Consider the following 230,686-nt stretch of genomic DNA (forward strand, 5'->3'; position numbering starts at 1 on the left):
ATCCTTGCGGATGAACCCACCGCCGGTTTGGATGTCTCGGTTCAAGGTGAGTTGTTGAACCTGATGAATGACCTGCGCGAACGGCTGGGGCTGGCGATGGTGATCATCACCCACAATCTCAACGTCGTGCGCCATGTCGCCGATCGGATGGGCATCATGTATCTGGGCCGTTTGGTGGAAGAAGGCGATACGGAAACGATCTTTGCCGATCCGCGTCACCCCTATACCCATTGCCTACTGTCAGCGAACCCTGAACCGGATCCCGATGCGCGGCTGGAACGCATCGCTCTCAAAGGGGAACCGCCCAGTTTGCTCAAGCGCCCACAGGGGTGTGAGTTCCGCGAGCGCTGCCCCTTTGCAAAACCCATCTGCACCACTGTGCCGCCTTGGGAAGTGGAAAATGGGCACGGCTTGCGTTGCCTATCTCCAATGAAGGCCGGACAGGCCGCTTAACCCCTGCACTCTCAAGCATGAACCATGCTTGAGTGCGCCTTACCCTGAGCAGAAATAAAAGAATGAACTCAACTCTCTATTTTAATGGTCTGATCCTGGCGATGGATGCAAACGACACAAGACCAGAGGCTGTCCTTACCACAGGCCAAACCATTCAGGCGGTTGGATCAGAAGCGCATCTGCGCCAAATCATGCCTCAGGGCACTGAAATGTATGATCTTGACGGGCGCACCATGATCCCCGCCTTTATTGACCCGCATGGCCATTTTCCAGATCCCGGTTTTATCAAACTGTTCCGCGTCAATCTGGCCCACCCGCCACGGGGGGAATGCACAGATATCTCCTCTGCCCTCGCTTTGCTCTCAAAAAAGGCGGCTGAAACGCCTGATGGAGAGTGGATCATGGGTGTCTCGCTGGACAATACTGCAATCGCCGAAGGGAGGCTGCCAACACGTCAGGAACTGGACCAGGTTTCAACAAGTCATCCGATCTGGGTGATCCATGCCTCTGGTCACAATGGTTCTGCGAACTCTCTGGCGCTTCAGATGCAAGGGATTGAGCAACATACGCCAGATCCACTGGGCGGACGGTTCGGTCGCGATCCTGAGACTGGTGAGCTCACGGGATTGATTGAGGGCATCTCAGCGATGGGCGCGATGGGCAACACCGATTTCCTGATCAACAGAGAGAAGTTCTGGCAGGGGTTCAATGCCACCCGGGATGAGTATCTGTCCTATGGGGTGACCTATGCGCAGAATGCCTGGGCGACGCGGGAAATGCTGGAGCATTTCGCCTCACTGCCCGCGGATGAGGATCCTGGATATGATCTGATGCTCCTGCCCATCGGTGAGCTGGAACCAGAACTGACCTCTGGGGCGAAAGCCATTGACTGGCCGCATAATCCACATTTCACGCTTGGGCCAAGAAAGCTCTTTACGGACGGGGCGTTCCAGCTGCAGACTGCCTACCTCAGTGCTCCCTACTTCAAACCAATTGATCCAGATTACCCCTGTGGAATGTCTTACGCCAGCCAGGGGGAGCATCAATTTCAGGTCATGAAACTACATGACCTTGGATATCAGATTCACTGCCATTGCAACGGTGATGCGGGCGCAGACTTGTTCATTAATGCAGTGGAAGAAGCCCTACGGAAAACTCCGCGACAGGATCACCGCCACACGATCATTCACGGACAAGCCCTGCGCGATGACCAGCTGGAACGGATGCTCGCGCTGGGCATCACTGTTAGCTTTTTCTCTGCCCATGTGCATTTCTGGGGTGATCGTCACTATGATACCTTCCTGGGGCCCGAACGAGCCGAGCGGATCTCTCCGGCTGCTTCGGCTGAACGGATCGGGCTGCGCTATACTATACACAATGACGCCTCTGTCACCCCGACACGGCCTATTCATCTCGCCGATTGCGCCGTGAACCGCACAACCTCCGGCGGGCGTGTTCTGGGGGAAGATCAGAAAATCAGCGTTATGTCGGCGCTGCGGGCCCAGACCATTGACGCCGCATGGCAGGTCTTTCAGGAGGACAAACGGGGTTCCATCGAAGTGGGTAAGCTTTGCGATCTTGCAATCCTGTCGCGCAACCCCTTGGAAGCCCCCGATCGGCTGTGTGAAACCCGGGTCCTGGCGACTATCCGACGAGGGGAGGTCGTTTATCAAGCCGAACCTGTCACAAAAGGCTCCGGAGCAAGTCGATGAGAGGCAAGCGGATCGCAATTGCCGGGTTTCAGCACGAAACCAATTGTTTCGGTGTAACCAAAGCAGGCCTTGCGGAGTTCGAAATGGCGGATTCCTGGCCGGAAATGCTGCATGAAGACCGTGTCGTCTCAGAAACGCGGGGCATGAACCTTCCGATTGCCGGTTTTGCTGCGGCAGCCGAAGCAGCCGGGTGTGCTCTGGTTCCGCTCCTCTGGTGCGCGGCGGAACCCTCGGCCCATGTAACGGACCATGCGTTTGAAGAAATCACCGGCATGATCTTACAGGGGCTAAGGGAGGCTGGCCCACTCGATGGTGTTTACCTGGACATGCACGGCGCGATGGTTACCGAAAGCCTTGCTGATGGTGAAGGTGAACTGCTGAGCCGGGTCCGCGAATTCCTTGGACCCGATGTCCCCGTTGTCGCTAGTCTGGATTTGCATGCAAATATCTCTGCCAAGATGATCGAACACTCTGATTTTCTGACCATCTTCAGAACCTACCCGCATTTGGATATGGCCGAAACGGGGGCGCGCTGCCTTCCGGTTCTGAAACGCCTCATGAAGGGAAAGCGGATTCATAAGGCATTTCGTCAGGTCCCCTATCTAATCCCATTACATGCGCAATTCACTGGCATTGCCCCATTTGACGATCTCTATGGTCGACTTCCGGAGCTGAAGGGTAAGGGTGTAGAAGCTGATATCGCGCTTGGCTTCACTGCCGCAGACCTCCCTGATACCGGACCCTCTTGTGTCACCTATGCCGACACGAATGAGGATGCGCAAACAGCTGCTGAAGAGATCATGGATTGGTTCCGACAGATTGAACCCCAGGTTGACCATTCCATGTTATCCCTCCCAGAGGCGGTGCGTGCCACAGATCACACCAGCGACAAACCTCTGATCCTGGCGGATGTCCAGGATAACCCTGGCGCTGGCGGAACCTCTGACACTACCGGTTTGCTGCAGGCGCTTATGGATGGGAAATGCCAAGATGTCCTGATGGGGTTGCTGCATGATCCCGAAACAGCGGCCAAAGCGCATGCAGTGGGTCCAAATGCCAGATTTCGTGCCTCCCTTGGTGGGAAGTCTGGCCTGGAGGATGTGGCCGCCATTGAATGTGAGGTTGAAACGCTCTCCCTGAGTGATGGGATCTGTCCTTATTCGGGGGAGATGTACCAAGGCGGCGTTGCGACACTGGGAAAAAGTGCTGCCCTCAAGCTCATTGGGGTCGAAGCCACCATTGACATCGTAGTGACCAGCCTGCGCAATCAATGTCTCGACCTGGCCCATTTTACCCATTTCGGGCTTGATCCCTGCCGGTACAAAACGATCTGCCTGAAAAGTACTGTCCATTTTCGGGCTGCTTTTGATCCCATCGCGAGCGAAGTAAAGTCAGTCGCTGCACCTGGTGCATTCATCTGCAACCTACGAGATATCTCATATCGCAACTTATCAGAGGGAAAATTGCAGTCTCTCAGAGCGTAACCGACCCTCTTTGCAGCTGTCGGGCCTTCAGGTGCAAAGCTGGAATCTTGTACCACCTCGGACAGATAGGGTTTTCGCCTCAAAGCAATAGCGCTAGAAGACCCTTCATAGCTCTATGGCTCCAGGAGGACCTCCCATGAAAGTCGATGGCCATCATTATAGATCTCTGTGGTGGGATCTGGAAAAAGAGGCGCTGCAGATTATCGATCAGCGCTGGTTGCCCCACGACTTCCGTATTGAGCAACTCGACAGTCTGCAGGACTACTGCGTGGCCATAAAGGACATGCATGTGCGTGGTGCGCCATTGATAGGCGCGACGGCCGCCTATGGGATGGCCTTTGCCATGCGGCAGGATGCAGGTGACGCTAATATGGAGCAGGCCTGGCAGCTTCTCAATGAAACGCGCCCTACGGCTATCAATCTGCGCTGGGCGCTTGATCGCTGCAAGGCGGCATTGGCGCCCCTGCCCCCTGAAAAGCGTGGAGCAGCGGCGCTACGTCTCGCCCATGAAATTGCCGATGAAGATGTTGATATCAATCGGCGCATTGGTGAGCATGGACTTCAGCTCATCCGTGACATTGCCAAGACTAAACCAGATGGCGAACCTGTCCGCCTGTTGACCCATTGCAATGCTGGGTGGATCGCGACCGTCGATTGGGGAACCGCAACCAGTCCGATGTATCAAGCCCATAACGCTGGCATTCCGATTCACGTCTGGGTGGATGAAACACGCCCCAGAAATCAAGGGGCCTTGACCTCTTGGGAATTGGGGAGCCATGGGATCCCTCATTCCTACATCACCGATAATGCTGGCGGGCACCTGATGCAGCATGGCCTTGTCGATCTGGTGATAACTGGCACCGATAGAACCACGCGTCAGGGCGATGTCTGCAACAAAATTGGTACCTACCTCAAAGCATTGGCGGCCAAAGATAACAATGTTCCCTTCTATGTTGCACTGCCGTCTCCGACTATCGACTGGCGGGTTTCGGATGGCGTGAAAGAGATCCCAATCGAGGATCGCGATAGCCGCGAGGTCACCCATGTCACCGGTACCAACAGCGCAGGTGAGATCTCTACTGTTCGTGTTACCCCCGAAGGCACCGGGACCGGCAATCCTGCCTTTGATGTCACGCCAAATCGTCTGGTGACAGGATTGATCACCGAACGTGGGATTTGCGAAGCGAGCGCAACTGGACTTGCCTCTTTGTTTCCTGAAATGGTGTAAAGCCGGAAAGGTCGGTAAGTGAGCGCTTCATATTCAGATACTACAAAGTTGAGACAGGCGATAATTGAGGCCTGTCTGGCGATGAATGCGACAGGGTTGAACCAGGGAACTTCTGGAAACATCTCGGTTCGCTTTGGCGATCAGATGCTGATCACGCCTTCCGGTATTGATTACAATAAGTTGCGCCCGGAAATGATGGTTTTGATGCCTTTGAACGCGGTTGAGCCTGACCCGGATCAGATGAAACCTTCGTCTGAGTGGCAATTCCACCGGGATATCCTGAATGCCAAACCACAGGTAGAGGCCGTTGTTCACGCGCATCCAGTGAATTGCACCGCTTTGGCAATGAACCGGCAAGAAATACCAGCTTGCCACTATATGGTGGCTGCTTTTGGTGGCAGCAATGTGCCCCTGGCTGAATATGCGCTTTTTGGAACCAGAGAGTTGTCTGAAAAGGTGGTCACCGCCCTAAAAGACAGATCGGCCTGCCTGATGGCCAATCACGGTGCGGTTGTGGTTGGCGACACCCTACAAAGTGCCATGTGGCGGATGACGGAGCTGGAGACATTGGCGAAGGGCTATGTCACCAGTTTGTCTATTGGCCAGCCTGTTTTGCTCAGCACCGATGAGATCGAAGAAGTCAAACTGGCCTTTGCCGACTATGGCCTCCGCACTCTTTGAGCTGCCCCACCTCTGAGCCCTTATCAGCCAGACAGGTTTTGCTGCTTCCGCTGAGAAACCGATTTCGACCAGATCGCAGAGAAATGGTTGAGTTTTTTCTGGCAAGCTACTTGCTTCTAAAGAAAAAGCAGAGAGAAGCCTGGGCTCGCTCTCTGCTTTTGCTATGGTACCCAAGGCCGGACTCGAACCGGCACGCCCGCAAAGGCGGGGGATTTTGAATCCCCTGCGTCTACCATTCCGCCACTTGGGCACTGGCCTGTTCCTAAACAAGCATTTCGCCAAGGTCCAGAGGAAAAAACCACTCTGATCAAGGATTTCATGCAAAAAATCGCTAACCCGAAATTGCGGGTGTTGACGCCTAGGCCCTCACATGCGACGCCAGCAAAGATCGGAATTATGGTGGTGGTGCCAGTGCTTCGCAAACTCTACGACTGGACGATGACCCTGGCGGATCACCCAAAGGCGCTTTGGTGTCTCGCCGTGGTTTCTTTTGTGGAAAGTTCCTTTTTCCCTATCCCACCAGATGTCTTAATGATCCCGATGATCCTCGCTCGGCCTTCGCGGGCCTGGCTGATTGCGCTGGTCGCTCTGGTGTCTTCAGTACTGGGGGGGCTGTTTGGCTACGCGATTGGTGCTTTTGCCTATGAAAGCATAGGACAACCAATCCTGGAGGCCATGGGCAAAGGGGCCGCTATGGAGGCGTTCAATGCCAAATTCAACGATTTTGGCTTCTGGGCGGTCTTGGGCGCAGGCGTAACCCCTTTCCCCTACAAGGTGATTACAATCATGTCCGGCTGGACTGGAATGCCAATTGCGACCTTTGTTGCCACCTCAATTTTCGCGCGCGCACTCAGGTTCTTCGCGGTTGCGGCGCTACTCCGTTTTTTTGGCGCCCCTATCCGCGACTTTATTGAGAAGCGACTGGGGGTGGTTTTCACCCTGTTTATCATCTTGCTCTTTGGTGGTTTTCTCGCAGTGAGGTATCTCTGATGAAACGCATTCTTGTCCTTGTCGCCGCTGCAGGTTCTGCCGCTATGATGTTGGGAGCGCTTGGTTTTCAGTATTTTGGAGAGTTGCCACCTTGTAAGATGTGCTATTGGCAGCGCTACCCGCATATCGCTGCGGTGGCGATCGGGGTTCTGACTTACTTCTTTCCCAATACCACTTTGATTTACCTGGGCGCACTTGCCGCCCTCACCACTGCCGGAATCGGCCTCTATCATAGTGGGGTGGAGCGCGGGCTTTGGGAAGGCCCGACCACTTGCACCTCTGGATCGATAGAAAGCCTCAGCGCTGACCAATTGATGGAACAGATCATGTCCGCGCCATTGGTGCGCTGTGATGAGATTCCGTGGGAAATGTTTGGCATCTCCATGGCTGGATGGAATGCCATTCTGTCCCTGGGCCTCGCGCTAATCTGGATTTCTGCCGCTCGCCACGCCCGTTAAATATTATTAAGTTGGGCTCGCAACCTTCAGGCTTAGCTGTCTTTTTTGGTTGCGAGGAGAAGGTTTGTCTCACTACTCACAACACCATCAAAAGTCCGGATTTTGGCGAGTGCGGTGTCGAGGGTTTCCAGGGTCTCTGTGCCAAGTTCTACAATCAAATCCCAGCGGCCATTGGTCGTGTGGATCGCGCGCACCTCAGGTAGGCCTTGAAGCTGCCGCGTAATTCTACTGGTGCCCCTGCCCTCAATTCCAATCATCATGAGACCACGAACAGGGTCGCGCAGCACATCTTCTTTCAGCACGACGGTGAAACCAAGAATATCACCGCGCATCTGCAACCGCTCAATCCGCGCCCTGACCGTTGTGCGCGATAGGTCTAGCTGTAGCGCAAGATCTGACAGGCTGGCCCTGGCATTGTGGCGCAGCGCAGCGACGAGCCGTTCGTCCGTTTTATCCAAAATAACCTCCATAATGGAAACAGACTAAACATACTGGGCAAAATGACTGGTTTCAACCATCACGTTTCGGCGGTTTCTTGAGAGACGAAGAGGAATATGAGGAGGAGCGCAAAGTGACTTCGAAAAACTGCATTCTGATCGGTGCCCCGGTGGACAGCGGCAAACGGCGGGCGGGTTGTCTTATGGGACCGGATGCTTTTCGGACGGCCGGGCTCGCCCCGGCGCTAGAAAGCCTGGGCCATAGCACCGAGGACCTTGGCAATATTTCACCACAGAACTATGAGGCTGAAGACCCCAAGGGCGCGATTTTTGCAAAAAATGAGACCATTGGCTGGACACGCTCCCTCGCCGAGGTAGCGGAACGCGCGATGGAGCGTGGCTTGCCGATTTTCCTGGGCGGCGACCACTCGCTCTCGCTGGGCTCCGTCACCGGAGTCGCCAATTATGCCGCCAAAGCAAGTCGCCCGCTGTTTGTGCTTTGGCTGGATGCCCATACGGATTTCCATACTCCAAAGACAACGGACAGTGGGAATCTGCACGGGACACCTGTTGGATATTTCACTGGCAGGGAGGATTTTGATGGCTTCCCAGAGGTGGCAAACCCGGTGCCGCAAGTGAATGTCTGCATGATTGGTCTGCGCTCGGTCGATACGCCAGAACGCCTTGCACTGGAACACAGCAAGATCCACCGCCACGATATGCGGGATATCGATGAGAATGGTATTGTTGGTCCCCTAAACCGTTTTTTGGAGCGTGTGGCCGCGGCCAATGGTTTGCTGCATGTCTCTTTGGATGTTGATTTCCTCGACCCCTCGGTTGCGCCTGCAGTTGGAACAACTGTGCCCGGTGGAGCAACGGTTCGAGAAGGGCATCTGGTCTGCGAAATGCTGCATGACTCCGGTTTGATGACTTCCTTGGATCTGGTGGAGCTTAACCCCTTCCTTGATGAACGTGGCAAGACGGCCCATCTCATGGTGGATCTCTGCGCCTCTGCACTTGGGCGACGGGTCTTTGACCGACCGACCCGGAGCTACGGCTAACACATGCGCCCAATTTCAAGCCTACAGGCCCCATCTGGGGTGGTCATGATCCGGCCGCATCACTTTTGCTCCAATCCTGACACTCAAGCAGACAATGCCTTTCAAACCGCCAGCGGAGATCCTGAAGCGGTTCGAAAGGCAGCTATCGCGGAGTTTGATACCGCTGTTTCTAATTTGCGGGAAGCAGGTGTGACCGTTCATATTTTTGATGATCTCGGCACCGCAACCCCGGATAGTGTGTTCCCGAACAATTGGTTTTCCACCCATACAGGCGGCCAAATTGCAATCTATCCGATGTTCGCCCCAAACCGGCGCCTAGAGAGACGCTGGGACGTCATCGAGAGTTTGAAGAAAAACTATCGGGTTCAGGATGTTATCGACTATTCTGGACTGGAGCAGGATGACTTGGCCTTGGAGGGAACCGGCGCCATGGTCCTCGATCATATTGGTCGCATCGCCTATACCGTGACCTCTAATCGGGCTGAACCTGTCCTATTGGAGCGATTCTGCACGCATTTCAATTACGAACCCATGGCCTTTGTCGCGCAAGATGCACAGGGGTGCGATGTCTATCACAGCAATGTTCTGATGACCGTCGGCACTGAGTTCGCAATGATTTGCCTTGCCATGATCAGTGATCCTGATCGTCGTCGAGAGATCGCTTCCCGCCTGGAGGAAACAGGTCGTGAGGTTATTGATCTTTCTATGGATCAGATTTCCAACTTTGCCGGAAATGCCTTTGAACTTACAGGGAAAACCAGAATTTTCGCACTGTCAAAACGAGCTTTGGATGTTTTGACATCAAGCCAAATCAAGACAATTGAGAATTCGGCGACCCCCTTGCCGCTTTCCATACCAACCATCGAAACAGCCGGAGGTTCCGTGCGCTGCATGCTTGCAGGCATTCACCTCAGCCCGCGCGAAAGGATCACATCATGACCCTACCTTCTGAAAAAGCACTTGTCCCATTTGTCAGCGTCGACAACATGATGCGGCTGGTTCATAGCATCGGTATCGAGGAGATGCTCAAAGACCTTGCGAGCTACGTCGAGGACGATTTCAAACGCTGGGAGCGTTTTGACAAAACCCCGCGCGTTGCCAGCCACTCGGATGTGGGTGTGATCGAACTGATGCCGACCTCCGATGGGGAGGCTTATGGCTTCAAATATGTGAATGGGCATCCAAAGAACACCAAGGAAGGTCTGCAAACCGTAACGGCATTTGGGTTGCTAGCGGATGTTTACACCGGCTATCCGGTGCTGCTGACCGAGATGACCATGCTGACGGCGCTGCGGACAGCAGCGACATCCGCTATGGCGGCCAAGTATCTGGCACCAAAGGGTTCTGATACAATGGCGATGATCGGTAACGGCGCGCAGTCCGAGTTCCAAACCCTTGCCATGAAAGCTATTTGCGGTTTGAAATCCGTACGTCTCTATGACACAGATGCAGCAGCAACCGAGAAATGCGCGCGTAACCTAGCAGAGCTTGGCCTTGAGGTGGTTCAGTGCCGCTCTCCCGAAGAGGCCATTGAAGGGGCTCAGATCCTCACAACCTGCACTGCGGATAAACAGAATGCAAAGATCCTGACGGACAATATGGTCGGCGCAGGCGTTCACATCAACGCAATTGGCGGTGACTGCCCAGGGAAGACTGAATTGGCCGCGGGTATTCTGGAGCGGTCCGATGTTTTTGTTGAATTCCCACCTCAGACGCGGATCGAGGGCGAAATTCAACAGATGCCAGAGGATTTTGCGGTGACAGAACTTTGGCAAGTGATTACCGGGGAAAAACAAGGCCGTAGGGACAGTAAGCAAATCACACTGTTCGACAGCGTTGGCTTTGCGATTGAGGATTTTAGCGCCCTACGCTACATTCGTGACCGCATCAAAGGCACAGAGTTCTTTATCGATCTCGACATGCTGGCGGATCCAGATGACCCGCGTGATCTCTTTGGAATGCTGCAACGCTCAAAGGTTTGAGGTTTCGCCCACCATTTCGATGGGAGAACATTAAGTTGTCGACATAGGGATCTGTATTCGCGTACCTTTGCCGTTCTTAGGCGTCAAGTTCCGTATCCCAGTATAGAAAATCCATCCAACTTTCGTGCAGATGGTTGGGTGGAAACTTCCGCCCTGCATTGCGTAGCTCACCTGCACCGGGACGTCTGGGCGGTTTGCGTAGTGACATACCTGCACGATGCAGCGGCTTGGACCCTTTCTTAAGATTGCAGGGGCTGCAAGCTGCAACAACGTTTTCCCAGCTGGTTACCCCACCTGCTGCACGGGGTACGACATGATCAAAGGTCAGATCGCCCTTTGAACCGCAGTACTGACAGCAAAACTCATCCCGCAAAAATAAATTAAAGCGCGTGAAGGCCACGCGCTTTTGGGGTTTTACATAGTCTTTTAATACGACAACCGAGGGTATTCGGATCTCCGTGCTCGGACTATGAACGACCTCATCATACTCTGCGAGAATGACCACCCTATCAAGCCAGGCGGCTTTGATAGCATCTTGCCAACTCCAGAGTGAAAGCGGGTAATAGGAAAGAGGCCGATAATCCGCATTCAGGACCAGCGCCGGGTGCTGCTTTAGCGCGCCTGGTTCTCTTACAAAATCACTTCTAAAGTCGCCATCCATTTTACTACGTCTTCCTCGCTCTGACTGCCCAGGCAGCGGCACCAGAGCGGGGAACCCGCCCCAGCATAAGTATAACTATATATCGTGGTTGGAGACTGACAAGTCTCTTCTAAACACTAGATCTCGCCGGTGGAATAGCAGGTTAGCTTGACAATTGGATGACAAGGAGGCGCGATGGGAGCTTGCCAGCGGTCAAAATGCTGCCTATTGGCCCCTATGCCTCGTCTTATCCGTTTCAATAAGCCCTATGATGTGCTGCCGCAGTTTACTGATCGGGGCAGCCAGGAAAGTAGCCGCAAAACGCTGAGTGATTTCATTGACTGCCCCGGAGTTTATCCCGCCGGGCGGCTTGATCGCGATAGTGAGGGGCTGATGCTTTTGACGGATTTTGGCCGTTTGCAGGCCTGGATCAGCGATCCAAGCCACAAGATGGCCAAGACCTATTGGGTCCAGGTAGAGGGCCAACCTGACCGGGCAGGCCTTGAGGCACTCTCAAAGGGGGTTGAGCTGAAAGACGGCCTAACCCTGCCAGCCTCTGCCCACCTGATGGAAGAGCCTGCGATGCTTTGGGCACGAACACCCCCAATACGAGAGCGAAAAAACATCCCCACCAGTTGGATCTCTCTGACCATAAAGGAGGGGAAGAACCGTCAGGTCCGTCGTATGACTGCAGCGATTGGTCATCCAACCCTTCGCCTGATCCGTTATAGCATCGGTACATGGACCTTAGAGGGGCTAAGCCAGGGAAGCTGGGAGGACCTAGAAGTTCCCAGAGTTCCGGGACGTCCTAAACCATCGGGATTGCCCAAATCTCGAACAGAGAAAACTGTTCCGAGTACAAAGCCAAATTCCAAGAAACGCAAATCACCCCCAGAGAAACGCGATTCAGCCAGGCGAAAACGCAAAACCTAGCCAGTGGCTAGGTTTCTTGGTCTCAAACTGCTGAGTGAAAGTTATGAGCGCTATCAAAGCCCAAGCTTGTCACGCATAAAGGCCAGGGCAACGCTCAGACCATCACCCGCAATCCCGTGCCCAGTACCTTTTTGAACATGGGCAAAGACGTCCTGGAATCCCGCATCCTGTAGGGCCTGCGCCGCCTCTGGCAGGGATTCGACCGGCACCACCTCGTCCTGGTCCCCATGCACCAGCAAAACGGGCATCCGGCTGATGACCTCATCCTTGAAGGTATCAGGAGTGAGCAAGCGGCCCGAGAATGCGACGATCCCGGAAATCGCATCTTCCCGACGGGGTGCGACATGCAAGCTCATCATTGTGCCCTGAGAAAAACCAAACAGAACCACCTGTTCCGGCAAGACATCCTCATCAACCATCAGCGCGTCGAGGAAGGCGTTCAAGTCATCAACAGCGGCCGCCATTCCGCGCATGCTCTCTTCTTCGGAAGATCCATCAATCCAGGGAATTGGGAACCACTGATAGCCCATAGGTGAACCAGCACAATTCTCTGGGGCGTCTGGCGCCACAAAAAGCGTATCCGGCAGATGCTCCCCCAGGGGATCAGCCAAGCCCAATAGATCTGCACCATTGGCACCATAGCCGTGCAAGAACACCACGATGGAGCGGGTAACTCCAGAGAGCGGCTCTTTCCGGCCGGCAGTCAAAACACGAGTCATCTGATCCCTTCCCTGTCTTTCACCACATGGTAATAGGCCCAGAGGATGCGGGCTGCAACCGACCGCCAGGGTGACCATTCCTCGGCCAATGATCTCAGCTCTTTCTCACTTGGACGTTTCTCAAGTTCAAAGAGGTGGCGCGCGGCCTCCTGTAGGGCCAGATCACCTGGCGCAAAGACATCCGCACGCCCCAGAGAAAACATCGCATAGATCTCTGCTGTCCAAATACCGATGCCTGAAACCTCTGTCAGTATTGTCACAACATCATGTGTAGGTTTGTCTCGTAGGGCTTTGAAATCTATTCCAGCTTCCGAGAGGGCGCGTGCATAGCGGATCTTTTGCCGACTTAGGCCGGCGGCACGCAGGTCTTCGTCGCTGGCCCATTTGATCTTGCGCGGACCGGTTAGTCTCGCCGCTTGCAGGCGTTTCCAAATTGCATTTGCAGAGGCAACGCTGACCTGCTGACTGACGATCGCACTCAGCAGCTGGGCGAAACCATCCGTTCTTCTACGCAGGGGCAAAGGGCCGCATTGGGCCATTGCGGTTGCAAATCTGGGCTCTGCCTGACACAGCCAAACCGCCCCTTCGGCAACGCAGTCAAGCGAGTGAATGATCCTTCCGGCCTGAGGAGCTGCAGAGACCACGATTGACGTCACGTTACTTTTCCTTAACCGGTTATCTATCAGCAGAACGCGCCGCTTCTGTGCAGATAGCGGCTTGTTCCGGCACATCTTGAGGGTTAGGCATCCCATATGACAATGAGCATGACCAGTCCAAGCGACAGCACCGCAAAGAAAAACGTAGCCATTCTTGTTATGGCTCAGGCCATTCTAGGGGCGCAGATGCCGATGATTTTCATCATTGGCGGGTTGGCGGGGCAATCTCTGGCTTCTAATCCCTGCTTTGCAACCCTGCCGATTTCGCTGATCGTCGCCGGCTCGATGGCTGCGGCAAACCCGATTTCATCGATCATGCAGCGTTGGGGCCGTCGCGCCGGTTTCTTCACTGGAGCCTTCTTTGGAGCCCTTGGCGGTTTGGTCGGTGCTTACGGGCTGTATCTCGGTTCCTTCCCGGTATTCTTGCTCGGAAGCCTCCTGACCGGTGTATATATGAGTGCGCATGGCTTTTACCGCTTTGCAGCCGCCGATACCGCATCGGAGAGCTTCCGCCCCAAAGCGATTTCCTATGTAATGGCCGGCGGGCTCTTGTCCGCGATTATTGGACCCCAGATCGTTAAGGCGACCAGCCAGGTCTTTGTGATCCCCTTCTTGGGAACCTATTTCGCGGTCATTGCGCTGAATGTTCTGGGCTCATTGCTATTTCTATTCCTCGATATTCCAAAACCTGCGCCACCACGCGCTGATCTGCCCAAAGGGCGCAGTCGTTGGGAGCTACTAACCACGCCAGCAATCGCCGTGGCCGTGATCTGTGCCATGGTGTCCTACGCTCTGATGAATTTGGTCATGACCTCGACCCCCCTCGCGGTGGTTGGCTGTGGCTTTAGCGAAAACCTGGCGGCTGACGTTGTCACCTCTCATGTTCTGGCGATGTATGTTCCCAGCTTCTTCACCGGACACTTGATCGCGCGCTTTGGGGTAGAAAAAGTCGTTGCGGCGGGGCTCGTGATCCTGGCGGCTGCCGGCGCGGTTGCCCTTCAGGGTGTGGAGCTTGAGAACTTCTTTGTGGCTTTGATCCTGCTGGGCCTTGGTTGGAACTTTGGCTTTATTGGCGCAACAACCATGCTGGCGGGCTCACACTCCGCCGAAGAGCGGGGCCGTATGCAGGGCATGAACGACTTCCTCGTATTTGGTGGCGTAACCATGGCTTCACTGGCATCCGGCGGGTTGATGAACTGCTCTGGCGGCAACCCTGTCGAGGGCTGGACCGCAGTCAACATGGCCATGGCACCCTTCTTGGTATTGGCTGGCGGTGCACTGCTCTGGCTGGTGCTGCGACCCAAAGAAGCTTGAAGTTGCAGATGTAAACACCTCAAACTATTTGGTTTTCCCGAGCAATTTAAGCGGTGTTGTCTTCTGCGGAACTCTTGTTACCACCGTCCTGTGCTGGATGCCCACAATAATGAGCTTCGACGGCGAAACTCGCTGGTCCCCAGCGCACCCTCTGCCACACGATCAGGGTTTTCTACGACCTGCTTTAGGATTGCCTGCGCCTGCCATCCAGGCAACATTGCTGCACTAGCCGGGCGTGAGACTTTTCCCCTGTGCCGGTGCGCGGCCTTGATCTTTGACAAGCCTTTCTTGGCGAGCGTGCGCACACCTTCGGAAGTCCCATCCAGCAAGGGAACGCGCTTTTGTGCGACCAATTCAGGGATGGCTCTGAACCAGCCAGCAAGACCAGCACCATAGGCAAAGCTTCGGACTGTGCTCTCATCCGCCTCACCCAGCGCTGCGGCTGCCATCCACATAAGGTTCCCGCTGGTGGCATCGATGTAGCGATCCAGATCAGCCGCATCCTCAAACGGGTCGCGATAAATGTCCCAACGGCGCGCCTCTGCCATTGCATCTATGCAGGTCGCAAGGCTCGGATCCAAGCGCCGAGCCAGCGGTGTTGCAATGTGATGGCGTCTGACTGGCCCGCCCTGGGCAATCTCTGCCCCTGTATCGCGCCACCATTGAAGACGCATCTCTGCGATCATGCTCTCCTGGCTGGCCCAAGGCGCCCGTGACATTTCGAGATTGAATGCATAGAGCGCAAAAAGAAGTGGCCTCGCCTCAACCGGTGCTGCCATCGTGGCCAAAAAACGGTCTGGGTCGCCCTGTTGAACCAGTTCGGCACAGGCCGTCAGATCTGCGTCAAACTGCATCCTTGGCCTCAGCGGCGACCTGGTGGATCAGCTTCCAGCGGATGGCATCCAGAAGCGCCTCAAAAGAGGCGTCTATTATATTCGCGCTGACCCCCACTGTGGACCAGCGGCGACCATCGCTATCTTCACTGTCGATTATGACGCGTGTGACAGCCTCTGTGCCGCCTTGTGTGATCCTAACCTTAAAATCGACGAGCCGCATATCAGACAGAGGTTTTGAGAAACGACCAAGATCCTTTATCAGCGCCTTGGCCAAGGCATTCACAGGGCCCCGGTCGCTGCCGGTCTCATCCATGGATTCGCTTACTGACAGGCGCTTTTCCCCGTCCACCTTGACCACAACCACCGCCTCAGAAAGGCTGACCATCTGGTTATACTTGTTCTTGCGGCGCTCAACGGTGACTTTGTAGCGTTTCACTTCAAAGAGGTCAGGGCATTGCCCCAACTCTTCGCGCGCCAAAAGCTCAAATGAAGCCTGTGCCGTATCGTAAGAATAACCTTCGGCTTCACGCTGCTTGATCCTGTCAAGAATGCGGCTCAGCGCTGGATCGCCTTTGTCAACGATCAGACCCGCTTCGGTTAGGCGGCGGCGCAGGTTGGATTGACCCGCCTGATTGGACATCGGGATAATACGAGCATTGCCGACCTCCGCTGGGTCAATATGCTCATAGGTTGAGGGATCCTTGAGGATCGCGCTCGCATGTAGGCCAGCTTTATGGGCAAAAGCAGAGGCGCCGACATAGGCTGCCTGCTTGCTGGGAACCCGGTTCAGGATTTCATCCAGCATCCTGCTGATGCGGGTCAGTCCATTTAGACCCTCGCGTGGAACGCCGGTTTCAAACTGGCTGGCATAGGGTTCTTTCAGCAGTAGCGTTGGGATCAGAGCGGTCAAATTGGCATTGCCACAACGCTCCCCCAGCCCATTCAGAGTTCCCTGGACTTGCCGGGCGCCCGCTTCAATTGCGGCGAGAGAACAGGCCACGGCATTTTCCGTGTCATTATGGGTATGTATGCCCAGTTTCTCACCTGGAATTCCTGCGGCGATAACCTCCGACACAACCTGAAAAACCCGCGAGGGCAAGGCTCCACCATTTGTGTCACACAGAACCACCCAACGCGCGCCAGCCTCAAGCGCTGCACGACAGGCCGCCAGAGCATATTCAGGATTGTCCCGATAACCGTCAAAGAAATGCTCGGCATCAAACAGGGCCTCGCGCCCCTGCGAGACGATATGTGCAACAGAGGCGCCGATATTTTCCAGGTTTTCTTCCAGAGAAATGCCTAGCGCCTGGGTCACGTGGTAATCGTGGCTCTTGCCCACCAGACAGACCGCGGAAGTGCCCGCATTCATGACCGCTGCCAGAACCTCATCATTGGCGGCAGAGCGCCCTGCCCGCTTGGTCATGCCAAAAGCGGTCATAGTTGCGCGTGTCTTTGGCGCCTCTTCAAAGAAGGCGCTATCGGTCGGGTTCGCCCCCGGCCAACCGCCTTCGATGTAGTCCATACCTAGGTCGTCAAGCGCCTGGGCGATCTGCTTTTTTTCTTCGGTCGAGAACTGCACCCCCTGGGTTTGCTGCCCGTCCCGTAGGGTGGTGTCATAGAGGTATAGGCGGGTTTTGCTCATCCTAAAGCCTCCAGCTTGGTTGGGTCGAACCCCTTGCCTGGCACAAGTTCAACACCTGCTTTGCTCATTCGGACTTCAAGACCGGCGTCGATATAGGCCGTTTTTAAACGGTCCACCTCGGAAAAATCCTTACTCTCCATCGCAGTTTCACGCGCTTTGGCGAGCTTGTCCTCATATTCCGAAAGGTCGACCTTAGGCGTTTCTGCCCACTCTCCCCTCTCGTTGGTCAAGAGCCCCATCAACTGGCCGGACGCCAGCAACCCTGCCGCATCCCCAGCCCTAGCCAGTTTGTGCAGTTCAGCCACTGCCCCTGCGGTATTCAGATCATCCGCGATGGCATCCAACACCGAAGAAGCTGGAGCTGCACTAGGCTCAACCCCATCTGTCAGCGCACGCCACTTGCGCAGCGTCGCTTCGGCTTCCTTGGCTTTTTTATCGGTCCAATCCATCGGTTTGCGATAGTGGGTCTGCAGGAACACCAGGCGGATCACCTCACCCGGATAGCCCTGCTCCAGCAGGTCACGCACAGTAAAGAAGTTGCCCAAGCTCTTGGACATCTTCTTGCCTTCGACCTGCAGCATCTCATTGTGCAGCCAGTAACGTGCAAAGCTGTCATCGCCATTGGCGCAGCAGCTTTGCGCAATTTCATTTTCGTGATGCGGGAACATCAGGTCATTGCCGCCGCCGTGGATGTCAAATGTATCACCCAAGAGTTCATATGACATGGCAGAGCATTCGATATGCCAGCCCGGACGGCCCCTGCCCCAAGGGCTATCCCAACCGGGCAGATCATCGCCGGAGGGTTTCCACAGCACAAAATCCATCGGGTTCTTTTTGTAGGGGGCAACCTCAACCCGCGCGCCCGCGATCATATCGTCAACCGAACGGCCAGAGAGGCGACCATAGTATTCTTTCCAGCTGTCAACGGCAAAAAGCACATGGCCCTCTGCCGCATAGGCGTGGCCCTTACTGATCAGATCAGAAATCATGTCCACCATCGGCGCGATGTATTCGGTGGCCCGCGGCATATGATCAGGCTGCATCGCCCCCAATGCGCCCATATCCTTCAGGTACCAATCGATGGTTTCATTGGAACGCGCATGCACCAGCTCTTCTAGGGTGCCCTCTGCTCCCGCCTCCTTGCGCGCGACCGCAGTGGCGTTGATCTTGTCATCGACGTCAGTAAAGTTGCGCACATAGGTAACGTGATCCGCCCCATAGACATGACGCAGCAACCGATACAGGGTGTCAAATACCACTACTGGCCTGGCATTTCCCAGATGGGCGCGGTCATAGACCGTAGGGCCACAGACATACATACGCACATTCTTTGCATCAATCGGTGTAAACTCCGATTTCTTGCGGGTCTTGGTGTTGTGCAGTTTTATCGTTGTCATATCGGCTCCTAAGACAGGCAGGATTGGGCGGGTGTCGACCCAAAAGGCACGCAGAGCGGGCTTAGCAACTTGTCATGAGGATGAAAACGACAGAAACCGGCCCGCTGAATATTTCAGCAGGTAATGCAGCAGATAATCTGGGTGCGGATCTGGTTCATGGGGACTGAGTAACACGGAAATCTTTAGCCGCCAAGCCTTGTTTGAAACCTAGGATTGCAGCACATTCCATCTATGACACGAGAACTCATCAATCAGATTTGTGATGCGCTGCCTGGTAGCGAGCAGTCTGACCCCTGGGGGGGCGGACATGACGCTTGGAAAATCGGCGGCAAGATGTTTGCCTGTATAGGAGCGGTTGCAGATGGAGTTTCCGTAAAAACGCCGGATGTAGAAACGGCGCAAATGTTGATCGATGCGGAAATAGCGGTCAAAGCGCCTTATTTTCATCGGTCCTGGGTGCGTCTTCCTCTCGAGACCGAGGAGGCAGAGCTAAGGCATCGCATCGAAAACTCCTATTGGCAAATCCGCAGAAGCCTTCCCAAAAAGCTGCAGGCAAGCCTGCCAGAAACCTAGTGCTCCGCAACGGGCTATGATGCTGCTGCTAGCCAGTCGAAAACTGCCCCCGCAATGAGATCTCAACCGCTGTCGCTAGATCAGATCAAAATCCAAATGCTGCAAATGTCTGGAAAGATGCGGTGTCCTGCTGCCGCGCAGTCCCAGTTTCGACCGGGTTGCGTCGCAGGTAAGGGTATCCCTGCGCTGTAGGGGTGCCACGGCCTTCCCAAGCAGTGACAGCAAACCCGTCATCAAACCCAGCGCTACTATCGATAAAGTTCTCTACCCCGAATGCGTTCTGGGGATTCGTCTCCAAGTACCCGAAGTAAACGCCTTCTTGGTACTCAAGCTGCAGCAAGCCAGCAGAAACCCTTTTGAATAGCTGAGAAATAGGAGACCCTTTGGAATTATCGGTATCTTCTTGGATGGCAATCGGGTTTTGTTGCAAGAAATGCAATTGAAAACTCCTGGCTTCGGTCGTCCCTTCCTGAATGATCCCTCTATTCAGGTCCGCCTCAGCAATTGGGAGGTCAAAGGTCTGAGAAATCTCTGTCGTCCCTTTCAGGGAAACCAAAGCAGCCACAAAAAGACAAGCCAGCGTCACTGGAGTGGTTCTTGGCACAAATTCAGTAGCTTCGTGAGCAGCTGGCATCGCATTCTTGCCCCGTAAAAGTGCCCATTCCGGGCACGAAATCCCCTGGGTACTATTGCAAGCAGACCTTAATACTTGGTTTTCAACAAGCATACCCAGTCCACCCTTCGGCCGGAAATGACAACAAATTTGCAATTTTCTAAAATTGTTCTCACCCAGGTGAAAATGCGCGTGGTCCCATGCCGATTGCGGTGCCTGACACCGAGCGTAGATGAAAAATATGTCGTGTTTTTCACATGGGTCGCAAACAGACCAGCAGGGGTCGGTCAATCTGTCAGTATCGACTGCTATGAAGAAGCAGATAATGCAAGAAGAGCGAAGTGCGATCGACTTGATCTGGCGTACCATCGGTGCGACCAGAGGCCGTGCCGCACGCGGTCGCCCAGGATTTTGGTTTCTAAACTCCTAAAACCAAACACCTGTTCTCTTTGGAGCCTTCATAAATGACAGATCAATCTCCGAACCGTGCCCGCGCCGCCCGTGGCGGCGGAAGGGCTGCGCGCCGCGCCGCGCGTGCAACCGCTCTCCCTGAACATCTGCGCCCAGTGCGCCCAGGTATGGAAGGTGGTTATTACAAACCACTTACACAGGAAGGTATGGAAAAAATCCACCAGGCCGCCCTGCAAGCGCTTGAAACCATTGGACTTGCTGATGCCCCTCCGAGTGGTGTTGAGTATCTTACCAATGCGGGATGTATTCTGGGTGACAATGGTCGGATCCGGTTCCCGCGCGCCTTGGTGGAGGACATGCTGGCAAAAGCAAACCGCTCCGTCACATTGTTTAGCCGCGACGGCAAAAATGACCTAGAGCTCTCAGGGCACCGCGTTCACTATGGAACTGCGGGAGCCGCGGTCCATATGGTTGATGTCGAGGGTCGTAACTATCGAGATTCCACCGTTCAGGATCTTCATGATGCGGCGCGCATTTGTGACCAGCTCGACAATATCCATTTCGTTCAACGACCTATGGTCTGCCGTGACATTCCGGACAACCTGGAGATGGACCTGAACTCCATCTACGCGACGACCTGCGGAACCACCAAGCACGTTGGCGTTTCCTTTACAGAGCCCGGCTATGTCGCCCCAGCAATGGAAATGCTGCATATGATTGCAGGTGGTGAAGACAAATGGCGTGAACGTCCTTTTGTGTCCAACTCCAACTGCTTTGTTGTGCCGCCAATGAAATTCGCCACCGAAAGCTGCGAAGTTATGGAGGAATGCATCAAACATGGCATGCCAGTATTGCTTCTATCAGCAGGGATGGCCGGTGCAACCGCCCCATCCACCATTGCCGGAGCGATAACCCAGGCTGTGGCGGAATGCCTAGCGGGTCTTGTCTATGTGAATGCGGTGAAACCCGGAGCACCTGCGATCATCGGTACTTGGCCTTTTGGCCTCGACCTTCGGACCGGAGCGATGACTGTTGGTTCAGGCGAACAAGCGCTTCTGACAGCAGGATGTGCCCAGATGCACAAGTTCTACGGCCTCCCCGGAGGCGCAGCCGCTGGGGCCTCCGACTCGAAATTGCCTGACATGCAAGCTGGCTGGGAGCAGATGTGTTCTAACGTCATGGCCGGACTTTCTGGCCTGAACATGGTCTATGAAGCCGCTGGAATGCATAGTTCGCTCCTGGGGTTCTGTCATGAATCCCTGATCCTCAGCGATGATATGATCGGCCAGGCACAACGCTGTGTCCGTGGTATCGAAGTTACCGAGGAAACCCTGGCACTGGATCAAATAGCCGAAGTTTGTTTGGGGGGAACCGGGCATTATCTTGGGACAGATCAAACCCTTAGCCGTATGCAGGTGGATTATGTTTACCCCGCACTCGGTGATCGAACCTCTCCAAAAGAATGGGCAGAACTAGAAAAACCTGACCTGGTTCAAAAGGCAATCAAGCGGAAGGAACAAATCCTGTCTGAGCGGGCAGCAGCACGCTTTGATCCTGAACTTGATCGCAAGATTCGTGAGAGTTTCAACATTCACCTCACGGCCTAAGCTTTAGTAAAAGGGCGGGGAATAGCCCGCCCTTGCAACTTTGAAGAGGATGCTCTTCTATCGCGCTTTGAGTAATTGCCGCCAATACTCCAATCTGGCAGGCAAGGGAAAATTGCCTTTTGCCTTCTCTGCCATGTAGAGTAGCTCTTTGCGACGAAGCTCGGGAGTGACGCTAGCGCTGACCTGTCCGTCATGGATACGGTTCACGACCTGCGTCTCGGGCAGGATTAGGGGGTCGCCATGCCTGTCCCAAAGACGCTGATAAAGGTCGACATCCATCAACCAGATTAGTTCTTCGTCAAATAGCTCAAGCCCAGAGCGGCGCATAGCCAGTACTGAAGGACTTGAAACCGTGTTTCTTCCAAAGCGAAGTTTTTGCGTAAGCCTGGGCACCATGGGGCGCTCTATCGTAATCCCATCACGCGAAACGCCTGATCCACAGAGGAGCCATTCCCCCCCTTTTTCAAAGGCTTCTGATGTCTTTTTCAGCACATCTTCAGAACCTAGATAATCATCTTGGAAGAGGATTTTAATCACCTCTCCCTGTGCGTGGTTTACCGCATTATTCGTATTGGCTGACGCCTGCCTCTTACCCTCGAGATTCCAGACATGTCGTATAGAAAGCCGGGATTCAAATTGATCACAGACGCTCTGTACAGCAGTGTCACTGGATTGGTCTGAAACGATGACCTCAAAGTCATCAAAACTCTGCCGCGTCAGAATCTCAAGAGAGTCAGAGAGATAGGACGCGCCTTTCCCGCCCATTGAATAGGCGGGAATGCAAATACTAATGCTTGCCATAATGTGCCTCAGTTTCTCCTAGGCAAAAAGCTCATGCGCCAGTTCTAGGGCTTCGATGAGCTGATCAACCTCAGCAGTAGTGTTATAGAGGCCGAATGAAGCGCGGCAGGTTGCAGAAACTCCAAGGTGCTCCATCAAAGGACCAGCGCAATGGTGCCCGGCGCGGACAGCAACGCCTTTCTTGTCCAGGATCGTTGAAATGTCATGCGCATGGGCCGCTCCTTCAAGGGTAAAGCTGAATATAGCAGCCTTTCCTTGGGCTCGTCCCTGCAGGTTCAACCAATTCAACCCAGAAAATTTGGCCTGAGCATAGTCGCGAAGACTTGCTTCATGCGCGGCAATATTCTCCATCCCCAGGGACATCATATAGTCCAAGGCGACCCCAAAACCGATGGTTTGAACAATGCCGGGGGTCCCGGCCTCAAACTTCATCGGCGGATCATTGTAGACCACCTGATCCTTAGAAACCTCCTTGATCATATCTCCGCCACCCAGGAACGGGCGCATCTCTTTCATACGATCTGGATGAATGTAAATCGCACCCGAGCCGGATGGCCCGTAGAGTTTGTGCCCGGTAATGGCGTAGAAATCGCAACCGATATCCTGCACATCAACGGGCATATGGACCGCCCCCTGTGAGCCATCAACCAGGACCGGCACACCCTGTTCATGGGCTGCCTTTGTTATTGATTTCACATCCACTACGGTTCCTAAGACATTGGAACACTGCGTGATTGCAACAAGTTTAGTCTTTGGTCCAATAGCGTCGATCACCGCTTGCGGGTCTAGGCTCCCATCAGCTGCGGTATCTACCCATTTCAAAACGACGCCCTGGCGTTCCCGCAGGAAATGCCAGGGAACAATATTGGCATGATGCTCCATGACAGAGAGTAGAATTTCATCACCCGGTTCAAGGCGTGGCATGGCCCAACTATAGGCTACCATATTGATGCCTTCGGTCGTTCCGGAATTCAGAACAATATGGTTTTCATCCGCCGCATTCAGGAACTTGGCGATCACCCCACGCACTGCCTCATACTTTTCCGTGGCAAGATTTGAAAGATAGTGCAAGCCCCTGTGAACATTGGAGTATTCTTGAGAATAGGCTTGATTGATCGCATCAATAACCACCTTGGGTTTTTGTGCAGAAGCGCCATTATCCAGATAGGTCAGCGGCTTGCCGTTCACCTCACGCGCGAGAATAGGAAAGTCAGCGCGGATTTTTTCAACGTCATACATGTCCAGGCAGTCCAATATTTGCGGGGCCGATGAGGCCAGCGAAAAACATCATGGCAAAAAACAGTAGAATTGCAGCCATGACAACCACGGCTGCAGAACGCCAGAGCGAGGCAAAACCGTGTGCTTCATTGATAAAGTGCAAGAGCACAAAAACGAGGAACAGATTGCCCACTAATCCTAGCAAGCTGCCAAGAAGAGGAAGCGCAAACGTGAATACAATCACCAAGACCTGCAGAAAGAGCTGTACGACCTGGATCCAGATCAAAAGCGTCAACACAGGCAGAAACCGACCTTGCCCCCCCAGCCACCTGCCACCTACTGATAGGAGCAGCGCAAACAAAACCGTTAGCGCGGTTGAGATGATTATGTAGCTACCGGTGGAAAGCTTGAGGAAGGAGAGTTCCTCGGACAGTGGGAAAAGCAGGTTCATCACTGTGTAAGACAGCGCATTCAGCACGACAATCAGGCACAGGGCCGTCCAGATTGCCTCCCTTGAAAGCGGGCTGAGCAAGAGACTGCGTGCCGCTGCTCCCGGCTGCCTCAGCGTCAGAATTGCAAGAGGAAGAAGGCTTATCATGCGGATACCGACTCCTTAGCCCAATAGGCCTGGAACAGGCCTGCGCCCAGAAACCAGAGAAAGAACAGGGTCCAAATGGCGCCAACCAGGGTCAAGCCAGGGCTTGGACCAATCATACCTGCAACAAGCCCATTCAACAGCATCAAGGGGCTTGCAGCCAGAAAGGCCCAGAACAAGGCTAAGCGGGCAGCGTAACTTTCACTTTTTCCACCAAGTATCTTGGAAATAAGGTGAATTATCCACGCCAATGAGTAAAGGCCAAGTGGGGCTATGAAGATAATGCCCAGCAAGGCCCCGCCCATAAGCATATTCTGCTCCTGACCGGTCAGATGGGCTTCTCTGGCGATGGAGGGCATACGTGAGACGAACATTAGCGCACAGCCTGCCATCAGGATCGCCAGCAGACGATCCTCTCTCTGACCCATGGATAGAAGCCGTGCCATGACCTGGCGCGGCTTCCGATAGGTTTGCAGAATATCGCGGCTAACAGCCATCAGCGCCGCCGTGCAAGCCAGCCTTCAAGACGGGCAACAATGGCATCTGCGATTTCACCGTCTTCGATCTCCTCAACGGCTTCAGCCAGGAAAGCCAGCGTCAACAGGTCGGTGGCTTCACCTGCAGGAACGCCACGAGACCGCAGATAGAACAATGCTTCCTCGTCGATCGCACCAGAGGTGGATCCATGGGAGCAAGCCACGTCATCCGCATAGATTTCCAGCTCAGGCTTGGCCAGAAACTGACTGTCATCATCCAGCAAGAGGGATTGGCTGATCTGATATCCGTCGGTTTTCTGGGCATCCGGCTTTACTAGAATCTTACCCTGGAACACGCCGGTGGCACCATTGCGCAGAACCTTCTTAAAGACCTGACGGCTTTCGCAGTTCACCGCATCATGGGTGATGAAAACCGTATCATCATGATGGAAATCCCCATCACCAACACAGGCGCCTGCGATATGCGCAATTGCATCATCCCCAAGGAGTTCCAGCACAGCCTCGTTTCGGGTCAGCACACCATTGACGGTCAAAGTGAAGCTCTTGAAAACCGACTCCGTTCCCAGCCGCGCAAAGAGATGGGTGGCTGCCCGGCGTTCATGATCGCGCCCCTGAGCACGCACCAGATGCAGCTTGCCGGTATCGGCAATGTCGATCTCCATGCATTTGTTAAAGCGCGAGGCGGCCGGGCCGTTTTCCAGGATCGTTGCCTCGGCATCTGGCTCCACCCGGATCACGTGATGCAGGATCGCATCAGAGGCTTCGTCTGAATGGATATAGACAAAGTTGATCGGCTTGGACGGCTTTCCGGTGACATGGATCGCGACACCATCCTGCGCAAAGGCTGTGTTCAAAGCGGCCAGGGGGCGCTGTACTGGGGATTGACCGCGCGCTTCAAGAACGCCGTACAAGTCTTTGGCCCAATGAATGTCTTTGCAGCAGATATCGGCGATCCGATCAATCTGCACGCCTTCAAGGCTCAGATCGTCCGATTGCTCAGCGCTATAGACACCATCAACAAAAACGATCTGCAAGCGATCGAATTCATCAAACATTGGAGCTTCGCCAGTCTCAAAGACGGCGGCCTTTTGAACATCGCCAGTGGTCAGCGTATCAGGGCGGGTGTATTTCCAATACTCATCCCGACGGTTCGGCAGACCCATGGTCTGGACACGTGACAGGGCAGCTTGACGCGCAGTGCCAAGGCAGCCCCCTTCGGGCAGAGACATCTCTGCCAGGCGCGCCTCGGTGGCGCTTTGTTTTGCTTCTGCCAATGCCATCTTATGCAACCTCGGCCAGGATACCGGCGTAACCGTTGTTCTCAACTTCCAGCGCTAGCTCAGGACCGCCGGTTTTGACAATGCGGCCATTTGCCAGGATGTGCACAACATCGGGTTTGATGTGGTCCAACAGGCGCTGGTAGTGAGTGATGACGAGGAAACCGCGGCCTTCGTCACGCAGGGCATTGACGCCTTCGGCCACCAGTTTCATCGCATCCACATCAAGGCCAGAGTCGGTCTCATCTAGGATGCACATTTTGGGCTCAAGCATCGCCATCTGCAGGATTTCGTTACGCTTTTTCTCACCGCCGGAGAAACCAACATTGACCGGACGCTTCAGCATATCCGCATCAATCTTCAATTCTTTTGCCTTGGCTCGAATGGTCTTCAGGAAGTCAGCAGCTGAGAGCTCTTCTTCACCACGGGCCTTACGCTGTGCGTTCACGGCTGTGCGCAGGAAGGTCATATTGCCAACACCTGGGATTTCAACCGGATATTGGAATGCGAGGAAAACGCCAAGTGCCGCGCGCTCTTCCGGTTCCAGCTCCAAAAGATCTTCACCGGCCAGGGTTGCGCTGCCATCGGTGACCTCATAGCCATCGCGGCCAGAGAGAACATAGGACAGCGTCGATTTACCCGAGCCGTTCGGCCCCATGATCGCATGTACCTTGCCTGCCTCTACGGTTAGGTCCAGCCCTTTGAGGATCTGCTTGTCCTCGTCTTCAAGTTTGACGTGCAGGTTTTTGATTTCAAGCATCTTTCGCTCCTTATCGCGAAGTATTACAGGCCCTCAGGGTGAGGCTAGGCCGGAGGCCAATCCTCAAAATACCCCAGGGCGTTTATCTCTCCCTGGTGGCAAAAACCAACCAGGACATATTCAGCTGGATCGGGAAACCCCGACCAATCATTTTGCATCACCCAGGCGCTACCGCCCCCGGTCTGGGTCTTGACGGCGACACGATCCGCCCTGCCCTTCAACTCTTCAAAGCTGCGCATCAGGACCTGATCCTTTGGTCCTGCGACCTCCCACGGCAATTCACGCGCCATCAGATCAACGGCTGCCTGAACCAAAGACGGGTCCAGCCGGGCGTTGTCCTGATCTGCGGTGTATCCAAGGGAGGTCATGACGCAGTCGCCTTATCCGATCACCACGGCCGTACCGCTGGCAGAGACCATCAGCATGGATTGGCCAACAACCTCATAGTCGAGGTCAACACCAACCACCGCATTGGCGCCTTTGGACCGGGCGCGGTCTTCCAGCTCTGCCAGCGCGGTTTCCCGCGCATCCTGCAGCTTGCTTTCGTAGGCGCCAGAACGACCACCAACGATATCAGTGATGGAGGCAAAGACATCGCGCACCACATTGGCACCCATGATGGCCTCGCCCACGACGATGCCTTTGTATTCAGCGATCTGATAGCCTTCGACGGAAGGTGTGGTGGTGATGATCATTTTTCCTTTGCCTCTCTGAATTCTCGAAGTTGACGTTCCACCTCAAGTGCCCTCAACTCTCTAATTTCTGCTATGTCCTTTGCCTCTCGCTTGGCAATCTTCATTTGAATTGCATAGCCAAAAGCCCCGCCGGTAAGGCAACTAAGCGTTAGGCCAATGAAAAACCCTGCTGGAGAAGCAATCAAACTGTTTGGGTTAGCAAGGATGGCCACAACGGAGATGGAGCACAGTATTAACGCTAAAATCGCACCACTTCGAAGACCCCAATCTGTCCTAGGATACTTCAGATCGTTTAGCGTTGAATGTGCATCCATCTCATTCCCGGCCATATCTTACCCCACAGACCCTTCCAGCGAAATCGCAACCAGTTGCTGCGCTTCCATGGCGAATTCCATTGGCAGCGCTTGCAGCACGTCCTTGCAGAAACCGTTCACCACCAGGGCAACGGCCTCTTCTTCGTCCATGCCACGTTGACGGCAGTAGAACAGCTGGTCATCGTCCACCTTTGATGTCGTCGCCTCATGCTCCACGCGGGAAGAGTTGTTCTTGACCTCAATGTAGGGCACCGTGTGGGCCCCACATTTGTCGCCGATCAGCAGGCTGTCGCACTGGGTGTAGTTGCGGCTTTCCTTGGCCTTCGGGTGCATCGAGACCAAACCGCGATAGGTGTTCTGGGCCTTGCCGGCAGAGATCCCCTTGGAGACGATGCGCGACTTGGTGTTCTTGCCCAGATGCACCATCTTGGTGCCGGTATCGGCCTGCTGCATGTTGTTGGCAATGGCGATGGAGTAGAACTCGCCCTGACTTTCGTTGCCGCGCAGGATGCAGGAGGGGTATTTCCAAGTGACGGCGGAGCCGGTTTCAACCTGGGTCCACATGATCTTGGCGCGATCACCACGGCAATCGGCGCGTTTGGTGACAAAGTTATAGATGCCGCCCTTACCGTCTTCGTCACCGGGGTACCAGTTCTGCACGGTCGAGTATTTCACTTCGGCATCTTCTTCGATGATGATTTCGACCACGGCAGCGTGCAGCTGCGCGATATCACGCGCTGGGGCAGTACAACCTTCGAGATAGCTCACATAAGATCCCTTGTCGGCGATGATCAGAGTACGCTCAAACTGGCCCGTGTTTTCCGCATTGATGCGGAAATAGGTCGACAGCTCCATTGGGCAGCGCACGCCGGGCGGCACATAGACAAAAGATCCATCTGAGAAGACAGCCGAGTTCAGCGTTGCATAGAAATTGTCAGAGACAGGCACCACGGTTCCCAGGTATTTCTTCACCAGCTCAGGGTGTTCCTTGATCGCTTCCGAGATGGAACAGAAGATCACACCGGCCTTTTTCAACTCCGCCTGGAAGGTGGTGCCGACGGAAACGGAGTCAAACACCGCATCCACTGCTACCTTGCGACCTTCAGCAGGAGCGTCTTCTGCCCCTTCGACGCCGGCTAAAATCATTTGCTCTTTCAACGGGATGCCAAGCTTTTTGTAAGTTTCCAACAGCTTGGGATCAACTTCATCCAGCGATTTTGGCTTCACTTCCATCGACTTGGGACGAGCATAGTAATACTGATCCTGAAAATCGATTTCCGGGTAATCGACCATGGCCCAGGTGGGCTCTTCCTTTTGCAGCCAGCGCTCATAAGCCTCCAACCGCCAATTCAGCATCCACTCGGGCTCTTCGTTCTTTTCCGAGATCAGCTTGACGATATCGGTGGTCAGGCCCTTGGGGGCATATTCCATCTCGATATCGGTTTCCCAGCCGTATTTATAAGTGCCAACCTCGGCTACCGCATCGACGGTTTCCTGGTCTACACCTTCTTTGACTTGGGTCTGGTCCAAAGCGGCCATGATCTTCTCCTAGCGTCACGCCACGCGGGCGCAGTGTTTCTTGTATTTCTGCAGCCATGCCTCAGCAAAGCGCAGTACATCTTCTTCTGTTGTCTCTGGCCCCAGGCTCACCCTTACAGCGCTCTGGGCGGTTTCCTGGTCAAATCCCATCGCGGTCAAAACGGCACTGGCCCGAACTTTCCCGCTGGAGCAAGCGCTTCCGGCGCTGATCGCAAAGCCAGAGAGGTCCATCTGCATGACCTGTGTTTCCCCTTTCCAGCCGGGAACGGCGAAACAACTTGTGTTCGGCAGACGCACAGCATCTTTGCCAGCACAAATAATCTCTGGAGCGCCAGCTGCAAGAGCTTCTTCCATGAGATCGCGCAGCTTTTCAACGCTCTCCCAGGTCCCCGCAGCCAGGTTCTGCGCCGCAGCTTCGGCCGCGGCACCAAAACCAGCGATTCCAATCACATTTTCGGTGCCAGAGCGCCGCCCCATCTCTTGACCGCCGCCTTTGATCTGGGCTGCCAAATCGGTTCCACGCGGCATGACAAGGGCTCCAATGCCTTTGGGTCCGCCCAGCTTATGGGCCGAGATCAGTGCCATTCCAACGCCCAGCCAATTAAAAGCGATTGGCAGTTTGCCAAAAGCCTGTGTGACGTCACTCACAGCGAGTCCCTGCGGCAGTTTTTGAACAACACCGGTTTCAGAGTTGGCCAGCTGCAGGGCGCTGTGTTCTGGCGCCTCGATGCTGACTTCTCCATTGCAGGAAACGGATAGATCCTCTTTGATCCAAGCTCTTATGGCGTCGTGTTCAACTGGAGCCCCATGCAGATCTTTTCCGGCGAGCGCGAGAGAAGCGCCTTCCGTAGACCCAGAGGTAAACACAATATCGGCACCATCTGCCCCAAAGGCAGCGGCCACCTGTGCGCGCGCTCTTTCAACTATAGCTTTTGCAGCCCGCCCTTCCTCATGTACCGAAGAGGGGTTCCCGCAAATATCCATTGCAGCGATCATCGCCTCTCGTGCCTTTTGGCACAGAGGTGTTGTGGCGTTATGATCTAGATAAACACGTTTCATAGAGTCATCTTTTTCGACTGAGGCGGCCAAGATTTTTCGGCCAGAACCTTACTCCGCATCTACAACATCAAAGAGACAAGGAACAGCGGGACACGGGGCCATATCATTGTTGATCACATCTGAAAGACGGGTTTGGTGAAGGAAAACATAGACATGCGCGCTGAGGCTCTGCCAAAGACGGTTGGTCAAGGACTGTGCGCGACTACCGCTCGCCCCACCAGAGGCTCCGGCCCCTTTATGCATCGCGTCTACCGTCTCATCGACCGCAGAAAGAATGTCTACAACCCTTATTTCTGATGCAGGGCGCGCCAACCGATATCCGCCGCCAGGCCCACGCACAGAGGTAACCAATTCAGCCCGGCGCAATTTGACAAAGAGCTGCTCCAGATAGGGCAAAGAAATATCCTGGCGCTTGGAAATATCTCCAAGAACGACCAAAGTCCCTTCTGGCTGCAAAGCTATATCAGACAGCGCCACCATGGCGTAGCGGCCTTTGGTCGAAAGTTTCATCTTTCTGCATCTCCAAACAGATGCCTACGCCGCGAAAACATTGACCTTATGGGCATCAGTGCGTATCTGACCCTAACGGTGCAATGCAATGGCCTGCGCCAGCAATTAGAATTGTTCTAAGATGCCCGATGGAAAACGTCAAGTTTTCCTGAAGGGGATCTGCAGAAAATGAGAATAGGATTCAACTGCCCATGCCTGAGGTCATTTTTCCTGGACCCGAAGGCCGCCTGGAAGGCCGCTATCACCCCCAAAAAGAAAGAGACGCCCCGATTGCCATCGTGCTGCATCCGCACCCGCAATTTGGCGGCACTATGAACAACAAGGTTGTCTATAACCTGCACTACGCCTTCTACAACATGGGCTTTACGGTGCTGCGTTTTAACTTTCGTGGCGTTGGCCGTAGCCAGGGCGAATATGATCAGGGTGTGGGTGAGCTTTCCGATGCGGCCTCAGCACTGGATTACCTGCAATCCATGAACAACAATTCCAAACATTGTTGGGTTGCCGGTTTCTCTTTTGGAGCCTGGATCGGAATGCAGCTGCTTATGCGTCGCCCGGAAATCACCGGATTCATTTCCGTCGCTCCTCCGGCAAATATGTATGATTTCTCATTCCTTGCGCCCTGCCCTTCATCTGGCCTGATCATCAATGGCACATCGGACCGTGTTGCCCCGCCAGCGGATACTTTTGGACTTGTGAACAAGCTTCACGAGCAAAAAGGCATCACCATCACCCACACAGAAGTCGAAGGCGCCGATCACTTCTTCCAGGGGGATCACATGGATAGCCTGATGGATCACACCACCGAATATGTGAAGCGCCGCCTGACAGAGAACACACGCTGATGGGAACCATTGAAAGGCTTGCTGAAAAGCTGGCTGAAGACACGTTGAAAGTTCAGGATGCTCTGGGCGAAGATCGTTTCTATATGGAGGTCGCCCAGGTTTTAGGCGCGGCCTCTCAGTCGTTGGAAGAAGCCTTTCTAACCGAAATCCGAGTGAGCCTCGCGGACCGAAAGGCCCGCGAGTTTATTTCAAAAAAACTTGCACAGGTTCAGCGAGAGCTTGAGGAGAAAGCCAAAGGATGACCAGCCGGATACAAGCGCAGTTCGATTTCTTACTCGAAGCAGACAAATTGCGCAGTGTAGAGAGGCAAAATCTCATCCTGGATTGCTCACGACCTGAGAATTCCGCAGAACACAGCTGGCATTTGGCACTCTACGCGCTTGCTCTGGTCCCGATGGCAGGCGATGAGGTTCAGATTGAGCGTGTGATACAGATGCTATTGTTGCATGACCTCGTCGAAATCGATGCCGGAGATCACCCAATTGATGAAGAGCACGACTGGAATGCGGTAGAAAAAGCGGAACAAAAAGCGGCCGAGCGGCTCTTTGGTCTACTACCGGATGACCAAGCGGCCGAATTTCACGCGCTTTGGTCCGAATTTGAAGCCGCAGAAAGCGCTGATTCCCGGTTCGCAAAGCAGCTGGATCATTGTCAGCCTATCTTTCAGACCCTCTGCGCCGAAGATCCAATTCCCGAACATGTCGAGGTGGTGCGCAACAACCTGTTTGGTGGCCGCGCCGCGCGCCTGGAACATAGCCAACCTCTTCTGTTCAAGCATGCTGTTGCACTGCTTGAAAAGGCCGAAAGGGAATCCGACACAGATCTTGAACAGCGGCTTGCTTTCCTCAACGAGGCGGACGCGTTGAAATTGATCCTCCGGGCGACAAGGCTGGGAGATGGCTCACGTCGGGAGAATTCTGCGGAACACAGTTGGCACATCATGCTATATGCTTGGGTCCTGTCTGAATACGCATCCTCCCCGATTGATCCCTTCCGTGTTCTTCAGATGCTTCTGTTGCATGACATCGTTGAGATCGACGCAGGCGACAGCCCAATCCACGGCGGTCTGAGTGAGCAGGAACTTGCAAATCTAGAAAAGCTCGAACTTGCAGCCGCGGATCGTCTTTTTGGCCTACTGCCAAGTGAACAATCACGAGAATTCAAATCCTTATGGGTGGAATTTGAATCTGCCACCAGCGCGGATGCCGTTTTTGCCAAGTCGATAGACCGTGTTCAACCGCTCTTACTGAACCTGGCAAATGGCGGCGGTAGCTGGCGGGACTATGATGTCAGCATGCCACAGCTGGAGCAAAGGGTTGGAGTAAAAGTTAACCGTGGCGCTCCGGATGTGTGGAGCTTTGTCAAAGCCAAAGTTGAGCCCTGGTTTACTGAGCAAGGGCGCATATAGCGCGCCCTGCTTTCTTTGCGATGATTTTGTCCCCTAAGGGATAGCTAGGCCGCATCTGAACAGCTGTCATCGATACCATAGCGAGTTGGATCAAAAGCCTCGATCCTCACCTCTTCCCCATTGAGTGTCAGGAACTGACCCGGTTTCAATTCCGTCCAACCATCCTGCTCAGCTTCAAGAGGTTCGGAAACAACAGTCCAACCGGAAGAAACTTCGTTCCAGCGATAATAAAGCGATGGGGCGATGTGATCGGATGAGTACCGCGCAGCATAGAGCACCTCTCCATCGGAGAGAGCCGCAGAAAGGCGCATGTGTGGCGCACAACCGCGTTTGCGAGAAAGCTGCTCCAGTTTCGCGACGGCTTTTTCCAGTGATGCCAGAGGGTTGGTTGCTAGACCTTCCTTTAGCGCGATGAGAAAGAGAACCTCGCTGTCGGTCGCTCCCTTGCGATGCTCATAGAGATCATCTGGAATGCACATATCAGCATATCGGCGAAAACCTTCAAAGCCGCCAACCTGTCCATTGTGCATAAAGCTCCACTTACCAGCGCTAAATGGGTGACAGTTGTTGCGGCTAATCGCAGACCCTGTCGACGCCCTAACATGTGACAGGAATAGTCCAGATTTCACCTGATTAGACAACGCCCGCAGGTTTGGGTCTGACCAGGCAGGATAGACATCTCGATAGAGTCCAGGCTCCGGTCGATGATCATACCAGGCCAATCCAAATCCGTCACCATTCGTGCTTGTCTTGCATTCATGTGCTTCCACGCTCTGCGCCACCAGGGAATGCTGGGGTAAGGAAATGACATCTTCCATAAAAATGGGAGTTCCAACATAGGCTGCCCAACGGCACATTTCTCTGATCCTTATGTGAATTGTCCTGACTCTTGCCAATCTGAGCAGGAAGAATAAGGGAATGTTCTTCATATTCAGCTAAAGTCGGAACACTGTTCCGCTGCGCAATAACCTTTGTCGGCTTCATGGTCGACCGCAGGCTTTGCACAGGTACCTGTTCAGCTGTGCTGAAAATCAACTGAAACCTGATTCAATTTCTGGACTGTCTGTACAAGAAGTGATCAGGTACCCGGAACTGACCCACTCCCTTAAAAAAGGATTCTGCCATGCCGGTGCATTACCTGTATTTGATCGTGGCTATCATCACAGAAACCATCGGCACCTCTGCCCTGCAGGCCAGTCAGCAATTTACCAAATTCTGGCCTTCAGTTCTGGTGCTGCTGGCCTATGGATTTTCCTTTTACATGATGGGCCTTACGCTCAAGTTCATGCCCGTTGGTATTGTCTATGCAATCTGGTCGGGGCTTGGGGTGGTCTGCATTGCTCTCATTGGGCTCATTGTATTTGGCCAACGACTGGACTGGCCCGCCATTCTAGGCTTGGCTTTGATCATTTTGGGCGTGCTGGTCATCCACCTATTTTCCAAATCCGTCAGCCACTAGCAGCTTTTTCAAAGCAAAAGCTCATTCGCAATGCAGCTTTGGCTCTGCTTGCTGCTGTTTACCGTCTTTTCCTCTGGCCTTTGGGCTGGGTTCGGGCTATGCGCGGCGCAACTTCCTTACAAAGGCTGACGACGTCATGGATATGCGCAACATTGCGATCATTGCTCACGTGGACCACGGGAAAACCACCCTGGTTGATGAGCTGCTGAAACAATCCGGCGCCTTCCGCGAAAACCAGGCTGTGGCAGAGCGCGCCATGGACAGCAATGACCTGGAGCGCGAGCGGGGCATCACCATTTTCGCCAAGCCGACCTCGGTCGAGTGGAATGGCACCCGGATCAACATCGTTGATACCCCGGGTCACGCCGACTTCGGTGGCGAGGTTGAGCGTATCCTCTCTATGGTTGATGGCGTTGTTTTGCTGGTTGATGCGGCCGAAGGCCCTATGCCGCAGACAAAGTTTGTGACTTCCAAGGCGCTCGCCCTGGGTCTGCGCCCCATCGTGGTGCTGAACAAGGTCGACAAACCAGATGCAGAGCCTGATCGCGCCCTTGATGAGTGCTTTGATCTCTTTGCTTCGCTGGATGCAAATGAAGACCAGTTGGACTTCCCTCATATGTATGCCTCTGGCCGCAATGGCTGGGCTGATGCAGAACTGGACGGTCCACGCAAGGATTTGCACGCGCTTTTCAACCTGATTGTCAACCATGTGCCAGAGCCAAAACAGGTGAAGAAGCAGGATGATGATTTCCGCATGCTGGCGACGACCCTGGGTAGTGACCCCTTTGTCGGACGTCTGCTGACTGGCCGGGTGGAATCTGGCACGCTCAAGGTTGGTGCAACCGTGCAGGCGCTGACCCGCATCGGCCAAAAGATCGAACAGTTCCGAGTCACGCGCATCCAGGCTTTCCGTGGTCTGGCGCAACAGGACATCGAAGAAGCACAAGCCGGCGACATCGTTTCCATCGCAGGTATGGCGAAAGCCACAGTAGCAGATACCATCTGCGCTCTGGCCGTTGATGAGCCGCTTGATGCACAGCCCATCGATCCCCCAACCATCACTGTGACTTTTGGCATCAATGACAGTCCGCTGGCCGGCCGTGACGGTAAGAAAGTGCAATCTCGTGTAATCCGCGATCGCCTGATGAAAGAGGCCGAGAGCAACGTTGCCATCAAGATCGCGGACACCCCCGGCGGTGAGGCTTTTGAAGTCTCTGGCCGTGGCGAATTGCAGATGGGCGTTCTGATCGAAAACATGCGTCGTGAAGGCTTTGAGCTGTCGATCTCCCGCCCTCAGGTGATCATGCGTGAAGAAGACGGCAAACGCATGGAGCCCATTGAGGAAGCAACCATCGATGTGGATGATGAGTATTCTGGCGCCGTCATCGAAAAGCTGACTGGCACCCGCAAAGGTGAACTGGTTGAAATGAGGCCTGCAGGAGCCGGTAAGACGCGCATTATCGCACATGTGCCTTCCCGCGGTCTGATCGGCTATCACGGTGAATTCCTGACCGATACCCGTGGTACTGGCGTTCTGAACCGGGTGTTCCACGGCTGGGCACCGCACAAAGGGGCGATCCCGGGCCGTCGTGCAGGCGTTCTGATCTCAATGGAGAATGGCCAATCCGTCGCTTATGCGCTGTGGAATCTGGAAGATCGCGGCAAGATGATGATCGGCGCTCAGGCTGATGTCTATACCGGCATGATCATCGGCGAACACTCTCGCGACAACGATCTGGAAGTGAACCCTTTGAAAGGCAAAAAGCTCACCAACGTTCGTGCTTCGGGTACTGATGAAGCAGTGCGGCTGACCACCCCGATCACGCTGTCTCTGGAAGAAGCGATTGCTTATATCAACGACGACGAACTGGTCGAGGTCACCCCGAACAGTGTGCGTCTGCGCAAGCGGTACCTGGACCCACATGAGCGCAAGCGCATGTCCAAGGCGAACGCCTGATAGAACAGTAAACGGCGGTAGAGAAATCTACCGCCGTTTTTCAATTGGCTCGACTAGTTATCTGACAAATGCGTGACACTGTCGCCAACAGCTAGTCGCCCCGGTTGCTCCACTTCTGCATACCATCCCCCGTGCCCTCGCATGGCATTGTAGCCACCCTGCCCCAGCACCTCTTCCATACGAGAACAGGGCGGGCATGGCCCAGAAATTTGCAGAACAGCTTCACCAATCTGTAGATGAGCTTTGCGTAAAGCAGCCAGATTGATCCCGGAAACAACCAGGTTTCGGCGTAAGTCTTCCGGTCTCACGCACTCACGCGCAGCTAGGCGCGCAATGACGGGCAGATGTTCTTTTTGGATCAGCGTAATCGCCCTTTTGCCAGCTTTGCTGTGATCTCCGTTCAAGCCATCTAGTGTGATCTCAGCCTCATCAGGCGTTAGCAGATCCTCACGGCGCGCAGGGCGTAGACCAATCCACGCCACCTGTCCATTGGTGGCGTGGCGCTTTAGCATCTCCGCAAATGCGGTGACCATTACTCGGAAGTTTCCACCACCATCAGTTCACGCTCTGATGCACCGCGCGCGTGGTTCAGCGCTTCCTGATACTCTGGGCTGTGGTAGCAGTTTACCGCTGCATCGACATCCGGAAACTTTGCTACAACGTTCCGCGGGCGTTCCTTGCCTTCCAGCTGCACAAACCGTCCCCCACGAGCGATAAAGGTTCCGCCATGTTTGGCGATGGCCGGACCAGCCAGCTCAGCATATTTGCCATAGGCATCAGCATCGGTGACGGTCACATGTGCAATCCAGAGTGCGGGCATTGAAGAGGCCTCCTACAGTTATGATCTTTCCGGCAGCCTAAGCTTTTTGCCGGAAAGACCAAGTATTTTTTGACCGAATGGTCAGCTTGCAAGGAGAGCTTCGGCTGCCCTGATCGCCTCTTCGGCTCCGGCAAAGTCCTTGCCGCCGCCCTGAGCCATATCAGGACGTCCACCGCCCCCTTTCCCGCCAACTGCAGGAACAGCTGCTTTAAGGACATCAACAGCAGAGATGTCGCTGGTCAAATCCTCAGTGACGCCAGCGGCCACTGCGACTTTGCCGTCATCTTCAGCAATAAGCAGGATCACACCGGACCCGATGTTCTGCTTATGCGCATCAATCAAACCGCGCAAATCTTTGCCTGAAACTCCCTGCAAGGCTTGGGCTAGGAATTTCTTGCCACCGATCTCTTTGGCTTCGCTCCCGCCAGCTGCACCACCGCCCATGGCAACCTGCTGTTTGAGGTTCGAAATCTCATTTTGGAGCGCCTTGCGTTCGTCCATCATGGCCTTCAGGCGATCCATCACCTCAGCGGGCTGAGCCTTTAACGCCCCAGCAATCTCGGCCATCCGGCTTGCCTCACGCTCCAGATACGCATAAGCGGCAGCGCCAGTCAGCGCTTCGATGCGGCGCACCCCAGCAGAGGAAGCGCTGTCGCCCAGAATGACAAAGGTGCCGATATCACCGGTTTGTTTTACATGGGTGCCACCGCAGAGTTCGATGGAATAGGTCTGGCCATCATGCCCTTTGCCGGTCTCGGCTTTACCCATGGAAACAACGCGAACCTCTTCGCCATATTTTTCACCAAATAGCGCCTGAGCGCCCAGGTCACGGGCATCATCAGGGGTCATGATGCGGGTGGTCACTTCGGTGTTTTGACGAATGAAATCATTCACTTCCGCACCAACCTTCACCAACTCTCCCGCACTCATCGCCTTATTGTGACTAAAGTCAAAGCGCAGACGATCATCCGCATTCAAAGAGCCTTTTTGTGCAACATGCTCACCCAATGCGTTGCGCAGAGCTTCGTGCAACAAGTGGGTGGCAGAGTGATTGGCCCGGATCTGGCTGCGGCGTTTATGGTCCACTTCCATCGCCGCCCCAAGGCCAACCGCGATTTGCCCTTCTGTCACCTCAGCGATATGCAGGAAAAGGCCTTCGACCTTTTTCGTATCGCTAACCACAGCAGTACCACCTTCGACAGTCAGAACACCGCTGTCACCAACCTGACCACCGCTTTCGCCATAAAACGGGGTTTGGTTCAGGATGATCTGGACGGTCTCACCTCTTCCAGCGCTTTCGACCTTCGCACCATCTTTGACGATTGCAGCAATCTGGCCCTCGGCTTTTTCAGTTTCATAACCGAGGAACTCGGTTGGGCCGGATGCGTCGAGGATGTCAAAATAGACCTTCACATCCGCTGCTTCACCAAGCCCGATGCCGCCCGCACGTGATTTCTCTTTCTGCTCCTTCATGGCGGCATCAAACCCTTGGGTATCGACCTCGATCTCTTTGGCGCGTAGCGCGTCCTGCGTAAGATCGAGAGGGAAACCATAGGTATCGTAAAGCTTGAACGCAGTCTCACCGGAAAGCGTATCGCCCTTATCCATATCAGCAGATGCATCATCCAGAAGTTTAAGACCGCGATCCAAAGTCTTGAGAAAGCGGGTTTCTTCCTGCTCGAAGGTCTCTTCAATCAGGGCTTGACCCTGTCCAAGTTCTGGATAGGCGGCGCCCATCTTTTGCACCAATGCTGGCACAAGTTTGTGCATCACTGGGTCTTTCGCCCCTAGAAGCGAGGCGTGGCGCATGGCGCGACGCATGATGCGACGCAACACATAACCACGACCTTCATTCGAGGGCAGAACCCCCTCGGCAATCAAGAATGAGCAAGAGCGCAGATGATCCGCGATCACCCGATGGTGGACATTCTGATCACCAAAAGGATCCGTGCTCGTCACATCAGCCGAGGCCTCGATCAGTGACTTGAAAAGGTCAGTCTCATAGTTGTCATGGGTACCCTGCAAAAGCGCCGCAATTCGCTCCAAGCCCATACCGGTATCGATGGACTGCATTTCCAGATCAATCATTGATCCATCAGCGAATTTCTCGTTCTGCATAAAAACGAGGTTCCAGATCTCAATGAAGCGATCGCCATCTTCTTCGGGTGAGCCGGGAGGGCCTCCCCAAATGTGATCACCGTGATCATAGAAAATCTCGGTGCAGGGGCCACAGGGGCCCGTATCCCCCATTTGCCAGAAATTATCGGAGGTGGCGATGCGAATGATCCGATCCTCTGGAACCCCGATTTTCCTCCAGATTTCAAAGGCTTCATCGTCGGTGTGGTAGACGGTTGTGTAAAGCCGCTCCTTTGGAACTACGAGTTCCTTTGTGATCAGTTCCCAGGCAAAAGGGATGGCTTCGTTCTTAAAGTAGTCACCGAAGGAGAAGTTCCCGAGCATCTCAAAAAAAGTATGGTGACGTGCAGTATAGCCGACATTGTCAAGGTCGTTGTGCTTGCCCCCTGCCCGGACACATTTTTGCGAGGTTGTCGCGCGTTTGTAATCCCGCGTTTCAACCCCGGTGAAACAGTTCTTAAATTGCACCATACCCGAGTTGGTAAACATCAAGGTTGGGTCGTTGCGCGGCACCAGCGGGCTAGAGGCGACCACCTCATGACCTTGCTTGGCAAAGTAGTTCAAAAAGGTTGAGCGGATATCGTTCAGCGTCGCCATAGATCAGGGTCCATTTCGGGCATTGTCTCAGTTGCACAGAGGTTTATCCCCCCAGCCTTCGCCTGTCCACTGCTGGCGATCAGAGGGAAGATGCAAAAAGGACGCGGCTCATGCCGCGCCCTCCAATTTTAGCTCCGATAGCAGGATGGTTGTGATCAGGCTTCCAGGATGTCATCCTCACCGCCCAGTTCGGGCCGGTCGAAATCCAAACCATGGGCTGCTCTGATTTTATCTTCGATATCAAAAGCCGTCTCAGGATGGTCACGTAGGAATTGCTTGGCGTTCTCACGGCCCTGGCCAATTCGCTCATCCCCGTAAGAGAACCAGGCGCCAGACTTATTGACCACACCCGCTGCGACACCAAGATCCAAGAGCTCTCCCATTTTGGAGATACCTTCACCATACATGATGTCGAATTCGACCTGCTTGAACGGGGGCGCGACCTTGTTTTTGACAACCTTGACCCGTGTCTGGTTGCCGACAACTTCGTCACGATCCTTGATAGCACCAATCCGGCGAATATCCAGTCGTACAGAAGAGTAGAATTTCAAGGCGTTACCGCCTGTAGTTGTTTCAGGCGAACCAAACATAACGCCGATCTTCATCCGGATCTGGTTGATAAAGATCACCATACATTTGGACCGATTGATCGATCCGGTCAGCTTGCGCATTGCCTGGCTCATCAGGCGAGCCTGCACACCAACGTTGGAGTCCCCCATATCACCTTCGAGTTCGGATTTTGGGGTTAGTGCGGCGACAGAATCGACAATGACCATATTCACCGCACCTGATCGCACCAGGGTATCGGTGATTTCCAGAGCCTGCTCACCGGTATCAGGCTGCGAAATTAGCAGCTCATCCAAATCGACACCCAGTTTTGCAGCATATTGCGGGTCCAGCGCGTGTTCCGCATCAACAAAGGCGCAGACGCCGCCCTTTTTTTGCTGTTCCGCAATGCAATGCAGCGTCAGCGTTGTTTTACCCGAGCTTTCGGGCCCGTAGATTTCAACAATACGCCCCATTGGTAGGCCGCCAATACCCAGTGCGATATCCAGCCCCAGAGAGCCTGTCGAGCTGGCCTCAATCTCCTGCATGGCGTTTCCATCGCCAAGCTTCATAATCGAGCCCTTGCCAAACTGTCGCTCAATCTGTGCGAGAGCGCTATCCAGTGCCTTTTGCTTGTCACCGCTTGCTTTGTTTTTCATGGTCAAAAGATCCGCCATTGCCCTTGTCCTCTACTATGTGTCACAGAGCTGCGCCAGCGGCAATCACTGCTTTGTTCCCGTGTTGTTCCTTATGGGACCAAAAGGAGAACAAAGCAATGCAATTCTACTTCTATTCAGCGCAAAAAATGGGTGATATGCTCAGAAAAAATTTCAACTCAATGAAAATACAGATTAGGGATTTTCGTTAGATGCTTGTTTTTTATAGTGAAAGACTAGTCCTTCTTTCGGTACCAAAAACCGGAACCACCGCCTTTCAAGAGGCGCTGCTTGCGCGCGCAGATATGTCTATTTCTGATCCACCGCAACTGAAACATGCTCCACTATATCGCTACAATCGTTGGATTCGCCCTATGTTCGAACGGGTTTGCGACGCTGAGCTGGAGGTTGCTGCGGTTGTGCGCGAACCAATTTCTTGGTTGAGCAGTTGGTACAGGTACCGGAAGCGGCCTTTTCTGGATGGGAAAGAGAATTCAACAAAGGAAATCTCCTTTGACGACTTCGTTCGCGCCTACTGCAAGGGAAAGCCGCCAAGCTACGCCAATGTTGGAAGTCAGGCCAAGTTTCTTGAGGCACAGCCAAACGGTTGTGCAGTCAAACATTTGTTCCGTTACGAAGAACAAGATAAACTGGTCGCGTTCTTGAATGACCGACTAAAATTTGATCTGAACCTGCCGCGCAGGAATGTCAGCCCAAACGTAGCAACGCCTCTCAAACCGGATATCGAAGCACTGCTACGTCGGAAAAGACCTGAAGAGTTCACTCTCTACGAAAGCATCAAGTAAAGAAATATGCTTTTAATTTCAGATTCTTGAGGGGCTTCTGTCACCCCGTTAATGCAACTGCTGATGCACCGTTTCAGTGAGCTGGTTGAGCGAAAATGGCTTGGGAAGAAAAACTGAATTCGGAACATTCGGTTCCGCTTCGCCAAAGGCGCCCTCAGCATAGCCTGAGACAAATACCACCCTCGTATTTGGGCGTTCTTTGAGTGCTTCACGAACCCAAGTTGGCCCATCCATCCCAGGCATGACTACATCGGTGACAAAGACATCCACATTTAGGCTGGGATCTTCCAAGGTGCGCAGAGCATCTTCTGCAGATTCCGCTTCTAGGACGGTATATCCGCGCATCCTGAGGGCGCGTGACGCAAAGGCCCGAACAGGGGCCTCATCTTCAACCAGAAGGACAACACCTTCGCCGTGCTGGGCTGCAGCCACTGGTTTGGGAGGTTCTGCAACTGCCGGGCTTTTTTCTGAATCCTCCTGGAAAACTGGGAAAAAGAGGGTGAACTGTGTCCCCTTGCCAACAACGGAGTCGACAAAAATATAGCCTCCAGTTTGCTTGATAATCCCATAAACAGTTGAGAGCCCAAGGCCGGTGCCCTCACCCGTTCTCTTGGTGGTATAGAAGGGTTCAAAAACATTCTGGAGCTTGTCAGGGGCAATGCCGATCCCCTCATCACTCACCTTGACAGTTACCCAATCCCCTTCTGGGACAGATACACGGTCCCGCTTCAGTGGCTTGTCCAGCACAACCGCCTCGGTCCGGACGCGGATTTCGCCACCGTTTGGCATCGCGTCACGGGCATTCACCACCAGGTTCATCAGAACCTGTTCCAGCTGCCGTTTGTCCGCACGAATAGAACGCATAACCGGATCATGGCTAAGCGTTAGTGTCACCTTCTCCCCAACCAATCTGTTCAAAAGATGCGTGAGATCCGAGAGCGTATCTCGTACATCCAGAACTTCGGGCAGCAGGGTTTGTTTCCGCGAGAAGGCAAGCAACTGACTGACCAAAGCCGCCGCCCTATTGGCGTTCTCATGGATTTGGATCAGGTCTCCGTAGTCCTGATCCCCTTGATCATGACGCAGCAAAAGTAGATCGCAATGCCCTGAAATCGCAGTCAAAAGATTGTTGAAATCATGGGCCACACCACCTGCAAGCTGACCAATCGCCTGCATCTTCTGGCTTTGCACAAACTGGGCCTCGAGGGTCTTCAGTTCCGTTGCATCATTCAAAACTGCAACAAGGACGGTTTTTCCGTCTTCGATCACCCTGCTTAATGTGACCTGAACATAGACTTCCTTGTCCGCGCGGGACAAGCGTAGGAATTCGGATTTATTGGAAGCAAGGCCATCAGCCGTGTCTCGCAGCCAGTCAGACATCGGTCTGCCGAGCCCTTCCATCATCTGTGCCAGTTTCAAGTTCTCCCGGCTCTTCAGCCCCAGCATGGAAACGGCCATGCGGTTTAGCGACAGAACATCACCAGACGGCGTGAGCTTGATCAAGGGAACCGGCATGTGTTCAAAACTTGCCTGTGGCCCCGAGACTTCAGAGCTATTGATCTCTATCATATAGATTTCAGAGCGCCCCTGGGTGCGATTTAGTTGTCTGATAACAACGTCTTTGGGTCCGTTCTTCGTGCTGATCGTATTCACCGCTCCGCTGTTTGCCGGAAGGCTTGGAAACAGGCGGTCAGTAGATTTGATGCGCTCCCCGATAAGGGTACGCGCGGTTTCATTCATGAAGAGAACGGCCCCGGTTCGTCCCACGGTTATCATGGGGATGGGGATGCTCTCTTGGTTGCGATTGCCAGAGGGGCGTTCGGCCACATCCTCAATCCGCCAGAGGAAACTTCCACCGTGCATCTGGTGAACGGCGAGACGAACATGCCCCCTGCGGGTCACAATATCCTCGCGCGCCGCACCTTCGTATTTGGCCCGGCTTTGCAGTCTGAACAAAACGGCCGAAGGGTTTGCAAGAATGGAACGCAATGTCGCCGCAAGGGTGTCTCGCTCTGCATCCTTATAGCGGGTCTGCGCTGCCTGATTGCAGGCGTGGATGCAGCCATCTTCATCGGTGACAAAACTGGGAGTGGCATCTTTTTCGATAAAGCCGGTCAACAGCTCCACGGCCATTGCTCTTGCATTCAGACGAAGCCGAGCCTGAAACACCATTAGCAACGAGACTGCCAGAAGGGTGAAACCAACAGCCAACAATCCACGCAGAATCCAATCGGGCCAGGATAGAAATCCCGGCAGGACGATCAGAGCAACTGCAAAAACCAGAGTTCCGGCAAGCCGAATATGTTCAGGATGAGAGATCCGAAGCATCGGCACAGAGGTAGTTTGGCGTTCTGCCATAGTCACTCCGGTATTTGTTGGCAACTCCGTCATAACTCAGACAAAAGTCTTAAGGCCCTGTTAAGGTCGCGGTAGCTTTTCTTCTGGAATACCTAACAATCTGCCGTGGCTCGCGTCAACACGCTGACAAAGAAGCCATCTGTTCCTTCATGGGTTTTCCAGCTTTTGCGCGCCGTCTCAGACCACCCTGAATGTCTCGCCAGGAATGCTTGGACCTGATCTTCGTTTTCTTCCGCCAGCATAGAACAGGTAGCATAGGCCAAGGTACCCGTTGCGCTGATCAACTGCGTGGCTTGGTCCAAAATACCAGCCTGCAGGGCCTTGATTTCATCAAGACGGTCACGGGAAAGGTTCCATTTCCCTTCCGGAGCCCGACGCCAAGATCCAGACCCCGAACATGGCGCATCGCAAAGAACCAGATCATATGGTCCTGTCCTGGCAAGCTGTTCGGTGGCAAGGAGAGCGATACGGGCACCTGCCCTTTTCGCACGGTCTGGAATATCCTTCATACGCTTTTGCTCGATGTCATGGGCAAAAAGTTTGAGCTTAGCTGCAGCAGCCATGGCCAGGCTTTTCCCGCCACCTCCGGCGCAAAGATCAAGTACGTTCAGCCCATCTTCCAGCGGCAGCACATCAATAACAGCCTGGCTGGCCGCATCCTGCAACTCAACAAGTCCACAGAGATAGGCTTGGCTATTGCGCAAACGACGTGCGTTGGAGGTTACTTCCAGTGCCCAGGGGCTGGCGGGATGCGCCGCGCTGTCTATGCCCTCCTCTGCAAGTGCCTTTTGTGCCGCCTCTACTGTTCCTTTTAGACGGTTGACGCGAAGGTGAACCGGCGCACGCCCTTGCAATGCTGCAGCAGCTAGCGGGGCATCTTGCCCCAGGCTTTGCGAAAAGGAGTTCCAGAGCCACTCAGGGATATCCAGCTCTTCAGCTTCGCTTGAAAACTGCCCCGCCGCCCCCCTCTCAGACAGAGTTAACTCGGAAGGAGCATGCCCCTCGCCGGTAAAGAAGGCGGAAGGATCTTCGCCCTTGTGGCGCAAAAGTCCAAGGATCAGGCCGCGCCCGGTCTTGGCCCCGCCCAAAACCGCATAGGATCGCAAGCAGCGCAGAGACTGGAAAACGTGATCGCGCACCGCTGCGCGATCCTTGGAACCCGCAAAACGACTGCGTCTGCCCCAGGCAGTCAGCTGCTGCTCAGCTGACTTGCCGACAAGGATTTGATCCAGGATTTCGATGGCCGCCTGCAGGCGGGCAGCAGGGGTCACGCCCCTGCCCCTTTTGGCCAGACGGTCATCTCAGCCTCCATGATTTAGCCGATACGATAGTTCGGGCTCTCGCGGGTGATTTGAACGTCATGGACGTGGCTTTCTTTCAGCCCTGCACCGGTGATACGAACAAAGGAACAGTTCTTGCGCATCTGATAGACCGTTGCACTCCCGGTGTAGCCCATGGCGGCGCGCAGCCCACCGACGAGCTGATGAATCACCGCGCCTGCGGCCCCTTTGTAGGGAACCTGTCCTTCGATCCCCTCGGGCACCAGCTTGTCGCTGGCGGCATCCTTCTGGAAGTAACGATCAGCGGACCCACGTGCCATCGCCCCCAGAGATCCCATACCCCGATAGGATTTGAACGACCGGCCCTGATAGAGAATGACTTCGCCGGGGCTTTCATCGGTTCCTGCAATCATCGAGCCCACCATGGCACAAGAGGCACCAGCGGCAATTGCCTTGGCAAAATCGCCCGAGAACTTAATGCCACCATCAGCAATCACTGGAGTTTCACCCGCCGCTGCGGCGCAGTCCATAATTGCGGTCAACTGCGGCACACCCACGCCGGCCACCATGCGAGTGGTACAGATGGAGCCAGGACCGATGCCAACTTTGACAGCATCCGCGCCTGCATCGATCAAAGCTTTGGTTGCCTCTGCAGTGGCCACATTACCTGCGACAACTTGCACATTGGAATTAAACGACTTTATTCGCTTCACGGCGTCGATGACACCGGCGGAATGACCATGAGCCGTATCCACAACAACGATGTCTACGCCCGCATCGATCAAAAGTTCGGAACGCGCGAAGCCGCTATCGCCCACGGAACTCGCCGCCGCGACACGTAAACGACCCAGTTCATCCTTGCAGGCTGTCGGGTTCAGAACCGCCTGTTCGGTATCTTTCAGGGTCAAAAGTCCGGTCAGCTTGCCTTCACCATCGGTTACCAGAAGCTTTTCAATACGGCGCGCGCGCATCATGGATTTGGCTTCATCCAGGTCCGCCGGCTCTTGCAACATGGCCAGATTGTCAGAGGTCATCATCACGGAAACGGGTGTCTGATCGTCGCTGGCGAAACGCATATCCCGGTTGGTGACAATGCCGACCACGCGACCCTCACCGTCTACCACGGGAAAGCCTGTCACCCGATACCGCTCCTGCAGAGCCTTTGCATCCGCAAGCGTTTGATCCGCTGTCAGCGTGATTGGATTGTAAACAATACCGCTCTCAAAGCGTTTTACCCGGCGGACTTGCTTTGCCTGCTCTTCCGCATCCAGGTTCTTGTGAATAACCCCCATGCCGCCGGCCTGCGCCATGGCGATGGCCATCCGCGCCTCGGTGACCGTATCCATGGCAGAGCTCATGAGAGGTATGTTAAGGTCGATTGTTCGAGTGACGCGTGTCCGCGTATCCGCCGTGCTGGGTAGGACGTCAGACGCGCCTGGAACCAGTAGAACATCATCAAAGGTGAGTGCCTCACGAATCTGCATTTGAAACCCCTATGCAAAAGCCCGTTTGACGGTGACCCTATGGCACAGAAGCTTGGGATGCGAAAGGGGCCTGGAGAAGAAAACCCGCTTTGCAGTCGGCTTTGGAAACTATCGTTCCGCCTGGCTGATCTGCATCAAAGCTCGTCACCTTTGGATCGTACAGATCTAGTTCACCCCAAGGGACAACTAAGAGAGCAAAAGGAAGACGGCTTTGGATCCTGAAAGCAATAGGCCCCTGGAGGGGATCGTCATCGCGGACCTGACCCATGTTTTGGCTGGTCCTTTTGCCAGCATGACCTTGGCGGATTTGGGCGCACGCGTTATCAAGATCGAACGCCCAGGTCTTGGGGATGACACACGCGCATTCCCTCCGTTCAAAGCGGGTAAGAGTGCCTATTTCGCGACCATAAATCACAGCAAAGAAAGCATTTCACTTGATCTTAAGTCTGCGCCGGACCGGTCTGTTTTTGAACAGATTATCTCCCGTTCAGATGTCATCCTAGAAAACTATCGCCCAGGTGTCATGGAGCGCTTGGGCTATGGATGGGAAGAGCTACATGAAAGGCATCCGCGTCTTATCTATGGTGCTGTTTCCGGATTTGGGCATAGCGGTCCTGATGCTCTGAAACCTGCCTATGATATGGTTGTGCAAGCCCGCGGTGGGATCATGTCCATCACTGGTGAGCGAAATCGTGAGCCGGTGCGTGTTGGGGCCTCAATAGGTGATCTTGCGGCAGGTATGTTTTTGGCTCAGGGAATTCTTGCGGCCCTCTTGCACCGGGAAAAAACAGGGCGCGGGCAGAAGGTTGACGTTGCAATGCTGGACAGTCAGCTGGCTTTGCTGGAGCATGCGATCTCCCTGACCTCCGTCACAGGAACACCACCGCGCCCCTCCGGAGCGCGCCACCCCTCCATCACGCCATTTGAGACCTTCCACGCAGAAGACACTCTGTTTGTGATAGCTGCGGGAAATGACGCTCTGTTTCAGCGATTGTGCAATGTACTTGACCTTCCCCTGGCGGATGATGCCAGGTTTGCGACAAATCCCGAACGTTGTAAAAATGCCCGTCTTTTGAAACGCTTAATAGAGGCAGTTACCATCGACAAACCCGCATCCTATTGGATAGAAAAACTCACACGTGAGGGCATTCCCACCGGGCCTATCCAGAATGTCAAAGAAGTGCTGGAAGACCCCCAGATCCTGGCGCGAAACATGGTTGTCGACGTATTGGACCGAGATGGCAAAGCGGCCTTTGTCGCGGCAGGCAATCCAATCAAAATGTCAGAATTAGCGGATCCTTCTGACAGGCCTGCCGCCCCCCTTCTCGATGAAGATCGTGCCGCAATTCTTGAGTGGCTAGACCACTAGCACCGCCGGGGACAGGCGTAGTTTGAATTTCTCAGAAACCCCACTCTGCTGCTGGGAATATACAAAAAATGACGCCGACGTTACAGTTTATGGCGTTCCTCGCCTTTTGGTCACCGTTTCATCCGCCTATGGTCTCTTCAGCTAAATATGAATCTAAGGGATGCCTTAATGTCCAGCGATCCTCTCGTCATCTTTACGCCATCTGGCAAACGGGGCAACTTCCCCGTCGGAACTCCAGTACTCACGGCAGCACGCCAACTGGGTGTTGACCTGGATTCTGTTTGCGGAGGACGAGGCATTTGTTCCAAATGCCAGATTACCCCCTCCTATGGAGAATTCTCCAAACACGGAGTAACAGTAGAAGATAACGCGTTGAGCGAATGGAATAAAGTCGAACAACGTTACAAGGATAAACGTGGCTTGATTGATGGGCGCCGTCTGGGATGTCAGGCCACGGTTCAAGGCGATGTTGTTATCGATGTACCGCCAGAGAGCCAGGTTCATCGCCAAGTGGTGCGCAAGCGCGCCGAAGCCCGCGATATCACGATGAATCCCTCGACCCGTCTTTTCTATGTCGAAGTCGAAGAACCCGATATGCACAAGCCCTCTGGTGACATGGAGCGCCTGATTGAGGCTCTGGAAACTCAGTGGGATCTCAAAGGGGTAAAGACCGATCTTCACATCCTGCACGTGCTGCAACCAGTGCTGCGCAAGGGAAACTGGAAGGTCACCGTTGCGGTGCATTTAGGGGATGAAAGCCATCCGCCAAAGATCATGCATATTTGGCCTGGTTACTATGAGGGTACGGTCTACGGTCTTGCGGTTGACCTTGGCTCAACCACGATTGCAGCCCACCTATGTGATCTGAAATCTGGTGAAGTTGTTGCCTCCTCTGGCATCATGAACCCGCAGATCCGCTTTGGTGAGGATCTGATGAGCCGGGTCAGCTATTCCATGATGAACAAGGGCGGGGATCAGGAAATGACCCGTGCTGTTCGTGAGGGGATGAATGCACTGTTCACCCAGATTGCGGCAGAAGCGGAGATCGACAAGGCCTTGATCGTGGACGCGGTCTTTGTCTGCAACCCTGTAATGCACCACCTGTTCCTGGGCATCGACCCCTTCGAATTGGGCCAAGCCCCCTTCGCGCTTGGAACCTCCAACGCATTGGCCCTACGCGCAAGCGAGTTGGATCTGAACATCCATCCCGCGGCCCGTGTCTATCTTCTGCCTTGTATTGCCCGGCCACGTAGGGGCGGACGCCGCAGCAGTTGCCCTCTCTGAAGCACCGGATAAATCCGAAGACCTCGTTCTTGTCGTAGACGTGGGAACAAACGCTGAGATACTTTTGGGAAACAAGGAAAAAGTCCTTGCTTGCTCCTCTCCTACTGGACCGGCATTCGAAGGCGCGCAAATCTCGAGCGGTCAGCGCGCGGCCCCCGGAGCGATTGAGCGTCTGGAAATCAACCCCGAAACCAAAGAGCCCCGCTTCCGAGTGATCGGGTCAGAGATTTGGTCAGACGAAGAGGGCTTTGCAGAGAGTATCGCTACAACTGGTATCACCGGGATTTGCGGCTCCGGGATCATTGAAGCCATCGCTGAGATGCGGCTTGCCGGCATTTTGGACGCTTCAGGCCTTATCGGCTCATCGGAGCAGACCGGAACTGCACGCTGTATCCAGGATGGTCGGACCAATGCCTATTTGATCTGGGATGGATCCGCAGAGGGGGGGCCGACAATCACCGTGACCAACCCCGATATCCGTGCGATTCAGATGGCCAAAGCCGCACTATACTCCGGTGCGCGCCTACTCATGGACAAACTCGAAGTGAGCAAGGTCGATCGCGTCGTGTTGGCCGGTGCCTTTGGAGCGCATATCTCGGCCAAACACGCGATGGTTCTGGGTATGATCCCCGATTGTGAGCTCGACAAGGTGACCAGCGCCGGCAATGCAGCGGGCACGGGCGCACGCATTGCCCTGCTAAACACCGAAGCGCGCTCAGAGATTGAAGAGACAGTCCGCAATATTGAAAAAATCGAGACCGCGGTTGAAAGTCGGTTCCAGGAGCATTTCGTCAATGCATCGGCCATTCCCAATTCAGCAGACCCCTTCCCGATACTTGAGAGCGTTGTGTCTCTGCCTGAGGTCAATTTCAACACGGGTGGGGGCGACGCTGCTACCTCCGGGGCCGGTCGTCGCCGTCGTCGCCGTGGCTAAGTTCTTCTAAACCTAAATATTGGGCCGTCCATATATTGGGCGGCACTTTTGTGTAAGGCCTCTCGGGCCTAATGTACCCCCTGTATATAACAGGGCTTTGTTTCCGTTGACCTTTCCAATATTTGCAAATATGCCTAACGAGCAGAGCGGGTATGGTGAAAAGGTATCACGGCAGCTTCCCAAGCTTTAGTTACGGGTTCGATTCCCGTTACCCGCTCCAGAAATCAACCTTGTCAGTAAAAATATCAATATTTATCAACAGCATCGATATGCTGCCCATCTTTTAAATCTAGAAACACCCCACCAAACACCCCACAACAACCGAAAATGGGGGTCGCGTGAGGACGGTTAGATTGCAAGGTCGGGTGTACCGATTTCGGATACGCGTACCCATCAGATTTGAAACTGTAAAAGCTCGAAAAGAGATAGATGTCTCTCTGAAAACAGGTGACATTCAAAAAGCTGAGGCCAAAGCTGCCAAGCTGGAATCCCGGTAGCTGGCAATGTGGGAAGTGAAGATAGCTGGAGAAAGCGCCGACTATGAGGCAATAGTCAAATACTGCCAAACAATGGGCTTTGCCTATCGCAGCATTCCCAATCAAATCGGCTAAGACTTTCTAAAGAGGATGCATGATGTGTCGCCAGGTAAGCATCACCAAGCGAAGGCGCTGCTCGGAACCATCGAAAACCCTGACGCGTTGGTTTCAAAGATGCCTAAGAGATATGAAACCATCAGCGCCTACCGGCTTCAAAAGAAGAATGCTGAACAGCTCAGGATCTAGTGCATTCCTTTTAAGAGGGCTGCTGTTTCATTCGTCGAAAAATGTGGTGATCTACTCCTAGAAGCCATCACGACCCGCGAAGCTCATATTTTTAGGGACCACCTGCGAGTCTCTGTAGAGACTGGAAAATTGTTGCAAATACCGCAAACCGGATGTTTGGATCTATGCAAACAATGTTCAAAGAAATTACCACGGATCAAAAGCAACCGATCTCCAACCCTTTTGCAAATCTTCGGCTTAAGGAAACCAAAACCAAAGGGCGCCGCAAAGCCATACCGCCTGAGATGATTCAACGAATTTTAACCCCAGGCGCTATGGGCAAGCTCAACGTAGAAGCCCGTGACGTTATGCTCATATGCCTTAACACAGGTTGCAGACCATCTGAGGTTTGCGGCGTACTGCCCGAGCACATTCACCTGAAAGATGACACATCACATTTTGATCTAGTTGAGGAAGGGAGGGAATTGAAATCCGGGGCATCGATCCGAAAGGTTGTTTTGCTAGGTGTGGCGCCAGAGGCCATCATCCCGATCGAAAGCAGGCCAATCATGCACTAACAATCAACTTGGACCAGTCAGATGAGGCTGCTCAATGCGGACATTCTGCTCGGTGAGATGCAGCTGGATTAGACCGTCAACCTGACCATGTCCGATGATGATTGCTTCCTGTTCAGCGAGGGCGACGGGCTGTTTGAGATCATGGCCGATCTGGGCGAAGAGGTGGCCAAGGGGGATCAGGTGGCACGGGTCTGGCCGCTGGACCGCACCGGCCAGCCGCGCTGGCCTGGTGATCAGCCGCCATTTTCCCGGTCTGATCAAATCCGGCGACTGTGTGGCCGTTGTCGGCGTTCCCGGCGCCTGATAAGGCAAAGATATGCAACTGGACCAGCGCGATCTTGAAATCCTGCGCGTGCTCTCGACAGAGGGCCGCATCACCAAGGCCGCGCTGGCCGACCGGATCGGCTTGTCACCGACCCCCTGCTGGGACCGGCTGAAAAAGCTGGAGCAGGCCGGATTGATCGAAGGCTACGGCGCCCGCATCAATCTGAAAAAACTCGCCCCCCATGTGACCGTGTTTGTTGCGGCCGAAATCGCGGATCACACCGCTGCCAGCTTCCGCGCCTTTGAGGCTGCTATGCAGCGGTATGAGGAGGTCATGGCCTGCTGGGCTCTGGGCGGCGGCTTTGACTACCTCTTGCAGATCGTCACTCGCGACATCGACGCCTACCAGCGGCTGATCGACGAGATGCTCGATGCCCGCATCGGCCTATCCCGCTATTTTACCTATGTGGTGACCAAACCCGTCAAAAGTGCCACTGCGCCGCCCCTGGATATTCTTCTATCAAAAGAGCCACAAGACAAGATCTGAGGCGTCAATCTCGAAGCCTAGGGTGCCCGTCCCAACGCCAAAACCGCATTGAGACCACCAAAGGCAAAGGCATTGGAAAGCGCGTAATCAACTTCCACCTCGCGCGCCTCATTAGGCACGACATCTAAGGCGCATTCCGGATCTACCTCTTCATAGCCTATCGTCGGGGCCACAATCCCGTCTTTAAGCGCCATGATACAGGCCAACAGCTCAACCGCACCGGTGCCGCCGATCAGATGCCCATGCATCGATTTGGTTGAGGACATCATCAACTGGTCCGCATGCGGGCCAAATGCATCGGCAACCGCAGCACACTCGGTTTTGTCATTCGCCGCTGTGCCAGTACCATGGGCATTGATATAGGCCACCTGACCCGGATCCAGACCCGCATCCTGCAAAGCGCCGGAAATCGCCCGTGCGGCCCCTTGCTTGCTGGGCATTACGATATCCGCCGCATCCGAAGACATGGCATAGCCCAAAACTTCACAAAGGATCTCTGCGCCCCTGGCGCGCGCATGCTCATATTCTTCAAAGACAAAGATACCAGCGCCTTCGCCCTGCACCATGCCATTGCGATTGGCGCTGAAGGGGCGACAGGCATCCTTTGACATAACCCGCAAGCCTTCCCAGGCCTTCACCCCACCAAAGCAGAGCATGGATTCCGATCCACCTGTGATCATGGCCGGGCTCATTCCGGTGCGGATCATCTGAAAGGCCTGTGCCATCGCATGATTGGAAGAGGCGCAGGCGGTGGAAACCGTGAAACTGGGCCCTTTCAGGTTGAACTCCATCGAGACATGGCTGGCGGCCGCATTGTTCATAAGCTTGGGGACCACAAAGGGGTGCACCCGGTTCTTCCCATCCTCATAGACTGAGCGGTAGTTATCATCCCAGGTTGAAACCCCTCCACCGGCAGTGCCCAGGACAACCCCGGCCTTGGCCGCCAGTTCCCCATGAAATTCTAGCCCGGATTGCGCAATCGCCTCTTTTGCAGCAGTTAGCGTAAACTGGGTGAACCGGTCATAGAGGGTCATCTGCTGACGGTTGAAGCGTCCTTCGGCCTCAAAGCCGCGCACCTGGCCGCCGATTTTGATCGACAAGCGGTCAACGTCGCGAAACTCCAGCGGACCGATTCCGCTGCGCCCCTCACGCATGGCCTCAAAGGTGCTGGTCACGGAATGACCCAAGGCATTAATAGTTCCTGCCCCGGTGATCACAACACGCTTCATCTATCTGGTCCCTGGCCTATTCCTGAGTACTATCATGCCTTTTGTGACAGTAGTTTTTCGATCCCAGAAATTATCGATGAGACATCGGTAATATCAAAATCACTGTCTTCGGGTGTGTTGGCATTGAAAGGAACCGAGATGTCGAACTCCTCTTCAATGGCAAAAATACACTCTACCAGCCCCATGCTATCGATCCCGAGATCTTCGAGGCTGCTGCTGGGTGTTACATCGGATGGAGTCAACAAAGCCTGTTCGGCGATGATGGCGATGACCTTTTCCTGAGTGCTCATACTGGCCCCCTGATCATTGATGTCGTGGCAGATGTAGCCCCTTGGCGGTTATTTGAAAACCGCCTTTTTCAACGCGTCCAGATCCCTCATCAGGCGAGGTAGGCGCCGTTGGGCTTTGTAGATTTCCGTGTGAGTTTCCATCTTCACCGCGGGATAACCCATCACCACGCGCCCTGCCGGCACGTTAGAAAGTATCTTGCTACTGCCTGCGGCAATAACCCCGTCCCCGATAAAGAGGTTATCCGCGACACCGCATTGCCCCCCCAGGACAACATTGTTGCCAACATCAACGGAGCCAGAGAGCCCAGTCTGTCCACAAAGCAGGCAGTCTTCACCGATACGTGTGTTGTGACCAATATGAACCTGATTGTCTAACTTGCTGCCTCTGCCAATGACCGTATCGCGGATGGTCCCATTGTCCAGCGTGCAGTTGGCACCAATTTCCACGTCATCTCCGATAGTTACGGCGCCTAACGAATGTATTCTCATCCAACTTTGTGCTTTGGCATCCCCCTGGTCGCCCAGTGTTTTGCGGACGTTTTCAACACCGGAGACCTCAGGCGTCACATAAGAGAATCCATCACCCCCGACCCGTGCACCTGGTTGGGCCTTGAACCGATCTCCGATTTTTGCACGCGCCCCAATAGAGACCATCTCACGTAGAAAAGCGTCCTCTCCCAGCGTGGCATCAGCGCCGATATAGCAATGCGGGCCAATTACAGAGCCCCGACCGATCCGGGCGCCGGCGGCAATGATGGCAAGTGGACCGATGGAAACGCCTTCGCCGATTTCAGCCGTGGGATCGACAACCGCGGTGGCATGAATGCCAGGCTCAAATCCCTGCCCCTGATCCAGCAAAACCGTCACCTGCCCCATCGCCATACGGGGGCGTGTGGCAAAAATTACAGCTTTCAGGCCAAGGGCCTGCCAGTCTGCACCTTCCCATACCAGGGCACTCTCTGCGCGGCCTTCGCGAAGACCTTCAGCATATTTTTCAGAAGTGGCAATCGCCAGGTCTTGCGGGTCCGCCTCTTTGGGCTCTGCCGCTCGGGTGATCGTGAGATCAAGATCTCCCTGCGCCTCGGCGCCCAAAGCCTCTGCGATCTGGCGAATCGAATACATAACGGGCCCCTCCCAAACTTGCTTTGACGGTGAGGCCCGTGTTTCCAGGATTAGCTTTGCAGCTCTGGCACAGTCACCCCAGCCCGCTCTAGTGCGGCCCAGACCTTTGCATCACGCCCATAAACATCCCGGCGGAACTCGGCCCGACCTTTGTTTGAGACATAGGCGGTTCTGTAGATAATGTGAACAGGCACCTGCTGTTCCAGTTCCACCTTGGTTTCTTTCCCGGAGCTCAAAATCCGATGGAAAAAAGCTTTGGGATCTTCGGTCTGCCGTGCGAGGAGCGCATAGGCGAACTCAAATGGTTGCGCCAGGCGGATGCACCCATGCGAAAACGCACGAACCTCCCGCTGAAACAGGCTCTTCTGCGGAGTATCATGAAGATAGATATTGTATTTGTTCGGGAACATGAACTTAACCAGACCCAACGCATTTCGACTGCTGGGAGGTTGTTTCATTGCATAGGGGAAGTTCCGCGCTGTGAACTGTGAGAAATCAGCGGTGCTGCGATTAACCACCCTGCCCCGACTATCTGTGATCTGAATATGTCCAACCGCATTTGGATTGTTTCTCAGCTTGGGCAGATATTCCTTGGTGATGATTGACCGCGGCACATACCAGCTTGGGTTAATGACCATATGCTCCATGGTGTCAGAAAACTCCGGCGAGCGACGGTCATGCGTGTTTTTACCAATTACGGATCTGGTTTCAAAGGTCACATCACCATTGTCAACAATCCGGGCTGTAAAGTCGGTCTGATTGACCAGAACATGGCGTTCCCCGCGCTCAGGCGCCAGCCAACGTTCACGCTCCATTGCAACGATCACGGATTTCAGGCGGTCCTGAACCGGGCGATTGATCTCCTTTAGGGTTCCGGTTCCAGCAACACCATCCACCTCAAGACCATGTTCCGATTGGAAACGCTCAACAGCGCGCTCCATGTTGCGATCATATGTGGCTGACGCGCTGCGCTGCAAGAACCCCATTTTGATCAAACGGTTCCGGAGCGAAACAACTGCCGCCCCCTGATCTCCAGGTTCGAGCTTACTGGCTGGAACCGAAGTGCCCCAGCCTCCGGCTTCTACCAGTTGCTCAAGGCGCTGCTTCTCGCGCAGAAGCGCACGATACTGCGGCGAAGCCGGAACAAGAGCGCGCAAATAGGCAAAGGGCTGCGCCTGCTGCATGCCGTTCAGCAGTTCAGCACCATCGCTGTCCCGCCGCTTGCGCACCATTCCGTCATCAATAGTAGCAGGCTGCAGCATCCCGGTCTGCAACTGCGCCGCATAGGTCACAAAGGCTTCACTAAGGCTTGCTTCGACCTTCCCAAAATCTCTGGCCGTTCGCGCGTCCCGCATCATCCACACCAGCTCGCGGGCCTTTGCCGCCTGATCTGGCAGACCATGCGCCGAGGCCTCTTCCAATGCTTTCAAGAGTGCGGCACGGCGTAGTCTCGCCCTATCCCCTTCAGCGGTCCACAGGGCTGTATAGCCATTTTCGCGATAAAACTTTGCAACATCTTCGTTAACCGATGCGGTCTCAGCAACCGCTTGCCGGAATGCGGTAACCTGTGCCGTCACTTCCTGAGGGACCCCAAAGCCGCAGATCCCGGCCAAGGCCAGAGCAAAAATCCTATTTTTCCAGCTTTGTGTTAGGAACGAGCTCATCGTGAACCTCATAATGTTACTTCCTCAGCAGCGGTGCGCCACAATTCTGACGCTAGGTACATGAAATTTTGGTGAAGGCCAGACCAGAATGTCCATTCACGTTTTGTAAACCATGTTATGACTAAATCTTAATGGTGCGTAGCAGCCGCATATTCAGGTTTACCACCTTCGCAAGAAGGGGAAAAGTTAACGTCAAATCCCCCTTTGCGCAAAATTTTGCCGAAAATCCGCTTCGTGGTTAATAGGCGAGATTCGAATCTTGGTAGCGGCTAAGCACTGTGGCATACAGCCTGCAGGCTACAAAGCACAGTTGCTCGTAACATCGAGCTCAGGCAGGACATAAACACGTTAGGGATGGCGTAGTAATATGGCAGAAACGAAATCTGCGGGATTCTCCCGCCGAGCACTCCTTGGTGCATTCGCTGCAACAACCGTTGCCGCAGCGCCAACCTTCTCAAAGGCTGCAGGATTCTTGCGGGGAGGTGGTGATATCCGCCGTATCAGGATGTATTCCGGCCGCACTGGTGAGCGCCTCGATATGATCTATTGGATTGATGGTGACTACATCAAAGACGCAGTTCGCGAAGTAAACTACTTCATGCGTGACTGGCGTACCGATCAAATCAAGTCCATCGACCTTAGAACCATCGACATTATGGCCGCCTCCCATAATCTCTTGGATGTGAGCGAACCCTATATGCTGTTGTCAGGCTATCGTAGCCCGCAGACAAACGCGATGCTCAGAAGCCGTTCTCGCGGTGTGGCCAAGAACTCGCTTCATATGAAAGGTCAGGCCGCGGATCTTCGCCTGGCTTCTCGCTCCGTTTCGCAAATGGCCCGCGCCGCCCAGGCCTGTCGTGCCGGTGGCGTCGGGAAATACAGCCGTTCGAACTTTGTGCATATGGATTGCGGCATCGTGCGCAGCTGGGGTGGCTAAGCCCACAGTTATGCCTCCATCCCTCAACTGTTTCAGAAAGCGGCCTTTGGGGTCGCTTTTTTGTTTCGACCAGCAGACAGATTACCCGCAAAACCTATCTAACCAACCCCTTCCCCGATCTGCAAGGATCTATTCCAGCCCAGTTGGAACCAAAGCAACTTCTGGCCAGATCACGCCCTGAAAGAGAAGTGTTTTTTCCATTGCAGAGCATAGTTTGGCCAGCTATACCCCGCACATAGGCACCTGTAGCTCAGCTGGATAGAGCGCTGCCCTCCGAAGGCAGAGGCCAGAGGTTCGAATCCTCTCAGGTGCGCCAACCCCCTTCTTCTGTACCAGGCTCTCGAAAGTCGCCATCGACGAAGAGTTCACTGCTGCAAATGACGTTCCATCAGCTCGCGAAAGCGTCGGTTTTCCATAAGGTTATCGGCGGTTGATTGGGCGCATTCTCGTGCAGATCCGCTTAGTGCCACGTCTCTCAGAACATTCCTGAGATCCTGTGGACGCAGTGCCTTTAGCGAATTAGCGACCGCTGCATCGATACTCTGACTAGCAACATCGATCCCAATCCCACGAATAAAACGACCACTTCTGATCTCTCTCAGAGCGGCGCGCGAAAGCGCATCTTTAAGGGGGCGCAGGAACCGCCCTATGATCTGCCCCAACATGGCATCTGAAACTGAGTTCAATGCGTTCAGCCCAATTTCACGCTGAACATCACTGGTGGTCAATACTTCACCGGCGAGGCTGCGACCAACACGGGTCGCACCATTTTGAATTTCGTTGACCACAAAGCTCGTGGCCGCACTGCGGACAAGGGCGGTTCCTGCGCCTTGTGAGGCCACCACAGCAGCTGAAGCGGCGCCTGAAGCTCCTGCGGTCAGCGCTAAAGCACAGCCCTGCAGCGTCATGAAGGATAGGTTTCGTGTCAGCGTCAGAACTTGAACCGATCTCCCGCCACCAGCGTCGAAATCATTCAAGTAGTTCCGCATAGAGCGTCGAAAACTCGCCGCATCTCTTTGCCAGGCATTAAAGTTATCATAGAAATCAAGGATCCCAGCTGGACTCAGATTTCGTTCCAATCGATCATGTCGGCGTTTCAGTTGATTTGCGCGGGTGGCTGTTGGCAGATCAGCGCCACCTACCGCTTCAATAATCCAGTGAATTGGCTCATTGCGGCGTTGATGATGCCAACGCCAACGCCCATAGGAATGACAAAAAGGTCCGGAGGCCCTATTCCAGACGTGGCGTCGCGTTTCACGGACCAGTCTTCGAACCAAGGCTCGGGTGTCACGCTCTTCCAATGTAATGAGCTGACCATTCAAACAAATCGTATATGACATAATAACCTCAAAACACTTTCACCCCAAAAAACGAAACAGGGTGTGGGCCAAAGCCTAGTCAGCTTTGGGTTCTGAGGCAAATTCCACTGGCGCAATTTAGCCGATGCCCAAGGCTGTGGAACCCGGCAGGCAAAGAAAAAGGCGGAGCAAAACTCCGCCTTTCTGAACTTAGATATTTCTGCGGATCACGCGCGGCGACGACGGCCACCTGCGCGACCACCGCGACCGCCGCGGCCACCTTCGGCACCGGCAGCGTCAGGCGCTTTGTTGAACTTGATCCAATCGCCGCCATGCGGGTCATTGTTGGTCAACAGGTTGGCTGCTCGGATAGCTTCCATCTCCTTGCCGGCTTTCGGCTTGGTGGAGCCCAGACCAAACATCTGCACAAAGGCCTCATCTTCCATGCCCTCTGGCAGGATGATGCCAGCAGCTTCCACTTCGGCTTTCTTTTCTGCGATTTTCTTTTGCGAAATTGGCAGGCCGACAGGGTTCATAATGGCAGAAGTCATGCCAGCCGCCATCGCCATCGGCAGGAAGGCATTGTTGATGCCATGGCGGTTTGGCAAGCCAAACGAGATGTTGGAAGCGCCACAGGTAGTGTTCACGCCCAGCTCATCGCGCAGACGACGGACCAGTGCAAAAACCTGTTGGCCAGCTGTCGACATCGCACCAATTGGCATAACCAGAGGGTCAACCACGATGTCATGGGCTGGAATGCCAAAATCTGCTGCACGTTCAACGATCTTCTTGGCAACTTCGAAACGCACGTCGGGATCTTCAGAGATACCTGTGTCGTCATTGGAAATTGCAACAACGGGGACGTTGTACTTTTTCACTAGCGGCAGAACGAACTCAAGGCGCTCTTCTTCACCGGTGACCGAATTCAGCAGCGGGCGGCCTTCAGCTGCCTGCAAACCCGCTTCCAGAGCTTCGGGAACAGAAGAGTCGATGCAGAGAGGGACATCGGTCAGACCCTGAACCAGCTCGACGATCTTGGTCATCAGCGGAGGCTCAGTCTCGTTCGGGTTCGGGTTGGAATTGTAAACCACGCCTGCGTTGATATCGAGGATATTGGCACCTGCCATCACCTGGGCCAGCGCGTCTTTCTCAACGGTTGAGAAATCGCCAGCTTCCAGCTCAGCCGCCAGTTTCTTACGGCCAGTTGGGTTGATGCGCTCACCGATCACGCAGAAGGGCTCATCGAAGCCCAGGATCGCGGTTTTTGTTTTTGATTCTACGACTGTACGGGTCATTTTTGATCCTTAGGGTCTCAGGAGTTAACCGGCTTGGCAGAGTCGCCGCCATTGTTGATCGCCCAGGTAGCATTGGTCTTGATGCCGCCCAGTGGGAAGAAGTGGACCTTCTCAATCTGGAAGTCCGGATTGGCTGCCTTATGCACCGCCAGATCAGCCAGAATCTCACCTGGTTCGTGTGGCAACAGCAGCTTGGACACGTCTTTGGCACGTTTCTGCAGAACTTTCAACGATGGGCCAACTCCGCAAGCGATGGCGAATTTGATCATGGTTTGAAGTTTGGCGGGACCCGCGATGCCGATATGAACCGGCAGGTTCATGCCGCGCTCTTTCAGCTCATTGACCCAATCGATGACCGGTTGCGCCTCAAAGCAGAACTGGGTTGCCAGCGCCATTTGGGCGTCGGTGCGCTTGGAAAACTCCTGCTTCCAGTCCAGTGCGGAGTAGGTGTTTGCGCGACCGCCTTTGGGGTCGATATCCAGGTTGGGCTCAGGATGGCCCGCAACATGCAGGTTGGTGAAACCTGCTTCGTCAAAAAGACCAGTTTCCAGCAGCTGCATGGAGCTGTCGAAATCACCATGCGGCTTGGCAACACCACCAGCAAGGATCAGGCCTTGCTTGACACCTGCCTCCCCCTGGTAACGGTTGATCCAATCACCCAAGGTTGCTTTGTCTTTGATGATGCGCGCGGGAAAATGCGGCATCACTTCAAAGCCTTCGCCAGCTATTCGCTTGGCGGTGTCGACCATGTCTTCAATCGGAGTGCCTTCGATATGGGCGATATAAACACGTGTACCGGCGGGTAGAAGGTCGCGGAAATCATCGACCTTAGCAGCGGTACGCGGCATCACTTCAATCGAATAGCCTTGCAGGAAGGCTTCCATTTCGGGGCTGACGGGCTGGCCCGCGCCAGTGTCGCGTTTTTTAAAGTTCAGCAAAGCCATCGCGGCCTCCCATAGTGGTGTTAGGCTTGCGCCCATCCGTCATTTGCAATCAGAATCTTCAAGCGGCTTTGGTCGTATTCCGCCTCTAGACGTTTGGCTTCGGATTCAGCGATCTCGCTTGCATCACCCTCTACTGCGTAGGGGTCAGCCTTGCGCCATTCTGCAAGATAGGCATCACTGTCTTTGGCGTTCACTTTCATTGCAGCCCGATCGATTGCCTGTTCAAAGCGTTCTTCCAGCTGGCGTTTTGCGCCTCGGCGCCCTTTGCCCACGATAACCTGTGCAGGAATATCGCGCCAATACACGATGGTGACATCCGCCATTCGTAGTCCTCCTCAGACGTCTGATCTCATGTTTTCTAGTCGCTCCGGCAAAACAGAGTACGCCGGATTTCGACACCGTTTGGGTTTTGAGCGACGTTTTGTGCGCTCAACTGATACCGTCAGATCCCCTGGCATGGCTATGGAAATCGCTGTCAGGATTTCCTCAAAAAACTCAACATGCTTATGAATCGCGCGCAAGAGCGCTGCCGACCTCCAAGCGTTGCATCACCGTTTCGCCAAATGCGGCCCTTGCGCCGCCCTGCCCGGCTCCATATTCTAAAGACAACACGAAAATCGGAGGGCGTGAATCATGGCGCCCAGGCGTTCCAAAGGTGCGGGCGCGTTCCCCAAAGCGGTTGAACCCCAGGCACCCGTCGGCCCAGATCAAGATGCGCTCTATGCGGCGCTGGATCTTGGTACAAACAGTTGTCGCATGCTGATCGCTCAGCCAAAAGGGAGCGGTTTCCATGTGGTAGACAGCTTTTCTAAGTCGGTGCAGCTAGGCACCGGGCTTGAGCGAACGGGACGCTTGTCTCGCTCCTCTATGCTTCGAACCGTTCAGGCTTTGCGCATTTGTCAGCAAAAACTCAAGCGCAACCGGGTCAAACGTATGCGTCTGGTCACGACAGAGGCATGCCGTCGCGCAAAAAATTCTCGTGATTTCATACGGCAGGTGAAACGCGAAACCGGGCTTAAGCTGGAGGTTATCAAGCCTGAGGAAGAAGCGCGCCTGGCCGTCATTTCCTGCGCCCCCCTGGTTTCGACCAAGACAGAGCAATTGCTGGTCGTTGATATTGGCGGCGGTTCAACAGAGTTGGTCTGGATCGATCTCTCATCCGTTCCGCGCCGCGACCGCCCCTCCTCTATTATGCGGTTACATGCGGGTTTCCATTCTACCGATAGTCCTTTTCCGGCGGCCAAGGTCGTCGATTGGATCTCTGTTCCTCTCGGGGTGGCCACTCTACGCGATCAATTCAACGATGTTGAAGATGATGCCGCGCGGTTTGCACTCATGAGTTGGTTCTTTGAGGAGCATCTCGAGAATTTTGCCCCCTATCGCGACGAACAGGCCCGTGAGGGGTTCCAGATCGTTGGCACCTCGGGAACAGTTACCACTGTTGCCGCCTCGCACTTGGGCCTCAAACGCTATGACCGCACCAAGGTCGATGGGCTGCGCATGACAAGCGACCAGATTGATCGAGTGATCCGCGGATATCTGGAACTTGGCCCACAGGGGCGCCGAAGGGATCCTCGCATTGGTGATGACAGACAGGCCTTGATCATGTCTGGCTCTGCAATCTTGCAGGCGCTGCTGCGGTGTTGGCCGACAGATCGTCTATCCGTTGCTGATCGAGGTCTGCGCGAAGGCCTGCTTTACGCCCAGATGAGTGCGGATGGGGTTTTGGAAGACGGCCCCTTCTAACCGGATGCAAATTACTATAATGCACAGGTCCTGAGTTTTCTGGAGCTGGGCAACTGCCTGGAGTGCGGCACATGGCTAAAACACCTACTGGCAAGAACACATCTGGACGAGGTCAGCGTGACCTCAAGGTCAAGGTGAAGACCGCGCGCGGCCGCAAGTTGAGCTCTACACGTTGGTTGCAGCGCCAGCTCAACGATCCCTATGTGAGACGTGCTCAGGCCGAAGGCTACCGCGGTCGTGCCGCCTATAAAATTATGGAACTCGACGACAAGTTCCGCTTCCTCGTGCCTGGAGCCCGTGTGGTTGATCTGGGCTGCGCGCCCGGGGGCTGGTCGCAGGTCGCCGTCAAGCGCATTAACGCTCTGGGTGAGAGATCTGGCAAGGCGATTGGCACCATTCTGGGCGTTGACCTGCAAGAAATTGAACCCTTGGCCGGGGCAGAATTCCATCAACTCGACTTCATGGACGAAGGCGCCGATGAGCAGGTGAAGACCTGGCTGGGTGGCAATGCAGATGTGGTGATGTCGGACATGGCTGCAGCCAGTTCAGGCCACAAGCAAACAGACCACTTGCGCATTATGTCACTCTGCGAAACTGCGGCCTATTTCTCTTTTGATGTATTGGAAGAAGGTGGCACCTTTGTCGCCAAGGTCTTGGCCGGTGGCGCCGAAGGTGAACTGCAAAAGCTGCTGAAGCAAAAGTTCACCAAAGTGGCCAATGTCAAACCTCCGGCATCGCGTTCTGACAGCTCAGAGAAGTTTGTGGTTGCGATGGGGTTCAGAGGCTAATTGCCATCCAAACCCCATCACTTTGCCTGTAGTTTCAACGGTTTTTACCGATTTAAGAATGCGCGGCCTTAAGTGCTGGCATAAGCGACTGGGTCGCTGAGATCCTTAGGCGAACGGTTTCTTCCGTATCACTATCTGCCAGACGCGTCACACGCAGGTTCTTTTTTGCAGCACTCAAAGGCATTGTTCGTTCCTGGATCATTTCCAGGATTTTCCTTTGGGCACTGCTACTCTTTAGAGTTTTCATTTGTTTTGTCCGGTTGTTCCCGCCTCATAGATCCAAGAGTAAGGTGGGATTGGGACCCACTCATGGCTGAATTATGGCAGAACCGCCTTATTGTTGCGTTAACAGAAACAAAATAACGTTTATCGCACTTCAATTGATGCATGGGCAACAGCGCAATGCCTTTAGGCACTGTCAATCAAGGCGCCGTTGAACTCCGCCCCGAGGATCAGGATCGCAGCATTGACATACAAAAAAATGATCGCTGCAATCGCACCTGCCAGGCCAGCATAGGTCGCAGAATACTGCGCGATGCTTGTCACATAAAAGGCAAAGCCGATCCCGGCAATCCACCAGAGAAACGCTGTCACCAGAACCCCGGGCAAGATCTCTCGTATAGGATGGATTCGGCCGGGTAAGAACAAGTGACACAGAAGGACAGCCAAAAACGGCATCCCTAAAATCAGAGCCCTGTTCATGCCTTTTCCCAAGCCGTTGAGCAACTCGACCTGGGGAAATAGCTCTGAGAAATACGCGACATAGAGCGGGATAGCGATCTCAAAAACTGCAGCAATCAGAATGCCGCTGCCCCCGAGAATGACCAGCCCAAGGCAAATCAAGCGCGAGAGCCAGAAAGGACGCTCATCGAGATCATGATAGGCACGCACCATTGCAAAGCGGATGGCATTGACGCCGTTGGATGCAAAGAAAAGCGCAAGTACTCCACCGAAAGTAGCCAAACCAGGGCTGGATGTTTCCAATACCGCATAGAGTTCTCGAAGAATTGGCCCTGAGACCTCTGTCGGCCAGGCGCCAAACACAAGATCAACAAGCTGCTGCAAGCGCAATTCATGTGACACCAGGTTGGCAACCGCCCCGGCGAGGGCCACGGTAAAGAGAACAAAAGGGAAGAGCGCCAACATCATAGACATCGCTATATGGCTGCACAGCACCCATGCGTTTTTTTCATGGAACCGTCTAAGCGCAAGCGCAAATGAGAAAATTGCCCGTTGCATGCGCCTCTGTCTCCCTTTCTTCCATGTTCTCACCAATCGGGGAACCAGCGGCCCCACTTTCAGTCGCTAAAAGGAGCGCCTACATATCTCTTTATGAGGCTTTCCGTCCGTATAGCAACGATCTAGGTGAAGCGGCTGCTTTCTTTACGTAATTGTGCTTTCTCCGCTCTGGACAGCCCGGTGTTGTGGGTATTGACTGGTTTTCAAAACAGCGCCCCACTAGTTTTTGTGGGCCTAAAGGAAATCGTCACAAGAAATGCTACTAAAGGTCAGGAATCTAGGGAAAACCATATCTGGCCCTTCCGGGAGAACGACCATCCTGAACGGCATCAACCTGGATCTAGACGCAGGAGCCAGTCTCGCGCTTACCGGTGAAAGCGGATCCGGGAAGAGCACTTTGTTACATCTGATTGCTGCCTTGGATGGATTTGACGCCGGGGAAATCGAAGTTGCGGGAAATCGCCTCTCTCGAGCCAACGAGGGCAAGCGCGCCCATCTCCGAAGAACGATAGTATCCGTTGTTTTTCAGCAATTTAACATCATCCCCTCACTCAATGTTCAAGACAACATCGCGCTTCATGCCGGATTGGGTAGCAAAAGTGATCCTGCCTGGGAGCACCATCTCATAGACAAGCTGGGCCTGCGGGATCACCTCCATCATTTTCCGGAACAACTTTCGGGTGGACAGCAACAACGTGTGGCAATTGGCCGGGCTATGGCGATGCGACCCAAGCTCCTCTTGGCGGATGAGCCAACGGGAAATCTGGACGAAGCCTCTGCGCAGTCTGTTCTGGATCTCATGCTTGATCTGGTGAAAGAAAGCGAAACCGCCCTGTTTCTTGTGACCCATTCTTTAGAAATCGCCAAACGGCTGGATCATCAGATCCAATTAAAGGGCGGGGTATTGCAGTGACACGCTTTGCGCTGAGAGCAATTCTGTCTCACTGGTCCCTCCATCCCTTTCAGCTCGCCGTCCTGCTTATTGGCTTATCACTTGCCACCGGGCTCTGGACCTCGGTGCAGGTCCTCAACGCGGAGGCACGCGCCAGTTATCAGCGGGCGGAAAATCAAATCAACATGGCGCAGTGGGACATCCTGACCAGCCAAACCGACCTGACCTTAGAGGATTTCGCTGAATTAAGGCGTCGCGGCATCTTGGTGTCACCCGTTCTGGAACATGAGCTACAGGGAGGCTCCAAACCTATTAAGCTCTTAGGCATTGACCCCCTCAGCTTTCCTGGCTTGGAGGTTATCCTTGGCACAGATCATGCGCCATCCACCGACCCCTTGCCTTTCCTTCTCCCGCCCGGACAGGTCGTTCTGCACCCTGAAACCCTTGGTGATTTGAACCTTACGCAGGAGCTTCCGCCCTATATTCTGAACGCATCAATCCCGCCGGGAGTCGTTTTTTCGGATATCAGTTTTGTGGCGAGGTTTTCCCAACAGGAAAACCGGATTAGTTACTTTATAATGCCTTCCTATCAGCCTCTTACTCAGAACATCTCAACCAAACCCCCCTCCCGCTTTAAGCTTCAGAAAGCCGAAAAATCAGCTTTGGGTCTGTCTCGCCTCACTGAGAGTTTTCATCTTAATCTTACAACCTTTGGGTTCCTGTCCTTTGCTGTCGGGCTGTTCATCGTTCAGGGTATCGTCTCATTGACCTTTGAGCAAAGGCGCAGACTGATCAGAACCCTGCGCTGTCTTGGGCTCCCACTATCAAAACTTGTCTTGTTCTTTTTGGCAGAGATCCTGACGCTCGCTCTGATTTCCGGAACGGCAGGCCTGTTGATCGGGTATTTTACCGCGCTTTTGTTGCTGCCCAACGTCAGCGCCACCCTATCAGATCTCTTTGATACAGAGGCGCTCACCTACCTGCACCTTCGGCGTGAATGGGTCCTCTCGGGCTTGTCCATGGCATGTATCGGAGCACTGGCCTCCAGCGCGTATGCCTTTTGGCAGCTCTGGCGCATGCCCATCCTCCTTGGCCCCTCGTTCCTGGCGAGAGGTCAGCAATCGGTAAAAGGATATGGCTTGCTCCTCGTTGCTGGTGGTTTTTGTTGCCTCGGAGGGGTGCTAGTTTTTCAAGTCATTGGCGGGCTCATGGGCGGCTTTGCCCTGCTCACAGGTGTGATGCTCGGCACAGCTCTCTCTCTCCCATACCTCATAGCGAAGATATTGCGATGCGGATCCTTGCTGGCACAGAAACCGATCTTCAAATGGATTTGGGCAGACACGGCTGCACAACTGCCTGGAATGTCCCTCGCCCTGATGGCGCTCCTTTTGGCTATGGCGACCAATATCGGTGTCGGGACAATGGTTTCCAGCTTTCGCCTCACCTTTCTGGGGTGGATGGATCAACGTCTTTCGGCAGAACTATATGTGACCGCCCGTGACGATGCTGAGGGAGACGCGCTTGAGGACTGGCTTCACCAACAGCGTATCACCACGCTTCCCATTCGCTCGACAGAGTTTCGGTTCGAGGGGCAACTGCTCAAAATCTACGGCGTAGTTGATCACACCACCTATCGTTCAAACTGGCCTATGCTTTCCGCGGAGGATGGGGTTTGGGACAAGTTAGCCAGGTCAGAGGGGATCTTGATCAATGAACAGCTTGCCCGCCGGATGGCAGTAGGTTTAGGGGATCAGTTGCTGCTGCCAGAAACCTGGCCGAAGCAGATACTGGGTATCTACTCCGACTATGGAAACCCCGATGCACAAGCCATCGTGTCTATGCCATCGCTCTTAGCACTGGCACCAGGTGCCGAAAACCGTCGCTTTGGCCTCAGGCTTGCGCAGCAAGAGGTTCCTTCTGTTATGAAGAAAATCCAGCAGGCATTTGATTTACCGAATAGAAACGTAGTTGACCAGGCTAGTCTGAAAGCACGATCCCTACATGTGTTCGATCAGACCTTCCTTGTGACCGGCGCGCTGAGCATCCTAACCCTAGGCATCGCTGCCTTTGCCATGCTGACGAGTTTTCTGACTATTTGGAACCAGAGGTTACCTCAGCTGGCGCCGGTTTGGGCAATGGGTATCGAAAGGCGCCAACTCGCCTTTTATGACATCCTGCGCAGTTTGCTCTACGCAGCGCTTACAACTCTTCTGGCCCTTCCCTTGGGCCTTGTTCTGGCCTGGGTGCTTTTGCATGTTGTGAATGCCGAAGCCTTTGGCTGGCAGTTGCCAATGCATCTTTTCCCGCTGGACTGGCTGGGTTTGGGTTTCTTTGCCCTCTTGGCGGCTCTGGTTGCCGCGGCGCTCCCTGCATGGCGGCTCTCTCGTATTGAGCCCTCCACACTGCTGAAGGTCTTTGCCAATGATCGCTAGATCGCTTCTTTTGATCTGTCTTTTGCAGCTCCCAGCTGATGCCCTTGCCCAGGGATTTGCCGGCCTAGGTACCCAGGCCGAAGGGTTTGCAGTTCCATCAAGAGACTATCAGTTCAGCTTTCCAGATGATCATGGCCCACATCCTGATTTTCGCATTGAATGGTGGTATTTGACGGCCAACCTTAAAGATAACAATGGGCGGGATTACGGGGTTCAGTGGACATTGTTCCGATCTGCCCTCAAACCGGGTGAGGCACCTGGGTGGCAAAGCCCGCAAATCTGGATGGGGCACGCGGGGCTGACTACAATGGACCAGCACTTCTCCGCAGAACGCTTGGCGCGTGGGGGTACGGGACAAGCGGGCGTGACCAGTGCGCCATTTGAGGCATGGATTGACGATTGGCACATGGCTGGAAGTCCCGATCTGTCGCACATCGACCTGACAGCTCGGGGCAGCAACTTCTCCTTCCTGCTGCAGGCAGAAAGCAACAAGCCGCTCGTTTTTCACGGCCAAGATGGCTATTCGGTCAAATCCGCGGCTGGCCAAGCCAGTTACTATTATTCGCAACCCGCCTATCGCATCACCGGCCATTTGGACCTGCCAGACGGTACAGTGGAGGTCCAGGGATCTGGTTGGCTGGATCGCGAATGGTCCAGCCAGCCGCTTGCAGAAGATCAAGAGGGCTGGGACTGGTTTTCGCTGAAATTTGATAGCGGTGAAAAGCTTATGGCATTTGTTTTGCGTAGCGTTGATGGGCAAACGACTTTCGCTCTGGCAGCTGGATCACCAAAGAAAGGTGTATTACACCCCCTTCCCCTAGATGCCTTCACAGCGCTCCCTCTAGAAACTTCAGAGGTTACCGGTCGTAGTATTCCAACCAAATGGAAGCTGAATTTGCCGGGGCAAGACCTCGAGATCACCGTCATCGCGCTGAACAATAACAGCTGGATGGAAACGAGCTTTGCCTATTGGGAAGGTCCTGTTCGTATCGAAGGCAGCCATTCTGGAATGGGGTATTTGGAAATGACTGGTTATGAAAAATGAAGGCGCCAAGTGGCGCCTTCTTTCCGGGTTAAATAGGCTCCAAACTAGCGGACTACATAGACAGAGCAGTTGGAATGCCGGATCACGCGGGCAGCATTCGGGCCCAACAAGTAGTCCTTGAGGTCCGGCTTATGGGCACCGATGACAATCAGATCGCTGCCCGCTGCTTCTGCAACTGCCAGGATTTCCTGATAGGCCTTCCCCGTAGCGACCACATGACGGATCTTGGCGTTTTCTGTTTCGCCCAAAACCCTTTCACAGAGCGTACGTAGCCTGTCGGTGGTATCCTCCACGGCCTTCTCGTGGTGATGGGCCTCAAAGAAGCCAGAGACCCAGCTCTCCCCGAAATCGGGAAGAACATTCACCACATCCAGCTGGGCTCCATCAAGTGCTGCCAAGCGCGCGGCCTGCTGCAGTACCTTTTCGTCAATCGACGTCTCACTCAGCTCCAAGGCACATAGGATCGACTTATTCATGCCGGCACTCCTTCCTCAGTCATCCGTGCCCTGCCCCGTTGCATCATGGCAACAAGCGCCAGAAGCAGAAGTGCAGGAATAAAGATCAGCTCTTTTGGCAATTGGTCAGCCGGCGCCAGAATTTCAATGACTTCAACAGGTGCGTCACCATAGAAATCAAAGCTCTCCAGCTTCTTCTCAGCCGGGGTGCCAAACCCGGGAGCATCCAAAACCATACGGGTTTCTTCCGGCAACAGAACTAACCCCGTAGCTTCGGCTATTGCCGCGCCGTCACCGCTTTCAGGGATGGTCACAACCAAGGTCGTTGAAACGATCTCTGAGGTGTCGAAATCCGGGCCTTGGATAGTCAGACGCAATTCCTGCCCAGCTTCAGCACTCTCCAGCGCCTGAACAAGCTCCAGCGGTGCAACTGCACTATGCGGAGGCATGATCCGGTTCATGAAGAAATCTGGACGGAACAGGGCAAAGGCTACAAAGATCAGGAGAAGGCTTTCATAGATCCGGCTGCGGGTCAGAAAATACCCCATGGTACCCGCAGTAAAGACGAGGATCGCAATCGTCGCTGAGATTGCAACAAGTATCCCCTGCGTCCAGGTCACATCTATCAACAAAAGATCAGTGTTGAAGATGAAGACAAACGGCAGGGCAACAGTGCGCAGGCTGTAAAAGAAGGCTACAAATCCTGTACGGATAGCATCCCCCCCAGAAACAGCAGCGGCCGCAAAGCTCGCCAGTCCAACGGGCGGCGTCACATCCGCCATGATCCCAAAGTAGAAAACAAAGAGATGCACCGCGATCAGTGGAACAATCAATCCAGATTGCGCACCAAGCTCAACCACAACCCCCGCCATAAGCGAGCTGACAACAATGTAGTTTGCCGTGGTCGGCAGCCCCATGCCCAGCACCAGTGAGAGCAGGCCAACCATGATCAGCATTAAGATCAGATTGCCGCCAGAAAGAAACTCAACCAGATCTGCCATAACCTGGCCAACACCGGTAAGGGTAACTGTTCCAACGATGACACCCGCTGTGGCCGTAGCCAGCGCAATACCGATCATATTGCGCGCGCCATCAATCAAGCCAGCCCAAAGATCCGCAACCCCATCAACAAAGTTTTGCCCCAAGTTGCTTTGACCTCGGAACAATGCCTTGAGCGGTTTCTGCGTTAGCAGGATGACGAACAGGAGCGCAGTTGCCCAGAATGCGGAGAGCCCAGGCGACTTTTGCTCGATCATCAAGAAGTAGACCAGCACGATGATTGGCAGCAGGTAATGCAAGCCAGCTTTATAGATCTTACCCACCTCTGGCAGTTCTACTTCTTTGGCATTTGGGTCATCGGGGATAAGGTCCTCAACCCCTGCAGCTAGCTTTAGCAAGGCTATGTAAGCAGCTACTACCATTAGGGAAAGCACCAAGCCAGACGCGTTTGGCATCAACGCGATGACCCATTTGACTGGATATTGCACGCCATAACAGAGTGCTGCAAATCCAGCAAAGAACAGAGCCATTCCGCCAATTGTTCGCCCCATCGAAACGACGCGATTGCCCAGAGTTGGCATATTCCGTTTCACTGCTTCCAGATGCACGATATAGACCAGTGCGATGTATGAAATGGCCGCAGGCAGGAAGGCATGTGTGATCACTTCGACATAAGAGATGCCGACGTATTCTACCATCAGGAAGGCTGCCGCACCCATGACCGGAGGCATGATCTGGCCGTTCACCGAAGAGGCAACCTCAACCGAGCCTGCCTGCTCTGAGGAGAAGCCAACCCGTTTCATCAGCGGAATGGTGAAGGTGCCTGTTGTGACCACATTGGCAATGGAGGAACCCGAGATCAGACCAGTGGCAGCAGAGCCAACAACGGCAGCTTTCGCAGGCCCGCCTTTCAGGTGCCCTAGGGCACCAAAGGCCATTTTGATAAAGTAGTTCCCGGCCCCGGCTTTATCAAGAAGTGCTCCGAAGAGTACAAAAAGAAAGACAAATTTTGTCGAAACGCCCAGAGCGATACCAAAGACCCCCTCAGAGGTAATCCACATATGGCTCATGGCTTTTTTCAGGCTGGCACCCTTCCAGCGGATAACCTCTGGAACATATTCTGAGGAGCCAAAAAAGACATAAGCCAGAAAGATCGTAGCGATGATTGCCATTGCTGGGCCAAGCGCACGACGCGCAGCCTCGAACAGGATAAGAAGACCGGCCAGCGCGAAGAACTTATCGATATCATCCGCAAGCCCACCGCTGTCGACGATTTTCTGGTAGTTCAGGTAGCCGTAGATTGCCACATAGACACCAGCCGCCGCCAACACCCAATCTTGCAGGGGAATGAAATTGTCTTCGGGATCAGACCATTGACGCAGATAGCTCAGCAGCATCAGTGCCGCGACTGCCAGGGCTGACAGAATACAGATCCACTGCAATGTGTCGCTCGACCCACCGGTCAGATATTGGCCCATCAAAGAGAACCCGCTGAAGGACAGTAGGGCAATCGCCAGGAACACGCCAATCGCGCTCGTCACCCGCTCCAAGGGGGAGGCATGTCCAGTGGCGTTCAGGAAAGTTGGGAGCACAAGCGCTAAGGCAATAATTGCCCCGGCAGAAATCGCCACGGTGAGAGAAATCCCAGGAACAAGTGCTATGAACACCGCCGTGGAAAATGCGCCAAGCGCGATTGAAGTTCCAAGGTGTCCAAGCGCAAAGGACACCAGGTTGCGGCTCTCACGTCCCATCGCTGGATAGGCCATAAAGCCCAGGCAAAGGGCAAAGGCGAGATGGATGAGACGAGAATTGTTGTTCACAGCGCCTGGCAGCAGGTAATTGGCCAGTGGTGAAGCAAGTACGACTTGGAAAACGGACCAGCTGACAGCGATGATAGCAAGGGAGAGCCCGACCGCCCCAATGGGGTTTCTCGCGCCTGCGTCAGAAGACGCGACCAGTTCTTGCAGTTCTTCTTCGCTTAGCGGTCGATTTCCTTGAGCATCAGATGTCATGGATAATCTCCCAATCAGACCTGCAGCCAAGGGGCGCGGTCTGCGATGTTCTTTGGTCAGGCTCGGACGCCTAGACTGATACGGAAAGGGGCGCGAAAACCGCGCCCCTCCCTATGTCGGCTGATCGCTTACTGGATCCAGCCTTTTTCACGGTAGTACTTGGCCGCGCCATCATGCAGAGGAGCGGACAGACCATCGGCAATCATCTCTTCTGGCTTCAGATGCGCAAAGGCAGGGTGCAGTTTCTTGAAAGCATCAAAGTTCTCAAACACTGACTTCACAACTGCATAAACTGCATCCTCAGATACATCGGTCGAGGTCACAAACGTCGCGCCAACACCAAAGGTCTGGGTGTCGCCATCAGATCCGCGATACATGCCACCAGGAATGGTTGCAGTCCGATAGAAAGCGTTGTCCGCTACCAGTTTACTGACGGCATCGCCATCAACGGTCACCAGAACAGAGTCACAAGCGGTTGTTGCTTCCTGAATGGAACCGGATGGGTGGCCGACGGTGTAGATCATCGCATCGATCTGGTTGTCGCACAGCGCAGCGGACTGTTCAGCGGCTTTCAATTCTGTTGCCAGGGCGAAATCTTCCATGCCCCAGCCCTTGGCGCCCATCAGAACTTCCATAGTGCCGCGTTGACCGGACCCTGGATTGCCGATGTTAACACGCTTGCCCTTCAGGTCATCAAAGCTGGTGATGCCAGAGTCAGCCCGTGCAACAACAGTAAAGGGTTCAGGGTGTACCGAGAAAACAGCGCGCAGGCCTTCAAAAGCACCCTTTTCCTCGAATTTGGAGGAGCCATTGTAAGCATGGTGCTGCCAGTCCGACTGAGCTACGCCAAACTGAAGCTCACCTTCGCGAATTGTGTTGATGTTGTAGACCGAACCACCTGTGGATTCGACGGCACATTTAAAGCCGTGCTCTTTGCGGGTCTTGTTAACCAGTCGACAGATCGCACCACCTGTTGGGTAGTAAACGCCGGTGACGCCTCCGGTTCCGATCGTGATGTATTCCTGTGCTTGCACTGCAGGGGCAACAAAGGTTGCCGCAACCAATGCGCCAATAGCGAACTTGCTGTGTTTCATTGTGATTTTCTCCCACGATTTATCATTCATGAAGCAGCGATGCCCGTACGTTGAGGCAATGCTGTAGTAACAATCCCGTACCGATTCAGTGCGCTAAGCGCGTTGAAACGAAACAGAAGAAGGCTGATCGCGCGATACTGACTAGGCGCTTGCCAAGGCCAACTGTCAACCGCATCAGATAAACCAAATCCATCTTTGACGCCCACTTCATCGCTACTGAGGCTTAATGTCAAAAATTCCCCGGCCTCCCGCTCCTTGAGATTCGCCACACTGTGTCAGAATGTCGCACACATTCGCAAGGGTGATCTTTTGGAAGCCTTTCCCCTACCCGGCACGAAATAGTTACGACAACGTAAAATTTCGAAATCGGAGTGAGTACTAAAAGAAAAAACGGGACTCGAATCTCTGCCTAAAGTAGAAGTGTTTGAATTCAGTTACACCATAGAGATCAGGTAAAGCCTGACGTTTTCCGGGAGGACGGGGCAATGATCCTGTTAAGTAAGCTGGTAGAGGAAAACCCCTCTATCGACAATTTCTGGTCTCTAGAGAGATGCGTTTCAGCCACCGCGCGACAGTTTTCTGAGACGGAGGACGTCGGCATAAAATTTGACATCGAACCAGAATACCGCTCCACCCCAAGAAGATGGCAAATGATCCTTGTAGCGGCCTATGAACGCGGACTGCGCGCTAGGCAAAGCAGTCACAGCTTCTAAGCTCTCACATTCGGACTGCTCACCCGAATTAGGTAAGGCCGTTTCTAAATCGCTACACAGATCTCTTTGCAGATTTCCCCCCATGAAACCAAATCCCCCCAGAAGAACCATACATTTTTGAAAAACGTAGAGGTTTTTGGGAAAATTTCCCCAGACAAGGCAGAAAAACGGTTTAACAGAACGAAAGCTTCTAAAGGCTGCAAAAGTGCAATAGCTGTCAGATTTTGAACTCAAACGCTTTGCATTCGAAGTCGGCCAATCTACGCAAAATGAATTTGCAAATCCGCAAGCCACCTCCAAAATCACTCAATCGATCTCAAATCGCTTTGCAAGCTACCCCCCGCGGCCCCAAATGTGACTTCAGAAAACAGATCAATTCAAAGTGCAAAATGAAGGGCCAATGGGTGGTCACCTTATTGCGTCGCTTCACCTACAGCTCTCTTGTCTTTAACTACCCTAGGTCGCCCAAGCGATACACCCGAAAGCACACATGCGAACATGCGGGCAGATGTCAATTAATTCAATTAGTTACTTAACGCACCCACCCTCACCGCAGGACTAGAACACAGCTCTACAGTTAAATATTTTGGATCCAATCCCTCCCGTATTGAAGCCAAATTCAACAATTAGAGCTTTGCGAAAATCCACGCGCAAACTCAAACTGCAAAAACACATGACAAAAATGCAAAAATGCAAGATGCGCCAAGCAAAGCACCGCTAGACGCTTTGCTTGGCCCTTGAAGAGAGAAACCTAGTTCAGGTCAGGACTTTAGAAAAAGGCCTGCAGGCCGGTCTGCGCACGCCCTAGGATCAAGGCATGCACGTCGTGGGTACCTTCATATGTGTTCACCGTCTCTAGGTTGACCATATGACGAATGACGTTGAACTCCAGGCTGATCCCATTCCCACCGTGCATATCCCGCGCATTGCGTGCGATTTCCAGCGCTTTGCCACAGTTATTCCGCTTCACAATCGAAATCATTTCCGGCGCGGCATTGGCTTCGTCCATCAGGCGGCCAACGCGCAAGGAGGCCTGCAGACCCAGTGTAATCTCGGTTTGCATATTTGCGAGTTTGAGCTGGAACAGCTGGGTGTTGGCGAGCGGGCGGCCAAACTGCTGGCGATCTAGCCCATACTGGCGCGCAGAATGCCAGCACGCCTCAGCAGCACCCATTGCACCCCAGCTAATCCCGTAGCGCGCGCGATTCAGACAGCCAAAGGGCCCCTTAAGACCCTGAACATGTGGCAGCAGAGCGTCCTCTCCAACCTCCACGCCATCCATAACAATCTCACCGGTGATCGATGCACGCAATGACGCCTTGTTTTTGATCTTTGGTGCAGACAGACCCTGCATCCCCTTTTCCAAAACAAAGCCGCGAATTTTGCCGCCATGTTCGTCCGATTTGGCCCAAACAACAAAGACATCCGCGATGGGCGCATTAGAAATCCACATTTTGGAGCCGGTCAGCTTATAGCCATTGGCGGTTTTCTCGGCGCGTGTCTTCATGCTGGCCGGATCAGATCCCGCATCAGGCTCTGTCAGGCCAAAACAACCGATCCACTCGCCAGACGCGAGTTTTGGCAGATACTTCTGACGCTGCTCTTCGCTGCCATAGGCATAGATCGGATACATGACCAACGAGCTCTGTACAGACATCATAGAGCGGTAGCCACTGTCCACACGCTCAACTTCGCGTGCCACCAGACCATAGGAAACATAGCCGCCGCCCAATCCGCCATATTCTTCCGGAATGGTGGTGCCCAGCAGGCCCATCTCACCCATCTCACGGAAGATCGCGGGGTCGGTTTCCTCATTCTCGTAGGCTTCGGTGACGCGTGGCTGTAGCTTTTCCTGCGCATAGGCACGTGCCGAAGCGGAGATCATACGCTCATCTTCAGTCAGCTGATCTTCCAGTCGCAGAGGATCTTCCCAGTTAAATCGACCCAGGTTAGGTGCATCTTTGGCGCGCAGTTTAGGTTTTTCGGTCATAGCAAGGCCTTCCGATCGCAATTAAAAAGTTAAACGAACATTACGACTGCCCTTGGGAAAAAAACAGCGAGACTTTGGAAAGAAAACATGAGATTTTGTAATACATGAGTATTCCACGACGCTTTCTCCCCTCCATCTCCTCCCTCCGCTCCCTGGAAGCATTGGATCGCCTAGGGTCCGCTTCTGCAGCAGCAGAAGAACTCAGCCTTACCCAGGGTGCAGTTAGTCGACAGCTTAAGACTTTAGAAGCACAGATAGGATTGCAACTCATTGAAAGAAAACAAAAGAAATTGAGCCTATCCGAGGAGGCGAAAATCTACGCTGAAGAAATCCGTCAAGCTTTGGAGCAAATTGCGCAGGCCACCCTACGCCTCCAATCGGCTCCCTTGGCGGGAACATTAAATCTGGCGATACTCCCGGCTTTTGGGATGCGTTGGCTCATGCCACGTTTACCGCAGTTCTCCCGTCTTCATCCAGACATCACAATTAACATGTCAACACGCCTGAACCAGTTCAACTTCTCCACAGAGGCATTTGATGCTGCTATACATTTTGGAAAATCAGATTGGCCTGGAACAGAGTCTCTATTGCTTAAGAGCGAGCATCTTATCCCCGTTTGCGCACCCCAGCTTGCCCCGGAGAAGACAGAGTTTACCACCCGGGAAATACTTCAGCTCCCGCTATTACATATTCAAACCCGACCCAACGCCTGGCGTGATTGGGTTCAGGCACAGGGTAAGACGGAAGAAATAGAGAATTTCGGAGGCACGACCTATGATCAGTTTGCAACCATCACTCAAGCGGCTTTGCATGGTTTGGGCGTAGCTCTGCTCCCGGACTATCTGGCGGAACAAGACCTTGCGACTGGGCGACTAAAAGCTTTGTGGCCCAATGCTACTGAGACCAAAGGCGCCTATTACCTCGTTTGGCCCAAAAGCAAATCCCGTTCACCTGCGCTAAAGACTTTCCGCTCCTGGCTTGCGGAGCAGGCGCAGCCGGAAGACCCGCTACCCCGCTAACCTAACCTGTGGATCAGTTAGTAGGATTTATCCCAGAGCATACCCCGCGCCGCGCACCGTGCGCACCGGGTCATCACCACCAAATTGTGTCAGCGCCTTGCGCAGGCGGCCGATATGGACGTCCACAGTCCGGGTATCAACATAGATGTCGCGCCCCCAAACCCGATCCAGAAGCTGCTCGCGGCTCCAGACACGTCCCGGTTTTTCCATAAATGTTGAGAGCAGGCGAAACTCCGTTGGCCCCAGTTTCAACATCTGGTCTGATCGACTGACGCGATGAGTTTCTGCATCTAGCACAATGTCACCGTATTCCAGACGCAGCCCCACCGCAGAGGGCCGTGAGCGCCGCAATTGGGTTCTAACCCGCGCCACAAGCTCGATTACTGAATAGGGCTTCACCACATAGTCATCAGCACCCGTCTCCAACCCTCGCACCTTATCCACTTCTTCGGACCGTGCAGAGAGCATAATGATTGGTATACTTCGCGTCTCTGTTCTGGATTTCAGGCGGCGGCAGACTTCGATACCGCTGAGATTGGGCATCATCCAATCCAAAACAATGACATCCGGCATCTGCTCATCAACGACCAACAACCCTTCTTCGCCGTTTTCCGCTTTGAGCACCCGAAAACCATCCGCTTCCAGATTATAGGCGAGGACCTCTCTCTGCGCGAGTTCATCCTCGACGATCAGAACAGTGGGCTGATCGGTAGACATCGCCTAGATCTCCTGCGCTTTCGTAGATGTGGTATCTGCTTTGGGTCTGTCCTCTTCCGGTCGCGCCCCCGTCACCAAATAGATCAGCTCTTCGGCGATGGATGTCACGTGGTCGCCCATACGTTCGATATTCTTTGCAATGAAGTGCAAATGCATACAGGAAGTAATGTTGCGCGGATCTTCCATCATATGGGTCAGGATTTCGCGGAACAGGGCGTTATACATCTGGTCAACTTCCGCATCCCGTTCGATCACATCCGCCGCCAGTTCCACGTCCCGCTGAATATAGGCGTCCAGGGCATCCTTGAGCATCAGCTCAACCTCGCGCGCCATCCGACGCAAAGCGGCGGCGCTGACAGTAACATCCTGCCCCTGAACCAGAACCCCTGTGCGCTTGGCCATGTTCTTGGCGTAGTCACCGATACGCTCCAGATTGCCTGCTATCTTCATCACCGAGAGAACCAGACGCAGGTCAACCGCCTGAGGCGCGCGAATAGCGATAACCCGTGCCGCATCTTCATTGATCAGCTCTTCCAGCCCATCAATTGCAGCATCTTGCTTGCGAATTTTAAGGGCCAGTTCCTCATCCCGAGAGATTAGAGCCTGAGCGGCGCCGGTGATCGCAGCCTCAACCAATCCGCCCATTTTCATGATCTGCGCCTGTATGGCTTCCAGATCCCGGTCAAAGGCTGATGCGATATGTTGTTCTACCATTGTTTTTCCTCCGCCGGATCAGCCGATACGGCCTGTGATATAGCTTTCAGTGCGCGGGTCCTGCGGATTGGTAAAGATCTGCCCCGTAGCTTCGTATTCCACCAGGTTCCCCAGGTGGAAAAAGGCCGTTTTCTGGCTGACACGGGCCGCCTGCTGCATGGAGTGGGTCACGATAACAACGGTGAAATTCCCCCGCAGTTCATCGATCAACTCCTCGACCTGTGCCGTCGCGATTGGGTCGAGCGCCGAACAGGGCTCATCCATCAAGAGAACCTCAGGTTCTGTTGCAATCGCGCGCGCAATGCAAAGACGCTGCTGTTGACCACCGGAAAGACCAGTACCCGGTGCGTCCAGCCGATCTTTGACCTCCTCCCAGATCGCACCGCGACGCAGGGAGTTTTCGACGATCTCATCTAACTCAGCCTTATTGCGGGCCAGCCCATGAATGCGCGGACCATAAGCAACATTGTCATAAATGGACTTTGGAAACGGGTTGGGTTTTTGGAAAACCATACCAACCTTGGCCCGCAGCTGAACCGGATCCACGCGTCGATCATAGATGTCTTCCTCGTCCAGTAGGATCTCACCGGTCACACGACAGACATCAATGGTGTCATTCATCCGGTTGAGACAACGCAGAAATGTCGATTTCCCGCAGCCAGAAGGGCCAATGAAAGCTGTTACCGCATTGGCTTCGATCCCGACGCTCACATCTTTGATCGCATGGGAGTCAGCATAGTGAACATTTACATTGTTCGCCGCGATTTTGACCGTTTTTGTGACCATGGTTTTATCCATCATATTCATCGTGTTCATGCCTTTCGAGCCCCTACCAGCGACGTTCAAAGCGGCGGCGCAGGATGACCGCAATTGTATTCATGGTGACGAGAAAGACCAAAAGAATGATGATCCCGCCCCAGGCACGCTCATAGAACGCAGGATCCGCACGCTTGGCCCATTCATAAATCTGTGCAGGCATTGCTGAATTCGGCGACAGCAAGCCTTCGGCGATGGTTTCTGGCGCATTGGATGCGATGAACCCCACCATGCCGATCAGCAATAGTGGTGCTGTCTCTCCCAGGGCCTGCGCCAAGCCAATGATGGTGCCGGTCAGAATACCTGGCGCCGCCAGGGGCAAGACATGATGAAACACCGCCTGCATCTTTGAAGCGCCAACGCCAAGGGCCGCATCCCGTATCGAAGGCGGTACAGCCTTGAGCGCGGCGCGGGTTGAAATGATGATCGTTGGCAAGGTCATCAGGGTCAGCACCAAGCCACCCACCAAAGGCGCTGACATGGGCAGGTGCATGTAGTTGATAAAGACCGCAAGCCCCAGGATACCAAAAACAATGGAAGGAACCGCGGCGAGGTTCGCGATATTCACCTCAATGATATCAGTCAGCCAATTGCGCGGTGCGAATTCTTCCAGATAGATCGAAGCAGCAACGCCGATGGGCAGCGCCAGTGCAAGGACCACCATCATCATAAAGAGTGACCCCGCCATCGACACGCCAATTCCCGCCGCCTCTGGCCGCTGATCAGACGCATCAGACCCTAGGATAAAATCCAGGTTAAAAGTCTTTTCAATAGTTCCGACGGCGACCAGGGCATCAACCAGATCCAACTGCTCTGCTGAGATGTTTTTGTCGTTGACAACCGACTCTCTGGTCACCCGCCCCTTCAAGTAGCCATCAACACGGCTCTGGGCGAGAAAGCGAAATTCAACGGTTTTTCCGATTTGGTCGGGGTTCGCAATTACATAGGCCCGCAGTTCCGCAACTGCACTTTTGGACAGAAGGGCCGCCAGATGCTTGGATTTCAGAGAGGTCTCAATGCTCAGATCTGCAACCAGATCCTTCATCGCGGTTTTCAGCAAGGGGGCATAACCAAAGGTAGTGACCTTCTTGATCTCCTCGATGTTCCGGTTGCCTTTTTTGTCGAGTTTGCTTTCCAGCAACTCAACATTCACGGTGATGAAGGTCTGCTGAAAGGCTCCGGTCCCTTTGCTCACAATAGTCGTGACAAGAAGGATCAGCATCAACAGGCCAACCATAATGGCGGCAATGCCAAACGCTCTAAAGCGCCGCTCCGCTGCGTTGCGTTTACGGGTCCGCGCAGTTTCGGTCAGCAGGGAGTTCTGCACTGGTTGCGCCTGAGAGAAACCTAGATCGGTCATTAGTCGTATTGCTCCCGGTATTTACGCACAATGATGAGGGCAAGAACATTCAGTCCAAGAGTGAGCACAAAGAGAGAAAGCCCGAGGGCAAAGGCCACCAGTGTTTCGGGGCTGGCAAAATCGGTATCGCCGGTCAGCTGGCTGACGATCCTTGTGGTAATGGTGGTCATCGACTCAAATGGGTTGCCAGAGAACTTGGCAATTGCTCCTGCCCCCATCACAACGATCATTGTTTCCCCGATCGCGCGCGACGCTGCGAGCAGGATTGCACCAACGATGCCGGGCAGCGCGGCCGGCAATACCACCTGGCGGATGGTTTCGGATTTTGTCGCACCCAGCCCCAGTGAGCCATCTCGCATGGTCTGAGGAACCGCATTGATGATGTCATCGGATAGGGAGGAAACAAAGGGGATCAGCATGATGCCCATGACAAAACCTGCCGTCAGCACCGAGGTAGCACCACTCATCCAATCAAGCCCCAGAAGACCATTCTCCCCCTGCCCAAAAAAGCGCAGCAACATGGGGCCCACGGTCAGCAAGGCAAAGAGGCCGTAAACGATAGTCGGAATGCCCGCCAGGATCTCCAACAAGGGTTTGGCGAGGGTTCGCACGGCTGGGCTTGCGTATTCAGACAGGTAGATCGCAGCAAAGAGACCGACGGGTACCGCCACCAGCAGCGCAATTGCAGAAATATAGAGCGTTCCCCAGAGAAGCGGCAGGATCGACAGCTCACTGTCGCCCCGGAAGTTCGGAGCCCAGGTGGTGCCAAAGAAAAAGTCGCTCCAGGCGTGCAAGCCAAAGAAATTCACGGTTTCAAAGAGCATCGACAGCACGATGCCAACCGTTGTGAGAATGGCGAGAGAGGCTGCTAGTACCAACAGGGCCATTGCGCCGCGTTCAACCAGATTGCGTGCGCGCAGGTCCTTTTGGGTCTGGAGCAAAGCATAGACAAACCCAGCACCCGCAAGACCGAGACAGGCGACGACCATCGCGAGATGGCCTGTCTTGGAAAAACCGCGATAGCTTTGTGCGGCTGAGAGCACCTCGGGCAAAATCTCTGATCCCAAGGCAACGCCGATTGTGCCCAGCTCAACCCGCAGATTGGAGCTTTCCAGATCAAGAGCATTGATCTGATCATTGCTCAGCAAGCCGCGCTCTTCTGCCAGATCCAGTCCCTCTGCCAGCCTGCGGACATCAGACATCAGAAGGTTCAGCGACCCTGTTTCCGCAAACATGCTTTCCGGGATGGATTTTACCACTCGTGTTTCAATGAGCATGGGCTGCAGCAATAGCCAGCTAGCGAGCAGCGCCAAGGAAGGAACGCCCGCCCACATGGCGACATTAACGCCATAGTAAGAGGGCAAAGAGTGCAGCGCACGAATGTCGCCGTCAGCTGTTGCCAGCGCACGGTGGCGCCCCAGCAAAAAGCCAGCAACAGAAAGAGCAAGCAGAATGATGATGAGCCAGAAAGTCGGCATCAGGTGCTCCGAGATTTCATCCACAGTCTGGTCAGTTTCCAACTGCAGGACTTCGAGACAATGTCGGAGCGATAAGAACCGCCCCGACCTTTTCTCTTAGTGGTTAGGGTGAGTTCAGGAGTTGTTGTCCAGAGTTTTCTCGTCGGACACAGCTTCCTGTGTCGCTTCCAGTTCTGGATCTGCAACCAGACCATATTCCGCCAGAGGGCCATCTTCGCCGGCAACCTCTTCTGCAACAAAGAACTCAGCATATTCTTTCAGGCCAGGGATCACGCCGATGTGGGCTTTCTTCACGTAGAAGAAGAGCGGGCGGGACACCGGGTATTCACCAGTTGCGATGCTCTCGGTCGAAGGAACAATACCGGACATGGTCGCAACCTGAAGTTTGTCGGTGTTGTTCTCATAGAAGGCCAGACCAAAGACGCCGATCCCATCTTTGTTGCTTTCAATGCGCGCCAGTGTCTCTGTGTAGTCGCCGTCGATGTCGACCGAACGCCCGTCAGTGCGCAGGGCGATACAGGCTTTCTCTGCGGCTTTCTTCTTTGCCTTGGCGGTTTCGCCTTCGGCATGGGCCAGCAGGTGTTCAAAGGCGCCAGTTGCCTCGCAGCCGGCCAGGATCACTTTGTCTTCAAAGACTTCACGCGTACCGTGCTTGGTGCCAGGAACAAAGGCCTGGATCTCAACAGCTGGGAAGTTGGAGTTTACATCCGCCCAGGTTTTGTTCGGGTTGTCGACCAACTGACCATCAACCATGATCTTGTCAGACAGCGCCAGGAACCAATCAGTTGGGGTGTATTCAAAGCTATTTGCATTGATGTCAGAGGCAAAAACGATGCCATCATAACCGATGCGAACTTCAATAATGTCTGTCACGCCATTCTCGGCGCAGGCCTTGACCTCTTTTGCCTTGATCTTGCGCGATGCATTGGCAACGTCGATGGTATTCTCACCGACGCCTTCGCAAAACCGCTTCAGACCAGCAGAGGAGCCGCCGGATTCAACAACTGGTGTGGGGAAATCAAAGTTTTCGCCAAAGGCTTCGGCAACGATCGAGGCATAGGGCAGAACGGTGGAGGAACCGGCAACCTGAACCTGGTCACGCGCAGCGGCGGAAGAGGCAGAAACGGCGGCAATTGCCAGGGCGGAAGCTGTCAGTTTCACAAAGGACATCTGTGTCTCCATGAGAGTTTGAAGGTGCTGACCACCAGTTTGGTGACCTTGCTGGCCTTCTATGGCTACTGAATGTGACTTTTGTGACGCCAGTGTAACAGCCACATGACAATCCCCGCCAAAAGGCACATTCGATGTCAAATTCGCTTAACTTTTCTTCGCCGCCTGTCCCGCCGACTGAAACCCGCCCTACAACAGTTCCGCAAACTGCTTTGGCCTTCGCCCGGCTTTTATCCAAAACCGCAATGACAGGAATATGGGAGAATCCCCAAACAGCCGCATAACCGTTTCGGGAAGTTTTAGGCGCGAGCTGGACTAAGTCGCATCCTTTTGGAGCAATCCCCAAACCTCAACGTGGGAGCAACACTGTAAACGTGCTGCCCACGGCTCTTTCACTATTGATACGCAATCTGCCGCGATGCCGGCTGATGATGTGTTTCACAATCGCAAGGCCAAGCCCGGTTCCACCAAGCTCACGCGATCTATGGCTATCAGCACGATAGAACCTTTCCGTCAAACGAGGCAAATGGATCGGATCAATTCCCTGACCATTGTCTCTTACCGTGACCTGAACGGCCGGTCCGCGAAGCGAGCGATCCCTCTCCAGGAATTCAAGCGTGACCTCAACATGGTCGCCACCATATTTTATCGCGTTCTCAACCAGATTGATAAAAACCTGCAAAAGCTGATCCGGGTCACCAGCAATCTCGTATGCATCAGGGCTTTCCACCCCTTCGGGAAGCCCAAGATTAAGTGTCACCGAATTGTTTTCCGCCAGGGGCTGCATGGTTTTCAAAACCGATTGGAGATGAAGTGCAAGATCCAGTCGTTCCTTGGGACGCTGGCGCTCTCTGCTTTCGACACGGTTGAGAGTCAAAAGGTCCCCAACCAAACGGTTCATCCGTGCCGCTTCGTCGGACATGATAGAAAGAAAGCGGTCACGCGCATTGCTATCTTCGCGTGCTGGGCCCTGCAGGGTTTCGATAAACCCCACCAGCGCCGTTAGCGGTGTTCGCAATTCGTGACTTACATTCGCGACAAAATCCCGACGCATCTGTCCCGCCTGCTCCCGTTCACTGACATCCGTAAAGGTGACCAATACGGCTCCGGCCTCTACCGCACCGATTGATGGTACATAGCCTAGCGTCACATCATAGGTTGTATCTTGGGCACCATCATTGGACAAATGGCGAGCATTGCGCGGTTTGCGATCTTCCAGACAGCTTTCGATTGCCGCTATCACGCCGGGTTGGCGCAGAATGGTCGCGAAATGTCGACCGACCAGATTTTTCCCCAACAGTCCCTGACTCGCCATATTGGCTGCGATTAGGCGTTCTGATTGATCCACCAGGACCGCTGGTAGCGGGATCGCCTCCAGAAACCCGGTGTTCACATCCTGCTGCATCCTGATCCCCACGCAAATGACCCGTCAGATCTAGCGATAGATTGTAAAGCCTTTGTGGCACTGCAAGGCGACACGAAAAGATCGCAACGCCAAACCCTGACATGAATTAGCCAACGGGCACCAGCTCATCTCGGAATTTGCGCATGTTTTCCTGATAATGTATCGCGCTCAAGGTCAATTTTTGGGCCAGCGCCTCATCGACTTCTCGCACGACCTTGCCCGGAGCACCCATCACTAGAGAGTTGTCCGGGATCTCTTTGTTTTCGGTGATCAGCGCCCCTGCCCCAATCAGGCAGTTTTTGCCAATCTTGGCACCGTTCAAAACCGTGGCCCCCATACCGATCAGGCTGTTTTCACCAATGGTGCAGCCATGCAGCATGACCTTATGGCCGACCGTGCAATTACGACCGATCGTCAAAGGAAAGCCCGCATCGATGTGCATGACGACATTTTCCTGAATATTGCTGCCTTCACCGATGCGAATTTCTTCGTGATCCGCACGGATTGTACAACCAAACCAGACAGAGGCCCCCTGCTCCAGAACAACTTGCCCTATCAGGTTGGCATCTGGCGCAACCCAGCTGTCCTCATGCAGTTCTGGTCGGTGCGCTCCCAAAGCATAAATTGTCATGACATGGCCTCAAACTCTGTCTGCAACACACGTACATGGCTCATTAGTTGCGGCTGTTGTATCCGGCGCAGACGTGTTGCGGTGATGATGGTTTTCAGTGCGCCTTCGGTCGCATCCAGATCTTCATTGATCAAGACATGATCATAGCTGCCCCAATGGCTGATCTCGTCCCAGCTCTTTTCCATACGACGCGAAATGGTTTCAGCATCATCCTGTCCACGGCTTTCTAGACGGCGCCGCAGCTCGGTGATTGATGGCGGCAACAGAAAGATCGACAGCGTATGCTGGCCCAGTTCGGAATTGCGGATTTGCTGCGCACCCTGCCAATCAATGTCAAAGAGCACATCCTGCCCCGCCTCGATTGCGTCACGGACCGGGCCTTTGGGCGAGCCGTAGAAGTTTCCGAACACATGAGCATGTTCCAGCATGTCATTGCTGGCAACAGCCGCTTTAAAATCTTCGACTGGCGTAAAGTGGTAGTCTTCGCCATCGACCTCACCCGTTCTGGGCTGCCGGGTGGTTGCCGAAACCGAAAAACGGATGCTGTCGTCCCAGCTCCGCAACCGCTTTGCAAGCGTGGATTTCCCTGCCCCGGAAGGTGAAGAGAGGATGATCAGAAGGCCGCGCCGGTCTGCCATGTGATGTTCCTTGGAGTTACTCAATGTTTTGTACCTGCTCACGCATTTGATCGATAAGGGTCTTAAGTTCCAGCCCAATTGCGGTGAGCTGACTATTCTGAGCCTTAGAGCACAGCGTATTGGCCTCTCTGTTGAACTCTTGCATCAAGAAATCGAGTTTGCGACCAATTGCGCCGCCCTTGCGCAAGAGTTCCTCAGCAGCCACCACATGCGCTGCCAACCGATCAATCTCCTCTGTGACATCCGCTTTAACCGCCAACATGGCAAGTTCCTGCGCGATGCGTTCAGGAGCGACCCCATCGGCGTTATCCAGAACCCGGCTCAGATTTGATTTCAGGTTTTCCTCAATGAAGGGCTTGCGCGCCTCAGCGCTTTTTGCCGCTTCCTCGGTCAATCTGCGAATTTCCAAGAGTTGCCCGCTTAAGACTTTTGTCAGCGCCTGCCCTTCGGTTTCACGCATTTGAACGAATTCGGTCAAAATGTTTTCGAACTCCTTCTTGAGTTCATTTACAATTGGCTCCGGGTCATCCTGACTTTGGCTTTGCTCCAGCACGCCCCGAATGGACAGCAGATCAGCGGCAGAGGTCACCGAAAGATCGATCCCCTTGGACTGTGCCAGCGCCTCGGTTTCGGCAAGCGCCTCCAGCACTGAAGTCAAAAGTGGTTTGTTCAATACAACGCAGCCTGCGCCGTCATCCTGCCGCGCCAATCGCAGATTCAGACTGACATTACCTCGTGCCAATGATTTGCCCAAACGGCTTCTAAGGTGGGTTTCAAGACCTTCCAGCCAATCTGGCACCCTCAAACGCAGATCAAGACCTTTTGCGTTTACCGACCGCAACTCCCAGCTCCAGCTATGCGTTTCAAACACGCCCTGCCCCGAAGCAAAACCAGTCATGCTGTAAATCGTCATAAACGCAGGCCTTTCCTATATAGTTTGCAGTCGCTCTCGCCTTTCCTCTATACTTCATATGTAGTGTGCAAGCGCAAAAGGATAGGTTCCTAAACCCAGGCGTTAACCAATCAGGTAAGTTTTGGTCCAAATTTGAATTATATTATGTCATGTTAACTGCAAGGTAACCATCTAAACGGTACGACAAGGGCAGTTGCCAAATTGCTCTTGAGTGCCCTAGGGGTCATCCCCTGACAGTTTAAGGAAAAGCACATGTTTTTTGGCGGTAGCAAAAACCCCGGACACGATGAGAACCAAGGCAAGGTTGTCTCCATGAAGCATTTCCGCACCCCAGTGCCCGTTTCCGCGATGCGTCAGGCCGAGGCCTATTGGACTGCTCTGCGCCGTGGCGACGATATCCCCAACCGCTCGCAGATTGACCCACGCGGGTTGGAAAACATCTTGTCACAGACCTTCATCCTGGAACGGGTCGCACCGGGTATCGCACGTTTCCGCCTGGCAGGGCAAAAGGTCAATGAAATGGCTGGTATGGAAGTGCGTGGCATGCCTATCACCGCCTTCTTTACCCCGGATGCGCGCAAACAGATGAGTGCTGCACTGGAGCACATGTTCGAAGCCCCCGCCATCATCGAAGTTGAGATGCAGACTGAAGGCAGCCGTATCCGCACCCCACAAGAAGCCCGCATGCTACTCTTGCCGCTTCGTAGTGATCTGGGCGATGTCAGTCGCGCTCTAGGCATCTTTGTCTCCGAAGGTAACCCGGTTGGAACCTCTCAGCGTTTCTCGATCTCTTCCATCGAAATGCGCGCGGTCAATTCTGTTTCCCAGGAACCAGAATTCAAAGCACAGCCCCGTCTAGCTGAGACCACCGCTTCTGTGCCAGACACCAATGGCGATAACGCTTCTGAGAGTGAAGAGCCCTCTTTCTTGCAGGCCGCGCGTAGTCTCCTGGAAGAAAGTAAGAAGCCATTGGCAGGAACTGCGCGGGCAGATCACAAAAGCAAAAACAAAGCATCCCACCTGCGTCTTGTGGTTAGTCGTGATTAGCGCCTACCCATTGTCGAAAATTTTACCTGAATTCTAGTCTATTTGGTCATAGCTAGATTTGCGCCCCGCGGAAGAATTCCCGGGGCGCTTCCCGTTTTCGCGCTTGTTCTGACAAGACACCAAACTCTCTGACAAAAATGCCACCCAGGATTCTCCCCTGGGTGGCTTTCGTTTGTGCTCCCCCTGAAACCAAGGGGTAAAAGACGTGGTGTGCTCAGCCGACTTCGGCAGAACTCGCAATGCGCTTGCTGCGCAGCTGGGACAGTTCTTCGGCCACCAAAAAGGCGAGTTCCAGGGACTGGCTGGCATTCAGCCGTGGGTCACAGGCTGTATGATAGCGGTCGCTCAGGTTTTCATCTGTGACAGCACGCACACCACCGGTACATTCAGTCACATCTTGCCCGGTCATCTCAAAATGAACCCCACCTGGCAATGTGCCTTCAGCAGCATGTACTGCAAAGAAGTCCTGGACCTCGCGCAGCACGCTGTCAAAAGGCCGGGTCTTGTAGCCGGAGGAAGACTTGATCGTATTGCCATGCATCGGGTCGCAAACCCAGGTGACTTTGGTCCCTTCCTCTTCTACCGCCTTGATCAGACGGGGAAGATGTTCGCCCACTTTGCCCGCACCGAAACGTGCGATCAGGGTCAAGCGACCCTCCTCGTTTTCTGGGTTGAGGCGCTGCATAAGGACCTTCAGGTCTTCAGCAGTTGTTGTTGGGCCGCATTTCAGACCAATCGGGTTAAGAACACCACGGCAGAACTCAACATGCGCGCCGTCAGGCTGACGTGTGCGATCGCCAATCCAAAGCATATGCCCCGAACCGGCCAGCCATTTGCCAGACGTGGAATCAAGTCGCGTCAGAGCTTCTTCATATTCCAGCAACAACCCTTCGTGGCTGGTGTAGAATTCAACAGTCTGCAACGTATGTGCCGCATCATTGTTGACGCCCGCTGCTTTCATGAAGTCCAGCGTATCGGTGATCCGATTGGCCATCTCGCGATAGGATTCGGCTTTTTCTTCCTCGGTAAATCCAAGGGTCCAAGCATGGACCTGATTCACATCTGCATATCCACCGGTGGAGAAAGCCCGCAACAGGTTCAGAGTCGCCGCAGCCTGAGTATAGGCCTGCAACATACGCGAAGGATCGGGAACCCGCGAACCTTTGTTAAAGGCAAGGTCATTGATGATATCACCACGATAGCTGGGCAGTTCCACCCCTTCCAAGGTTTCTGTCGGCGCGCTACGGGGCTTTGCAAACTGCCCCGCCATACGACCTACCTTAACAACTGGAACCTTGGCACCATAGGTCAGAACCATGGCCATCTGCAGCATAACCTTGAAAGTATCGCGAATTGCATCAGCGCTGAACTGCTCAAAGCTCTCAGCGCAGTCTCCGCCCTGCAACAAGAAAGCTTCACCCCGGCCGGCGGCCGCCAAGTGCTGTTTCAACCGTCGTGCTTCACCAGCAAAGACCAAAGGCGGATAGTTGGAAAGCTGGGTTTCTACAGCCTCTAGGGCCGCGGCATCGGTATAGTCGGGCATCTGCACGCGTGGTTTGCTGCGCCAGGCCGATTTTTGCCAATTACTCATAGCTTTTCTCCGCTTAAGAGGTCTAAGTTGTTGAACAGGAGCCACCTATACAAAACCGTGTCGCTGCTGACCAGTTTAGAATTGCCCCCTCTTGACCCGGAGGCAAAGCTGTGAGCACGGTTTTGGGAACTTTCCGCGGGGAGGACCAATTGGGTTCTCGCCCGGTGCATTCAATCTTTGCTAAGGATGTGCCCAATGCAAACGACGAGCAAGCCGACAAGAACCAATGATACTGCCGGCCAGCCCAAGAGATTTGTCTTTGTTTTGCTGAACAAATTCACCATGCTTTCGCTTGCTTCCTCGGTTGAATGCTTGCGTATTGCGAACCGTATGGCCGGGCGTGAAATCTACTCTTGGACTTTGCAGGGAGAGGCCGGTTCAACCGTAACCTGTTCTGCCGGTATTACCTTCGAAGTTGATAGCGACCTCTTGGACCTCCAACGCGACGATACGATTCTCCTGTGCTCAGGCGTTGATGTACAGGCAAGCACCACAAAGAAGGTCCTGGCCTGGCTTCGTCGCGAAGCGCGCAAAGGTCTGGTCATCGGTGGCCTCTGTACCGCCGCCTATACCATGGCCAAGGCCGGGCTCCTTGATGGCAAGCGCGCTACAATCCACTGGGAAAACATCGACAGCTTCATCGAAGAGTTCGAAGACGTGACTCTGACCAAATCGGTTTTTGTTATCGACAATAACAGGCTTTCCACAGCGGGTGGGACCTCTTCCGTTGATTTGATGCTCAAACTGATCGCCAATGATCATGGAGAGGATCTTGCCAATTCGGTTGCGGATCAGCTGATCTACTCTTCGATCCGCACCGATCAGGATACACAGCGCCTGTCTATCCCGACCCGGATCGGGGTTCGTCACCCGAAACTCTCCTTGGTTATTCAGATGATGGAAGCCAACATAGAAGAGCCTATCAGCCCCTCTATCCTGGCACAGGACGTTGGGATGTCGACTCGTCAGTTGGAGCGCTTGTTCCGTCGCTATCTCAACCGCAGCCCCAAACGCTATTATATGGAGCTTCGCCTTCAGAAGGCGCGCAACCTTTTGATGCAAACCGATATGAGTGTAATCAACGTCGCACTCGCCTGTGGCTTTGCCTCCCCTTCGCATTTTTCAAAATGCTACCGATCGCACTACGAAACCACGCCCTATCGGGAACGCGGCAGTAAATCGAGCTCCGCCTAGTCCGGCTTTCTGGTTTCTAGCATTCGGCTTGGCGACATCCATTTTTGGAAGCCGCCAAGCTTAACCTGTTCTAAGGGGTAACAACCTTAGTTTCCCAAAATGCACGATGTTCCCCAAGGTGCACACTTGATTAGAACCTGACATGGGAATCAGTGCAGTATTTGTAGATTTCACCCCCCCTTCGAAACGCCGTTAGGCATCAAAGCTCCACTACAATCATTCCCTTGCTCAACATTTTTCCCAGAATCAGCCCCAGCGACTCTGAACTCAATATGTTTCTGCTCTTATGACTGAGCCGAAGGGAAACTATTTTAAGCCTCAAGCACTTGTGCGAATGCCGCCCGGATAGGACACGGGACTGAATGGTATCAAAATCAGTCAGCTGAGGCTGCAAAACCGTCAAAGACCATTTCGGAAAGGTAAAAAAACTATTGAGTTCTTCCCCTAATAGCGGAAACCATGTAGAGCATCCGCCTCATCAGGTCAGCCAATCAGGCTGGCCCAAAAAATAGAACCGAAACTGAACTAGGAAAAACTGCCCGGTGATGGAGACTTTTCTTTTACGTTCTCCTTGCCTAGGGTCCTAAGTGAACAGTTTTGTTCCAAAAATTGGGAGATATCACATGAAGAATTTGCTTATGGCCACTGCGGCTATTGCGCTTACTGCTGGCACTGCATTTGCCGGTGGCCACGCAAAAGAAGTTAAGCTTGGCGTACTCTTTGGCTTTACTGGTCCTATTGAATCTCTGGCACCTGCCATGGCGCAGGGTGCTGAACTGGCGATGGAAGAAGTCACCAAATCCGGAAAACTGCTGGATAGCGCGACCGTTACCCCAGTGCGCGCCGACACCGGCTGCATCGACAACGGTCTTGCGGTAGCCAATGGCGAAAAACTGATCGCCGAAGGTGTGAACGGCATCATCGGTGGTGACTGTTCCGGCGTGACCGGCGCGATCCTTCAGAACGTTGCCATTCCCAACGGCATGGTTATGATCTCTCCCTCCGCGACTTCTCCCGGTCTGTCCACCATGGAAGACAACGGCCTCTTCTTCCGCACTTCCCCTTCGGATGCGCGTGAAGGCCAGGTCATGGCAGAGATTCTACAAGAGCGTGGTGTGAAATCCATCGCGTTGACCTATACCAACAACGACTATGGCAAAGGCCTGGCCGATGCGATCAAGACCTCCTTTGAAGGTGTTGGCGGTAGCGTAACCATCGTCGCAGCTCACGAAGACGGCAAAGGCGACTATTCCGCAGAAGTTGCTTCCCTGGCCTCCGCTGGTGGCGACCTTTTGGTTGTTGCGGGCTATCTGGACCAAGGTGGTCTCGGCATCATCCAGTCCTCGCTCGACTCCGGTGCATTTGACACCTTTGGCCTGCCCGGTGGCATGATCGGCGACAGCCTTCCTTCCAACGTTGGCTCCGATCTTGATGGTTCCTATGGCCAGATTGCCGGTTCCGACTCCAAAGGCGCAGAAATCTTTGCGGCTCAGGCAAAGGACCTCGGCTTTGATGGCACCTCCGCTTATGCTTCTGAATCCTATGATGCCGCTGCACTGATCATGTTGGCCATGCAGGCCGCCAACTCCAAGAACCCTGCCGACTACGGCGCGAAGATCATGGATGTTGCCAATGCACCTGGTGAGCCAATCAACCCTGGTGAACTGGGCAAGGCACTGGAAATCCTCGCCGCTGGCGGTGAGATTGACTATCAGGGAGCAACCGGCGTTGAGCTGATCGGCCCCGGTGAGAGCGCAGGCTCCTACCGCGAAATCGAAGTTCAGGAAGGCAAGAACGTAACCCTTCGCTTCCGCTGATCCCTCCGGTTTGGATCTAGATATCAACGAGCAGCCCGGCAACGCCCGGGCTGTTCCAAATTTAAAGGCCGCAAAAACACGCGGCAGGGGATGAAATGACATGATCGTCGTCGAGGACTTGCATAAGCACTTCGGCGGGTTCCACGCGGTTGACGGCGCCTCGCTGGAAATCGCCAAGGGGTCCATAACCGGTTTGATTGGCCCGAATGGGGCCGGCAAAACCACATTGTTCAATGTAATTGCGGGTGTTCTGCCGCCGACGTCCGGCCGCGTCACCATGGATGGTGAGGATATCACTGGCCTGCCCCCGCATGAGCTGTTCCACAAGGGGCTGCTGCGCACCTTCCAAATCGCGCATGAATTCTCCTCAATGACCTGCCGCGAGAACCTGATGATGGTTCCGGGAGGCCAATCGGGTGAGACACTGTGGAACACCTGGTTTGGACGCAAACGCATCGCTGATGAAGAACGCGCCCTGCGCGCCAAGGCGGATGAGGTGCTGGAGTTCCTCACGATCAGCCATATCGCCGATCTGCGTGCGGGTGAAATCTCCGGTGGGCAGAAAAAGCTGTTGGAGCTAGGCCGCACCATGATGGTGGATGCCAAAATCGTCTTTCTGGATGAGGTTGGCGCCGGTGTGAACCGCACCCTTCTTTACACCATCGCGGACGCCATCAAACGCCTCAACGAAGAGCGCGGCTATACTTTTGTGGTCATTGAGCACGACATGGAGTTCATCGGCCGTCTTTGTGACCCCGTCATCTGCATGGCCGAAGGCAAGAAACTGGCCGAAGGCACTCTGGGTGAGATCAAAGCCAATGAGCAGGTGATCGAGGCCTATCTGGGAACAGGCCTGAAGAACAAAGATAAGCTGGAGAAAGCCTGATGGGTGTGCCTGCTGAGTTTTGGGGTTCTGCCCCCGCCGCTGCGCGGCTCCCCCGAGGTGTTTTTCGCAAAATGAATAAGGGAGGCGCATATGTCTGAACCCTTTCTGATTGGCGATTGCATGACAGGCGGATACGGCAAGGGGCCGGATATCCTGCACGATTGCACCATTGCCGTGAACCCAGGCGAAATCGCAGTCATCGTTGGTCCCAATGGTGCCGGTAAATCCACCGCCATGAAGGCCACTTTTGGCATGCTTAATGTGAGGTCTGGCTCCGTCCGCTTGGACGGTGAGGATATCACCACCCTTAGCCCCCAGGATCGGGTGATCAAGGGCATGGGCTTTGTGCCCCAGACCAGCAATATCTTCACTTCGATGACGGTGGAGGAAAACCTGGAAATGGGCGCCTTTATCCGCACTGATGACATCAGCGACACCATGGAACAGGTCTATACCCTGTTCCCGATCCTGCGCGACAAGCGCAACCAGCCGGCGGGAGAGCTCTCTGGCGGTCAGCGTCAGCAGGTGGCCGTCGGGCGCGCGCTAATGACCAAACCCAAGGTGCTGATGCTGGACGAACCCACAGCGGGTGTTTCCCCCATCGTGATGGATGAGCTGTTCGACCGTATTATCGAGGTTTCCCGCACCGGGCTGCCGATCCTGATGGTGGAACAGAACGCAAAGCAAGCGCTTGAGATCGCGGACAAAGGCTATGTTCTGGTGCAGGGGCGCAATGCCTATACCGGCACCGGACAAGAGCTGCTGGCCGATCCCGAAGTCCGCAAATCGTTCTTGGGGGGGTGAAGAATGTCCATACCCCGGTTAAGCCACTGCTCCGGATTGCTCGGCGCTTTAAGCACAACCGCAATCTTTGCGGTTTCCAACGAACTCCAAGCTGCTCCACTGCAGCACAGCTGCCTTTTCGACCACGTTGCAAAGGTAACCAAGGAAGGAATGCAGAGGGCTGACGTGGCTTTACAGGTAACTGTTGCACACCGAAAGCGCAGTGGACGCGTGATCGTGGATGGTAGCGGTGACTATGAAGCCCGTGCCAAGTCTTTCGATAGCGGTGCAGTAGAGTACTACTTCAAGACAGACGTCTCGAAAGAAACAATTACTATTGGCCCGCAAGGCGATGCCCTCTGGGACATCCGGTTCAGAAATGAGGATTACATGGTTTATGTCGGAACTTGCGGCGCAGTAGAGGTGGCTTCCTGATGGATCTTCTCAACGCCCTTGTGGCGCTAACTAACTTCGTCATGATCCCAGCCATTGCCTATGGCAGCCAGTTGGCGCTGGGGGCTCTTGGTGTGACGCTGATCTACAGCATCCTGCGGTTCTCCAACTTTGCCCATGGCGACACCATGGCATTCGGAACCATGATGACCATTCTGGTGACTTGGCTGTTTCAATCCTGGGGCATTGGCTTTGGCGTCCTGCCAACCGCGCTTTTGGCGCTGCCTTTTGGTATTCTGGCAACCATGGCCTTGGTTTTGGTCACCGACCGGACAGTTTACCGATTTTATCGGGAGCAAAAAGCAAAGCCGGTCGTCTTTGTGATGGTCTCGCTGGGTGTAATGTTCATGATGAACGGCCTTGTCCGTTTCATCATTGGGCCTGGCGATCAGCGGTTCTCAGATGGTGAGCGCTTCCTGATCAAGGCCCGGGCCTTCAAGAAAATGACTGGCCTCAACGAAGGTTTGGCGATCAAGACCACCCAGGGCATTACTGTTGTGACCGCGATTGTGGTTGTGGCGCTGCTGTTCTGGTTCCTGAACAAGACCCGTACCGGTAAATCCATGCGCGCCTATTCGGATAACGAGGATCTGGCGCTGCTGTCTGGCATCAACCCGGAGCGCGTGGTGATGTACACTTGGCTGATCGTGGCCGCACTCGCGACCATCGCAGGTGTGCTTTACGGGCTTGATAAAAGCTTCAAACCCTTCACCTATTTCCAGCTGCTGCTGCCAATCTTTGCCTCTGCCATCGTAGGCGGCCTTGGCAGCCCGCAGGGTGCAATTGCCGGCGGGTTCATCATCGCTTTTTCTGAGGTGACGATCACCTATGCCTGGAAAAAAGTGCTGAATTACTCACTGCCGGAAAGCCTGGCGCCGGATGGTCTGGTTCAGCTGTTGAGCACCGACTATAAGTTCGCGGTCTCCTTCGCGATCCTGATTGTTGTCCTCCTGTTCAAGCCAACGGGCCTCTTCAAAGGGAAAGCGGTATGACCGACACAATGAAACACAGCCTGCTTTTTGCCGCCGTCGGCCTGCTGATCGTGATGGAGGGCGTGACGGACTGGGGCTTTTTCTCCGGCTCCTGGAACTCCTCCCTGGTGATCCTGAACATGGGGCTGATCTCTGCCATCATGGCCTTGGGGGTGAACCTGCAATGGGGTTTTGCAGGGTTGTTCAACGTCGGCATCATGGGCTTTACGGCGCTGGGCGGATTGGCCGTTGTCCTGACTGCAACCCCACCAACACCAGGCGCCTGGAGCGCAGGCGGCGCAGGCGTTGTGATGGCCATGGTTATGGGGGCCCTGACAGTTGTCTCTGCCGTCACCGTGACGAAGATGATGCCAAAGGGCCGCAGCCGTGCCCTGGTGACAATTGCCATCCTCGTTGTTGGTTTTGTCATCTACCGGGCCCTGTTTGACCCGGCCATCGGCGCCATCGAAGAGATCAACCCTGCGATTGAGGGCAATATCGGCGGCTTGGACTGGCCGGTGATCCTGTCCTGGCCTGTCGGGGGCTTGCTGGCAGCGGGTGCGGCCTGGCTGATTGGTAAGACCGCATTGGGTCTGCGTTCCGATTATCTGGCGATTGCGACCCTGGGTATTGCTGAGATCATCATCGCGGTGCTCAAGAATGAGGACTGGCTGTCACGTGGGGTTAAGAACGTCGTGGGACTACCACGCCCCCTGCCCTTTGAGGTGGATCTGCAGAATGATCCGGCCTTTGTGGACCGTGCTGCCGGGCTGGGTCTGGATCCGGTTCTGGCTTCCACGCTCTATGTCAAACTGGGCTACGCGATCCTATTCGCTGTGGTTCTACTGGCCCTTCTGTGGATGGCGCAGATGGCACTGAAAAGCCCCTGGGGCCGGATGATGCGCGCAATCCGTGACAATGAGGTTGCGGCTGAAGCTATGGGTAAGGACGTGACCCGCCGCCACCTGCAGATCTTTGTGCTGGGCTCCGCGATCTGTGGCATTGCTGGCGCAATGATGACCACCTTGGATGGGCAGCTGACACCGGGGACTTACAACCCACTGCGCTTCACCTTCCTGATCTGGGTCATGGTCATCGTCGGTGGCTCCGGCAACAACTTTGGCTCGGTTTTGGGCGGTTTCCTGATCTGGTTCCTCTGGATTAAGGTAGAGCCGATGAGCCTGGAACTGATCAGCCTACTCACCTCAGGCATGGCCGAAGATAGTTTTCTGCGTGGTCACCTGATGGAGAATGCCGCTCACATGCGTCTCTTCACCATGGGTTTGATCCTGCTGCTGGTCCTACGCTTTAGCCCGCGCGGGTTGATCCCAGAGAAGTAGGGTTCACATCCTTAGAGAAAAGAAACGCCGCCTCACATTTGAGGCGGCGTTTTTTGTTCATCCTTCTTAGCGGCCTTTGAATAATCCACCCAGGATCCCGCGAACGATACGTCGGCCGGTGGTGCCTTTCAGCTCTTTGATCACCGCCTCCGACATCGCTGAAGCAAAGGTGTCTTTGCGTTTGTAGCTGCGCGATGTCGAGCGGCTGACCCGGCTGCCGGAAAAGCGTCGGGCGGCGTTGAACTCCCTTGCCATTGGCTCCGGTGCCTTCTCCGCTGCTATCTCAGCTTTCTCCGCCTCCGCCGCGGCTGCCGCACTGCGTTGCGCCAGGATTTCATAGGCAGAGCGTCGATCAAGCGGTGTGTCATATTTCCCCGCCATATCAGAGGCTTTTAGGAAAGCTGCCCTTTCGGTCTTGGATAGGGGTCCCAACTGACTGCTTGGCGGGCGGATCAGGGTGCGTTCAACGATGCCGGGCACCCCTTTCTTTTGCAGCATGGAGGTTACAGCCTCCCCTACGCCGACTTCGCGAATGGCATCCTCTGTAGAAAACCGCGGGTTCTCCCGGTAGGTCTCTGCCGCAAGTCGCAGGTTTTTCCGGTCTCTTGCGGTAAAGGCACGTAGTGCATGCTGTATGCGGTTGCCAAGCTGTCCCAAGATGTCTTCGGGTACATCCGCTGGGTTCTGAGTGATGAAATAGATCCCAACCCCTTTGGAACGGATCAGCCTTGCCACCTGTTCAACCTTGTCAACCAAGGCTTTGGGGGCATCCTCAAACAGCAAATGCGCCTCATCAAAGAAAAAGACAAGCTTAGGCTTGTCCGGGTCGCCAACTTCGGGAAGTTCCTCGAACAGCTCGCTTAGCAGCCACAACAGGAACGTCGCATAGAGCTTTGGTGAGGCCATGAGTTTATCCGATGCAAGGATGTTTATCATCCCGCGTCCAATAGCGTCCTGACGCATCAGGTCTTTCAGTTCCAAGGCCGGCTCCCCAAAGAGGTCGGCCCCGCCCTGGTTCTCCAATACCAGCAAACGACGTTGGATCGCTCCGATCGAGGCGGGTGAGACATTACCATACCGCAGCGACAGCTCCCCCCGGTTTTCCCCGATCCAGACCAACAAGGACTGAAGATCCTTCAGATCCAGCAGCGCCAATCCCTGCTCATCTGCTAGTCGGAAGGCAATGTTCAAGATCCCTTCCTGTGCCTCGCTCAACTCAAGCAGCTGCGCCAGAAGGAGGGGGCCCATATCGGCGATGGTCGTGCGCACCGGGTGGCCCTGTTCCCCAAACAAATCCCAGAACGTCACAGGGCAATCGTGATAGCTATAGTCTTCAAAGCCGATTTTCTCCGCCCGGCTATGAAAGGCATCATGTAACTTGTGTGCAGCGCTGCCAGGTTTCGCGAGACCAGAGAGGTCTCCTTTGACATCAGCCAGGATCAACGGAACTCCAGCCTGAGAGAAACTCTCTGCCAAGATTTGCAAGGTGACGGTTTTGCCGGTGCCCGTTGCACCAGCTATCAACCCATGGCGATTGGCATATTTGAAGCTGAGCTCCTGTGCCTCGCCATAACTCTCACCTCCCCCTCCGATAAAGATCTTATCTGACATGTGTTTTCCCTGCCCTACTGTCGAACCAAGTGTTTTATCGCACTTTCCCCTGTTTGCAGGGGAAAGTGCAATAATTCGCCGCTTTTAAACATACATTGTTAACCTTTATATGCCATCAAGGTCTTGCCCGCCCTCTCCCTTCGGAGGTGTTGGCGGGCATTTCCTCCCTGTCAGACTGGCCGTGCCGCGTGCACGGCCCTTTTTTTGCAACTATGGTCCTAGTTTCTGGTTAACTTGCGCGTGTTGCGCGCAAGGGTCGGAAAAATCCAAATTCAGCGCGTTTTTTTCTCTTTGCTTATTGACCAATAAGCGAACCCCTCGTAACGTCCTATCCAATAACTAAGTCGGCCAGTCCGACGGGGAGAGACCACACAGAAAAGGGAACCCTTGGGTTTCCTTTTTTGCTTTTCCTGTCGCAGTCCACCCGCGTCACCCATAGGGTATGCATCCCGTGTACATTTCCCCGCTTATCGCCCGATATTGAACTGACACCTTTTGAATTGCGTGATAAATCCACTGCAAACAACCCAGAGACAAATGAGGCATTCATGATTAAGTCCCTGACACCAATGACATTGGCAGCCTTGATTGCTATTGGCTCCGCCGTTTCCGCGCAAGAAAGCACAGCAACCGCAGATGGCGCTGAGGAAACAACACAGGCAGGAGAATCGACTACTGATCAACTGCTGGACCTTGGACAGCCCGTAGACGACGGTACCATTCAACTTGGGCAACGCTACAGCAAAGAAACCCATGGAGATTGGGACCTGGCCTGCGTGAAGGTAGAAGCGGACAATGACCCTTGCTCGCTCTTGCAGATCATGCGTGACCCGCAAGGTAACCCAATGGCAGAGATTTCGCTGTTCCGGATTGATCAACAAGGAGGCCAGGCTGTCGCCGGTGCAACCGTGATCGTTCCTTTGGAAACTCTGATTGCAACAGGCGTAACCATTTCTGTCGATGGTGCCCCAGGCAAACGCTACAACCTTTCCCACTGCAGCCCTCTCGGCTGTTTTGCGCAGATCGGTTTGACGGAGGCTGATGTTAACGCCTTTAAACAAGGCAAAAGCGCTGTACTGTCCCTGCGCCCGGCGCTCGCACCGGACAACGAAGTCGAGTTGAGCTTTTCGCTTTCTGGCTTCACCGCAGGCTACAATGTCGTGGATGTTGTAAAACAATAAGAAATCCTCGCCGCAAAACCCAGCTATTAGGTTTTGCGGCGACGGTTTTTGCGTTGCCGCCTATCGGCAGGCAAAGTTGAAGAACCTATGTTCACCTAGCCTAGGTTTTCTAGCCCTCTTTAGCCCGGACCTACCCCTTGTTTCGTGCTGTCGATGTCGGGGGCTTCCGATCATTGCGCGCTCTGAGCCTCACCGTCTTGGTTTAGCCAATCCCAGCATTCCTGCCAGAGGGCCTGGCGCCCCGGACGAAAGGCGCCTTCATGTCCTATACGCCTAACGCCAAAGGCACTGGGCTCCCGGATAACCAGGGAGCGGTCTGCCTTTGGGTATGCCTGTAACAAATCCCAACCAGATCGTTCGGTTGCGATTGGATCATCAGTAAAGACCCAAGAGCGGATGGGCGCTGTGACATCAGAATAGTACTGTGGGTCCAGAAAACTCCCATAGTCACGCTCAAAGTAAGAGCGTTTACAGCTCCAGCGGCGCCAGGTCCGGAACAATTTTGGTGGCAGAGCCTCCCCTTGCCATCCGCCGCCTGGCCTAAGGTAGCCCCAACGCATCAATGAATACTGCCCAAGCCCCCACCAAAAGTAGAGCTCAAGCGGCCAGTTTCGTAAATGATGGCCACCAAAATACCCCGTTCCTACAGAGAGGAATGCATGCCGTCTGATAAGGTTTTGGTTTTTCATCAGCCCAACAAAATGGCCGCCAACACTATGTGCAATATGGAAAATCGGCAGTGACGTAGCCCTATCATGCAGAAAATCAAGCGCTGCGGGCATGTCGTAGTGTCCCCAGTCGGGATAATCGATGCCTGAGTTCCGCAGATCCGGAACGGCAGATTTTCCAATGCCACGATAGTCGTAGGTTAGGACGAGAGCACCACGCGCTGCCAGAAAATCCGCCAGGGCGTGATAGAAAAACTTAGGAAATCCGGTTCCCGCTGAAATCAGAACCGCAGACGTTGGATCCGCCGCAGCGGTCAGATCTCCGGTAAGGAGCCAGCCATCTTCTGTTTTTATCTCAACAGACTTGCGCTGAAATTGAGTGTCTTGTTCCTGTTGAACATCCTTCATTCTTCCCCCTCCGGAGCAGCGATGATCGCCTCAGCGTTTCTTGTGACATGGTCCAAAAACTGTTGGATAGTCGCCCTCTCCGCCTCATTGAAAGGCGCCAGTAGGGCTTCGTTGAAATGGCGGGTTTCCTGCTTCCCTTTTTGCAGAAGCTCTATGCCCTTTGGCAGAAGCCGCACTCGATTGACGCGTCGATCTTCGGTACTGGCCTCCCTGGTAACGAGATCCAGGGCCACCATTCTGTCCACCAAGCCTGTCAAACCTGATTTCCCCATCGACAGCCGTTTAGCGATTTCTGAAATCGGCATCCCATCATCTTTGTCGAGAACAAAGAGGACCGCAAACTGTGCTGTTGTCAGCCCTGCCATGGATCTCGTCCGGTTGTCAGCCGCCCGAAACAACGCTGCATGGGCGGTTTGCAGTAAGTGAAATACTCGTACTTTCCGTGTCATTCGACCACACCCCCTTTAATACGTATGCGAACCTTTTTCCAACAGAGCAAGAAAAACCGCACCTTGATGACGCCAAGTCATCCCATACCACTGTGCCCCCTCAGCCTTTGCCGTCCTCTTGAATGGTTCACCAGCGGATTGACATTCGATCCTCCAAACGGCAATTTTCAATGAAGTTTTCTTGGCCGCACAACGCGCCCTGAGCACATAGCGGACCCTTTTATGAAGCTTCTCTTCCTGACCAGGTTTTCCTTCTTTGGCGTTTCAGGATGGCGCTCTGAGGCTAGCACCGATTTAGAAAAACTCTTGGACCCAGAGAGACTGGAAAGCCGGTTTAACCTCTTTGAGAAAATCGCAGCACGTTCGTTGGCAATGCAGAGCGATCTCGACTTTGATTGGATCCTTCTTAGTGCGAAAGCCATGCAGAAGGCCGATAAAGATAGGCTGAGAGCGATTGTCAAAAGCACGCCCGGCCCCGGTATTCGCAAGGTTCTGTTCCGCGAGCACATGCCAGCAGGCAAAGCCTTTCTTCAGGCTATTTGGCGCAATTACCAAAAGACAGATCTCATCAGTACGGTGGTCATCGATGATGATGACGCGCTGCACTCAAATTTTGTAGCAGAGTGTAAATCCGCTTGCAGCCAGTCCTGGGCCGAGAAGTCACCGGATGCGGACCACGTTCTAACCAGTTTCCCCAAAGGGATTAGCCTGAACCTCAGAGAAGGTGGGTGCGAGTTCTACGAAAGACATGTGCCCTTTACCAACCTAGGCCTGTCCATGACTGCGCCTGCCAATAGCCGCCACAATCTTTTTGCAATGAGTCACAAACGTGCGGGTAAGCGACGCCCATCCCGGATTGTTGAAACTGAGCACCCCATTTACTTGCGGACCGTCCATCAATCCAATGACTCTCAGGCAATGCTGGGAAAAGATCCCAAACCCGTCGCAGAAAGCTTGGTTCGGCAGCACTTCCCTGGAATTAACTTTAAAAACTTGACCTAAGTGATTGGTTCTTAACAAGACCTATAGAGATCCACTCAGAGGAAAAAGGCTCCTCCTTTTTCCAAAGGAGGAGCCAGTGACACCGATCAGGCTCTTTATTCACTGCCCAAAGACCATCATGCCTGGGCCTTCTCGGCGTTTGGAAAAGGCGCACCTTCTCCAGACCTCGTAAATGATCTTCCCGCCAAAAGGCGGGAAGATCCCCCCCTTAGATCAACTACATCCTGAAGTGCCGCCGCAGGTATTGCATTTCATGCAAGTCCCGTTGCGCACCAGAGTGTAGTTGCCACATTCACCGCAGGCCTCTCCCTCGTAGCCTTGCATTTTTGCTTTTGTTCGCGCATCCATGCCGACCGCTGGAGCTGGATTCGCAGAAACTTCTGGAACCAGAGATTGCAGTTCTGCGACCGCATCGCCACCGCTGCGTACGTCATCAGCCTGCCCGCCCTTGAGCACCACAAAATCCTGAGGCAAGCGTTTGCGCAGATATCCGGTGGAGGAAATCTGGCGCAAGACCTCAAGGGATCGCGTTGCAGCGCTTTCACTAATCTCGGTCAGGTTCGACACACCCTCTTCTTCGCCTCGGCCGATATCATCAAAGGCTGGACCTTCGGGCTTCACATGAGCAAGATCGGTCCGGTCCAGGTAGCTGACGGCCAATTCGCGGAACACATAGTCCAGAATGGATGTCGCGTTCTTAATGGAGTCATTGCCCTGAACCATGCCCGCAGGTTCAAACTTGGTAAAGGTGAAGGCGTCGACAAATTCCTCCAGCGGGACGCCATATTGCAGGCCAACAGAGACGGCGATAGCAAAATTGTTCATCATCGCCCGGAAGCCAGCGCCTTCCTTATGCATATCGATGAAAATCTCGCCCAGATTTCCGTTCTCATATTCGCCGGTGCGAAGATAAACCTTATGCCCGCCAACCACAGCTTTCTGGGTATAGCCCTTACGCCGTTGCGGCATTTTTGTACGGTGAGATTTGTAGACCTCTTTCACCAGGACCTTTTCGATCACCTTCTCCGCCAAAACAGCAGCTTTTTCCTGCGGCGTTCCGGTTTCCAGGGTCTCTGCAGCCTCATCATCATCCTCGACCAGCGCAGCGGCCAAAGGCTGGCTCAGCTTGGAACCGTCCCGATAAAGCGCGTTGGCTTTGACACCCAGCGACCAGCTCAGCTCATAAGCACGTTGGCAATCCTCGATGCTGGCGTCATTGGGCATATTGATGGTCTTGGAGATCGCGCCGGAGATAAAGCTCTGAGCTGCAGCCATCATGCGAATGTGGCTCTCAACGCTAAGATAACGCTTCCCTTTTTTCCCGCAAGGATTAGCGCAGTCAAAGATTGCGTAGTGCTCCTCCTTTAGATGCGGCGCCCCTTCCAGGGTCATCGTCCCACAGACGTGATCATTGGCTGCATCAATATCTGCGCGGTTGAAACCGAGATGGCGGAGCAGATCGAATGTCGGATCATTCAGTTTCTTAGCAGGGATGCCCAGCACGCCAGTGCAGAAATCCTCACCCAAGGTCCATTGATTGAAAACAAAACGGATATCAAAGGCGCTTTCCAGGGCGCGGTCGATTTTGCTCAGCTCATTGGGGCCAAATCCATGTCCGGTGAGAGAAGTATGATTGATCCCCGGCGCATTGCCGATGGTGCCATGCCCAACAGCATAAGAGACGATCTCTTCGATCTCGGCAGAGCTATATCCCAGCCCTTCCAAAGCGGCTGGAACAGAGCGGTTGATGATCTTGAAATAGCCTCCGCCCGCAAGTTTCTTGAATTTCACCAGTGCGAAATCCGGTTCAATCCCTGTGGTGTCGCAATCCATCACCAGGCCAATGGTGCCGGTTGGTGCAATCACTGTTGTCTGGGCGTTGCGATATCCGTGTTTTTCCCCCAGGGCCAGTGCCTCATCCCAGGCGCCAAGCGCGAGGTCGGTCAGACGCGCATCTGGGCAGCCCCGGATGTCCAGCGGTACCGGAGGAACCGAAAGCCCCTCATATCCGGTGGCCTTACCCAGCGCTGCATTGCGGTGGTTACGGATCACCTTCAGCATATGCTCAGAGTTATTCGCATAGCCTGCAAAAGAACCCAGTTCAGATGCCATCTCTGCTGAGGTGGCATAGGCAACGCCTGTCATCAGCGCCGTGAGAGAGCCACATAGTGCGCGCCCCTCCTCGCTGTCATAGCTGAAGCCCATGTTCATCAAGAGGCCGCCGATATTGGCGTAGCCCAGCCCCAATGTCCGATAGTCATGGCTGCGCTGCGCGATGGCTTTTGACGGGAACTGAGCCATGGTGACAGAGATTTCCAGCGTCACTGTCCACAGACGGCAGGCATGCATGAAATCTTCCGCCTGGAAGTTTCCAGCCTTGAGGAAGGTCAGCAAGTTCAGCGAAGCCAGGTTACAGGCGGTGTCATCCAGGAACATATATTCTGAACAAGGGTTTGAACCGCGGATTTCACCATCATTCAGGCAAGTATGCCATTCGTTCACGGTGTCATGAAACTGGATGCCAGGATCGGCGCAGGCCCAAGCAGCATGGCCGACTTTTTCCCAAAGTTCCCGCGCTTTTACTGTCTTGGCCACTTCACCGTTGGTCCGGTTAATCAGCTCCCAATCCGCATCCTTCTCGACCGCATGCAAAAAGGCATTGGTCACACGGATGGAGTTATTGGAGTTCTGCCCCGAAACAGAGCTATAGGCCTCTGAATCCCAATCTGTGTCATAGGTGGGGAACTCAATACTGTCATAACCCTGCTTGGCGTAGTCCAGAACACGTTTGATGTAGGTTTCCGGGATCGACAGCTTCTTTGCTTCGCGAACCGCTTTCTTGAGGGCTGGGTTGCTGTTCGGCTCATAGGCGTCGGTGGCCTCACCATCCCAGCTGCGGATGGCTTCAAAGATGCCATTCAACATCTTCTCATGCATCTTGGAACCGGCCACGATAGAGGCAACTTTTTGCTCCTCGAGAACCTTCCACTGGATAAAGTCCTCAATATCCGGGTGGTCCGCGTCGACAATTACCATTTTAGCTGCGCGTCGGGTGGTGCCGCCTGATTTGATTGCGCCGGCAGCACGATCCCCGATCTTCAAGAAGCCCATCAGCCCAGAGGACTTACCCCCACCAGAAAGTGGTTCCCCTTCGCCCCGAAGGTGGCTGAAATTGGTGCCAGTTCCTGAACCATATTTGAACAGGCGCGCTTCCCGCACCCAGAGATCCATGATGCCGCCATCATTGACCAGATCATCAGAGACAGACTGAATGAAACAGGCGTGCGGCTGCGGATGTTCATAGGAGCTTTTGGATTTTGTCAGCTTGCCGGTTTCAAAATCGACATAATGATGACCCTGAGCAGGTCCATCGATACCATAGGCCCAGTGCAGGCCGGTGTTGAACCATTGGGGGCTATTAGGCGCTGCGCGTTGGCTGGCAAGCATATAGCGCATTTCATCATAGTAGGATCGCGCATCTTCCTCGCTGGAGAAGTAGCCACCCTTCCAGCCCCAATAGGCCCATGCGCCAGCCAAGCGGTCAAATACTTGCTTAGAGGAACTCTCTGATCCCGTCGGCACGTCTTTTCCGGCAGGTACTGAACGCCAAAGGAATTCCGGGACATCTTTTTCGGCCACTTTCTTCAAGCTCTGTGGGACGCCAGCCTTGCGGAAATACTTTTGGGCAATCACATCGCAAGCAACCTGTGTCCAGTTTGCTGGCACTTCGATGTTTTCCAGCCGAAAGACGATGGTTCCGTCCGGATTTCGGATCTCGGACGTCGCAGAGACGAAATCCATGGAAGAATAGGCGTCCTGCCCCGCCTTGGTAAACTTGCGCTCGATCTTCATGTGCTGCCCCTTTGTTGGCCCTGTCCCACCACATTTGTGCGGATGCCGCTGTGCGCCATCCTTTGCCTTCTTCAAAAACACGCAATCGGGCTCACGCCTCGTTTATGGGCGTGCAACAGAGACCTTCGCCGGTCATTTCATCGAATTGTTTGTGCTTTCCTTTAGTCGTGGCGCCGCCAAATCCCACTAGATTTAGTATCACCACTAAAGGCACCCACAATTTGACGTATTCGAGCCTAGGGGGTCAACGGTAAATTTACCAACTGCTAACCATCTTTTCTGTTGACCCTTCAAACTTACATTCGGCAAAAGAGTTGCCCGATGATTCATCCACAAGCGCCAGAAGGCATGCCCGATTTGAGAGACCATTTCGGGATTCACGAAAAACCATGGCAGCCTCAAGGGTTTGTGCAGCGTTCCTAGGTGAACGCTCCTTCTACCCATGTCTTTGTAGGCAGCCTTCCCCAGATCAAAAAGTTCAGCTTCCGCGCCCCTGACTTCTCAAACTTTTCCAAACATCGCTTGTCGATTTTTTTTGCCGGAGTCTCATATGGAGATTTAAAAAAAATTCCCGAGTTAACATTCTGCAACAAAACAGCGTCAGAAGGTTAATTCAGTCTTAACAAAGCTTCGTACACTTCGAATTCCTTACTGTCGCAATAGTTTTTGATTCTTTCTGGTCTGTCTCTGATGAACCTAGAGGCTGCTAAATCCGCAGCTCGGAACAGAGCACCTAGAGGTTGACTAACCCAGCAAAACTCGCTTCTTCAGCGTTTGCATTGAGGCTTGGGTTAAAGGGAGGTCTGAAATGGCTTGATACAGACGCACTCGGCAAACGGGGGAAAGTTGTCTCCAAATCCGTTTTGGGATGTGACAGTGCCCTTCAGCCTTCCAGCGCCATGCATTGTAGTCCGAACTGCGGTTTCCGAGCTTCATGATGTATTCAGGAGGATCAGAAATTCTTCCTTTTGCAGCCTCTAACACCCGTTCAGTCACCGCCTCATAGGAGAAATCATGCAAAATTCTCTGTCGAACCGATTTTAGATCATTCGGATACTCACCGCCGTTCAAAAACTTGGAGATGCTTTCCACCACCTCTTCCATTGTGGCTTGGCGAAGAGCATCCGTCGGGCTGACACCTGGCGCCGCATCCTTGTTAAGGGCAAAGGCAGGCAAACCAGCCATAACGGCTTCTGGAAAGGCTGTGCCTCCATCTAACGGGAAACTATCCACATAACAGGAAGCGTGTTCAAATTGCTCTTTCAGGACCTCAAAGGGTTGCACGCCCATCAGGTGCAACCGGTCAGGGAATTTTTCCTGAACGGGTTTCCACCAATCTTCCTTGGCGCTGGGTCCTATCAGCACAACATCATTGCTGATTTTCGGCAGTAGCTTTTCTAGGAACCTCGGAAAGCTAAGGTCGCCATTGGGCAAAAACTTCCCTCCCCCACCGATGGAGAGGATCGGCCCATCTCGCGAACCCGCCTTTTCAGGAACGGAGTGTTCGCGAGGCACAACGGGAATACCCATGAACTGTTGCGCCTTGGCTTTCCGGCGTTGGGCTGTTGTTTTCCATCCTGTTGCACAGATCTCCAAAACGGCATCGCAGGCACCAGGACCATAGGAAAAGACATGATCCGCGTGATTGACAAAAAGAACCCTCACGCCCTCTTCTTGCAACGCCCGCGCTGCCAAAGCGGCCCCCAAATCATCCGGGTGATTATGGAGCAATACAACTTCGGCTTGACAGCAGCGCGAATAGATTTGCTGAGCCCGCCGAGACGCGGAGCCTGCCAAAACTTCGGTCTGGGTCAATTCCGGCGGCAGTTTTGCCATGGCTTCTTTTGGGGAGCGCTGTGTCAGAAGCGCTGTTTGTGGAATACCGCTCTTGGCCAGCCCTGCTGCAAGCGTTCGAAACAGGCGGGTGTGACCTCCTGCCGGATAAACCCGTGTCAGAACATGAACCCAGCCCCGATGTGGGGAGTTTTTCCTCACCGGCTTCCTGGTCAGTTCATCTTGCCATCTTTTAAAGAGTTCAGCTTCGAGAGAATCATCACTGAAGAATCCCGAAATATTGTCCCAATGCAGCCTTCCATAGAGACGTCCCAAAACCAGGGCTTGCTTTAGGCTGGCAGCGGCAAGGGTTTCGGCGCGCAAAAAATCTGAGAGCGCATTTAGCTCTTTTTCACATTGGCTCAACTCTTCCATCTTCAGCGGATCTCCAGGTGGAATTGCTGGTAAAGCGTCGAACGCGCGCCAAACATTTCTTTTTGCTGGACCAATCCTTCATTGAGACTGCGGCCCTGATCCGTGGTCGAGATCCCAAAATCAAACCACATGCGATCAGAATAGACCGTCTCGACCAGGTGTTTCACGATCGCATCTACGCCGCCCACCGCGCGCCCTTGGTCTGAAGATGCAATGTACTGCACGTGCACACAGGGTCCACAATCAAAAATCACCAGAGCGGAGACCATCTGTGCGCCTTCAAAGGCTCCAAACAGCTTGATGTTTTGTGGAAAAGCCTCTGCAAGGCGCCCGATCTCATCAAGGCTATGCACTGGGGCAACCCCGTGACGGCGATCAAGTACCGCAGTCAAAAGGTTCCAGCATTCCGCCCAATCTTGGCTTTCCAGAATCTGAATGCCAGCTTTCCGGGCTTTGCGCAGCCCATCTTTTTTGCCGCTGCCGAAAGGGAACCTGTCCGGCAGGAATATCGCAGAGGAAAGATCGGTACGCTGACACTGCGCCCCAAAACGGGATAAAGCGTAGAGGTCTTCTTCGGCCAGTTGGCTGTGGTAGATATGTGGAACGGGCTTATAGATCAGCGTGTCAAAGCCCTCGTTTTTGAGATAACCCATCAAGGCCTCAAAGAGCTCAAGCATCCGTGACGCCCCCATGCGGCTACCGGTCACAAAGCCACCGTAGGTCAGCCCGCCGTGGCTATGGAGCTGCCTGTCACGGCGGTTTGCCGGTAAAAGCGCCAGAAGCTTGCCACCGACCCAAACCATAAGGGAATGATCCTCAAAACGGTCTGCATGATAATCCATAAAGGCCCGCTGAAAGAGGAAGGTCCCGTTCTTGGATGTTTTGACGAATTGATCCCAATTCTCGGCCTGTTCGGGAGAATAGCGGAGGATTTCCAGGCTCATGCAGCGGCCTCCAGCACCGCAACTCCAACCCCGGTTTCCCCCATGTTGTTGCCATTGTAGAAGAGATAGCTCTCTCCCTGTTTCGTATCGATACGGGCAGGATAACAGGTCATTTCACCATCCCAATCCCCAACAGCACCACGGGGCAGCTCTTCCTCTTTGGTTCTGAGCCAATCTATCCCGTCAGGTGAAGTTGCACGGTAACAGGCGTATTGCTTTGACAAGGTGTCGGATGTGACGCGCATCTCAAAGGACCCATCACTCAGTTGGTTCGCACGCGGGCGGCCAATTCTGTACTCCTCGCCCTCTACATCCAAGGTTGGAGTTGCGGTTTCCATATCAAAATGCACCCCGTCTTTGCTGAACAATGTCCAACAATTATATTGCGGGAAGGTTTTATCGCCTATGTCTTGCCAACGCTGACCACAGGAAATCCAGGCTCGGTATCCGCCTTCCACCTTTGCAATGCTGTGCAGGGCATTGATAAAGAGCGCCTGAGGTGCGCGGTCCAGGACTGGTGTCACTAGCGCGCGCACAAAGCTGTTGCCACCATCCCGGCTGATTGCAAGGCCGGTAAAGGCAAGGAATTTTGCTTTTTGTACCAGCTGGAAGCCCACATAGTACATGCGGATTTCACCCTCGGAATGCCGAATAACATCCCCCAGGATAACCCCATTGTCATCAAACATGCCTGGTTCGCCCAGATCCAATACCGGTGTTGAGCTGGTGCCAAGCACCTGTAGCGGATCTGACCTGCAAACATCGACCCAGCCAATGCGGCTGATCCCGGAATCATCTCGCATCCCTCCATAGATGCGAATTACGTCATCGCTGATCTGAAAGGGTACAGGGGTCATAAAACTATGTCGCGCCCAAGTCGTTGTACCATCAGGGCAGTAGACCCGTCCTAGTTTTTTCCAAGCCATGGTCTTAGGCCTTTACCTTGAAATAGCGATAGGCTGAGACCTTGGACGGCTCGGCATAGTGGCCAGACAGAATTTGGCCCGGATCTGGGTAGTTCTTATTCACAACCGCCCCCAGGGCCACAAAACTGTCAGCCCCAACAGTTACATTGTCCGCAAAACTGGCATTGACGCCAACAAAGGACCTTCGGCCGATGTCGCAATAGCCGGAAATGACCACGTGACTGGAGATAAAGGCAAAATCACCTATTTTGGTTTGATGACCAACGTGGTTCCCGCTCCAGAGGACCACCCCATCACCGATGCTGACACCATGCTGCACTACGTTGTTTTCAAAAATAAAAACATTCTCTCCCAGCTTGGCCGTGCGCCAGACAAAAGCATGTGGGCTGACAAAATTTGCAAGCCGGAACCCCTTCCCCTTTGCCAGAGCGACCAGCTTTTCACGGACCTGGTTCAGTTTTGTTGATGTCACCGCGACATGGGCTTCAATTTCATCTGGTGCAAAGGTTGCCTCTGCCTCTTCTAGGGAAACAACCGGCAGGCCAAACTTTTCCTCTTCCTGCAGGAATTCTTGCTCAACCGCAAAGCCCACAACTTCATAATCACTGTCATGCGTGAAGTATTCATAAGCGATATCCGCGAATTCCCCAGCGCCGATCAGCAACAGCTTTTTCGTTTTTGTCATGGCGGAAACCCTGCTCTTTCTCGTGTTTCATCCAATTTGGATGAGATGTCTCAGGCAAATCCGGCAGCTGCCCGCCACCCTTAGGACCCATACCCGAATTCGATTGATCGGAACCTACAATATGCTAGACAACTTCGCCAAGGGACAAACCTATGACCCGGCGATAGATCTCTGGTTCTGTCAGGCTTGATCCTGCCACATGAATAACGGAGACCGGCATTGCCCCTTTCAGATTGCCAGTTCATCGACCTGCCCAAAATTGAGGATGCTCGCGGCAACCTCACCTTTATTGAAGGCATGAACCATATCCCTTTTGATATCAAACGGGTCTATTATCTTTATGATGTTCCCGGCGGTTCCGACCGCGGCGCCCATGCGCACAAGGGACTTCATCAGTTTATGATCGCCATGTCAGGCAGCTTTGATGTTGTTCTGGATGATGGTTCTAACAAGAAACGCTTTCATCTCAATCGCTCTTACATGGGCATCTATATCTGCCCGATGATGTGGCGCTATCTGGACAACTTCTCCTCTGGCGCAGTCTGTATGGTCCTTGCCTCTTCTCCTTATGAAGAGAGCGACTACATCCGGGATTATGACGAATTCCTAACCGCTGAAAAGGCGCTGGGCTGATGGTCCCATTTCTGGATCTAAAAGCCGCCTATGATGAACTTGCTGCCCAGGCGGAACCCGCGATGCTGCGGGCGCTGCGATCCGGTTGGTACATCTTGGGCCCAGAGGTTGAAGGATTCGAGCATGCCTTTGCAGAGTTTTGTGGCGCAAATCATGCGATTGGCGTGGCAAATGGCTTAGATGCCTTGCGCCTTTCACTCATGGCTCTCGAGATCGGCCCCGGGGATGAGGTTCTAGTCCCGTCCAACACCTATGTCGCGACCTGGTTGGCTGTAAGTCAATGTGGTGCGACCCCGATCCCAGTAGAACCGGACCCTGCCACCCACAACATCACAGCTGAGGGTATTCGCACGGCAGTGACCCCAAACGCAAAGGCGGTTATTCCCGTCCACCTTTACGGACAACCCGTTCAAATCAAACAGATTGTCGAAACGTCCAAGGAACTTGGACTTTATGTCATTGAAGATGCCGCCCAGGCCCATGGCGCCCGCTTTGAGGAGGAAAAGATTGGCGGTCACGGGGATCTGATTTGCTGGAGCTTTTACCCCGGGAAAAACCTTGGTGCACTTGGGGACGGCGGTGGCATCACCACCAATGACGCAGCCCTCGCAGAGCGGATTGGCATGCTGCGCAACTACGGTTCCCGTGAAAAGTACAAGAATGACTATGCAGGGCTAAACAGTCGCCTGGATCCCGTTCAGGCCGCCTTCCTCGCCGAGAAACTCGCGTTTCTCAACAATTGGAACGCAAGACGGAAGCGCATCGCTGAATACTATCTCGAGTCCTTTCAGGATCTGGACATCACCCTTCCGGAAAACCTGCCTGGCGCAGAATCGTCCTGGCATCTTTTTGTGATCCGTCACAAAGATCGCGACGGGCTTTCAGCCAGGCTGAGCGAGAAAGGAGTACAAACTTTGGTTCACTACCCAATCCCCCCGCACCAGCAGACTGCCTATGCAGGGCTTGGGATTGCTCGCGATAGTCTCCCAATCGCAAACCAGCTCGCTTCGGAGGTTTTAAGCCTGCCAATCGGCCCCCACCTACAAGAGGACCAAGTCGAAAAAGTGATCAAAGCGGTGCAGTCGTCGGTCTAGGTCTATTGGTCAGTGGCAGGTCATCAGATCCTGGCATTTTCCGCTAAGCTGTTCGATACAAACAAAAAAGGGTTTTGCTCAGAAGAGCAAAACCCTTTTTTATGCCTTCCTAAAGGAAGGTAATGGTCGGGGCGGCGAGATTCGAACTCACGACCCCCTGTACCCAAAACAGGTGCGCTACCAGACTGCGCCACGCCCCGGACCGTGCGCCGTTCCTAACCTCACTGAACTGATTTGAAAACCCCTAACAGGGCCAAATTGGCGAATGTTTTGAAAAAATTTCATGGCGGATCTGAGAACCTGGCGAAATGCCATAACGGGCGGCGAGACCACCGTTAATTTCGAGCACTGAGTAGATGGAATCACCACCATGAATCGGTGTAAGATCACCTGGTACAGCATTTTCATGAACGGAAACCACGACCCCTTGTTGGTCCACAAAAATCATGTCCAAAGGAATCAGAGTGTTCTTCATCCAGAAGGTCGCGGACTGGGGTTTGGGAAAAACAAAGAGCATACCACGCCCGCGCGGCAAGTGCTCGCGGTGCATCAGCCCCAGGCTGCGCTCTTTCTCATCATCTGCAATTTCGATGGTAAAGCTGACACGGCCCCAATCGCCGCGCAGGTCAACCCGTTGCGCCTTGCATTCCTCTGCGCTGGCCTCACCTGCGAGAGAAAGAGTGCTACAGATTGTCAATGAAACCAGCGCGGTCAGGGATTTCTTTGACCACGCTGTCCAATTCATTAATCGTCGCCCTCGTAGAGCGCGGCTTCCCAGGCCTGGACCTCAGCGGCCATTTGCCCTCTCTTCCCGTCGATGACCCTCATCGCCAGGGCTTCACCCGGCTGCAGATCCGCCAGACCTGATTGGCGCAAAACTTCAACATGCAGGAAAACATCTGCGTCCCGGCCAAAGACATTGGCAAACCCAAAACCCTTACCCTTGTTGAACCACTTGACCCGCGCAGGTTGCAGGGGGTGAGATTGAATCTCGGCAGGGTCGAGTTCGGCAAAATCGCTCAGTACTGGCGTCTCATCGCGCTCAGGCGGGAGAATCGAGAGAATCTCGACCGCTTGAACACCGCGATCAGTGTTATGGGTCACCACTTCGATACGGGTACCATCCGCAACGGAACTCTGTCCAAAATTCCGCAGGACGTTGACATGCAACAAAATATCGGGCCCTCCGCTATCGGAGACAACAAAACCGTACCCCTTTGCAGGGTCAAACCATTTCACCAGGCCTTGGATTTGTTGCAAGCTGCTCAGGTCTTCTGCCACTTATTTTATCCACCGCGACTTTTCGAATTTTCAATAACGTGATGCGCGATTCTGCACTCCGAGTTCAAGAGAAAAACCGTCCCATTTGTTAGGAATGTGCTATTTTTGACCTTAGGAGTTTAAGGATTTAGTCGCATTACACCCCAAGGTGAATCAAGACCCTCACGTCGCCAGACAAATCGGTCATGAAGTCGAAAGGCTCCATCTGCCCAAAATTCGATCTCACTTGGCAAGATCCTGTACCCCCCCCAGAAAGGTGGCCGTTTAGGGTTTGGCCCTTTGGTTGCAGTGATTTTGGCCACCTCAGCCATAAGGGCAGCGCGACTTTCCAGTGGTTGCGACTGGTTCGATGCCCAGGCCCCCAGCCTGCTTTTCAGAGAGCGCGAGGCATAATACTCATCCGCCTGCTCTCCTTCTTCACGTTCAATGATGCCGCGCACCCGCAATTGGCGACGAAGAGATTTCCAATGCATGACAAATGCAGCCTTGCCGGCGTGGTCCAATTCCTGGGCCTTGGCGCTGCCGTAGTTTGTATAAAATACAAATCCGTGCGCATCGATCTCTTTCAGCAGAACCATCCGCGCATTGGGTAATCCGCTGGCATCTACAGTGGATAGAGCAATGGCGTTGGGATCATTGACCTCATTTGCCTCCGCCTCTTTCAACCAGTCACGCGCTATCATCAGCGGATCTTCGCCTGCAAAAATTCCGGACCGCTCGCTCATATTCATCTCCTGCCAGCACTTGCGCGAACACTATGCAGCGAAAAGAGGAACAGCAAGACCCATCCCTTGCTATCGCTCTCTCCCCTTGAAGACTGCGCCCTGCCAGTTTAAACACCGCATATTTCGAGGATCACAGGCGGAGAACCTGAATGTCAAATCAACTGATGGCCGGCAAACGCGGTCTGATCATGGGCTTGGCCAATGACAAATCGATTGCCTGGGGCATCGCCAAGGCCTGCGCCGACGCGGGCGCCGAGTTGGCCTTCTCATATCAGGGCGAAGCCCTTAAAAAACGCGTGGCCCCTCTTGCTGCGCAGTTGGGCAGTGACATCGTCCTGCCCTGCGACGTCTCCGATGAAAGCTCCATTGACGATGTCTTTGCAGCGCTGGAAGAGAAATGGGGCAAGCTCGACTTTATCGTACATGCGATCGGGTTCTCGGATAAAAACGAGCTGCGCGGTCGCTATGTCGACACCAGCCGTTCCAACTTTCAGATGACCATGGATATTTCGGTCTACTCCTTCACTGCCGTTGCAAAGCGTGCAGAGAAAATGATGGGAGAAGGCGGCTCCATGCTGACCCTCACCTATTACGGTGCCGAACAGGTCATGCCACATTATAATGTGATGGGTGTAGCCAAAGCCGCTCTGGAGGCTTCAGTCAAATATCTGGCGGAAGATCTGGGCAAGGATGGCATCCGGGTGAATGCAATTTCCGCTGGGCCGATCAAAACTCTCGCAGCCAGTGGCATTGGTGATTTCCGCTACATCATGAAGTGGAACGAATACAATTCACCGCTGCGCCGTAATGTGACCACCGAAGATGTCGGTAAATCAGCGCTCTATCTGCTCTCCGACCTTGGGTCTGGCGTAACCGGCGAGAACCTGCATGTGGATGCGGGTTATCACGTGGTTGGCATGAAAGCGGTCGACGCGCCTGATATCACAAAGTAACACCTTCAGTCCGTCTGCCTCATATCTGACTGCGGGCGGACGACCTGGTCCTTTAAACGAAGGACCACATTCGAAAAGAGAGATAGTGACTGCGAGGGTGCGCCCTTTTGTGTCACTTAGCCTGGAGCCAAAAGATGACCGACCGTCTGCCCCATGAAAAAGGTTTCCACATCAGCTGGGACCAAATCCACCGTGACAGCCGCGCTCTTGCCTGGCGCCTGGACGGAAAAGGGCCTGATGATGGCGCCTGGAAAGCGGTAGTGGCAATCACCCGCGGTGGTATGGCCCCGGCGATGATCGTCAGCCGCGAACTCGATATTCGTACTGTCGATACCATCAGTGTAAAATCCTACTATGCCGGCGGCGGCAAACAGGATCAGCAGCGCGAAGCGCAGGTGCTGAAAGGCCCTGACGCCAAACTGATGGGCGACGGTGAAGGCATTCTGATCATTGACGACCTGGTGGACAGCGGCAAAACCCTGGAACTGGTGCGCGAGATGTATCCAAAGGCGCATTTTGCCACAGTCTATGCCAAACCGGCCGGAGAGCCGATGGTCGACACTTTCATCACCGGTGTCAGCCAGGACACCTGGATCTTCTTCCCCTGGGATATGGCTCTTCAATATGTCGAACCCTATCGCGGCACCGACTAAGAAGAGCTCCACTCGTGTACATGAAAATTGGCGTGCCTCCCGAGGCGCGCTTTTTTGTTTGTCCGGCTCCTGTTAAAATAAATGCCCAATTGATTTAGATAGTTAGTGGCCCTACCAATAGTTCGATTCAAATGGCAAGATAGCCCAAACTAAGCAGGATGCGCGATGCCCAGATCTAGAACCACTGCAACGTTCTCTTCTCCTATCGTCGCATCACGCAGCTGGATTGAGGGCCTGACCTTCCCCAAAGACCGCCCGCTTTTGAACCTTAGCCAGGCGGCCCCCGCTGATCCCCCACCACTCCCCCTTCGTCAGGCCATGGCGGATGCGGCACTGAATGAGACCGAGGCCCACCTCTATGGTGCAGTTCTGGGGCGTGATAATCTGCGGCGGGCGATGGCTGAGCAGATGACACAGCATTACAGTGCCCAAATCAGACAAGAACAGATTGGCATCACCTCTGGCTGCAACCAGGCCTTTGCGGCCGCGATTGCTTCCCTTTGCAGCGAAGGGGATGAGGTTATCCTGCCGGTCCCTTGGTATTTTAACCACAAAATGTGGCTTGACCTGTCCGGGGTAAAGACCGTTCCGCTTGAGGTCGATGACCGGATGTACCCCTCCATCGACGCGGCCGCCGCCTTGATCACCGGTCGCACCAAAGCAATTGCGCTCGTCTCTCCAAACAATCCGACAGGTGCGGAGTATCCGGCGGAGCTACTGGAGGGTTTTGCTGAACTGTGCAAAGCGCATGGGCTGACGCTCATTCTGGATGAAACCTATCGGGACTTCGATAGTCGCACGACACCACCCCATAACCTGTTTCAGGATCCTGACTGGGATCAGTGGCTGATCCACCTCTATTCCTTTTCCAAAGCCTACCGCTTAACCGGGCATCGCATAGGAGCTCTCGCCTGCTCAACTTCACGATTGTTCGAAATAGAGAAGTTTTTGGATACAGTTACCATCTGCCCGTCGCAATTGGGTCAGATTGGGGCGCTTTGGGGGATCGAAAATCTTCAGGATTGGCTTGCGGGTGAGCGGACTGAAATCCTTGCACGGAAACAGGCAATCCAAGAAGGCTTCCCCCAGTTGGAGGAATACGGTTGGAAGCTTTTGGAATGTGGCGCCTATTTTGCCTATGTGGAGCATCCATTTGACAGCTCGTCAGACAGCATTGCCAAAGATCTGGTCAGTCAGGCCTCGGTTTTGATGCTTCCAGGAACCATGTTTATGCCTGCAGATCATCCCGATGGGCACCGTCAGTTCAGGATCGCCTTTGCAAATGTAGATCCTGTCGGCATCGCAGAGCTGTTCAACCGGCTCGCTGCCTTTTCCAAATCCTACAAATAGCCTCTCCCTTTCCCCAATCCATCAGGGGCCAGACCTCGTAGAGAAACTGTTCGAAGGCGGTTCTTCACCTAGCACCTCTGTTTTCACAGCCAAAGCAGCTTCGTCATCTGGTTTCGGCTGAGCAATGCCGTATTTGAGGCGGTGAATCCTGACTTCGGCACAAGCAGAAGCTTGCCCCCCTTTCGGCGGCATCGTATTGATGTGGCGAAAATCATTTCCGCCTGAGAGCGTGCAAACTCAACCGGCACGAAACATTCTGGCGACTGACAGTAAAGAGGGCATCATGGCCGCAGGCATGAAACAACTTTCCAAGACCTTTGTTTGGATTCTGATGGGGATGCTGATTGTCGGCCTCGCTGGATTTGGCGCAGTGAACTTTTCCGGCTCTGTCAGCTCTGTTGCTCTAGTTGGCGACGAAGAAGTTTCTGTAGAGGAGTATTTCCGCGAATTGCAGCGTGAACAGCGCAGCCTGCAACAGCAAACTGGTCAAGTGGTAACCCTGGCCCAGATGACTGCCTTTGGCCTGGATCGCGCTGTACTTGGTCGCCTGATTTCCCTTGCAGCACTGGACAATGAGGTAAACTCACTGGGTATCTCGATCGGGGATGAGAACCTCCTGGATGAGCTAACCCAGATCCCAAGCTTCCAGGGCCCAAGCGGCAATTTTGACCGCGAAGCCTATCGCTTTGCTTTGCAAAACGCCAATTTGACAGAGGCCGAGTTCGAAGCAGACCTTCGTAAGGAAGCTGCGCGTACTTTGGTTCAGGGGGCAATCATCTCCAATGCTGAAATGCCCTCCACACTGGCTGACACCCTGACAAAATACATCGGTGCCCGCCGCAGCTTCTCCTATGTACTGCTGGAGCCAGCGCAGTTCTCTCTCATTCAGATCGTTCCAGATGATGCTGAACTCAAATCCTTTTATGAAGCAAACCCAGAGGCCTTTAGACTGCCGGAAACCAAGCAGATCACCTATGCACGTCTGAGCCCGGATATGATTCTGGACGGTATAGAGGTGGACGCTGAAGCCCTGAAAGCTCTCTATGAGGAGCGCAAAGATCAGTATCAAGTTCCTGAACGTCGACTGGTGGAACGGCTTGTTTTCTCTGATCAGGCTGCAGCGGACCGCGCCACTGCGGATCTGCAAGCCGGCACCGTCACCTTTGAAGAACTGGTAGGTAATCGTGGGCTGGACCTTCAGGATATCGATATGGGCGATGTCACCAAGGAAGATCTGGGTGCCGCGGCTGAAGGCGTGTTTGCGGCTGCGGTTGGCTCTGTTTCCAGCCCTTTGCCTTCGGATCTGGGCCCAGCAATTTTCCGCATCAATGGTCAGCTTGATGCCCGGATCACCAGCTTTGAAGCAGCAGAGGCCGAGCTGCGTCAGGAACTGGCTGCAGATCGCGCACGCCGCGTGATCGAACAACAGGCCGAAAGCATCGACGACATTCTGGCCGGTGGCGCCACCCTGGAAGAGTTGAAAGACGAAGCGGATATGGAAGTTGCCACCCTCGGCTGGACTGGCATCCCCGGCGATGGCATCGCTGCATATGAAGGGTTCCGGACCGCAGCTGATGCGGTAACTCTCGAAGATTTCCCAGCCGTAGAATTCCTGGGCGATGGCAGCATTTTTGCTCTGCGCCTTGACGAGGTCCTGCCTGAACGTCCCGAACCCTTTGACGCCGCAAAAGAAAAAGTTCTGGCGGCCTGGGATGCAGATCGCCAGGCCAAGGCAATCACCGCGCGCGCCGGCGAAATCCTGACTGCAACCAAGAACGCTGGGGCATTCCCCGACGATCTGGAGGTTGCAACCGAAGAAGGCCTGACCCGTACCGCCTATCTCGACAGAACACCGGCTGATATGATGAACCAGATCTTCACCATGACACCTGGCGAAGTGAAAATCATCACAGGCGAAGACAGCACTGTTGTAGTTTCGCTTTCAGAGATCCTCCCGGCAGAAGAAGGCGAAGAAATGGCCCTGATGCGAGAGGCCTTCACCGCTCAGCTGGATCAGGCTCTGTCCAATGCTCTGTTCCAGGCCTATGTCTCGGATGCACAGCTTCGTGCTGCGCCGCGTCTCGATCAGCAGGCCCTCAACGCCGTCCAGGCCAACTTCCAGTAAAGTCAGGGAAACTCATGGCTTTGACCCCAGATTTCGACGCATTCGCCAAGGCCTATGAGGCTGGCGAAAATCAGGTTGTCTATACGCGACTTGCGGCGGACCTCGATACCCCTGTGTCCCTGATGCTAAAGCTGACAGGCGCACAAAAAGATGCCTTCATGCTAGAGTCGGTGACCGGCGGCGAGGTCCGTGGTCGCTACTCGATCATCGGCATGAAGCCGGATCTGGTCTGGCGCTGCAGAGGGGAAACCTCTGAGTTGAACCGGGAGGCGCGCTTTGATGCGGATGCCTTTACCCCTCAGGATGGGAACCCGCTGAACAATCTGCGCGCGCTTCTTGCCGAAAGCAAAATCGAACTTCCCGATGACATGCCGCAGGCTGCAGCGGGGCTCTTTGGCTATCTTGGATATGACATGGTGCGCCATGTGGAGCATCTGCCCAATGTAAACCCCGACCCCATGGGGCTGCCTGATGCATTGATGCTGCGGCCTTCGGTGATTGCGGTTCTGGATGGCGTCAAAGGTGAGGTCACGGTTGTGTCCCCAGCCTGGACCAGCGATGGACAGAATGCACGCGCCGCCTATGCACAAGCCGCTGAGCGGGTCATGGATGCCGTACGCGACCTAGAGCGAGCAATGCCATCCGAAAGCCGCGATCTTGGGGACGCACGCGAAATCGCACCACCAGTCTCAAACTTTACCAAAGACGGCTATATGGCCGCGGTGGATAAGGCCAAAGAGTACATCGAGGCAGGCGACATTTTTCAGGTGGTTCCCGCACAGCGTTGGACGCAGGAATTCCCCCTGCCCCCCTTTGCGCTCTATCGTTCACTGCGCCGAACCAACCCGTCTCCCTTTATGTTCTACTTCAACTTTGGGGGCTTTCAGGTCATCGGCGCCAGCCCCGAAATCCTGGTACGTGTCTTTGGCAATGAAGTCACCATTAGGCCCATCGCAGGCACTCGCCCACGGGGCGCAACCCCGGAAGAAGACAAGGCAAACGAAGAAAGCCTGCTTGCGGATAAGAAGGAACTGGCAGAGCATCTGATGCTACTGGACCTGGGGCGCAATGACACTGGTCGCGTTGCCAAAATCGGAACGGTCCACCCCACTGAAAAATTCATCATCGAGCGCTATAGCCATGTGATGCACATTGTCTCCAATGTCGTCGGTGAACTGGACGAGGGCAAAGATGCTCTGGATGCCTTTTTTGCAGGGATGCCTGCAGGTACGGTCTCTGGAGCACCCAAAGTGCGCGCGATGGAGATCATTGATGAGCTAGAGCCAGAAAAACGCGGGATCTATGGCGGCGGTGTCGGCTATTTCTCTGCGGGTGGCGACATGGATATGTGCATCGCGCTACGTACCGCGATTGTCAAAGATCAAACACTCTATGTTCAAGCCGGTGGCGGTGTTGTCTATGACAGCGACCCAGAAGCCGAGTATATGGAAACTGTGCACAAATCCAATGCCATCCGGCGTGCCGCCGCAGACGCTGCGCGCTTTACCGGCAGTGGCAACCGCTAGAAATAACTGTCTGAAAAATCAATAAGAAAGGGGCTTTGACGATAAAGCCCCTTTTTTGTTTATTGGTTTTTACGCGTCACCGCCACGATCTACTGACCCTGTTCGCCGCTCATCTTAGCTTTTAGGCCTGCGGAAACCGGTGCCAAATTCACCTGAGCTGCGCGATCCTGCAATCCCCAGAGCAACAGCGCGGAAACCGTGTCGGGCTGCAAACGACCCAACATGATTACGGCACCTTCTTGGCGAGCGCGAAAGGCGGCCTGATCCAGAAACCGGCGAATGGCACGGGGATTCTGGCCCGCCCCGTCAAAGTCGCGAAACACAACACCGGCGGGCATACCATCACGCAAGGCGAGTTTCTGCACGGTGTTGAGGCCATTGTTCTGGGTGACCATTCCGTAACCGGTGTCCTGCAACAGCAGTGACATTTGATCGGCCAATGCTCGGTTGCCCTGGAATCCGGTTTTCACCCCTTCCAGCACAGCAACGGCTTTGGGTAAGGCATTTTGCCAGACCGCAAATGACGTCTCTGCGTCCTGGGGCGCTGCATCCTGTGGCAAATCAGCCAAGATCAAAACTTCAAAGCCAGCAGCGCGCCAACGCTCCATCTTTTCCTGTGCTGCCGGATCTGCCGGATCGATCGCAAAGGAAAGTGGATAGGGGAACTCTGCCAGGGCTTCAGCGCCAAAACCGTTTTCGTCATCGATCAGGATGATCGACATGACGGGCCGGTCCCCTTCCAGCGAGAACTCCGCTGCGTTTGCCTCAAACGGGGGCAATTCCTCCGCTTGGTCCCCGCCCAGTATAGAGCTTGCTGGCCCTTCATCGTCACGTTCCGTAAGCGGGACTACCTTGGTCCCGATCCGGGAGGTGACGATGGGTTCCTCTGTTGCTGGTTGATCCGCGCTAGGGTCCCCCTCTCCGGCACCTTCGGTTTCACCCGCAACTGCAAGATCCGCGTCACTTGTTTCCTCAGGCCCCGCCGCTGCCTCTTCGCCTTCCAGTGCAACATTTGGCAGCGAAGGTGGCGATGCCTCCCCGATAGAGAGTTGAGGCAGGGCCGTTTCTTCTGGTGCTTGACCAATCGCAGGCCCATCGGTCGTCGTCACGAGTTGCGCACCAGGAACAGCAGCGCTGCCAGCCTCATTGCGGCTCACTCCTTCGGCTTCAGCCTCATCAGTCGTTTGGAGCAGTGCCTGCTCACGCTCTGCGCCCACTTCACCAGCAGACGGCTTCGCCTCCGGCACTGTCTCAACAGGCAGGGCAGCACTCTCGGTGGAAACAACCGGCGTGTTTTCCAGGCTAGGCGTCGATGGGTTCTCAACAGGGGTCTGAACGGCTGAGGGCGCGGCCTGTTCTGAAGCCTGTGCAGCGATTTCGTCAACTGCAGTTGTATCTCCGGTGACGATATCACCGGCTGAGCCCACAATTGGACGGTCAGTAGGATCCGTATCACTTTCCAAGATCTGACTAAGGTTGTCGCCAGTCTCACCTTCGCCACTGCTATCAGGGCTCGTCGGCGGGACATCTGCGAGATCTGGATCGCGACGCTGGCTTTCCACTGCAGGGCTTTCCTGAGTGTCATCTGTCCCTACAGTCGCTTCACCTACGTGCTTTGGCAGGTGACTATCCACCTCCACGCCATTGGGAAGCGGGGCTGACAGCGACCACATCGCCGCAACTGCAACCGATGTTAATGCCCCAATACTGACACCACCGAGAAACCCTCTCATTCCTGTCTTGCCTCTCAATACTTAGTCCGACCCTTATTGCAGGCCGCTTGGTTTTCCAGCTCTTGGCCGAGATGGCCCTTCTTGCTACAGGCCTCGCGGATTATCGTGCTTTTGGCGAACAAAAAGACCGCCGCACTTGACGCTGCCGCACAAGCCTGAGCATGTATGTCGCGACCACTATACTGCGGCGCGGCCCTCGCCCGCCACCCTTAAAAGAGCCTGCCAAGATGCTGCTGCTAATCGACAACTACGACTCCTTTACCTACAATCTCGTGCATTATCTGGGCGAGCTGGGTGCAGAGATGCAAGTGCATCGAAATGACGCCCTGAACGTCCAGGAGGCTATGGCCCTCAAGCCTTCGGGCATCCTGCTCAGCCCGGGCCCCTGTGATCCGGATCAGGCCGGCATTTGCCTGGCTTTGACAGAAGCCGCAGCCGAAACCGCAACGCCCTTGCTGGGGGTTTGCCTGGGGCATCAGACTATCGGCCAGAGTTTTGGCGGCAAGGTCACCCGCTGTCATGAGATTGTTCATGGCAAAATGGGCATGATGCACCATAGCGACAAAGGCTTGTTTGCAGGTCTACCCAGCCCGTTTGAGGCCACGCGGTATCATTCATTGATCGTAGAACGCGAAACCCTGCCTGATTGCCTGGAAATCACCGCAGAGCTGGAAGACGGCACCATCATGGGCCTGCAACATAAGGAACTACCCATCCATGGGGTTCAGTTCCATCCGGAATCGATTGCATCCGAACACGGTCATGCGCTCCTGAAGAATTTCCTCGACATCATGAAGGTGGCCGCATGAGTGACCAGATCAAACCGCTCATAAATGCCGCTGCGGAAGGCCCCCTGACTCGCGGTGAAGCGGAACAGGCCTTTACCCTGCTCTTTGAAGGAGAAGCGACACCTAGTCAGATAGGTGGGTTGTTGATGGCTCTGCGCACCCGTGGTGAGACGGTTGACGAATATGCCGCGGCGGCCTCTGTCATGCGGGCCAAATGCAATCCTGTAAAAGCTCCGGCTGGCGCGATGGATATCGTCGGCACTGGCGGTGACGGCAAGCACACGCTTAACATTTCCACAGCCACCGCCTTTGTCACGGCGGGCGCGGGTGTGGTTGTGGCTAAACATGGCAACCGCAATCTGTCCTCACGTTCCGGCACAGCGGATGTACAGTCCCAGATGGGTATCAACGTCATGGTCACGCCCGACGTGGTAGAACGCGCGATCGCCAGCTGTGGCATTGCCTTTATGATGGCGCCGATGCATCACCCTGCAACCGCCCATGTGATGCCAACGCGACAAGAGTTGGGGACAAGAACGATCTTCAACATCCTGGGACCATTGACCAATCCCGCAGGCGTAAAACGTCAGCTGACCGGCGCCTTCACCAAGGATCTGATCCGCCCAATGGCGGAAACTCTGGGGCAACTTGGCGCTGAGCGCGCCTGGCTGGTGCACGGGTCTGACGGCACCGATGAGATTACCATCACCGGGATAAGCTGGGTATCTTCACTAGAAGAAGATGGCTCCATCCGTGATTTTGAACTCCACCCGGAAGAGGCGGGCCTTCCAACCCACCCCTTTGAAGATATCGTCGGCGGCAGCCCGGAGGACAACGCAAGTGCCTTCCGCGCACTTTTGGCAGGTGAAACATCAGCCTATCGAGACGCGGTCCTGTTGAATGCAGCCTCTGCTCTTCTGGTCGCCGACAAAGCGGCGGATCTGAAACAAGGCGTTGAAATGGCCCGCGAAAGTATTGATAGCGGTAAAGCGCTGGCGAAACTCGAAGCACTGGCAAAGATCACTACGGCAGCAGCCTGATGACCCATAGTGAAATTCCTGCCGCTTGGCAGGACCTTTCCTTCTTCCAACACACCTGGCCGGAGATCGAGGCAATCCTGGCAGCAGAGACCCGTGTCATCCTTCCGCCAACCGATCAGCGCTTCGCGGCGCTGGAAATGACCAAGCCAGAAGACACCCGCGTCGTGATCCTGGGACAGGACCCATACCCAACCCCAGGTCACGCCCATGGTTTGGCTTTTTCAGTTGAGCCCCAGGTCACTCCCCTGCCCCGATCTCTTTCCAATATTTTCAAAGAGATGGAGGCCGATATCGGCCACTACCCGGCGTCGGGTGATCTGCGCAGCTGGGCAAAGCAAGGTGTCCTCTTGCTGAACACATCCCTGTCGGTGCCTGCAGGTGAGGCAAACGCGCATAAAGAGCTAGGCTGGCATTTCCTGGCAGAAGAGATCCTTGCGCGCAGTTCACAGCTTGCCACCGCCTATGTTCTTTGGGGAAAACAGGCGCAAAGGCTTGAAAAAAACATTCATTCAGGCGATCACCTGATCCTGAAAACCGCGCATCCCTCGCCACTGTCTGCAAGGCGTGGCTTCTTCGGGTCGCGCCCCTTTTCACAAATCAACGATTGGCTCACCAGTAGGGGAGAGCCCGCAATCGACTGGACCAAATAGCCGGAGGTTTTGATATGGCTGAAAACGTGCTGGACAAGATCAAGGCCTATAAGCTCGAAGAAGTGGCCGCCGACAAACGGGCCAAACCCCTGTCCGAAATCGAGGCCGAAGCCCGCGAAGCCAGCCCTGTGCGTGGTTTTGCAGAGGCTCTGACCAATGCGGCGCGCGACGGCTATGGGCTGATCGCTGAAATCAAAAAGGCGAGCCCTTCCAAAGGCTTGATCCGTGAAGATTTTCACCCCGGCGCATTGGCCAAGGCCTATGAACAGGGCGGCGCCAGCTGTCTATCGGTTTTGACCGATACGCCAAGCTTTCAAGGCGCCAAGGAATTCTTGGTTGAAGCACGTGAAGCCTGCACCTTGCCAGCATTGCGCAAGGATTTCATGTATGACACTTACCAGGTGGCTGAAGCCCGCGCCCTTGGAGCAGACTGTATTTTGATCATCATGGCCTCCGTCTCTGATGCTCAGGCCGCGGAACTGGAGGCCTCTGCCTTTGAATGGGGCATGGATGTGCTGCTGGAAGTGCATGATGCAGCTGAGTTGGAACGGGCCTGCGCATTGAAATCGCCCCTAATGGGGATCAACAACCGCAACCTCAAGACCTTCGAAACCACTCTGGACACCACCCGGGAACTCTCCCGCTTGGTGCCTGCTGGTCGCATGATTGTCTGTGAAAGCGGATTGTTTAGCCCCGCTGATCTGGCGGATATGGCCCGCTATGGTGCACGGACCTTCCTCATTGGTGAATCCCTCATGCGTCAAGATGATGTTGCAGGCGCCACCCGGCAGCTGCTCGCCAATCCCCTAACCCCAGGAGCGCAATGATGGCTCTCACGCATTTTGACACCAAGGGCGACGCGCATATGGTGGATGTCTCGGACAAGGCTGTGACCTCCCGTATCGCCACTGCAGAGGGCCATATCACGATGGCCCAAGAGACCTATGATATCATCGCTCAAGGTAAAGCGAAGAAGGGCGATGTGCTGAGTGTCGCACGTTTGGCGGGGATCATGGGTGCGAAAAAGACGCCGGATCTTATTCCCCTCTGCCATCCTTTGCCCGTAACCAAAGTCGCCGTTGAGCTGACATTGGACCCGGATCTTCCTGGCGTGCGCATCGAGGGTACAGTCAAAACTACCGGGCAAACCGGTGTCGAAATGGAAGCCCTGACCGCGGTCTCCACTGCGGCACTCACCGTTTATGATATGGCTAAGGCCGTAGACAAGGCTATGCAGATTGGCGGCATCCGCGTCACTCTTAAAGATGGTGGAAAATCAGGTAGGTACGAGGCGTAAATGATCCCAGTCAGTGAAGCACGTGAAACTCTTCTGCGGCTGGTTTCGGTCCTGGAGGTTGAAGAAGTTCCACTGGCTGAGGCCGCCGGGCGATGCCTCGCACTGGACCTGAAAGCCAAACGCGATCAACCACCCTTCTCTGCTTCAGCGATGGACGGCTACGCCGTCAAGGCAGCGGAAGTCGAACGCCACGCCATGTTCCAAGTGATCGGCGAAGCGGCTGCCGGCCATGCCTTTGAAGGCAAGCTCGGTGCGGGGCAAGCTGTCCGGATCTTCACCGGCGCGCCTGTGCCTGAAGGAGCCGATTTTGTCGTCATCCAAGAGGATGTGACCCGCAAGGACAACCTGATCACCATCACAGAAACGCCTGGCACTTCGAGTAATATCCGTCCTCGTGGTGGTGATTTTCTGGACGGTCAAACCGTAACCGCACCACGTGCGCTTTCCTCTTCGGATGTGGCTTTGTTGGCTGCGATGAACATTCCCAAAGTTCCCGTGCGCCGACGGCCAGAGATTGCTCTGATTTCTACCGGAGATGAACTGGTCATGCCGGGCGGCGCCCCCGGCCCGGATCAGATCATTGCTTCCAATACCTTTGGCTTAAAAGCCATGTTCGAAGCGGCAGGTGCCAAGGCGCGTATTCTGCCAATAGCGAAGGACAATGCCCCCGCCCTGCGGACCGCTTTCTCCCTCGCACAAGGTGCTGACCTGGTGGTGACAATTGGTGGCGCCTCGGTTGGTGATCATGACTTGGTGGCACCTGTAGCCTCAGAATTGGGAATGGAACGCGCCTTCTACAAAGTGGCCATGCGTCCCGGCAAACCCCTTATGGCTGGGCGTTTGAACGGTATGGCCATGGTCGGGCTCCCTGGAAATCCTGTCTCTGCCATGGTCTGTGGGCAGATTTTCCTCATACCGATGATCCAATGCATGCTCGGCCTAGAGACCGAGAGTGACGCTTTGGCTTTGGCACCGCTGAGCCAGCCCCTGGCCGAAAATGGACCAAGAGAACACTATATGCGTGCCAAGATTGAGAATGGCGAAATCTTTGCGCACAACAATCAAGACAGCTCTCTCCTGTCGGTTCTTGCCCAATCCAACGCGCTCTTGGTTCGTCCGCCGCATGATTCTGCGCGCGAGGTTGGCGAGATGGTACCCTATGTCCCGATTTAGTATTCCGATCCAGATCCCTTCGCAGGGCAGGACTGTCAGCAGCAACGTACCGTAAACACAGCAAGCCACCGCAAAAGCGAGAACATTCCAGTTGACTCGTTGACACAAAACAGGAACATGAGTAGAACAAAGCGAAAAGCAACAAGGCGGAGGGGCAATTATGCTGACCAAGAAGCAGTTGGATTTGCTGGAGTTCATTCATAGACGCCTCAAGGCGGATGGTGTTCCGCCCAGTTTTGATGAAATGAAAATCGCTCTGGATCTGCGATCAAAATCCGGAATTCACCGCCTGATCACCGCCCTGGAAGAACGTGGGTTCATCCGTCGTTTGGCACATCGGGCTCGTGCCATTGAAATTCTGCGACTGCCCGAAAGCCTGGGGGGATCAGCGGATTCTGCAACGTCCCATGGCTTCAAACCCGAAGTTCTGAATGGCGGTCGCGCTTCAGCGCCTGCCGCCGCGCCCTCAGCCTCCGTGACTACAGCATCAACACCTGCAGTTCTTGAACTACCAGTTATGGGTCGCATTGCTGCTGGTGTTCCCATCGAAGCAATCAACCAGGTCTCTCATCAGATAGCAATTCCACAGGCTATGCTCTCCTCCGCTGGGCACCACTACGCGCTGGAAGTTCGTGGTGATTCAATGATCGACGCTGGCATCAATGACGGTGACATCGTTGTTATTCGGGAAACCGATACCGCGGATGATGGCGACATCGTTGTCGCGCTAGTTCAGAACGAAGAAGCCACCCTCAAACGTATTTTCAGGCGCGATGGCGCCATCGCTCTCGAAGCTGAGAACCCGGCCTATGAAACAAGAACCTACCCCGAGGATCAAGTTCAGATCCAAGGTCGACTGGTTGGCCTGATCCGGAGTTACTAGGCAAGGGCACTCTGCAACTGGGCTCTTTTGGAAACGACCAGGTCCCCAGTTTTCCTGCAGATTGAACGAGGCGGGGATTCCATATCCCCTCTCTATTTCCAGTTGCTCCAGATGCGTTCTCCGGTCACGTCCCGAGCCGTAAGAAACTTCCCATCCACTCCCATCTGGACGCTGCCATGTAGTGACAATTCATCCGGGGTAAAAACACGGCATCCGCCCGAGGCTTTCAACGCTGTATTTGAAACAAAAATGTCGCCTGCGTTGCATGTCTGAACCTCTTTCGTCGCCCTCTTGCCCTGGAAGTGAACAATCTCCCCCTTTTGCAGGTTAAAGCGAACAATCCCAGGCAAAGCTGCTGGCCCCTTCGCCCTTTGGGCCGCTTGAAATTGGGTGGCGTCATCCCCGTCCCTGCGCAACCAGTTGGATGCGGCAAAACTTTGGGTTTCAGATCGCGAGAGAGAGCGCCCTTCTTCTTGAAGCACACCAACTAATCCCCCAGTCGGCGAAATAAGCAGCAATGGGCGTTGATCTATCGCCCAGACCACAAGTGCCACCCCCACCGGGATCCCCCCAAGCCATCGTGCCTTTCCCCGCCAGAGAAAGACAAACAATGCGCCAAAGCTCATGACCGGAAGCACATATGGGTTCGCCGCCTGAACTGAGCTCTGCGAATTTGGAAGCGTGGCAACAAATTCCCCGACTGCAAGGATCCAGGACAATCCCATTTCAACAAACCTCAGCGCGATCCATTCCAGTCCCAAAGGCAGCAGGCACAGGGCCAGAACCGTCGCAGGGATGACCACAATCCCCATAACCGGAACCGCCAGGAGATTTGCAAGCAAACCGTAGTGCGATAGGAGGTTAAAATGCGCAGCCCCAAAGGGCGCTGTCGCAGCCCCAGCAACAAAGGATGATATGAGCAATGCGACCGGCGGTCGAAGAACCGGTGGCATCTCAAAAGCGGGTGCCTCACGAAGCCATGAAAAAGTGACAACCAACGCTGTTGTTGCAGCAAAACTCATCTGAAACCCCGCGCTCAGCAAGCTTTCCGGCCGAATTACCAAGATCAAGATCGCAGCTATCGCAACGGACCGCAGAGAGAGCGCACGGCGGTTCAACAAAATCGCCAAGAAGAACACCGCGACCATAACAAAAGCCCTTTGCGAGGCCACACTCCCGCCGGACAAAAACAGGTAGAAGACTGCCGCACAGAGGCCACAAGCAGCAGCAATCTTCTTTGCCTCATAGCGCAGTGCAAAGGCAGGCCAGAGCGCAAAAACAAAGCGGAAAAGGGAAAAAACGAATCCCGAGAGTAGGCCCATATGTAGCCCCGAAATGGCCAACAAATGCGCCAGGTTGCTTTCACGCAATAGCCTAAGTGTACGCTGCGACACCGCACTGCGATCACCCGTGGTAATAGCTGCTGAGACCGCCCCCGGCTCCCCTGGAAGCCGGTTGCGCAATCCTTCGGACAGGCGCCATCGCAGGCTCTGCATCCAATTTGCCGGTGTCGGCTTCATCACCATGATTGGAGCGGCGCTATAGCCAACCGCTCCCAGCCTGAGGAACCAAGCGTGACGGCGAAAATCAAAGCCAAAAGGTTCAACCGGTCCCTGTGGTGGCATCAGATGCGCTGTCGCGGCTAGACGCACGCCGGGCGCTAGATGCCATCGATCTGCTTGGATAGAGATCCTGACGCGCTCAGGTGTTCTCTCCCGGTCGACACCTGGCAGAAAAACCTCTTCCAGAACCAGACGCAAACGATCGCTGCCAGACCGATCGATGGAGACAAGTCGCCCCTCTACAGGACCATAGTAGCGCCCCTCCAGAACAGGCGCAGCGACCCAATAACTCCGCAAAGCGCTGCAGCAAAACCCGAGGAGAATCAATGCAACTGCAAGCGGAAGAAGCCGCCAAACCGCATCCCCTTTTGCCAGAAAAACAAGGGGCAAGATCAGAAGTCCAAGCCCAATGGCCAGGATTTGTGAAGGATCAGACTTTGACGAGAAGAAGAGGCCAATACCCAACGCCAGACAAATTGGAACCCAGGGCAGCAGATGACCGCGCTGCCTTTGCAATGCCTGGTCGATGATCTGTAGCGCCAGCATGCTTGCTCCAAGCCTCCGGGCTAGGTAGACAGACGGAAAATCTACATCAATCTTGGTTTCCAAAAGGTAAATCACCGCATGTCCAAACCGGTCGTCACCCGCTTCGCACCCTCTCCTACAGGGTTTCTTCACATCGGCGGTGCCCGAACAGCTCTTTTTAACTGGCTTTTTGCACGGGGCCGCGGTGGAAAATTCTTACTGAGGATCGAAGACACTGATCGCGCGCGCTCAACACCAGAGGCGACCGAGGCAATCCTGAAGGGTCTGGCCTGGCTTGGCCTGGATCATGATGGCGAAGTTGTAAGTCAGTTTGAGGGTGCCGCGCGTCATCGAGAAGTCGCAGAGCAGCTTCTGGAAGCTGGCAAGGCGTATAAGTGCTTTGCCACTCAGGACGAAATCGCCGCCTTCCGTGACGCCGCAAAATCTGAAGGAAAATCAACACTTTACCGCTCACCTTGGCGGGATTCCGCCCCCGAAGATCATCCAGATGCACCATACGCCATTCGCATCAAAGCCCCCCAGGAAGGCGAGACTGTCATCCGCGATCAGGTTCAGGGAGACGTCACCATCAAGAATAGCCAGCTGGATGACATGATCCTTCTGCGTTCTGACGGAACCCCTGTCTACATGCTGGCGGTGGTTGTGGATGACCACGACATGGGGGTGACTCATGTGATCCGCGGTGACGATCATCTCAACAATGCCGCCCGGCAAATGATGATCTATGACGCCATGGGGTGGGACGTACCTATTTGGGCACATATCCCGCTGATCCATGGGCCCGACGGCAAGAAATTGTCGAAACGTCACGGAGCCCTAGGTGCGCAAGAGTACCAGGCCATGGGCTACAGTGCCGCAGGCATGCGCAATTACCTGGCGCGGCTCGGTTGGAGCCACGGGGATGATGAGTTCTTTAGTGATGAACAGGCGCAGGAATGGTTTGGTCTCGATGGGATCGGCAAAAGCCCTGCCCGATTTGACACTAAGAAGTTGGAAAACCTCTCTGGTCAGCATATAGCGGTTGGCGACGATGCTGCATTGCGGCACGAAATTCAGGCCTATCTCGAATCCGCAGGTCAAGCCCCATTGGATGACGTTCAGTCAGCAAATCTTGAACGTGCGATGTATTGCCTCAAGGATCGTGCACGAACATTCCCGGACCTGCTTGAAAAAGCACATTTTATCCTAACAAGCCGCCCCATAGAGCCCGATGCGAAAGCTGCTAAGAGCTCTGGCTAATGTATCCGACGGTATACTGAGTGAATTGACGCCGCAGCTGCAAAATGCTAGCTGGTCTCGTGATGATCTTGAAGCGCTTCTCAATGACTTTGCAGAGGCCCAAGACACAAAGTTCGGTAAGTTGGCCGCCCCGTTGCGGGCTTTGCTTGCTGGCCGAGCGGTAACACCATCGGTGTTTGACATGATGCTGATACTGGGCCGTGATGAAACACTGGCCCGGCTTCAGGAGGCGACAGGCTGAACAAGTCCTTAACCGGTCAGTAAGCCTGTTCGGATACTAACGCACCAGCGCGGTACGCGCGCGGGTGCAACCTGCACTTTGGGCCGCGAAATACATGGCCTGAATGTGCCTGTTACAGGAAGGGACATCTATGACCGAGACACAGAAGACAGCCAAGCTCAGCCTGAATGGCCAGGATTACGAGCTTCCCATTTTCTCGCCGACGGCCGGACCTGATGTTCTGGATATCCGCAAACTCTATGCACAGGCCGGTGTCTTTACCTATGACCCTGGTTTCACCTCAACCGCGAGCTGCGACAGCACCATCACCTTTATCGATGGCGGCAAAGGAGAATTGCTGCACCGGGGCTACCCCATCGATCAGCTGGCCAGCAAATCCCACTACCTAGAAGTCTGCTATCTGCTCCTCTACGGTGAGCTTCCCTCAGCTACTCAGCTGGAAGATTTCGAAGCCCGTGTTACGCGCCACACAATGGTGCATGAGCAGATGCACAACTTCTTCCGTGGCTTCCGTCGCGACGCACACCCAATGGCAACACTTGTCGGTGTTGTCGGTGCGATGTCGGCTTTCTATCACGATTCCACCGATATTTCGGACCCTTGGCAGCGTGAGGTCGCCTCGGTCCGTTTGATCGCCAAGCTGCCAACCATTGCGGCGATGGCCTATAAGTACTCTATCGGCCAGCCTTTTGTTTACCCCCGCAATGATCTCGATTATGCGGCGAACTTCCTGCATATGTGTTTCTCTGTGCCCGCGGAGGAATATCACGTAAACCCGATCCTCAGCCGCGCGATGGACCGGATCTTTACGCTGCATGCGGATCATGAACAAAACGCCTCTACTTCGACGGTGCGTCTGGCGTCTTCTTCGGGTGCAAACCCATTTGCCTGCATCGCAGCTGGCATTGCCTGTCTTTGGGGCCCTGCCCATGGTGGCGCCAACCAGGCCTGCCTGGAGATGCTCAAGGAAATCGGCACTGTTGATCGCATTCCGGAGTTCATCGAACGCGCCAAAGATAAGAGCGACCCCTTCCGTTTGATGGGTTTTGGCCATCGGGTCTATAAGAACACCGACCCTAGGGCGACCGTTCTGAAGCAATCCGCGGATGAGGTTCTGGAACTCCTGGGTGTTGAAAACAACCCTCTGCTGCAGGTCGCCAAAGAGCTGGAGCAAACGGCGCTGAACGACCCCTACTTCAAAGAGAAGAAGCTCTTCCCAAATGTGGATTTCTACTCGGGGATCATTCTGGAAGCGATGGGCTTCCCCACGTCGATGTTCACGCCCATCTTCGCGCTATCGCGCACCGTTGGCTGGATTTCGCAGTGGAAAGAAATGATCGCCGATCCGCAAAACAAAATCGGCCGTCCTCGTCAGCTGTACCTTGGGCAGACAGATCGCGACTATGTGGATATCGAGAATCGCTAAGACCTATTAGGTTTTGCGAGATTTATTCAAACCTCAGCGCCCCGGCGCTGAGGTTTTTTCATTCGCTTCAAGCAACCATCTCAGCGCCGGAAGCTCGATTGTTGCTGGAAGGAGAACAGTTAACCTTACACTAAGGTGCATTATGGACCCTTAAAACAATTTTAGATAAAGTTTCCTCAGCAGTCGGCCTATTTTTTCTATGTCCTTTTCCCAGTTTCCACCCGGCTTCCGAAAAACCTATTGATTCAGAAGTGAGGCATTTCTTTGCTTTTTTTAACACTCATGAGTTTGGGCTTGGCGGCAGGCTTCCTTGCCCTTGGGGACAGCGGATCCGACGACGGTAACGATGGACATAGCCAGGAAGGTACCGCCGGAGACGACACGATTGTTGGCGGCAATGGCGATGACCTTCTCGCGGGCGGAAACGGTAACGATCTCCTTGGAGGGCTCGATGGGAGCGACAACCTAACTGGTGGCACCGGCAACGACACCGAATATGGCCACGGCGGTGATGATCTGCTGCAGGGCGAAGATGGATCTGATCTTCTGTATGGTGAAGAGGGTGACGATACCCTTCTTGGCGGAACCGGATTGGATGTTTTGTTGGGTGGCGCGGGGGATGATCAGCTCGCCGGAAATCAGCAACAAGATTACCTCCAGGGCGATTCCGGGCAAGATACTCTGCTTGGCGGATTTGGAGGTGACGCCTTGCATGGTGGCGCCGGTGCTGACAGCGTGGAGGGTGGTTCTGGTGATGACTTGGTCAACGGCGGCGCCATTATCTTCAACAGTCCCGTGACCGGGGAAGATGCCATCGACGATTTCCGCGATGGCCACGATCCACGAAGCATTGGCGACAGATACACCGTTATCTTTGATGACAAGACCGCTGATACTGTAAATGGCGGTGAGGGCAATGATACATTGATTGGTGGTGCTGATGACACCCTGACAGGTGGTGAGGGCCAGGATGAGTTTGTGGCTGGCGACTGGCTGAGCTCAGATGAATTCGCCACCGTTGCCGATTTTGATGTCGACGAAGACATGATCGTCTATCGCTACAACCAGCTTGGAACGCCGCCTGAAATGGCTGCAACGACAACGACAAACTCTGACGGAACAACCGACGTCCGACTATACGCCGATGGCGAAGAAGTCCTGTTTCTCGCAAACGCGGGCGATAACTTCTCTATTGCGACACATGTTCGCGCTGTCGCCTCTCCGATGCGCTAGATTCTTGCCCTAGGTCACAACTGAAGACAGCCCCCAAACCTGCTTGGTTTAGGGGCTGTTTTGTCAAAAAACGGCGTTGATTCGGCGCGTAGGCTCAACGGCCTTCAAACTTGGCGGGGCGTTTTTCCAGAAAGGCCGTCACACCTTCGAGGAAGTCCCGGCTCTTACCGCATTGCCCTTGCAGATGTGCCTCTTCCGAGAGCTGCTCTGGCAGGCTATTGCCGTTGCTATGACGAATGGCGGTTTTGATCGCACCAAAGGCCTTGGTTGGTCCTTCGGCCAGGTATTTTGCGCGCGCGCGCCAATGCGCATCAAACTCTTCGTCTGGAATTGCTTCCCAGATCATTCCCCAGTCACTGGCCTGCTTGGCAGAGATCTTATCCGCAAAAAGTGCGGCCCCCATAGCTTTGGCCAGACCCATCTGACGCGGCAGGAACCAGGTTCCACCCGCATCAGGCATCAGGCCAATCTTGGCGAAGGCCTGCAGAAAATAGGCGCTTTCTTTGGCGATGACCACATCAGCCGCCAGGGCCATATTGGCCCCTGCCCCCGCGACAGGCCCGTTGACAACCGACATTGTGGGCACTGGGCAATTGTAAATGGCCTCCAGCATCGGGCTGTATTCATCGCGCAGCGTACGTTCCAGATCCAGATCACCTGTTCCCGATGCATCGCTCAGATCTTGACCCGAACAAAAAGCATCACCGGAACCTGTCAGAACAACCGCGCGGGCCTCGCTAGCAGCACGGCGCATTGCATGGGTGATCTCTGCCCGCATCTGACTGGTCAGAGCATTCATCTTGGAGGGCCGGTTCAAGGTGACAACTGCCAGGCCGTTTTCCAGCGAATAGAGTATATCTTTGTATTCCATCAATGCCTCATGGATTTGCGGGTTGTGACAAGCACATCCTGTTGTCGCAGATGTTGACGCAAAGAACTGTGATGTAAAACCCAGACCCGGCGTCACCGGTCCAGAATTTCTTTCAATCGCTTCTGCTCATCCTCGCTAAGCTCAGTCTCTGGCGTCTCGCTGGCCCGTTTTCGTCCCCGCAGAAAAACCCCGGCCGTGAGTAAGGACATCAGGAGCATGATCGGGCCGGCGGCCCAAAGCAACCAATTGGCCCCTGTTGTGGTTGGCTTTAACAGAACATATTCGCCATAGCGGTCCACAACAAAGTCGATCACTGCATCATTGCTATCGCCTGCAACTAACCGTTCGCGCACGAGAATACGAAGATCGCGCGCGAGCTCGGCATTGGATTCATCGATGTTCTCATTGCGGCAGACGAGGCAGCGCAGGTCCTGCGACAATAGACGAGCGCGCTCTTCCAGCTGAGGGTCCTCAAGGATTTCATCCGGTTCCACACCGTAGCTAGGTCCAGGTGCCATCAGAGTAGCCGCCAGAAGTGCGACGTACAAAAGGCTGCGGTTTGGTGTTTTGCCAGTGTTCATTCTGCAGCCACCTTTGTACCGGCCAGTTTCTTGCGCGCTCCGGCTGCGACACGGAACCTGCGGTCGCTAAGGCTCAGCAAACCACCTAGGGACATCAAGAGACAGCCGCCCCAAATCCAGTTCGCAAGGGGTTTGACATAGGTCCGAACGGTCCAGCCGCCATCTGCTTGCCGATCCCCAATCACCACATAAAGGTCACGCAGGAAACGATAATCGATTGCGGCCTCAGTAGTGGGCATACGAGCCACTGGGTAGTCGCGCTTTTCAGGATAAAGAACCGTCTCTAGCCTGCCGTCTTTGCGAATGGTGACCGTCGCCACGGTGCTAAAGTAATTGGGCCCTCTTTCGCGCGCAACTTTATCCAGGGTCAGTTCAAAAGCACCAACACTGAAAGGCTCACCAATCGCAGTGACGCGAATATCCTCCTGCTCCCAGGCGGTTAGCCCGGCAATCGCAAAGACAGTGACACCAAATCCGGCATGGGCAACGGCCTTGCCCCAATCCGCCCTAGGCAGACGTGCAAGGCGCGGCAAACTACCGGTCCGGCTCCAAAGGTCAACCAGGGCGCCAAACACCATCCAGGCGCCAAGGAAAAGGCCAATTGGGCCAAGCGCGCTGCGTCCAGTCTGCATGGCCCAGGTCAGAGTCGCGAGTGCGAGGGCAAGCCCGAGCGCAAATCGCAGTTTCCACAGAGTGGCTGAAAGACGCCCCCGTTTCCAAGGCAGCATCGCCCCAACAGGAAGGATGGCCCCCAGGACAACCATGAAGGGGATGAAGGCCGAATTGAAGAAAGGCGGTCCAACAGAGAGTTTCCGCCCAAAGGCCATTTCCGCAACAATCGGCCAAAGGGTGCCGAAGAAGACCACAAAACAGCCAACGGCCAGCAGAATGTTATTGGCGACCAAGGCGCCTTCGCGGCTGACAACGCCAAAGACGCCACGCGCCTGCATCTCCTGGGCGCGCATCGCAAACAGTGTCAGCGCGCCGCCAGTAAAGAAGGCCAGGATCAGGAGGATAAATACCCCACGCTCGGCGTCATTGGCAAAGGCATGCACCGAGGTCAAAAGCCCGGACCGGACAATGAAGGTACCGATGAGAGAGAATCCAAAGGCCAAAATCGCAAGGAGGATCGTCCAGCTTTTCAGGGCCTCACGCTTTTCCACCACGATAGCAGAGTGAAGCAGAGCTGCAGATAGAAGCCAGGGCATAAAAGAGGCATTCTCGACCGGATCCCAGAACCAAAAGCCGCCCCAACCCAACTCATAGTAAGCCCACCATGAGCCAAGCGCGATGCCGATGGTCAAGAAGATCCAGGCCGCCAAGGTCCAAGGGCGCACCCAGCGAGCCCAGGCAGCATCAATTCGGCCTTCGATCAAGGCGGCCACCGCAAAGGAGAAGGCCATCGAGAGTCCGACATAACCGAGATATAGGAAGGGCGGATGAAAGGCCAATCCGGGATCCTGCAACAGCGGGTTCAGGTCCTGGCCGTCAAAAGGGGGTTGAACCAGCCGCAAGAATGGATTGGAAGTGAAGAGAATAAAGGCAAAAAATGCCACTGCAATGGCGGATTGTACGGCCAGAACGCGGGCCTTCAAGGTCTGTGGCAAACCCTCGCCGAAAACAGAGGCCAAGGCGCCGAAGAGGGTAACGATAAGAACCCAGAGCAGCATCGAACCCTCATGGTTCCCCCAGGTCCCTGAGATCTTATAGAGGAGCGGCTTTGCCGAATGACTGTTCAAAGTCACGACGCGCAAGGAGAAATCAGAACTCACAAAGGCCCAGACCAGAGCGCCAAAAGCAAAAGCAGTAAAGAAGAACTGCGCCTGGGCTGCTGGTTCAGCAATGGCCATCCAACCTGGCCATCGCTTATGGGCCCCAACCAGCGGGACAATCATCTGCACAATAGCGACCATAAAGGCCAGAATGAGGGCGAAGTGACCGAGCTCTGTAATCATGCCTTTGTCTATAGGCCTTCGACCTGCGAAGGCCAATGGTAAAGCCTGCGTTTTGGGGCCGCAGTTGCTTCACTTTTCTTCTGGGCTGGCCTGTTTTTGGCGCCAATCCGAGAGGGCGCGGTTCTCTTCCTGGCGTAAAACCGCAAGTGTAAGCTCCGCATCTTGATCCGTGGTTTCTTCGCGTGGATTCTCCTGATCGAACAAGGCTCTACGAGCGTTGCGGTGGGACAACACACCCTGTGCCTGACGAGCAATCTGCCTTTGAAATTCCTGATACTTCACCTGGTGACGGGCGCCAAAATAAAATGAAACAATGCCTCCAAGCAGCCACCAAAGCTGTTCAGGGACCAAAGCTAGCGCCAGCATACGCTCTGCAAACCACTCAGGCTCCATCATGGCAGAGGCAAAAAGGCCGCAGGTCCCAAGCGCAAGCATTGGCCGTGGCAGTCTGTTGATGGCATCCATTGCCCGATCAAAAAAACCACGCCTCTCGGGCCTGAATTCGGCTGCAAACTGTATGAGCGCTGCATTCCGACTTTGATGCGCCCGCTCTGCCCCTGCCTCACTGTTCTCCTTGAAAACCTCTACGGTTTCTTTCAGAAGATTCCTGCGGTCACCAAAGAGGGCCGCAATCAGATCAGAGATCATCCCCATTTCGACACCCGTTGTTGAAATTCTTCAGGGCTCAGCCGGTAACCGGGAGAGATGAACTCCTCTGCGCGTTTTATCCACCCGCCCTTGCCACCATTTCGGCTGCGGGCATATTTTCGGCTGGCAGGCCGTCGATCTGCAAGACGGAAGTAATAGGTCCTACGCGCAATCCCATAGGCATCCCGCAACGCGATCCCGTCCACCCTGGAAGCGGAACGCGCCGCTGCAAAGCTCTGCGGCCCCAGGATGCCATCCACAATGATGTCATATCCCATCTTGCGCAAAAGGGTCTGGAGGATCCGTACCGCATTGCCACCTGCATTCACATACATATCGAAAACCGACGGCTGGATCTCTTTTGGAAGTTGCGCAATCCCCGGTTTGTCAAAATAGTAAATGATAAAGATCTCAACAGCTTGATCGGCAGAGAGATTCATCAGGTCTTGCCGGTTGATTTTGGTATCATTGTTTAAATCTAGGCCAAGACGGCGGAGTGTCTTTAGTGTGACCCCATAATTAGTGACCCCACCTGGATCATCTGGGTCATCCACAAACCCACCTTCTCTACCTACGATTTCCCTGGCAATCTCACCAATACTGCGCATGGTCGAACCTCCTGCAAGCTCCGGAAGAGGATCTGCGGGAAGCAACAAAACTCTGGCAACTCAGCGCGCAGTGCTGGGGCAACACCAAAAAAATCGCAGCTACGCCCGAGGTATCAAAAACAAAACCCTCCTGAAGCGAGGCTCCAGGAGGGCAGTCGAAAACCAACAGGTTTCTTAGTTCAGCTTTCTTCGGGCTCCTGATAGACGCCTTGCTCTTTCAACGCGTCTACAACCTCTTTGGGCATATAGGTCTCATCATGTTTGGCCAGGATCTCACTGGCTTCAAACACTCCATCAACCAAACGACCGGTTCCCACCATGCCTTGGTTCTCCTCAAAGAGATCCGGCAGAACACCGGCGTAGGTGACCGAAACACTGGCACCTCCATCGGTTACGGAAAACCGCACTTTTTCCCCCTGCCCGCGCACCAGACTGCCCTCTTCAACCAGACCACCAATGCGGAAAACTTCGCTTGCGGGTGGTGGGGCTTCGGCAACCTGGCTAGGGGAGCGGAAATAGTTGATCCCATCGCGCATGGCGTAGCCGATCAAGGCGGTGGCCACCACAAGGGCCACAGTCGCCAGAGCAATGACCTGTATACGGCGTTGTTTTTTCAAGTTTTTCATCTCTCAAGCCTCCTTAGGCCTTGGTAGAGATCATCAAAAGATCAAGGGAAGAGCGGCGCCATCATCAGGCCCGCCGTTTCCTCTTCACCTAACATCAGGTTAGCGTTCTGCAAGGCCTGGCCGCTGCTACCTTTTGTCAGGTTATCAAGAGCGGCAATCACGATTGCACGCCCTTCGATCCGATCCTGGGCTACCCCGACATGGCAGAAGTTCGAGCCACGCACGTGGTGGGTGCTTGGTGCCTCGCCAAAGGGAAGTACTTCCAGGAAAGGTTCCGCAGCATAGGCCGTGGCCAGCGCTTGATGGATCGCCTGCGCATCGCCCTTGACATAGACCGTGGCCAGAATCCCGCGATTGGCAGGGACCAGATGTGGGGTGAACTGGACTTTGACCGGGCGTCCCGCGAGCGCTGAGAATTCCTGATCAAACTCACCAAGGTGACGGTGAGTGCCACCAACGGCATAGGCGTTATAGCCTTCGCTCAGCTCCGCATGCAGCAGGTTCTCCTTCAGGGCCCGCCCGGCGCCGGAAACCGCACATTTCAGATCGAGGATGATGTCGTCCAGGTCAATCAACCCGCCAGAGATCAGGGGACGCAGAGCAAACTGGCCGGTGGCAGCGTTGCAGCCGGTTCCCGCAACTAGGTGCGCGGATTTGATTTCTTCGCGGTAGAACTCGCTCAGACCATAAACCGCTTCTTTCTGTATCTCGACCGCCGAATGCGGGTTGCCATACCACTTTTCGTATTCTGCCGGGTCCCGCAGGCGGAAATCGGCAGAAAGATCGACAATTTTCAGATCACTCGGCAGAGCAGAGATAACCTCTTGGCTGGTTTTATGCGGCAGTGCACAGAAGCAGAGGTCAATTTCTGAAAAGTCGATTTCACCAATCTTACAAAGCGTTGGGAGTTTCATGTGACGCAGATGCGGGAACACCTGCGCCATTTCCATCCCCGCCTTACGCTCTGCGGCGAGAGCTTTGATTTCGATATTTGGGTGACCTGCGATCAGCCGGATCAGTTCTGCACCAGTATAGCCACTGGCACCAAGGATAGCCACTTTATGGGTCATCTGAGACCTCGTCGTTCGATGTGAATGTCACGCCGCGCAGGGGTTGCACGGGTTCTAAGGGGAATGAGCAAGGTCGGTCTTTGCGCTAGAACACATAAAGAGCACAAGTCCGCGCCCTGCCCCGATGCCATCTAAAGCTCAGGCGGCCTCAAAATTGATTTCTCGTCGGAGAAACTGTGTCGCACGATTGCTGACCTTGGCTGGATCACCAGTGGTGAAATATCCACCTGTGCCGCTGCCCAGCATCTGTGGATGCCGTTCCAGGTAATCCGCAAGGCTGTCGGCCACCAAAGCACCCTGGCTGAACACTTTGACACCTTCACCCAGAGCGGCCTGAAAGTCCTGCTCCATCAGAGGGTAATGGGTACAGCCAAGAATAGCTGCCTGGGGTTCGGGCATTTTGCGTTTCAGCGCATCGACATGGCTACGGACCAGGGCTTCTGCCAGAATCAGGTCGCCATCTTCGATCGCATCCACTACGCCGCCACAGGCCTGGGCCTCGACATCGACGCCAATGGCCCGAAAAGCGAGTTCACGTTGAAAGGCGCGGCTGGATACCGTCGCTGGTGTGGCAAAAAGTGCCACATGCTTCACTTCAACTTCGCGCGGTGGGCTATTGTCGCCCCATTGCCGTTCAGTGAGGGCTTCGATCAGAGGGACAAAGACCCCAAGCACCCGTTTGCCTTCGGGCAGGCCTTCTTCTTGCATGCGCCGCAACGCCGCCGCAGAGGCGGTATTGCAGGCCAGGATCACCAAATCGCAGCCCTTGGACCACATTTCCGCAACGGCCTTTTTTGTGAGCTGGTAGATATCTTCTGCATCTCGCACCCCATAGGGCGCGCGGGCACTATCCGCGTAATACAGAAAATCCACATCCGGGAGACGGGATTGTGCCGCATTCAGGACGGTCAATCCGCCCAAGCCAGAATCAAAGATACCTACAGCCATGATCTCACTTTCAGGCGCGATGTTTCTCCTCGAACTCAAACCCATAAGCACAGGATTTGAGTGGTACTGGTGACAGCTCATACGTGGCTTTTCGCAGGAAATCCATCACTGCTTTGGTATCTTTCATCAAGGGCGCAAGCATTTCACGGTCAATTGGCTCCCCGATGGCAACTTTCACCTGTGTATCCACCCGTTTCCTGAATTCATTGATCAAAAGCCCCATCCGCAAATTGCTATGCAGATGACTGGCGATTTGAAACATTCGTGACGTATGACCCTCAAAGAAAACCGGCACCACTGTCGCATTGGATTTGGCAATCATTCGGGCGGTAAAGCCGCGCCAGCCCGGGTCCATCGGGTGAGAGAAGGGTCGCAACCCGGTTGAAACGGTTCCGCCTGGGAAGACCCCGACGGCACCACCCTGCCCCAAGTAATTCAGCGCCAGCCGACGGGTGGTTAGATTGGTCTGCTGAGCCTCCCGTGTGGCATCAAATGACACGGGCAAAATCACCTGCTCCAAATCCTTGGCTCGGCGGAAAATCTGATGAGCCAGAATACGGAATTCCCCACGGGTCTGCGCCAGTAATTGCCCCATCATCAGCCCATCCAGAATCCCGTAGGGGTGGTTCGCGATCACAATGACGGGCCCTTTTGGCGGAATGCTTTTCAGGTTGCCCCCAGTCACCTCCAGGGACAGGCCAAAACGCCTGGCCATAACGGTCCAGAAACAAGCACCCTCGGCGACCTCCCTCTCATAGCCCGCCGCACGCTCGATCAGTCCCAATCGCCCGGTGCTATTTTCCAAGAGCCTGATCAGCGCCCTACCAGCTGGATTGGAAGCAGAATGGGCATATGAGATTTCACGCGCGATGTGATTGCCCTTCACCACTATGATTCCCCCGCTTCTTTACGATCCTTTTTCTACCCAATCAGTTAGGCGCCAGTTCAAGTAGACCTGCTAAATTACCAAAGTGACAGCAAAATGACATAGCAACGCCCTATCATTGGCTCCAAGGGAGTTTTGGAACAATGGCCAATAAGCCCGCGCCAAAAAGGCCGAACAATTACCCGGCATAAGAGAAGAAACTGCCCCGTTCAGGGCAGCTCTTCTTTCACGGGACCAGATAGAGGGCAATCAAGGCAGGCTCTATTCCGCAGCGTCCTTGAGCACTTCTGGCTCCTGGCGAAGTGCGAGCAAAAGCTCTTCACGGCGCTTGGCCGCATTTGCTTCACTCGCCAGTTTGACGGGACCAAAGCCACGGATCTGCAAAGGCAGCTCCGCCAAAGCGACCAAAGCGTCAAGATTGGCCTTATTCACCTTTGGCAGCCACTCCTTCATGTCGCGCTCATACTGCTTGATAAGAGCGCGCTCCATCTTGCGCTCTGCTGTATAGCCGAACAGATCAAGAGGTGTGCCACGCAGGGGTTTTAACTTGCTCAACAGACGCAGCCATCGCTCCATCCCTGGGCCAAATTTACGCTTCTGCGGTCGTCCATTGACGCGTTTGCCACCCAAGATCGGTGGCGCCAGATTGAAGGAGATTTTCAGATCCCCCTCAAACTCCGCCTCGGCCTGATCACGACTCTTCAACAAAAGGCGCGCGACCTCATATTCATCCTTATAGGCCAGTAGCTTATGATAACCTTTTGCAACTGCTTCTTTGATCCGCTCGCCTTGTGCCTGATCTAACAAGCGATCATATCGCTTGGCGAGCCTAGGCCCCTGAAACGCCACCAGCTGGGACCGGCGAAAAGCGATTTCTTCTTCCAGTGTCTTTGGAAGCTCTACAACATTCGCAGGTTTGGAAATCTTTGCCGCAGCTTCAGGTTCCACAACGGCCCAGCGGCCGATCTCAAAGGCACGCAGGTTCCGCTCGACTGCCGCACCGTTCAGACTGATCGCCTCACAAATTGCATCATAGCCCACCGGGATCAGACCACGCTGCCAGGCAGCACCAAAGACCATCATGTTGGAGAAAATGGAATCTCCCATGGTCGCACGCGCCAGATCCGAAGCATCGAACAGGTCCAACTGCCCCTGAAGACGTGCTTCAAGTGCAAGTTGCAACCGATCTGAGGGGAGTTGGAAATTGGTGTCACGGGTGAAATCGCCGGTGATAATCTCATGGCTATTGACGACTGCACCCGTTTTCCCACTCTGCATCAGGCCTATGGTTTTGGCCCCCGCACTGACAACCAGATCCCCGCCAATCAGCGCATGGGCCTCCCCAGTGGCAACCCGAATGGCGCTGATATCTTCTGGCTTATTGGCCAAGCGGCAATGGATATGAACCGCACCACCTTTTTGCGCCAGACCTGCCATCTCCATCATGCCAGCGCCCAATCCGTCGATTTGCGCGGCCTGGGCTAAGACCGCACCGATGGTGACGACGCCGGTGCCGCCGACGCCCGTGATCACCACATTATGGGTTCCGTCAATCTTTGGCAGCTGCGGTAACGGCAGATCCGGGAGTTTGAGTTCGGCTGTCGCTTCCTTGCGGATCTTGCCGCCCTCGATTGTCAAGAACGAGGGGCAAAACCCGTTGACACAAGAGAAATCCTTGTTGCAGGAGCTTTGATCAATGGCACGTTTGCGCCCAAGCTCCGTCTCCTTTGGAACAATGGAAACACAGTTGGATTGAACCCCGCAATCGCCACATCCCTCACAGACATCAGAGTTGATAAAGACTCTCATATCCGGGTCTGGGAACTCACCTTTTTTACGGCGACGACGTTTCTCAGCAGCACAGGTTTGAATATAGATGATCGCGGAGACCCCCTCGACCTGTTCCATATTCCGCTGCACGTCCATCAACTCAGCGCGCTCATGCAGGGGAACGCCCGCGGGAAAGTGCTTGGGCTCGACCTCCTCTTTGTCATCATAGACAACAGCCAGGGTTTTCACCCCCATCGCTTTTAGCTCATGGGCAATCTGATACGCGGTCAGCCCCCCCTCAGCTTGCTGCCCCCCGGTCATGGCAACCGCGTCATTGAACAGGATCTTATAGGTGATATTGGTCCCTTCAGCGAGGGCCGCCCGGATCGCCTGAACACCGGAGTGGTTGTAGGTTCCATCTCCAAGATTTTGAAAAACATGGTTTCTTTTGGAAAACGGCGCCTCACCGATCCAGTTCGCTCCCTCACCTCCCATATGGGTGAAACCCAGGGTTTCCCGGTCCATCCATTGAACCATGAAGTGGCAGCCGATCCCTGCATAGGCGCGGCTACCTTCGGGTAGTTTGGTGGAGGAATTATGAGGGCAGCCAGAACAGAAGTAAGGCAGGCGCGAAGCAATTTCTTCGGCATTATCTGCGCGCCTTGCCTCTGCCAAAGCAGAAAGTCCTGCATTGATCGCTTCAGTATCGCGTCCTTCTTCGATCAGGATCTCGCCCAGTTTCTCCGCAATCATGATGGGATCCAGGGCAAACTTTGTTGGAAAAAGCTCCTCACGGTGTACAGTTCCCGCGCCACCCTTGTACCAACCATAGACCCGCCGACCGCGGCGATCATCAAAGATTGCTTCCTTGATTTGAATCTCGATTAGCTTGCGTTTTTCCTCAACGACGACAATCAAATCAAGGCCTTCGGCCCAGTCATTGAAGCCCTTCATATCCATCGGCCAGACCTGTCCCACCTTATAGGTAGTGATTCCCAGCCGCTCAGCCATGGCCTCATCAATGTTCAGCAGGGAAAGCGCATGGGTCAGATCCAGCCAGTTCTTCCCAGCAGCCACAAAACCGATTTTGGCACCCGGTTTTCCCCAAACACGCTTGTCCATTTTGTTGGCATGGCTAAAGGCTTCGGCAGCAAAGCGCTTGTAGTCGATGATACGGTCTTCCTGGCGGAACCTGTCGTCGTTCAGGCGCAGGTTTAGACCGTCGGTTGGCATGTCAAACTCAGGCGTGAACAGTTGAATGCGATCAGGATCCCCATCCACAACAGAGGTGACCTCAATCGTGTCCTTCATGGTTTTCAAACCAACCCAAAGACCAGAAAACCGCGACAAGGCATAACCATAGATGCCGTAGTCCAGAATTTCTTGAACACCGGCCGGGCTGACGATCGGCAAATAACAGTCCAACAAGGACCATTCTGATTGGTGCAAAACAGTTGAACTTTCGCCCGTGTGGTCATCGCCCATGGCAACCAGGACACCACCATGTGTGGAAGAGCCCGCCATATTGGCATGGCGCAGCGCATCACCGGAACGATCAACCCCCGGGCCTTTGCCGTACCACAGGCCAAACACCCCGTCATACTTGCCTTCACCGCGCGCCTCAGCTTGCTGCGCGCCCCAGAGGGCAGTGACAGCCAGATCCTCGTTCAGACCGTACTGAAAGGTGACATCAGCCGCTGAAAGCTGCGCTTGTGCGCGCTGCATTTGCATATCTACAGCACCTAGCGGAGAACCACGATAGCCTGTCACCAACCCCGCAGTATTCAAACCCGCAGCAATATCACGGTGCTTTTGCATCAGCATCAGGCGTACCAAAGCCTGCGTGCCATTCAGCATGATTGGTGACTTCTCGAGGTCGTATTTATCGTTCAGGGAAATCTTCTGCTTGCTCATCCGGTCCTCCCAACCTCAATTAGCTTGCAATGCTTGCTGTAATATTAGGTCATAATTACTGACCTTAACAATCATTTTTTTGAAGTTTTCCCTCGCGCCGTCGCGTAAAACTGATACAAATCCAAGATTTCATATAGGCTGCAACTGACTGATCGAAAGTGACGGAAATGGACTGGGACAAGCTAAGAATATTTCACGCGGTAGCTGATGCGGGCAGTTTGACCCACGCCGGGGATAAGCTGAACTTGTCGCAATCTGCAGTCAGTCGGCAAATCCGCGCACTGGAAGAAAGCCTGAACGCGACCCTATTTCACCGTCACGCCCGTGGGCTGATTCTGACTGAACAAGGGGAGCTGCTTTTTGACGCGACAAAATCCATGTCCGCCCGGCTGGAGGCTGCCTCTGCCCGTATCCGCGACAGCGAAGAAGAGGTCTTTGGCGAGCTTCGCGTTACCACCACGGTTGGCTTTGGAACGCTTTGGTTGGCGCCGCGCCTGACCAAGCTCTACGAGCAATATCCGAATCTCAAAGTGGACCTCATGCTGGAAGAGCGTGTTTTGGACCTTCCGATGCGCGAAGCAGATGTTGCAATCCGGATGAAAGAGCCGAGCCAGGCGGATCTGGTCCGCAAACGCCTGATGACGGTTCAGATGCGCCTCTATGCCTCACGCAAATACCTGGATGAACACGGCACCCCCGCCACTGTGGATGACATCGATAAGCACCGCCTGATTTGTCAAAACCAACGCTCTGCCCAGGTTGGGTCCGCCTCTGTTCTGGTAAAAAGCCTACTGACACGAAACCCAGCCTCTCTACTGACAGTGAACAACTACTTTGGCGTGCTGCAGGGGGTCCTGCATGATTTGGGCATTGGTATTCTACCGGACTATGTAACCGAAGAATTTCCGGAGTTGGTCGAGGTCCTTCACAGCGACGAAAACAGCGGTGTACCGGTTTATCTGGCCTACCCAGAAGAACTTCGCCATTCGCAACGGGTTTCCGCGTTCCGTGACTTTGTCCAAACAGAGATCATGGCCCACCGCAAGCACATGAAAGAGCTAGGAAAACTATAGGATTTCCATAGCTATGCACACAATGCATATCGGGAATGATCTTATCAAAGGGTTAAAACCCTTGAAGGGGCGAATGGCTGACCCTAAATGGAGCTTATGAAGACGGTGGCTAGCGCCACACTTCATACCTCCCTGTTGGACTTCGGCCGAGCTTAGTGCTCGGCCTTTTTTTTGCAGCAGATTACATAGTCTATCTCTATCGCGCAGGGAAGCTCTTCACTCGAGTTATTTGCCTAAGACCTTTTTACCAGATGCCATATTGATTGTCTGGCTCAGCGCAGAACACAAGGATAAGCCACATTCTGGGTTCGTACAGAGGCTTTAAAGCTCCCCCTGCCTAGAGATCAGGCAGTTCTCTACTCCTTTTGCCCCTTCTGAGGTCACTTTCGAAGGACCGACGTTGAGAGTTTTAATCAAGCGCCATTCTGGTCGCGAAGCGGGATACACACAGTTGCGAACCATTCTGGATCGTTTTGGCACCTTAGAATCCCCCTTTCCCAATAGACACGCTTGCTCTAAAAGCCGCGACAGTAGCAGCCATGGGGGGCCAAAACAGCGCCATGCAAGAACCAGCCATCACACCCGAACTGATCGCAAACCACGGTTTGAAGCCCGAGGAATACGAGATGATCCTGGAGATCATCGGACGCGAACCCAGCTTCACCGAACTTGGCATCTTCTCGGCCATGTGGAATGAGCACTGCTCATACAAGTCTTCCAAGAAATGGCTGCGCACTCTTCCAACCGAAGGTCCACAGGTTATCTGCGGCCCCGGTGAAAACGCTGGCATCGTCGACATTGGTGACGGTGATGCCGTGGTTTTCAAAATGGAAAGCCACAACCACCCCTCCTACATCGAACCCTATCAAGGTGCCGCCACCGGTGTTGGCGGCATTTTGCGTGATGTCTTCACCATGGGCGCACGCCCGATTGCCTCGATGAACTCCCTGTCTTTTGGCGAAACCGCCCACCCCAAGACCCGCCAGCTGGTCAATGGTGTGGTTGAAGGTATCGGCGGCTATGGCAACTGTTTTGGTGTGCCCTGCGCCGGCGGTGAGGTTCGCTTCCATCCGGCCTATAATGGCAACTGCCTGGTCAATGCCTTTGCAGCCGGTCTGGCTAAGACCGACGGTATTTTCTATTCCGCCGCTTCTGGCGTTGGCATGCCGGTTGTTTACCTGGGTGCAAAAACCGGTCGTGACGGTGTCGGCGGCGCCACCATGGCTTCCGCAGAATTCGACGACACCATCGAAGAAAAGCGCCCTACCGTTCAGGTTGGCGACCCCTTCACCGAAAAACGCCTGATGGAAGCCACGCTGGAGCTGATGCAGACCGGCGCGGTGATTTCGATCCAGGACATGGGTGCGGCTGGCCTCACCTGCTCAGCGGTGGAAATGGGCGACAAGGGCGGCCTTGGCGTGCGCCTGGATCTGGAGAACGTACCCCAGCGCGAAGAGAATATGACAGCCTATGAAATGATGCTGTCGGAATCTCAGGAACGCATGCTGATGGTGCTAAAGCCAGAGCTTGAGGCCGAAGCCCGCGCAGTATTCGAGAAATGGGACCTCGATTTTGCCATCGTTGGCGAAACCATCGCAGAAGACCGCTTCCTGATCATGCACAACGGTGAAGTGAAGGCTGATCTGGTTTTGTCCAAACTCTCCTCCACCGCCCCGGAATATGACCGCCCTTGGGTGGAAACCCCAGCGGCAGAGGCCCTGACAGATGAAGATGTCCCGACCATCGACCCGATCGATGGCCTGAAGGCGCTGATCTCCTCTCCCAATTACGCGGGCAAGCAATGGGTCTATGAGCAATATGACACCACGGTCATGGGCGACACCCAGCGACGTCCGGGCGTGGGTTCTGGCCTGATCCGCGTGCATGGCACCGATAAGAAACTGGCCTTCACCTCTGACGTGACCCCACGCTACGTTAAGGCGAACCCGGTGGAAGGTGGCAAACAAGCGGTGGCCGAAGCCTATCGCAACCTGTCGGCCGTCGGTGCCAAGCCGCTGGCTTCGACCGACAACCTGAACTTTGGCAACCCCGAAAAGCCCGAAATCATGGGGCAATTTGTTGGTGCCATCAAAGGTATCGGCGAAGCGGTTGCAGCATTGGATATGCCCATCGTTTCCGGCAACGTCTCGCTCTACAATGAAACTGATGGTCAAGGCATCCTGCCCACGCCAACAATTGGCGCCGTAGGTCTGGTTGCGGCCGACGAAGAAGCCATCATCGGCGAAGCCCGCGAAGGCCATGTCGCCCTTTTGGTTGGCGAAACCATCGGTCATCTGGGCCAATCCGCCTTGCTGGCCGAAGTCTTCAATCGTGAAGACGGCGACGCCCCTGCAGTGGATCTGGCAGCTGAAAAACGCAATGGTGAGTTCATCCGCTCCAACCGCGATTTCATCAAAGCCTGCACCGATCTTGGCGATGGCGGCCTGGCACTGGCGGCGTTCGAGATGGCCGAAGCGGCAGGGGTCGGCGTTCAAATCGACGCCGGTGACACCCCCACACTCTTTGGTGAGGATCAGGCGCGTTACCTTGTCGCCTGCAACTTTGACCAGGCAGAGGCTCTGATGCTGGCCGCAGGTCAGGCGGGTGTGCCATTGACCACAGTTGGCAAATTCACCGGTGAAGCCGTGAAAATCGGTGGTAGCGAAGCCTCATTGGAAGAGCTCTCTGAGATCTACCGCAGCAGCTTTGCCGAAGCCGTCGCTTAAGCGCTGCCCAAACCTATGGTTCAAAGGCGTGCCAAATGGCGCGCCTTTTTCACAAATAGCTCTAACCGGGGTTCCGGTCTTGAAGCGGTGAAGGAAGCTTGCACTCCCCCAGGTGCCATCCTAAATTCAAACATAAGACCCAGATCAAGGACATAGCACATGCCGATGCAAGCCCAAGAAATCGAAGACCTTCTGCGCGAGAGTTTCCCCGAGGCGGAAATCCAGGTGGCTGGCCATGATGGGGTGCATATGTCCGCCATGGTCGTGGACGAAAGCTTTCGCGGCAAAAACCGTATTCAGCAACAACGCGCTGTTTATGCGGCACTAAAAGGTAAGATGGATGGCTCCAATGGGGAATTGCATGCCCTCGCCCTGACGACCAAAGCGCCGGAGTGAGCTTATCTGATTGGTTCTTATGGGCAGCGTTGGCCGCTTTGATCCTTGTCCTTGCTTTTCCGGCCCTGTCGAGAAGGAAGCGACACAAGCCCTTGAGCAGATCAAGACCCAACTCGCCCTCCAAATCAGAAAGGAAGGTTGCGCTTGGACAAGAAGCAACTGATTTGGAAAGCGTAGAACGCACTCAAGAAGAAAATCAGCGGAAAGCCGCAGCACACCAACGCTGGGCAAATCGAAACATTAGATGAATGCGCCAAATTGCGCAGCAACCTAAGGGAAATACAATGAGCGACGCAAATAGCCGCATCGATGAAACCGTCAAAGCCAACGATGTTGTGCTCTTTATGAAGGGCACCAAGGAAATGCCGCAGTGCGGTTTTTCGTCCCGCGTTGCGGGCGTGCTGAACTACATTGGCGTGGAATACACCGATGTAAATGTGCTGGCAGACGAAGAGATCCGTCAAGGCATCAAGGATTACTCTGATTGGCCCACCATTCCGCAGCTCTACATCAAAGGTGAGTTTGTCGGTGGCTGCGATATCATCACCGAGATGACCCTCTCCGGTGAACTGGACACCATGTTTGATGACAATGGTGTTGCTTTTAACAAAGAAGCTGCTGACAAGATCCGGGAAGCCAACGGCTAAGCCACAGATCATCTGATCATCAGTGAAGAAAAAACCTGCCCAGGCGAAAGCTTGGGCAGGTTTTTCTTTCAAGTATACCTAAAGCGCTTCTCCGAAGGCGCCTTTCCGATTAAGAGGCAGCCTTTTCCTCTATCTGCTGAGCCAGGGCCTCTGCACGGGCGGCCAGCTCCGCCAGTGTTTCCGGAACCTGTGGGGGTACAACCGGCACTTCGATACGCTCGGGCTCTGGCGGAGGTGCATTTTTCAAAGCTTCCAACTGCGCCTTTAGCGCATCAAGCTCAGCTTCGACCTCATTGTTTCGATCTTCGACCGCTGCGGTTTTATCCGCAAGCATCAGCCCTGCCATCAACAGCATACGCGCCTCTGGCATTCTGCCAATCTGGTCAGAGAGGACCTGCGCCTCATCATCCAGCATCTTGGCTGCGGAGTGCAGATAGCTCTCTTCGCCTTCCTGGCAAGACACCTCAAATCCACGGCCACCGATATGAATTGTAACTTCGGGCATTAGGCTTCCTCCCCTTCCGGCAGGTTCTGGGCATTGGCAAGCAGGGGCTCAAGTTTGGCAAGTACCGCATTGACCTGTGCATCATCGCTGGCCTTTGCTGCACGCAGTCCCTCTACTTCCGCCGTCAGTGCAGAATTGATCAGATCTGCACTTGGCAACCCTTGAGCATTGGCATCGCGCAACGCTGCATTGGAAGAACGCAACTGCTCATTTGCAAGCCGTAGTTTCTGCAGTTCCGCATCCAACCGCAGCAGAGCTTCGTCGTTTGCAGCGGAAGACGCAGATGACGCAGCGCTTTGGGCCGCCTCCAGCTGTGACTTCAGTGTTGCATTCTCTGCTTCCAATGCGGCTTGATCCACGGCTGAACCGATGTCTTCACTGCCGCTGGAAGCCTCTGCCAATTCCGTGACAAGCGTCTGTTTTTCTTCAGTCAACTCGGCGACCTTGGTTTCAAGCGCTTCCTTGTTTGCCGCAGCTTCATTTCCAGAACTTTCCAGCTCGGATTTCAATCGCTGCACCTCAAGTTTCAGTGCTTCCTTTTCGACGTCGTTGCCAACCTCATTTCGTAGCAGCTCCAGTTCGGCCTGCATCGCTGCAACATCTTCCCCGCTCGCGCCCGAGCCCGCGTTGGCTTCTGCTTCTTTCAGCCGCTCGTGTAGGAGCTTTACCCGCTCTTCGAGTTGCGCGTTGGCGGTGCGCTCCTCATCAAGGGCGGTCTCAAGTTCAGTATTGTCAGAGGCGGCGCGTGCTTCTTCTTGGGCGCTGGCACAGGCCTGCTCCAACTTTCCAACGCCAGTGCTGATCCGCTCCATCGCGTTCAGAATACGGCTTTGCAACTCATCAATCTGCGTCATGCCTGTCCCTCATCCATCGCCCATCTGGCCGCGTTTTAACCCGTCTGCTTTGACACTTTGCAGATTACTCACTGGCGAATCGCAAAGGGGCTCGGTTTTCCAAGCCAGCTTACAAAAACTAGTGGTAAAACACCCCCTGTTTGCTTTCAAGCACTTGCGCGGCTGCCTTCGTGTTGCAAGCAAGGAATGGCGCAGAAAGCTTGATCTTTGCTCTGTCACTGCTATTGAGCGCCTAACCAGCTTGGAAACCCAAAGGAACAGTTCTGTGGATCTGACAGCCCTGCGCACAGCCAACCCCGATCATTGGAACAAGGCCGCTGCCATTCGCGCCCTCGCTCTGGACGCCGTCGCCGCCGCCAACTCCGGCCATACCGGTATGCCCATCGGCATGGCCGATGTTGCAACTGTGCTGTTTGAAAAGCACCTGAAGTTTGACGCGGCGAACCCTCAGTGGCCCGATCGCGATCGTTTTATCCTCTCTGCCGGTCACGGCTCGATGCTGATCTATTCTCTTTTGTACCTCTGCGGTGACAAACAGGTGACATTGGAGCAGATCAAGAATTTCCGCCAGACGGGAGCGTTGACCGCCGGTCACCCAGAGAACTTCCTAATTGACGCCGTTGAGACCACCACTGGTCCCCTGGGTCAAGGTATTGCCAATGCCGTTGGTTTTGCCATGGCCGAAGAAATGCAGCGTGCCCAATATGGGCGCAAGATCGTGGATCACCACACCTATGTGATCGCCGGTGACGGCTGCCTAATGGAAGGCATCAGCCAAGAGGCCATCGGCCTCGCCGGGCGTCACTCCCTGGGCAAGCTGATTGTTCTCTGGGACAATAACAACATCACCATCGATGGCACCGTTGAACTGTCTGACCGCACCAACCAGGTGCAGCGCTTCAAGGCCTCGGGCTGGCAGGTGATCGAAATCGACGGCCATGATCCAGTGGCCATTGACGAGGCTCTTACCGCAGCCAAGAAATCGAAGAAACCTTCGATGATTGCTTGCAAAACCCATATCGCATTGGGTCACGCAGCGCAGGACACTTCCAAGGGTCACGGCGCATTGACGGATGCAGATCAGATGGCGGCGGCTAAAGAAGCCTATGGCTGGACAACTGGTCCTTTTGAAGTCCCCGCTGACATCAAATCCCAGTGGGAAGCCATTGGTTCGCGCGGCGCAGCCGAGCGCGTCGCCTGGGAAGCCCGTTTTGCGGAAGTTTCCCAACAAAAGCAGGATCGATTCAACCGGGCCTATGCGCTGGAAGCACCAAAGAAGCTCTCGGCTACAATCAAGGCGCTGAAAAAGCAGGTTTCGGAAGAGCAGCCAAAGGTTGCTACCCGCAAGGCCTCTGAAATGGCACTGGCTGCAATCAATCCGGTGATGCCAGAAACCGTTGGCGGCTCTGCCGATCTCACCGGTTCCAACAATACCAAAACCGGCGACCTGGGTGTCTTTGACACCGACAACCGCAAAGGCCGCTATGTCTATTGGGGCATCCGTGAGCACGGCATGGCTGCCGCGATGAACGGAATGGTGCTCCATGGTGGTATCCGCGCCTATGGCGGAACCTTCTTCTGCTTCACCGATTACGCCCGCCCCTCCATGCGTCTGGCCGCTTTGATGAAGATCCCTTCGGTCTTTGTCATGACCCATGACAGCATCGGTGTTGGCGAAGACGGTCCAACCCACCAGCCTGTTGAGCATCTGGCGATCTGCCGCGCTACCCCGAACACCAATGTGTTCCGTCCGGCGGATGCGGTAGAAGCGGCAGAGGCTTGGGAGATTGCTCTGACCGAGAAATCCACCCCTTCGGTCATGGTGCTGACCCGTCAGAACCTGCCGACCCTGCGCACCGAGCATAAACTCTCGAACCTGACCTCCAAGGGCGCCTATGTCCTGGCTGAAGCCGAAGGCAAGCGCCAGGCGATCCTGATCGCAACCGGATCCGAAGTCTCGCTGGCAATGGATGCAAAGGCCAAGCTAGAGGCCGAAGGTATCGGCACCCGTGTGGTCTCGATGCCCTCGATGGAGCTTTTTGCCCAGCAGGATGAGGCCTATCGTCGTAAGATCCTGCCTCCGGGTCCGGTTCGCGTCGGCATCGAAGCAGCTGTGCGCGCAGGCGGCTGGGACCGTTGGCTCCTGGGTGAGCGCGGCCAGGAAAAGAAAGCCGGGTTCATTGGTATGGACAGCTTCGGCGCTTCGGCCCCTGCTGGCGAGCTGTTTGAGAAATTCGGCATCACCGCAGAAGCCGCTGTTGCCAAGGTGAAAGTGCTGATCGGCTGATCAGATCTTTTCACTAGAGAGACAAAAACAGGGCGCCTCATTTGGGCGCCCTGTTTTCTTTTGAACTCTTACTCCGCCTAACCTTCCTTGGCCTCTTTCAGCACATGGTATTCAGACGATTTTGTGACCAGTTCGTTGCTGCCGATCATATCATAGGGTGCCTCTCCCATATCAGTCCGGGAGGCCGGGTCAGCCCCTGCATCCAACAAGAGCCGGATAGTGTCAGGACGCCCCCATTTCGCGGCCCCATGCAGCGGTGCCCAATTGTTAGCGGTACGCGCATTGGGATCAGCACCGGCCAGCAGTAGCACCTGGACGGCTTCAGGGCCGGCCATTGCTGAAACAAAATGGATGGGTTGACGGTTCAGTGAATCCTCAGCGCTGACCTCTGCGCCTGCATTGATCATTGTCGCGATGGTTTCAGGTGTTGCGCGCGCCACAAAATGTAATGGGGTGCGCCCCATAGAATCCCGCGCGTTCAGGTCTTCGCCCGTCGCAAGCACTTGAAGCAGGGATTGCGGGGAGGCCGTTTCATAAAAATCTGTCTGGCACAGCACACCACAGGATCCCGCTGCACTGACCTGCACTGCAGAGAGCGCAATGGAAGTGCAAATTCCAGCTATTAGGGTTTTCATAACAAACCTTTCACAAGGGGCTCGATGACACACAAAGGTGGGTCTAGGCACATGGGTTTCGCTTAGGGCTGTGCCCCTTCTAGGCGTGAAATTGAAAAGTTCCCCAGCATAGTATTGGTGAATATTACCCTACGTAACGCCTATTATCCCCCAAAAAGCCGGATCGTACCTTATAGAAGGTTAACGCTCCGCGCAAAACGGTTGACACCATAGCGGGTCTCAAAGTTGCGTCGCCCCAAACCTACGGACCTCTATAGGTTCGCCCTTCTGCCCTGATCTCCCTGAAGAGCGACCAGTGCAGCCCGCGCAATATCCGATCGCAGCTCATATTTGTCACCTTTGGAAAGTGGCTGACAGACAAGATCCAATGGATTTTGCCCCAAGCAATCGCATGTCTGCTGCAGTTGCCTCCAGTTCATCGGGATATAGCAGGGGTCCTGACCGAACAGAAAGTTGAGAAAGCGCCCACCAATCCACTGAGACCTTTCCTCAGCTCGACGCGCTGTTGCCAGCACAAAGTGCAGAAAGGCTCGAAGTTCCCCAGTCGACATTGGAAGCTGTTCCAGATAGGCCGCAAAGCGTTTTCCCCGTTTGGTGAAAGGCTTTTCGTTTTCGGCGCGAGAGCGTCTGATCCGAAACCGAGTTTTGGCAACGCGCAACTCGGGTAAACTCTCTATCGGAGGTTCGGCGTTCACTTGCGCGCGCATGTCAGGCTTTGAACCTAGCGATAACAGGCCCGATGACCTTGGTTGCCAGCGGGATCAGCAAGAGCCCAAGTGCAACACCAAAAACCCCATCCATCGTCGCTTTGGCAGTCCATTCGACAAACCCCGTCCAGCCCGCGGGAACCATATGTCCCAGTGCATAGGCCCAGTCATGGATATGATGGCCCAGCCAGCCAAAGCCCAATACCTCTAGCCCATGGATGACGATGGAGCCCCCGACCCATAGCATGGCCGCGGTTCCAACGACTGAAAGGATCCACATCAGGATCGGCATGAATTTCACCAGACCCCGCCCCAGTCCACGGCCTATCGGAGTTGGGGCCTTGTTGCTCAGATAAAGGCCTACATCATCCATTTTCACGATCAATGCGACAGAACCATAGACTGCGACAGTCACGCCAATGGCTACGACTGCCAGGGTTGCGGCCTGCATCCAGACATTTGGTGCTTCGATCGCGGCCAGAGCGATGGTCATGATCTCAGCACTTAGGATGAAATCCGTCTTGATCGCCCCTTTGATCTTTTCTTCTTCCAGGTGGCCTGGATCTTTGACGCTCATATCCTCAGCAATTTCATGGCTTGCATGGGGGAAGAGCACGTGGAAGATCTTCTCGGCCCCTTCGAAACAGAGATAACTGCCGCCCAGCATCAGCAAAGGTGTGATTGCCCAGGGCGCGAAATTTGCCAAAAGCATGGCCACAGGCATCAAGAGAACAAGCTTGTTGAACAGCGAGCCCCGGGTGATCCGCCAGATGATCGGCAACTCCCGCGCTGGTTCGAATCCCTGGACATATTTCGGCGTCACAGCGGCATCATCAATGATCACACCAGCGGTTTTTGCCCCGGCCTTCCCCGCAGCCGCAGCCACGTCATCCACCGATGCTGCCGCAACCTTTGCAATTCCAGCCACATCATCCAAAAGCGCCAGCAAACCGCTCATCTCAACAAACCCTCATCCAAGGTTAATCTTTTTTTGCAACCTACCCCATCTGTGGCGCGACACAAGCGTTAGCGCCACCGAATGTAAAGAGCCCTGAACCCGTTAACGCCACCGGTTAAAATCGTTACCGCCACCAGTCCATTTTTGCGCTAACAGGCTGGGTTTTAGCCGTTTTTGCCCCTTTAGCAGGACCCCAATGAAGTCTATATGCGACGCAAGATTTGCTCGCCTGGAGAAGACGCATGACCATCAAAGTCGGGATTAACGGTTTTGGCCGCATCGGCCGCTGCACCCTGTCACATATCGCAGCCTCGGGCCGCGACGACATCGAAGTGATCAAAGTCAATGCAACGGGCCCACTGGAAACCGCTGCACATCTGATCAAATACGACTCTGTGCATGGCCGTTTCCCTGGTGAAGTTACACTCGGCGAAGGCACCATGAACCTAGGCCGTGGTGATATGCAGATGTTTTCCACCTACGATATGGCAGAGCTGGACTGGTCGGGCTGCGACGTTGTTCTAGAATGCACCGGCAAGTTCAACGACGGTGAGAAAGCCAAGGCGCATCTGGAACGCGGCGCCAAGAAAGTTTTGCTGTCTGCACCGGGCAAGAACGTCGACAAGACCATCGTTTTCGGCGTCAACGACGACCAGCTGGAAGCCGGCGACACCATGATCTCCAACGGCTCCTGCACCACCAACTGCCTGGCGCCGCTGGCCAAAGTGCTGGACGAGGCCTTTGGCATTGAGCACGGCATCATGACCACCATCCACGCTTACACCGGTGACCAGCCGACCCTGGACCGCCGTCACAAGGACCTGTACCGCGCCCGCGCTGCAGCCATGTCGATGATCCCAACCTCGACTGGTGCAGCCAAAGCCCTGGGTGAAGTGCTGCCCAACCTGAAAGGCCGCCTGGACGGCTCCGCCATCCGCGTACCGACCCCGAATGTCTCTGCCGTGGACCTGACCTTCCGCGCCGGTCGCGATGTGACTGCTGATCAGATCAACGCAGCCGTCAAGGAAGCTGCAGAAGGCCCGATGAAGGGCGTGTTGGGCTACGAGCCAGCGCCGTTGGTATCCTGCGACTTCAACCATTCGCCCGAAAGCTCGATCTTTGCACCTGACCAGACCCGAGTTCTGGACGGTCGCATGGTGCGCGTTCTGGCCTGGTATGACAACGAATGGGGTTTCTCTGTCCGTATGGCAGATGTTGCTGTTGCGATGGGCAAACTGGGCTAAACCGCTTAGCTCTATTGAGATTTGGCGCCCGCTCAGGCATATCTGAGCGGGCGTTCTTATTTTCGGCGGTATCTCAATGACTAACAAGATTGCTATCTGGCTCGGCATTCTGCTGATCGGCGCCATTGCCATCGATGTTTTTCTTAGTGGGCCCGTCCACCTGGTCTTTCTCGGCAAGAAGTTCTTTGAACTGCTCGACTGGGTCGCCTTCTGGCGCTGACTCCTTACCCGCGCAGAGGCACCTGTATTGCGCCCGCGAATAGATATGCCCTCCAGTGGAACGAAATCTCAAACCCACCGAGAAGAAAAAAGCCAGGCGAAGACCGCCTGGCTTTGATGCGACAATCAAAGAAACAGAGGGGATAGCTAGGGCGTTTTGCCTAGCCGCTTCGCCAGTTCAGCATTGACCAAAGGTGTTACAAAGCTGGAGACGTCACCGTCTAGACGCGCGATCTCCTTTACCAGTTTGGAGGCAATAGCCTGATGGCGCGCCTCTGCCATCAAAAATACGGTTTCGACCGAACTGTCCAAGACCCTATTCATGCCAACCATTTGATACTCATATTCAAAATCGGCAACAGCCCGCAAGCCGCGAACAATGATCTGTGCGCCAACATCGCGCGCACAATCTATGAGCAAATTCTCAAAGGGATGGGCCACAATTTCGGTCCCGGTTTGCTCACTGAGTTTGGCACATTCAGCCTCAATCATGACCACCCGCTCTTCCAAGGAGAACATAGGCCCCTTGTCGCGATTGATGGCCACCCCGATTACCAGTTTATCAACCAGTGCGCTTGCCCGGCGAATGATATCTATGTGGCCCAAAGTGATGGGATCAAAGGTGCCTGGATACAAGCCGACGCGCATGGGGCTCTCCTAGCTTTGGTGATTGCGTTCATACTTGTGCGCAGCAAACATATTCACTGTGCGCGATGCAAGTGGGGAAAATACTGAGCTCCTCTCCCCCTGCGCGTCATCCCGACGCAGAGATCCGCTTCCTAAACAAATAGACCGTATAGGAAACAAACCACCACATCGGGCCCGGGATCCTAGTGACCCATGATCATGCCTTCGAGGGCATCTTTCTCCATTGCGACCTCTGCTAGCTGTGCTTTGACCACATCCCCAAGAGAGATCAGGCCTTTCAGCTTTCCGTCTTCCAGAACCGGCATGTGGCGGAAGCGACCCGTGGTCATCTGCTTAAGGACCTCTTCGACATTCGATTGGGCAGTGCAGGTCACCAGCTTGCTCGTCATATAGCTGCTTACCGGGTCCGTCAGACAGCCTGGTCCGTTCTGTCCCAACTCGCGGACGATATCCCTTTCTGACAGGATCCCATCAGCAGCCTCTCCATCGGAAGACACCATAACGGTACCAATCTTCTTGTCAGACAAGAGGCGGGCAGCGTCCGAAACCAAAGTATCCGGCGTCACTGTAATGACAGAGGCTTCTTTTTTGGAATTCAGAATTGATTGAACCAGCATATGGGCTCCCTTTTTCAAAAATCGGTTGCTCTACCCCAAGGTTTGCCGCAACGCAGCTTCAAGTCAAGGCTTCCAACCGAGCCACCTCGTCGCGGATCCCCTTGGCGAGGGCCTGTGCAAAACGATTGAGTCGCTCGCTTCGCTGATCACCTTGATGGCGCACCAGATAGAAACTCCGACTGAGAGAAAGCTTATCTGTCAGAATTTTGCGCAGCATCCGGTGCGAGGGCAGCGTGAAATCATGCGCAACGCAGAGGGCCGTGCCCTGAGCCGCCATTTTGATCTGAACAGAAACGGAATTCGAAGCCAGGGCCACGCGTTCAATTCCCAAATCGCTTAGATAATCCAATTCCTTGTCAAAGATCATATCAGGAATATACCCGATCATCTTGTGCCCCTTCAGATCTTCCAGGGTCTCGATTGCGCCCTTGGCCCTCAGGTAGTGACGAGACGCCACCAGATGCAGTTGGTAGTCACAGATTTTCTGCACCAATAGCTGCCCCGCCGAAGGCGCACTCACGGTCACCGCCATATCCGCTTCTCTGCGGCTGAGGTTGATCACACGGGGCAAAGCCACGATCTGAATGTCCAGATCCGGGTTTTGTTCGGAAATCTCGGCGCAGACCTGTGGCAGAATGTAATTTGCACTGCCGTCTGGCGCCCCGATACGGATTTGACCCGAAAGCGTATCACTGGGGCCGGTCAGTGCCTCTGCCCCGGCCCGCATCGCCTGTTCAGCGGCTTCTGCATGAACCAGCAACCGGTCTCCAGCCGCGCTGAGTGCATAGCCTTGGGGTGATTTCACAAAGAGCGGGGTATCCAGAGCCCCCTCAAATCGAGCGATCCGTCGACCAACTGTAGCCGGGTCCATCTTCAGGATCCGTCCTGCACCTGACAGGCTGGCTTCTCTGGCCACAGCCAGAAAGACTTTCATATCATCCCATTGCGGGTCCATCGGCACGGGTCCTCCGTCCTTTAATTAACGCCCTGTTAACCTTTTGCGTTCCTGCAAAGCCTCTTTGAAATCTTTCCTCTTTTCCGACGTTTTTTGCAAGCCTAGGATTTCGGCAAATGTTCAGAGGAGGATCCGATGGAAGAACTCGGCCACTTTATCAACGGCAAACAGACGGCTGGGACCTCCGGCCGCTTTGACGATATCTTCAACCCCGCAACTGGCGAAGTTCAGGCAAAACTGGCCATGGCCAGCGCCGATGAAACCACCGCGATCATCGAAAAGGCCGCCGCCGCACAGCCAGCATGGGCCGCGACAAACCCACAAAAGCGCGCCCGCGTCATGATGAAAATGGTTCAACTGATGAACCGTGACATGGACAAGCTGGCCGAAGCACTCTCCCGTGAGCACGGCAAAACCATTCCGGACGCCAAGGGCGACCTGCAGCGTGGTCTCGAAGTGGTGGAATACTGCATCGGCGCGCCACAGATGCTGAAGGGTGAATACACCGACAGCGCCGGCCCCGGCATCGACATGTATTCCATGCGCCAGGCCCTGGGTGTTGTTGGCTCGATCATGCCCTTCAACTTCCCTGCTATGATGCCTCTCTGGCACGTGGGCCCCGCTCTGGCCTGCGGCAATGCCGTGGTTCTGAAACCATCAGAGCGTGACCCATCCGTGCCTCTGATGCTGGCGGAGCTCTTCGTTGAAGCAGGCCTGCCCGAAGGCGTCTTCCAAGTCGTGAACGGTGACAAAGAAGCTGTCGACACCATTCTGGACAGCGAAATCATCCAGGGGGTCTCTTTTGTGGGCTCGACCCCGATTGCGCAGTACATCTACTCCCGTGCCACTGCCAATGGCAAACGCGCGCAGTGCTTTGGTGGCGCCAAGAACCACCTGATCGTTATGCCTGATGCCGATATCGAACAGGCCGCAGATGCTCTGGTTGGTGCTGGATTTGGCGCGGCTGGCGAACGCTGCATGGCGATCTCGGTTGCCGTTCCCGTTGGCGAAGAAACAGCGGACAAGCTGATCGCAGCCCTGATCCCACGCGTAGAGAAGCTGAAAGTTGGCCCCTATACCGCTGGTGATGATGTGGACCTCGGCCCAGTCGTGACCGCAGCCGCCAAGGACCGGATCCTTGGTCTGGTTCAGTCCGGCGTCGATCAGGGGGCGACCCTGGTTGTTGATAACCGTGATTTCAGCCTGCAGGGCTATGAGGATGGTTTCTTTGTTGGTCCACACCTGTTTGACAATGTCACCACCGACATGGACATCTACAAGCAGGAAATCTTTGGGCCCGTCCTATCCACCGTCCGCGTCGGCTCCTACGAGGAAGCGCTGAAACTGGCGATGGATCATGAATATGGCAACGGCACCGCGATCTTCACCCGCGATGGTGACACTGCGCGTGATTTCGCATCCCGTGTGAATATCGGCATGGTCGGCATCAACGTGCCAATCCCCGTGCCGCTCGCCTATCACACCTTTGGCGGTTGGAAGAAATCCATGTTTGGCGATCTAAACCAACATGGTCCGGACAGCTTCAAGTTCTACACACGCACCAAGACCGTGACCTCCCGCTGGCCCTCAGGCATCAAAGAAGGTGGCGAGTTCAACTTCAAAGCAATGGACTAAGCTCCTACGAACAAACAAAGAAGGCCTCGGAGTTTCCGAGGCCTTTTCTGTTTCCAACTCATCTTAATCGACGGCAACCTGGCCAATCTTCAGCGCTTTTTTCATCATGCCAGCGATTTCATCATGCACATCTGGATCCCGCCAATAGCCATTGTGTGACGCAGGATTCCAGAACTGAAACAATCCTCCGCTGTCCACCCAACGATCCCTGAGACCGCCCTTATCATGCAGCGCCTGGTATCCCGGTGACGTGCCCGCCAGCGGCATCCCCAGCGCATCGTCCTTGTCATTAAGGTTCAACCACCAGGGTTTGAGACGCTTCTTTTTGGCGATGGCCTTGCCCGGATAGGCTATGGGGTGAATATCTTTAGGTTGATAGGAAAACGAAAAGACCGGGATATTGCAGCCAAAGGTCACAAAACCCGCCATTGTATCCAAGCGCTGAAAGGGCGTTGCCCCAGCGATTTCAGGACGCCCTTGCCGCATGTCATAGATATAGTTCGACATAATATGACCGCCAAGCGAATGCGCCAGAACCAACAGAGGCGTTCCAGGACCGGAGATTTCTTCCAGACGCGCAATCGTGTTATGCACCCTTTGATGGATCTGATGGTAAATCTGGTCCCGATCATCCCCCGGATTACGTCTGTAAGAGGCGGCATCTGCAAGATTATGCATGACAAAACGACGGGTCTTCATCCAACGCGCCCCCTTGCGTTTGAGGTTCCTCCTCACAAAATCATCCTGGCGGGATTGCAGAACATCCGCCCAAAACACCTCTCTCCAGCCAATGTTGCGAAACACCTGCGAACCCAGTTTTTTCTTCAGTGCTTTGTAGAGGTCTTTGGAAAAGGAAATTTCATCAATACCTTGCGAGCTATTCCCTTGGCTGCCCATACCATGAATGACTAGAACGGCTATCCGGTTTGGCATCACTGTCGCCCTTTCAAATTTGTTTCAGAAAAAATCAGTAGGAAAAAATCCGCCCTACCACGCGCTTGTGAACGGTAGGCACCTTGGATCTTCAAGGCAGGAGCGGCTATCTGTAAAGTCAAATCTGCAACAAAGGAAATGGGTGCTTCTATGTCCCGGAACAAACTGAGCCGACGTTCGACCCTTTTGGGATTTGGGGCAAGCCTCTTCACTCCGGTGGTTTTATCCGCACAATCCACCGATGCTTTTCCTTCACAAGAGGCACCGATTTCACAGCAACCTCCGGTGAAACGAAACATTTCCTCTTTCCAGCAACAAAGCTGGCAGGATCATTTTGATGAATTGGGTGTGGGTTGCCTTTTGGCGGATGTCGCCTCTCGTGCGGTCCATTATTGGGGCGGCGATGGTGAAACCTTCCGCCTCTACCCCTCCTCGGTGCCAATGTCAGAGGAGCTAACCAAGCGTGGCTATACAAAGGTTGTCCGCAAAGCCAAGAACCCAACCTGGACACCAACGCCGTCGATGCGTGAACGAGACCCGTCACTGCCTGTTCGAATGGCCGGGGGGGTCGGCAATCCCCTTGGATCTCGCGGCATGTACCTGAGCTGGCCAGCCTATCTGGTTCATGGCACACATGACACCCGAAAAATCGGACGCCAGAGCTCATCCGGCTGTATTGGTTTATATAACCAACATGTTGAAGAGCTATATGAGCTGGTGAAGGTCGGTACGCAGGTCCGGATCCTCTAGCTAGTCGATGTCTTTTCACGAACCATCAAATGCTTGGGTTTAGCCCCCTCTTCATAGCGCAGGATCGCCATTTCCATCAGCTTTTCAAAGTTGCGCGCATAGCTTTCGGAATCATAGAGCGGGGTTGTCAGCAGATTGTCCTGCAGTCGCAGCCGAAGTTCGCTGTAAGTATCCGCCTCTGTGGCCAATTTGTAAGCCAGGTCGTAGTACTCATCGATGGTTTCGGTAACCAGATCCGGGCATCCAATAGCTGTTACGACACTCGCGGCCACGCGAGCTGCAAACTGATTTCCAGCCTTGGTTACCAGAGGAACACCCGCCCATACTGCTTCGCTAGCGGTGGTATGCGCATTACAGTTGAAGGCATCCAGAAACAGATCTGCCTGACGCATACGTGCAAGATGATCGTCCATTGAAACACGTTCGGCGAAAATCAGACGCTCCCCACCTACTCCGCGGGCGTTGGCTTCGCGGGTCAGGTTGTTCTTAATCTCCTCATTCGGCGCTAGGATCCACAGAACGCTCTCAGGAACATTGCAGAGCAGTTTCATCCAAACATCAAATTCTGCCGGTGTCACCTTATTGGGGTTATTCAAGCTACAGAAGATAAATTTACCCTCCGGCAACCCCAACTCAGTTCGCGAAGGCACAACATCAGGCTGCTTACGATTGCGATCATTTGGCTGATAGCAATCGGGCATATACATGATTTTTTCACTGAAATGCTGCCGCTGTGACTGCGGTACGGTCACCTCATCGGCCACGAAGTAGTCCACCGGCCCCAAGCCACTTGTTCCAGGATAGCCAAGATATGCAACCTGTACAGGGGCCGCCCGTTCCGCAAAGACAGCCATGCGGCCATTTCGCGTATAGCCTTTCATATCCACCGCAATGTCCAGACAATCCTCACGCGAGAGCTGCACCAGTTCATGTTCCGAGAGCTCTTTAACCCGCCGGTAGATATAGGCCGAATTCTTCACTTTCTGCTGGTGCTCATCATCCGTTATCGGACCAAAATCGTAAATAACAACTTCGAAACGATCCTTATCCAGCAGTTCAAAGAAATCCCCCAAGAGCAGCATGGTCGCATGGCTATAGAAATCGCCCGAAAAGAAACCAATTCGGATTTTTCGCCCCACAACAGAGCTACGCACGAATTTCCTGTTTTCCTTGACTGCATCACTCAGGATCTTGCAGCGCGCTTTAACTCGAAGCTTATGCAGACCTGGGTCATCCGAAATCGCCAACAGTGTGAAGGGCTGAACATTCAATGGGGTATCATCGCCCAAACGCAGAATATCATTGAGCTTTTCGAAGAAGCCCCAATCGCTAAGATGCATACTGGTGTGAACCCAATTATAGGCTGCATAGGCATCTTTGCGATCGGTCTGATGCGCAGCTAAAAAGAAACCATTGGCATCTTTTTGATTTTTCATGATCAGCAATAGGCTGCCGATAGAGTTCAACACCGAAGTATTGAAGGGGTCGATCCCCATAGCGTCCATATAGGCCAAAAGTGCTTGATCAAGATTTTGCTGCTGTAAGTAGACATCCCCCGACAACCGAAGCAAATTAATGTTCTTCGGGCTGTAGGAAAGCGCCTCATCAACGATGCTTCGGGCTTTGTTCAAGTCACCCGCAACGATCATTTTCATGGCTTTTTTGAACAACGCTTCTGTCGAGCGGTTCGCTTTTTTTGTCTTTTTTTTGCCCGCCTTCGCGTAGCCAGTCTCGGACCCCAGGCCGAGGCGAACCCCCGCGGTTCCGGTTTTAAGGTTCTTGTTGAACTGGAAATTCTGAACAGTCATAGGGCACTCTTCCGGAATACTGACAAATTTCTGATGTTTCTGCTTCCGGCTGTATTTACCGGTCTCAGCGATAGACTGTATGATCTGCCTCCTAAGAATTCCTTTCTGCTGAACGCCGGAGTTGCGGATTTTTGCCTTTGACCCCTCCCCCTAGGCTTAGGATCTGTTGATTTCCGATAGTTTGCTTAAATCATCACTCGAAAACGAGGGGTGGCATGGCTTATCTTTTTTTTGCTGAGCGGCCTGTCAGATGTCGAATGGCTACTCTGGGACCACAGCAATGATGACGACAGGTTTGAAAAGGTAATGGGCTAGATCTTCTTCTAGGTGTCCCCTCATCGAACTGGGTATCGACTGCCGGGCAACGATAAAGGCAAATCTCACGCCTTTTGGCCTGCGAAGAAGGTCGTCGCCTTCTTTAACACTTTCCTCTTCTCGTGGTGCAATCGGTTCTCTTTGCGAAGGCGTGCGTTCTCTTTTTTTTCACATCCTCATCTGGGCCGGACATCAGGTCATCATTCTGATCTTGTTGAAGCCATTTGTTCAATGTCGAAACACCACACCCAAAATCGGAAACGATCTCAGGTCGCGCTAGTCCACTACTTGTTGCAATGCGAACCGCATCACGTCTGAACTCGTTGCGGTATCTTGGTGCCAATTGTTGCCTCCTTCATTGCGAATGTCGCTCGAAAGAGATCGGAACTAAATCCGGACGACTCCACCATGGGGGTGATCACGGAGATGTCGGAATGAATACGGGGTGAAACCGCGATTGCAGAGTGAAAGTCAACCCGTCAAGATCCTGGCCAGATACTGCTGGAAGTACCAGACCGTGCGTTCTTTCGGGGACAATCGGCCAGGCGCGGCGGCCAGGGCACCTGCATTTTTGACAATGCCGCCAATGATCGGCTTGTCCTCGTCATTGATCACGTCAAAACCTGCCTTCAATTCAGCCGCATAGGCGGCGCGTTCTTCTGGATCATCAGGCACCGCACCGGGAAAATAATCTGCCCCCCAGAGCACCTTGACCTGGTTGGTGCCATGGGGTTGTAGCGACAGCCAAAAGGTGCGTTCCGCCACCACCGACATCACATGGCAGGGGAAGACGGCGGACAGCACCGCCGTGTTGCGGTCCTCTTCGGTCAGCAGCGGGTTGTCCACCTGCATATCCGAGGCGCGCTCATAGGATTTTCCCGGAATGCGCCCCTGTTTATAGAGGCTGTGCCCCTCGCTGCCATGCATTGCATTGGCCAGTTTGGTCGGCATCGCGGGTTCGATGGTTTTGGCATGGGCCACAAACAGGTGATAGCCCTCGGTGAAGTTCTGCACGAGGATCTTCCAGTTGGTGTCCCAGATCTCCTCGGCTCGGAATAGGGTGCGGTATTTGTCCAACTGGTAGTTCTCCAGATGCTCCGACAGCATAGTCAGGCGGGGCGCCAGCGGTTTTGCCTCGGCGTCCAGCGAGACATAGACCCAGCCCTGCCAGACCTCGACCTGGAACTGCGGCAGGCACACCTCCTTCTTATCAAAGTTCTCCCGCATATGGGCGGCACCAATCAACTGGCCGTCAAGATTGTAGGTCCAGGCATGATAGGGGCAGGTGATGCGCCCCTTCAGATTGCCCGAGCCTTCCAGCAATGTCGCCATGCGGTGACGGCAGATGTTGGACATCGCGCGCAGCTTGCCGTCGCGGTCGCGCAGCACCACCACCGGATCACGGCCTATGGTCATGGTGCGATAGTCGCCCTGGTTCTCGAATTCATCAATCCGGCCAACGCAGAACCATTCGTGATTGAAGATCTCGTCCAGCTCCAACTCCAAAAATTCAGGCGAGGTATAGATCTGCGGCGGCGTTGCCTCTGCCAGCTCATCCGGCAGCTCGGCATTGCGGCGCAGGGCCTCCAACAGTTCCTCAAGGGACATATGCGGTTTCATTGTTTGTCCTCCTGGCCAAATGGCTTGCTAGGGGTCGCTGGTTTTCGACCAAACCATATTGTCGCGCGCTTTCAGAGAGCAGCTCCCACAGGGACTGGGCAGAGCTGCGCGGTATCAGAAGATTGAAGTGATCCGGATCTCGCCACAGTGTGACACCCACATGGTGGAAGGCGGTGCTGGCAACGGCTCCCACCGGAAAGGCAGAGCTGCGTAGGTTCAAAGGCAGGAAGTGATTGAGCAGGGTTTCCGCCCTGTCCCCACTGATGCGCAGCCAGCGGCGTCCATCCTGCATATCCAGAATCACGCCCTCCTGCGGCGCAAGGTCAGTGGGAGGAACAGTGGTCCCCGGGGCCGCAATCAGCCACCATTTCAAGGGCTCGACCCGGAGCAGGCTGACTGTGTCGCCCAGCATGCCCTGCCCCGGCTGCGGAGCCTTTTCGCAGCTCGCCGCAGCGGCGGCTAACCCGCCCACCTGGGGTAGGGTCGCCCCCCAGGCAGCATATTGCAGCAGGGTGAAATCAGAGATCTCTTCCAGGGTGACGCCTGCAGTGCCAGAGCAGCCAGAGCGGCCTGTTTTTCGATTATTTTGCAGGGGTGACAGGGGATTAGCCATGCATCCGCTCTCCCTTTGGGTCAAACATATGCGGCGTGACGATCTCGACCGCGACATCGCCTTTGCGCACAGGGTCGGTTGCTGTCACCGCCCTACCCTGCCAGGCGTCATGACCGCCTGAGATATAGCCAAGACCAATCCAATGCCCCAAAGTCGGCGAATGGGTCACCGCAGTGATCCACCCCTCACCAAAGCCCGAAATCTCATCGGGTTTGCACAGCAAGGCGCCGCCGTTGAAGCTCTCGCTACGGTCTTTGGGGAAGATCCCCACCAGTTGCGGTCGGTCTGCGCGTTCCAATTCAGGGCGTTTCCGCAACACGCTGCCAATAAAGGACTTTTTGGTCGAGGCCATCTTGCCCAGGCCCGCATCATCAATGGTCACCCGGCCATCCAGTTCGGCCCCGGTCACATGCCCTTTCTCGATGCGCAGGGTGCCCAGAGCTTCCAGCCCATAGAGGCATCCCCCCAAAGGCTCGGATGCAGCCCAAAGCAGATCCATCATAGCCTCGCCCTGGTTAGCCGGGACATAGAGCTCATAGGCCAGCTCACCCGAAAAGCTGATGCGGGCGATCAGGCATTTGATGCCGGACTTCAAACGGGTCTCGCGCACCCCCATGAAGGGCAGGCTCTCTGCCGAGATCATCTCGGGGTCTGTCAGGCAGGCCGCGATGGCCGCCCGAGATTTGGGTCCGGCAACCGAGACCCCCGCCCATTGATCCGAGACAGAGGTTACATGCACCTCCAGCTCGGGCCAGCGAAGCTGCAACAGCTCTTCCAGCCAGACCATGACCTTGCCCGCCCCTGTGGTGGTAGTGGTGAGCAGAAAGTCATTTTCCGACAGGCGCCAGGTGGTGCCATCATCCATCACCATGCCATCGTCGCGCAGCATGATACCATAGCGCGCCTTGCCCACCGCCAGTTTGGCAAAGGCGTTGCTGTAGATCCGGTTGAGGAACTCGGAGGCATCCGGCCCCTGCACTGCAATCTTGCCCAACGAGCTCACATCACAGATGCCAAGTGTCTGGCGCACGGTGGTGGCCTCGCGGATATAGGCTTCGGTGATGCTCTCGCCTGTGCGGCCAAAATACCAGGGACGGTGCCACAGGCCCGCGTCGGTCATGGTGGCGCCATGGCGCAGGTTCCAATCATGCAGCGGGGTGCGGCGCAGCACTTTGAAATGACTGCCAGTATTGCGCCCAGCCAGGGCCCCGATGGCCACTGGTGTATAGGGCGGGCGGAAGCGTGTGGTGCCCACGGCGGGAATCTCTTTGCCCAGGGCCTCGGCCATCAGCGCCAGGCCGATGACATTGCCCATCTTGCCCTGATCCGTGGCCATGCCTAGGGTGGTATAGCGCTTCAGATGCTCGACCGAGACAAAGCCTTCCTGATGGGCCAGACGCACATCAGAGGCGGTGACATCATGCTGCGGATCGACAAAGCTCTTGGTCTTTTTACCCGGCAAACGCACCTCATAGAGCGGCTTGATCGGGGTTTCCCATCCTGCGCGCACGGGTTCCTTGACTGGCAATCCAAGTGCTTGATCCGCCGCTGCAATGCCCGAGGCAACGCATTCCTCAGCGCTCCAATGCCCCGCTGCAGAACCCGCTATTGTTACATTCTCCACGCTGGGCGCAGGCAGGAAACAGGCCAAAGACTGATCCCAGAGTGGTTTTGCTCCGCGATGGGACAGCAGATTGACCACAGGGGACCACCCTGCCGAGACCAGCAGTAGATCACAGCGCAGCGTTTCTGCTACTCTCCAAGCTTCCCCATGTGGACGTGCCAGCCGGACAGCCGAAACAGCCTTGTCCCCGATGGCCTTGAGTGGAGCGAGACCAGTTTTGATCTGAACACCCGCGACGCGCATCTGCTTTGCTAGCTCTGGCGAAACTTTTGCCCGCAGCTCAACCAAGGTGACCTTGGCTCCGGCCTGGGCTAGCTCTACCGCAACGCCATAGGCGGAGTCATTATTGGTGCTCAGCACGATATTCTGACCCGGCAGGACGCCATAGCGGTTGAGATAGCTACGCGCAGCGTTCGCGGTCATCACCCCGGGGCGGTCATTGTTTTCAAAAGCAACCGTGCGCTCCAGTGCGCCGGTGGCCAGAATGGTTGCCGCCGACCGGACCGTCCAAAACCGCTGACGCGGGCTGTGCTCTGGCTTTACCGCCAAATGATCGCTCACCCGCTGCAACAGCCCCGCCGTGCCATAGTCATAAAGCCCAAAGGCAGTGGTGCGTGTCATAATCCGCACCCCTGCCGCCTCAAGCGCTGCAATCAGATCGGCGCGGGTTGTCTCGGCGGTTGGGTCGGCCTGGTTCAGCAGATCGCCGCCCAGTTCGTGATCCTGCTCCACCAGGATCACATCCTTGCCCTGCTGCGCCGCCCTCAGCGCGGCATTCAACCCGGCAGGACCAGAGCCAACCACCAGCACATCGCAAAAGCCATGCATGTGGTCATAGCAATCCGGATCCGCCTCGCGCGAGGCCGCGCCCATGCCGGCAGCTTTGCGGATGAGTTTTTCATATTGCATCCAGAGGCCGGTGCCGCGCCCCCACTCAAAAGGCGGCAGACCCATGAAGGTCTTGTAGTAAAAACCCGCCGAGAAGAACCGGCCGAACAGCCCTAGCGCTGCACCGATATCGCTGCGCACATTGGGCCAGGCGTTTTGCCCCGAGGCCACCAGCCCGTCATAAAGCTCAACCATGGTGGCCTTGGTATTGGGTTCCGCCCGATTGCCTGTGCCCAGGGTCACAATGGCGCCGGATTCCTCCACCCCTGCAGACATGATGCCGCGCGGGCGGTGATACTTGAAACTGCGGCCCAGTACCACCTCGCCATTGGCCATCAAAGCCGAGGCCAGGGTGTCACCGGCAAAGCCCTGATAGGCCCTGCCATCCCAGGTAAAGCGAAGCGGGCAGCTGCGGTCGATGCGTCCGCCCTTGCTCATGCGTGTCGCGCTCATGCCGTCACCTCCAGAGCCTGGGCCATGTCGGGATGCGCCGGGCGCACGGAATGGATCTCGTGGGTCATGGTATCGCGCTCCACCAAAAGCCACATGCGGCAGCCATTGACATGATGCCAGGTCTCGACCTGTCGCCCGCAGATGTTTTCGCGTTGAAACACCGCATCGTGCCAGTCCTCCATCGGCGCATCCAAGGCCGGGTATTTTATCGAGCCATCGCCGCCATAGGAAAACTCACTATGATCGCGGGTGCCGCAAAAGGGACAGGGAATTCTGATCATGTGGTATCTCCTTATCCGTGCAACTTGGGGTCGGGGCCAGCGCCGCGCTCATCCAACTGGATGCCACGCTCAAACCGTTTAAGATCATGGTTGGCGACCACCCTATGGGGGCGGTCATTCGCGATGAGATCGGCAAAATAGGTGCCCGAGGCTGGGGTGGCCTTGAAGCCGCCGTAGTTCCAGCCGGCGTTCAGATAGAGATTGTCCAGCGGGGTTTTGGAGATGAAATGCGAGCCATCCATCGACATATCAACTACGCCAGACCAATGGCGCAGCAGCCGCACCCGCCCTAGGCAGGGCAGCACCGACATCGCCGCCTCGGCCACGTCTTGAACGATGGGCAGGTTGCCCTTTTGGGCATAGGATTTGTACCAATCCAGATCGCCACCAAAAACCATGCCACCCTTGTCGGACTGCGAAATGTAGAAATGCGCCCCACCCATTCCAAAGACCACAACCTGATCCAACAGCGGCTTTAGCGGCTCCGAGACAAAGGCCTGCAATTTGTGGGATTCAATGGGCAGGTGGCGCATCCCCGCCAATGACCAGAGCCGCGAGCTGCTGCCTGCCACTGCAAGGCCGAGCTTATAGGTCGAGATCCGGCCACGCGAGGTTTCAACCCCCGTCACCCTGCTGCCATCCCGGGTGATACCGGTGACTTCGCAGTTCTGAATGATGTCGATGCCCAGCTGATCAGCCGCCCGCGCATAGCCCCAGATCACCGCATCATGGCGGGCGGTTCCGGCGCGTTTGTGCACGGCGGCCCCCATAATCGGGAAACGAGCCGTGGCATCATAGTTCAGATGCGGCGCAGCTTCTTTCAGCCGTTCCAGGCTCCAGATTTCCGCATCGTCATTGCCGGTGAGCCGCATGATGTTGTAGTTGCGCGAAGCCGCATCAATCGCACCGGGACTGTGCAGCAGAGTGATATGGGAGCGCTGACTGAACATCACATTGTAGTTCAGCTCGTGGCTCAGCTCTTCCCAGAGCTTCAACGAATGCTCATAGAACTCACGGTTGCCCGGCTGGGTGTAGTTGGAGCGCACAATAGTGGTGTTGCGCCCCGCGTTGCCGCCACCAATCCAGCCCTTTTCCAAGACCGCGATATTGTGAATACCGTGGTTCTTGGCCAGGTAATAAGCGGTGGCGAGCCCATGCAGTCCGCCGCCGATGATCACCACATCGTAATGCGGCTTTGGTTCCGGATCACGCCACTGACGGCTCCAGCCCTTTTGACCGGACATCCCCTGCCAAAAGACATTCCATGCGGAAAATCTAGTCATTTTTTCTTTGCTTTCGAAGACCTTAGGCGGTGCGTTGCAGCAACTTGCCGGGATGTTTGAAGATCTGGCCAAAGCCCTCCAGCTCATCCATGATGCCGGCGCGGCGCAGGCAGGACCAGAATTGCGCCTGGTTCGAGGTAATAACTGGTTTCCCAGTGATCTGCTCGATCTCCTGTACGGCGGGAAGCGAACGCACCCCACCACAGCTGAGGAAGATCGCGTCCGCATCGGGTTGATCGATCTCCAGCGCGAATTCCTTCCAATACTCAGGCGTCACCAGCCCCATGTCCCAGCCGCTGGCGATATTGAGCCCCTGGATATCCAGCACATCAAAACCACGTTCAACCAGGAACTCTGCCTCCGCCGTATTGATGTCATCCAGATAGGGTGTGCCAACCACCAGCTTCTTCGCACCCAGTTCGTCCAGAGCGTCCAGCACCCCTTGCACCAAACACATCGGCTGCGCCCAGGGAGCGCCCTTCTTGATCTCGGCCATGACCCGCTCTTCACCGATCACGATAGAGCCCGAGGTGCAGCTGTAGCTGACCACATCCGGCCGTGCCTCCGGTTGAATACGCGCCGCAGCATCGGCCATGTGCTCGATATGCTTGGCAAGTGTTTCGGTGGTGGTGTGATCATCTGTCTTCAGGCGGGTGACATAGACCGCCACCCCTTCTGGGGCCATGTCCCAGAAATCCCCCTCAGCCGAGGGATCGGTGGACATCAGAATAAAGCCGAGCTTGGCTCGGTGGAATCGTCCGCCATCCATTTCAGGCGTGCGAGGTTTGGACTGAATGGTTTGACCAGGCTGAAACATCACAGGATGACCTCTTCAACGGATTTTGGATGATGGGTGAGCGGCTCCCAGCCATCGTCGGTGATGATGAAACTGTCGCCGACCTGAGCGCGGAAAGTGTCGACGGAAACCGAGCCATCCACGGCCAGCACCATGCCCGGCTGGATGATGGTTGTGTCGCCTGTGACCAGCTGCGGTGCTTCTAGGAAGCTAAAGCCGGTGGCGCGGCCACAGCGGAAGGGATATTCAAAGCCCGCACCCTGGATCACCTCGGCATATTCTGCATGGATGCTTTCGGCGGTCACACCGGGGCGCAGCGCGTCCAAAGCGGCCTTCTGACTGGCGACGGCCACCTCATAAACCTTCACCTGCTCCGGGTCCGGCTCGCCAATCCAGAAGGTGCGGTCAAAGCCCAATTTGAAACGGTGAAAATTGGTCATGCCGCAGAAACACAGGAACACCGGCTCCCCCTGTCGCATGACCCGGGTCGAGGCCCGGTGGTGGGTTTTGATAATGTCTTCACCTGAGGCCATGATCTGCAGGAAATGCGTATTGGGCGACATGTCGGTATCATCGTAATGCGCAGCCAGAAGCTCGGCGGCCTTGCGGGTGCCAGCCTGGCTGGTGGCGATAGCTACCTCAAATTCCGGCACCCCATCGCCGATGGCTGCGCGGCCTGCATTCATCATCGCAGTGGCCACCTCACCGGCGTGGCGCGCCAGCTGCAGCTCTTGCGCCGATTTGATCATCCGCATCTCGTTCAGGATCGGGGTGACAGTTGTGAGTGCGACAGCATCGACCAGATGGTTCACATAGGCGCGCACCGGCGGCGGCATATGGCCGGGTTCGATCGCCACTTTGGTGGCGGATTGCACCGCCCCCGGCAGTTCCTCTCGCCATTCATTACCCATGCCGTCGTTCCACGGCGCAATCCGGCCCACCCGCGCCGCCGCCTGGGCAGAATTGAGATCAATGGTGGGCGTTATCAGCAGCGCCTCACCATCCTTGGGCACCACCAGAATGGTGGGGCGGCCAAACTCCATATGCAGATAGTCGTAATAGCCGGTCAGGTAATAGACATTGTCATCATCGGTGATCAGCGCCACATCGATATCTGCCTCAGCCAGTTTTGTTTGCAGGCGGCTCAAACGATCAGTGAACATAGCGGTTTTCCCTGTGCGAGAGGGCCCAGACCTACTGGACCAAATTGTACATTTTCGACGAGCTTATTGCTGGAAATGCCGTTTTCAAAATGACTTTTCATCCCAAATCATGATAACTCATGGTTATGAAGAACTATCGCCGCACCCTGCCGCCGCTGGACTATCTACTGTTTTTTGAAACCGTTGCCCGGCACAAGAATTTCACCCGCGCCGCCGAAGAGCTGAACGTCAGCCAGGCAGCGGTCAGCAAGCGGATCAAATTTTTGGAAACCTGGCTGGGAGTCGAGTTGATCAGCCGCCACGGACGTGCGGTCGATCTGACCAAGGCGGGGCACAAGCTTGCTGCCAACGCCTCTGAAGCCCTTGAATACCTCGCGCTTGGCATTGGACAATTGCGGCAGGGCAGCCATGAAAAGCTGTCTTTGGCGTCAAATATCGCAGTGTCGCAATTCTGGTTGACGCCGCAGGTGAATGAATACCTTCTTAGCCAGGACGCCGTTCCTGTCTCAGTTACCGCATCCAACAATGAAGCCGATATTTTAAACCAGGATCACGATGCGATCGTCTATTACGGAAGCGACATTCCCCTAGGTTGGGATGGAGAGGTCCTGTTCGAAGAGATCTGGCAGCCTTTGGCCGCGCCCGGGTTGCTGGCTGAAAACCCCAATCTGGAGCAGGTTCCCCTGCTGGACTTCGACAAGCTGGCGCTTAAATGGATCAATTGGCCGGATTTCATGGAGCTCACCGGCGCTGCCAAACTTGCTGGGGGGCCACGCGTAAATCTGGGCTCTTACGGCAGTTCCCTGGATGCGGCAATCCGAGGTAAGGGCATCGCTCTGGGCTGCCCCGATGTTCTGAAATATGAAATCGAGGCCGGACGGCTGACCCCGTTGGAGGGTACGCCCCTCAAAACGGGACGTACCTATTTTCTCATCTGGCAGAGCGGAACCCTATCCCAACGCACCCGCGATCTGTTGCGGGACGTTGGGATCGAGATTTAGGCACAGAACGGATCAAACCGCTTCGCGCACCGCGCTGAGGAACTGCTGGGTGCGTTCACGCTGCGGGTTGCCAAAGAGCTCGGAAGGATGCCCCTGTTCTTCGATCTTACCACCGTAGAAAAAGCAGACCCGGTCCGAGATGTCACGGGCAAAGCCCATCTGGTGTGTCACCATCAGCATGGTCAGATTGTGCTCGGATACCAGTCCACGGATAACATTGGTCACCTCGCCAATCACCTCTGGGTCCAGCGCTGATGTCACCTCGTCAAACAGCATCACCTTTGGCCGCATCGCCAGAGCCCGGGCAATGGCAACGCGCTGCTGCTGACCACCGGACAGACGCGAAGGATGCTGGTCCTTCTTGGCGATCATGCCCACCAGCTCCAGCAACTCCTCAGAACGATCCCGCGCCTCGGCCTTGGACAGGCCCAGCACCTGCACCGGTCCTTCCATGCAGTTCTCCAGCGCGGTCATATGCGGGAACAGGTTAAAATGCTGAAAGCACATGCCGATATCGGCCCTGCGGCTGCGCAGGTGACGCTCATTCGCGGGCACCAGTTTGCCGCCCTTGGGCATATGTGTCAGAGGTTGGCCATCCACATAGATCACCCCGCTGTTGATCTGCTCCAGCGTCATCAGCATGCGCAAGACTGTGGTCTTCCCCGACCCCGACGGGCCAATGATGGAGACCATTTCGCCTGCGTTGATGTCGAGGTCGAGATCATCAAGAACGGTCAGCGCGCCATAGGATTTGCGCACTTTTCGAAAACTCACCATGGGTGTGTTTTCTCCGCTCAGTTCGGTCGGAAAACCTGACATATCCAGCATTACTTAAGCCCCAGTTTACGACGCACCCGCCCTTCGACCAGCCGGATCAGACCCGCAGCAGGAAGAGAGATTGCAAGGAAAATGATGCCAACCATCGTGAAGGGTTCCAGAAAACGGTAGTGCTCTGACCCGATGGCATTGGCAGTGTGAATGAGTTCGGCGACCCCGATGACCGACAACATCGGCGTATCCTTGAAGATACCAACCAGATAGTTGCCCATGCCCGACAGGGCCGAAGGGATCGCCTGCGGAATGATGACACGGCGGTATTTCTGTACCGTCGTCATATTGAGCGCGATCGCCGCCTCCCATTGCCCCTTTGGCACGCTGTCAATGCCGCCGCGATAGACTTCGGACAGGTAGCAGGAGTAATGCAGCCCGATGGCGATCATCCCCGACATCCAGGGGCTGAGGCGAATACCAAACTGCGGCCCAACGTAAAAGATAAAGAATATCTGCAACAAGAGCGGGGTGGAGCGGATGAACTCAACAAATTCACGCACCACAAAGGTCAACCCGCGATAAGGGCTGCGCTGCGCGATGGCGAGGGCAAGCCCCAACACCAAAGCGATGGCATAGCCCGCGCCAGCCGCCAGCAGGGTATTGCCGGTGGCCGTTACCAGGCGGGGCAGGATTTCCCAGGCGAATTCCCATTTCCAGTCAAACATGGATCATGCCCTCCCCATTTTGCGGGCCATGTAGCCCTCGAGCCAGCGCATGAAGGGCGTGACCATGAAACGCGCCAGAATGTAGTAGATGACCAAAGCGGCGCCGAAGGCCTGGGCCGACAGGAAGGTGGAACTGTTGATCTGTTTGGTTTCAAACATCAGGTCAGCCACCGAAATCAGGGAAACCAGCGCTGTGCCCTTGAGCAGTTCAATCATCAGATTGCCCCAGGGCGGCAACATATTGACCAGAGCCTGCGGGAGGATGATCCGCTGCATTCGCTGCGCCGGGGACATATTGATCGCCAGCGCTGCCTCCCATTGCCCCTTGGGGACAGAAAGAATGCCGCCGCGCACCAGCTCAGCCCCATAAGCGCCGATGTTCATGCCCACTGCCACATAGCCGGCGGTGAATTTGTCAATTGTTACGCCGAACAACGGCAAGACAAAGAAGATCCAATAGAGCTGCACCAAAAGCGAGGTGCCGCGAAAGATCTCGATATAGGTGACCGCAGAACCACGGATCAGCTTGTTGGAAGACAGCTTCATCAGCCCCATCATCAGGGCGATAGTTACACCGAGAATGGCCGCGAGGAAGAACTGCGCAACGGTCATACCGCTGCCAGCAAGAAGACGCGGCCAGTACTGGATAACGAAATCAAAGATATTCATGGATCCGCTCTGCCATATAAAAGGACGTGCAAAGTGCAGCGAGGCTTTGGAGCCTCGCTGCGCAGGTGGCTCAGCGGTTGCCGCAGACCCATTCTGCCGTTTTGTCACCGGGCAGATGCGACGGGGTGTAGCCGTATTCAGCAACAGCGTTCAGCATTGCGTCGCTGCCGACATAGCTTGCCAAGGCTGCGTTGAACTTTGCCATGAACTCTGCGTCTTCGTCGCGAAAGCCGATGCCGACCCAGTTTTTAGTCCATTCAGGCAGCGCCGAGGGATCGGTCACTTCGAATTTGCCTTCGGACTGGTCCGCCAGATACAGCGCCTCGAAATAGGTCAGCGCTGCAGCATCCGCACGGCCCGCGTTCATCGCTGCAAGGGTCTCCGTCGGGCCAGGCACCTGCATCATCTGCCCATCGCTCAGGCCTTCCTTGCGCGAGGCTTCGACAGTGTTTGCACCGGAATACATGATCAGGACGGAACCGTCGTTGGATAGAACATCCTTGTAGTTGTTGATGTTTTTCGGGTTACCGGCAGGCACCAGGAAGGCATCGCCCATGGAGCCGATCGGCTCGGAGAAGGCGATGTTCTGGCAGCGGCTGTTCAGGATATAGAGACCACCGGTGATCATATCATAGCGGTTGGCCTTGAGGCCGGGGATCAGCCCGCCCCATTCGGTGACCGTAGTTTCCACTTCGGTGTGACCCATCTCCGCCAGAATGCCGAGAGCAATCTCGTTGACAAAGCCTTTGGCGTTTCCGTCCTCATCAGGAAAACCCCAGATCGGGATATTGGAAAAGCCGATCCGGATCGGCTCGCCCGCTGCAATCCGATCCTCCAGTGGTCCGGCAAACACCGATACGGTGCTCAGAACTGTTGCGGCCACTGCGGTGCCGAGTGCCTTAAATAGTGTGCAAGTCATAGGTTCCTCCCAGAATGAAACTTGGCGCAGATGTGAGGGCGAGGCGTTCCCGTGCAGAAACCCCGCCCCCAGTTGTCACACCCTGCGCCACCGCTGATTTTGAGAGCAAAAACCAGATGCAGCGCGGGGGCAGTGAATTCCTTGATGTTATGAAGTGAATTCAATCACTTCGCGATCTTCCTCCTAGCAACGCCCAAACCATTCGTAAGCTTGCGCGCTGATATTCCTTCAATCAGGCAGATTTTATTGGTCAATCTGCCTTTCTTCACAAAATTTCGAACCAGAGTATTGCTACAAATTCGCATTTCAAAATGACCTTTCATGTGGCCATTTGATAACTTGTGGTTATTGGATTTCCTCTAGTTGTCCGAGAACTCATACCTTCAGTCCTGGCCCGTCAGCATGCGTTTGCTCTGCGGGTCATAGAACGGAGCGAGGCTGACATCGGCCGGTATGCTCTTGCCTTCGACCAGCACGGTAAAGGCGCCCTTCGCCACCCTATCCTTCTCTGTTTGGCCTTGCGGAAGCTGCAACAGGCAGAGCCCAACCGCCGAACCGAGGCTCTGTCCCCAGGCGCCGGCTGTGACGTAGCCCGCGATTTTGCCATCCCGCAGAACTGGCTCGTTGTGATGCAAGAGCGGCTCTGGATCCTGAAGCTTGATGGAACAGAGGAAGGGGCCCTTGTTTTCCGCCCTGCGCGCCAGATAGGCGTCGCGGCCAATAAAGGGGATCTCTTTCTTTGTCTTGCAGACAAACTCCATCCCCAGCTGATGCGGCGCTTCGGTATAGGCCATCTCGTGGCCCCAGTGCACAAAGCCCTTTTCCAGTCGCAGGGCATTCAAAGCCTCGCCGCCGATCAGACACAAGCCATCCTGCGCGCCCGCCTGCATCAACAACTCAAAGACATGTTCGGCAAAATCGGGGGTGATAAAGATCTCCCAGCCCATTTCGCCGGAATAGGACAGACGCTGAGCAAAGACCGGCGCGTGGCCAATGTGGAAATGCTGCAGGCTATTGAAGGGGAAGGCCGCGTTTGAGGCATCAATTCCGCTGACGCGCTGCAACAAATCACGGCTTTTGGGGCCCATGATGCCCAGCACGCCATAGGCAGAGGTCGCATCCCGCAGGCGCAGATCTTCGCCGAGCTGGATCAGATCCCGCAGATGCAGATAGTCGCGGCGGGTGTGAGAGATCGAGCTCATCACCATGAAGCTCTCATCGCCGTGGCGCGCCACGGTGACATCGCTTTCGATACCGCCGCGTTCATTCAGCATCAGCGTGTAGACAACCCGCCCATTTGCCATGGCCATATTGTTGGTGCAGGCCCGCTGCAGGAAGCTCTCGGCGTCTTTGCCTTCGACCATCAGCTTGCCCAGCATGGTGTAGTCGATCAGCGCCACGCCTTCGCGCGCCGCCTTCTGCTCTTCCAGCACATGGGGGAACCAATTCTGGCGGCCAAAACTGTATTCATACTTGGGCTCGACCCCGTTGGGCGCGAACCAACCGGGGCGTTCCCAGCCCTGCGCCTCGGCATAGCAGGCCCCTAGTGCTTTCATCGGGTGATAGAACGGCGTGCGGCGCAGATTGCGCGCGGTTTCCCGCTGCCGGTTGGGCCAATGCATCGCATAGGTCAGCACCAGAGTCTCGGGGCAGCGTTCCTGCAGATAGGGGTCGCGCGCCTGGAATTCCTCGCAGCGCTTTGGGTCCATCTCGCTCAGATCAATAGGCGGGTGCCCGTCAATAATCCACTGCGCCAGTGCCCTGCCCGCGCCAGATCCGGACTGAATACCGGTGGAATTCACCCCGCCCAGCACAAAGTAATTCGAAATGTCAGGCGCCTGCCCCAAGATGAAACGGCCATCGTAAGAATAGCTTTCGGGCCCATTAAAGAAGGTGCGGATTCCGGTTTCCTGCAGCAGCGGCACCCGGTTCATCGCCAGTTCCAGCACCTCCATCACGTCCTCTTCGACAAAGGGCAGGCTGTCGTATTCAAAGCTTTCCGAAATGCCTTTTATGCCCCAGGGCTTGGCCTGAAAATGGGCAAAGCCAAAGAGCAGCTTGCCGGCGTCTTCCTTCCAATAAGTGCCATCGCAGTAAGAGCGCAGAACCGGCAGATCGCTGGGCAGATTGTCGATAGCCTCAGTGACCAGATAGTAATGCTCGCAGGCGTGCAGCGGCACCCCGACACCGTTCTGACGGCCCAGATCCCGCGCCCACATGCCACCGCAATTGACCACATAGTCGGCCCGGATGGTGCCCCGATCGGTGCGCACGCCCACGGCCATGCCGCCTTCGGTCAGCACCTCTTCGACCTTGGTATATTCAAAGATCTTGGCGCCACGCATCCGCGCCCCCTTGGCCAGGGCGGTGGTCAGGTCCACCGGGTTCGCAGAGCCATCGCTGGGCATATAGATGCCGCCCAGCACGCCTTCGGGGTTCATCAGCGGCCAGCGTTCCTGGATTTCGGGGGTTTCAAGATATTGCGCCTCAATGCCAAACAACGCGGCAAAATCCGCCTTACGCTTCAGCTCGGCCATACGCTCGTGATTGGTAGCAACAGAAATGGAGCCCGAGCGGCGATAGCCGGGATTCTGGCCAGTCTCGGCTTCGATCTCTTCCAGCAGTTCGATACCATATTTGGCAAAGGCGGTGGTGGCGTGGCTGCCCTGAAGCTGCCCGACCAGCCCCGCAGCATGCCAGGTGGTGCCCGAGGTCAGCTGTTTGCGCTCCAGCAGGACCACATCGGTCAACCCCTGTTTGGCCAGATGATAGGCCACGGAACAGCCATGGATACCGCCCCCGATGATGACGACCGTTGCCTGTGGTGGAAGATGCTTGCTCATAGTCTCTTGGCCTGTCGAATTAGGTGATGATGGGGAATTCGCGCGCTGCCCGGCGCGTCAGCAGTTCGGCGCCATCCTCACGGATGACGATATTCTCTTCGTGCAGCATCATTTTACCGTCGCCAAAGGCCAGTCCCGGCTCCAGCGTCAACACCATGCCAGCCTCGATCAGGGTCTCATCCCCGGGCATCAAAGAGGGCCATTCGGTCACCTGCATGCCAAGGCCATGGCCCATGCGGCCGATCTGATGGCCACTGCAGCCTCCCTCTTCCAGCATCTGCGCCATGACGCCCCAAAGATCGGTGGTGGTGATTCCTGGGCGGGCGGCTTTCAGACCTGCTTCTGTCGCACACCAGGCCAGGTCATAGGCTGATTTGGCAGCATCCGAGGCATGGCCAAAGGCAAAGTTGCGATCAAAATCGCAGCTGTAACCATCATAAAGCGCGCCCGTATCCAAAAGCAGCATATCACCTTCGGCGATCACTCGATCCGAAGGGCGATTGATCACATCCTCAAATCCGCCGGGGCCCGAACTGCCTACCAGATAGGGCACATCATCGGCGCCTTTTTGCAGCAGGTCGATCTTGAACTTGGCAAAGGCCTGGCGTTCGGTATCGCCCGCCTTGATGTGCTTTGGCAGGTCCTCAAAAGCGGCAGAGGCAATGCTGCACATCCGGGCGATCTTGGCGATCTCCGCCTCGGATTTCACCATGCGCTGGCTGCGCACCACCTCGGTTGCATCCGTTAGCGTGATCCCGTTGAGCCCGGCTTGCAGCCTCTGCAGATCCGCCGCAGGCATACGAACATGGGTTTCATGACCCATCGGCAGGCCCAGAGTACCGCCCTTTGGCATGACTTCGCGCAGGGTCTCGCTGAGCAGAGAAATGCCGTCATCCTCGGGCTGCGGCGCCAGCCAAGTGCGAATGTCGGAGATCCAGGTCAGAGCCATGCTAGGGCCACCAATTTCAGGAATCACCGCAATTGGCGCACCACTGGCGGGGATCACCACAAACCAGGGCCGCGTTGGGCTCAGCCAAAATATGGTATCAAAGCCGGTGAAATAGCGCACTTCCGGTTCTGTCGTCAGCAGCATGGCGTCAAGGTCAAGGCGCGCCATGATCCGTTGCGCCGCCTCCGTGCGCATTTCAAATTCGGCAGTGCTAAAACCGCGTGCGGCGGCGGGATGCAGGTCCGTCATCTTATTGGTCTCGGGATCTCAATTGAGTGTGAAAAAGAACGCCTGCGCCTGTAACGCTTTCGCGTATCCCGGCCAGCCGGGCCAGGTGCCAGGCGGTGACCTGATTGCTCGACAGAACCGGTTTGCCCAGTTGTGCCTCTGCCTCGGCAAGGACCGACAGCACCCGCAGACTGGTGCAGGAGACAAAGACACACTCGCAATCGGTCCGTGCACCGACCTCTTTGATCGCGGTCAGGATACTGCCAGAGGAGATCCGGGCGACCTTGAAATCATCGGACTGATTAAACGTGCCAATAGCATTCACCTCGAACCCCGCTTCCGCCAGGTTACCACGCATTTCTACTGTGACATCAGGTGCATAGGGGGTGATCAATGCGATGCGTTTCAGGCCCAGAGCCCGCAACGCGGCCTTGCATGCCGTTATGGGATTGCTGGTTTTTGCCTGAGGATGGGCACTTCGCAGGATTTGATCCACCCTGCCCTCGCTAATCATGGTGGCGCCAGAGGTGCAGCAATAGCCGATGGCATCAAACTCAAAGGATGTCGGGAGCAGCCCTGCGGCGACGGGCAAATCCGCCTCCATTTGCCGCAGCGTATCGCAGGTCACTTCCATCTCGTTGGGGATCCGCGCGTGATAGAGGGCGACCCCATCCTGACGCAGAAGGCTCGCGACCTCATGCTCAATCGTCTGATCCGATTGCAGCACGATCAACCCGATCCGGGCGCGCGCGCCCAGCCCTGCGTCCTGCGCTGCGTTCAGATTTTGAATGTCGGGCGCGGCGCTCATAGCATGCGCCCGGAAGTCTGGCAGTTCACGGTTCTATTTCCTCCCTGTACCTCACATCTTGAATTTCATGGGCAACCCATGCAGTCAGAAGAGAGTTCCTTGAGAGGTTGGTATATACCACTATATTGGTATATACCAAGAGAAATCTTGTGAAAGTGAAGTTGAATGAACGAAGACAGCAACAACCAAAGAGCTAAAGGGCCTGCCTTTCAAAAGGTTATCGAATTCCTGCGTGCGCAAATTCAATTTGGCAAACTGCAGGAACACGCGGCCCTGCCATCGGAACGCGCCCTTGGCGAACAGTTCAACATCAGCAGAATGACCGCGCGCAGGGCTCTTCTGGCGCTTGAGATGGAAGGTCTGGCCTATAGTTCTGACCGGCGTGGGCGTTTTGTTTCACCGCAGAGACTGACCTACGACATCAGCAAGACAGTCAGTTTTTCGGAACACGCCGAAGAGGGAGCTCTGGGGCTGTCGATCAAACTCGTTTCGCAAGGAATGATAGAGGCCACGCCACAAATTGCCGCCAAGTTATCGATCGAAGAAGGCAGAGAGCTTTATACCTACACCCGGCTGTTCAGCCTCAAGGGGCATCCGGCCTTTATTGAGGAAGAATTTGCAATTGCAGATCTGTTTCCGGACATGTTCAGCCACAGCCTGGAACAATCCACAACGCGGCTCATGGAGCAGGAATACAACATGCCCGCGCATTCCGGCGACATCTCCATTCGAATGCGTGCATTGAACGAGGCAGAATCCAAACTTCTGAACTTGCCAACCTATCATGCCGGCATTGAGTTGGAGCAGGTTATTCTGGACCACAGAGGTCAGCCGTTCTGTTTTGGCCGACAACTCTGGCGAGGAGAGTTGGCGGAGTTCACAGCCCATGCCGTTGTTCGTAATCGATGACACGCAATGTTTCTTCTCCCTCGCGAACGCTTCGCCTCTACAAGACTCGGGTTGCAGCCCGAAAACCAATAAAGTCTTTTGTGCAGGATGCGGTTATTGAGCAGCCTCATCTGACTGGTCCAAGTTGATTGTTAGTGGATGATTGGCCTGCTTTTCATCGGGATGATTGCCTCTGGCGCTGGCGGGCGATAGCCCAATGCACTGTGTGGCCGTTTGGTGTTGTAGTGTTTCCTCCATTCTCCGATCATCCCCTGAACTTAAACCCTGCATTTACGGATTGGATGATGGGATGGCCTGCGGGATGGACAGATCCGCTGCAGCCGGTAACGGGGTGGTCCCAATGGCTGCAGCAAGCGCGTATGCAGAACTGAAAAAGGAATTCCCGGCTTAGGAGGCCGGGGACTTCCCCACAGCACCTTCCTATTTGTCTATCAATAGATGAGTGAAGAAACCTGTTAGCTCTGTGTCACGCGGACATTCTCCTACTTACAGAACAAGCGTATGGTGCGGTAATATCTCGACGCATTGGCAAGGTGGATTTCAAATTGAATGAGTTTCTAAGAGGCTATTTTGCGTTGGGACTGCTCGCCGGGATTGGGGCGGCTGTTCTGTTCTTTGTTTTTGTCGTCGGTGTGGATTACTGCCCACTTCTGCCTTGCTCAAATCTGGGTTCAATTTCCGCCAGTTCGGGAGTTGGTAACATCGGCATGCAAGAGCTTAGGGTTCAAGAGGGTATCGCGCATTCCTCGAAATCTATGGCCTGGGCGGCCTGGGTCACAATTGTCGTGGGAACAATCAGTGCAGGCATTCTGATATTTACACTTTCGGCAACACAGAAGGCCGTAGCCGCCTCGGTCGAAGGAAACCAAATAGCAGTGATCAGCCCCATCGAAGTGGTCCAGTGTGAGTGTTAGTGCATGATCGGCCTGGTTTCCACCGGAACGATGGCTTCCGGAGCCGGTGGGCGATAGCCCAGAGCACTATGCGGCCGTTTTGTGTTGTAGTGATTTCTCCATTGTTCAATCAGGATCTGGGCTTCACGCAGGCTGTAAAATACCTCTCCATTCAGCAGCTCGTCTCTGAAGCGCGCGTTGAAGCTTTCACAGTATCCGTTCTCCCAAGGTGATCCTGGTTCAATGTAGGCCGTTTGGGCACCGACCGCTGCGATCCAATCTCGAACGGCCTGAGCAATGAACTCTGGGCCATTATCTGATCTGATGAAAGCAGGAACGCCACGCAGGATGAAAAGATCTGTCAGCGCGTCAATAACTTCTGCCGAGTTCAAGCGCCTCTTCACCCGGATCGCCAGGCATTCCCGGCTGTGTTCATCCAGAATGTTCAGTGTCCGGAACGCTTTCCCGTCATCCGTTCGATGGTGCACGAAGTCATAGGACCAGACATGGTCACGATATTCGGGCCGGAGTCGAACACACGACCCGTCGTTCAGCCAGAGCCGTCCTTTCTTCGGTTGTTTCATTGGAACTTTCAGCCCCTCACGCCGCCATAGGCGCTCAACACGTTTGTCGTTGATTTGCCAGCCGGCGTCTCTCAGAAGAGCCGCTATCCGACGGTAACCGTATCGACCATATTGGCGTGTCAGTTCGATCATGTCAGACACCAACCGGTCTTCGTCAGCACGTCCAACAGGCACCCGCCTCTGTGTGGAACGGTGCTGTCCCAGAACACGGCAGGCGCGACGCTCTGAGACGTGGAACTGGCGTCGCACATGATCAATGCAGTTACGGCGGCGCGAGGGGCTCAGAAGTTTCCCCGTGCAGCTTCCGACAGAATGAGCTTGTCCAATGTCAGATCAGAAACTGCCCAACGCAGCCGGTCATTCTCCTTCTGAAGTCGCTTTAGTTCCTTCAGTTGGTCGGTTCCCATACCGCCATATTGCTTGCGCCAGCGATAGAAGGTTTGTTCTGTAATCTGCACCTGTCGAATGGCGTCTACGCGCGGCATCCCTTGGCCGCAAAGCACCTCAACCTGCCGTAACTTCGTGACAATCTCTTCGGGCTTGTGTCGCTTGATTCCCATATCTGATCCTCCGTTTCCTAACTATACGGGCGGATCACTTCAGTGGGGGAGGATCAAGAGCCCACATTGTCGAATGCTGAACGACGACCCAAAGCCTCCTATTGGGTTTAAGCCCGTTGTCCACTTTTGCAGCGCAATGGGGCACGGGGCATTTGTCGAGATTACTTAAGCGGCAAAAACAAGCCTGCCACAGCCTCCTGTTCCGACACTTCGGGAAAGAAGGCGATGCGTTGGCAATAAAGCGGGAAATCTCTCGTCTCCTCCCCGCTTTCAGGAAGCCAGTCGCGGTAGAGATAGAGGGAGGCCGTTTCAAGATCGTCGCTATTGCCTACAACCCTCAATACGGCACAGCGTCCGCCCGGAATGACCCCTGAAACCACACCTTGCTCGTCTTCATCAATACCGCGATCTGTCGCCACACAGATGTCCAATCGATATTCCCGGGGATCGGTGCTTTGGGGATCAGAATGGAAGACGTTGAATGTTTCGCTGTTTAACGGCGAAAGACCCTTCGCCTTTCGCCAGAGGATAAACCGCTGGATGGTCGCCCCAATCCCGGCCGGTGGACCGCGGTGCTCTATGATTGCCACTGGAATAGTTTCCGTCTCTCGGATTGTTACGTCGTCTGCCTTGAATGTCTGTTGCATGAGCTTACTCCTCGCGTTGGTGAGAGGCCCGAAGGCCGCAAGCCACTGCTCCCAATCAGGAGCACCCCGGAAGGACGATGGCGACTGCCCGAACCGTTGTCGAAAGGCGCGGGCGAAGGCGTCAGGTGCTTCGTATCCGGCATCCATCGCGATCTGCGTGATGCTTTGATCGTCACGAAAGGCCATCCGGTCGGACAACGGCTCAGAGTTCATTGCGCAAGCTGTGCGAGACTGGATTGAAGCCGTAGGCGCCAAGACCGCCGACATCGAGCCAGGATCACCCAAGGAAAATGGATACTGCGAAAGCTTCAACGCAAGGCTTCAGGATGAACTGCTGAACGGCGAGATCTTCTACTCGCTACGAGAGGCGCAGATCCTGATCGAGCAATGGAGGAAACACTACAACACAAAACGACCACATAGTGCATTGGATTATCGCCCGCCAGCCCCAGAGGTCATCGTTCCGATGGAACCCAGGCCAATCATGCACTAACATTCAAATCGGACCATTCAAGTGGGGCTGATCACTGCGCCACTCAATGCTACCGTTCCAACCCATACTACTTAAGTATAGGGTTATTGAGCATTTTATTCAATTTCATCCAATGCACTAGCTAACTATCCATTATGGATCCGATCTAGTCCATACCCGCATGTTAGCGTTTGACACAACCTACTCTTGTGAGGACCGTCGTGCGCATTTCGCATCAACCAGCAATCTCGGACACCGACCGCAAAGTGAATGCGGTGCTGCACCTTGAGACGCCCACAGGAGAAATGGTGACGATCGCGCAATGGTCCCTATCGGTTTTGATTTGGCCCGAAGAAGGGCCGAAATGCCCTCAAACTGGGACGTTGAGTGTTCCGTTTCAGGGTGTTGATGTCAGGTTTCCGGTCCGGTTGGAGCGGGCACATGAGACCAATGAAGTTCTTTTGAAGGGTCTCAGCGGACGTCAGCGAGAAACTCTGGCTCTCTTCTATCGAGCACTGCTTTCCGGAAAAATGGCTTCCAGTTCCGACGTAATCACCAGCCTAGATACGCCGGTTGACCTGGTACCCATGGAAGAGACTACATCCGAGGCTACCACGACCAAATTGATTGGGAAGTTTCGTGTCTTCCGCGTCGCATTGAACATTGTCACCTATTTGGTCTTGGCAGCTTTTATCATTGGGGTGATTGGCAACAATATTTTGACCAATCTCGACCGGATCGATATTCAGCACGGACGTGTCCTTGCGCCTATTACGGAACTTCCTGTGCCTCGAAATGGGTATGTAGAGAGTGTGCGAGCGAACATAGGTGAAACGGTTCAGGCAGGTACTACGCTTGTCCAAGTGATTGATCCTATCTATGCATCTGAACTAAAAAAGGCCGAGGCTGAGCTACGAGCCGCAGAGGCAACTTTGGAGGTTTTTCTTGGAGCCAAATCACAGTTGTTTGAGCTGGAAACGGAGCCAGCACTACTAGTGAAGCTAGCGGGCGTTGCTCGTATTTTCCAAGACTTTTCCGACTCTAGAGATTTTGATGATATTCGACGCCGCTGGATTAACCTTCGGGATCGTGATCCGGTGGCCGCTGAAGCTTTTGATCCGCTAAAACTCACGCATAAACTCGTTGCTTCTCATATTGACATCGCACGTTTGGAAGTAAGCAAACGTCAAGCAGAATTAGAGGGCCGTCTAGCCTTGGTCAGGTCAACTCAGATCATTGCACAACAGCAGGGCACCATTCGTGAGGTTCTAGTCCAGAAAGGTCAGTTTCTTAGCTCAGGCGACCTAGCCGTGAAAATGGAGCGCCAAGAGGCACGTTTGACCATGGGCTGGGTATCCGAGCGCTTTGCTGAAACGATCTACATCGGAATGCCTGCAACCATTGGCTTCAATGAAGCCGGGGAGTCGAAACGTGTGAAAGGGACGGTTGTAGACGTGATGGCAGGGGATCACCCAGAACGACCAGGAGAATTCGGCATCATCGTCACAATTCAACCATCTGGGTTAGAACTTGCGGAACTCCGAGCTAGCCTGCGCATTGGTGCCCCGGTGAATCTAGAGGCAGAACGGCAGGTATATTCCCGCTTAAAAGCCTGGTTCGCCTCGTGGATGCAAACCGATGTATGAGCCAGAAAGTGAATATGCTTTTGACAAAGATCTGTCGCTACGCTTGAAAAAGTTGAGTGGTCCGGCTCCTTCCTTTTTCATGAAATGGACATTGCCGCAGTTCACACTATTCCTGTTGATCTTTATGGGTTTGTTGTGGCTTCTCGCAAATGTACCCAATCGCTTTTTCAACCCCTCAGTGATGCATGTGACTGTTGCTCTGGGCATGTTAGGTTTGTGGCGGTTCGGCTGGTGGTTCACTCATGCTTTACGTGCACAGATTTTTGCGCGGACCAAATGGCCAGGAATGCGCAAAGACGCTGATGCCCTTTGGAACAGTGGCTGGCGCCCCCGTCACCTCCACATCCAGATGACCACTTATTTTGAGGAACCTTCAATCACCAAACGGGTGATTGGGTCTATTCTTGGCCAGATCCGCCGCGAACAGATCCCAACCACGCTCTATATCGGTACTGGCAGTGCCTACGATGAAATCATCATACGGCAGTTTGTTGAAACCTACGCTCAGGATATCCCGGACGATCTGGCCAGTCTGGTTTTTATCCGGCAAAATCAACCTGGAAAACGCATGGCCATTGGTTTGATCCTTCGGGCAATGTGCCGCGCCTATCACCATCCCGACGATTTGGTGATCTTCATGGATGGGGATGCCCTGTTTGGTGGTGACGTTTTGCGTAAAACGCTGCCAATGTTTGGTGCCGACCCCGAGTTGCAAGCCCTTACAACCGATGAAGAAGTCATCTGTTACGGTCCCAAATGGATCGCCAATTGGTTGGATATGCGGTTTGCTCAGCGGCGGCTTGCAATGCAAAGCCATGCCTTATCCAACCGGGTGCTGACCCTGACAGGCCGGATGAGTGTTTTCCGAACCAAACACATCCTGGACGAGAGCTTTATCCGTACAATCGAGGCAGATCATTTGCATCACTGGCTCTGGGGGCGGTTTCGGTTTTTGTCGGGGGATGACAAATCCAGTTGGTATCGCCTGCTGAGCCTGGGGGCCAAGATGACCTATGTTCCCGATGCAACCGTCTATACCATCGAGGTGATCAAGGAGAACGGATTTGGCCGCATGGTGCAGAACTTCCGCCGTTGGTCAGGGAATATGCTGCGTAACGGAGCCCGCGCCATCTCATTGGGGCCGCGCGGAATGCCCTTTTTCATCTGGTGGTGCCTTGTGGATCAACGCATTGCCATGTGGACTATGATAGTCAGCCCGGTGATGGCCGTTTTGGGTTCACTCATTGCGCCGGGCTATTTCTGGAACTGTATCATTTGGGTATTGTTCTCCCGGATTGTCTTGTGCCTATTTCTGTTTGGATACAGTCGGAAGGCTGACATGAGCTGGCCCTTCATTTTGTATCTAAATCAGGTGATCAATGCTTCGGTGAAGATTTTCATGATCTTCCATCTCTCCAAACAAAAATGGTCGAACCGCGGCAATCAAAGTGCCGGTGGCGGTGATGGGGCTCTAGAGACTGCAAAAAATTTATTTGCAAAATTTCAAATGGTTACCGCCATTGGAATCTTTTTGGTGATCCTTTTGGCTTATGTCGAATTGATCGAGATCCCCTTCTTTTGATCTCTCTATATCCTTTCGACACAGCGCCCTGTTCTTAGGACATCAAGAAACAAAAACACATATGATGCATGCTGATTTTAAATCAAATTAGAGGAGATCATTGTGCTTTATCCAGTCATTCTTGCCGGTGGAAGTGGAACGCGTCTTTGGCCGGTATCCCGCAAGAGTTTTCCAAAACAATTTGCCTCTTTGGCAGGTGAGAAGAGCCTATTTCAACAGACCCTACAACGGTTGTCAGGTCCGGAATTCGCTGCCCCTATGGTGGTAACAGGCGAAGACTACCGATTCATCTCGCAAGAACAGATCACCGCAACAGGTGTTGAAGACAGTACACTTGTTGTCGAACCTCACGCGCGCAACACTGCCCCTGCGGTTTTGACGGCCGCATTGTCGATGCAAGATACGCCCGACGTGGTCATGGTGATCACACCAAGCGACCATTTGATAGCTGATCATGCAGCCTTTGCCTCTGCATTGTACAACGCCAGGGTTGAGGCTGAGAAAGGTGCAATTGTCGTTTTTGGAGTGACCCCGGATCACCCGGCAACCGGATTTGGCTATCTAAAAACGTCGAACGTGCCTGTACACCAGGGATCGGCCTTGACAGTGACCGAATTTGTGGAAAAGCCACATGAAAATAAGGCCATGAAGATGATCGAGAGCGGAAACTTCTTCTGGAACTCTGGGATCTTTGTAGCGCGTGTCAGCACCATTCTGAATGCATTTACTACCCATTCGCCGCATCTGTTAAACCCTTGCAAAGCTGCCTTGGCCCTGGGTCGCGAAGATCTCAACTTCTTGCGTTTGCATGGAGACGCTTTTTCCCAATGTGAAAATGTTTCCTTTGACTGTGCAGTCATGGAACGCATTGGAAAATGCACTGCGATACACTTGGACTGCGGCTGGTCTGATCTCGGCAGCTGGAAAGCAGTCAAGGAGCTGGGAGAAACGGATATCTCTGGCAACACTCTAGCGGGAAATGCGACGGCGATCGAGTGTTCCAACAGCTTTTTGAAGTCGGACAATCCTGACACCGCGCTGGTTGGGCTGGGCCTCAAGGACATTATCGCAGTGGCAACGGACGATGGTGTCCTCGTCACTGACATGGCGCATAGCGACCAGATTGGCCGAACCGTTGAAGTCCTTAAAGCCCAAAAGGCCAAGCAAGCGGAAGAGTTCCGACGTTGTCACCGTCCCTGGGGCTATTATGAGACGCTGTCTCTAGGGCATCGGTTTCAAGTCAAGCGCATCATGGTCAAACCCGGTGGGCAGTTGTCACTTCAGAGCCATGTGCATCGGGCCGAACATTGGGTTGTCGTTGCGGGGTCAGCCAAAGTGACTGTGAAAGATCAGGTAAAGATGATGACAGAAAACGAGTCGACCTATATTCCTCTTGGGGCGGTCCATCGGTTAGAAAACCCCGGGAAACTGCCTCTGCACCTCATTGAGGTCCAATCTGGCAGTTATCTCGGTGAAGACGACATTACTCGATACGAAGACGTGTACAACCGCGGTGAGGAAGTCGCATAGCGATAGCTTCCTACTGAGTTTATCCGCTGGAACGGCCTGCATGAGAGATCTTGCAGGTCTTTTTCTTTCTACTCGAATGCGAGAAGGGGTGCACTTCGGTATAGGTCCATTCCTCAATCGGCATACTCCCCTAACCAAGTGCTCAATTTATTAAATATTTCAGTAATTTATAATGAAGGTGTAGTAAAAATTGAGGGGATTTCAGAATGAACTTGGAGAGAATTGACGTCTCGTTTTCACGCAGTGTTGCCCAACCTCCTAAGAGCGGGAAACGCATCAGTGTTGTCGGTCTTGGATATGTCGGAGCTGTCTCGACTGCCTGCCTGTCGGCACTGGGTCATTCTGTTATTGGCGTTGATATCGACGCCGACAAGGTCGACAAGATCGGCCGAGGACTTAGCCCCATTCATGAAAAAGACCTAGGCAGCTATTTGTTCCAAGGGGTTAGCACCGGACTAGTGCACACCACAACGAACCTGGTCGCAGCGGTACGCGAAACTGATGTGACCTTTATCTCGGTCGGCACCCCGACGGCTGAGGATGGCGGATGTGATGATAGCTTTATCCGTCAGGCCGCACGGCGAATGGCCCGCGGGCTTCGACAAAAAAACAGTTTTCATGTCTTTGCTATGCGCTGCTCGATCCCACCGGGGACTACCCTTGGTGTTCTGGCTCCAATCATTGAGCGCCTTTCGGGCAAAAAGCTGGGACAGGATTTTGGTATCTGCTTCAACCCAGAGTTTCTGCGTGAAGGAGTGGCAATCGAGGACTTTTACAATCCGCCTAAGACTGTAATTGGAGCCACGGATGCCCGAACAGCCAAAGAAATGGCGCAAATATATGCGCCGGTGGATAGCACCCCAATTGTCACCACTATTGAGGCTGCGGAGATGGTCAAATATGTCGATAATGTCTGGCACGCCGCCAAGGTCTGTTTTGCCAATGAAATTGGTCGCTTATGCAAGCCCCTGGGCGTAGACAGCCACGAGGTGATGGAGATTTTCACTCAGGACACCAAATTAAACCTATCATCCTATTACCTAAAACCTGGTTTTGCCTATGGCGGTTCCTGTCTACCCAAAGAGGTGAGAGCAGTCAGCCATATGGCGCAGCAGGCGGGCATTGATGTGCCGATGATTGCCAACCTCGACCGCTCGAATAAGGCGCAGATTCAAGAGGCTGTTCGGATGGTATTAGCATCTGGTGCAAAACAGGTTGGCATATTAGGCGTCGCGTTTAAACCGGGCACTGATGATCTGCGCGAAAGCCCAGCATTGGAGCTTATGGCCGAGCTGCGAGAGGCAGGCCTTGAAGTTCTTGCCCATGACCATGCGATTTCTTCGAAAACTACAATTGCCGGTCAGCTGGCCTATGTACGTCACGCTAGCCCCGGTTTGCAAGCTTTAGCCGGTGTGTTGCCAGAACTACTGCGTGACGACCTTGCAGTGGTAACCCAGCACGCCGAGGTCCTAGTTACTTGCCATTCCGGCACTGAGTACCGTGAAGCCATTCAGAAAAGTCGCAAACCCGTTGTTGATCTGGTCCGGCTCTTCGCAACCGCCCCTGCGGAACTGGTAGTCGACGGCATCGGGTGGTGACTCTTGCAAGCAAGTATGCAGCAAGCCCTTTCCCATAGATATGACAGGAATTAACAATGCCCGATCTTTCTCAGGTGACCCTTCTTGGCACAGCTATCTCTGAAACTTTGACTGGGACCGAAACCCAGGATGTTATTCTGGGCCGTGCAGGCAATGACTACATCTCAGGTGGTGGAAAAGGTGACCAGCTTTATGGTGACTACACGCAAGCCAACCAACTGGATGGCACAGAAGGCGCGACCTCTTTTCAAGACTATGGGGCCTCAGGTCATTGGGTTGTCTCTGCGCTAGATGATGGGCATCAAGAAATGACGCAATCGGTCGCAACAGAAGCAGGTGGCGTCTATACATTGAATTTTGAAATTGCCTCCAATTTTGCGGCTGGGGTGACCTCGGCTGGGATTGAGGTTCTGGTTGAAGGCGCGGTAATTGCAACGGTTTCCTCAAGCAGCGGTGTTTTTGGTGAGCATCAACTTTCTTTTACAGCCACAGACAACCAAACTGAACTGACTATACGCTCCATTGACGGGCCGACATCTGAAGGGCCAGTTATTGATACAAGTGGCGCAATTTTTCACTACGATCAGGATATTGTGATTGATGGTCAGGCTGTCACCGTTGCTGCTTTTGCCGATGGACAGGCCAACCTCTATCAGGTGTTGAATGGCACCTTGCATGTGTTTGATACAACAAATGGCAGCTATGAGGTCGCCGGAGCCAGCGGCACAGTCAATGTAAATTCCATCGGCTTCAACCAGGAAGACAACCTACTTTATGCCATTGCGGTTGGGAATGGTGTCGATAGCTTAGGGAACTCCGTAAGCAGAAGCGATCTGATAATGATGGATGCGATGGGCAATAGTTATCGCATCGGGGAAACACCCTATAGATCCTGGACCGGGGATTTTGATGATCAGGGCAATCTGTGGTCTTTCAACTCCAGCATGGACCATATCGCGGTCATCGACGTCGATGCTTTGGACAGTGATGGGAACCCTGAAACCACCGTCTATAAGCTCCCAAGGGAATTGGTAACGGAACGATTTTATGACATGGCCTTTGATGCCGCATCGCAAAGCTTCTCCGGCATGGCCCGGCCCCCGGCTGAAGGTCAACCTGCAACGCTCCTGACAATCGATATTTCGTCAGGCGAGCCAGTCTTTTCTACGGTTTCGGTCACGGAGACCATGATCGATGGGATCGCTCATCCAGGGGTTCCTTACCTGACTTTTGGCGCGGCGATTTATGACACCGACGGCAATCTTTACGTTGGTGGCAATTCAGGTGATCACGATATGGAAAATAGCACTGCCAACAGCGGTGGGATATATCGGGTCGTATTTGACCCACAAAACGGAGAGGTTTCACTGGAACTGGTGGCAGAGGCCCCTCGCTCATCATCAAATGATGGCGCTGGTGACCCCAGAGCGCTTAGCCCATTTGCAGATGTAGATCTAACTGCTTCCATATTGATCCGAGATATTGCCTTGGTGACAACCAGTGAAGGAGATTTGACATTTGACGATACTCTCGTTGGAGAAGCTGGGGCGGATACGCTCGATGGTGGACTTGGCGCAGATCTGGCTATCGGTGGCAGCTTAGGAGATCATTTGCGAGGAGGTACCGGCGATGATGACCTGCACGGTGGAGCTGCCCCCAGCGATCGCAGCAGCGAAGTTATCTCTTTCTATGATGAAAGTGGTTTGCGCTACGATCAGTTTGGTAATCTGCTGGCCGAGGACGATGATTTTCTTTTTGGAGGGGCTGGCAACGACACCCTCTCGGGTTCAGCAGGGCATGACACACTTGAAGGAGGTACAGGCAATGACGAGCTTTCCGGTGGTTCTGGTCTGGATGTTCTCTCAGGAGGTGTTGGTGATGATACCCTCTCGGGCGGTTCCGAGGGGGACATTCTATACGGAAATGACGGGAATGACCTCCTAAGAGGTGGCTCAGGTCAAGACCAGTTATTAGGTGGTTCGGGAACTGATGAGTTAAACGGTGGTTCTGGTGATGATGCTCTTTCAGGCGACTCAGGTACTGACTTCCTTGAAGGAGGGAGCGGCCATGACACTCTCGATGGTGGAGTTGATGACGATACCGTCATCGGTGGAAGCGGTGATGACAGTTTAACCGGAGGCTATGGTAACGATAGCATTTCAGCGGGATCAGGTAATGATACGGCTTCGGGCGGAGCCGGTGCCGATAAGGTTCTAGGTGGGGCGGGTAATGACCAATTGAGTGGCGGCTTAGGAAATGATCGCCTCAATGGTGGAAGCGGAGCAGATTTATTGGCCGGCGGAGATGGCAACGATCACCTTAATGGAGGCTTGGGGCATGATCTCTTGTTAGGCGGTGCTGGAAATGACCGTATCTATCTTGGAGCCGGAAATGATTCTGCAACAGGCGGTGGCGACGCCGACCGTTTTATCTTCCGCACCGAAGACTTGGATGGGTCAACTGACTTGATCACTGATTTTTCCACATTGGAAGGCGATATACTGGATTTCAGGTCCTTGGATTTGATGGAAGATGGGATGAGCTTTTCAGAATGGTTTAATGGAGCGGCTACATATAACGGTGTAGGAGATGTAACCATATCTTTCGGCGGAAGTTTGGTCATCTTGGAAGGATTGAGCATTTCTGATGATCAAGATCTGTTCTCACTAGGTGAAGCCATTTGGCTCTAAGAACAATAGATGATCAGCCCCATCGAAGTGGTCCAGTGTGAGTGTTAGTGCATGATCGGCCTGGTTTCCACCGGAACGATGGCTTCCGGAGCCGGTGGGCGATAGCCCAGAGCACTATGCGGCCGTTTTGTGTTGTAGTGATTTCTCCATTGTTCAATCAGGATCTGGGCTTCACGCAGGCTGTAAAATACCTCTCCATTCAGCAGCTCGTCTCTGAAGCGCGCGTTGAAGCTTTCACAGCATCCGTTCTCCCAAGGTGATCCTGGTTCAATGTAGGCCGTTTGGGCACCGACCGCTGCGATCCAATCTCGAACGGCCTGAGCAATGAACTCTGGGCCATTATCTGATCTGATGAAAGCAGGAACGCCACGCAGGATGAAAAGATCTGTCAGCGCGTCAATAACTTCTGCCGAGTTCAAGCGCCTCTTCACCCGGATCGCCAGGCATTCCCGGCTGTGTTCATCCAGAATGTTCAGTGTCCGGAACGCTTTCCCGTCATCCGTTCGATGGTGCACGAAGTCATAGGACCAGACATGGTCACGATATTCGGGCCGGAGTCGAACACACGACCCGTCGTTCAGCCAGAGCCGTCCTTTCTTCGGTTGTTTCATTGGAACTTTCAGCCCCTCACGCCGCCATAGGCGCTCAACACGTTTGTCGTTGATTTGCCAGCCGGCGTCTCTCAGAAGAGCCGCTATCCGACGGTAACCGTATCGACCATATTGGCGTGTCAGTTCGATCATGTCAGACACCAACCGGTCTTCGTCAGCACGTCCAACAGGCACCCGCCTCTGTGTGGAACGGTGCTGTCCCAGAACACGGCAGGCGCGACGCTCTGAGACGTGGAACTGGCGTCGCACATGATCAATGCAGTTACGGCGGCGCGAGGGGCTCAGAAGTTTCCCCGTGCAGCTTCCGACAGAATGAGCTTGTCCAATGTCAGATCAGAAACTGCCCGACGCAGCCGGTCATTCTCCTTCTGAAGTCGCTTTAGTTCCTTCAGTTGGTCGGTTCCCATACCGCCATATTGCTTGCGCCAGAGATAGAAGGTTTGTTCTGTAATCTGCACCTGTCGAATGGCGTCTACGCGCGGCATCCCTTGGCCGCAAAGCACCTCAACCTGCCGTAACTTCGTGACAATCTCTTCGGGCTTGTGTCGCTTGATTCCCATATCTGATCCTCCGTTTCCTAACTATACGGGCGGATCACTTCAGTGGGGGAGGATCACCTTCAAGGATGGCGACGAACTGGTCCACGGCCGCACTATGAGCCTGCGCATCAAGCGCCTCGGAATGACCTACAGTGAATATGCCAAATCGCTTGGGTTCGAACAGCTCCCCCGTGTTCATCTCAAACGGCACAAATACCTTATGCCCCTGGACCGGAAGATGCGTAGGCAGATTGAACCTCTGGCAAAGAAATACCCCGCTGCCGCGCCACAAGCTGAAAAAGAGACTCCGGCTTAGGCCGGGGTTTCCACCTCATTGCGACGACCAAACCTCCGGGCCTCTATCCATAACGCGGCGTATACCGGTTCGTGAACCCAAATTATCCAATGCTGCGCACGGAACAAATGTCAGCTATGTCAGAAATGATGATGTCGGCGGGTCTGACGCAAAGGAGAACCTGATGGTTGAGAAGACCGAGTATCTGATTGTCCAGTACGCAAGCGATGGCAAAATAGTGAAACAACTTCGCGCGCCCAAAAGTGCTAATCTTCGCCTGTTGCTAGAAAGGCTTATTTGCCAAGGATTAGACGACGAAGCTGTGATCAACTCATGCCTTCGAAAGAACGCCAAGCGTTTCTATGACCCGTTTCAGATAATCGACATGCGAGAGGACCATCGTAGAAAACAAGCGCGTGAAGCGTTGAACGCTAATCCCGAAACTAGTGATACGATAGGAGTATATAACCGAGCGCGGGAAGCCCAAATTCCACTTGGAAAGACACTAATGGAAGGCGGGGTAAATCATGACTTCTTTGTTAAGGAGGTAAAGGTCCAGTCGGCGGCCAGCGTCCCTTTAAAGCCCAGTTAAAACGAACCCGCCGCCGGTCGGTTTTAAACACTTCGGGCGGCGGAAATCTGGAGTTTGAAACGGGAAGTGTCCCAAAGCGCTGCCGGGTTTGCCGCCGATCTGCCCCGCCGCGCAGTGATCACCGGAGGAATTCCAGAGTGGAAAAGCTACGGATTTTAGGGCAACAACGGCTTAGACTTCAAAAATAAGTTGCTGCAATGGGAAGTGTCCCGCACTGCAACGCGAAGTGTCCCGCTACAGTCCCGCTACAAACGCGAAGTGTCCCGCTACAGTCCCGCTACAACCACCCGTGAAATCCGATTCTGCGTCCAGAATTTGCAACTTTGCAAAGTTTCGCGGATTATCCACAAAATTGGCCGCTGAAATCGGGTTTGCAAAAATTTGCAATACGCGTTCCTGTATTTCTGCAAATTTCTTGCGCCAAGGTGACGCGGCTAAGTTCTGCGCGCTTGCCCAGGACAGAGCCATGCGCATAACTCAGACCATAGGGATGCGAGGAGAATGCCCATGTCGTATAAAGAGGTCTATGCCAAGTGGAAAGACGACCCCGAAGCCTTCTGGATGCAGGCGGCCGCGGAAATTGACTGGGATCAGGCGCCAAGCAAGGCACTGACAGATAAGGGCGATGGTCTTTATGAGTGGTATGCAGATGCCAAGGTAAATACCTGCTACAATGCGGTGGACCGCCACGTCGAAGCTGGTCGCGGTGAGCAAACCGCCATTATCTATGACAGTCCCATCACTCATACCAAGCGTGAGATCTCCTATGTTGAGCTGCGCAATCGTGTTGCGACCCTCGCTGGGGCCCTGCGTGCAAAAGGCGTAGAAAAAGGCGACCGCGTCATTATTTACATGCCAATGATCCCCGAGGCCCTAGAAGCCATGCTGGCCTGCTCCCGCATTGGAGCGGTGCATTCGGTTGTTTTTGGTGGTTTTGCTGCGAACGAGTTGGCGGTGCGCATTGATGACGCCAAACCCAAAGCCATCATCGCCGCCTCCTGCGGGTTGGAGCCTGGTCGCACGGTTCACTACAAACCCCTTCTGGATGGCGCCATTGATCTGGCAGAGCACAAGCCGGAGTTCTGCGTGATTTTCCAGCGCGAGCAGGAAGTGGCAGAGCTAATCCCCGGTCGTGACGTCAATTGGCATGGGTTCCAATATGGGGTTGAGCCTGCCGAATGTGTGCCTGTGGAGGGCAATCACCCCTCCTATATCCTCTATACCTCTGGCACAACGGGACAGCCAAAGGGGGTGATCCGTCACACTGCGGGTCAGCTGGTCGCCCTCAACTGGACTATGAAGAGCATCTATAATGTCGATCCCGGCGATGTCTTCTGGGCTGCTTCGGATGTGGGCTGGGTCGTTGGGCACAGCTATATCTGCTATGCGCCCCTGATTCATGGCAACACCACCATCGTCTTTGAGGGTAAGCCGGTTGGCACGCCTGATGCGGGTACCTTCTGGCGGGTGATCTCGGAACACAAGGTAAAGAGCTTCTTTACCGCCCCGACCGCTTTCCGCGCTGTTAAACGCGAAGATCCTAAGGGCGAGCTTGTGGGCAAATACGATCTCTCTTGCTTGGAACAGGTCTATCTTGCCGGTGAACGCGCCGACCCTGACACCATCACATGGGCCCAGGAGCAGCTGAAAGTGCCTGTGGTCGACCATTGGTGGCAGACCGAAACGGGCTGGTCGATCGCCGCCAACCCGCTGGGTATTGAAGAGCTGCCAACCAAGCTCGGCTCCCCTGCGGTTCCCATGCCCGGCTATGAGATCGACATCCTGGATGACGCAGGACATCCGGTAGCCGCCGGAGAACTGGGCGCCATTGCGGTCAAGCTGCCCCTGCCGCCGGGCACGCTTCCCAACCTTTGGAATGCCGAGGACCGCTTTAAGAAAAGCTACCTCAGCACCTTCCCCGGTTACTATGAGACCGGTGATGCCGGCATGAAGGATGAGGATGGATACCTCTATATCATGGCCCGCACGGACGATGTAATCAACGTGGCCGGCCATCGCCTTTCAACCGGCGCGATGGAAGAGGTTCTGGCCAGCCACCCGGATGTTGCAGAATGTGCGGTGATCGGGGTGGCCGACAGCCTCAAGGGTCAGATGCCACTCGGCTTCCTCTGCCTCAATGCAGGTGTGGAAAGAGATCCTGCCGAAGTCACATCTGAAGTGGTCAAGCTGGTACGCGAGAAAATTGGTCCGGTTGCCGCCTTCAAACTGGCCTGCATCGTCGACCGACTGCCCAAAACCCGTTCTGGTAAAATCCTGCGTGGCACCATGGTGAATATTGCTGATGGCACCCCCTGGAAGATGCCTGCCACTATTGATGACCCCGCGATTCTTGATGAAATCACCGAAGCGCTACGCGGTCTCGGCTACGCCAAAACCTAAGCGCTCTTAGCGCGGCAAAAATACCCTGCTTTCCTATCAAAGCATGGATCCAAAAACCGATCACTGCCCAGCCAGATCCGGGCAGTGGTCTCCTCAACAGGCTCCCCCATTTGAATATACCTCCGAGGGAGGATGGGCATTCTTTTTGAATTCCCTACCGTTTCCCCACAAAATCTGTCGGAAACCTGCATTCTCCCTTGCAAGTGCGTCACCCTGCCCTAGGCTGCGCCAGAGGAGAAAAACCAATGTCCACAGATGCAATCTGGCGTCTCACCGCCACAGAGCTGACTGAATTGACGCGCGCCGGAGATCTAAGCGCGGAAGAGGCCGTTCAAGGCTCCATTGACCGCATGACGGCCGTTAACCCGCAGCTGAACGCGGTTGTCGAAGATCTTAGCTCCCAAGCACTGGAGCGCGCCAGAGCACTGGACAAGGCGCGCACAGCGGGCGCCGCCCCCGGCCCCCTTCATGGGGTGCCTGTCACCATCAAGATCAATGTCGATCAGGAAGGCTATGCCACCTCAAACGGCATTCCAGCCCTGAAGAACCTGATTGCGCCAGCGGATGCACCGGTGGTCGCCAATCTGCAAAAAGCCGGCGCAATTGTCATTGGGCGCACCAATACACCGGAATTCTCCTTTCGGGCGGACACGGACAATCCGCTTTTCGGGCGCACGCATAATCCCTGGGGGCGCCATATCTCACCTGGAGGGTCATCCGGCGGCGCAGGTGCAGCAGTCATGGCAGGCATCGGGCCCCTTGCCCATGGCAATGATATTGGTGGCTCCCTTCGCTTCCCAGCAGCCGCAAACGGCGCCGTCACGGTGAAACCGGGCCTGGGCCGAGTCCCCGCCTGGAATCCCAGCCAATCGGCCGAACGCGGAATGCTTGCGCAAAATATGTCCGTTCAGGGGCTATTAACACGTTCGGCAGAAGACTTGCACTTGGCCATGCCATCCCTGATTGCGGCTGACCCCCGTGACCCTTTTCATGTGCCCCTACCCTGGCGCGGCGAGCGGGCTGATGGCGCGGTCAAGGTTGCCTTTACCCGCAACACCCATGGATATGACCTGCACCCGGAGGTCGAGGCCGCCCTTTTGGCCGCCCGTGATGCACTGATTGATGCAGGCTATCAGGTTGAGGAATGCGAACCGCCCAATGTCTTTGACACCGGGCGCGAGGGCTATCGCGCGCTCATGGGTGAGGTCTATGCCTTGATGAAAAAGGATGTGGACGTCGCAGGTTCTGAAACCGTGCGCCGCATCTTTGAAGTCTATTTTCAAGAGTTCCCACCGTTTGAAGGTGTTGAGCTGCTGCAAATCATGGCCAAGCGTAGTCACTACGCCCGTCAATGGTCGCTGTTCATGGAGAAATATCCGCTGGTCCTTTCTCCTTTCCTTCCCCAACCCTTCTTTGCACCGGATCGTGACACCGAAGGGCCTGAAGGGGTTCATGAAGTTCTCGGATGTGCGGTTTATTCCTATGCGATGAACTTCCTTGGCCTGCCCGCAGGCTGTGTCCCCGCCCGCCTGTCACATCTGGAACAGGGGCCTCAGCCAATCAACGTCCAAATCGCCGCGCGCCGCTGGCGTGAGGACATGGCCGTTGATGCCTGCCTAGCTATCGAACAGCGGATAGGACGCCTCAGCCCATATCTCTGGGACCTGACTGGATAGCCCATCACGCCCCACCACAGCGATCAGCCCTAGCGCGGCGCACATTTGGGTTATTTCAGCTCCGGTGGTCGTCGCACAGCATTTGCGATTTCTACCTCTGCCGCTGCTTTGCACCGGCTAAGTGGACAGTCCAAGTGTGCCGTTCAGGATGGGGCTGTCATTGGAATGATCAGGAAGACTTCCTAAAGTCGCGTCACAAACAGCATTATTGAGCAGAGACTAGGTATGGTAGCAGTGCCACTAAGAAACCGGGACTGGACTAGCCATTCCCGGTTCTTACCCAAACATGGGTCCACCGATACTTCCGCGGCCATTGCAGGGCCTGCGGGCTGAGCTGCAGCGATACCAAAGTGCCGCCTCTCTAGGTCAAGACTGCACCGGTTTCTTTATTTAGACCAGCCGCTTCACGGATTCGTGAATAACAGAATGTTAATTTTGCCAAGGGATTAGCCGCACCCAGCACTTTCCGGCCACGGATCGGCCAAAGCTTTCGCGTGGCTCTTTCGCAGTATTTCGTCAGGTAAACTGTTCGGAAATCAGCCGCTCTTCCAGCCCGTGGCCGGGGTCAAACAGGATCCGATGGCGGATCGAAGGCTTGGTTCCGATTTCCACCCATTCGATATCTGGGAAAGAAATGGAATCCGCATCCGCCATAACCGGGCGTTTGTCCGGATCCAGTACATCAAACCGCACCCGCGCATTGCTGGGCAAAAGCGCACCACGCCAGCGACGCGGCCGAAAGGCTGCAATGGCTGTCAGCGCCAGCACATCCGAGCCAATGGGCAAGATTGGACCATGAGCCGAGTAGTTATAGGCCGTTGATCCAGCGGGGGTGCAGACAAGCGCCCCATCGCAGACCAGCTCCTCGAGCCTTTGTCGGCCATCCACAGAGATCCGCAATCGGGCCGCCTGTGGTCCGGCCCGCAGGAGGGACACCTCATTGATCGCCAAGGCCTTATGCGTCGTCCCCTGACGATCCATCGCGACCATCGACAGCGGATTGATAATCTCCAGCTCAGCTTCCCGCAGCCGTTCGATCAATCCTTCCTCCTGGTATTCATTCATCAGGAAGCCAACGGTCCCCCGGTTCATTCCATAGACCGGCGCATCAAGGTCCATGGTCTCATGCAGAGTGCTGAGCATAAAACCATCCCCCCCGAGGGCAACAATCACTTCTGCCTCTACCGGAGTGGAATTCCCGTGCTTTTCCACCAGGGATTGCAGGGCAAATTGCGCAACAGGCGCATTGCTGGCCAAAAAGGCGATTCTCATCGTCACCGATTCCTGTTTCCAGTCTTAGGCATTCGGTTCCGAAACAAGCACAGCTTCCCGCGAAACACCAGACTTGCCGTTCTGCGGCAGGGAATTGCCGCTTTACAGTCTTTAAGACTTATGAAGTTTCCGATAGGAAATCTCGCAAGAACCTTCTCTCAAACTTACGGAGCCACCATGAGCGCGACCACCCGTGACCCCGGATTTTTCACCCAGCCGCTTTCCGAGCGTGACCCAGAGCTTTTTGGTGCGATCACCAATGAGCTGGGGCGCCAGCGTGATGAGATCGAGCTGATTGCCTCGGAAAACATCGTCTCCGCCGCCGTGATGGAGGCGCAGGGTTCCGTCCTGACCAACAAATATGCCGAAGGCTACCCCGGGCGCCGCTACTATGGCGGCTGCCAGTATGTCGACGTGGCAGAGAACCTGGCCATTGACCGCGCCAAGGAACTCTTTGGTTGTGAGTTTGCCAATGTGCAGCCGAACTCCGGCTCTCAGGCCAACCAGGGTGTGTTCCAAGCGCTGATCCAGCCCGGCGATACCATCCTCGGCATGGACCTCGCCTCCGGCGGCCACCTGACCCATGGCGCGCGCCCAAACCAGTCGGGTAAGTGGTTCAACGCGGTGCATTACGGCGTGCGCGAGGATGACAACCTCATTGACTACGATCAGATCCAGGCCCTGGCCACAGAGCACCAGCCCAAGCTGATCATCGCAGGCGGTTCAGCCATCCCGCGCCAGATCGATTTTGCCAAGTTCCGCGAGATTGCCGACAGCGTTGGCGCCTATTTCATGGTTGATATGGCCCATATCGCCGGTCTCATCGCGGCTGGCGAGCACCCCAGCCCCTTCCCGCATGCCCATGTGGCCACCACCACCACGCATAAGACCCTGCGCGGCCCCCGCGGCGGCATGATCGTCACCAATGACGAGGCGATTGCCAAGAAGGTGAACTCGGCGATCTTCCCCGGCATCCAGGGCGGCCCGCTGATGCATGTGATTGCAGGCAAGGCAGCAGCCTTTGGCGAGGCGCTGAAGCCCGAGTTCAAAGACTACCAGAAGCAGGTGCGCGCCAATGCAGCAGCGCTGGCAGACCAGCTGATCAAGGGCGGCCTCGACATCGTCACCGGCGGTACTGACACCCATGTGATGCTGGTGGACCTGCGCCCCAAGGGCGTCACTGGCAATATCACCGATAAGGCGCTCGGCCGCGCTCATATCACCACCAACAAGAACGGCATCCCGTTTGATCCGGAAAAGCCCACCGTGACCTCGGGCATCCGCCTCGGCACCCCGGCCGGCACCACCCGCGGCTTTGGTGAGGCAGAGTTCCGCCAGATCGCCGATCTGATCGTGGAAGTGGTCGACGGCCTCGCGGCCAATGGCGAAGAGGGCAACGGCGAAGTCGAAGCCGCGGTGCGCGCCAAAGTCGCCAAACTCTGCGCCGAATTCCCCCTCTACCCGAACCTGTAAGACACAGGATCATCAAAACAATACAAACCGCCGCAGTTTCCAAACTGCGGCGGTTTTTCTTGCTTAACAGGTTTCCCTACACCATAACTCACCTTTTGCACGAACATCGAAAGGGGAAAAAAGCCATGGACAATGGATGGGAAGCTTCGGCCCAGGCCTGGATTTCCCTGATGGGAGAAGAGGGAGACTTCAGCCGCAAACAGGTCCTCGACAAACCGATGCTCGAACGGGTGCGGCTACGCCAGGATCAGCGTGTTCTTGATGTTGGCTGTGGAGAGGGGCGGTTTTGCCGGATGGTGGCCCCATACGCGCAAAAGGTAACCGGGGTCGATCCAACCGACAGCCTGTTGCAACGTGCTGCATCGCTTTCTGATCAGACATTCGTTAAGGCCAAAGCAGAGGCCCTGCCCTTTGAAAATGCGAGTTTTGACCTGGTTCTCAGCTACCTGAGCCTCATCGATATTGCGGATGCAAAAGCCGCCATAGAGGAAATGGCGCGCGTCCTTGCACCGGGCGGCCGCATTCTTGTCGCGAACCTGAACAGCTGGAATACCGCCTCGCAGTCCGAGGAACGCGGCTGGAGCCGAAGCGAAGGTGGCGGAACACAGATGACCGTTGATCACTACTTGCAAGAGTATTCTCATTGGGGCGAGTGGAAGGGCATGCGGATCAGAAACTGGCACCGCCCAATGGCCTTTTACATGCATGAATTCCTGCAGGCCGGCCTATCTCTCAGCCATTTCGACGAACCATGGGCGTCAGGGGAAGGACGCGCCGAAAGCTATAACCGTGCGCCCTATCTATACCTGATGGAATGGCAAAAGGCCCGGGACTAACACCCGGGGCCTTTGTGTTTTGAAGATTTTCTGGACCGCCCCCTTGGTTCAGGTTTCGCTCTTTGGTTCCTTCAATGCCTCTTCCAGCAGTTTTTCATTGCGGGCTTCTTCGATCTTGCGGATGCGGTCCTCGCTGGAGCGATTGTCGAAGCGGTATTTCACCACATTGATGAGGCTCAGCGTCAGCAAGAGGATACCCATTCCCCAGTAGCCTTTGGTGGCAAGTGGCACCTCGGTTGAAAGCCAAAGCGAGATGCCAAGCATCAGATAGGCGACACAGACGCCAGCAATATTCAAAAGGGAAATCAATGCGTTATCACTACGGTCAGTCATTTTAAGTCTCCGGAAAAATATGGGGCTGCGCACTTCGGCGCGGAAGTTTGAGTTGTTGGGGTTTAGGCTTGTGTTTTAGCTGACTTGTTTCAGGCGGCTCAGAACATCTGCGGCGGTACTGCGGCTTGGCGCACCAAAACCCGCATCCGCAAGCTCCTGCGCCGTGTTGGAATGGTTCAGGCCGCGATCGATTTCCTGCAGGATCTGACCTTTCTCAAACGGGTCATCCTGGTTTAGAACTCGCGAAATCAACCCTTCGGCCTCCTCCATCGGGCTTTGACCCAGATTCTGGTTTAGGCGGCGCTGCAAGTCCTGTTCCCGGCGGGTAGCACGAGCCATCACCGCCCCTTGCTTGAGGTCGACAATACGGCGGTTTGCGGTCTCGACCGATTGGCGCAGCTGCAGCACCCGCGCCTCCAGACGGTCTACAGTCTGACGCCGCAGGGTGAGTTCATTCTCCATCTCTGCAACCGCTGCTGCCGCAGATTGCGCCAGATCTTCGCGCTCCCCTTCCAGGGCCTCTTTGGCGCGGGACAGGAGGTCAGTGGCCCTGCCCTCCAGAATCTCGACCTGACGGATCTCTGTGCGCTGCCGCTGAATCAGGCTGGCCAGGGTCATCTTGGCTGCGCGCAGGTTCCCCTCTGCCTCACGGATCTTTTGATCAATTAATTCAATCGAATAGGTGTCGCGCAGCTGCTCTTCGGCGCGGGCGTTTGCCCCAGAAAAAAGTGTTTTAAGAGTTGAGAACATGTCTTCCTCCAAATTCCTGAACATCGTTCATGAATTAGATATAGGAAGATCATGAACGATGTTCAAGTATTTTCTTGAACGCCGTTCAAATTTTCAATCAAGCCTTTGTTATTTCGATCAAAACCTGAGAGATCATCTCTTCTATACGGCTACGCGGCACACCGGAGATGCGATTTTCAAGCCCCAGGAGGACGATTCCATGCACCGATGAGAACAAGGCGCGCACCATCAGTTGCAGATCCGCCGGTCCTTTTTTAGGAAAAATCTCAGAGACCGGTTTGGCGATATGGGCAAAGAGCGCATCAAGCTCTTCCATATACCAGTCAGGCACGGGGCCATCCGCAGGCATATTGACATCAAAAAGCGCGCGCCAAAGTTGGGTGTTTTCAGCGGCAAAGGCCAGATAGGCATGGCTCATCAGAACAAGCCGTTCCTGCGGGCTGGCACTTTCAGCACCCACGACCGATTTCGCCACCTGCGCGCCCAAGGCACGAAAGGTCTGACCGTTGACAGCCAGGACAATCGCATTGAGATCCTCAAAAGCATTGTAGATTGCGCCTACCGCACAGCCGGCATCCTTTGCCAGGTCGCGCGCACGCAGGGCACCTGCCCCTTCTTCGCGGATCCGCCGCTCTGCCGCCGCGACCAGAGTTTCGCGCAGTTCCGCCCTGCGTTGTTCCGCTTTGCTTGCCATATGCCTCATCCTTGAACTGCGTTCACAGTTAAACTGATCCATCGCGCAAGAAAAGGCTATGTCAGATGAAACCACGCCAGCGCAGAACAACAATCAACAAAGTGGCGACCGCCAGGATCGAAAAGGCCATGCTGCCCAGGACGGAAAGGATGCGCCCCTTTCGCCGGTCCGCCAGATCAATTTCCTTGAGATGCGCCTTTACCTCTTTTGCGGCTGAGACAAGCCCGGCCTGATCCAGCGTAAAGCGCAGCTTGGGGTGCTCGAGCAATGGCAGAGCCGTAGCAAGGCGCATCCCCTGTCGGTAAATCCGACGCGGCAGACGCCTGCGGGCCTTTTTCAATGCCTCAGTCAGTGAACCCGAGGCTTCTGCATGGGATTTCAACAGCGCCTGAACCTCTTCGATTTCGGCAAAAATGTCCTGCGCCATAACTTATCCCGCGTTTCAGGGGGTGTTCGAAACACCCCAGATCTTGTCACATCTAAAGCAGAGCCCTGCCCTGCTCAATGGCGGGGCGGAAAATCGATTTGGGCTGGCGAAGCCCTGCCTGCGGGTTTATCAGTTTGGCATGCTGAATTTCCTGACCCATGGCTCTGCCACCGACAAAACACCGCTGCTCATCGTTCATGGTCTTTATGGATCAGCCCGCAATTGGGGCGTCATCGCCAAGCGACTGTCCGATGAACGCCAGGTGATCGCGGTAGATATGCGCAATCATGGGCAAAGCCCCAAGACCAGCAGCCACACCTACATAGAATTAGCTGATGATCTGGCAGAGGTCATCGCTGCCCATGGTGGCAAGATGGATGTCATTGGCCACTCCATGGGGGGCAAGGCCGCAATGATGCTGGCGCTGCGTCATCCAGAGGCCATTGGTCGCCTGATCGTCGCCGATATCGCGCCCGTCAGCTATAGCCATAGCCAGATCAAGTTCATCGAGGCCATGCGGTCGGTAGATTTCTCCCACGTAGAGCGTCGCCCCGACGCAGAGGCCCAACTTGCAGAAGCCGGGGTCGAACCCGCCCTCCAGAGCTTCTTCACGCAATCCTTGGACATTCCCAACAAGGGCTGGAAACTCAACCTGGAGACACTGGCAAAGCATATGCCGGACATCATGGCCTTCCCTAAAACCGGGGCCAGCTGGGATGGACCAGTCTTATTCCTCTCTGGGGGCGAGTCTGACTATGTTTTACGCGAACACCGCGAACAGACTCAGGCTCATTTCCCCAAAGCACGGTTTGCCAAGATCCCAGGTGCGGGGCACTGGCTTCATGCGGAAAAACCACGTGAATTCGAAGCCAACGCCCGCGCTTTTTTGAATGCCTGAGCGCAAACCAGAATCGACAGATCCGATTCTCATCCCCGCCGCGTTTCCTTCAGTGCCGCCCCCTCTCTTGCATGAGAATCGGATGAAGGCCGGTGAATTCTAACGGAGCCCAACCAGGGCAGAGCCACTAAGGATCTTGGCCGGATCAAGAGGCCTGCCCGCGATAAAGACGCTGTGCAACCAGATAGGCCACAGGTGCGGCCAGAACAGCCCCAAATGCTGCGGCCATTAGAATGGCTTTGACGGTCACAAATCCGGCCACAAGAACCACTATAACCGCAGCGCCAGCCAGACTGCTGCCGATAAGGGAATACAAAACAGATGCAAGGCGTAGCATAGAAACCTCTCATAAGATCAAAGCCATAACTCTGACTGAAACTTACCTCTCTTATCGGTTTCCAGCATTGATCCGGATCAGATCATACCCCACAGACACTCAAAGCCTTTGGCTATTTTGTCATACCTCTATCCGCAGGTTCTTCGCAGCTGCCACCGGCCTGTTTCCAATCCGCAAATCCGCCAAGGTTGTAGACCTGTGCATAGCCCATGTCCTTTAGCAGTTGTCCAGCAAGAGCGGCCCGCCCACCGCTTCCACAATACAAAACGATTACCCGATCAGACTGAAGCGTCGGATCATAGAAAGGACAGGCCGGATCCGCCCGGAATTCCAACATCCCCCGTGGAATGTGATGGGAACCGGTGGCACGGCCATTCGCCTCTAGTTCCGGCGCGTCGCGCACATCAAGCAAGAGCGCGCCAGCCGCAACCATTTCGATTGCCCTTTCTGCAGGAATTTTTTCAACTGCCGCGTTGGCCTCCGCTATCATGCCCTGGACTGTCTTGGTCATTTCAAACTCCTGGCTCGGCTCACTTTGAGCTCTAAAGATCTAGCGCGTTTCAAGGTTTGGAATATGTAACCGCCAGGACCGGCAAAGTTCAACGCAGAACGATAAGTAAACGCTCCGCTCTTCTCTGAGCGGATCAGAAACCCCATTAAGCCCCCATTTAAATTGACCATCCGATTTCATCAACCTCAGGAAAACGGCCCACTCCCAGGAACCTACCCTATGGTCTTTTACGCTTCGAAACCACGATCTGCAGGTGGCTTACCGTTAAAAACCGCAAAGCTTAACTAAATCCGTCGCACTTTTTTCCCGTTTTTCAGACCTTCGTATCCACTTGTTTACCATTGCCTGCCCATGAATAGGGCTAGCATTGCGGACGCTTGAGGGTTTTCTATGTATCGCGTTATTGGTTGTTTGACCCAAGAACATGACCTGTGGCTGGTGGGCCTTGCCGCCTTAGTCTGTGTCCTTGGTGCGAGCCTCTCTGTTACTCTGTCACAACGTTTGCTTGGCTCTAGCGGGCGCAGAAAGCAAGTACAGCTTGGCCTCGCCAGTATGATCGGTGGCGCGACGATCTGGTCGACACATTTCATAGCGATGCTGGCCTATGACCCTGGCTATGCCCATGGTTACGAACCGCTGGCAACAGCCGGCTCCTTGGCAATTGCGATCATTGGCACCAGCCTTGCGAACTATCTTCTCGCCTACAAGCTGAATGGCAAATACGACATCCGCAGTGGCCTTGTCTTTGGCCTGACCATTTCTGCGATGCACTATCTGGGCATGTCCGCCTATCAACTGCCCGGTGAAATCGTCTGGGAGACTCCATACCTGGTTGCCTCCATCCTTTTTGGTGCTGCTCTTGGCGCTGTCACTTATCAGCGCATTGCGCATGCAGTTTCTCGTTGGGGGCGCCTTGGCAATATCGCGATCATGGTCAGCGCGATCTGCAGCATGCATTTCACCGCGATGGGTGCCATCAACATCAAGCTCAGCCCCTATGTTGAAGTTCCTGACAAGATCATATCAGATCCGGTTCTGGGTGGACTGCTCATGGCGATCATGATGGTCATTCTGATCGTCGGCTTTGCTTCGGTCAGCATTGAAACCAGCCTCGAAATCGAGACCAAAAATCAGCTGGAAAAAGCCGCTCTGCACGATCACTTGACCGGCTTACCAAATCGCATGTGCCTCACCCAAAAGATGAGTGAAGTGGCAAGTCGCCTGACCATTGATGAACGAGAGCGTGTAGCGATCCTGAATATCGATCTGGACTTGTTTAAGGAAGTAAATGACCTCTATGGCCATGCCGCTGGGGACAAGGTTCTTCAGGTCATCACAAAACGCCTTGCAGCCTCTCTGGAAGAAGATGAGTTCCTGGCCCGTTCAGGCGGCGATGAATTTGTAGCAATCAAGCGTAATTTCCGACGCATTGGGCAGGTGATGACTTTTGCCGAAAGACTGCATTGCCTCATCTCGGAACCTGTTGATATCGGAACAGTTTCAACCACGATCGGTGCTTCAATCGGTGTCGCCACCAGTTTTGAAGACGGTCGTGATGTTCGCGAACTTTTGCACAAATCAGAAATAGCCATGTTCCGGGCCAAAGAAGATCCAGCCACCCATGTGGCCCTCTTCAGCCTCGAGATGGACCAGCAGAGCCGCGACAAGATCCGCATGATCGGCGATCTGCGCCTGGCCTGTGCCCGCGACGAGTTTGAACTTGTCTATCAGTTGCAAAATGATCTCTCCTCGCTCGAGCCAACGGGCTTTGAGGTGCTGCTGCGTTGGAACCATCCAGTTCGCGGCGTCATATCCCCGGTTGTTTTCATCCCTCTCGCCGAAGAGACCGGTCTCATTCGTGAAATAGGCCTATGGGTGCTACGAACCGCCTGCAAGGAAGCCGCCTCCTGGTACAAACCCTACAAGATCGCCGTGAACGTTGCCCCACAACAGCTTGCCCAGGCTAGCTTTGTTGAACATGTCTCTGACATCCTGATGGAAACCGGGTTGCAGCCAGAACGCCTGGAACTGGAAATCACAGAAGCCAGCATCATCGATGATCAAGCCCATTGTCTAAAGATCATGCGCCAACTGAAAGAGATGGGGATCCGCATTGCCATGGACGACTTTGGCACCGGCTATTCCTCGCTCTCAACGCTTCAGGTCTTTCCCTTCGACAAAATCAAAATTGACCGAAGCTTCATCAAAGATGTTCACAAGGATCACCAGCGCGCCGCCATTGTGCGTTCAACCCTGCTGCTAGGACAGGCACTGGACATTCCGGTTCTAGCCGAGGGTGTCGAGTACGCGGATGAACTGACATTCCTGCAAAGGGAAAACTGCCAATCGGTTCAGGGTTTCTTCTTTGGCAAACCCATGTCGTTAGAAAAAGCTCGCGAAATCGTCGCAAAACCAGAAAGCAGCACAAAAGCAGGCTAATCCAAGACCACGCCAAATGGCCCGGGCTGCATATCCTGATTGCCTATGTCAGGATGACAACGCTTGATTGAACAAGGATTGATCTGGCAGTGATTGGATGGATGCGGCCCCCCACAAGGATGTGGACCTGTCGCAGGATTGTTCCGTTCCTTTGACCACGTATCGTGTCGCAAAGGAAAACACAGATGGCATCACGATCAACCGAAAAATTTCGTTCAGAATCAATGCTCTTAGCGCTGACGAGCGGATTGCCACGTTTAAAGGTGGCCGCAGATTTCGGCATTGGCTTCCCGACACTGAACCGCTGGATCCATCAGGACAATCTCAATCCGGAGAAACCCACTGTCCAATCCAATCATGATCGTGAGATCGCCGGGTTGCTGAAAAATAACCATATGCTTCGGGCGGAGTGGGAGATGTTAAAACGGCCACCCAGCTCTTTGCGATGAAAGCAAAGATCTGTGGCATGCTGCAAATCGAACGGATGTGCAGGATCATGGGCGTCAGTCAGAGAGGGTATCGGGCTTATCCTGACATGTGCTGTTTCGGGGGGCACGTTGCTAAAAGGTGCCAAGGCTGCACGGACTTATGGCCCTAAAGCAGTATGGGGCATCTAAGTGTTTCGAAATTAGCCCCTGCCTTCGCCTTATAGCAGCGCGACACCTTGTTGCAAAAGAAGCCAGTGGTACCAAAACAACAAAATGACACCTTGTTCTGCGTCCGGATTGCCTACGAAGTTATGGTCTCAATTTAGGCCAATTCGAGACACAGCAACGACCGTTTCGATATTACGCAATTCATCGATACTGCGATTACGCAGCGGCTACGAATAGATGCTGCGTCGGGACCTACTGAAGGTTCTTTGTCTTTTTTGAACGCGTGGCGGCACTCCCTTCAGCTTTGCGCCTACGACTGTGTCCAGCCCGAAGCTGTCGTTCGTTGAGTTAGCGGCGAATAGCCAGTTTGAGCCCATGTTGACTAGTGCTGCGCACTGAACGAATGTCTGCTGACCCAAGGCAGTATAGGAAAGTCTGAATGGTTGTGTGGAGACCAGAGCGGCGCAACAGGAAAATTGGAACTAAAAGCTCTGGCTATTCAAAGTGATCAGCCCCATCGAAGTGGTCCAGTGTGAGTGTTAGTGCATGATCGGCCTGGTTTCCACCGGAACGATGGCTTCCGGAGCCGGTGGGCGATAGCCCAGAGCACTATGCGGCCGTTTTGTGTTGTAGTGATTTCTCCATTGTTCAATCAGGATCTGGGCTTCACGCAGGCTGTAAAATACCTCTCCATTCAGCAGCTCGTCTCTGAAGCGCGCGTTGAAGCTTTCACAGTATCCGTTCTCCCAAGGTGATCCTGGTTCAATGTAGGCCGTTTGGGCACCGACCGCTGCGATCCAATCTCGAACGGCCTGAGCAATGAACTCTGGGCCATTATCTGATCTGATGAAAGCAGGAACGCCACGCAGGATGAAAAGATCTGTCAGCGCGTCAATAACTTCTGCCGAGTTCAAGCGCCTCTTCACCCGGATCGCCAGGCATTCCCGGCTGTGTTCATCCAGAATGTTCAGTGTCCGGAACGCTTTCCCGTCATCCGTTCGATGGTGCACGAAGTCATAGGACCAGACATGGTCACGATATTCGGGCCGGAGTCGAACACACGACCCGTCGTTCAGCCAGAGCCGTCCTTTCTTCGGTTGTTTCATTGGAACTTTCAGCCCCTCACGCCGCCATAGGCGCTCAACACGTTTGTCGTTGATTTGCCAGCCGGCGTCTCTCAGAAGAGCCGCTATCCGACGGTAACCGTATCGACCATATTGGCGTGTCAGTTCGATCATGTCAGACACCAACCGGTCTTCGTCAGCACGTCCAACAGGCACCCGCCTCTGTGTGGAACGGTGCTGTCCCAGAACACGGCAGGCGCGACGCTCTGAGACGTGGAACTGGCGTCGCACATGATCAATGCAGTTACGGCGGCGCGAGGGGCTCAGAAGTTTCCCCGTGCAGCTTCCGACAGAATGAGCTTGTCCAATGTCAGATCAGAAACTGCCCGACGCAGCCGGTCATTCTCCTTCTGAAGTCGCTTTAGTTCCTTCAGTTGGTCGGTTCCCATACCGCCATATTGCTTGCGCCAGCGATAGAAGGTTTGTTCTGTAATCTGCACCTGTCGAATGGCGTCTACGCGCGGCATCCCTTGGCCGCAAAGCACCTCAACCTGCCGTAACTTCGTGACAATCTCTTCGGGCTTGTGTCGCTTGATTCCCATATCTGATCCTCCGTTTCCTAACTATACGGGCGGATCACTTCAGTGGGGGAGGATCAGTCCGTAACTGCGTGTTGGTTTTCGCGCTCTTCCAGCCCAACCTTCCGGAACTGCACAACTTCGGTGCGCTTGCCATGGTGAGTGGTTTGCGAGTCGATGCTTTCCTTGAAATACTTGGATCCCGCACTCAAATTCTTCTCAACCAAAAGGGTTGTTGCTCCGGTCGCACGGATCTCCAACCCTTCCGCCAGTTCAACACCTGACAGACGGGCGTAGGAGGCTGTATCCTGACCGCTGCCCCCGTCAAAACTGGTCTGGGCTTCATAAGCAAACAACGCATCGTCTCCGGCCGCAGCCTGAATTGCGATGCCAATCTCCATTGAATTTCCAAAACGGTCCTGAGCGCTCGAAACCACCTTGCTCATATTGAAGGTTGTTTCATTCACGCCATGGTCCCGGATTTCCCAGCCGGAAAGATCCTTGATCCTCAGCGTTGTCTGATATTCGTTCTTGCCGGTTTCGCGGCGGGAAATATCCTCTGTCCCTGCCGCAAACAGAGGTGTCGTAAAGGTCAGGAAACTTTTGGAGCCATGGGCTTTGTCCAATTGAATGACATTGGTTTCAAACCCGGATGACGGCGACAGCGCATGGCTCCCCGGCTGCCATCCATTGGTGGTGAAGGTTTCAACGTAGTTCCGCGCGGTCTTGTTCAACTCGCCGCTGGTTTTGCTGATGGCTGCCAATTCAATATCGGTTGCATCCAGCCCCTGACCACCAAGCGCAAGAACCCGATCGACATCATTTTCGGCGATGAATTCTTCGAAAAACTCCGTGTAATGTTCTTTGATCCGTTCCTGTTTCTGATCGAAGCTGCCTTTAAAGAAGGCCTCTACCGTCTGCGGGTTTCCCTCTGCATCGGTGCGAATCTTGTCTGCATAGCGGTCGGCTATGGCTTCCAGCGCCACCTGTTCAAAAGCGCCGACAATTGCAGAGATGGCGCCTCCGATCAAACCAACAGCTGCCGATATAGGGGCGCCAACACCTGTGGCGGCAAGAACCCCCGCAGTGACGCCGGTGGTGACATCAAGGGCGGTCGTGGTGCCATAGAATGCGGCCTCAGCCGTTTTGGATTCCTGCAGCAGGTCGCCCAGTAAACCCGAACTATAGGTTCCAGAGTCCCGGATTGCGTCTATACGGTCCTGTTTTTGCTCAAACTCAGCCCATTTGACCGGGTTGATCGCCCCGATGACGGATCCGATTGCACCAATGATTGGCACAGCTTTTCCCAGGACCGTGGCAGCCTTAGACCCTGCTGTAACTGCCAGCTCAGCAATTCCCAGGACATTTTCGACCGCAGCAAAAGCCAGTGCGGTCCCCTGCAGCCCCACTTCCGCTTCGACGACACGCCGCATTTCCGGCGAAAGGTCTGGATCGGCTAGCAGTTTGGCCGTCGGCACAAAACTGCCGGAGGCCCCTGCCACCAGAGCAACCGCAGCAAAACCCCGCGCCCCTTTGGAAACGTTCAGATGCCCTGCGGCTTCCAGAAGGTCGCCCGAAGACGACAGGAGCGCCTCACCCAAGAACCCGGCGTTGGTAACGTGTCCTTCAACTGAATTCTCAGGATTTACCGCAAAAGCAGCAGCCGCTCGGGAGGTGCTCAGCAGGTTTACCCCCGCTTTGAAAGAGGCGGATCGCAGGGTGCTGTCATATTGCTCGATGTCGTCCAAGCCATGTTTTCTGGCGGTCAGATCCAGGCTTTCGCGAGAGAGCTCCTCCAGTTCATACTTGGCAACCTCCGCAAGATCAGCACTGCCAGTGTAATTTTCCGACGCAAAGGTCTCATATTCTGCCTGTTTCTCTTGTTTGGAAAGCTCCAAGGCATCGATCCGCAGTTGCAGATAGTCCCCTTGTTCGGCCGCAAAGGAAGTGATGTCATCGCCAGAATTGTATTGCGACAGCCCGTTTTGCATGTCTTCGGCCGCAGTAATCAGCTCGCGTGTTGTGTTGAGCTTGACGCCAATCGCCTGCGCCCGCTCAGCATCAAAATCCACATGTGTGCTGTCGCTGAGCCTTTGATACTGTTCACTCAGAACCTGTGTCTCAACTTGGAGCCGCGAGAGATCATCAGTCAGGAAACCTTTGAAATTATTGATGATCTGCGTATTGTTCCCTGCTAGGTGCCCAGCTGCGTATTGCTGTTCTACCGCAGCGGCGATCTTGGCGGCGATCTTGAGATCATTGGCGATGAACTGAGCGAGCTCTGCATCTTGGCTGACCTCCTCATTCTCTCCAGTCAGATCGGTGCTGGAGACTTTCGCCTCCAGGCTATGAATCAGGTGGTAATTCCAGTTCGAATAATAGGTCGCCTTGCTGACTGACTGTACTTCTGGAATTGCAACACCCGTCTCCAAATAGGATGCAACTGCTTCCTTAAATGCAGCGCTGGCTTCTGGTCCGAGATCGTCAAACAGAGCGTCATAGGCAAGTACAGCGGTTTCAAGAACCGCAGTTTTTTCAGTATCGAGCATGGCTGTTAGGCCTTCAAATTAGTTGAATTGGGAACAAAGCAGGCCCTTGCGGGTTCTTGCGGATCGCATTGAAACGGCGGGCTTACTGCTTGTGATTGCCGGGGACCGCCGCAGGCGGTGGATCCTCAGGCGCTGGGGGGGGAGCATCAAAACCCCTAGCCATGAAGTCCCGTCTGGCGAAGATACCCAGTCTCTAACGGAGGAGGAGGTCTAGATGGTCTTTCCTGGGGGCCATACTCTGAAGCTTTCAGGTGAAAGAAAGCAGTTGGAGCACGCCCGCCTGGCAGCTGAGTTTCCGGCAGAAACTGGAGAAATCAAGCGGTCTACCGATAGATATCTCATTCGGCTACTCTCCGGTGTTCTTCCTGAACTACGAACCAGGGGCGTGCTACGGGCTAGGTGATAACTGGGCGCGTTTCCTGAACCAGAGATACCCGCTATAAGGGCATTCTTTTTCGAAATCTGAGGCTGATACCATACTGGAAAGCTTCACAAGAGACTTAAAGAACTATCACTAATCCGCTACAGGTAAACGGAAAACACTTCACAACCCTTTCCGTAGTCTTAGTCTTGAGGAAGACGATGACTCCACCTTGAGGTGTGTGTCACCGATCCGTCCTTCTCAGCCTGGAACTGCCTTGCACAGCCAATCCATGGCAAGGTTGACTCTTTCAGACCGGAGGGTTTTTGGGCTGAGCAAGGCAACAATATCAGCTTCCGGCAGAGAATAGTCAGCGAGAACCCGGACAAGGCTTCCTTCCTCCAGCTCTTGCGACACATTCCATTCCGAACGCAGAACAATCCCTTGTCCGGCTAGAGCCCAAGATTTGACAACTTCGCCGTCATTGCTGGCGAAATCGGGGGTAACCCGAACAGAATGGCCTTTGCCATCCGGGCCTGCGAAATGCCACATCGTCACATCCGCCTGATCCTCACGAATGACACCGCAGGAGAATTCCGGCAAATCTTCGGGCAATTCGGGTGCCCCGCACCGGGCCAAGTAGTCAGGCGAAGCAACCAGATAGCGGCGGTTGGAACAAAGCTTTCGCTGTATGGCAGATAGATCTTTCAGCTGTCCAATATGGACGATGATATCCCAACTTTCCTTTGCGCCGGCACCATATGGATCATCACTCAAAATCAGATCGAGGACGATGCCTGGATGTTCTTTCAGCAATGCGTTCATGACTGGAGCCACATGCAGTCGGCCGAAGCCAAATGGGGCTATGACCGTTAGCGGTCCGGCGACATCCCCGCGGCGCGCGGCGAGGTCTTCGTTCAACTCGGCAAGCTGACCGAGTATCCGGGAGGATTTCCGGGCGAGGGCTTCTCCTTCCGTTGTGAGGGTCAGTGACCGCCGCCCCCTCTCGACCAAGCGCAAGCCGATGCGCTCCTCAATCAGCGCGAGCCTTTGGGACACCGCGGGCGGCGTAACATTGAGACTACGCGCTGCTGCAGCCAGCGAAGAGGCCTGCGCAATAGCAAGGAAGAATTTCAGATCAGGTGTCTCCAGCATAAAGGTGAGCTTAATTCAGAAGGTGAAAAATGTTAATAACATCATTCAGCCCGCTGCATTACCTTCTGTGTATCAATCTAAGGAATTCCGTCATGCTGTCTGCCGCTCCTGCCCTCGAACATCTCCCGACACCTTCCCTCGTCGTTGATGAGGCAAAGATGCGGCGAAACATCAAGCGGCAGGAAAAACGGGTTCAGGCGCTGGGTGTAACTCTCCGACCGCATCTCAAAACGGTGAAATCAGTCGATATTGCGCGGCAAATGCTCACAGGAGGCACTGGTCCCGCAACGGTATCCACTTTGGAAGAGGCAGAAATTTTTGCCGCGGCCGGGATCCGCGACATTATTTATGCTGTCGGCATTGTTCCGCAGAAACTCGACCGAGTAGCTGAAATACGGGCAAGAGGCTGCGATCTTGCAGTGCTCCTGGACAGTCCGGAACAGGCTAAGGCGGTGGCTTCGGCCTCGAGGAAGCACGGACAGGCCATTCCGGCCCTGATTGAGGTAGACTGTGACGGTCACCGCAGCGGAACGGCGCCGGGTGCCCCAGAGCTGATCGAGATTGGGCATATCCTGGAGGGAGGCGGTGCATGTCTTCGCGGTGTTCTGACCCATGCCGGAGAAAGCTACGCTGTTTGCGGCCGTGCGGCCCATGCTAAATGTGCCGAGGCTGAACGGCGTGCGGCAGTCCGCGCGGTGGAGGTCCTAAGCCAAGCCGGCCTGCCCTGCCCTGTTGTAAGCATAGGTTCCACACCCACAGCCCATGCCATTGAAAAGGCAGAGGGTATCACCGAAATCCGTGCCGGGGTCTTTGCCTTTTTTGATCTGTTCCAGGCTGGCATCGAAACCTGTAGCACGGATGACATTGCTTTGTCTGTTCTCACCACCGTTCTTGGCCAACAGCGCCGCAAGGGCTGGATCATCACTGATGCGGGCTGGATGGCATTGTCGCAGGATCGCGGCACCGCCTCACAACGGCTGGACCAGGGATATGGTGTTGTTTGCGATGAGGCCGGCAGGGTGATCCCTGACTTGATTGTGAGCCAAGCAAACCAGGAACACGGCATCATTACAGTGCGCCCCGGCAGCAACGCTGTGCTGCCCGATCTACCTTTAGGAAGCCGCCTTCGCATCCTGCCGAACCACGCCTGTGCAGTGGCTGCACAATTTAAAGAATATCAAGTCATTCCGCAGGAGGCTGGAACCACTCTGAAGACCTGGCAGCGGTTTGGCGGCTGGTAAGGAGAGAAAACATGAAATTCATTCCCGAAGAAGTTTCCGCAGGCTTCGCAAGCCATGGGATGGCCTATGATGCCATGTACAAAGCGCTAATTGCGGCCACAGAAACTGGCACAGTGACTTTCCCCGTCATACAAGCCCATGGCAGCAGCCAAGGTGACACCTATGCGATCAAATCTTCTGCTGCAGCTGGGCTCGCCGGACTGAAAGTTGGCTCTTATTGGCCCGGCAATGAAGCACTGGGGCTTCCTAGGCACAACTCGATCATTCTGCTGTTTGATCAAAGCTGCGGACGGATAGGAGCTGCCGTCGAAGCCGGTCGGTTGAATGCCTATCGCACATCAGCAGCAGATGCAGTTGCCGTCGATGCTTTGGCGCGGGAAGACAGCAAGACCTTGGCTTTGTTCGGCGCCGGGCACCAAGCCAGCTATGAGGCCCGTGCAATTGCCCGTTTTCGCCCCATTGAAATGGTGAACGTCGTCTCCATCAATGAGGCTCGTGGCGAAAAGTTTGCCGAGGACCTCCGAAATGACGGTATCGCCGCCCAGGTCAGCCCGGCAGAGGAGGCTTGCCGGACCGCCGACATCATTGTTACAGCCACGCCTGCCACAGCGCCGCTCTTTGAGGCGGACTGGGTGAAACCGGGGACACATGTCGCTGGCATGGGTGCCGACACAGCGGGGAAACAGGAAATGCCGCCCGATCTGTTTGCCAGAGGGCGACTATTCTGCGACCTGCCCAGCCAGTCCCGTGTGATCGGCGAGTTCCAGCATGCACCGAAGAATGCGCGTCTGACCGCGATAGGAGACGTCCTGGCAGGCAGATCCGAAGGGAGGACCAGCGAAGAGGAGATCACGATCTTCGACAGCTCAGGCATTTCGGTTCAGGATCTTTTTATGGCACAAGCCATCTTGGATCTGGTCAGTGCTCATGGTGCCGAGTTCTAAGCTTTCCCGCCAAGTCCTTCTTGGACCAGCAAATCGATCAATGCATTTGCGGAGCCCGGCAAGGCTTCTCGGTCGCGGATCACCACAAACCGGTCCCGGACAGCCCATTCGTCGACTAGCTCGAGCAATTCGATACCCATTGTCTGCGCATGGCGCCTTGCTGCAGATTCCGGCACTACGCCAACCCCGGCACCTGCTTCCACCATGCGGCACATGGCTTCGAAACTGCGAACCTGAACCCGCAAAATCTGGTCAAACCCATTGCGATGCATCTGACGCCGCAAGAAATCCAGCAAGGTGCTGCCTTCATGGAGCGCAATATGCTCAAAACCCAATGTCTCATAGAGCGCGACGCGGTCACGGCGCGTCAGCACGTGGTTTTCAGGCACAGCCAGCATCAACCGGTCTGTTGAAAACTTGATGGCCTCCAGTCCTGCGGGTTCTGCCTCACCGGACATGATCCCCAGATCGGCCGTGCCATCCGCGACCGCACGCAGAATGTCCTTTGTCAGGCGCTCCTGCAGATCAACGGTCACCCCTTTGCGACACGATAGAAACCGAGCAAGCAGTTCAGGCAGGAACTCAGTAACTGCCGTTGTATTGGCAAAAATCCTAATATGGCCCGCCTCGCCGTTCATCATTTCCTGTTTCAGAAAATCCATCTGCCGCAGCACAAGCTGCGCCTGCCGCAAGAGGCGCTCCCCGGAAGAGGTAAGGCTGATGCCCTTGTTTCCGCGAACCAGAAGCTGCTGGCCGGTTTCCTGTTCCAGAGATTTGATCCGCGCACTGGCTGATGGCGGGGAGAGGCAGGACTTCTCCGCCCCCCGAGTGAGGTTGCCGCAGTCGGCAATATTCTTGAACAGCCGGAGATCAACGAGGTCGATATTCATTTGTATTAGTGTACAACGAATACAACGTTCTTGAAATGTGAATTTTTAGAATTCAGAAGCTATGCGATAGATCACCCATCAATCATTTTGGCGGGAGGATCAGATGGATCTGGAGCATTTGGAGAAATGGATCGGGAGATCGGAAACTTATGTGGAGCGCATTGCGTCCTTTCCCTCCAATGCCTTGGCTTTGACGCTAAACCGTGATGACCCCCTCTATACCGATGAAACGGCCTTGCCGCCGCTTTGGCACTGGATGCACTTTCTGCAACTCTTCAAACTCTCTGACGCGGGCTATGATGGCCATGCCGCTCTCGGAGGGTTTTTGCCCCAAGTGCCCCTGCCCCGCCGTATGTGGGCAGGAAGCAGGCTGAATTTCCACGCTCCTATGCTGATCGGCCGTGAGCTGACAAAGGTTTCCACCATCAAATCCGTAAAGGCAAAAACAGGCCGATCTGGCCAACTGGTCTTTGTCACAGTTGGACATCAGTTTTTTGACGGCGAGACCCTGGGCATAGATGAGGAGCACGACATCGTTTACCGCGAAGCGGCAAAACCGGACAGGCCGCTGCCTGCGCCGCCTCCGGTTCCGGACAACTGGGATTTTGCGCGGGAAATTGATCCTGATCCGGTTCTTCTCTTTCGCTATTCCGCGCTGACCTTCAATGGCCACCGCATCCACTACGATCAGCCGTTTTGTGTAAACTCGGAGGGTTATGAGGGGTTGGTGGTGCATGGCCCCTTGCTGGCAACGCTCCTCCTTGATCTGCTCCGCCGGGAAAAACCCGATCGCGCAGTGACAGGTTTCGAATTCCGGGCGGTCTCGACAATCTATGAAACCCAGAGGTTTTCACTTCATGGCGCAGCCAGGGAGGATGGCAGGACCTATCACCTATGGGCACGCCGCCAGGACGGCGCGCTTGCCATGGATGCCAAAGCAACAACCGAGTGAAACCAGCATGACCAGTGATCATATCGAAATCCGCGATGCCGTCCGCGCGCTTTGCGCAAAATTTCCACCCGAGTACCATCGTGAAATTGACGCGCAGCGCGGCTACCCGGAGGCTTTCGTCAAGGCCCTGACCGAGGCCGGCTGGCTCTCGGCGATGATACCCGAGGAATACGGCGGCTCCGGCCTGGGCCTCACTGAGGCAAGCATCATCATGGAGGAAATCAACCGAGCGGGCGGCAACTCCGGCGCCTGCCACGGGCAGATGTACAACATGGGGACGCTGTTGCGCCATGGATCCATAGAACAGAAACAGCGCTTTCTGCCCCGCATCGCCAGCGGCGAGTTGCGATTGCAATCCATGGGGGTCACAGAACCCGCCACCGGCACGGATACGACCAGGATCAAGACAACGGCACGCCGGAACGGAGACCGCTACATTGTCAACGGCCAGAAGGTCTGGATCAGCCGGGTTCAGCATTCCGATCTGATGATCCTTTTGGCGCGTACCACACCCTTTGATCAGGTAAAAAAGAAGTCGCTTGGCATGTCGGTTTTCCTGGTCGATCTGAAAGAAGCCATTGGGAACGGGCTGGACGTGAACCCCATTCCCAACATGGTCAATCATGAGACCAACGAGCTCTTCTTTGACAACTTGGAGATCCCCGCAGAGAATCTGATCGGCAAAGAGGGAATGGGTTTTCGTTACATCCTCGACGGGCTGAATGCGGAACGCACGCTGATTGCGGCCGAATGCATTGGCGACGGCTTCTGGTTCACCGACAAGGTCTGCGCCTATGTGAAAGAGCGAGAGGTCTTTGGCAGGCCAATTGGACAGAACCAAGGCGTCCAGTTCCCCATTGCCGAAGCCAAGATCGAGCTCGAGGCCGCCAACCTGATGAGGTTTCGCGCCTGTCAGCTCTTTGACAGAGGCCAACCCTGCGGCACCGAGGCCAATATGGCCAAATACCTTGCCGCCAAAGCCAGCTGGGAAGCCGCCAATGCCTGCCTGCAGTTTCACGGCGGATTTGGGTTTGCCAATGAATACGATGTTGAGCGCAAATTCCGCGAGACCCGGCTGTATCAGGTCGCGCCGGTCTCCACCAATCTCATCCTCTCTTATGTCGCCGAGCATGTCCTCGGTCTGCCGAGGTCTTTCTGATGCTGCCACTCGAAGGAATTACGGTTCTAAGCCTTGAACACGCGATCGCAGCCCCTTTTGCGACACGCCAGCTTGCTGACCTGGGCGCCCGCGTCATCAAGATCGAACGTCCCGGGACTGGGGATTTCGCCCGCAATTATGATCGACGCGTCAATGGGATGGCTTCGCATTTTGTATGGACGAACCGGTCCAAAGAAAGCCTGACCTTGGATGTCAAACACCCTGACGGGGTCAGCATCCTAAAACAGCTCGTTGCAAAATCGGATGTGGTCATTCAAAATCTCGCACCGGGCGCTGCAGCGCGGCTTGGTCTTGGGTATCAGGCGCTAGCGCCGGACAATCCGGGGATCATTGTTTGCAATATCTCCGGCTATGGCCAGGGCGGGCCGGATCAGAAACGCAAAGCCTATGATCTTCTGATCCAGTCCGAAGCCGGCTTCCTTTCCACCACCGGCACCGCTGCCGATCCCTGCAAAGCAGGAATCTCAATCGCGGACATCGCCGCCGGAATGTATGCCTACAGCAATATCCTGGCGGCCCTCCTCCAGCGCGGCCGGACGGGCAAAGGCTGCGAGATTGACCTCTCAATGCTCGAAGCGATGAGCGAATGGATGAGCTACCCGCTCTATTATGCCTATCAAGGCGCCGGGTCTCCAGACCGCGCCGGTGCAAGCCACGCCACAATTTTCCCCTACGGTCCTTTCCCGGCGGGGGACAGGCGGACGGTCTTTCTCGGGCTTCAGAATGAACGCGAATGGAAAAGCTTCTGCGGCGTTGTGCTTAAAGACCCAGGCCTTTCAAACGATCCCCGTTTTTCATCAAACAGCGCCCGCTCCGAAAACAAGGGCATTCTCCGGCAGATCATTGTCGCTAGATTTGAGGATCTGACAACGGAGGCCGTGATTGAACGTCTGAACCAGGCCGGGATTGCCAATGCACGTATGAATGACATGGCGGATGTCTGGAAGCACACTCAGCTTGAAGCGCGCGGCCGATGGCGCCAGGTGGATACGCCGGTAGGCCGTATTCCCGCCTTGCTGCCTCCAGGCGGGATCGGGCCGGAGCCCCGGATGGGAGCGGTTCCCGGCCTAGGGGAACACACGCAGGCCTTGCTGACCGAACTTGGCCACTCTGAAAGAGACATTGCCGCACTTCGAACGAATAGGGTGATCTGATGCCTGATCTGAAAACTGGCCAGAGCTTTCTTTTTGTGCCGGGGGATCGCCCGGAACGCTTTGCCAAGGCCGTCGCTTCCGGTGCCGATGCCATCATCATAGACTTTGAAGACGCAGTCTCACCTGATGCAAAGGCCACAGCGCGGGTACATGCTCTGAACTATCTGAACAGCGGGCCGTCTGGACATGTCCTGCTCCGGATCAACGACGCGCAGAGCGCCTATTTCGAAGAGGATCTAGAAGCATCGCAGCACCCCGCGCTTGCTGGGGTGGTCCTTCCGAAAGCAAACCTAAAAAACACAAGGGCGCTCGGTGCAAAACTGAAATGCCCGGTTTGGCCATTGATCGAAACGGTTGAGGGTCTCTCCCGAGCCGCAGAAATTGCTTCGCTTGGGAACATTGCACGCCTTATGCTTGGGACCATCGATCTGTCGCTTGAGATGGGATTGGACGCAGCGCACCAGGGCGGGAAAGCAATGCTGGATCAAGCCCGTTTTGCCCTGCTCATGGCCTCTCGCTGCGCAAAATCCCGCCGCCTGTTGACGCGTCTGGCCTCTCTGGAGGATCAGACGGCTTAATCACGACCGCAGTCTATGCCCGTGCCGCAGCATGGTAGGCATGATGTGCATCCACCCCCGGCAGTGAAGCCCTACACGCACTTTGCGCCGATGCAGCAGATCTGGAGTGGGCACGAGCCGTTCTCGCAGCATCGACAAACGAAAGAGCCAGCTTTCGGTTCCGGGGCCAGATGATCGACAAACCGGTTCTGGACCGGGCCCGCAAGACCCTGGAAAGAGCGGCCATGGAGTGAAACACAGCCAATCCAGTACCGCTGGGCCGCTGGGTTTAACTCAAGGTCATGTTGACAAATGGCGCATCCATAGCCTGATAGAAGCGATATCGATGAACCCCAGATAGCTCTCGGCAGTTTTGTTGTATCGGGTCGCGACTCTACGGGCGCTCTTAAGTTTGTCGAGGCAGCGTTCGACTAAGTTTCTCAACCAATACAACGCATGATCCGCACCGACCCGCATCTTACGGGTTTTGCGCATAGGGAATTGGGTCGGGATGTCGCGTTCAGTCATGGTTTTGCGAATGCGATCAGCATCATAGCCCCGATCCGCTAGCGGGCCTTCTGACTCCGGCAGATTCTCAGCCATCATCAAATCAGACCCCAGAAAATCCGATGTCCAGCCCGGCGTGATTTCCCTCCTCAATGGCAATCCCTGTGCGTTGACGCGGAGGTGAATCTTGGTCGTGAAGTGACCTCTTGAGCGGCCAAAACCTTGTCTTGGAGGCCACTTTTTCCAACACAGCCTAAGTTTGCGCGCTGGACCCTATTCGTAGTTGCGGGCGGGATGAACCCGACTTGGTCAACATGTGCCAACCGGTCGACTTTTCTTTGTGATATCCAAATATTGATTTCGCTCAGTATCCGATGATCGCGGCAACCTCTCCGCGTACCCTAAGCCGACAACCAAGGGTATTTTCGATGTCGGACAGCAGCGCAGATTCAACTATTCTAGAAGACCTCGAGAAGAAGGCACTTTGGTTATCGACATGGACGATACATCACGCCAACACCATCCGCCCGAAATCGGATACTCTCAAGGTTGGTGGACATCAGGCGTCATCCGCTTCGCTTTCGACTCTTATGGCTGTGCTCTATGGCGCGGTGTTGCGTCCCGAGGACCGGGTCGCCGTCAAACCGCACGCTTCCCCCATCTTTCATGCCTGGCAGTACCTGCTTGGCCGACAGACCCGCGAGAACCTTGAAAACTTCCGAGGATTTGGTGGTGCCCAGTCTTATCCATCCCGCACGAAGGATGCCGATGACGTAGATTTTTCGACCGGTTCGGTCGGCCTGGGCGGTGCGATGGCAGTGTTTTCCGCGATGGTACAGGACTATGTCGCGGCCAAGGGTTGGAGCAAGCGAGCTCCCGGGCGCATGATCTCCATCCTCGGCGATGCCGAATTGGACGAAGGCAACCTCTACGAGGCGCTGCTTGAGGGCACGAAACACGATCTTCGCAATTGCTGGTGGTTCATCGACTACAATCGGCAAAGCCTTGATGCAGTTACAAAAGATGCGCAAAACGCGTTCTTTCGCGATGTTTTTTCTTCGATGGGCTGGGAGGTGGTCGAGCTCAAGTACGGATCACTTCTGGAGGCAGCGTTCGCCGAACCTGGGGGTGAACAGTTGCGCGACTGGATAGATGGCTGTTCCAATCAGATCTATGCGGCGCTGACGTTTTCCGGCGGGGCCGCCTGGCGCGAACAACTGCTGAACGACCTTGGCGATCAAGGTGATGTCAGCCGCTTGATCGAGAGCCTCACGGATGACGAACTGGCTAGGCTCATGACCAACCTGGGTGGTCACGACCAGCGCAGCTTGATGCTGGCTCTTGCCGCAATAGACCATGACCGGCCCGTTTGCTTCATCCTCTACACGGTCAAGGGCCATGGTCTGCCTCTTGCGGGTCACAAGGATAACCACTCGGGCCAGATCAATAGCGCCCAGTTGGGAATCTTGCGTGATGCGCACCAAATTCGCACCGGCCATGAATGGGACCTTTTCGAGGGTCTACCCCGCCCCGCCGACGAATACGACGCATTCCTGAATCAGGTGCCCTTTATCGCGCAAGGTTGTCGGCGTTACACTGCCGCACGTATCGACGTGCCGGATTTGACGCCGGTATCGGTCAAAGCTGCTCGGTCGACACAGGACGGATTCGGCAAGCTTCTGGACGATCTTGCGCGCGGCGCCTCCCCTCTGTCGGATCGCATCCTGACAATGGCGCCGGATGTGGCAACCTCGACTGGGCTGGCTGGATGGGTGAACCGAAAGGGGGTTTTTGCCAAGACCCCGATTGCGGACGAGTTTCGGGATCGGGGCATTGCATCGATGCAGAAATGGGCTGCATCGCCCGATGGCGCGCATATCGAGCTGGGCATTGCCGAGATGAATCTCTTTACCCTGCTCGGTGCAGCAGGGTTGTCGCACGCGCTGTT

207 protein-coding genes, 4 tRNA genes and 6 pseudogenes (2 of these 217 cut by a window edge) are annotated in these 230,686 nt (G+C 54.8%); 98 read left to right on the forward strand and 119 right to left on the reverse strand.

All coding sequences use genetic code 11. The annotated features are described in order from the left end of the window. The 5 genes from RSK20926_RS04510 to RSK20926_RS04530 all read left to right on the forward strand — a co-directional run. Nucleotides 1-453, forward strand: the 3' portion of a protein-coding gene (locus RSK20926_RS04510; protein WP_008204703.1) for an ABC transporter ATP-binding protein. The gene continues 486 nt to the left of window position 1, outside the view; the window shows 453 of its 939 coding nt (coding positions 487-939); its start codon lies beyond the left edge, outside the window; its stop codon occupies nt 451-453. A 62-nt stretch (nt 454-515) separates the two neighbouring features. After that, nucleotides 516-2,165 (forward strand): amidohydrolase, encoded by a 1,650-nt coding sequence (locus tag RSK20926_RS04515; protein ID WP_008204704.1) that lies wholly within the window; start codon nt 516-518, stop codon nt 2,163-2,165. Then, nucleotides 2,162-3,649 (forward strand): M81 family metallopeptidase, encoded by a 1,488-nt coding sequence (locus RSK20926_RS04520; RefSeq protein WP_008204705.1) that lies wholly within the window; start codon nt 2,162-2,164, stop codon nt 3,647-3,649. Before RSK20926_RS04515 ends, RSK20926_RS04520 begins: the two co-directional genes overlap by 4 nt. A gap of 136 nt (nt 3,650-3,785) precedes the next feature. Further along, nucleotides 3,786-4,877, forward strand: coding sequence for an S-methyl-5-thioribose-1-phosphate isomerase (mtnA, locus tag RSK20926_RS04525; protein ID WP_008204706.1), 1,092 nt, complete (start codon nt 3,786-3,788; stop codon nt 4,875-4,877). 18 nt (nt 4,878-4,895) lie between these two features. Then, the gene (locus RSK20926_RS04530) at nt 4,896-5,558 is read left to right on the forward strand and encodes a class II aldolase/adducin family protein (protein ID WP_037253752.1); all 663 of its coding nucleotides are present in this window, start codon (nt 4,896-4,898) and stop codon (nt 5,556-5,558) included. Between the two features lie 164 nt (nt 5,559-5,722). On the opposite strand, the gene RSK20926_RS04535 is transcribed toward RSK20926_RS04530, so the two are convergent. Further along, nucleotides 5,723-5,808, reverse strand: a tRNA-Leu gene (locus tag RSK20926_RS04535). A 161-nt stretch (nt 5,809-5,969) separates the two neighbouring features. On the opposite strand from RSK20926_RS04535, the gene RSK20926_RS04540 reads away from it, so the two are divergent. Together RSK20926_RS04540 and RSK20926_RS04545 are read left to right on the forward strand one after the other, a co-directional pair. Beyond that, nucleotides 5,970-6,548 carry a YqaA family protein gene (locus tag RSK20926_RS04540; RefSeq protein WP_037253918.1) on the forward strand — a complete coding sequence of 193 codons (579 nt, stop codon included), beginning with the start codon at nt 5,970-5,972 and terminating at the stop codon, nt 6,546-6,548. Beyond that, entirely contained in the window at nt 6,548-7,006 is a 459-nt protein-coding gene (locus RSK20926_RS04545; RefSeq protein ID WP_008204710.1) for a disulfide bond formation protein B, read from the forward strand. Before RSK20926_RS04540 ends, RSK20926_RS04545 begins: the two co-directional genes overlap by 1 nt. Before the next feature lie 32 nt (nt 7,007-7,038). Here the strand turns inward: RSK20926_RS04545 and RSK20926_RS04550 are convergent, their stop codons facing one another. After that, nucleotides 7,039-7,464, reverse strand: coding sequence for an Lrp/AsnC family transcriptional regulator (locus RSK20926_RS04550; protein WP_037253754.1), 426 nt, complete (start codon nt 7,462-7,464; stop codon nt 7,039-7,041). A gap of 113 nt (nt 7,465-7,577) precedes the next feature. Between RSK20926_RS04550 and rocF the strand changes: the two genes are divergently transcribed. Genes rocF through RSK20926_RS04565 form a run of 3 tightly spaced genes read left to right on the forward strand, consistent with a single transcriptional unit; the run spans nt 7,578 to nt 10,486 of the window. Further along, nucleotides 7,578-8,504, forward strand: coding sequence for an arginase (gene rocF / locus RSK20926_RS04555; protein ID WP_037253921.1), 927 nt, complete (start codon nt 7,578-7,580; stop codon nt 8,502-8,504). A 12-nt stretch (nt 8,505-8,516) separates the two neighbouring features. Beyond that, nucleotides 8,517-9,443 (forward strand): citrulline utilization hydrolase CtlX, encoded by a 927-nt coding sequence (gene ctlX / locus RSK20926_RS04560; protein WP_037253924.1) that lies wholly within the window; start codon nt 8,517-8,519, stop codon nt 9,441-9,443. After that, complete coding sequence (locus tag RSK20926_RS04565) at nt 9,440-10,486, forward strand: ornithine cyclodeaminase (RefSeq protein ID WP_008204714.1); 1,047 nt, start codon at nt 9,440-9,442, stop codon at nt 10,484-10,486. Before ctlX ends, RSK20926_RS04565 begins: the two co-directional genes overlap by 4 nt. A 76-nt stretch (nt 10,487-10,562) precedes the next feature. Here RSK20926_RS04565 and RSK20926_RS04570 read toward each other — a convergent pair whose 3' ends face one another. After that, a complete protein-coding gene (locus RSK20926_RS04570; protein ID WP_008204715.1) occupies nt 10,563-11,147 on the reverse strand; it encodes an HNH endonuclease in 585 nt (194 codons plus the stop codon). 216 nt (nt 11,148-11,363) lie between these two features. On the opposite strand from RSK20926_RS04570, the gene RSK20926_RS04575 reads away from it, so the two are divergent. Next, entirely contained in the window at nt 11,364-12,059 is a 696-nt protein-coding gene (locus tag RSK20926_RS04575) for a pseudouridine synthase (protein WP_008204716.1), read from the forward strand. 53 nt (nt 12,060-12,112) lie between these two features. Here the strand turns inward: RSK20926_RS04575 and RSK20926_RS04580 are convergent, their stop codons facing one another. Both RSK20926_RS04580 and RSK20926_RS04585 read right to left on the reverse strand, forming a co-directional pair. After that, the gene (locus RSK20926_RS04580) at nt 12,113-12,778 is read right to left on the reverse strand and encodes an alpha/beta hydrolase (protein WP_008204717.1); all 666 of its coding nucleotides are present in this window, start codon (nt 12,776-12,778) and stop codon (nt 12,113-12,115) included. Then, nucleotides 12,775-13,422 (reverse strand): DNA-3-methyladenine glycosylase family protein, encoded by a 648-nt coding sequence (locus tag RSK20926_RS04585; protein WP_008204718.1) that lies wholly within the window; start codon nt 13,420-13,422, stop codon nt 12,775-12,777. Before RSK20926_RS04585 ends, RSK20926_RS04580 begins: the two co-directional genes overlap by 4 nt. A 108-nt stretch (nt 13,423-13,530) precedes the next feature. Between RSK20926_RS04585 and RSK20926_RS04590 the strand changes: the two genes are divergently transcribed. Next, nucleotides 13,531-14,748 (forward strand): MFS transporter, encoded by a 1,218-nt coding sequence (locus tag RSK20926_RS04590; RefSeq protein WP_008204719.1) that lies wholly within the window; start codon nt 13,531-13,533, stop codon nt 14,746-14,748. A gap of 77 nt (nt 14,749-14,825) precedes the next feature. Here the strand turns inward: RSK20926_RS04590 and RSK20926_RS04595 are convergent, their stop codons facing one another. From RSK20926_RS04595 to cysS, 3 genes are read right to left on the reverse strand one after another with little or no spacing between them, the layout of a single operon-like run. Beyond that, nucleotides 14,826-15,602 (reverse strand): squalene/phytoene synthase family protein, encoded by a 777-nt coding sequence (locus RSK20926_RS04595; protein ID WP_008204720.1) that lies wholly within the window; start codon nt 15,600-15,602, stop codon nt 14,826-14,828. After that, complete coding sequence (cimA, locus tag RSK20926_RS04600) at nt 15,592-17,226, reverse strand: citramalate synthase (protein WP_008204721.1); 1,635 nt, start codon at nt 17,224-17,226, stop codon at nt 15,592-15,594. Before cimA ends, RSK20926_RS04595 begins: the two co-directional genes overlap by 11 nt. Next, nucleotides 17,223-18,623, reverse strand: a complete 1,401-nt coding sequence (cysS, locus tag RSK20926_RS04605; protein ID WP_008204722.1) for a cysteine--tRNA ligase — start codon at nt 18,621-18,623, stop codon at nt 17,223-17,225. The genes cimA and cysS overlap by 4 nt, the downstream gene beginning before the upstream one ends. A 231-nt stretch (nt 18,624-18,854) precedes the next feature. Between cysS and RSK20926_RS04610 the strand changes: the two genes are divergently transcribed. Then, nucleotides 18,855-19,196 (forward strand): MmcQ/YjbR family DNA-binding protein, encoded by a 342-nt coding sequence (locus RSK20926_RS04610; RefSeq protein WP_008204726.1) that lies wholly within the window; start codon nt 18,855-18,857, stop codon nt 19,194-19,196. Between the two features lie 85 nt (nt 19,197-19,281). Here the strand turns inward: RSK20926_RS04610 and RSK20926_RS22765 are convergent, their stop codons facing one another. Continuing rightward, complete coding sequence (locus tag RSK20926_RS22765) at nt 19,282-20,178, reverse strand: hypothetical protein (protein WP_157133038.1); 897 nt, start codon at nt 20,176-20,178, stop codon at nt 19,282-19,284. 95 nt (nt 20,179-20,273) lie between these two features. On the opposite strand from RSK20926_RS22765, the gene RSK20926_RS04620 reads away from it, so the two are divergent. Continuing rightward, nucleotides 20,274-21,827 (forward strand): trimethylamine methyltransferase family protein, encoded by a 1,554-nt coding sequence (locus RSK20926_RS04620; protein WP_008204731.1) that lies wholly within the window; start codon nt 20,274-20,276, stop codon nt 21,825-21,827. A 57-nt stretch (nt 21,828-21,884) separates the two neighbouring features. On the opposite strand, the gene RSK20926_RS04625 is transcribed toward RSK20926_RS04620, so the two are convergent. The 12 genes from RSK20926_RS04625 to RSK20926_RS04680 are packed head-to-tail and all read right to left on the reverse strand — an operon-like array spanning nt 21,885 to nt 31,092. Further along, the gene (locus tag RSK20926_RS04625) at nt 21,885-22,628 is read right to left on the reverse strand and encodes a glycosyltransferase family 2 protein (RefSeq protein ID WP_037253760.1); all 744 of its coding nucleotides are present in this window, start codon (nt 22,626-22,628) and stop codon (nt 21,885-21,887) included. Between the two features lie 18 nt (nt 22,629-22,646). After that, nucleotides 22,647-23,867, reverse strand: coding sequence for a cysteine desulfurase (locus RSK20926_RS04630; RefSeq protein ID WP_008204734.1), 1,221 nt, complete (start codon nt 23,865-23,867; stop codon nt 22,647-22,649). Next, on the reverse strand, nt 23,860-24,444 hold the full coding sequence (locus RSK20926_RS04635; RefSeq protein ID WP_008204736.1) for a YIP1 family protein: 585 nt from the start codon (nt 24,442-24,444) through the stop codon (nt 23,860-23,862). Before RSK20926_RS04635 ends, RSK20926_RS04630 begins: the two co-directional genes overlap by 8 nt. Beyond that, the gene (locus tag RSK20926_RS04640; RefSeq protein WP_008204738.1) at nt 24,441-24,938 is read right to left on the reverse strand and encodes a YIP1 family protein; all 498 of its coding nucleotides are present in this window, start codon (nt 24,936-24,938) and stop codon (nt 24,441-24,443) included. Before RSK20926_RS04640 ends, RSK20926_RS04635 begins: the two co-directional genes overlap by 4 nt. Beyond that, nucleotides 24,938-26,218, reverse strand: coding sequence for a SufB/SufD family protein (locus RSK20926_RS04645; protein WP_008204740.1), 1,281 nt, complete (start codon nt 26,216-26,218; stop codon nt 24,938-24,940). Before RSK20926_RS04645 ends, RSK20926_RS04640 begins: the two co-directional genes overlap by 1 nt. A 1-nt stretch (nt 26,219) precedes the next feature. Then, nucleotides 26,220-26,975 (reverse strand): Fe-S cluster assembly ATPase SufC, encoded by a 756-nt coding sequence (sufC, locus tag RSK20926_RS04650; protein ID WP_008204742.1) that lies wholly within the window; start codon nt 26,973-26,975, stop codon nt 26,220-26,222. A gap of 44 nt (nt 26,976-27,019) precedes the next feature. Next, on the reverse strand, nt 27,020-27,343 hold the full coding sequence (locus tag RSK20926_RS04655; protein ID WP_008204744.1) for a hypothetical protein: 324 nt from the start codon (nt 27,341-27,343) through the stop codon (nt 27,020-27,022). A gap of 12 nt (nt 27,344-27,355) precedes the next feature. After that, nucleotides 27,356-27,670, reverse strand: a complete 315-nt coding sequence (locus RSK20926_RS04660; protein WP_008204745.1) for a heavy metal-binding domain-containing protein — start codon at nt 27,668-27,670, stop codon at nt 27,356-27,358. Next, nucleotides 27,667-27,999, reverse strand: a complete 333-nt coding sequence (locus RSK20926_RS04665) for a hypothetical protein (RefSeq protein ID WP_008204747.1) — start codon at nt 27,997-27,999, stop codon at nt 27,667-27,669. Before RSK20926_RS04665 ends, RSK20926_RS04660 begins: the two co-directional genes overlap by 4 nt. A gap of 3 nt (nt 28,000-28,002) precedes the next feature. Next, nucleotides 28,003-29,523: a Fe-S cluster assembly protein SufB gene (gene sufB / locus RSK20926_RS04670; protein WP_008204748.1), complete on the reverse strand. Its 1,521-nt coding sequence runs from the start codon at nt 29,521-29,523 to the stop codon at nt 28,003-28,005. A gap of 15 nt (nt 29,524-29,538) precedes the next feature. Beyond that, nucleotides 29,539-30,582, reverse strand: a complete 1,044-nt coding sequence (locus tag RSK20926_RS04675; RefSeq protein ID WP_037253927.1) for a cysteine desulfurase family protein — start codon at nt 30,580-30,582, stop codon at nt 29,539-29,541. Between the two features lie 48 nt (nt 30,583-30,630). Continuing rightward, nucleotides 30,631-31,092: an Rrf2 family transcriptional regulator gene (locus RSK20926_RS04680; protein ID WP_008204751.1), complete on the reverse strand. Its 462-nt coding sequence runs from the start codon at nt 31,090-31,092 to the stop codon at nt 30,631-30,633. Nucleotides 31,093-31,283: 191 nt separating this feature from the next. On the opposite strand from RSK20926_RS04680, the gene RSK20926_RS04685 reads away from it, so the two are divergent. The 3 genes from RSK20926_RS04685 to RSK20926_RS04695 are packed head-to-tail and all read left to right on the forward strand — an operon-like array spanning nt 31,284 to nt 33,345. Further along, on the forward strand, nt 31,284-31,937 hold the full coding sequence (locus RSK20926_RS04685; RefSeq protein ID WP_008204752.1) for an alpha/beta hydrolase: 654 nt from the start codon (nt 31,284-31,286) through the stop codon (nt 31,935-31,937). Then, a complete protein-coding gene (locus RSK20926_RS04690; protein ID WP_008204753.1) occupies nt 31,937-32,179 on the forward strand; it encodes a hypothetical protein in 243 nt (80 codons plus the stop codon). Before RSK20926_RS04685 ends, RSK20926_RS04690 begins: the two co-directional genes overlap by 1 nt. Further along, nucleotides 32,176-33,345, forward strand: coding sequence for an HD domain-containing protein (locus RSK20926_RS04695; RefSeq protein ID WP_008204754.1), 1,170 nt, complete (start codon nt 32,176-32,178; stop codon nt 33,343-33,345). The genes RSK20926_RS04690 and RSK20926_RS04695 overlap by 4 nt, the downstream gene beginning before the upstream one ends. Before the next feature lie 44 nt (nt 33,346-33,389). On the opposite strand, the gene RSK20926_RS04700 is transcribed toward RSK20926_RS04695, so the two are convergent. Then, nucleotides 33,390-34,202: a class II glutamine amidotransferase gene (locus tag RSK20926_RS04700; protein ID WP_037253763.1), complete on the reverse strand. Its 813-nt coding sequence runs from the start codon at nt 34,200-34,202 to the stop codon at nt 33,390-33,392. A gap of 266 nt (nt 34,203-34,468) precedes the next feature. Here RSK20926_RS04700 and RSK20926_RS04705 point away from each other — a divergent pair, with 266 nt between their 5' ends. Continuing rightward, entirely contained in the window at nt 34,469-34,804 is a 336-nt protein-coding gene (locus tag RSK20926_RS04705; protein ID WP_008204756.1) for a DMT family transporter, read from the forward strand. Between the two features lie 136 nt (nt 34,805-34,940). Beyond that, complete coding sequence (gene typA / locus RSK20926_RS04710; protein ID WP_008204757.1) at nt 34,941-36,761, forward strand: translational GTPase TypA; 1,821 nt, start codon at nt 34,941-34,943, stop codon at nt 36,759-36,761. Between the two features lie 53 nt (nt 36,762-36,814). Here typA and RSK20926_RS04715 read toward each other — a convergent pair whose 3' ends face one another. From RSK20926_RS04715 to recA, 4 genes are all read right to left on the reverse strand, one after another. Further along, nucleotides 36,815-37,294 (reverse strand): MOSC domain-containing protein, encoded by a 480-nt coding sequence (locus RSK20926_RS04715; protein ID WP_008204758.1) that lies wholly within the window; start codon nt 37,292-37,294, stop codon nt 36,815-36,817. Beyond that, complete coding sequence (locus RSK20926_RS04720; protein ID WP_008204759.1) at nt 37,294-37,581, reverse strand: DUF1330 domain-containing protein; 288 nt, start codon at nt 37,579-37,581, stop codon at nt 37,294-37,296. Before RSK20926_RS04720 ends, RSK20926_RS04715 begins: the two co-directional genes overlap by 1 nt. Before the next feature lie 81 nt (nt 37,582-37,662). Next, the gene (alaS, locus tag RSK20926_RS04725; RefSeq protein WP_008204760.1) at nt 37,663-40,314 is read right to left on the reverse strand and encodes an alanine--tRNA ligase; all 2,652 of its coding nucleotides are present in this window, start codon (nt 40,312-40,314) and stop codon (nt 37,663-37,665) included. 155 nt (nt 40,315-40,469) lie between these two features. Next, nucleotides 40,470-41,537: a recombinase RecA gene (gene recA, locus RSK20926_RS04730; RefSeq protein ID WP_008204761.1), complete on the reverse strand. Its 1,068-nt coding sequence runs from the start codon at nt 41,535-41,537 to the stop codon at nt 40,470-40,472. 191 nt (nt 41,538-41,728) lie between these two features. Between recA and RSK20926_RS04735 the strand changes: the two genes are divergently transcribed. Further along, nucleotides 41,729-42,322 carry a sulfotransferase family 2 domain-containing protein gene (locus tag RSK20926_RS04735; RefSeq protein WP_008204763.1) on the forward strand — a complete coding sequence of 198 codons (594 nt, stop codon included), beginning with the start codon at nt 41,729-41,731 and terminating at the stop codon, nt 42,320-42,322. Between the two features lie 48 nt (nt 42,323-42,370). Here RSK20926_RS04735 and RSK20926_RS04740 read toward each other — a convergent pair whose 3' ends face one another. The 3 genes from RSK20926_RS04740 to guaB form a co-directional block, all read right to left on the reverse strand. Then, nucleotides 42,371-44,680, reverse strand: a complete 2,310-nt coding sequence (locus RSK20926_RS04740; protein WP_008204764.1) for an ATP-binding protein — start codon at nt 44,678-44,680, stop codon at nt 42,371-42,373. Between the two features lie 92 nt (nt 44,681-44,772). Then, nucleotides 44,773-45,951 carry an RsmB/NOP family class I SAM-dependent RNA methyltransferase gene (locus RSK20926_RS04745; protein ID WP_008204765.1) on the reverse strand — a complete coding sequence of 393 codons (1,179 nt, stop codon included), beginning with the start codon at nt 45,949-45,951 and terminating at the stop codon, nt 44,773-44,775. 44 nt (nt 45,952-45,995) lie between these two features. Further along, complete coding sequence (gene guaB, locus RSK20926_RS04750) at nt 45,996-47,444, reverse strand: IMP dehydrogenase (RefSeq protein WP_008204766.1); 1,449 nt, start codon at nt 47,442-47,444, stop codon at nt 45,996-45,998. A 211-nt stretch (nt 47,445-47,655) separates the two neighbouring features. On the opposite strand from guaB, the gene RSK20926_RS04755 reads away from it, so the two are divergent. From RSK20926_RS04755 to RSK20926_RS04780, 8 genes and pseudogenes are all read left to right on the forward strand, one after another. Then, a complete protein-coding gene (locus RSK20926_RS04755; protein WP_008204768.1) occupies nt 47,656-48,813 on the forward strand; it encodes a CaiB/BaiF CoA transferase family protein in 1,158 nt (385 codons plus the stop codon). Between the two features lie 168 nt (nt 48,814-48,981). Next, nucleotides 48,982-51,031, forward strand: a pseudogene (locus RSK20926_RS04760) (ASKHA domain-containing protein). Nucleotides 51,032-51,177: 146 nt separating this feature from the next. Then, nucleotides 51,178-51,251: transfer RNA gene (locus tag RSK20926_RS04765), tRNA-Gly, on the forward strand. A gap of 118 nt (nt 51,252-51,369) precedes the next feature. After that, complete coding sequence (locus RSK20926_RS23475) at nt 51,370-51,528, forward strand: DUF6538 domain-containing protein (protein WP_442852516.1); 159 nt, start codon at nt 51,370-51,372, stop codon at nt 51,526-51,528. Between the two features lie 129 nt (nt 51,529-51,657). Beyond that, nucleotides 51,658-51,813, forward strand: coding sequence for a hypothetical protein (locus RSK20926_RS22985; RefSeq protein ID WP_008204772.1), 156 nt, complete (start codon nt 51,658-51,660; stop codon nt 51,811-51,813). Between the two features lie 173 nt (nt 51,814-51,986). Further along, nucleotides 51,987-52,370 carry a hypothetical protein gene (locus tag RSK20926_RS04770; protein WP_232281847.1) on the forward strand — a complete coding sequence of 128 codons (384 nt, stop codon included), beginning with the start codon at nt 51,987-51,989 and terminating at the stop codon, nt 52,368-52,370. 27 nt (nt 52,371-52,397) lie between these two features. After that, nucleotides 52,398-52,674 (forward strand): annotated as a pseudogene (locus RSK20926_RS22375) (N-alpha-acetyl diaminobutyric acid deacetylase DoeB); the annotation flags it as partial. A gap of 12 nt (nt 52,675-52,686) precedes the next feature. After that, nucleotides 52,687-53,181, forward strand: a complete 495-nt coding sequence (locus RSK20926_RS04780; RefSeq protein ID WP_008204775.1) for an Lrp/AsnC family transcriptional regulator — start codon at nt 52,687-52,689, stop codon at nt 53,179-53,181. Between the two features lie 17 nt (nt 53,182-53,198). On the opposite strand, the gene RSK20926_RS04785 is transcribed toward RSK20926_RS04780, so the two are convergent. From RSK20926_RS04785 to RSK20926_RS04800, 4 genes are read right to left on the reverse strand one after another with little or no spacing between them, the layout of a single operon-like run. Beyond that, on the reverse strand, nt 53,199-54,410 hold the full coding sequence (locus tag RSK20926_RS04785; RefSeq protein WP_008204777.1) for a beta-ketoacyl-[acyl-carrier-protein] synthase family protein: 1,212 nt from the start codon (nt 54,408-54,410) through the stop codon (nt 53,199-53,201). Nucleotides 54,411-54,442: 32 nt separating this feature from the next. After that, nucleotides 54,443-54,700 (reverse strand): acyl carrier protein, encoded by a 258-nt coding sequence (locus RSK20926_RS04790; protein ID WP_008204778.1) that lies wholly within the window; start codon nt 54,698-54,700, stop codon nt 54,443-54,445. A gap of 48 nt (nt 54,701-54,748) precedes the next feature. Next, nucleotides 54,749-55,822, reverse strand: coding sequence for a UDP-3-O-(3-hydroxymyristoyl)glucosamine N-acyltransferase (gene lpxD / locus RSK20926_RS04795; RefSeq protein WP_008204780.1), 1,074 nt, complete (start codon nt 55,820-55,822; stop codon nt 54,749-54,751). Nucleotides 55,823-55,872: 50 nt separating this feature from the next. Then, entirely contained in the window at nt 55,873-57,486 is a 1,614-nt protein-coding gene (locus tag RSK20926_RS04800) for a L,D-transpeptidase family protein (protein WP_008204781.1), read from the reverse strand. 367 nt (nt 57,487-57,853) lie between these two features. Here RSK20926_RS04800 and RSK20926_RS04805 point away from each other — a divergent pair, with 367 nt between their 5' ends. Next, nucleotides 57,854-58,423 (forward strand): YcbK family protein, encoded by a 570-nt coding sequence (locus RSK20926_RS04805; protein ID WP_008204782.1) that lies wholly within the window; start codon nt 57,854-57,856, stop codon nt 58,421-58,423. 239 nt (nt 58,424-58,662) lie between these two features. Continuing rightward, nucleotides 58,663-58,739, forward strand: a tRNA-Arg gene (locus RSK20926_RS04810). Between the two features lie 49 nt (nt 58,740-58,788). On the opposite strand, the gene RSK20926_RS04815 is transcribed toward RSK20926_RS04810, so the two are convergent. From RSK20926_RS04815 to RSK20926_RS04830, 4 genes are all read right to left on the reverse strand, one after another. Continuing rightward, nucleotides 58,789-59,763: a hypothetical protein gene (locus RSK20926_RS04815; protein ID WP_037253769.1), complete on the reverse strand. Its 975-nt coding sequence runs from the start codon at nt 59,761-59,763 to the stop codon at nt 58,789-58,791. 185 nt (nt 59,764-59,948) lie between these two features. Next, a complete protein-coding gene (locus RSK20926_RS04820) occupies nt 59,949-61,016 on the reverse strand; it encodes a methyltetrahydrofolate cobalamin methyltransferase (protein ID WP_008204785.1) in 1,068 nt (355 codons plus the stop codon). A 17-nt stretch (nt 61,017-61,033) separates the two neighbouring features. Then, a complete protein-coding gene (locus RSK20926_RS04825; RefSeq protein WP_037253930.1) occupies nt 61,034-61,960 on the reverse strand; it encodes a methylenetetrahydrofolate reductase in 927 nt (308 codons plus the stop codon). A 20-nt stretch (nt 61,961-61,980) separates the two neighbouring features. Continuing rightward, nucleotides 61,981-62,283, reverse strand: a complete 303-nt coding sequence (locus RSK20926_RS04830; RefSeq protein WP_008204787.1) for a virulence factor — start codon at nt 62,281-62,283, stop codon at nt 61,981-61,983. 310 nt (nt 62,284-62,593) lie between these two features. Between RSK20926_RS04830 and RSK20926_RS04835 the strand changes: the two genes are divergently transcribed. Together RSK20926_RS04835 and RSK20926_RS04840 are read left to right on the forward strand one after the other, a co-directional pair. After that, the gene (locus RSK20926_RS04835) at nt 62,594-63,706 is read left to right on the forward strand and encodes a Ppx/GppA phosphatase family protein (protein ID WP_037253771.1); all 1,113 of its coding nucleotides are present in this window, start codon (nt 62,594-62,596) and stop codon (nt 63,704-63,706) included. Between the two features lie 71 nt (nt 63,707-63,777). After that, complete coding sequence (locus RSK20926_RS04840) at nt 63,778-64,494, forward strand: RlmE family RNA methyltransferase (protein WP_008204791.1); 717 nt, start codon at nt 63,778-63,780, stop codon at nt 64,492-64,494. Between the two features lie 52 nt (nt 64,495-64,546). Here the strand turns inward: RSK20926_RS04840 and RSK20926_RS22770 are convergent, their stop codons facing one another. Continuing rightward, nucleotides 64,547-64,696, reverse strand: a complete 150-nt coding sequence (locus tag RSK20926_RS22770) for a hypothetical protein (RefSeq protein ID WP_157133040.1) — start codon at nt 64,694-64,696, stop codon at nt 64,547-64,549. A 206-nt stretch (nt 64,697-64,902) separates the two neighbouring features. Further along, nucleotides 64,903-65,733: a YihY/virulence factor BrkB family protein gene (locus RSK20926_RS04845; protein ID WP_037253773.1), complete on the reverse strand. Its 831-nt coding sequence runs from the start codon at nt 65,731-65,733 to the stop codon at nt 64,903-64,905. 256 nt (nt 65,734-65,989) lie between these two features. On the opposite strand from RSK20926_RS04845, the gene RSK20926_RS04850 reads away from it, so the two are divergent. The 3 genes from RSK20926_RS04850 to RSK20926_RS04860 are packed head-to-tail and all read left to right on the forward strand — an operon-like array spanning nt 65,990 to nt 70,102. Continuing rightward, the gene (locus RSK20926_RS04850) at nt 65,990-66,646 is read left to right on the forward strand and encodes an ABC transporter ATP-binding protein (protein ID WP_008204794.1); all 657 of its coding nucleotides are present in this window, start codon (nt 65,990-65,992) and stop codon (nt 66,644-66,646) included. After that, a complete protein-coding gene (locus RSK20926_RS04855) occupies nt 66,643-69,057 on the forward strand; it encodes an FtsX-like permease family protein (RefSeq protein ID WP_008204795.1) in 2,415 nt (804 codons plus the stop codon). The genes RSK20926_RS04850 and RSK20926_RS04855 overlap by 4 nt, the downstream gene beginning before the upstream one ends. Continuing rightward, the gene (locus RSK20926_RS04860) at nt 69,047-70,102 is read left to right on the forward strand and encodes a lipocalin-like domain-containing protein (protein ID WP_008204796.1); all 1,056 of its coding nucleotides are present in this window, start codon (nt 69,047-69,049) and stop codon (nt 70,100-70,102) included. The genes RSK20926_RS04855 and RSK20926_RS04860 overlap by 11 nt, the downstream gene beginning before the upstream one ends. Before the next feature lie 44 nt (nt 70,103-70,146). On the opposite strand, the gene RSK20926_RS04865 is transcribed toward RSK20926_RS04860, so the two are convergent. The 4 genes from RSK20926_RS04865 to RSK20926_RS22775 all read right to left on the reverse strand — a co-directional run bounded on the left by RSK20926_RS04865 (nt 70,147) and on the right by RSK20926_RS22775 (nt 74,931). Then, nucleotides 70,147-70,578: a universal stress protein gene (locus RSK20926_RS04865; protein ID WP_008204797.1), complete on the reverse strand. Its 432-nt coding sequence runs from the start codon at nt 70,576-70,578 to the stop codon at nt 70,147-70,149. Beyond that, complete coding sequence (locus tag RSK20926_RS04870) at nt 70,575-73,568, reverse strand: TRAP transporter permease (protein ID WP_008204798.1); 2,994 nt, start codon at nt 73,566-73,568, stop codon at nt 70,575-70,577. The genes RSK20926_RS04865 and RSK20926_RS04870 overlap by 4 nt, the downstream gene beginning before the upstream one ends. A 128-nt stretch (nt 73,569-73,696) precedes the next feature. Further along, entirely contained in the window at nt 73,697-74,662 is a 966-nt protein-coding gene (locus tag RSK20926_RS04875) for a TAXI family TRAP transporter solute-binding subunit (RefSeq protein ID WP_037253775.1), read from the reverse strand. A gap of 26 nt (nt 74,663-74,688) precedes the next feature. Further along, nucleotides 74,689-74,931 carry a hypothetical protein gene (locus RSK20926_RS22775; protein WP_157133041.1) on the reverse strand — a complete coding sequence of 81 codons (243 nt, stop codon included), beginning with the start codon at nt 74,929-74,931 and terminating at the stop codon, nt 74,689-74,691. Nucleotides 74,932-75,147: 216 nt separating this feature from the next. Between RSK20926_RS22775 and RSK20926_RS22990 the strand changes: the two genes are divergently transcribed. Further along, on the forward strand, nt 75,148-75,375 hold the full coding sequence (locus RSK20926_RS22990; RefSeq protein ID WP_008204801.1) for a hypothetical protein: 228 nt from the start codon (nt 75,148-75,150) through the stop codon (nt 75,373-75,375). A 769-nt stretch (nt 75,376-76,144) separates the two neighbouring features. Here the strand turns inward: RSK20926_RS22990 and RSK20926_RS04885 are convergent. Continuing rightward, nucleotides 76,145-77,365, reverse strand: a complete 1,221-nt coding sequence (locus tag RSK20926_RS04885) for an acyl-CoA dehydrogenase (RefSeq protein ID WP_008204802.1) — start codon at nt 77,363-77,365, stop codon at nt 76,145-76,147. A 104-nt stretch (nt 77,366-77,469) separates the two neighbouring features. Between RSK20926_RS04885 and RSK20926_RS04890 the strand changes: the two genes are divergently transcribed. After that, on the forward strand, nt 77,470-78,384 hold the full coding sequence (locus tag RSK20926_RS04890; protein ID WP_008204803.1) for a LysR substrate-binding domain-containing protein: 915 nt from the start codon (nt 77,470-77,472) through the stop codon (nt 78,382-78,384). A gap of 27 nt (nt 78,385-78,411) precedes the next feature. On the opposite strand, the gene phoB is transcribed toward RSK20926_RS04890, so the two are convergent. The 10 genes from phoB to RSK20926_RS04940 form a co-directional block, all read right to left on the reverse strand. Next, a complete protein-coding gene (phoB, locus tag RSK20926_RS04895; RefSeq protein WP_008204804.1) occupies nt 78,412-79,101 on the reverse strand; it encodes a phosphate regulon transcriptional regulator PhoB in 690 nt (229 codons plus the stop codon). Between the two features lie 3 nt (nt 79,102-79,104). Continuing rightward, entirely contained in the window at nt 79,105-79,815 is a 711-nt protein-coding gene (phoU, locus tag RSK20926_RS04900) for a phosphate signaling complex protein PhoU (protein WP_008204805.1), read from the reverse strand. An 18-nt stretch (nt 79,816-79,833) separates the two neighbouring features. Further along, on the reverse strand, nt 79,834-80,631 hold the full coding sequence (gene pstB, locus RSK20926_RS04905) for a phosphate ABC transporter ATP-binding protein PstB (protein ID WP_008204806.1): 798 nt from the start codon (nt 80,629-80,631) through the stop codon (nt 79,834-79,836). A 13-nt stretch (nt 80,632-80,644) separates the two neighbouring features. Beyond that, nucleotides 80,645-81,991: a phosphate ABC transporter permease PstA gene (pstA, locus tag RSK20926_RS04910; protein ID WP_008204807.1), complete on the reverse strand. Its 1,347-nt coding sequence runs from the start codon at nt 81,989-81,991 to the stop codon at nt 80,645-80,647. Then, nucleotides 81,991-83,469, reverse strand: a complete 1,479-nt coding sequence (gene pstC, locus RSK20926_RS04915) for a phosphate ABC transporter permease subunit PstC (protein WP_037253933.1) — start codon at nt 83,467-83,469, stop codon at nt 81,991-81,993. Before pstC ends, pstA begins: the two co-directional genes overlap by 1 nt. 114 nt (nt 83,470-83,583) lie before the next feature. Next, nucleotides 83,584-84,639 carry a substrate-binding domain-containing protein gene (locus tag RSK20926_RS04920; RefSeq protein ID WP_037253936.1) on the reverse strand — a complete coding sequence of 352 codons (1,056 nt, stop codon included), beginning with the start codon at nt 84,637-84,639 and terminating at the stop codon, nt 83,584-83,586. 349 nt (nt 84,640-84,988) lie between these two features. Continuing rightward, the gene (locus RSK20926_RS04925) at nt 84,989-86,044 is read right to left on the reverse strand and encodes a sensor histidine kinase (protein ID WP_008204810.1); all 1,056 of its coding nucleotides are present in this window, start codon (nt 86,042-86,044) and stop codon (nt 84,989-84,991) included. A gap of 106 nt (nt 86,045-86,150) precedes the next feature. Beyond that, nucleotides 86,151-86,675, reverse strand: coding sequence for a gamma carbonic anhydrase family protein (locus tag RSK20926_RS04930; RefSeq protein ID WP_008204812.1), 525 nt, complete (start codon nt 86,673-86,675; stop codon nt 86,151-86,153). Next, nucleotides 86,672-87,313, reverse strand: coding sequence for a guanylate kinase (gene gmk, locus RSK20926_RS04935; RefSeq protein WP_008204813.1), 642 nt, complete (start codon nt 87,311-87,313; stop codon nt 86,672-86,674). The genes RSK20926_RS04930 and gmk overlap by 4 nt, the downstream gene beginning before the upstream one ends. Nucleotides 87,314-87,329: 16 nt before the next feature. Continuing rightward, nucleotides 87,330-88,226, reverse strand: coding sequence for a YicC/YloC family endoribonuclease (locus RSK20926_RS04940; protein WP_037253777.1), 897 nt, complete (start codon nt 88,224-88,226; stop codon nt 87,330-87,332). 252 nt (nt 88,227-88,478) lie between these two features. On the opposite strand from RSK20926_RS04940, the gene RSK20926_RS04945 reads away from it, so the two are divergent. Next, nucleotides 88,479-89,273, forward strand: coding sequence for a PAS domain-containing protein (locus tag RSK20926_RS04945; RefSeq protein ID WP_008204815.1), 795 nt, complete (start codon nt 88,479-88,481; stop codon nt 89,271-89,273). Between the two features lie 214 nt (nt 89,274-89,487). Here the strand turns inward: RSK20926_RS04945 and RSK20926_RS04950 are convergent, their stop codons facing one another. After that, nucleotides 89,488-90,864 (reverse strand): class II 3-deoxy-7-phosphoheptulonate synthase, encoded by a 1,377-nt coding sequence (locus tag RSK20926_RS04950; RefSeq protein WP_008204816.1) that lies wholly within the window; start codon nt 90,862-90,864, stop codon nt 89,488-89,490. Between the two features lie 195 nt (nt 90,865-91,059). Between RSK20926_RS04950 and RSK20926_RS04955 the strand changes: the two genes are divergently transcribed. The 7 genes from RSK20926_RS04955 (at nt 91,060) to RSK20926_RS04985 (ending at nt 98,308) form a co-directional block, all read left to right on the forward strand. Beyond that, the gene (locus RSK20926_RS04955) at nt 91,060-92,058 is read left to right on the forward strand and encodes a GlxA family transcriptional regulator (RefSeq protein ID WP_008204817.1); all 999 of its coding nucleotides are present in this window, start codon (nt 91,060-91,062) and stop codon (nt 92,056-92,058) included. A 623-nt stretch (nt 92,059-92,681) separates the two neighbouring features. Beyond that, nucleotides 92,682-93,875 (forward strand): ABC transporter substrate-binding protein, encoded by a 1,194-nt coding sequence (locus tag RSK20926_RS04960; RefSeq protein WP_008204818.1) that lies wholly within the window; start codon nt 92,682-92,684, stop codon nt 93,873-93,875. 100 nt (nt 93,876-93,975) lie between these two features. After that, nucleotides 93,976-94,761 carry an ABC transporter ATP-binding protein gene (locus tag RSK20926_RS04965; RefSeq protein WP_008204819.1) on the forward strand — a complete coding sequence of 262 codons (786 nt, stop codon included), beginning with the start codon at nt 93,976-93,978 and terminating at the stop codon, nt 94,759-94,761. A gap of 90 nt (nt 94,762-94,851) precedes the next feature. Then, nucleotides 94,852-95,565 (forward strand): ABC transporter ATP-binding protein, encoded by a 714-nt coding sequence (locus RSK20926_RS04970; protein ID WP_008204821.1) that lies wholly within the window; start codon nt 94,852-94,854, stop codon nt 95,563-95,565. A 3-nt stretch (nt 95,566-95,568) separates the two neighbouring features. After that, entirely contained in the window at nt 95,569-95,979 is a 411-nt protein-coding gene (locus tag RSK20926_RS04975; protein ID WP_037253780.1) for a hypothetical protein, read from the forward strand. Beyond that, nucleotides 95,979-96,989 carry a branched-chain amino acid ABC transporter permease gene (locus RSK20926_RS04980; RefSeq protein ID WP_008204823.1) on the forward strand — a complete coding sequence of 337 codons (1,011 nt, stop codon included), beginning with the start codon at nt 95,979-95,981 and terminating at the stop codon, nt 96,987-96,989. The genes RSK20926_RS04975 and RSK20926_RS04980 overlap by 1 nt, the downstream gene beginning before the upstream one ends. Beyond that, nucleotides 96,986-98,308, forward strand: coding sequence for a branched-chain amino acid ABC transporter permease (locus RSK20926_RS04985; RefSeq protein WP_008204824.1), 1,323 nt, complete (start codon nt 96,986-96,988; stop codon nt 98,306-98,308). Before RSK20926_RS04980 ends, RSK20926_RS04985 begins: the two co-directional genes overlap by 4 nt. Before the next feature lie 66 nt (nt 98,309-98,374). Here RSK20926_RS04985 and RSK20926_RS04990 read toward each other — a convergent pair whose 3' ends face one another. After that, entirely contained in the window at nt 98,375-99,919 is a 1,545-nt protein-coding gene (locus RSK20926_RS04990) for a helicase HerA-like domain-containing protein (RefSeq protein ID WP_008204826.1), read from the reverse strand. A 548-nt stretch (nt 99,920-100,467) separates the two neighbouring features. Here RSK20926_RS04990 and RSK20926_RS04995 point away from each other — a divergent pair. Then, entirely contained in the window at nt 100,468-101,100 is a 633-nt protein-coding gene (locus tag RSK20926_RS04995; RefSeq protein ID WP_037253782.1) for an invasion associated locus B family protein, read from the forward strand. Nucleotides 101,101-101,270: 170 nt separating this feature from the next. Here RSK20926_RS04995 and RSK20926_RS05000 read toward each other — a convergent pair whose 3' ends face one another. Beyond that, nucleotides 101,271-102,176: an alpha/beta hydrolase family protein gene (locus RSK20926_RS05000; protein WP_008204828.1), complete on the reverse strand. Its 906-nt coding sequence runs from the start codon at nt 102,174-102,176 to the stop codon at nt 101,271-101,273. Then, a complete protein-coding gene (locus RSK20926_RS05005; RefSeq protein WP_037253784.1) occupies nt 102,173-102,625 on the reverse strand; it encodes a MarR family winged helix-turn-helix transcriptional regulator in 453 nt (150 codons plus the stop codon). Before RSK20926_RS05005 ends, RSK20926_RS05000 begins: the two co-directional genes overlap by 4 nt. Before the next feature lie 222 nt (nt 102,626-102,847). Here RSK20926_RS05005 and RSK20926_RS05010 point away from each other — a divergent pair, with 222 nt between their 5' ends. Then, nucleotides 102,848-103,627, forward strand: a complete 780-nt coding sequence (locus RSK20926_RS05010) for a glycosyltransferase (protein WP_008204830.1) — start codon at nt 102,848-102,850, stop codon at nt 103,625-103,627. Nucleotides 103,628-103,840: 213 nt separating this feature from the next. Here the strand turns inward: RSK20926_RS05010 and RSK20926_RS05015 are convergent, their stop codons facing one another. From RSK20926_RS05015 to RSK20926_RS05035, 5 genes are all read right to left on the reverse strand, one after another. Further along, complete coding sequence (locus tag RSK20926_RS05015; protein ID WP_037253788.1) at nt 103,841-107,479, reverse strand: vitamin B12-dependent ribonucleotide reductase; 3,639 nt, start codon at nt 107,477-107,479, stop codon at nt 103,841-103,843. Between the two features lie 744 nt (nt 107,480-108,223). Continuing rightward, nucleotides 108,224-109,687 (reverse strand): glycosyltransferase family 1 protein, encoded by a 1,464-nt coding sequence (locus RSK20926_RS05020; protein WP_008204833.1) that lies wholly within the window; start codon nt 109,685-109,687, stop codon nt 108,224-108,226. Nucleotides 109,688-109,689: 2 nt separating this feature from the next. After that, nucleotides 109,690-110,631, reverse strand: a complete 942-nt coding sequence (locus RSK20926_RS05025) for a GNAT family N-acetyltransferase (RefSeq protein ID WP_008204834.1) — start codon at nt 110,629-110,631, stop codon at nt 109,690-109,692. Then, nucleotides 110,628-111,488: a hypothetical protein gene (locus tag RSK20926_RS05030; RefSeq protein WP_008204835.1), complete on the reverse strand. Its 861-nt coding sequence runs from the start codon at nt 111,486-111,488 to the stop codon at nt 110,628-110,630. The genes RSK20926_RS05025 and RSK20926_RS05030 overlap by 4 nt, the downstream gene beginning before the upstream one ends. A gap of 73 nt (nt 111,489-111,561) precedes the next feature. Continuing rightward, nucleotides 111,562-112,242 carry an acetyltransferase gene (locus RSK20926_RS05035; protein ID WP_008204836.1) on the reverse strand — a complete coding sequence of 227 codons (681 nt, stop codon included), beginning with the start codon at nt 112,240-112,242 and terminating at the stop codon, nt 111,562-111,564. A gap of 219 nt (nt 112,243-112,461) precedes the next feature. Between RSK20926_RS05035 and RSK20926_RS05045 the strand changes: the two genes are divergently transcribed. Both RSK20926_RS05045 and RSK20926_RS05050 read left to right on the forward strand, forming a co-directional pair. Then, entirely contained in the window at nt 112,462-112,875 is a 414-nt protein-coding gene (locus tag RSK20926_RS05045; protein WP_008204838.1) for a sugar 3,4-ketoisomerase, read from the forward strand. Then, nucleotides 112,872-113,969, forward strand: a complete 1,098-nt coding sequence (locus tag RSK20926_RS05050) for a DegT/DnrJ/EryC1/StrS aminotransferase family protein (RefSeq protein WP_037253794.1) — start codon at nt 112,872-112,874, stop codon at nt 113,967-113,969. The genes RSK20926_RS05045 and RSK20926_RS05050 overlap by 4 nt, the downstream gene beginning before the upstream one ends. Nucleotides 113,970-114,092: 123 nt before the next feature. Here RSK20926_RS05050 and RSK20926_RS05055 read toward each other — a convergent pair. The 4 genes from RSK20926_RS05055 to pdxH all read right to left on the reverse strand — a co-directional run bounded on the left by RSK20926_RS05055 (nt 114,093) and on the right by pdxH (nt 115,975). After that, nucleotides 114,093-114,169, reverse strand: a tRNA-Pro gene (locus RSK20926_RS05055). A 44-nt stretch (nt 114,170-114,213) separates the two neighbouring features. Further along, the gene (locus RSK20926_RS05060) at nt 114,214-114,714 is read right to left on the reverse strand and encodes a DUF192 domain-containing protein (protein WP_008204841.1); all 501 of its coding nucleotides are present in this window, start codon (nt 114,712-114,714) and stop codon (nt 114,214-114,216) included. Beyond that, on the reverse strand, nt 114,714-115,250 hold the full coding sequence (locus RSK20926_RS05065; RefSeq protein ID WP_008204842.1) for a cold-shock protein: 537 nt from the start codon (nt 115,248-115,250) through the stop codon (nt 114,714-114,716). The genes RSK20926_RS05060 and RSK20926_RS05065 overlap by 1 nt, the downstream gene beginning before the upstream one ends. Nucleotides 115,251-115,369: 119 nt before the next feature. Continuing rightward, nucleotides 115,370-115,975, reverse strand: coding sequence for a pyridoxamine 5'-phosphate oxidase (pdxH, locus tag RSK20926_RS05070; protein WP_037253798.1), 606 nt, complete (start codon nt 115,973-115,975; stop codon nt 115,370-115,372). A 149-nt stretch (nt 115,976-116,124) separates the two neighbouring features. On the opposite strand from pdxH, the gene fabI reads away from it, so the two are divergent. From fabI to trpE, 5 genes are all read left to right on the forward strand, one after another. After that, a complete protein-coding gene (gene fabI / locus RSK20926_RS05075; protein WP_008204845.1) occupies nt 116,125-116,928 on the forward strand; it encodes an enoyl-ACP reductase FabI in 804 nt (267 codons plus the stop codon). A gap of 134 nt (nt 116,929-117,062) precedes the next feature. Beyond that, nucleotides 117,063-117,581, forward strand: coding sequence for a xanthine phosphoribosyltransferase (gene gpt / locus RSK20926_RS05080; RefSeq protein WP_008204846.1), 519 nt, complete (start codon nt 117,063-117,065; stop codon nt 117,579-117,581). Nucleotides 117,582-117,746: 165 nt separating this feature from the next. After that, entirely contained in the window at nt 117,747-118,931 is a 1,185-nt protein-coding gene (locus tag RSK20926_RS05085) for an aminotransferase (protein ID WP_050773036.1), read from the forward strand. 283 nt (nt 118,932-119,214) lie between these two features. Continuing rightward, nucleotides 119,215-121,056, forward strand: a complete 1,842-nt coding sequence (locus RSK20926_RS05090) for a peptidyl-prolyl cis-trans isomerase (RefSeq protein ID WP_008204848.1) — start codon at nt 119,215-119,217, stop codon at nt 121,054-121,056. A 14-nt stretch (nt 121,057-121,070) separates the two neighbouring features. Further along, nucleotides 121,071-122,582 carry an anthranilate synthase component I gene (trpE, locus tag RSK20926_RS05095; protein ID WP_008204850.1) on the forward strand — a complete coding sequence of 504 codons (1,512 nt, stop codon included), beginning with the start codon at nt 121,071-121,073 and terminating at the stop codon, nt 122,580-122,582. Between the two features lie 89 nt (nt 122,583-122,671). Here the strand turns inward: trpE and RSK20926_RS05100 are convergent, their stop codons facing one another. Beyond that, nucleotides 122,672-124,315 carry a divergent polysaccharide deacetylase family protein gene (locus RSK20926_RS05100; RefSeq protein WP_037253801.1) on the reverse strand — a complete coding sequence of 548 codons (1,644 nt, stop codon included), beginning with the start codon at nt 124,313-124,315 and terminating at the stop codon, nt 122,672-122,674. A 227-nt stretch (nt 124,316-124,542) separates the two neighbouring features. Here RSK20926_RS05100 and RSK20926_RS05105 point away from each other — a divergent pair, with 227 nt between their 5' ends. The 7 genes from RSK20926_RS05105 to lexA all read left to right on the forward strand — a co-directional run bounded on the left by RSK20926_RS05105 (nt 124,543) and on the right by lexA (nt 130,146). Next, entirely contained in the window at nt 124,543-125,124 is a 582-nt protein-coding gene (locus RSK20926_RS05105) for an anthranilate synthase component II (RefSeq protein WP_037253804.1), read from the forward strand. Further along, a complete protein-coding gene (trpD, locus tag RSK20926_RS05110; RefSeq protein WP_008204856.1) occupies nt 125,121-126,143 on the forward strand; it encodes an anthranilate phosphoribosyltransferase in 1,023 nt (340 codons plus the stop codon). Before RSK20926_RS05105 ends, trpD begins: the two co-directional genes overlap by 4 nt. Beyond that, a complete protein-coding gene (locus RSK20926_RS05115; protein WP_008204857.1) occupies nt 126,143-126,793 on the forward strand; it encodes a uracil-DNA glycosylase in 651 nt (216 codons plus the stop codon). The genes trpD and RSK20926_RS05115 overlap by 1 nt, the downstream gene beginning before the upstream one ends. A 14-nt stretch (nt 126,794-126,807) precedes the next feature. Next, a complete protein-coding gene (trpC, locus tag RSK20926_RS05120) occupies nt 126,808-127,620 on the forward strand; it encodes an indole-3-glycerol phosphate synthase TrpC (RefSeq protein ID WP_008204859.1) in 813 nt (270 codons plus the stop codon). Then, the gene (gene moaC, locus RSK20926_RS05125; RefSeq protein ID WP_037253807.1) at nt 127,620-128,090 is read left to right on the forward strand and encodes a cyclic pyranopterin monophosphate synthase MoaC; all 471 of its coding nucleotides are present in this window, start codon (nt 127,620-127,622) and stop codon (nt 128,088-128,090) included. The genes trpC and moaC overlap by 1 nt, the downstream gene beginning before the upstream one ends. After that, complete coding sequence (locus tag RSK20926_RS05130; protein ID WP_008204862.1) at nt 128,091-129,263, forward strand: molybdopterin molybdotransferase MoeA; 1,173 nt, start codon at nt 128,091-128,093, stop codon at nt 129,261-129,263. It abuts the gene before it with no gap. A gap of 160 nt (nt 129,264-129,423) precedes the next feature. Beyond that, entirely contained in the window at nt 129,424-130,146 is a 723-nt protein-coding gene (gene lexA, locus RSK20926_RS05135) for a transcriptional repressor LexA (protein ID WP_008204864.1), read from the forward strand. Nucleotides 130,147-130,238: 92 nt separating this feature from the next. Here the strand turns inward: lexA and RSK20926_RS05140 are convergent, their stop codons facing one another. Then, nucleotides 130,239-132,254 carry a ComEC/Rec2 family competence protein gene (locus tag RSK20926_RS05140; RefSeq protein WP_008204867.1) on the reverse strand — a complete coding sequence of 672 codons (2,016 nt, stop codon included), beginning with the start codon at nt 132,252-132,254 and terminating at the stop codon, nt 130,239-130,241. Between the two features lie 78 nt (nt 132,255-132,332). On the opposite strand from RSK20926_RS05140, the pseudogene gltX reads away from it, so the two are divergent. From gltX to RSK20926_RS05155, 3 genes and pseudogenes are all read left to right on the forward strand, one after another. Continuing rightward, nucleotides 132,333-133,734 (forward strand): annotated as a pseudogene (gltX, locus tag RSK20926_RS05145) (glutamate--tRNA ligase). 130 nt (nt 133,735-133,864) lie between these two features. Beyond that, on the forward strand, nt 133,865-135,160 hold the full coding sequence (gltA, locus tag RSK20926_RS05150; protein ID WP_008204873.1) for a citrate synthase: 1,296 nt from the start codon (nt 133,865-133,867) through the stop codon (nt 135,158-135,160). A 282-nt stretch (nt 135,161-135,442) separates the two neighbouring features. Next, nucleotides 135,443-136,393, forward strand: coding sequence for a calcium-binding protein (locus RSK20926_RS05155; RefSeq protein WP_008204875.1), 951 nt, complete (start codon nt 135,443-135,445; stop codon nt 136,391-136,393). A 94-nt stretch (nt 136,394-136,487) separates the two neighbouring features. Here RSK20926_RS05155 and RSK20926_RS05160 read toward each other — a convergent pair whose 3' ends face one another. The 10 genes from RSK20926_RS05160 to RSK20926_RS05205 form a co-directional block, all read right to left on the reverse strand. Next, nucleotides 136,488-137,264 (reverse strand): enoyl-CoA hydratase-related protein, encoded by a 777-nt coding sequence (locus RSK20926_RS05160; protein ID WP_008204877.1) that lies wholly within the window; start codon nt 137,262-137,264, stop codon nt 136,488-136,490. A gap of 92 nt (nt 137,265-137,356) precedes the next feature. Beyond that, nucleotides 137,357-137,845: a cytochrome c-type biogenesis protein gene (locus RSK20926_RS05165; RefSeq protein ID WP_008204879.1), complete on the reverse strand. Its 489-nt coding sequence runs from the start codon at nt 137,843-137,845 to the stop codon at nt 137,357-137,359. After that, complete coding sequence (locus RSK20926_RS05170; RefSeq protein WP_008204881.1) at nt 137,842-139,800, reverse strand: heme lyase CcmF/NrfE family subunit; 1,959 nt, start codon at nt 139,798-139,800, stop codon at nt 137,842-137,844. Before RSK20926_RS05170 ends, RSK20926_RS05165 begins: the two co-directional genes overlap by 4 nt. A gap of 69 nt (nt 139,801-139,869) precedes the next feature. Continuing rightward, nucleotides 139,870-140,454, reverse strand: a complete 585-nt coding sequence (locus tag RSK20926_RS05175) for a holin family protein (protein WP_008204883.1) — start codon at nt 140,452-140,454, stop codon at nt 139,870-139,872. Next, nucleotides 140,445-141,056 carry a holin-associated N-acetylmuramidase gene (locus RSK20926_RS05180; protein ID WP_008204884.1) on the reverse strand — a complete coding sequence of 204 codons (612 nt, stop codon included), beginning with the start codon at nt 141,054-141,056 and terminating at the stop codon, nt 140,445-140,447. The genes RSK20926_RS05175 and RSK20926_RS05180 overlap by 10 nt, the downstream gene beginning before the upstream one ends. 179 nt (nt 141,057-141,235) lie before the next feature. Further along, complete coding sequence (gene ccmE, locus RSK20926_RS05185; protein WP_008204886.1) at nt 141,236-141,682, reverse strand: cytochrome c maturation protein CcmE; 447 nt, start codon at nt 141,680-141,682, stop codon at nt 141,236-141,238. Nucleotides 141,683-141,723: 41 nt separating this feature from the next. Next, a complete protein-coding gene (gene argC, locus RSK20926_RS05190) occupies nt 141,724-142,752 on the reverse strand; it encodes an N-acetyl-gamma-glutamyl-phosphate reductase (protein WP_008204888.1) in 1,029 nt (342 codons plus the stop codon). Nucleotides 142,753-142,890: 138 nt separating this feature from the next. Continuing rightward, nucleotides 142,891-143,700, reverse strand: a complete 810-nt coding sequence (gene murI / locus RSK20926_RS05195) for a glutamate racemase (RefSeq protein ID WP_008204890.1) — start codon at nt 143,698-143,700, stop codon at nt 142,891-142,893. A 10-nt stretch (nt 143,701-143,710) separates the two neighbouring features. Further along, entirely contained in the window at nt 143,711-144,589 is an 879-nt protein-coding gene (locus tag RSK20926_RS05200) for a lysophospholipid acyltransferase family protein (RefSeq protein WP_008204892.1), read from the reverse strand. Nucleotides 144,590-144,847: 258 nt separating this feature from the next. After that, nucleotides 144,848-148,270 carry an indolepyruvate ferredoxin oxidoreductase family protein gene (locus tag RSK20926_RS05205; protein ID WP_008204894.1) on the reverse strand — a complete coding sequence of 1,141 codons (3,423 nt, stop codon included), beginning with the start codon at nt 148,268-148,270 and terminating at the stop codon, nt 144,848-144,850. A gap of 167 nt (nt 148,271-148,437) precedes the next feature. Between RSK20926_RS05205 and RSK20926_RS05210 the strand changes: the two genes are divergently transcribed. From RSK20926_RS05210 to grxD, 4 genes are all read left to right on the forward strand, one after another. After that, on the forward strand, nt 148,438-149,343 hold the full coding sequence (locus RSK20926_RS05210) for a LysR family transcriptional regulator (RefSeq protein WP_008204896.1): 906 nt from the start codon (nt 148,438-148,440) through the stop codon (nt 149,341-149,343). A 560-nt stretch (nt 149,344-149,903) separates the two neighbouring features. Further along, on the forward strand, nt 149,904-152,069 hold the full coding sequence (purL, locus tag RSK20926_RS05215) for a phosphoribosylformylglycinamidine synthase subunit PurL (RefSeq protein WP_037253947.1): 2,166 nt from the start codon (nt 149,904-149,906) through the stop codon (nt 152,067-152,069). 159 nt (nt 152,070-152,228) lie between these two features. Then, a complete protein-coding gene (locus tag RSK20926_RS05220) occupies nt 152,229-152,465 on the forward strand; it encodes a BolA/IbaG family iron-sulfur metabolism protein (RefSeq protein WP_008204898.1) in 237 nt (78 codons plus the stop codon). 284 nt (nt 152,466-152,749) lie between these two features. Next, nucleotides 152,750-153,112, forward strand: coding sequence for a Grx4 family monothiol glutaredoxin (gene grxD / locus RSK20926_RS05225; protein ID WP_008204899.1), 363 nt, complete (start codon nt 152,750-152,752; stop codon nt 153,110-153,112). A gap of 109 nt (nt 153,113-153,221) precedes the next feature. Here grxD and RSK20926_RS05230 read toward each other — a convergent pair whose 3' ends face one another. Both RSK20926_RS05230 and RSK20926_RS05235 read right to left on the reverse strand, forming a co-directional pair. Further along, entirely contained in the window at nt 153,222-153,617 is a 396-nt protein-coding gene (locus RSK20926_RS05230) for a cell division protein ZapA (RefSeq protein WP_008204900.1), read from the reverse strand. Then, nucleotides 153,617-154,471, reverse strand: coding sequence for a hypothetical protein (locus RSK20926_RS05235; RefSeq protein ID WP_008204901.1), 855 nt, complete (start codon nt 154,469-154,471; stop codon nt 153,617-153,619). The genes RSK20926_RS05230 and RSK20926_RS05235 overlap by 1 nt, the downstream gene beginning before the upstream one ends. A gap of 265 nt (nt 154,472-154,736) precedes the next feature. Here RSK20926_RS05235 and tkt point away from each other — a divergent pair, with 265 nt between their 5' ends. Then, on the forward strand, nt 154,737-156,758 hold the full coding sequence (gene tkt / locus RSK20926_RS05240) for a transketolase (protein WP_037253950.1): 2,022 nt from the start codon (nt 154,737-154,739) through the stop codon (nt 156,756-156,758). A 77-nt stretch (nt 156,759-156,835) separates the two neighbouring features. Here tkt and RSK20926_RS05245 read toward each other — a convergent pair whose 3' ends face one another. Together RSK20926_RS05245 and RSK20926_RS05255 are read right to left on the reverse strand one after the other, a co-directional pair. After that, complete coding sequence (locus tag RSK20926_RS05245) at nt 156,836-157,393, reverse strand: ankyrin repeat domain-containing protein (protein WP_008204903.1); 558 nt, start codon at nt 157,391-157,393, stop codon at nt 156,836-156,838. Nucleotides 157,394-158,101: 708 nt separating this feature from the next. Further along, complete coding sequence (locus RSK20926_RS05255; protein ID WP_008204905.1) at nt 158,102-159,058, reverse strand: DUF808 domain-containing protein; 957 nt, start codon at nt 159,056-159,058, stop codon at nt 158,102-158,104. Nucleotides 159,059-159,300: 242 nt separating this feature from the next. On the opposite strand from RSK20926_RS05255, the gene gap reads away from it, so the two are divergent. After that, the gene (gene gap, locus RSK20926_RS05260; protein ID WP_008204907.1) at nt 159,301-160,302 is read left to right on the forward strand and encodes a type I glyceraldehyde-3-phosphate dehydrogenase; all 1,002 of its coding nucleotides are present in this window, start codon (nt 159,301-159,303) and stop codon (nt 160,300-160,302) included. 76 nt (nt 160,303-160,378) lie between these two features. After that, on the forward strand, nt 160,379-160,522 hold the full coding sequence (locus RSK20926_RS22995; RefSeq protein ID WP_008204909.1) for a hypothetical protein: 144 nt from the start codon (nt 160,379-160,381) through the stop codon (nt 160,520-160,522). A 146-nt stretch (nt 160,523-160,668) separates the two neighbouring features. Here the strand turns inward: RSK20926_RS22995 and coaD are convergent, their stop codons facing one another. The 3 genes from coaD to RSK20926_RS05280 form a co-directional block, all read right to left on the reverse strand. Further along, a complete protein-coding gene (gene coaD, locus RSK20926_RS05270) occupies nt 160,669-161,169 on the reverse strand; it encodes a pantetheine-phosphate adenylyltransferase (RefSeq protein ID WP_008204910.1) in 501 nt (166 codons plus the stop codon). 182 nt (nt 161,170-161,351) lie between these two features. Continuing rightward, complete coding sequence (locus RSK20926_RS05275; RefSeq protein WP_008204911.1) at nt 161,352-161,786, reverse strand: CBS domain-containing protein; 435 nt, start codon at nt 161,784-161,786, stop codon at nt 161,352-161,354. Nucleotides 161,787-161,844: 58 nt separating this feature from the next. Beyond that, nucleotides 161,845-162,741: a LysR family transcriptional regulator gene (locus tag RSK20926_RS05280; protein WP_008204912.1), complete on the reverse strand. Its 897-nt coding sequence runs from the start codon at nt 162,739-162,741 to the stop codon at nt 161,845-161,847. 135 nt (nt 162,742-162,876) lie between these two features. Here RSK20926_RS05280 and RSK20926_RS05285 point away from each other — a divergent pair, with 135 nt between their 5' ends. Next, on the forward strand, nt 162,877-164,376 hold the full coding sequence (locus tag RSK20926_RS05285; RefSeq protein WP_008204913.1) for a CoA-acylating methylmalonate-semialdehyde dehydrogenase: 1,500 nt from the start codon (nt 162,877-162,879) through the stop codon (nt 164,374-164,376). Between the two features lie 63 nt (nt 164,377-164,439). On the opposite strand, the gene RSK20926_RS05290 is transcribed toward RSK20926_RS05285, so the two are convergent. After that, on the reverse strand, nt 164,440-165,309 hold the full coding sequence (locus RSK20926_RS05290) for a hypothetical protein (protein ID WP_008204914.1): 870 nt from the start codon (nt 165,307-165,309) through the stop codon (nt 164,440-164,442). Nucleotides 165,310-165,459: 150 nt separating this feature from the next. On the opposite strand from RSK20926_RS05290, the gene RSK20926_RS05295 reads away from it, so the two are divergent. Further along, on the forward strand, nt 165,460-166,059 hold the full coding sequence (locus tag RSK20926_RS05295) for a L,D-transpeptidase (protein WP_037253813.1): 600 nt from the start codon (nt 165,460-165,462) through the stop codon (nt 166,057-166,059). Here RSK20926_RS05295 and RSK20926_RS05300 read toward each other — a convergent pair. The 8 genes from RSK20926_RS05300 to RSK20926_RS05335 form a co-directional block, all read right to left on the reverse strand. Next, a complete protein-coding gene (locus RSK20926_RS05300) occupies nt 166,056-167,714 on the reverse strand; it encodes an O-linked N-acetylglucosamine transferase, SPINDLY family protein (protein ID WP_198136556.1) in 1,659 nt (552 codons plus the stop codon). The two genes, RSK20926_RS05295 and RSK20926_RS05300, sit on opposite strands and share 4 nt — an antisense overlap. 939 nt (nt 167,715-168,653) lie before the next feature. Further along, nucleotides 168,654-169,802: an aromatic ring-hydroxylating oxygenase subunit alpha gene (locus RSK20926_RS05305; RefSeq protein ID WP_037253816.1), complete on the reverse strand. Its 1,149-nt coding sequence runs from the start codon at nt 169,800-169,802 to the stop codon at nt 168,654-168,656. Then, a complete protein-coding gene (locus RSK20926_RS05310; RefSeq protein ID WP_008204922.1) occupies nt 169,780-170,415 on the reverse strand; it encodes a sarcosine oxidase subunit gamma in 636 nt (211 codons plus the stop codon). The genes RSK20926_RS05305 and RSK20926_RS05310 overlap by 23 nt, the downstream gene beginning before the upstream one ends. Beyond that, complete coding sequence (locus RSK20926_RS05315) at nt 170,408-173,380, reverse strand: sarcosine oxidase subunit alpha family protein (RefSeq protein ID WP_008204923.1); 2,973 nt, start codon at nt 173,378-173,380, stop codon at nt 170,408-170,410. The genes RSK20926_RS05310 and RSK20926_RS05315 overlap by 8 nt, the downstream gene beginning before the upstream one ends. After that, a complete protein-coding gene (locus tag RSK20926_RS05320; RefSeq protein ID WP_008204924.1) occupies nt 173,377-173,661 on the reverse strand; it encodes a sarcosine oxidase subunit delta in 285 nt (94 codons plus the stop codon). The genes RSK20926_RS05315 and RSK20926_RS05320 overlap by 4 nt, the downstream gene beginning before the upstream one ends. 11 nt (nt 173,662-173,672) lie before the next feature. Further along, entirely contained in the window at nt 173,673-174,944 is a 1,272-nt protein-coding gene (locus tag RSK20926_RS05325; protein ID WP_037253817.1) for an oleate hydratase, read from the reverse strand. Between the two features lie 22 nt (nt 174,945-174,966). Next, the gene (locus RSK20926_RS05330; RefSeq protein WP_008204926.1) at nt 174,967-175,761 is read right to left on the reverse strand and encodes a maleate cis-trans isomerase family protein; all 795 of its coding nucleotides are present in this window, start codon (nt 175,759-175,761) and stop codon (nt 174,967-174,969) included. Next, complete coding sequence (locus tag RSK20926_RS05335) at nt 175,761-176,903, reverse strand: M24 family metallopeptidase (RefSeq protein ID WP_008204927.1); 1,143 nt, start codon at nt 176,901-176,903, stop codon at nt 175,761-175,763. Before RSK20926_RS05335 ends, RSK20926_RS05330 begins: the two co-directional genes overlap by 1 nt. A 119-nt stretch (nt 176,904-177,022) precedes the next feature. Between RSK20926_RS05335 and RSK20926_RS05340 the strand changes: the two genes are divergently transcribed. After that, nucleotides 177,023-177,904, forward strand: a complete 882-nt coding sequence (locus tag RSK20926_RS05340) for a LysR family transcriptional regulator (protein ID WP_008204928.1) — start codon at nt 177,023-177,025, stop codon at nt 177,902-177,904. A 12-nt stretch (nt 177,905-177,916) separates the two neighbouring features. Here RSK20926_RS05340 and ehuA read toward each other — a convergent pair whose 3' ends face one another. The 7 genes from ehuA to RSK20926_RS05375 form a co-directional block, all read right to left on the reverse strand. Next, nucleotides 177,917-178,732: an ectoine/hydroxyectoine ABC transporter ATP-binding protein EhuA gene (ehuA, locus tag RSK20926_RS05345; protein WP_008204930.1), complete on the reverse strand. Its 816-nt coding sequence runs from the start codon at nt 178,730-178,732 to the stop codon at nt 177,917-177,919. Beyond that, nucleotides 178,732-179,400, reverse strand: a complete 669-nt coding sequence (gene ehuD / locus RSK20926_RS05350) for an ectoine/hydroxyectoine ABC transporter permease subunit EhuD (RefSeq protein WP_008204931.1) — start codon at nt 179,398-179,400, stop codon at nt 178,732-178,734. Before ehuD ends, ehuA begins: the two co-directional genes overlap by 1 nt. A 3-nt stretch (nt 179,401-179,403) precedes the next feature. Further along, nucleotides 179,404-180,069: an ectoine/hydroxyectoine ABC transporter permease subunit EhuC gene (gene ehuC / locus RSK20926_RS05355; RefSeq protein WP_008204932.1), complete on the reverse strand. Its 666-nt coding sequence runs from the start codon at nt 180,067-180,069 to the stop codon at nt 179,404-179,406. Between the two features lie 70 nt (nt 180,070-180,139). After that, on the reverse strand, nt 180,140-180,988 hold the full coding sequence (locus RSK20926_RS05360) for a transporter substrate-binding domain-containing protein (protein ID WP_008204933.1): 849 nt from the start codon (nt 180,986-180,988) through the stop codon (nt 180,140-180,142). Between the two features lie 383 nt (nt 180,989-181,371). Further along, entirely contained in the window at nt 181,372-183,831 is a 2,460-nt protein-coding gene (locus tag RSK20926_RS05365; protein WP_008204935.1) for a GcvT family protein, read from the reverse strand. Nucleotides 183,832-183,850: 19 nt separating this feature from the next. Beyond that, nucleotides 183,851-185,029: a M24 family metallopeptidase gene (locus RSK20926_RS05370; protein WP_008204936.1), complete on the reverse strand. Its 1,179-nt coding sequence runs from the start codon at nt 185,027-185,029 to the stop codon at nt 183,851-183,853. 1 nt (nt 185,030) lies between these two features. Next, nucleotides 185,031-185,816, reverse strand: a complete 786-nt coding sequence (locus tag RSK20926_RS05375; protein ID WP_008204938.1) for a maleate cis-trans isomerase family protein — start codon at nt 185,814-185,816, stop codon at nt 185,031-185,033. Between the two features lie 165 nt (nt 185,817-185,981). Between RSK20926_RS05375 and RSK20926_RS05380 the strand changes: the two genes are divergently transcribed. Next, on the forward strand, nt 185,982-186,725 hold the full coding sequence (locus tag RSK20926_RS05380) for a GntR family transcriptional regulator (RefSeq protein WP_008204939.1): 744 nt from the start codon (nt 185,982-185,984) through the stop codon (nt 186,723-186,725). A 131-nt stretch (nt 186,726-186,856) separates the two neighbouring features. Here the strand turns inward: RSK20926_RS05380 and RSK20926_RS22385 are convergent. Beyond that, nucleotides 186,857-186,973: pseudogene (locus RSK20926_RS22385) on the reverse strand (integrase core domain-containing protein); the annotation flags it as partial. A gap of 285 nt (nt 186,974-187,258) precedes the next feature. Here RSK20926_RS22385 and RSK20926_RS05385 point away from each other — a divergent pair. After that, nucleotides 187,259-187,639 carry a hypothetical protein gene (locus RSK20926_RS05385; RefSeq protein ID WP_008204940.1) on the forward strand — a complete coding sequence of 127 codons (381 nt, stop codon included), beginning with the start codon at nt 187,259-187,261 and terminating at the stop codon, nt 187,637-187,639. On the opposite strand, the gene RSK20926_RS05390 is transcribed toward RSK20926_RS05385, so the two are convergent. Together RSK20926_RS05390 and RSK20926_RS05400 are read right to left on the reverse strand one after the other, a co-directional pair. Further along, nucleotides 187,636-188,762, reverse strand: a protein-coding gene (locus tag RSK20926_RS05390; RefSeq protein ID WP_085979697.1) for an IS3-like element ISRosp5 family transposase whose coding sequence is annotated in 2 segments (ribosomal slippage) — nt 187,636-188,498 and nt 188,498-188,762 — 1,128 coding nt in all. Because the reading frame shifts where the segments join, the coding sequence is not laid out codon by codon here. The two genes, RSK20926_RS05385 and RSK20926_RS05390, sit on opposite strands and share 4 nt — an antisense overlap. A 161-nt stretch (nt 188,763-188,923) precedes the next feature. Then, complete coding sequence (locus RSK20926_RS05400; protein ID WP_083805737.1) at nt 188,924-189,676, reverse strand: AraC family transcriptional regulator; 753 nt, start codon at nt 189,674-189,676, stop codon at nt 188,924-188,926. Here RSK20926_RS05400 and RSK20926_RS05405 point away from each other — a divergent pair. The 6 genes and pseudogenes from RSK20926_RS05405 to RSK20926_RS05430 all read left to right on the forward strand — a co-directional run. Then, nucleotides 189,594-189,902, forward strand: a pseudogene (locus RSK20926_RS05405) (integrase core domain-containing protein); the annotation flags it as partial. The gene RSK20926_RS05400 and the pseudogene RSK20926_RS05405 overlap by 83 nt on opposite strands. Nucleotides 189,903-190,102: 200 nt before the next feature. After that, on the forward strand, nt 190,103-191,527 hold the full coding sequence (locus RSK20926_RS05410; RefSeq protein ID WP_008204944.1) for an HlyD family efflux transporter periplasmic adaptor subunit: 1,425 nt from the start codon (nt 190,103-190,105) through the stop codon (nt 191,525-191,527). A 79-nt stretch (nt 191,528-191,606) separates the two neighbouring features. Then, entirely contained in the window at nt 191,607-193,109 is a 1,503-nt protein-coding gene (locus tag RSK20926_RS05415; protein ID WP_232281848.1) for a glycosyltransferase, read from the forward strand. Between the two features lie 102 nt (nt 193,110-193,211). Continuing rightward, a complete protein-coding gene (locus RSK20926_RS05420; protein ID WP_037253823.1) occupies nt 193,212-194,639 on the forward strand; it encodes a mannose-1-phosphate guanylyltransferase/mannose-6-phosphate isomerase in 1,428 nt (475 codons plus the stop codon). Between the two features lie 206 nt (nt 194,640-194,845). Further along, nucleotides 194,846-196,237: a nucleotide sugar dehydrogenase gene (locus RSK20926_RS05425; protein WP_008204949.1), complete on the forward strand. Its 1,392-nt coding sequence runs from the start codon at nt 194,846-194,848 to the stop codon at nt 196,235-196,237. Between the two features lie 56 nt (nt 196,238-196,293). Beyond that, nucleotides 196,294-198,927: a calcium-binding protein gene (locus RSK20926_RS05430; protein ID WP_008204952.1), complete on the forward strand. Its 2,634-nt coding sequence runs from the start codon at nt 196,294-196,296 to the stop codon at nt 198,925-198,927. Between the two features lie 44 nt (nt 198,928-198,971). On the opposite strand, the gene RSK20926_RS05435 is transcribed toward RSK20926_RS05430, so the two are convergent. Further along, a protein-coding gene (locus RSK20926_RS05435; protein ID WP_085979698.1) for an IS3-like element ISRosp5 family transposase occupies nt 198,972-200,098 on the reverse strand; the annotation gives its coding sequence in 2 pieces (ribosomal slippage) (nt 198,972-199,834 and nt 199,834-200,098; 1,128 coding nt in all). A 94-nt stretch (nt 200,099-200,192) separates the two neighbouring features. On the opposite strand from RSK20926_RS05435, the gene RSK20926_RS05445 reads away from it, so the two are divergent. Together RSK20926_RS05445 and RSK20926_RS05450 are read left to right on the forward strand one after the other, a co-directional pair. Further along, the gene (locus RSK20926_RS05445; protein ID WP_008204954.1) at nt 200,193-200,393 is read left to right on the forward strand and encodes a hypothetical protein; all 201 of its coding nucleotides are present in this window, start codon (nt 200,193-200,195) and stop codon (nt 200,391-200,393) included. A gap of 163 nt (nt 200,394-200,556) precedes the next feature. After that, complete coding sequence (locus tag RSK20926_RS05450; RefSeq protein WP_008204955.1) at nt 200,557-200,964, forward strand: hypothetical protein; 408 nt, start codon at nt 200,557-200,559, stop codon at nt 200,962-200,964. A 234-nt stretch (nt 200,965-201,198) separates the two neighbouring features. Here RSK20926_RS05450 and RSK20926_RS23000 read toward each other — a convergent pair whose 3' ends face one another. Beyond that, entirely contained in the window at nt 201,199-201,438 is a 240-nt protein-coding gene (locus tag RSK20926_RS23000; RefSeq protein WP_008204956.1) for a hypothetical protein, read from the reverse strand. Nucleotides 201,439-201,471: 33 nt separating this feature from the next. On the opposite strand from RSK20926_RS23000, the gene prpE reads away from it, so the two are divergent. After that, nucleotides 201,472-203,364 carry a propionate-CoA ligase PrpE gene (gene prpE, locus RSK20926_RS05455; protein WP_008204957.1) on the forward strand — a complete coding sequence of 631 codons (1,893 nt, stop codon included), beginning with the start codon at nt 201,472-201,474 and terminating at the stop codon, nt 203,362-203,364. Between the two features lie 245 nt (nt 203,365-203,609). Beyond that, nucleotides 203,610-205,040: an amidase family protein gene (locus tag RSK20926_RS05460; RefSeq protein WP_008204958.1), complete on the forward strand. Its 1,431-nt coding sequence runs from the start codon at nt 203,610-203,612 to the stop codon at nt 205,038-205,040. A gap of 516 nt (nt 205,041-205,556) precedes the next feature. On the opposite strand, the gene RSK20926_RS05465 is transcribed toward RSK20926_RS05460, so the two are convergent. Next, nucleotides 205,557-206,312, reverse strand: coding sequence for an NAD kinase (locus RSK20926_RS05465; protein ID WP_008204959.1), 756 nt, complete (start codon nt 206,310-206,312; stop codon nt 205,557-205,559). Between the two features lie 177 nt (nt 206,313-206,489). Between RSK20926_RS05465 and glyA the strand changes: the two genes are divergently transcribed. Further along, on the forward strand, nt 206,490-207,785 hold the full coding sequence (gene glyA, locus RSK20926_RS05470; protein WP_037253829.1) for a serine hydroxymethyltransferase: 1,296 nt from the start codon (nt 206,490-206,492) through the stop codon (nt 207,783-207,785). A 125-nt stretch (nt 207,786-207,910) separates the two neighbouring features. Further along, on the forward strand, nt 207,911-208,621 hold the full coding sequence (locus RSK20926_RS05475; RefSeq protein WP_008204961.1) for a class I SAM-dependent methyltransferase: 711 nt from the start codon (nt 207,911-207,913) through the stop codon (nt 208,619-208,621). A gap of 48 nt (nt 208,622-208,669) precedes the next feature. On the opposite strand, the gene RSK20926_RS05480 is transcribed toward RSK20926_RS05475, so the two are convergent. The 4 genes from RSK20926_RS05480 to RSK20926_RS05495 form a co-directional block, all read right to left on the reverse strand. After that, nucleotides 208,670-208,954 (reverse strand): hypothetical protein, encoded by a 285-nt coding sequence (locus RSK20926_RS05480; RefSeq protein ID WP_008204963.1) that lies wholly within the window; start codon nt 208,952-208,954, stop codon nt 208,670-208,672. 75 nt (nt 208,955-209,029) lie between these two features. Then, complete coding sequence (locus tag RSK20926_RS05485) at nt 209,030-209,704, reverse strand: PspA/IM30 family protein (protein ID WP_037253831.1); 675 nt, start codon at nt 209,702-209,704, stop codon at nt 209,030-209,032. 97 nt (nt 209,705-209,801) lie between these two features. Beyond that, nucleotides 209,802-210,398 (reverse strand): TetR/AcrR family transcriptional regulator, encoded by a 597-nt coding sequence (locus RSK20926_RS05490; RefSeq protein WP_008204965.1) that lies wholly within the window; start codon nt 210,396-210,398, stop codon nt 209,802-209,804. 61 nt (nt 210,399-210,459) lie between these two features. Continuing rightward, entirely contained in the window at nt 210,460-210,825 is a 366-nt protein-coding gene (locus tag RSK20926_RS05495; protein WP_008204966.1) for a hypothetical protein, read from the reverse strand. A 139-nt stretch (nt 210,826-210,964) separates the two neighbouring features. Between RSK20926_RS05495 and RSK20926_RS05500 the strand changes: the two genes are divergently transcribed. Next, nucleotides 210,965-211,723: an alpha/beta fold hydrolase gene (locus RSK20926_RS05500; protein WP_037253968.1), complete on the forward strand. Its 759-nt coding sequence runs from the start codon at nt 210,965-210,967 to the stop codon at nt 211,721-211,723. Nucleotides 211,724-211,868: 145 nt separating this feature from the next. Here RSK20926_RS05500 and RSK20926_RS05505 read toward each other — a convergent pair whose 3' ends face one another. Both RSK20926_RS05505 and RSK20926_RS05510 read right to left on the reverse strand, forming a co-directional pair. Then, entirely contained in the window at nt 211,869-212,060 is a 192-nt protein-coding gene (locus tag RSK20926_RS05505; protein ID WP_008204968.1) for a hypothetical protein, read from the reverse strand. A 112-nt stretch (nt 212,061-212,172) separates the two neighbouring features. Continuing rightward, nucleotides 212,173-212,571, reverse strand: a complete 399-nt coding sequence (locus RSK20926_RS05510; RefSeq protein WP_008204969.1) for a rhodanese-like domain-containing protein — start codon at nt 212,569-212,571, stop codon at nt 212,173-212,175. A 390-nt stretch (nt 212,572-212,961) separates the two neighbouring features. Between RSK20926_RS05510 and RSK20926_RS05515 the strand changes: the two genes are divergently transcribed. Together RSK20926_RS05515 and RSK20926_RS05520 are read left to right on the forward strand one after the other, a co-directional pair. Next, nucleotides 212,962-215,010, forward strand: coding sequence for a putative bifunctional diguanylate cyclase/phosphodiesterase (locus RSK20926_RS05515; protein WP_037253833.1), 2,049 nt, complete (start codon nt 212,962-212,964; stop codon nt 215,008-215,010). A gap of 185 nt (nt 215,011-215,195) precedes the next feature. Next, complete coding sequence (locus RSK20926_RS05520; RefSeq protein ID WP_037253835.1) at nt 215,196-215,459, forward strand: hypothetical protein; 264 nt, start codon at nt 215,196-215,198, stop codon at nt 215,457-215,459. A 686-nt stretch (nt 215,460-216,145) separates the two neighbouring features. On the opposite strand, the gene RSK20926_RS05525 is transcribed toward RSK20926_RS05520, so the two are convergent. The 3 genes from RSK20926_RS05525 to RSK20926_RS05550 form a co-directional block, all read right to left on the reverse strand. Then, nucleotides 216,146-217,272 (reverse strand): IS3-like element ISRosp5 family transposase gene (locus RSK20926_RS05525; protein ID WP_085979699.1). Its coding sequence is split into 2 segments (ribosomal slippage): nt 216,146-217,008 and nt 217,008-217,272, totalling 1,128 coding nucleotides; the frame shifts between segments, so codons are not numbered across the junction. A 53-nt stretch (nt 217,273-217,325) separates the two neighbouring features. After that, the gene (locus RSK20926_RS05535; protein ID WP_008204973.1) at nt 217,326-219,797 is read right to left on the reverse strand and encodes a bifunctional hemolysin-adenylate cyclase precursor; all 2,472 of its coding nucleotides are present in this window, start codon (nt 219,795-219,797) and stop codon (nt 217,326-217,328) included. Between the two features lie 622 nt (nt 219,798-220,419). Then, the gene (locus RSK20926_RS05550) at nt 220,420-221,313 is read right to left on the reverse strand and encodes a LysR substrate-binding domain-containing protein (RefSeq protein ID WP_008204975.1); all 894 of its coding nucleotides are present in this window, start codon (nt 221,311-221,313) and stop codon (nt 220,420-220,422) included. 92 nt (nt 221,314-221,405) lie between these two features. Here RSK20926_RS05550 and RSK20926_RS05555 point away from each other — a divergent pair, with 92 nt between their 5' ends. Together RSK20926_RS05555 and RSK20926_RS05560 are read left to right on the forward strand one after the other, a co-directional pair. After that, nucleotides 221,406-222,554, forward strand: coding sequence for a DSD1 family PLP-dependent enzyme (locus tag RSK20926_RS05555; RefSeq protein ID WP_008204976.1), 1,149 nt, complete (start codon nt 221,406-221,408; stop codon nt 222,552-222,554). Between the two features lie 11 nt (nt 222,555-222,565). Then, the gene (locus RSK20926_RS05560) at nt 222,566-223,498 is read left to right on the forward strand and encodes an ornithine cyclodeaminase family protein (protein ID WP_008204977.1); all 933 of its coding nucleotides are present in this window, start codon (nt 222,566-222,568) and stop codon (nt 223,496-223,498) included. Here the strand turns inward: RSK20926_RS05560 and RSK20926_RS05565 are convergent. Then, on the reverse strand, nt 223,495-224,388 hold the full coding sequence (locus RSK20926_RS05565) for a LysR family transcriptional regulator (protein ID WP_008204978.1): 894 nt from the start codon (nt 224,386-224,388) through the stop codon (nt 223,495-223,497). The genes RSK20926_RS05560 and RSK20926_RS05565 overlap by 4 nt on opposite strands. Before the next feature lie 103 nt (nt 224,389-224,491). On the opposite strand from RSK20926_RS05565, the gene RSK20926_RS05570 reads away from it, so the two are divergent. From RSK20926_RS05570 to RSK20926_RS05585, 4 genes are read left to right on the forward strand one after another with little or no spacing between them, the layout of a single operon-like run. After that, on the forward strand, nt 224,492-225,340 hold the full coding sequence (locus RSK20926_RS05570) for an FAS1-like dehydratase domain-containing protein (protein ID WP_008204979.1): 849 nt from the start codon (nt 224,492-224,494) through the stop codon (nt 225,338-225,340). A gap of 7 nt (nt 225,341-225,347) precedes the next feature. After that, entirely contained in the window at nt 225,348-226,499 is a 1,152-nt protein-coding gene (locus RSK20926_RS05575) for an acyl-CoA dehydrogenase family protein (protein ID WP_008204980.1), read from the forward strand. Further along, entirely contained in the window at nt 226,499-227,674 is a 1,176-nt protein-coding gene (locus tag RSK20926_RS05580; protein ID WP_008204982.1) for a CaiB/BaiF CoA transferase family protein, read from the forward strand. The genes RSK20926_RS05575 and RSK20926_RS05580 overlap by 1 nt, the downstream gene beginning before the upstream one ends. Continuing rightward, nucleotides 227,674-228,252 carry an HpcH/HpaI aldolase/citrate lyase family protein gene (locus tag RSK20926_RS05585; RefSeq protein WP_008204984.1) on the forward strand — a complete coding sequence of 193 codons (579 nt, stop codon included), beginning with the start codon at nt 227,674-227,676 and terminating at the stop codon, nt 228,250-228,252. Before RSK20926_RS05580 ends, RSK20926_RS05585 begins: the two co-directional genes overlap by 1 nt. Nucleotides 228,253-228,531: 279 nt before the next feature. Here the strand turns inward: RSK20926_RS05585 and RSK20926_RS05590 are convergent. After that, nucleotides 228,532-228,981, reverse strand: a pseudogene (locus RSK20926_RS05590) (IS5 family transposase); the annotation flags it as partial. Nucleotides 228,982-229,166: 185 nt separating this feature from the next. Here RSK20926_RS05590 and RSK20926_RS05595 point away from each other — a divergent pair. Continuing rightward, nucleotides 229,167-230,686 carry the 5' portion of a transketolase gene (locus RSK20926_RS05595; RefSeq protein ID WP_037253843.1) on the forward strand. 874 nt of this gene lie beyond the right edge of the window, so only the first 1,520 of its 2,394 coding nucleotides appear in the window; its start codon is at nt 229,167-229,169; its stop codon lies off the right edge, out of view.

This window comes from Roseobacter sp. SK209-2-6, from assembly GCF_000169455.1.
Classification (GTDB): Bacteria; Pseudomonadota; Alphaproteobacteria; order Rhodobacterales; family Rhodobacteraceae; genus Pseudophaeobacter.

Coding starts and splice junctions, on each gene's coding strand:
- RSK20926_RS04515 (WP_008204704.1), top strand. CDS start 516: ATGAACTCAACTCTCTATTTTAATGGTCTGATCCTGGCGATGGATGCA.
- RSK20926_RS04520 (WP_008204705.1), top strand. CDS start 2,162: ATGAGAGGCAAGCGGATCGCAATTGCCGGGTTTCAGCACGAAACCAAT.
- mtnA (WP_008204706.1), top strand. CDS start 3,786: ATGAAAGTCGATGGCCATCATTATAGATCTCTGTGGTGGGATCTGGAA.
- RSK20926_RS04545 (WP_008204710.1), top strand. CDS start 6,548: ATGAAACGCATTCTTGTCCTTGTCGCCGCTGCAGGTTCTGCCGCTATG.
- RSK20926_RS04565 (WP_008204714.1), top strand. CDS start 9,440: ATGACCCTACCTTCTGAAAAAGCACTTGTCCCATTTGTCAGCGTCGAC.
- RSK20926_RS04570 (WP_008204715.1), bottom strand. CDS start 11,147: ATGGATGGCGACTTTAGAAGTGATTTTGTAAGAGAACCAGGCGCGCTA.
- RSK20926_RS04575 (WP_008204716.1), top strand. CDS start 11,364: ATGCCTCGTCTTATCCGTTTCAATAAGCCCTATGATGTGCTGCCGCAG.
- RSK20926_RS04580 (WP_008204717.1), bottom strand. CDS start 12,778: ATGACTCGTGTTTTGACTGCCGGCCGGAAAGAGCCGCTCTCTGGAGTT.
- RSK20926_RS04590 (WP_008204719.1), top strand. CDS start 13,531: ATGACAATGAGCATGACCAGTCCAAGCGACAGCACCGCAAAGAAAAAC.
- RSK20926_RS04595 (WP_008204720.1), bottom strand. CDS start 15,602: ATGCAGTTTGACGCAGATCTGACGGCCTGTGCCGAACTGGTTCAACAG.
- cimA (WP_008204721.1), bottom strand. CDS start 17,226: ATGAGCAAAACCCGCCTATACCTCTATGACACCACCCTACGGGACGGG.
- cysS (WP_008204722.1), bottom strand. CDS start 18,623: ATGACAACGATAAAACTGCACAACACCAAGACCCGCAAGAAATCGGAG.
- RSK20926_RS04610 (WP_008204726.1), top strand. CDS start 18,855: ATGACACGAGAACTCATCAATCAGATTTGTGATGCGCTGCCTGGTAGC.
- RSK20926_RS22765 (WP_157133038.1), bottom strand. CDS start 20,178: ATGGTACGCCAGATCAAGTCGATCGCACTTCGCTCTTCTTGCATTATC.
- RSK20926_RS04620 (WP_008204731.1), top strand. CDS start 20,274: ATGACAGATCAATCTCCGAACCGTGCCCGCGCCGCCCGTGGCGGCGGA.
- RSK20926_RS04625 (WP_037253760.1), bottom strand. CDS start 22,628: ATGGCAAGCATTAGTATTTGCATTCCCGCCTATTCAATGGGCGGGAAA.
- RSK20926_RS04630 (WP_008204734.1), bottom strand. CDS start 23,867: ATGTATGACGTTGAAAAAATCCGCGCTGACTTTCCTATTCTCGCGCGT.
- RSK20926_RS04635 (WP_008204736.1), bottom strand. CDS start 24,444: ATGATAAGCCTTCTTCCTCTTGCAATTCTGACGCTGAGGCAGCCGGGA.
- RSK20926_RS04640 (WP_008204738.1), bottom strand. CDS start 24,938: ATGGCTGTTAGCCGCGATATTCTGCAAACCTATCGGAAGCCGCGCCAG.
- RSK20926_RS04645 (WP_008204740.1), bottom strand. CDS start 26,218: ATGGCATTGGCAGAAGCAAAACAAAGCGCCACCGAGGCGCGCCTGGCA.
- sufC (WP_008204742.1), bottom strand. CDS start 26,975: ATGCTTGAAATCAAAAACCTGCACGTCAAACTTGAAGACGAGGACAAG.
- RSK20926_RS04655 (WP_008204744.1), bottom strand. CDS start 27,343: ATGACCTCCCTTGGATACACCGCAGATCAGGACAACGCCCGGCTGGAC.
- RSK20926_RS04660 (WP_008204745.1), bottom strand. CDS start 27,670: ATGATCATCACCACCACACCTTCCGTCGAAGGCTATCAGATCGCTGAA.
- RSK20926_RS04665 (WP_008204747.1), bottom strand. CDS start 27,999: ATGGCCGGGAATGAGATGGATGCACATTCAACGCTAAACGATCTGAAG.
- sufB (WP_008204748.1), bottom strand. CDS start 29,523: ATGGCCGCTTTGGACCAGACCCAAGTCAAAGAAGGTGTAGACCAGGAA.
- RSK20926_RS04675 (WP_037253927.1), bottom strand. CDS start 30,582: ATGAAACGTGTTTATCTAGATCATAACGCCACAACACCTCTGTGCCAA.
- RSK20926_RS04680 (WP_008204751.1), bottom strand. CDS start 31,092: ATGAAACTTTCGACCAAAGGCCGCTACGCCATGGTGGCGCTGTCTGAT.
- RSK20926_RS04685 (WP_008204752.1), top strand. CDS start 31,284: ATGCCTGAGGTCATTTTTCCTGGACCCGAAGGCCGCCTGGAAGGCCGC.
- RSK20926_RS04690 (WP_008204753.1), top strand. CDS start 31,937: ATGGGAACCATTGAAAGGCTTGCTGAAAAGCTGGCTGAAGACACGTTG.
- RSK20926_RS04695 (WP_008204754.1), top strand. CDS start 32,176: ATGACCAGCCGGATACAAGCGCAGTTCGATTTCTTACTCGAAGCAGAC.
- RSK20926_RS04700 (WP_037253763.1), bottom strand. CDS start 34,202: ATGTGCCGTTGGGCAGCCTATGTTGGAACTCCCATTTTTATGGAAGAT.
- RSK20926_RS04705 (WP_008204756.1), top strand. CDS start 34,469: ATGCCGGTGCATTACCTGTATTTGATCGTGGCTATCATCACAGAAACC.
- typA (WP_008204757.1), top strand. CDS start 34,941: ATGGATATGCGCAACATTGCGATCATTGCTCACGTGGACCACGGGAAA.
- RSK20926_RS04715 (WP_008204758.1), bottom strand. CDS start 37,294: ATGGTCACCGCATTTGCGGAGATGCTAAAGCGCCACGCCACCAATGGA.
- RSK20926_RS04720 (WP_008204759.1), bottom strand. CDS start 37,581: ATGCCCGCACTCTGGATTGCACATGTGACCGTCACCGATGCTGATGCC.
- alaS (WP_008204760.1), bottom strand. CDS start 40,314: ATGGCGACGCTGAACGATATCCGCTCAACCTTTTTGAACTACTTTGCC.
- recA (WP_008204761.1), bottom strand. CDS start 41,537: ATGGCGGATCTTTTGACCATGAAAAACAAAGCAAGCGGTGACAAGCAA.
- RSK20926_RS04735 (WP_008204763.1), top strand. CDS start 41,729: ATGCTTGTTTTTTATAGTGAAAGACTAGTCCTTCTTTCGGTACCAAAA.
- RSK20926_RS04740 (WP_008204764.1), bottom strand. CDS start 44,680: ATGGCAGAACGCCAAACTACCTCTGTGCCGATGCTTCGGATCTCTCAT.
- guaB (WP_008204766.1), bottom strand. CDS start 47,444: ATGCAGATTCGTGAGGCACTCACCTTTGATGATGTTCTACTGGTTCCA.
- RSK20926_RS22985 (WP_008204772.1), top strand. CDS start 51,658: ATGCATGATGTGTCGCCAGGTAAGCATCACCAAGCGAAGGCGCTGCTC.
- RSK20926_RS04770 (WP_232281847.1), top strand. CDS start 51,987: ATGTTCAAAGAAATTACCACGGATCAAAAGCAACCGATCTCCAACCCT.
- RSK20926_RS04780 (WP_008204775.1), top strand. CDS start 52,687: ATGCAACTGGACCAGCGCGATCTTGAAATCCTGCGCGTGCTCTCGACA.
- RSK20926_RS04785 (WP_008204777.1), bottom strand. CDS start 54,410: ATGAAGCGTGTTGTGATCACCGGGGCAGGAACTATTAATGCCTTGGGT.
- RSK20926_RS04790 (WP_008204778.1), bottom strand. CDS start 54,700: ATGAGCACTCAGGAAAAGGTCATCGCCATCATCGCCGAACAGGCTTTG.
- lpxD (WP_008204780.1), bottom strand. CDS start 55,822: ATGTATTCGATTCGCCAGATCGCAGAGGCTTTGGGCGCCGAGGCGCAG.
- RSK20926_RS04800 (WP_008204781.1), bottom strand. CDS start 57,486: ATGAGCTCGTTCCTAACACAAAGCTGGAAAAATAGGATTTTTGCTCTG.
- RSK20926_RS04805 (WP_008204782.1), top strand. CDS start 57,854: ATGGCAGAAACGAAATCTGCGGGATTCTCCCGCCGAGCACTCCTTGGT.
- RSK20926_RS04815 (WP_037253769.1), bottom strand. CDS start 59,763: ATGTCATATACGATTTGTTTGAATGGTCAGCTCATTACATTGGAAGAG.
- RSK20926_RS04820 (WP_008204785.1), bottom strand. CDS start 61,016: ATGACCCGTACAGTCGTAGAATCAAAAACAAAAACCGCGATCCTGGGC.
- RSK20926_RS04825 (WP_037253930.1), bottom strand. CDS start 61,960: ATGGCTTTGCTGAACTTTAAAAAACGCGACACTGGCGCGGGCCAGCCC.
- RSK20926_RS04830 (WP_008204787.1), bottom strand. CDS start 62,283: ATGGCGGATGTCACCATCGTGTATTGGCGCGATATTCCTGCACAGGTT.
- RSK20926_RS04835 (WP_037253771.1), top strand. CDS start 62,594: ATGGCGCCCAGGCGTTCCAAAGGTGCGGGCGCGTTCCCCAAAGCGGTT.
- RSK20926_RS04840 (WP_008204791.1), top strand. CDS start 63,778: ATGGCTAAAACACCTACTGGCAAGAACACATCTGGACGAGGTCAGCGT.
- RSK20926_RS22770 (WP_157133040.1), bottom strand. CDS start 64,696: ATGATCCAGGAACGAACAATGCCTTTGAGTGCTGCAAAAAAGAACCTG.
- RSK20926_RS04845 (WP_037253773.1), bottom strand. CDS start 65,733: ATGCAACGGGCAATTTTCTCATTTGCGCTTGCGCTTAGACGGTTCCAT.
- RSK20926_RS04850 (WP_008204794.1), top strand. CDS start 65,990: ATGCTACTAAAGGTCAGGAATCTAGGGAAAACCATATCTGGCCCTTCC.
- RSK20926_RS04860 (WP_008204796.1), top strand. CDS start 69,047: ATGATCGCTAGATCGCTTCTTTTGATCTGTCTTTTGCAGCTCCCAGCT.
- RSK20926_RS04865 (WP_008204797.1), bottom strand. CDS start 70,578: ATGAATAAGTCGATCCTATGTGCCTTGGAGCTGAGTGAGACGTCGATT.
- RSK20926_RS04870 (WP_008204798.1), bottom strand. CDS start 73,568: ATGACATCTGATGCTCAAGGAAATCGACCGCTAAGCGAAGAAGAACTG.
- RSK20926_RS04875 (WP_037253775.1), bottom strand. CDS start 74,662: ATGAAACACAGCAAGTTCGCTATTGGCGCATTGGTTGCGGCAACCTTT.
- RSK20926_RS22990 (WP_008204801.1), top strand. CDS start 75,148: ATGATCCTGTTAAGTAAGCTGGTAGAGGAAAACCCCTCTATCGACAAT.
- RSK20926_RS04885 (WP_008204802.1), bottom strand. CDS start 77,365: ATGACCGAAAAACCTAAACTGCGCGCCAAAGATGCACCTAACCTGGGT.
- RSK20926_RS04890 (WP_008204803.1), top strand. CDS start 77,470: ATGAGTATTCCACGACGCTTTCTCCCCTCCATCTCCTCCCTCCGCTCC.
- phoB (WP_008204804.1), bottom strand. CDS start 79,101: ATGTCTACCGATCAGCCCACTGTTCTGATCGTCGAGGATGAACTCGCG.
- phoU (WP_008204805.1), bottom strand. CDS start 79,815: ATGGTAGAACAACATATCGCATCAGCCTTTGACCGGGATCTGGAAGCC.
- pstB (WP_008204806.1), bottom strand. CDS start 80,631: ATGAACACGATGAATATGATGGATAAAACCATGGTCACAAAAACGGTC.
- pstA (WP_008204807.1), bottom strand. CDS start 81,991: ATGACCGATCTAGGTTTCTCTCAGGCGCAACCAGTGCAGAACTCCCTG.
- pstC (WP_037253933.1), bottom strand. CDS start 83,469: ATGCCGACTTTCTGGCTCATCATCATTCTGCTTGCTCTTTCTGTTGCT.
- RSK20926_RS04920 (WP_037253936.1), bottom strand. CDS start 84,639: ATGTCCTTTGTGAAACTGACAGCTTCCGCCCTGGCAATTGCCGCCGTT.
- RSK20926_RS04925 (WP_008204810.1), bottom strand. CDS start 86,044: ATGCAGCAGGATGTGAACACCGGGTTTCTGGAGGCGATCCCGCTACCA.
- RSK20926_RS04930 (WP_008204812.1), bottom strand. CDS start 86,675: ATGACAATTTATGCTTTGGGAGCGCACCGACCAGAACTGCATGAGGAC.
- gmk (WP_008204813.1), bottom strand. CDS start 87,313: ATGGCAGACCGGCGCGGCCTTCTGATCATCCTCTCTTCACCTTCCGGG.
- RSK20926_RS04940 (WP_037253777.1), bottom strand. CDS start 88,226: ATGACGATTTACAGCATGACTGGTTTTGCTTCGGGGCAGGGCGTGTTT.
- RSK20926_RS04945 (WP_008204815.1), top strand. CDS start 88,479: ATGTTTTTTGGCGGTAGCAAAAACCCCGGACACGATGAGAACCAAGGC.
- RSK20926_RS04950 (WP_008204816.1), bottom strand. CDS start 90,864: ATGAGTAATTGGCAAAAATCGGCCTGGCGCAGCAAACCACGCGTGCAG.
- RSK20926_RS04955 (WP_008204817.1), top strand. CDS start 91,060: ATGCAAACGACGAGCAAGCCGACAAGAACCAATGATACTGCCGGCCAG.
- RSK20926_RS04960 (WP_008204818.1), top strand. CDS start 92,682: ATGAAGAATTTGCTTATGGCCACTGCGGCTATTGCGCTTACTGCTGGC.
- RSK20926_RS04965 (WP_008204819.1), top strand. CDS start 93,976: ATGATCGTCGTCGAGGACTTGCATAAGCACTTCGGCGGGTTCCACGCG.
- RSK20926_RS04970 (WP_008204821.1), top strand. CDS start 94,852: ATGTCTGAACCCTTTCTGATTGGCGATTGCATGACAGGCGGATACGGC.
- RSK20926_RS04975 (WP_037253780.1), top strand. CDS start 95,569: ATGTCCATACCCCGGTTAAGCCACTGCTCCGGATTGCTCGGCGCTTTA.
- RSK20926_RS04980 (WP_008204823.1), top strand. CDS start 95,979: ATGGATCTTCTCAACGCCCTTGTGGCGCTAACTAACTTCGTCATGATC.
- RSK20926_RS04985 (WP_008204824.1), top strand. CDS start 96,986: ATGACCGACACAATGAAACACAGCCTGCTTTTTGCCGCCGTCGGCCTG.
- RSK20926_RS04990 (WP_008204826.1), bottom strand. CDS start 99,919: ATGTCAGATAAGATCTTTATCGGAGGGGGAGGTGAGAGTTATGGCGAG.
- RSK20926_RS04995 (WP_037253782.1), top strand. CDS start 100,468: ATGATTAAGTCCCTGACACCAATGACATTGGCAGCCTTGATTGCTATT.
- RSK20926_RS05000 (WP_008204828.1), bottom strand. CDS start 102,176: ATGAAGGATGTTCAACAGGAACAAGACACTCAATTTCAGCGCAAGTCT.
- RSK20926_RS05005 (WP_037253784.1), bottom strand. CDS start 102,625: ATGACACGGAAAGTACGAGTATTTCACTTACTGCAAACCGCCCATGCA.
- RSK20926_RS05010 (WP_008204830.1), top strand. CDS start 102,848: ATGAAGCTTCTCTTCCTGACCAGGTTTTCCTTCTTTGGCGTTTCAGGA.
- RSK20926_RS05015 (WP_037253788.1), bottom strand. CDS start 107,479: ATGAAGATCGAGCGCAAGTTTACCAAGGCGGGGCAGGACGCCTATTCT.
- RSK20926_RS05020 (WP_008204833.1), bottom strand. CDS start 109,687: ATGGAAGAGTTGAGCCAATGTGAAAAAGAGCTAAATGCGCTCTCAGAT.
- RSK20926_RS05025 (WP_008204834.1), bottom strand. CDS start 110,631: ATGAGCCTGGAAATCCTCCGCTATTCTCCCGAACAGGCCGAGAATTGG.
- RSK20926_RS05030 (WP_008204835.1), bottom strand. CDS start 111,488: ATGACCCCTGTACCCTTTCAGATCAGCGATGACGTAATTCGCATCTAT.
- RSK20926_RS05035 (WP_008204836.1), bottom strand. CDS start 112,242: ATGACAAAAACGAAAAAGCTGTTGCTGATCGGCGCTGGGGAATTCGCG.
- RSK20926_RS05060 (WP_008204841.1), bottom strand. CDS start 114,714: ATGAATTGGACAGCGTGGTCAAAGAAATCCCTGACCGCGCTGGTTTCA.
- pdxH (WP_037253798.1), bottom strand. CDS start 115,975: ATGAGCGAGCGGTCCGGAATTTTTGCAGGCGAAGATCCGCTGATGATA.
- fabI (WP_008204845.1), top strand. CDS start 116,125: ATGTCAAATCAACTGATGGCCGGCAAACGCGGTCTGATCATGGGCTTG.
- gpt (WP_008204846.1), top strand. CDS start 117,063: ATGACCGACCGTCTGCCCCATGAAAAAGGTTTCCACATCAGCTGGGAC.
- RSK20926_RS05085 (WP_050773036.1), top strand. CDS start 117,747: ATGCCCAGATCTAGAACCACTGCAACGTTCTCTTCTCCTATCGTCGCA.
- RSK20926_RS05090 (WP_008204848.1), top strand. CDS start 119,215: ATGGCCGCAGGCATGAAACAACTTTCCAAGACCTTTGTTTGGATTCTG.
- trpE (WP_008204850.1), top strand. CDS start 121,071: ATGGCTTTGACCCCAGATTTCGACGCATTCGCCAAGGCCTATGAGGCT.
- RSK20926_RS05100 (WP_037253801.1), bottom strand. CDS start 124,315: ATGAGAGGGTTTCTCGGTGGTGTCAGTATTGGGGCATTAACATCGGTT.
- RSK20926_RS05105 (WP_037253804.1), top strand. CDS start 124,543: ATGCTGCTGCTAATCGACAACTACGACTCCTTTACCTACAATCTCGTG.
- trpD (WP_008204856.1), top strand. CDS start 125,121: ATGAGTGACCAGATCAAACCGCTCATAAATGCCGCTGCGGAAGGCCCC.
- RSK20926_RS05115 (WP_008204857.1), top strand. CDS start 126,143: ATGACCCATAGTGAAATTCCTGCCGCTTGGCAGGACCTTTCCTTCTTC.
- trpC (WP_008204859.1), top strand. CDS start 126,808: ATGGCTGAAAACGTGCTGGACAAGATCAAGGCCTATAAGCTCGAAGAA.
- moaC (WP_037253807.1), top strand. CDS start 127,620: ATGGCTCTCACGCATTTTGACACCAAGGGCGACGCGCATATGGTGGAT.
- RSK20926_RS05130 (WP_008204862.1), top strand. CDS start 128,091: ATGATCCCAGTCAGTGAAGCACGTGAAACTCTTCTGCGGCTGGTTTCG.
- lexA (WP_008204864.1), top strand. CDS start 129,424: ATGCTGACCAAGAAGCAGTTGGATTTGCTGGAGTTCATTCATAGACGC.
- RSK20926_RS05140 (WP_008204867.1), bottom strand. CDS start 132,254: ATGCTGGCGCTACAGATCATCGACCAGGCATTGCAAAGGCAGCGCGGT.
- gltA (WP_008204873.1), top strand. CDS start 133,865: ATGACCGAGACACAGAAGACAGCCAAGCTCAGCCTGAATGGCCAGGAT.
- RSK20926_RS05155 (WP_008204875.1), top strand. CDS start 135,443: ATGAGTTTGGGCTTGGCGGCAGGCTTCCTTGCCCTTGGGGACAGCGGA.
- RSK20926_RS05160 (WP_008204877.1), bottom strand. CDS start 137,264: ATGGAATACAAAGATATACTCTATTCGCTGGAAAACGGCCTGGCAGTT.
- RSK20926_RS05165 (WP_008204879.1), bottom strand. CDS start 137,845: ATGAACACTGGCAAAACACCAAACCGCAGCCTTTTGTACGTCGCACTT.
- RSK20926_RS05170 (WP_008204881.1), bottom strand. CDS start 139,800: ATGATTACAGAGCTCGGTCACTTCGCCCTCATTCTGGCCTTTATGGTC.
- RSK20926_RS05175 (WP_008204883.1), bottom strand. CDS start 140,454: ATGGGGATGATCTCTGATCTGATTGCGGCCCTCTTTGGTGACCGCAGG.
- RSK20926_RS05180 (WP_008204884.1), bottom strand. CDS start 141,056: ATGCGCAGTATTGGTGAGATTGCCAGGGAAATCGTAGGTAGAGAAGGT.
- ccmE (WP_008204886.1), bottom strand. CDS start 141,682: ATGAAAAACTTGAAAAAACAACGCCGTATACAGGTCATTGCTCTGGCG.
- argC (WP_008204888.1), bottom strand. CDS start 142,752: ATGACCCATAAAGTGGCTATCCTTGGTGCCAGTGGCTATACTGGTGCA.
- murI (WP_008204890.1), bottom strand. CDS start 143,700: ATGGCTGTAGGTATCTTTGATTCTGGCTTGGGCGGATTGACCGTCCTG.
- RSK20926_RS05205 (WP_008204894.1), bottom strand. CDS start 148,270: ATGAGCAAGCAGAAGATTTCCCTGAACGATAAATACGACCTCGAGAAG.
- RSK20926_RS05210 (WP_008204896.1), top strand. CDS start 148,438: ATGGACTGGGACAAGCTAAGAATATTTCACGCGGTAGCTGATGCGGGC.
- purL (WP_037253947.1), top strand. CDS start 149,904: ATGCAAGAACCAGCCATCACACCCGAACTGATCGCAAACCACGGTTTG.
- RSK20926_RS05220 (WP_008204898.1), top strand. CDS start 152,229: ATGCCGATGCAAGCCCAAGAAATCGAAGACCTTCTGCGCGAGAGTTTC.
- grxD (WP_008204899.1), top strand. CDS start 152,750: ATGAGCGACGCAAATAGCCGCATCGATGAAACCGTCAAAGCCAACGAT.
- RSK20926_RS05230 (WP_008204900.1), bottom strand. CDS start 153,617: ATGCCCGAAGTTACAATTCATATCGGTGGCCGTGGATTTGAGGTGTCT.
- RSK20926_RS05235 (WP_008204901.1), bottom strand. CDS start 154,471: ATGACGCAGATTGATGAGTTGCAAAGCCGTATTCTGAACGCGATGGAG.
- RSK20926_RS05245 (WP_008204903.1), bottom strand. CDS start 157,393: ATGAAAACCCTAATAGCTGGAATTTGCACTTCCATTGCGCTCTCTGCA.
- RSK20926_RS05255 (WP_008204905.1), bottom strand. CDS start 159,058: ATGAGCGGTTTGCTGGCGCTTTTGGATGATGTGGCTGGAATTGCAAAG.
- gap (WP_008204907.1), top strand. CDS start 159,301: ATGACCATCAAAGTCGGGATTAACGGTTTTGGCCGCATCGGCCGCTGC.
- RSK20926_RS22995 (WP_008204909.1), top strand. CDS start 160,379: ATGACTAACAAGATTGCTATCTGGCTCGGCATTCTGCTGATCGGCGCC.
- coaD (WP_008204910.1), bottom strand. CDS start 161,169: ATGCGCGTCGGCTTGTATCCAGGCACCTTTGATCCCATCACTTTGGGC.
- RSK20926_RS05275 (WP_008204911.1), bottom strand. CDS start 161,786: ATGCTGGTTCAATCAATTCTGAATTCCAAAAAAGAAGCCTCTGTCATT.
- RSK20926_RS05280 (WP_008204912.1), bottom strand. CDS start 162,741: ATGGACCCGCAATGGGATGATATGAAAGTCTTTCTGGCTGTGGCCAGA.
- RSK20926_RS05285 (WP_008204913.1), top strand. CDS start 162,877: ATGGAAGAACTCGGCCACTTTATCAACGGCAAACAGACGGCTGGGACC.
- RSK20926_RS05290 (WP_008204914.1), bottom strand. CDS start 165,309: ATGCCAAACCGGATAGCCGTTCTAGTCATTCATGGTATGGGCAGCCAA.
- RSK20926_RS05295 (WP_037253813.1), top strand. CDS start 165,460: ATGTCCCGGAACAAACTGAGCCGACGTTCGACCCTTTTGGGATTTGGG.
- RSK20926_RS05300 (WP_198136556.1), bottom strand. CDS start 167,714: ATGAAAATGATCGTTGCGGGTGACTTGAACAAAGCCCGAAGCATCGTT.
- RSK20926_RS05305 (WP_037253816.1), bottom strand. CDS start 169,802: ATGAAACCGCATATGTCCCTTGAGGAACTGTTGGAGGCCCTGCGCCGC.
- RSK20926_RS05310 (WP_008204922.1), bottom strand. CDS start 170,415: ATGGCTAATCCCCTGTCACCCCTGCAAAATAATCGAAAAACAGGCCGC.
- RSK20926_RS05315 (WP_008204923.1), bottom strand. CDS start 173,380: ATGAGCGCGACACGCATGAGCAAGGGCGGACGCATCGACCGCAGCTGC.
- RSK20926_RS05320 (WP_008204924.1), bottom strand. CDS start 173,661: ATGATCAGAATTCCCTGTCCCTTTTGCGGCACCCGCGATCATAGTGAG.
- RSK20926_RS05325 (WP_037253817.1), bottom strand. CDS start 174,944: ATGACTAGATTTTCCGCATGGAATGTCTTTTGGCAGGGGATGTCCGGT.
- RSK20926_RS05330 (WP_008204926.1), bottom strand. CDS start 175,761: ATGTTTCAGCCTGGTCAAACCATTCAGTCCAAACCTCGCACGCCTGAA.
- RSK20926_RS05335 (WP_008204927.1), bottom strand. CDS start 176,903: ATGTTCACTGATCGTTTGAGCCGCCTGCAAACAAAACTGGCTGAGGCA.
- RSK20926_RS05340 (WP_008204928.1), top strand. CDS start 177,023: ATGGTTATGAAGAACTATCGCCGCACCCTGCCGCCGCTGGACTATCTA.
- ehuA (WP_008204930.1), bottom strand. CDS start 178,732: ATGCTGGATATGTCAGGTTTTCCGACCGAACTGAGCGGAGAAAACACA.
- ehuD (WP_008204931.1), bottom strand. CDS start 179,400: ATGTTTGACTGGAAATGGGAATTCGCCTGGGAAATCCTGCCCCGCCTG.
- ehuC (WP_008204932.1), bottom strand. CDS start 180,069: ATGAATATCTTTGATTTCGTTATCCAGTACTGGCCGCGTCTTCTTGCT.
- RSK20926_RS05360 (WP_008204933.1), bottom strand. CDS start 180,988: ATGACTTGCACACTATTTAAGGCACTCGGCACCGCAGTGGCCGCAACA.
- RSK20926_RS05365 (WP_008204935.1), bottom strand. CDS start 183,831: ATGAGCAAGCATCTTCCACCACAGGCAACGGTCGTCATCATCGGGGGC.
- RSK20926_RS05370 (WP_008204936.1), bottom strand. CDS start 185,029: ATGACGGACCTGCATCCCGCCGCCGCACGCGGTTTTAGCACTGCCGAA.
- RSK20926_RS05375 (WP_008204938.1), bottom strand. CDS start 185,816: ATGAGCGCCGCGCCCGACATTCAAAATCTGAACGCAGCGCAGGACGCA.
- RSK20926_RS05380 (WP_008204939.1), top strand. CDS start 185,982: ATGAACGAAGACAGCAACAACCAAAGAGCTAAAGGGCCTGCCTTTCAA.
- RSK20926_RS05400 (WP_083805737.1), bottom strand. CDS start 189,676: ATGTCGGCGGTCTTGGCGCCTACGGCTTCAATCCAGTCTCGCACAGCT.
- RSK20926_RS05415 (WP_232281848.1), top strand. CDS start 191,607: ATGAAATGGACATTGCCGCAGTTCACACTATTCCTGTTGATCTTTATG.
- RSK20926_RS05425 (WP_008204949.1), top strand. CDS start 194,846: ATGAACTTGGAGAGAATTGACGTCTCGTTTTCACGCAGTGTTGCCCAA.
- RSK20926_RS05430 (WP_008204952.1), top strand. CDS start 196,294: ATGCCCGATCTTTCTCAGGTGACCCTTCTTGGCACAGCTATCTCTGAA.
- RSK20926_RS05445 (WP_008204954.1), top strand. CDS start 200,193: ATGAGCCTGCGCATCAAGCGCCTCGGAATGACCTACAGTGAATATGCC.
- RSK20926_RS05450 (WP_008204955.1), top strand. CDS start 200,557: ATGGTTGAGAAGACCGAGTATCTGATTGTCCAGTACGCAAGCGATGGC.
- RSK20926_RS23000 (WP_008204956.1), bottom strand. CDS start 201,438: ATGCGCATGGCTCTGTCCTGGGCAAGCGCGCAGAACTTAGCCGCGTCA.
- prpE (WP_008204957.1), top strand. CDS start 201,472: ATGTCGTATAAAGAGGTCTATGCCAAGTGGAAAGACGACCCCGAAGCC.
- RSK20926_RS05460 (WP_008204958.1), top strand. CDS start 203,610: ATGTCCACAGATGCAATCTGGCGTCTCACCGCCACAGAGCTGACTGAA.
- RSK20926_RS05465 (WP_008204959.1), bottom strand. CDS start 206,312: ATGAGAATCGCCTTTTTGGCCAGCAATGCGCCTGTTGCGCAATTTGCC.
- glyA (WP_037253829.1), top strand. CDS start 206,490: ATGAGCGCGACCACCCGTGACCCCGGATTTTTCACCCAGCCGCTTTCC.
- RSK20926_RS05475 (WP_008204961.1), top strand. CDS start 207,911: ATGGACAATGGATGGGAAGCTTCGGCCCAGGCCTGGATTTCCCTGATG.
- RSK20926_RS05480 (WP_008204963.1), bottom strand. CDS start 208,954: ATGACTGACCGTAGTGATAACGCATTGATTTCCCTTTTGAATATTGCT.
- RSK20926_RS05485 (WP_037253831.1), bottom strand. CDS start 209,704: ATGTTCTCAACTCTTAAAACACTTTTTTCTGGGGCAAACGCCCGCGCC.
- RSK20926_RS05490 (WP_008204965.1), bottom strand. CDS start 210,398: ATGGCAAGCAAAGCGGAACAACGCAGGGCGGAACTGCGCGAAACTCTG.
- RSK20926_RS05495 (WP_008204966.1), bottom strand. CDS start 210,825: ATGGCGCAGGACATTTTTGCCGAAATCGAAGAGGTTCAGGCGCTGTTG.
- RSK20926_RS05500 (WP_037253968.1), top strand. CDS start 210,965: ATGCTGAATTTCCTGACCCATGGCTCTGCCACCGACAAAACACCGCTG.
- RSK20926_RS05505 (WP_008204968.1), bottom strand. CDS start 212,060: ATGCTACGCCTTGCATCTGTTTTGTATTCCCTTATCGGCAGCAGTCTG.
- RSK20926_RS05510 (WP_008204969.1), bottom strand. CDS start 212,571: ATGACCAAGACAGTCCAGGGCATGATAGCGGAGGCCAACGCGGCAGTT.
- RSK20926_RS05515 (WP_037253833.1), top strand. CDS start 212,962: ATGTATCGCGTTATTGGTTGTTTGACCCAAGAACATGACCTGTGGCTG.
- RSK20926_RS05520 (WP_037253835.1), top strand. CDS start 215,196: ATGGCATCACGATCAACCGAAAAATTTCGTTCAGAATCAATGCTCTTA.
- RSK20926_RS05535 (WP_008204973.1), bottom strand. CDS start 219,797: ATGCTCGATACTGAAAAAACTGCGGTTCTTGAAACCGCTGTACTTGCC.
- RSK20926_RS05550 (WP_008204975.1), bottom strand. CDS start 221,313: ATGCTGGAGACACCTGATCTGAAATTCTTCCTTGCTATTGCGCAGGCC.
- RSK20926_RS05555 (WP_008204976.1), top strand. CDS start 221,406: ATGCTGTCTGCCGCTCCTGCCCTCGAACATCTCCCGACACCTTCCCTC.
- RSK20926_RS05560 (WP_008204977.1), top strand. CDS start 222,566: ATGAAATTCATTCCCGAAGAAGTTTCCGCAGGCTTCGCAAGCCATGGG.
- RSK20926_RS05565 (WP_008204978.1), bottom strand. CDS start 224,388: ATGAATATCGACCTCGTTGATCTCCGGCTGTTCAAGAATATTGCCGAC.
- RSK20926_RS05570 (WP_008204979.1), top strand. CDS start 224,492: ATGGATCTGGAGCATTTGGAGAAATGGATCGGGAGATCGGAAACTTAT.
- RSK20926_RS05575 (WP_008204980.1), top strand. CDS start 225,348: ATGACCAGTGATCATATCGAAATCCGCGATGCCGTCCGCGCGCTTTGC.
- RSK20926_RS05580 (WP_008204982.1), top strand. CDS start 226,499: ATGCTGCCACTCGAAGGAATTACGGTTCTAAGCCTTGAACACGCGATC.
- RSK20926_RS05585 (WP_008204984.1), top strand. CDS start 227,674: ATGCCTGATCTGAAAACTGGCCAGAGCTTTCTTTTTGTGCCGGGGGAT.